Genomic DNA, 230,686 nt, shown 5'->3' with positions numbered 1-230,686 from the left:
AGCTCAAGGAGGTCAAGGCGATCTGCGACCGGATTACGATTATGCGCAGTGGCCGCAGTGAAGGAGTCTTCCAGACCAGCGATGTGAGCGAGCAGGAAATCTCCAGGCTGATGGTGGGCCGCGATGTGGTGCTGAAATATGACAAGACTACCCCTGCCTTCAGTAAGCCGGTGCTTACCGTGGAAGGCTTAAGTGTTCATGATGCCCAGGGCAAGGCGCTGCTGGCGAATATTGATTTCACGGTTCGCGGCGGACAGATTGTCGGTATCGCCGGAGTGGAGGGCAATGGTCAGACCCAGCTGATTGAAGCGCTGACAGGCGGTCTGAAGGGCGTCTCCAGCAGCGGAACCGTTAAGGTAAAAGATACGGACATCCGCAGCTCGGATATTCTGGAGATCCGCAACCTTGGGGTATCTTACATCCCGGAGGACCGGATGCGGCAGGGCGCTGCCGGGGATGCCAGCATCTCCGACAACCTGATCTCCACCCGTTACCGTTCCAGAGACATGAACAAGGGGCTGTTCCTGAATGGCTCCAAGATTGCCGCCCTGGCGTCCTCCCTGGTGGAGGAATTTAAAGTGCGCTGCTCCGGGCCTACCCAGCCCATCGGAATGCTGTCGGGCGGAAACATGCAGAAGGTAGTGGTAGCAAGGGAATGTTCAACCAGCCCGGAGCTGCTGATTGCCGAACAGCCTACGCGGGGTGTCGATATCGGCGCGGCCCAGTTCATTCACCAGAAGCTGCTGGAGCTGCGCTCGGACGACTGTGCCATTCTGCTGGTCTCTGCCGATCTGAATGAAATTCTGGAGATCAGCGACAGCCTGCTGGTGATGTATGAGGGTCAGATTGTAGCTTATTTCGAGGACCCGTCTGCGGTAAGTGAAGAGGAGCTGGGACTGTATATGCTGGGCATCAACAAGCAGGACAGGCCTAAGCACGGGAGGACCGTAAACCATGTTTAAAGTCAAATATTTCGAGGTAATTCGTACTTCGGCAGTTATCGTTATTGCGCTGGCGATTGCTTTTCTGATTATATCCTTGGTCAGTGACCAGCCGGTGAAGACAATCGGGATCTTCCTCTGGGAGCCGATCTCCACTAAAGGGCATATCGGCAACGTTATCGAAATGGCCATTCCGCTGATGTTCACCGGACTTGCCGTATCCCTGCTGTTCCGGGCGAATATGTTCAACCTGGGTGCGGAAGGCATCTTCTATTTCTCCGGCGTAGTGACCTCCGTGCTGGCGATTCACCTGACGCTGAACAACTGGCTGCACCCGCTGGTGGCTATTCTTGCCGGTTCACTTGTCGGCGCGCTCCTGTCAGCGATTCCCGGGATTCTCAAAGCCAAGTGGAACGCCAATGAGCTGGTGACCTCCCTGATGTTCAACAACATTCTGTTTGGAGTGGGACTGTATCTGCTGAACTATCATCTCCGTGATGCGAAGGCGTTCGCCAATGTTTCTTTTAAATTCGAGAAGACGGCCCAGCTGGACAAAATTTTCCAAGGCACCCGGATTCATACCGGTCTTATTATTGTGCTTGTGCTGATCGTAGCCGCCCATCTGTTCCTCTACAAAACCAAATGGGGCTATGAGCTGCGTATGACGGGTGTCAACCGCGAGTTTGCCCGCTATTCGGGCATGAGAACCGCCAAAGTGATTATTCTGGTCCATCTGATTGCCGGGTTCATCGCCGGGATGGGCGGCTCGGTGGAGGTGCTGGGGATGTATAACCGCTTCCAGTGGGCTTCGCTGCCGGGTTATGGTCTGGATGGTGCGCTGGTGGCGATGCTGGCCAAAAACAATCCGTTATCTGTCATCGCCTCCGCCCTGTTCCTGGCCTATATCCGTATCGGAGCGGATCTGATGTCGCGTCTGTCGGATGTGCCGTCCGAGATGATCTCCATTATCCAGGCCGTTATTATTCTGCTGATCTCGGCTGAGCAATTCCTCAAGTTCTGGAAGAACCGGATGCTGCTTAAGGAGGCGAAGGAAGCATGAACAGCCTGCTGAATGTTATTTTGACCACAGATTTCGCCTTCTCGGTGCTGCGGGTGACGACACCTATTCTGTTCGCGGCGCTGGGTGCGCTGATCTCCAACCGTGCGGGTATTATCAACATCGGGATGGAAGGCATTATGCTGGTGTCGGCGCTGGCCGGTGTAATTATAAGTGCCTATACGCAGAGCGCATGGGTCGGGCTGCTTGGTGCAGTGCTGGCGGGGACGATGGTTGCCGGAATTTTGGCTTTTTTCACTCTGAAATTCAAGACGCATATTATTCTTGGCGGGGTAGCGATCAACATGTTCGCCTCGGGCGGGACCGTCTTTCTGCTGTATCTGCTTAGTGGGGACAAGGGTTCTTCAACCTCGCTCGCCAGCAAGGTGCTGCCTAGTGTGGACATTCCGTTGCTGAAGGATATTCCGGTGCTGGGACCGATTCTGTCGGGGCATCACATTCTGACCTATTTCTCAATTCTGTCTGTGATTGTGGTGTATTATCTGCTCAACCGCACGCCCATCGGGCTGCGTATCCGTTCGGTGGGCGAGAATCCGCATGCGGCGCAGTCAGTCGGGGTCAGTGTAGTCAAAATCCAGTATACAGCGCTGCTGCTAAGCGGATTTTTCGCCGGGCTGGGCGGTGCGTACATGTCGATGGGCTATCTGTCGCTGTTCACCCGCGATATGATTGCCGGGCGCGGCTGGATTGCGATTGCCGCAGAATCCATGGGCCGGGGCACAACGGTCGGCACTGCGCTGACCTCTCTGCTGTTCGGGGCCGCAGACGCGCTCTCCAATGCGCTGCAGGTGCTTAATATCCCGGCTGAGCTGATTGCCACCTTGCCTTATGTAGCAACCGTGGTTGGACTGGTCATCTATGCCGTATCCGAGACACGTAAGAAGAACCGCAAGCTGAAGAGTCCGCTGGCTAAGTAGTGGAGTGGCTCACAGATTAATCATAAGGAGCGAACAACGATGCCAACACCAATTATTATAGACTGCGATCCGGGGCATGACGATGCGATTGCGATTCTGCTGGCGCTTGCCCATCCGGAGCAGTTGGACCTTCGGGGAATTACTACTGTAGGCGGAAACCAGATTCTGGACAAAATCACCGACAATGCGCTGAAGGTGCTTAGCTTCGTGAATGCGGATATTCCTGTAGCCAAGGGAGCGGAAGGTCCGCTGTTTGGCAAGCTGGTTACCGGCGCGGAAGCGCACGGGGAATCCGGCATGGACGGCCCGTTGCTGCCAGCCAGCAAATTCCGTCCGGTTCAGCAGGGAGCTGTAGAGTTCATGCTGGACATTATCCGCTCCTCGGAAGAGAAGATCACGCTGGTGCCGATGGCTCCACTCACCAATATCGCGCTGTTGATCACTGCTTATCCTGAAATCAAGGAACGGATTGAGCAGATTTCCCTGATGGGCGGCGGCATAGCGTATGGCAACGTGACCTCGACAGCGGAGTTTAACATTTATGTTGACCCGGAAGCGGCGAGGATTGTCTTTGAATCGGGTATTCCGATTACGATGAGTGGTCTGGACGTTACCAACAGAGCGGCTATTTATGATGAGGAAATCGCTCAGCTGAAGGAGCGGGGGCCAGTTTCGAATATGGTAGGCGAGCTGCTGGATTTCTACTCAATCTATGGCAAAAAGATGGGGTATTCCGGCAGCGCGTTGCATGACCCGTGCGCGGTAGCCTGGCTGCTGCACCCGGAATTGTTCCAGTCCCGCGAGCTGTATGTGACCGTGGAGACGGAAGGCAAGCTGACCCGGGGGATGACCGTTGCCGATCAAAGAACGAATCCGGCTGCTCCCGCCAACGTCAAGGTGCTGGTGGATGTGGACCGGGAAGCCTTCTTGCGCTTGATCTTTGATGCGCTGGCGAAGCTGGACGGCGAGCTGCTGCCCTCCACAGGAGGAAACTGACGGTGGCGGGCTGGGAACGGCTGCAGGAAACGGTGCGGCTGGAGCTGATCCAGCGCATGGAAGAGGGCTGCCGTGCCGGTGAGCTTGCGGACCGGCTGGCTGCAGCCGGGCAGGACGAGACCTTGCTCATGAAGGTCTACCATGAGCTGATGGCGCTAGAGGTGGCGGAGGACTTCCCTTACGACGAGCCTTCGTCGCTCGGGGAAATCCGCCGGCTGCGCCCGGAAGGACCGCGCAGGCTGCGGGCGGAATGGAGCGCCGCGCAGTGGCGTGACAAGTTCCGCGGCGCCTGGCTGGGCCGCAGCGCGGGCTGCGCCCTGGGCAAGCCGCTGGAATACCTCGACTATCTCTATGGCAAGGACGGCCGTCCTGGCTGGGAGAATGTCGAGCTGTGGTTCCGCGGTGCGGACGCCTGGCCGATTACCGGCTACACCCCGCTGCATTCGCGGGCGGAAGCCGAGCATGGCCTGGGCCTGAACGATTGGGCTCCCGGGCAGCTCAGCACCCGGGAGAAGATCCGGTTCATGGAGAGTGACGATGACATCCGTTACACGATCCTCGGCCTGCTGCTGCTGGAGCAGAAAGGGCTGGACTGGGATTCGTGGGATGTAGGGAAGCTGTGGCACGGCCAGCTGACCTACGCCCAGGTGTGCACAGCGGAGACGCAGGCGTATATGAACTTCGCGCAGGAGACTTCGCACCTGCACGGCGACAAGCCTGCGGATTGGCCGCTGCGCCAGGAACGGGTACGGATGCACCTCAATCCGTACCGCGAGTGGATCGGCGCAGCCATCCGTGCCGACGGCCTGGCCTACGGCGCGGCCGGGAACCCGGAGCTCGCCGCTGAGCTGGGCTGGCGTGATGCGTCCTTCTCGCATGTGAAGAACGGCATCTACGGCGAGATGCTGAATGCCGCCATGATCTCGGCGGCCTTCGCCGAGCAGGACAATGCGCGGATTCTGGAGATCGGCCTCAGCGAGATTCCGCGCACCAGCCGCCTTGCGGCCGATGTGCAGCGCGGCATCGAGATCGCGCTGAGCGCCGGGAGCGAACGGGAGCTGGTTCGCCGGATCTGGGACAGCTTCAGCCATTATGATCCCGTGCATACCAACAACAACGCCGCGCTAGTGGCAGCCACGCTTACGTACGCGGGCGATGATTTCGAGAAAGCCATTGCCACCGCAGTCTACGGCGGCATGGACACCGACTGCAACGGGGCCACTGTCGGCTCGATTATGGGGGCGAAGCTGGGCGCCAGCCAGCTGCCAGCCAGCTGGATTGAGCCGCTGAACGATACATTGTACGCAGACCTGCCCGGATTCCATCCGTTGTCGATCTCGGAATGCGCCGAACGCAGCTACCAGGTGTTCCTGAAGCTGCGCGGGGAGCTGGAAGCCAAAGAGTCCGGTTCGCAACAATAGAGCTGTATATGGACTTAAGAGACCTGCGCTTACAGCAGGTCTCTTGTTATATAACGTTCGCTGAAACGGAGGCGGGAACAGCCGCCGTAACGTCTATGACAAGCAAGTAATCCAATATTCGTCGCCGCACGACCACCAACCATCTAGTTACCGCCGCCCCCGTAACTCCTCCACGGTACAGTAATATCGCGCCCCGGCACGCTGTCAGTTCATCGCTAAGGAGAGAAGTCATCTGCCTGCCACCGCTCCACTGCCAGGAGAGTAGTCATCAATATCCCGTCGCTCCATCACTACCCAACAACGAGCTATCCCGACAAAGTAACCAAGTATCTACACCTTGCCCATCCGCCCCGCGTGCCCGTCCCACGCTCCTCCAAGTATGCCCACCCTATGCGCCATCTCCCCCTTACGGACTGAGGAGCCGCTATTCGCGCCAAATTGGCTTGTTTCAGAAGCTTACGGACTGAGGAGCCGTTATTCATGCCTAAAAGTGCCAAAAAGCATCCAAATCCGGCCAATAAGAGCACTGGAGTCCGTTAGGCTGAAAAAACAGCCGTTTTGAGCAAAATAGAGGCTCTGGAGTCCGCAAGTAAAGGTGAGCGTAGGTGTGGAATAGGCTCGGCACGGTAAATTAGTCTGGAGTCCGCAAGCGATCTCATCCCGATCGCCTAATTCCTGTAGGAATAGGCGGATTCCATCCATCGATCTGGTGCACAATAGATTTACCGAATGTTGGCGTGAACCCTGCTGCATCAACGATATTCGGCCAGTACGCACATTAGGTCGATTAAACTTTTAAGAAAAATAATGACACAGGCGATGAAATGCCTTATTATTTAAAGAGATTTTTGATAAAACAGATTTAAAATATTGCTGGTACAATATTTATCGTTATAAGGGCACGCTATATTCGTAGAGGAGGGAGGCATCCGGTATGCTGACGCTGAGCCACGTAAGCAAAACCTTCCGGCAGCAGGGCAGCTTGTATCGAGCTGTAGACGATGTATCACTTCAAGTAGAGCAGGGGGCGATTCATGGCATCATTGGTGAAAGCGGTGCCGGGAAATCGACGCTGCTGCGGCTGATCAATCTGCTGGAGGTCCCGGACCAGGGTGCGGTAGTGCTGGACGGGAATGAGCTGACAGGAATGCCGGATAAACAGCTGCGCTTGGAGCGCCAGAAGATCGGGATGATCTTCCAGCATTTCAACCTGGTGCATAACGCAACCGTTCTGAAGAATGTCGCCATTGCGCTGGAGCTGGCCGGCTGGCCGAAGCGGGAGCGGCTGAACCGCGCCCACGAATGTCTGCAGTTCGTTGGCCTTGCGGATAAGGCCGGACAGTACCCGTCGCGGCTGAGCGGGGGGCAGCGCCAGCGGGTGGCGATTGCCCGGGCGCTGGCGAACAGCCCGAAGCTGCTGCTCTGCGATGAGCCAACCTCCTCGCTGGACCCGGGAACTACAGCAGATATTCTGGGTGTACTGAAGCATATCCAGGCCAGTCTTGGCGTAACGATCGTGATTGTCACCCACCAAATGGATGTGGTTAAGACGATTTGCACTCACGTCTCCGTTATGGAAGACGGGCGGATGATTGATTCATTCTCCCGCGAAGATGGCGATTTCCGGCCCCCGGCAGCCCACACCGGATCATACCGCGAGCGGATTCTAGCTCAAGCAGAGGGAGAGGGAGAGGGAACCTATGTTTGAGCAGGCGTTTCAATACCAGGAGTTGATGTGGCAGTCGATTGGAGAAACCTTTGTGATGGTGGGCATTTCGGTAGGCGCAGCGCTGCTGCTGGGGCTGCCGCTGGGGACGCTGCTTTTTTTTGCCCGCAAAGGGCAGCTCTATGAGAACCGGACACTATCTGTGGTGCTGAATAGTCTGGTCAATATCATCCGTTCTTTCCCATTCCTGCTGTTGGTGGTTGCGCTGATTCCTGTTACCCGGTTGATTGTAGGAACAGCGATCGGCACGATGGCCTCTACGGTACCTCTGTCTATCGTCGCTATCGCTTATTACTCGCGTCTGGTAGAGCAGTCGCTGCTGGAGGTTCCCACTGGAACCCTGGAAGCCGCGATGTCGATGGGGGCCTCCAAGCTGAGTCTGGTGTGCAAATTTCTTTATGTGGAGGCGCGTTCGGGGCTGATTCTCGGGCTTACCACTTCCACCGTCAGTTTCATCTCCTTCTCGACAGTCATGGGGATTGTCGGCGGCGGCGGGGTTGGTGATTTCGCGATCCGCTATGGCTACCAGCGCTTCGAGACTGAGGTAATGGCCTATGCGATTGTGGTCATGATCATACTGGTGCAGCTGGTGCAGTTCACTGGGAGCACGGCCGCACGGCTACTGGATAAACGTTAATGTACCGCCCTGCCAGTTTGCTTTGGTATTGGATTGTAGTAGTAGAACTATGGACTGGCCACACAACTATGTTACTAACTATTTAACTATAACTGGGGGTTACTGTTCCAATGAAAAAGTCTTTGATGCTTGTACTCACACTGATGCTCGTTCTGGTTGCGGGCTGCGGAAACAATAACAACAGCACAGCCACTAACGAAGCTGCCGGAAATACGGATACGGCTAGCACGGCTGAACCTGTGAAGCTCAAAATTGCCACTCTGATTCCACCCATGACCGATATCCTCGATATTGTGAAGCCGCTGCTGCTGGAGGATGGAGTTGATCTCGAAATCATGGTGCTATCTGACAACGTGCAGCCCAATGAGGCGCTGGCTAACAAAGAGGTCGACGCTAACTTTTTCCAGCACATTCCTTATATGGAGCAGTTCAATTCCAGCAAAGGCTCGAAGCTAGTGGAGGTACAGCCGGTGTATGATGCGATTTATGGCGGGTATTCCAAACGCTACAAGGACATCAAGGACCTGCCGGAGGGTGCAAAACTGATTATGGCCAATGACCCTTCGAACATCGGGCGATCCCTGCAAATGTTCGCTGATGCCGGGTTGATTAAGCTGAAAGATGGCGTAGGCATCAATGCCACACAAGCTGATATTATCGAGAATCCAAAAAACTACAAGTTCGAGGAAGTAGATCTGCTGATGTTGGCCCGGATGCTGGATGATGGGGACCTTGTAGCCATGACTCCTGCTTATGCCAGTCCGCTTGGACTGACACCAAAGAAGGATGCCTTGATTACGGAGCGTGAGGATTCCGAATTTACCATCACTTTAGTGGCCCGCGAAGACAACAAGGACTCCGAGGCCATCCAGAAGCTGGCGAAGCGGATCAGCGGCCCGGAAGTGAAGAAATTCCTGGAAGAGAATTATGCCGATATTGCGGTGCCTGCGTTTAAATAACCAGCATGGATGAATACAGAAGAGTGAGCTTGGCGAATTCGCTGGCTTGCTCTTTTTTTAGTTATGAATTGTAAAAAGATTCCTTCGATTCTATACTGGTCACAGCGGGATATGATTGCTTCGTCCCACCTGATAAGTAAGGAGTATTCGCAGAAAAAGGGGAATCCAACATGTCCAAACTGATCCTGATCGTCGACGATGAAGCAGATATAGTCTCACTGCTGCAGGATTATTTCGAGATTAACGGCTACCGTGTGCTGACTGCATTCAGCGGAGAGGAAGCCTTGAAGCAAGCGGGCTGCAGCCCGGATTGTATCATCCTGGATATCAACATGCCTGACCTGGATGGCCTGGAGGTATGCCAGCGCATTCGTAATTTTGTATCCTGTCCTATTATGTTTCTTACAGCGAAGGTCGAGGATAACGATAAAATTAACGGGTTCCGCGCCGGGGGAGACGACTATATGGTGAAGCCCTTCAGCATTGATGAGCTGGGAGCCAGGGTAGAAGCGCATCTACGGCGCGAGCAGCGGCGGCAGGTGCAGACCGCGGCGGTATTCAGTGGGGAATTAGTTCTGGATTATGCGGCCCGCGTTGTGTATTGCCATAATGAACCGGTTTCTTTTGCCAAAAAAGAATTTGCTATTATTGAATTTCTGTCGATGAACGCCGGGCAGGTGTTTGACCGTGAGCGCATCTATGAGCGGCTATGGGGATATGACAGCGAAGGGGAGAGTGCCGTGGTTGCCGAGCATATCCGCCGAATCCGTGCCAAGCTGTCCGCGGTCAGCAGCAGGAATTACATTGTTACAGTATGGGGTGTGGGCTATAAATGGGTCGACTGAGACAAGCCATCCGTAACCTGTCCATCAGGAAGACGTTTATGCTCTATATGCTCTTTTTTCTGGTGCTGGCAGCTCTGCTCAGCAAATTTGCCATGGCGTATGCCAGTCAGGAGCAATTCAATCTGTACGTGGAGTATATGTATCCGAATGCCCAATACGGAGATCAAGTGAACGTTGACAGTGATGAAGTGAATATTCACTTTGTCGATTACTCTGTAGAAGACGACAGAATCATCAATAATTATGATGCCGTGTATACCTGGTCGACTCCGTTTTTCTATGGCGCGTGCATTCTGCTGTCTTCCTTGTTGTTCTACCGAAACAAGCTGAAGCAGCCGATTGCCATCCTGAGCGAGGCTTCCCGCAAAATCGCAGATAATGATCTGGATTTTCGCATTCAGCATACCAGTACGGATGAAATGGGTCAGCTCTGCCGCTCTTTTGAGACGATGCGGGCGGCTCTCGATGAGAACAATCGCAAGATGTGGCGCGGGCTGGAGGAGCGCAAGCAGCTGAATGCCGCGTTCTCCCATGATCTGCGTACACCTCTAACGGTACTGCGGGGGTATGCCGATTTCCTGAACAACTATCTGCCGCAAGGCAAAGTAAGCACAGAGAAGGTGATCTCGACCGTCTCCACGATGTCAGCCCATATTGTGCGGCTGGAGGGCTACGTGCAGATGATGAGTGAAGCTCAGCGGCTGGAAGACACCGGTCTGGCGGTAGCTCAGGTGAACAGCGATGTGCTTACAGCTCGGCTGAAGAGTACAGCCGAGGTATTGGAGAGAGGCCAAGCGTATTCTATAGGTATTACAAGTGAGATTGACCAAGCAGAACTGGTGCTGGATATGAATATTGTAATGCGGGTGTTTGAGAACCTGTTGTCCAATGCCAGTCGTTACGCCGAGCGGATGATCTCTATTAACTGCACCTTCGTGAACGGAATGCTGGTTATTACGGTTCAAGATGATGGCAAGGGCTTCTCTGACGAGCAGCTTATGCAGCTGCCCCGGCCTTCCGGCAAGCAGCACACCACCGGGGGTGAGTTTCACATGGGTCTTGGCCTCCATATTTGTACCCTATTAGGGGAGAAGCACGGTGGCTGTATTGAGCTGGCCAATGCTGAGGATGGTGGAGCAAGCGTAACAGCAAGGTTCCGTTGTCAGGCTGACGCTGGGGCTATTCCGGCAGAAGTTGATAAAAAGTAGAAATTTATCCGTTATCCTTTCCTTGTGAACAAACACAGGGGGGGATTTTTTTGATTCTGGAAGGAAAGCAATTATGTAAATATTACGGCGTAGGGGAGAGTCAGGTGAAGGCCATTGATCAAATCGACTTCGCGGTGAAGAAAGGGGAATTCATCTCTATTGTAGGGCAATCCGGCGCCGGAAAAAGCACACTAATGCACATCATCGGAGGTCTGGATGCGCCCACCAGCGGCGAGGTGATCATTGGCGGCACTTCCATTTATCAGCTTACGGCCAATCAGCGGGCACTGTTCCGCCGCCGGGAGATCGGCTTCGTGTTCCAGGCGTTTAATCTCGTGCCTTCTCTTAATGTGTGGGAGAATATCATCCTGCCTATCGGGCTGGACGGCAAAAAAGCAGATGTGGACTATATTCAGGACATCCTGCATTCGCTGGGCATTTACGACAAAAGGACCAGCCTGCCCACCGCCTTGTCCGGCGGCCAGCAGCAGCGCGTGGCCATCGCCCGGGCGGTGGCAGCCAGACCGTCCATCGTGCTGGCGGATGAACCCACAGGCAATCTGGACAGCCGCTCCAGCGGCGACGTCATGGATCTGCTGCGCCTGTCCGTCCAGAAATATAATCAGACACTTATCGTGGTTACGCATAACGATGAGGTGGCCAGGCTGGCCGACCGGACGGTGCGAGTCGTTGACGGTTCAATCGTGGCGGCGGAGGCCATACGATGAAGAATACAGTCTCTATCCGGGATATTGCGCTGAGTACGCTGCGCTTCCATAAAGGGCGAACCCTGCTGACGATAGGGACGGCAGCGATATCAGTGGCGCTGATCTTGATTGTCCTGACTTACCTTCATTCTGAAGATCAGCGCAGCAAGCGGGCAGCCATCAATGAAATTGGCGCGTACCATGTGCAGTATGAGCAGTTGTCCAAAGAACAGCAACAGGAGATCGCCGGCAACACGTTAATGAAGACAACCTATCTTTCTTACAATAACAAGAATGTCCTATGCACTTCGCTCAGCTCCTTACACATTGATATGGCTATAGGTTATATGGAGGGGGTCAACGACGGGCTGATTGCGCTGAGACAAGGGAGAGCACCGGCAGCGGACAATGAAATTGTTCTGGATGATTGGGTGGTTGAAGCTTTGGGTTATGCACCGAAGCTGGGGCAGATCATCCCACTGGATTTTGAAATTACACAGCAAGGCAAGACAGCGAAGATGAAGGAAACCTTCAAGCTGGTAGGCATTACCGAAGATATTGCGGTCCGCAAGGCGGCCAGGGCCGGGCTGATGTTTATCTCGAAGGAGCGCTCCCTGCAGTACAACCCGGAACCAGAGGTTACCCTGTTCTCGCTGCTGAAATCGGACTTTAATGCTACTGCCGCCGCACAGAAGATCGGTGCTGATGCGGGACTGAAGGAGGAGCAAATCAAGCTGAATGAGCGCTATACCGGTGCCTATGAACAGAATCCGACTTCTATTCTGCAAGGTGGATTTGTCCTGCTGATCATCGTACTGAGCGCAGGAATGGTCATATACAACATTTTCAATATCTACATCTCCCAGCAAATTCGTCTGTTCGGCACGATGAAAGCGATCGGAATGACGCCGCGCCAGCTGCGGCGAATGATTCAGCTGGAGGGATTGCTGATTTCGCTGACAGGCAGTGTGGCCGGTATCCTGCTCGGCATCGGCGGTAGCCTGGCCTTTATCCCTTTTCTTGGAAAGACGGCAGGAGCAGATTCTTCTCTATATGTAGAGATTTCTCTGAATTCAGTAGGGGCGGCCTTTCTGCTCGGCATCCTTCTTGTTGCGTTCTCCATCCAGGTGCCCGCGAGCAGAGTCGGGAGAATCTCGGAGATTGCCGCGATCCGATTTAACCCGGCGGCAGGAGCAGGGGCATCAACCAAGCAGAAGCGAAACAGATTACCTCATTCGCTGGGCAGCTTCACGTTAATCTCCGCACAACTGCTCCGGCACCGTAAGCGCACCTGGGTTACAGTAACCTCCATCACGTTAACAGGGCTGATCTTTGTGATTTCCGGCAGCGTGCTGGACAGCATCAGTATAGGGAATATAGCAGGCAGCATGGTGCCTGGTGATTACAAGCTCAGTGCCGTATCTTCTCTCAGAATGGACGCGCAGACCGACCTGCTGAACGAGACAGTCATAGAGCAGATTCAGTCGATAAAGGGAGTTCAAACGGTTTTCACGGAAATGTACGATGGACTCATCTATAACAAGCAGGACGCGCAGAAACATATTAAGGAACCTGACAAGGTGAAACATCCCTATATAGATACCGAAATGTACGGGTATGATGATGCATTGATGGACAAGACATTGCGTGCGCTGGGACAAAGTGCGCCAACTTTGGAGCAGATGAAGGCGGGCAACTATCTGATTGCCATTGCCGAAGAGGGAACTTACCACGCGGGAGACCGAATCAGAATGGCACCGTTCGGGGAAGGACAGAAGGAGCTTGAATTTACCATCCTCGGCGTATTACCTACTTATATAACGTATAAAGGTGATTCTGCGGAAGGCGGGACGCTGCTTGCGCATCGGAGCATGTTTGAGCGGCTGGGTATGGACCAGAGGATCAAACAGATCAGTGTAATTGCGGACCCTGAGCAGAAAGTGCAGGTCGAGCAGCAATTGCGGACGATTGCCGCAGCAGACCGGAGGCTAGAATTCACCTCCTTTCAAGACATCTATCAGGAATTCAGCGCAGCCAAACGGGTCATGGAGCTGGCGGCTTATGGCTTCATCACTGCGCTGCTGGTCATCAGCATCTTTAATCTGGTCAATTCCAATCTGACCAGCATGCTGTTCAGGAAGCGGGAGATCAGCCTGCTTGAAGCGATCGGTTTGTCGCGGAGGCAGTTAACTCTGCAGCTAAGCAGCGAAGGATGGGTTGTTATTGCTTTCAGTTTAGGACTGATCAGTATCGTGGGCATTCCGGCAGGGTACTTAGGCGTAGCGCTGTACAGGCGTGAAGCTACGTTTGCCCAGTATCAATTTCCACTGGGAGCGTTGCTTACGTTGATTACTGCCTATGCGCTGGTTCAAGTGCTGACAACCCTGTATATGCTGCACAAATTCCACAAGGAGAGCTTAATGGAACGAATCCGATGTAGTGAATAAGGAGGAGGACCCTATGGGTAAAAACATTCGAGGCACGTTAAGCAACTTCTGTATGATTAGCATGCTGCTGCTGTCGGCTTGCGGGTCAAGCAACGGAGATGGTCTGTACGCGGAATATAAGGGAGTGAAATATACGGGTGAAGGCTCGCTGGTATCGAAAGTGGCTGTAGCGATCCAGAATGAAGAAGGAATCCTGTTCATACAGGAGATCAAAGTGATCGATGATCAGCCTACCGTATGGAAGGTGCTGCAGCCCATCTCCGAAGATGAAGACCTGGGCATGCCGATCGTGAAGAATGAGCAGGGAGGCATTAAGAAGATCAGCACGATGGAGAGTGATGAGCTTCATAGCTGGGAATTGTTTATAGATAACGTTAAGGTGGATGGAGATGTCTCCGATATCGAAGTGGTGGATGAGCAAGCCATAACCTTAAACTATGCAGCTAAGTCTTAGATGAAGTAAGAACCATAGATGAAGCATGAACCCCCAACGAAGGTTGATACGAATTAACGGATATCTCCGAAATGGAGGTGTCCGTTTTCATTAGCCAACAGGCGGGTATCAGCAGGTAAGCCGGCTTAACCAGTCTTTGTCAAAAGCAAAGATATGCAAGCCACTGTAACTACTTAAAGGCAAAATCGATTATCGGAATAAAAAAAGATGATCCATATGTAATACAGGAATCACCTTTTTTTGAGGACCGGTTGCTGAACCTTGAGATTTGAATCGTTCTTTATCGCCCACTTCCCTCAGACAGCGTGACATATCCCTGTCGGATATCTTTCAGTACATGGGCATGCTGAAGAAGGTTATGTACCGCAGTGACAAGCACAACCACCACCAGCAGCCCAATAATGGCTTTATATAGTCTGGGATTGATGATGGACCGCACCGATATGGAAATCAGTAGGAAGAAGGCGAACCAAAAATGACCGGCGTACAGGTATAGGTCATAGTTGAAAGTAGCCAGTCCATAACCCACAATTAGGTGAAGGCAGAAGGCGAAACCGATGAACATCATTGGAATCCAGCCTTCCAGTTTTCGAATTCCCCGTATCCATCCCGTTAACGCGCCAGCTAGAAAAAGAAATCCGATCACGGATACATAAATAGGATAGGACTGCGACAAGTCAGTGGCTATAGCGGTGATTCCCGTATCAATAAGAGTCACGTTGGGAGTAAGCAATGGACTAATACCCAACATATATATGGCTTTCCAGTGATGAGCTAAGGAAAAGGGAGCGACATAACCGAACCCACCGTTTTTTAATCCGCTTTGCCAACTAGAAACCCAGGTGACACCACCTGGCAGAACCAACTGAATCAACAAGAGAACGATAGCCAGCAGAATAAAGACTGACAGAACCATAAGCAGAGTTCGCACAGCAGCTTTGGCCCGGCGTCCCATTTGCTGTATAATTAATGCGCCTATATAAGGAATAAGATTTGTTGCCGTTATTCCAAAATTCACTATTCCTAAGATGGCTAGCGGAAATATTGGAGATTGTTTACTGTCGCGGTAATACTGGAGACAAAATACTGAGATAACCAGTCCGAATTGCGCATACGGATAGGAATCCGGGATGAGCGATGTGAAGAGAGAATAAGAGCTGATGCCAAATAAGGATGCAATCAGAGCGGAAGGCGCTCTCCCCGTTCTTTGCCGACGTAAGATATAGTAGAGAAGTGCTGTCCCTCCTGCATTGAGTGCAGATTGAATGATGAGAAACAATACGTTTCCCGGACCGTTGTTGGCCAGAGCTCCGAGGGGGCCAGCAATGATATTTTTGTATGGATGAATGACGGAGACATTGTCGTAACCGTAATACATGGCAGGATCAAAGTTAAAAAGGTTGAGCCCGAATTTCACACCATAAAATGGATTGTGAGCTGCCACAAGGTCGGCTTGACGATCCATAAAGAGTAGATATGGAGTATTAATTGCGATGTAAAGGATGACGAATAGGATAAATAGACCGAGTGCATTCTTATTGTCGGTCCGATCTTGCAATAGATAACGGATCACGTGATAATTCAACCTCATTTCCATAACTTAATTTCAAGATCAATCACCTTGCCAGCAGCCAAATACCAGTTCCGATACAGATAATACCTGCAATCTTAGTTGTTCCAATCCGTTCTTTGAAAAACCATTTGGCAAATAAGAGTGTCCAAAGAAAGGTCAGCGCATTGGCGGGCATGACTACCGTGTAAGGCAACGACTTCAACAGGTAAATGTTCAGGAGTGCACCGAGTCCATAAGAACATGCGCCGAAAAAGAGATAGATCAGCTGTCTGCGAACCGAGTGAAGCTTGAACAACACGCCTCCGAACGATCCCAATAGAGTCATAATAATGAGGACGAAGATATTCCAGTTAGCGATCATATGATATCAGATACACCCCGATTCCCATTAGTGCTACGGCAAAAAGCTTAGCCCAAGTTATAGGCTCATGCAGGATCCAGTGCCCATATCCCAATGCGAAAAAATAACTGAGACCCATCAGTGGATAGGCGACTGAGAGCTTCTCTAATGCAAGGCCGCGAATCATAAAAATTGCTCCCCCGCCGTAACAAAGGAAACCGAGAGCTAAGTAGGATAGGTCATCCCACCCCCATTTCCAAAACAGTTGGCCCGTTGCCGTCAAAAACGCAGCGAGGACCATAAAGATTTTACCCTTATGTGGAAATGGCGTTTTGGCTTTGACCCATTGCCGAGACTGCAATTCCGGATGCTGGCCGTGTACTAAGTATCCGTTGCGGACTAAACGGAACATAGGTAGGTCTGACAACGAATCAGAATACGCGCATGAGTTCTCGAAATCAATGGTTTGGTGCGAATCATTCAAATAGCATTGTATCCGTTCCACTTTTTCTTCCCCTTTACAGTTTAACCCCTGGATAAGTGGAACGTAGCGGTCGCTTTTTCTCATCAGTTCCGTTCCAATGACGTAGTCAACTTCCGGAAGTTTCTTGAAAAACTTCAGATATGCATACGGTGAAGCCGAGACGAGTACGATTCGAGAACCTTTTATTTTCAATTGACGGAGCTCTTCATAAGCATCCTGATAAACTCGTGTTCGAAGTTGGGTATCAAAAAAATGTTCCAGATCAGAGTCGGAAAAACTGTTGACTGCATAGAAGAACGCGGCTTTGGCCTTCTCAGCACTAATTAATCCGAATTTGTAGCACAAGGTTCTCCACAACACTATAGCAATCCGATAAGCGGCCAGTGGTTTTTTACAAAGTCCGTACCATAAAAAAAGCAGCATGGAATCTCCGCGAAGCAACGTGTGATCAATATCCCAAAAAGCAAATTTGGTTTTCATAAAGTATTCTCCCGAACTCGGTCAAGTTTCAAAAGTGACAAGGATAACAACAACACTAATGGCATAAAGCACAACGGTGACTAGGATCGGCTTGTCCTCAAATAGAACGCGATCAGGCGAACCTCCTTTGTTGCAGACATGAATGAGGTATAGATAGCGAAAAATCCCATATATAACGAAGGGAATCGTCCACATCAACTGAACGGTCCGCCCCGACGTAAAGGTGAACAGCGAGTAGCTTATAATAGTAGCTGTAGTGACTATAGTATTTAGCTGGTCAAGTAATGGCACAGAATAGCTCTCCAGCACCTTGCGCTGTGTGCTTTTGCCTTCGTGAAGCAGAATTAGCTCGTGTCTCCTTTTTCCAATGGCCAGAAACAATGATAACAGCAACGTGCAGAGAAGAAACCATGGCGTTAAGGGTACATTGATAACCACTCCCCCCGCTATGGCGCGCAGCACGAATCCAGACGCGATGATCATCAGGTCTACGATGACCACATGCTTCAGATAAAGCGAGTAAGAAATATTTAGCAGAATGTACAATGCAAGGAGAAGCGTGAATAACGGGTTCAATAGCCAGGAGACCGGTAGCGCAAACAAAAGTAGCACAGCTCCAACAGTCAAAGCCAAGGCAGGACTGAGTAACCCAGATGCCATTGGACGGTGGCATTTAGTCGGATGGACGCGATCCGCCTCGCGGTCCATGAAATCGTTGATGATGTAAATGGTGCTCGATACCAAACTAAAAAGAACGAAACCGATAGTGGAGAGAGCGAGTTTACTTATCTCTATTCTGTCGATAGAAAAGAGAAGAGCGGCAAAAACAAGCAGGTTTTTACTCCATTGTTTTGGTCGAAGCTGGGTCCAAATCAGGGCAGCCTTTGAGGGAGTGTGTTGTTTAAATTGATTTGCCGCTAATTTCTTATGAACAGGATCCAATCGTAAATCACCTCCTTTTTTCTGTTTTTAATAAACATTTCCTATATTACCAGTTATATATTAGGAAGAGAAGCACTTAATAGCATGAAAATCGAAGTTGATACGTATTAACGGATATCTCCGAAATGGAGGTATCCGTTTTCATTTGGATGCTGGCGGGTATGAAGCAAGGGAGGCCAACTTAACTAGCTCATGTGTAGCCTGGGGTCCCGCAGTCTCCCCGACTAAGGTCCAGTACCAAAAACCGCCTGCGGTCTGTTTTGGAAAAACGAGCTTTGCCCTAGAATAAGGTTATAAGGTTGAGGTTAACGAAAGGCGGTGAGAAAATGCAAAATAACAAAGGAAACGGATTGGCAATTGTCCTGATTGCTCTGGGGGGGATCATTCTCCTGGGCATGGCGCTTCCCTTGATACACGGAATATTCCGGCTGCTGTTCCCGGTAGTGCTGGTTGTTCTCGGTTACCTCGGAATTAAAAGCGGACGCAAGATCATCGGCTGGGGGCTTATGTTTATCGGTGTGATGACCCTGATTGCCAAGTTGTCCTGGATTATCGGCCCGCTGCTCGGTGTGGCGCTGGTAGTATGGGGAGTGTCCGTACTGAAGGGCAGAAGAAGTACTTACTAAGCCGAAGATTACTTAACTAAGATGCAGGGAGGGAGCAGGAAATCATGAGTGTTTTTCGCAGAATGAGAGATATTACTGTAGCTAATCTGAATGAACGATTGGAGCAGAGCCAAGACCCCGTGAAGCTGATCGATCAATTCCTCTATACGACCCGCGAGGAGATCAGCGCCGCCGAGAAGCTATACCAGCAATATGCGGCTCATACGAAGCAACTGCATATGCAGGTGAATCAAGCTACATCGATGAGGGATAAACGTGAAGAGCAGGCGCTGCTGGCACTTAAGGCCGGCGAGGATCATCTCGCTAAGCTAGCGCTGCAAGAGAAGATTATCCATGAAGAGAAGCTGGAGCAATACAGCGGACTGTTCGAACAGAGCAGACAATCTCTGACAGAGCTTGAAGAACAGCTGAATGAACTGAAGCTGGAATATCAGACCGTATACAGCAAACGCCAATATTATGCTGCACGGATGGAGACGCTGCGCTTGCAGCAACGCATGAATCAAAGAGCCGGCGCTTATGGCAACGGCGGCGATGTACCCAAGATGTTCGGCCGCTTGGAAGAGCGGATGAACGATTGGGAGCTGGAAGCCAAAAGCCTGCATGACCTGCGCCGGATGGGCCAGGAATATGCAGTGCAGGCGGGAGAGACAGTGGCAACTGTGCTCGAACGCGAGATGGCCCGCTTGAAGGAGAAGCTTAACAAAGATGGAAAGGAGTAAAGCTATGACCCGTTTGTATCGTTCGACCCGTGACAGGGTAATGACAGGGTTGGCTGGAGGTTTGTCTGAAACGCTGGGCATCGACTCCACCCTGTTCCGGATTCTGCTGCTGGTCAGCATTCCGTTTACCGGCGGTGCCGCGATCCTGGTATATTTCATCGCAGCGATCGTCATTCCGAAGGAGCATGTGCCTTATGATCCTTTCAGAGGCGGTCCCGGAGCACCGGGAGGCCATCACTATGAAGCTCCTTACTCAGGCAGACCCGAACCCAGAGGTCCACAGGGTCCCGGCGGATACGGCTCTTACGGCCAGAATCCCAATCCCCAACCTGGATATGACAAGAACACTGCGTATACTGCACCGGACTCCGGTCTGGATGCCATGATGAAGGATATAGAGAAGAAAGCATTGCAAAAAGAAGTGGAAGAGCTTAAACAAAAACTGTCTAAATACGAGAAGGGAGAAGTGTAAATTATGGGAGTATTCAAAAGAATTAAAGATATGACTAAAGCGTCGGTAAACGATATGTTGGATAAGGTAGAGGACCCGATTGTAATGCTTAACCAGTACCTGCGTGATATGGAGGCTGAGATTCACGAGGCTGAGGTTACCGTAGCGAAGCAAATGGCCAACGAACGCCGCATGAAGCAACGTGTCGATGAAGCAGCCAAAATGTCCGGACAACGCGGAGCACAAGCTGAGCTGGCACTGAAGAACGGCCAGGAGGAAGTAACCCGCAAGCTGCTGGAAGAGAAAATCTATTTCGACCAGAAGTATGGTGAATATAGCGAGCTGCACGCTCAAGCCGAAGTACAGGCCAAAGAACTGGTACAACAGCTCCATGACATGAAAGATGAATTCTACAAGCTGCGTAACAAGCGCAATGAGCTGGTATCCCGTGCTCAGATGGCTAAAGCCAAGAAGCAGATGTCACAGATCAGCAGTGTGCACTCCATCGAGAGCGGCAGCGCATCGCTTGGTTTCCACCGGATGGAAGAGAAAATCATGCAGCTTGAAGCTGAAGCCGATGTAATGCGTGCTCCTTACAGCCCATCTGCCGCCTACAGCAAGCCGGTAGACGCTGAGAAACAGCTGAAGGTTGAAGAGCAACTAGCCGCGCTGAGAAGCAAGCTGGGCGACAAGCCGGCAGCCCCGGCACTTAGCAAAAAAGAAGAATAGTACCCTGCTTCCAAAAACTTAGCTTCATATGATATGCTGTACAAGGTAAAGCCATACGGTATGGATATTCCATACCGGTATGGCTTTTGTAGCGGCTGAAGTTGAAATAATAAAAGTCAGTTTTGCTTCGCGAAACTAAGCGATTGCTTACGAAGTGAGTTTTGCTTCGCAAAACCAAGCGAATGCTTACGAAGTGAGTTTTGCTTCGCAAAACCAAGCGAATGCTTACGAAGTGAGTTTTGCTTCGCAAAACCAAGTGAATGCTTACGAAGTGAGTTTTGCTTCGCAAAACTTTTAGGAGGTGCGAAATGGATAAACGGAACCGTTTGATTGCCACGATACTGATCGGGATTGGCTGCATAATGATTTTTGGCAAATGGATCGGCTTTTTCTCCATTGTCGCCCTTCTGTTCCTGCTGTTGGGTATCTACCGTATAACCTCAGGCAAGGTGAGACAAGGATATAAGCTGCTGGGCATAGGTGCCGTGCTAATCATGCTGGATCACATGCTGCTGGTGCTGGCCATCTGTCTGATCTCGCTTGGAACCTTCTTCACCAAGTCTAAACGGATGCAGCGCAAGGAAGGGTTTATGCAGAAGCAGAACTTCTCCTCCCGGCTGGAGGGGGACAGCTCGCCTTGGGTAATGAACAGCCTGAGCGCCTGGCATGTGCTGGGTGAAGCGGATCTGGACCTGTCGCTGGCGATGGCGGAGAAGCCGGAAACCGTGATGCTTTTTCAAGGCATATTCGGCGATGTGGATATCCTGTTGTCCGAGGATTATGGCGTCGAGATTGAAGCCTTTGTGCTGTTCGGTTCGATTGAATTCGGCAGCCACCGCGACACCGGGATGATGAACCGTTTGAATTGGAAATCGGCCAACTATGAGAGCTGTGAGCAGAAAGTGAAGTTTAGCATTTCTTATCTGATGTGCGATCTGGATGTGCGATTATCTTAACCAAGTCTGTCTGCAAAAGGGAGGGCCCCCACATGGGGAAAAAGAATACAAATATGGTCACGCGCAGCATGGGTGAGGGGGCTCTGTTCTCTTTTGTCATGCTGCTTGTGATATTATATATCATGTATACATATGGTTATTTGCAGCCGTTTGAGAACTGGAAAATCGGGTTGCGCACAGCAATTACGCTGGTACTGCTGCCCATGGCGTTCGGCATCGGTTTCGGCTTCCAGCAGAGCTTCCGCGTGAAGCGCAAGCTGGAGCGGCTGCGGGAAACGCTGCTCCTCTGGGAGAAGGGCAACCTGACGCTGTCGATGCCGGAGCTTGGCGCGGATGAACTGGGCAGGCTGGGCGAGCAACTGGGGCGGATCAGCAACAAGTGGGAGAACCAGGTGACAACGCTGCAGCGTCTATCGACCAACAACGCCAAGCTCGCCGAGCAGGCACGGGTATCGGCGATTATGGAGGAGCGCCAGCGGCTGGCCCGCGAGCTGCATGATGCCGTCTCGCAGCAGCTGTTCGCGATCTCGATGACGGCTACAGCTGTCGGCCGGACGCTGGAGAAGGATTTCGACAAGGCCCAGCGGCAGATCGCGCTGATTGAGGAGATGTCGGCCGTGGCCCAGTCAGAGATGCGGGCGCTGCTGCTGCATCTGCGTCCCGTATATCTGGAAGGCAAAGGTCTGGAGCAGGGGCTGCAGGAGCTGATCCGTGAGCTGAAGGTGAAGGTGCCGATTGATATTGTGTTCGAGATGGACCCGGATGTGCAGTTGCTGAAGGGAATCGAGAATCATCTGTTCCGGATCGTGCAGGAATCGATCTCCAATACGCTGCGGCATGCGAAGGCGAACAAGATGGAGATCCGGCTGCACCGGCGCGGCGATACTGTCCGTCTGACGCTGCGCGATGACGGGATTGGCTTCGAGATGGATGAGAGCAAGCAAACCTCGTACGGCTTATCGAATATGCAGGAGCGGATTAATGAAACTGGAGGTTCCATCCAGTTCATTACCGCTCCTGGCAAGGGGATGCGGATCGAAATTACCGTTCCGCTAGTGAATGAATAGGAGGAAAGGCTAACCATGGAGACGGACGAACCGATTAAGGTACTGCTGGTGGATGATCATGAGATGGTGCGCATTGGACTGGCTGCGGTGCTGGGCACCGAGGACGGCATCGAAGTGGTAGGCGAGGCCGGAAGCGGAGAAGAAGGCATCCGCCTGGCCCAGGAGTACAACCCGGATGTGGTGCTGATGGATCTTGTGATGGACGGAATGGATGGGATCGAAACAACCAAACAGCTGATGAAGCTGTACCCGGAATGCAGAGTCATTGTATTGACCAGTTATCTGGATGATGAGAAAATGTACCCCGTGATTGAAGCCGGAGCGTTCAGCTATCTGCTCAAAACGTCGCGGGCCAGTGAAGTCGCCGATGCGATCCGCGCTGCGGCCAGAGGGCAGTCTGTTCTGGAGTCCCAGGTGGCCTCCAAGATGATGAACCGCTTCCGCAAGGATGCCAGAGGAGAAACACCTGCCTACAAAGAGTTGACCGAACGCGAAATGGAAGTGCTGAAGCTGCTCGCCAAAGGGAAATCCAATCAGGATATCGCGGATCAGCTGATTATCGGGATCAAAACTGTGAAATTCCATGTCACGAATATTCTCGCCAAGCTGGGTGTGGATGACCGCACCCAGGCGGCCATTTATGCATATAAGAACGGACTGGCCGAATAATACCGGTAGTCAGGTATATAATCTCCCATTCTCGGATATCCTGTCTACTAGATTAGTAGACGGGATAGAGAGGGAGAATGGAAGATGGAGACCGGGAACAGAACAAGAGGCAAGGCCATTCTGATACTGCTGAGCGTAAGCCTGGCAGCCATGCTGATGCTGGCGGGCTTGCGTGGCGGGATCGGCAGCGGCTCTGCCGAGGCTGCGGCCCCGGTCTCCTCTGTACTTGCGGCAGGGGGAACTGCTGACCTGCAGAATTCCCTGACGCTGCTTACGGCTCTGAGCCGCAAGGCGATGTCGCCGTCGTCACCGCTGCGCCTTATCCTGAAGTGGCAGGGTGTCTATGCAGGACCGGCAGGGCAGGCGGGAGCGAACGTTCAGACCCTTGCGGATGAGCTTGGAAGCGGCAAGATTACCCGTGCGGAGAAGGATGGACACTCCACCTACCGCGCAGAAACCCTGGATACCGCAGGAACCCGGAAGTCACTCTTCTGGAGTGAACTGGCGGACGGTACCAGCTACGTGATTGTGACTTATGAGACGGCGGATTTGCAGCAGGCGGACAGCGGGCTGCAAGCGGCAGCCGTATCGGCCGGCACTGTACTGCAGCGCCGCGGTGTAGCTGCTGAGTGGAACGTCGCCCTGCAGGGAATGGCGCAGGAGGGGGCAGATCCCCGTGCGGCGCTGCACCGCACGCAGCTGTCTGTGGCAGGCCTGCTGCCACAGATGGGGATTGCGGAGAGTTACGACGATGAGGCTACTTCAAGCGGCTCCTACACGCTGCCGGGTCAAGATCGGTTCGTCACCAGTGGTGATCATTCCATAGCTATGCAACTGGCGATTCATAGAGACGGCGAAACGGACCGCAACCGGATGACTATAGGATTACCATTAATAACCATTGAATATTGAGAATTTATGCTAATATAAGTTAAAATATAGTGAATAATAAGAAAGATTAATGTAACTTTCCGAAAACCCGAGAGTATTTGTCAGGAATGTGATGGCATCCTTTTTGGGAATGTGCTAAAATGACATCACGTCGTCATCGTATTTTATGATGTATCCGGCGTTGAGAATGATTGTCAACTATATTACATACAGAAAGATGAGGAGCCATGGCTGAAAATCAAACCCTTGATGCACTGCACACACCCGGTGCTGTATTTTTTATCTTTGGGGCAACCGGAGATTTAGCCCGGCGTAAGCTTTTCCCGGCGATTTACAGCTTGTACCGTGAAGGTAAGCTGACACAGGATTTTGCGGTAATTGGCGTGGCGCGGCGCCCGCGTACTCAGGAAGAATTCAGATCCGATGTGAAGGAATCCATCCTGGAATTCTGCCGTTACCAGGCAGGCGATGAAGGCGAATGGAACGAATTTGTACAGCATTTCGAGTACAAATCCCTGGACATCAACAATATCGAAGGATTCCGTGAGCTGAGAGAGCAAACGGAGGTTCTGGAAGAGAAATTCCGTATTCCGGGCAACCGGATGTTCTATCTGGCCCTGGCTCCCGAATTGTTCGGCAGCGTCTCCTTCAACCTGAAGGCCGGCGGTATGCTGGACAGCGAAGGCTGGAACCGTCTCGTGATTGAGAAGCCTTTTGGCTACAATCTGGAATCGGCTGAAGAGCTGAACGAGCAGATCCGCCAGGTGTTCAAGGAAGAGGAAATCTACCGGATCGACCATTACCTGGGCAAGGAAATGGTGCAGAACATTGAAGTGATCCGTTTTGCGAATGCCTTTTTCGAGCCGCTCTGGAACAATAAGCACATTGCCAACATTCAGATTACACTTGGTGAAACCGTCGGTGTTGAAGAACGCGGCGGGTATTACGATCATGCTGGAGCCTTGCGCGATATGGGCCAGAACCATATTCTGCAGCTGCTGACGATGATTGCAATGGAGCCGCCAAGCCGTCTGCTGGCTGAAGATATCCGTGATGAGAAGGTTAAAGTGCTGCGCTCCCTGCGTCCTTACGCATCCTCCGATGAGGTTCGTGACAATGTGGTACGCGGCCAGTATACCCAAGGCATTCATAAAGGCAAGACGCTCCCGGCTTACCGCCAGGAGGACAAGGTGGAGCCTGAATCGAATACCGAAACATATTTTGCCGCACGCGTATTTGTAGACAACTTCCGCTGGGCGGGGGTTCCGTTCTATATTCGAACCGGCAAACGTCTTCCGGTCAAAACCACAGAGGTCGTGGTGGAGTTCAAAGGCATGCCAACCAATGTATATCTGGGCCAGAAGCATAACCTTGAACCGAACCTGCTGGTTATCCGTGTGAATCCGATGGAAGGCATCTATGTGAAGATCAATGCCAAGAAACCCGGCTCAGAATCGGAAATCCAGCCGCTGGCGATGGATTTCTGCCAGAGCTGCATGGTAGGGATCAACTCTCCAGAAGCCTACGAACGTCTGCTGCATGATGCGGCGCGCGGCGATTCCACTTATTTCACCCGCTGGGATGAAGTGTCGTCGGCCTGGTCCTTCGTGGACCGGATTGCCAAGGCGTGGAGAGAAGAGAGCAAGGACCTTGCTTCTTATCCTGCCGGCTCATGGGGTCCGGTAGAAGCGGACCAGCTGCTCGCCAAGGAAGGCTTCCACTGGTGGCCGGTGAACGGACAGGAAGAGGACAATGTAGTGTGGCGGGTAAACGGCTAAGACGCCTATTAACCTGTATAACGGAAATGATCTCCCTGCAGAGTATGCGGGGAGATTTTGTTTTTTTACTTCTGAAGAACTGAGAATAATAGAAAAGTGCTTAAAATAAAATAAAGTCCCTAGCCCCAACCCTATGGATGAAGGTTCAGAAGGCTCACCCGGAGAGAAATTCCTGCAAAAATACAGGTATTTTCTCTCTTCTTCCCCTTGTTGGCTGAATGCCTGCAATAGTGCAGGTTTTTCGGCAGTTGGGTCTGTGAACAAGCGCTCGAAGCGTAAATTCCTGCACTTTTGCAGGTTTTGGGTCCCGAAGGCCGTTTTTGCACGAAAAAAACTGTATGATTGCAGGAATTTTGGTCAGGAGGTCACTGCGCATGACCTGTTGAGTTTGAAGCCGGCAGTCCTACGCTGCTATAAATGACTCGTGGAGTTTAAATCTGGCGCTCATGCGCTGCTTATTGCCGTCCTTCCCTATTGCGGGTGTTGAACGTTACACTGCACCGTACTCTGCAACTTAGGCACATGCCGGGTAAGGACTTCTGAAACCCTGCACTAGGTTCACCACAAAAAAAGCGCTGCGGTGGGCGCATGATACCTAGAAAATTCCCAATTCGTTAAAATAACTTTGGTTCCGCAAAAACTAGATCTATTTGTTTATTGTAATTATCTTCTGCGGATTCAAAAAGAATTTCAGCTTTAAAACACCAGAAAGATCAACGCTTATTTCAATAGGAACATCGCCGCCACGCATACCATCTTTTCTATACAGTTCCTGTCCATCTCCCTTTATAATGATGGTCCCGCTATTATCGGAATCTTTAGTATAATCGTCGACTCCGATAAACCCGGTTAATTTTTTGTGCTTCCAATTTAAATTGTAGTCTACTGAGCTTTTGTTATCGCTGTAAAAAGAGTTGCTTAAAATCGAACCGATTCCGTGCAGGTATTGTTGGTCGGCTATTTTAAATCTTAAATCGGATGGATTTTTCCATTTTTTGAAATGAATATTTTTGTTTCCATCCATTCTGGCATAACTAGCTTCATCCAGATAAGTGAAAGTTCCTTCCTTTTTACCTATCCATGCCGTTTTACTTTTGCCGTCATATGTAAAACTTTCATTTAAACCATTAGCTATGTTCTTCACTGGCGCATACAGTTGACCATTATAAATAATGGATTGTGCTGCTTGCTTGTGAACACCATTAAACATGTACTTTACGTTTTCTAGAACTACACTGAGTTTCGTATTGGTACCTGCAAAAACTGTCGTTCCAGTAAGCATAGTTCCTAGTATTACTCCTATTACTAAACCCTTGGCCTTCTCCTTCATTTGTCCATCCCCCTGTTATAAAAATAAAAAATTGATCTTTACAGCTATTCGATAAATTTCTTGTCAGGACCTTTTTAAATAAAATCCTTCACATTTTGTACAGAATTACAGACCCAGTGTCATAGTGTGAAGGAAATCCGGCATACCACAGAGTATATTTTACTTCCAGCGCTTTTTTGTAGATAATGTTTCCCGGATTTTGGTATACTTTAAAAGATGCACTTGGAGCGGGTATTAGCTAAGCCGAAGATCAGCCTGAACTAAACCATGAAGGAGCACTTATGATGATCCAAGCACCGATTTGATGAACATAGATGTCTCATTGAAGCGAAGCATGAATTTATAGATGAAGGGATATGTATAATGAACAAAGCAATCGATCCGAAGCTGCAAAAGGAAGTGGACCGGCGCAGAACCTTTGCAATCATTTCCCACCCGGATGCGGGTAAAACTACCTTAACCGAAAAGCTGCTGTTATTCGGCGGCGCGATCCGGCTGGCGGGTACCGTCAAAGCCCGTAAAGCAAACAAACATGCCACCAGTGACTGGATGGAAATTGAGAAGCAGCGCGGAATTTCCGTTACCTCCTCTGTGATGCAGTTCGACTATCTGGATCACCGTGTCAATATCCTCGATACTCCCGGTCACCAGGACTTCAGTGAGGACACCTACCGCACCCTGACGGCTGCCGACAGTGCTGTTATGCTGATTGACGTTGCCAAAGGGGTGGAAACACAGACCATCAAGCTGTTCCAGGTCTGTGCGAAACGCGGCATTCCGATCTTCACCTTCATCAACAAGCTGGACCGTGAAGGCCGCAGCCCGTTTGACCTGATGGAAGAGCTGGAGCAGGTGCTCGGCATCCGCTCGGTGCCGATGAACTGGCCAATCGGCGGCGGCCGCGAGCTGTGCGGCGTCTATGACCGGATGAAGAGCCAGGTAGAGCTGTTCCAGGGCGACGATCACTCTGTTATCAAGGTGCAGAAGGTCGACGGCTACCGCGATCCGATTATCCGCGAGATGGCTGGGGAATATTTGCATGACCAGCTGTGCCAGGACCTGGAGCTGCTGGATGTAGCGGGTGATCCGTTTGACTATGAGAAGGTGCTGCGCGGAGAGATCACGCCGGTGTTCTTCGGCAGTGCGATCAATAATTTCGGCGTGCAGACGTTCCTGAACAATTTCCTGGAGCTGGCACCGAAGCCGGAGCCGCGCCGCAGTACAGCGGGTTCTATCGAGCCAACCAATGAGAAATTCTCTGGTTATGTATTCAAAATCCAGGCCAACATGAACCCGGCCCACCGTGACCGGATCGCGTTCTTGCGGATTGTGTCCGGCAAGTTCGAGCGCGGGATGAGCGTCAAGCACGTCCGTGCTGGCAAAGACATCAAGCTGGCCCAGCCGCAGCAATTTCTGGCCCAGGACCGCGATATTGTCGAGGAAGCTTACCCGGGAGATATTATCGGGCTGTTCGATCCGGGCATCTTCCGGATTGGAGATACGCTGAGTCAAATCGGTGACATTCAGTTCGATGAGCTGCCGACGTTCTCGCCAGAGATTTTTGCCAAGGTGAGCATCAAAAACGCGCTGAAATCGAAGCAGTTCCAGAAGGGCGTGGACCAGCTGACCGAAGAAGGGATGATCCAGGTCTTCCGCACGGTCAACTTCGACGATATTCTGTTGGGTGTAGTAGGACAGCTGCAATTCGAGGTGTTCGAATACCGCATGAAGGGCGAATATGGCGTGGATGTGCTGCTGCAGCGGATGACGTACCAGTTCGCACGCTGGATCGTTGACGAAACACCGCCGGATGCAAGCAAATTCCGCATTAACTCCACGCTGGTTACCGACAAAAAAGGCAACTATGTTGTGCTGTTCGAGAATGAATACGCCATGCGGACAGCTATGGAGAAGAATCCTACGGCGAAATTCCTGGAAACCGCTCCTTGAGAACGGTACTCGGGCAGTGACATACAAGTAGGAGCATAAAGAAGCAGCTGACTCGGCTGCAGTAATCAAAACCTCCGTCCCACAAGTGCTGCTGCACTGGGGCGGAGGTTTTTTGGAAATATAAGAATTTATATGCTTCGCGCTATAAATTATCCTTCTATTTCTCGCAGAAACGGATGCCGCCTCTTGCAGAGGACGGCGAAGCCGTTTCTTCTTAACAAAATCGGATTTATAGACTGGCTAGGACTTCACCGAAACGGGGGATATCGTCTTCAGGTGATCGTGCAGCATCGTAATCAGCTTGTCCTGCTTGGCGGAATCAACGTCCTTCCACAGCATTTCGAACACGACACCCAGCCCGGGAAGCGCGGCTTCCGGACCGTCCACCGAGCCTTCAATCATATGCCGCAGATCGGCTTCGGATTGCCCATGAATCTTATGGACTACAGCCTGGCGCAAATCGATGGTAACCGGCATCTTACACCTCCTTCAGTTGTTTGGCAGTGGCATGGCCGTAGGAGCAGATCCAACCTTTCCTGGCACCACTTCGTTATAATGTGCCCTGTGCAGGGGCTGGCAATTCAAATCAGGCGTGAGCTTATGCTATACTGTTTGGAGATAAGAAATGGTTGCGGGAGGTACGGGATTATGGCTAAAAAACAATATGCCGTCATTGGAATGGGGCGTTTCGGGTCCAGTGTGGCCAAGGCGCTCAGCGGCATGGGGTTCGATGTGCTGGCGATTGATACAGATGAGCAGCGGACCCAGGAGATCTCGACTATTGTCACCCATGCGGTGTCGGCAGATTCTACGGATGAAGAGGCGCTGCGCGCGCTGGGCATCCGTAATTTCGACGTGGTGGTGGTGGCGATCGGCGAGGATATTCAAGCCAGCATTCTGACCACGCTGATTCTGAAGGATCTGGGCGTGCCGGCGATTCTAGTCAAAGCCAAAAGCGAGCTGCACGGCAAAGTATTAAGCAAAATCGGCGCCGACAAAGTGATCTATCCTGAACGCGATATGGGCATGCGGGTGGCACATCATCTAGCTTCGCCCAATATCCTCGATTATATTGAGCTGTCGCCGGATTACAGTATTCTGGATATGAAGGTATCCGGTTCAATGCTGGGCAAAAATCTGCAGGAGCTGGACATCCGCGCCAAATATGGCTGTAACGTGATGGCGATCCGCCAAGGGGAAGAGATGAATATCTCTCCACGTGCCGAGGATCGACTGGTAGACGGGGACGTACTGGTTATCGTCGGCCGCAAGGACAACCTTACGAGGTTGGAGCTGGCTTATACGTAGGTCTGGCAGAGCAGAGGGACCTTAACAAGGAAGCTTCACAACAAGAACAGAGGGGTACGTGTACGTTATGGAAATTATGTCACTGCAAAATACGCGGGTAAAGGAATGGGCCGGGCTGCAGGAGAAAAAACACCGCGACAGGTCCGGGAAATATATCGTCGAGGGTGTCCATTTGGTCCAGGAGGCGCTCCAGGCGGAAGCTGATGTCGAGTGCCTGGCCTATGACCTCGACAAGGGTATGCCTGCAGAGCTGAAAGGGCTGCTGCAGGCGGTGCAGGGCATGGAGGTGATTGGCGTGTCAGCGGCCATCATCGCCAAATGCAGCACTACCAACACCCCGCAGCCCGTGTTCGCGATTGTGCGCAAGGAGCTGCGCGGGGTGGAGGCTGTTCTGGCGAAGCCGGACAGCTTCGTGATCGTGCTGGACGGGGTCCAGGACCCCGGCAACGTGGGCACGATCATTCGCAGCGCCGATGCGGCAGGCGCGGACGGGGTCATCCTCGGCCAAGGCTGCGCGGACGTGTACAATCCGAAGACCATCCGCTCCACGATGGGCTCGCTGTTCCATCTCCCGGTAGTGGAGGGAGATCTGGGTGAGATCTTGCCGCAGGCGCGCGAGCGGGGCGCGCTGCTGGTCAGCACTTCGCTGCAGGGCGCAGAGTCCTGCTATGCGCATGATTTCCGCGGCAGCCAGTGGCTGCTGATCGGCAGCGAGGGCCAGGGGATCTCGCCGGCGACCGCGCAGCTGGTCGACAAGAGTATCCTGATCCCGATGGCCGGCCGCGCCGAGTCGCTGAACGCGGCGATGGCGGCGACGATCCTGCTGTTTGAGGGGATGCGGCAGCGGGGGATGTAACTAAACTGTGAGTGTCATGTTGTGAGTTGTAATTCATCTTGTCACCGTTTGTAACGTAGTTTGGCATAGGTTTGTAACGATTTTTGGCACAAGTATTTCAGTCCTGATGGTCAAGAAACCCTTGATTTATCAGGGCTTTTTTAAAAATGTGACTGGGCATTATCAAAGTTGCTCTGAATGACCAAAAATGATTTTGGGTACAAAAGCTCGTGGAACGTTTGTTGGCACAAATCGTAGTGTGGAGGCGGTTATGATTAACACAATTGGGACAAATATTAAACAACTACGAAAAATACATAATCTTAATCAAACGGATTTTGCTAATAAAATCGGTGTTTCTCAAGGCAGCCTTAGTGATCTGGAGTCATTTTATCACGCAATAACTCTACTTAAGCAGGTCAGATCTCTATAAAAATCTTGATAAATCTAAAATTTCGACAAATAGGTCCAATAATCTTGATTGCGATCTTCATCAGCACTGAAGAAAAAGAGTCCTCAAGTTTTATTATTAAGATGGGCTGAATTCTTATAATGTTTCCTTTGGTGAAAAATCGAAAAGACCTGATCACTGGGCTTCATTGATCAGGTCTTTTTTGATGTTTATAACTAATTAGATGTTCATAATTACACTACTGATGAGAATTATTAAATTATAGAAAGAACGCTAAATGCTGTGCCAATTTTCGAAAACGATTCTTAGTTCCCGAAGTCCTTTCCAAATAACCTTAACGCCCGGTTCGCCGTCACTCTTACGACCCAAGAAGCCGCCAAGCTTGGCGAGACAGGCAACCGCTTCATGAATCGTCGGACTCACATCCGGGACAACGGTTGTACGATTGGCAATGCGATGTAATACCTGCCATTCCTCTTGTTTGAAAAAGAGCGCACAAGACGCATCCGGCGTTTCCCGAGCGAGATAGGTAAGGGACAGAATTTCAATGGCAATGATCGAATACATCAGATGAGCTTCTTCAGACGCTCTGCTTCTCTTTCCTGCAGTTCTTCGATCTCACATCCACTATTGAGTACGTTAATGAAATAATGAGGAGATCAACAGGGCGTTAAGTTGTTGCAATGTGTTTACAATTGAGATGAACGGAATCCATGCGTTTTAGCGCGCCATGCAACCAATAGAGCAACAAGCAAGAGTAGCAGGAGTGCCCAAGGGAAGGAACGGGTTCCCCATTGATTCAGAAGGACTCCTCCGAATACCCCGCCTCCGGCAATAGCCAGATTCCACACCGTTGTATTGATTGGCATGACCAAATCCACACCTTGTTCCCCCGCTGCCTGAGCAAGTGCTGTCTGCAGCAAAGTTGCCGCACCACCAAATGTGAGCCCCCATAGCGCAACAGAAATGAAGACAATCGTGCCATGCTCACTCCAAATCCCTAAAACAAGTGAGAGTAAAGCAAATCCGGTAAGACTAATGAGAACTAGCGGTCGCAACCAACGATCAATTAAAACGCCAATGATCCAGATGCCCACGAGTGCCATAACTCCAAAAACAAGTAGAATCAGTCCAACATAGGATTCAAGCCCTTGATCCTTTAGGAAAGGAGCGATAAAGGTGTACAAAATATTATGAGCCAGCATCCAGGTGAATACGACAATCAGAATGGGAATAATTCCAGGTGTGCGTAAAACTTTGACCGCGGAGTTGCGTTTATCAGCCGCCTGACCCGGAAAATCAGGTACTTTCCAGAGTACCCAGAAAATGAGAACGAACGCCAGCAAGGACATCAACCAGAACGCTGAACGCCAGCCCATAAAGGAACCGATCAACGTACCGGCAGGAACTCCAAAGGATAAGGCAATAGGTGTTCCAATCATGGCCACTGCCATACCTCTACCTTTAAGATGATCAGGGACCATACGTAGTGCATAACTAGCAATTAATCCCCATGATACCCCAGCAGAAACCCCGGCAAAGAAACGAACGACAAGTGTTAATCCATAATTTGTTGAAAGAGCTGTAATGGTGTTGAAGATAAGAAAACCGATAATCGAAAGAAGCAAAAGTGGACGACGACGCCATCCCCCAGTAAGTACAGCAACGGGTATGGCAGCAACCAGCGAACCAACGGCGTACAAGGTGACAAGTTGCCCGGCCAAAGCTTCCGACACCTGTAGCCCTTCTTTGATTTGCGGCAATAATCCCGCAGGCAGGGTCTCAGTCATAATGGCAATAAATCCATTCATAGCAAGGGCTAACAATCCCAGCCACGGGAAACGATTAGTAGATAACTTAGACATCTGTGCAGCTCCTTTTCAACTAATATAAGATAGTTAATCGAATTGTGGATCGATCATTCCTTATGGTATTTGAATTCACACAGCTTGTCAATTACTTTTGGATCGATTAGTATATAATTAAGAAAAGTAAGGAGGAATCTCTTATGGCAAGAACTGGACGACCGCGTATTTTCGATCGGGATGAAGCACTACTGCAGGCGATGATGCTCTTTTGGGAGCAGGGATTCGAAGCGACCTCGTTACTGCAGCTTCGAGCGGCTATGGGTAATATTTCAGCAGCCAGCTTCTATGCGGCCTTCGATTCCAAAGAAGCTCTATTTAAAGAAGCAGTTGAACAATATATGGTTACTTTCGGACGAGTCACGGAATGTCTTACGGATCTCACGCTGAATCCACGCGAAGCCATTGAAACTGCATTACGACGTACCGCAAAAATGCAAACGGATTGTGACCATCCGAATGGGTGTTTGATTGTGCTGTCAGCTAGCACATGCTCTTCCAAAAACAATAATATTCGAGAAATTGTAGCTGGAAAAAGAAAGAAAACTCGCAGCAATCTGCATGATTGTATTCAGCGTGCCGTAGAAAATGGTGAAATGCCTTCGTCCATAGATGTCTCAATGTTGACCACTGTCTTTGATACATTTATGCATGGCATATCTACACAAGCTCGGGATGGAGTCCCTTTTGCAACGATCGATCAGGCCATTACGCAAATAATGAACATATGGGAGCTTGCCAAACATTCAGCCTAGTACCTTGACCGCATCAAATTTCAGGATAAAAATGTTTCAATTTCCCTCTGGCCATTGGGGTGGTGAAGTGCCACTCCACGGATTTTTGTGCCTGATTCCGGTCGATTTCCCATGCCGTGATTTCGCGTTGCAATTGTTCAATAGAGCCAATGCGCCGATCCAGATATTGGATCGTCATCGAGCTCAGTTCAATTTCGCCATGTTTAACCAGCTCTCATGCTTGGGAGTGTAGTGGATTTCTAGGCGTTTCGCTAAAGATAAGGCCTGTTCTGACGGAAAGGATTCATACAACGAAGAGATCGTGTGCGTGTTCAAGTTGTCCATCACGAGCCGAACACGTTTCGCGTCTGGATAGTGAGCGTCCAGTAATTTCTGAATTTGAAGTGCCCAATCGACTTTGGTTCGTCTTTCGCTGGCCTGTACGTGACGCCATTCGGTTAACGGTTACGTAAACAAAAACACACTACAGGTTCCCTTTCGCACGTATTCATAATCTTCGCGCTGCACTTTCCCAGGTTTAATCGTCCAGAAGCTGAAATGGCTGTTCGTCCATACAGATCAGCGGAATTTCAGGATCGTAAGGCAAGGCATAGGTCTCCAAAACGTCCTCGATTCGAGCAACAAATTCGGCGCTCGATTTTGGGGGGATGCATCATTGTTTCTTTAAGTGAGGCTTAAGTTTCGTTTTTTTAAAGTAGCTCGAATGGTCTCTCGTCCCACCGATTCCATGATATTTAGTTCGATGACTCGGTGCGTCAACAGACCAACGGTCCAGCGAGCATAGCCTTCAGGTGGCTCAGAACAGGCCAATAATATATTAATAAGCTTGGTAATACGTATTTTAAAAAGCGTAGTACCAAGCGAAAATCAAAATAGTAACACATAAATTACTATTGGATTTTTATGAACGATTTGTGCCATCTAACGTTACAGGGATTTCTGGTTTGTGCCAAGAGTACGTACAAACCGTGCCAAAATTACGTTACAGAATCGCCGAAAACAGCCCTTTTTAGTGACAAGATGAAATACAACTCACACATGTTGTGAGTAACAAGCTATAAATGAGCAAAAACGGATACAAAAAATTCCAAATCAAAGATCATGCTAATTTTAATCGTTTTTGAATCACTTGAAAAGGAATGTTCTTTCGGCCGCAGTCATAGATAAACTGGGCGATATCTTGTTTGACTTGCTTGCGAACGGTGCGTAGCCCATCGCCAAAGGAACAAGGCTGTTCAAGCCCCACGGTACAGAACAAATGTGTCCAGGCGAGTAGTGCCCATAGACGAATAAACGCAGTGGCCGAGCGAACTTGATACGTCTCGAATCCTAAATTACCTTTGGATTGTCTAAAGAAGATTTCAATCGGCCATCTTTTGCTGTAATACGTACAAATCGTCTCTGTCTCTAAAGACACATTCGTGCACAAAAAGGCGCGTAAAGCTTTCGGCTGACCAAAGGCTTGCTCAGGCCAACAGAGAAGTACGACTGCATTCGGGATGTCGTTTAAGGCTCCCTCATATCGGTACGTCCAGTACGAAGAACCATTCACGGTCACGAGGTGAACGTCTTTTTTGGACACATGCGCGGCAAAATGCTGAACCGAGATCCGGATGCCTTGCGGATAGAGAATACGATTGGTTTTTAAAGCGCCAATCAGGTGGTATCCTGCAGTCGCGTAGCTGTCAATGATCCGGGAGCAAGTAAACCAGGAATCGACAAGCGCATATCCCCCATATGGAGGCAAAGGCATCGTCGCAGCCATGTCACACACATGATCGATTTTAGTATAGACGGAGCCATCCGGATGAACTTTTTTTCTGTCGTATAGATCTATAGAATGAATCAATGCCGCTGCACCACATTGTACGATAGTGGCCTGAACCTGATGGCCCCAGACGGTTTTACCTTCGAGATGCGAATGATGATATCCAGTCTGTTCGATGGGAGACTTGGCCTGTGACGAAGGCTTGGTCTTCTTGCAAATCGAATCATCATGAATCACAAATAGAGGCTCCGCCGTTTGTGTGGACTCGCGGAGTACATGACGAATAGATTCTTGCTTCACTTTATGTTGAAGAATCCTTTCGTCCCAGTGCCCGTGAGTCAAAAAGTGCCCGAGAGCAGTGCGGTGACACGGGCTATAATCGGCTAGATCTACGACCTTACCCCGAAATCCTTTGGACGTTGCTGCTGCCATGTAAGATAGGATATGATTCATCACGGGTTTAGAGAAATATAAAGGCAACCGGTGCTGCAATAAATAGTTGCGAAGCATTTGATGATCAGGTACGATGGCGGTATGGGACATTGTGAGTTCTCCTTCGGCTAAAAAGTGTGTTGTGGTGACTACTTTTTAACACAAGGAGAGCACTTTGTCTCTATTCTTTTTGATTTTACAGTTTACTGGAAGCGAATTTGCTCATTTATAGTAACAAGTATAACTGAGACACTTTGATTGATAATTGAGACTTTTTTTCAGATATGTTTGAGACTAATTCAAGAACCAGTAGTAGCAAGAACCCTTGCTACTACTGTTTTTTTTGTTTAATTATTGATGTGAATCGTGATTTTATGTTTGGCCAGTGAAGTTTTTCTATAATATAGTTAAGTTAATTAATTTAAACAGGAGGCGTTGTGTCTTGAAGCTTTGATATAGCATGTGTATTGCAAGGCCGCTTCTTTGAAACTCTGGTTCATAGAAAGAACCTTTTCAACTTCAGCAATGTTGTGTAAGACTGGGCAATAGTTCCATAACCTCCCTTACTTGTATATTCTAGACTCCCTCTTTTACTTAATTCATGTTTACTTGTCAAGTAATTATTCCTCTATGAACCACAATAATCACCATCTACCGCTTCGATAATTTTGTAGCAGACCGTTGCCATTTCGGCAGCGGTCTGCTTTGCGCCGCCTCTAATCCAATTAGCAGCTACACTGTAGATAGCACCGCTCCAGAAGTAAGTAGCGTAGTTAGTAAGTAAGCTTGCTTCTGTTGTTGTATTTAACTGTGCGTTTTGCATTTCGTTAAGAATAGTATCAGCCATGTTAACTTTTAGGATAATGCGTAAGCAGTCCATATGTTGTTCTAAAGTTTGAAATAAGGCAAGCCAATAATCATATGAGTTTCTAATGGGATGATGCAGATTCATCGCAGTAACGATTTTATCTACAATCTCCTTCAGCGTACTCTGTAGAATATCTTCTTTGGATTTGTAATTTCGGTAGTATGCGGTGCGGGACACCCCGGCTCGTTTAACAATACCTGTAATTGATATATCTTCAAAAGCCTGATCCTTCATCAGCAGCACCAGAGCAGCTTCAATACTTGATCTAGTGATTCGATTCGATTCCTCATTAGACAACCTGAGTCCTTCTAAACGTTGAAATTCCGCAACCTCTTCCTCAGACATTACAATTCCCCCTTCTTTGTTTAGCCCGTTCTATCAAGCATTGACCCTGTCTGGCGTGGTGTTACAATTGTAATGGCAGTTCGAATGTATGTTATTTATAGAATATTGTCAATTAAATCTGGGAGGGAAATTCTTATGAAAGCACTTATTCTTGAAAAACCAGGGGAACTGGACAGCCTTACTGTGGTTACGAACAGGGAGATGCCAGAACCAAACGATAATGAGATTAGAGTGAAGGTCTATGCAGCAGGCTTGAACCCTTCGGATTACCAAGTGGCTGAATATGCAGGGCTGGAGTCTGAGAGAAAACGCGTTCTAGGATTAGAAATTGCCGGGACGGTAGATGCCGTTGGCAGCAGCGTGAATAATTTCAACATTGGAGACCGTGTGTACTATCTTCGCAGCATTAATAATCTGGATGGCGGGTTTGCAGAATACTCTGTGACTACAGCCCACACAGCGAGCAAGCTGCCGGATGAAGTCCCTTTCGAGTTGGCGGCGGTGGTTCCGGCAGCGGGATATACGGCCTATCAAGCGATAATGCAGAAACTGAATCCGCAGTCAGGCGGTATCATTTTGATACATGGCGGTGCAGGCGGTGTTGGGGGATATGCCATTCAATTAGCAAAAATATGTGGGTTGAAGGTGATTACCACCTGCTTAGGCAAAGACATCGACTATGTACGCTCTCTTGGGGCGGATGAGGCGATTGATTTTACTAAAAACAAAGTATATGAAGAAATCTCAGAGCTGACTAATGGCCGGGGTGTTGATTATGTTTTAAATACGATAAGTCCTGATAGCGCGACTAAAGATCTTGAGATTCTTGCCTTCGGCGGAGAAATGGTTGTAACGGCTGGATTCCCTGATTTTAGCCGGATTCGTTTTTATGACAAAGGGATGTCTTTACATGAGATAGCGCTTGGTGCTGCTCATACACAAGGTGACTTTAATGCACAGTCCAATCTGGCGAGAATCGGAGATCATTTTGGCAAATTGATTGCAGAAAGTAAGATTGTACCTCCACAAATCACAACGATAACCATGGAGGAAATCCCGGCGTATTTAAAAAAATTAAAAGAAGGCAAGGTTACCGGCAAAGTAGCTGCCAAAGTTATTAACGATTAATCCAGCTCAGGAGGAAATCATAATGGATCTAGCTAATAAGCACATATCGCTTGTTACTGGAGCAGGTACTGGATTAGGGCGTGCGACGGCTGTTGAATTTGCAAAAGAGGGCTCAATGGTCGTCCTCGTAGGTAGACGAAAGGAAAAATTGGAGGAAGTTTCGGCGTTAATATCTCAATCAAACGGCCAATCCTTTTTAATACCAGCAGATGTTACATGCTTAGAAGATGTGAATAAACTGCGCGATCAAGTGTTAACCCGTTTCGGAAGATTGGATTGGCTGATTAATAATGCTGGCGTTGCAGGGAAACAAATAACTATTGACGTTACAATTATATGATATATGTTTAGTCCATTTCCATTCAATTGACGCTCAAAATTAACGATGTTACAATTTCATTTAATTAAGTGAAAAATATCACATTATTAGGAGGATACGAACGTTATGAAATCAGCCATATACAGCATGACAATTAAAGGGTATATGCAGTCCCACTTGACTGATTATTATCTGGGAGAGGGAATGTCTACACCTCCCCAACCCAATATTACATCAGGTTGGGGTTATCCATAATACAAAATGCCCCATTTCTCATCGGAATGGGGCATTTTGTATTACTGTAATATATTTCGGCCTGCAGTTGTTATCAGACGAGAGTATGACCAGGAGGATCGCTACTTTGTGTTTTTCTATGGTTTGTTGTAACAATTCCAAACGTTTTGAACGTGCCTATTGCGCATTCCTCCTGAATTCGCTTGGCGTTACGGATACAGCTTGCTTAAAGATTTTACAGAAATACATGGATGAGTTGAAGCCGCAGGCCATCCCGATATCCAGGATAGACAGGTCGGTATTAACAAGCATATTACAAGCATGTTGTATTCTTATGTTGTTTATATAATGTACCAGGGTAAGCCCAGTAGCTTCTTTGAAGATATGGCACAAATAGTATTTGGAAATGAAGAACTGGTCGGAGATCTCTTCGATTTTACGGATTTTATCATAGTTTTGATTAATATAGGATAGAATCAGGTCAATATTACTGGGCGATGCAGGTGTCTCTACGGTTTTTGGCGGGCTTTTACTGTGATTCAGAATGTCCAAAATCTCTGCCAAGTAGATGAAAATACGGTTGCGGCTGTCCGCTACATCTTCTTTTTCCAATAACAGCAGCAGCTTTTTGATCCGGGGAAACATTTCCTTGTCAATTGAGATGATCGTTCTGTCGAAGTAACCCAGTAAAGATTGGATGGACCGCTCTGTAAAATACAGCCGCAGGAAACGCTCGGTGAAGTAGATGCAGGTTCTAGCACAGCCGTGATTCCGGTAGCTCTGGTGGAACAGGTTAGGCTTAAACAAGGCCGTGTCATGCATCGCAAGGGTCAGCATCGAATCATTTACCAACATATTGTGATGGCCCTCTTCAAGAATATACAGCTCATAGCAGTTGTGGTAATGGACATTGGGCATCCGGTGCCCGGCGTCATGCTTCATGTATTCAATGAAAAATAAAGGATGTGCGACAAACAAATCAGCGCTCATAAGCTTACCCTCCGTCTTATATAGCAATATAGTACAATAAACGGCGATAAAAGCAACATAATAAAAGATTGTTGTTATGGATTAAGGTATAGTTAACCAACAGATTGTAGGAAGCCTATCGGGCCGCCTATTAAGAGGAGGTTATTGTACTTGAGTAAAGTCCATGTAGCAGACAATCGTCTGGAGCTGTTCACAAGAAACAAGCCGGTACATATTTATGTGTCTGAAACGGAAAACAGTGCCGTACATCTGGCGGCCGCGAATCTGATTACGGATATCAGCCGGACCTGCGGCGGTAAGGCCGTACTTTCGAATGAGATTGATGAATGCGCCATCATTATCGCAACTCTGGAGCACAGCGCATCCGTTCCGGCCGTTCTGCAAGATAAAAAGCTTTCGCTGGATCAGCTGAAAAATGAAGCAGGGACCCTCCGCTGGGAAGCTTTTCTCCAGGAAGCTGTGGACGACGTGTTCTACATAGTTGGAACAGACCGCCGGGGGACGATCTTCGGCATTTATGATCTGTGCGAGGCAATGGGCGTGTCCCCTTGGCATTATTGGGCGGATGTTCCGGTTAAAACGGGAGATTCGTTTAGTGTGCCTGAGAATTTTATAAAAGTGGATTGGCCTTCTGTGCAGTACAGAGGTGTTTTTCTGAATGATGAAGAGGAACTGAATGACTGGGCCAGACTCCATACGCCGGATGGTAGCATTGGACCGGTTGCTTACCGCCATATCTTTGAGCTACTGCTCCGCCTGAAGGCGAATTACATCTGGCCGGCGATGCATGTCAATTATTTCAACGGTGATCAGGAGAACGGCGCTCTTGCCGAGCAGATGGGCATTGTGGTTGGAACATCCCACTGTGATATGCTGCTGCGCAGCAACCAGAATGAGTGGAGTCCATGGACAGAGGGCAAGGGGTATACGGATGCCGAATACGATTATTCCATTGAAGGGCGCAACCGGGAAATTCTCCAGGAATACTGGCGGGAAAGTATAGAGCAAAACCGGAATTACGAAGTATGCTTTACGATGGGGATGCGGGGCATTCATGATTCGGGATTCCATACCCGGGTTATTGACGCGGATTCGTCCATGAGTGAAGCAGACAAGAAGGAGGCAAAGGTCAGGCTTCTGGGCCAGGTCATCCGGGATCAGCGGCAGCTTCTTATAGACGTGTTGGGAGAGGAAAAAGGGAAGGCGGCCATGCAGACCTTTGTCCCTTATAAAGAGGTACTGTCGCTGTATGACCAGGGACTGGATCTGCCCGATGATATTACACTAATTTGGGCGAACGACAATTTCGGCCATATGAGGCGGTATCCTTCTGCGGCTGAAAGCAGCCGCAGCGGCGGGAACGGGCTGTACTTCCACAGCTCCTACTGGGCGGCGCCAGGCACGGGAATGAGCTATCTGTTCATTAATTCCATTCCGCTGGCGCAGACGGGAAATGAGCTGAAGAAATCCTACGAGTCAGGCATCCGGAAAGTATGGGTGCTGAATGTCGGCGGCCTGAAGCCGGTGGAGCAGGATATGGAGTATTTTCTCCGGTACGGCTGGGAAGCGGGCAGAGCAGGCGGGATAACCCAAGATCCGTCACGGTTTACGGAGCACTGGATCAATTCGAATTTCTCCGGTGAACATGGGGCCGAGGCTGCACAGCTGTATACGGCATTTGCCCAAGTGACCAATGTGCGAAAAATTGAGCATATGCAGCCCGGCGTCTTTTCACAGACTGCCTATGGTGATGAAGCAGGGCGCAGGCTGATGATCCTTGAGGATCTTTATCGTCGGGGCAATGCCATTCTGCAGAAGCTGCCGCAGGAGGAGCGTGCCGCATTATTCCAGCTGTTCTTGATGAAGATTCACGCTTCCTACTATACCAACCATGAATTTTATTATGCGGACCGGAGCGTGCTGTCGTATGAGCGCGGCAATATGCAGGCTGCCGACAGGTATACGGAGCTCTCGGTGAAGATGCTGGACAATAAACGGCGGATGCTGCATTTCTATGACAAGAAAATGAGTGACGGCAAATGGGAAGGCATCCTTACTCCGGAGAACTTTCCGCCACCGCCGACTGCGCTTTATCCTGTGAGAAAGCCGGCGCTGCAAATTACCGGGAGCGCCCTGCGGGCAGATCTCTGGAACGGGGAGGAGACCATGCGGTTCTCCGTCTATGGACAGCGGCAGAAGTGGATTGAGCTCGGGAACCAGGGTGCGGGGAGCATCCCTTATACCGTAGAGGTTCTGAAGGGAGCGGAATGGATTGTCCTGTCCGAAACGGAAGGGACGCTGCAGACTGAGGAGCGGATTCAAGTATCGGTAAAAGATCCTATGGCGTATGCTGGCGAGCGCGGGCTCATCGTTGTCCGTGATCACAGAAATGGTTCGGTTATCCACGTCAATGTTGAGATTGAACTGGCTGCGGTAGTTCCAGAGAATTTCACAGGATATATCGAAGCGGACGAGTATGTATCCATGCCTGCTGCCGGGTATCATCAACAAGGCTATATCAGTGCAGGTGAAGCACAGTACGGCTGGGTGAAGGTGCCGGGAATGGGTAGGTACGAGGGAGCTGCGCTGATGGCCTGGCATCCGGACGGACAGTCGCTTGACGGGGCGCTTCAGAATAACGCTTATGTAGGATACGACATCTTTGTGCAGGAAGGCGGAGAGTATGTTCTGGAAATACACCGTTTCCTGACGCTGAATTCTACGGGCAGAATCCGCTTTGCTGTCGTCATAGATGACGGAGAACCCATCCTTGTCGAATCGGAAACGAATGACGAATGGAAGGGAAGCTGGCAGCAGAGCATTATGGATAACGGGGAAAAGCTGCTGGTGAAGCTGCCGGTTCCATCAGGCGCACATACCCTGAAGCTGTATATGGTCGATAACTATGTGACGATCTCCAAGCTGGTGCTGTATACAGGCGCCAGAAAAGACTCTAATTTAGGACCGGCTTTCAGTACGCATCACCAGGTACCGCTTGCCGGATACGGAACCGAAAGTCCGGATGTGGATTGGAATGAAGTGGAGCGGCTGTGCAGTGAATTTTATAACACACGAGAGGATGAGGTACTGCCGCCGCCTGTTTTATATGCAACCAGAGAATTCTTCGAGCAACTGTTCGATCTGATATTCATGAAATGCCTAAGTTATCCACAACCCCTACTTGGGAATAAACGCTATGATAGCCTCTGGAAAAGCACGGATGAAAAAAATGTTGTCGAGGCCTTTGGAGCAGGCAGATTTGCTGAAAAAGAAGGCGTAGTAGCCATCGAAGCGGAATATGTCCTGGAGAACTCGGATAATGCGTATCTGACACCTGCAGCAGATGATCATGCGCTTGCCTGGAGTCATCTGCAGGCCGAAACCAACGGAAGAACAGGTTTTGCGATGCATGTTGCTGAGCCGGGAATGCTGTGGGAAGAGCCCGGCACTGCGCCTGGCATGCATTATAGAATAAGTATTTATACTCCCGGGGTTTATCATGTGTGGCTGCTGATCAGGCACCATAACGGCCAGTCCGATTCCTGTTATCTGGCTCTTGACGGCACAGCGAGACCTTTATCCGAGCAGTTCGGCGGAGGGGAACTGCACACCTACAATACCGCTCAAGCGTATTACTGGTGCCATATCTCCGATCTGGAGCTAACCCGAAGGGAGCATGTGCTGTCCATCCTGGCTAGAAAGTCACAGCTCCGGGTGGACCGGATCTATCTGAGTACAGGAGACGAGCTTCCACCGGCTGATGCACAGTGGCAGGATTCGATTAGACAATAAATATTTTAAGCCCTTTCGTTTCCCGACTAGGAAGACGGAAGGGTGTTTTTTGGGTTGATTTATAAATACTTCATAATGTAGGCCTTAACGATGCCTTTCATGGACCAATAAGTTTTCGAATGTACACTGGAGTAGATATTGCACAAGGATTATCTGATGCTCAAAAAAGGAATACTTTTAAGTCGTGTAAACTCTCAAATCCATGGAGGTAAGAGAAAGGTTGGGGAGAACACATGGGACTTTGGACAAAACAACTGCTGCGGGAGTTTATTAAGGAAAACAACTTAGTCAGCGCACAGGACGCACAAAATGCGTTAAAGAATCTGTTTGCCGAGACGATTCAGGAGATGCTGGAAGCCGAAATGGATACCCATTTGGGTTATGGAAAGCATGAAGTGAAGGCGAAACTCACCCCAAACAGTCGTAATGGAAAAAGCCGCAAAACGGTAGTCAGTGAGTACGGCGAGCAGGAAATCGTTATCCCTCGAGACCGTTTGGGCGAAGTTTGAGCCTTTGTCGTCAAGATGTCACCAATCGAATGTAACGGGCATCGAGGAGCAGATTGTGGCGCTGTACGCCAAAGGTGTCAGCACGCGGGATTCCCAAGATCATCTACAGCATATGTACGGTATTGAGGTCTCTTAATAGGCTAATGACCTACTGCGGGAAAAAAAGTGTTACAGCCGTTCCAACACCAGGCTTACTAATAATACGCAGCTGTGAATTGGAACCGTACTTAAGCCCAAGCCTACGGAAGGTGTTCGTAAGTCCAACATGCGCGGCGGGCTCTTCCTCAGCCGTCAACCTGGATTCGATATCGGCGAGACGCTCTGGTAGGATACCCGGACCATTGTCCAGTACAGTCACCTTCAAGCAAGAACTATCCGATCGGAAACGCACCTTGATTCGCAAGTCATCCACATCACCTTCTTCGAGACCATATTGTATACTATTCTCGATAATCGGCTGCAGACTAAGCTTCAACACTTTATATGCTTCAAATCCTTCTGTTGATTCCCAGATGACCTCAAGACGGGTAGGATGGCACATCCGCTGTATATTGATGTAATCACGGCAATATAGAAGTTCTTCCTCCAGTGTGACCAATTCCTCAGTCGTACGAACTGCATATTCTAGCATGTCTGCCAGTCTCTCAATCATCCCGCTTACAGCGTTAGGTGAACGTGTTAACTCTACGCTCTTCCAATAAATTGAATGGAGTGTATTGGACAAGAAATGAGGATTCATCTGTGATTGTAACGCACGTAGTTCGAGGACCTCCTCCCTGTATTTCTTTTCTGATAGTTGTATTTTTAAATATCGCTGCTGCAAAAAAGACTCTAGAATGTTATGGATAATGAGCTCATATAAGTCCCGTACCCGCTTACCGCTTCCGACAATTGGGTGTTTTAAATCAGCTGAGTTAAGCGCCGAAATAATACTGTTAACCTGACGATAATTTTTGCGTGTCATCCATACGGCGAGCAAAGTGCTGATCAGGACGCAGCAAATGGAGAGTAGGATGGTAACCAGTGTCAGCGTCCGAACGGGGCCATACATAGATGTATTTGGAACAGTCGTAATAAGGTACCATCCAAGACGAGGGATTGGTTTAATTGTGATATGCTGTCCCTTCTCAATATACGAATGAGGCCCGTCCTCCTCAAAGGCAACTGTTGTATTTCTTCGAGATACGGCTACTTGCGATAAGTAATCCATTGTTGCTGTATTCATGTATGTGGAGAAGTCCGAATGCATTATCGGATTTCCCTCCGCATCGGTGATGAGGATAGTCTGATCCTGAAATTTACGTAGCGTGTTAAAGGACTTCTTGAAATAGTCTGGGGTGAAATTGATAACAATACGTCCTTTGTTGGCAGCAAAAGGCTTTGAAACAGTGATGACAGAGTAAGAGGTATTCTTGATATCAAATTCCTTTATGTTCCGAACAGCAGTCTTCATCTCACCGTCATTTTTCTGATTTTCCGTCGTTTCAAGCCATGAACGATCAAAGAAAGTTTCCATATCGGTCAAACCTTCGCGGGTAGACAAGAACCGACGCATGGGATTGTCATAGTAAATGTAAATGGAATGGACGTAAGGTTTGGAATTAGCAGGAACATCAATTACATTTTTCAGGTAAAAAAAGGCTTCCCACTCATTGTAAGTTAAAGAAGACTTGGTTAGTAAACGCTTTAGCATCATCGTGATTTTTGGATCCTGGTCGAATGACAAGCTAAGAGAGTCCATCTCGCCAACAATGATTTGTAGAAAATCGCTATACTGATTGAGAGTCTGTTCATTATCGGATTCAATGCCTTCTGCGATATATCGCTCTGTAATAAAAATAGAAAGCGATCCCAGAATGAGTACAGGAATTAGACAAAAGAGCAGGAATTTCGAAAAATTGATTAGAAAAAAACGGCGACTCAGCGATGGTTGAATGAATTTCCTGGCTACACTACGCTCGTCGATATTGACTAGGGGTTTTCCCGAAGTGTTCTTTGAAAGTGCGAATGAAGTTTTTGACATTGGCGTACCCCACCATTTCACTGACTTCGAATGTTTTCCACTGATGCTCATGAAGCAGTTCGACTGCTTTTTCCATTTTGAAGGCGATTACATATTCTGAAAAATTCATACCCGTAGCTTTTTTGAAATAGGTACTGACATAACTCGGATTCATATGAACGGCAATGGCCGCATGCTCCAGCTTGACAGTCCGATAATGCAACGAAACATAATTAACGATCTTGCTTATAATCGGATCATCCATCTGCTTTAATAAAGCACTTGTGCTGTCCTGGTTAGCACAAACCTCGTTAGGGATATGCTCACGCTCGCGATTGAGAGAATCCCTTAGTTCGGAGAAAACGTCCATAATTTCTTGATATTTAGCCGGTTTGATCAAATATTGCCGAACACCATATGACATCGCCTCTCGGGCATACTCAAAATCGCGAAAGGCGCTGAGCAATACAATTTTTGTAGGTGAATTGCGTTTGTGAAGCTCCTTGGAAAGCTCTATTCCTGACATGCGAGGCATACGAATATCGCAAAGAACCACGTCAACGGGATTTGATAATATATATCGGAGTGCTTCTTGGCCGTTATCCGCTTGCTCCACAATTTCAAAAGATACTTGATCCCACGGAAATGAATTGCAAAGTGTTTTACGGGTGTCTGTATTATCATCGACAACTAATAATTTGTACACGTTATCGCCCCCCTTTCTTCTTCATTCTAATCTATTTTGCATTAATTGTTAACGGAGCAGGATAGGATTCAAAAGAAATGGGGATTTTCCAAAAGAAAGAACCCTTTTTATTGAAAGCGCTTAACAAAACATGTTATTTCAAAAGTCTAGACCCCTTAGTCTCCAAATTAGTACGTGTTACAATGACTTTGGCGCCGATAGTAACAACAAATTATTAGGGGGGACGATTTTGTTCAGTAAACGGATACAAGGGGTTTTGGTGCTGCTTTTAGCCATAACTTTTATGTTGGCAGCATGCAGCGGCAACAACGGAAACAACAACAGTTCTACAGGCAATTCAGCTGGAGAAAAAACGACTGACCCGGTAACGATTCGTTTCGCGTGGTGGGGCAGCGATGCTAGGCATCAGGCAACACTTGAAGCTATCAATAAATACAAAGAGTTGAATCTTAATGTAAAGATTGAATCAGAGTATATGGGTTTTGATGGTTATTCGAAGAAGCTGGCTACACAATTCGCCGGTAACTCCGCTCCTGATCTATTCCAGTACGTCAATGCCTTTAATGATCAATTAGGCGATTTCCTACTCGATTTGAAAACGACGGAACTAGATACATCAACATTCCCTGAATCAGCATTACGTGACTTCGCGACATACAAAGATAAGCTTATATTCATCCCAACCGGTCAAAATGCTTTTGGATCCATTTACAATGAAGCATTCTTTGATAAATACGGTATACCGAAGGATACTGTATGGACTTGGGAAAACCTGATTGAAGTTGGCAGAAAAGTACATGAACAGGATAGTAAAGCGTATTTGTTGTCGGCGGATATCGATACTATTGAGAAAGTAATCTTAATCCCGTACATTACACAACAAACAGGTAAAATATGGATTAATGATGATTACACACCTAACTTTACGGAGCAGGAGCTTGAAGGCGCATACAACTATTTGATGCAACTGTATGACAATGGGGTCCTTGAGCCTTTCGGCGACAGCACTGCTTTTGTAGGCAAGATGGATCAGAATCCTAAATGGGTTAAGGGTGAAATTGGCATGCTGTTCGATTACGCTGACAGCTATGATAAATATGTGCAATCGGTTACCGACGGGAAAATTTCAATTGGGCCATTTCCGCAACATCCAGACGCGAAACAAAGCTCCAATCCTCTTTCCGCAGGTCTTGGCTTTGCAATTAACGCTAATACGAAGGCTAAAGGGGAGACAGCGAAGTTTCTGGATTGGCTGGTCAATGACCCGGAAGCGGCAATCATTCTAAATACCCAGCGCGGTATTCCAGCATCAAGTGTCGCGCTGAAGGCGCTTAGTGAGTCAGGAAAGCTTCAACCGGAAATCAAGAAAGCCATAGAATATGCCAGCACCAAAGAATCGCTGCCGCTAACCGTACTTAGTGATAATGCGAATTTACGAGTGGCGCATGAGGATTCAATCCAAAAAGTTATTTATAAAAAGTTGAGTACGAAGGAAGGCGCTATTGAAGCTCTCACCAGTATTAAAGAGAAGCTGGAAGAGCTTAAAGAAGCTGTGCAGTAATCGTTTCCAGCTGCAAAATGTAACCGGGGGCGGTCATGTGCATGCATGTGCCGCCTTCCGAGCTAAATTTAATATCCTACTTTTCACATAAACTTAATAGGAAGGTGAAGATCACTTGGGCAATCGAAATGTCAAACACGCCTTGTGGGGTTTGTTGTTTATTTCGCCATGGGTTATTGGTTTTCTTTGTTTTCAACTTTATCCGCTCGCACTGAGTCTTTACTATTCATTGACTGATTCAAGTCTTGTTAAGATAGGTGAATTTATCGGATTAGATAATTACGTGAAGCTATTCACGAAGGATAAGGATTTTTTCCCGTCAATGAGAGTAACAGTGCTGTATACATTTGTTGCTGTTCCGGCTAAGCTTGCTTTTGCTTTATTGATCGCCGTTATTCTGAATAAAAACAGCCGAATGATGAATATTTACCGTACGGTTTATTATTTGCCGTCCATTCTTGGTGCAAGTGTAGCCATATCGCTCCTCTGGCGGTTTCTGTTTATGAATGAGGGGGTGGTTAACTCCCTGCTTGGTAAGATAGGCATCCCGAGCATCAACTGGTTAGGCTCTCCGAAAGTTGCCTTATATACAATCAGTTTACTTGTTGTTTGGCAGTTTGGTACTTCGATGGTGCTTTTCCTCGCAGGATTGAAAAATATACCAGCGGAATTGTATGACGCGGCTAAAGTGGACGGTTCCGGAAAGCTCCGCACCTTTGCCGCTGTTACACTACCTTTGCTGACGCCAATCATTTTCTTTAATCTGATTATGCAATTGATCGGAGCTCTGCAGGAGTTTACAGCTGCATTTATTGTCACAAACGGGGGGCCAATGAAAGCAACCTATCTAATTGGACTCAAAATTTATGACGAAGCATTTATGCAAATGCGTATGGGCTATGCTTCAGCCGTTTCTTGGGTACTGTTCTTGTTCATTCTTGTTGTGACGCTCTTGATTTTCCGCACATCGAGATACTGGGTTCATTATGAGGATGGGGGACGGAGCTAATGAATGTGACAACTCGCCGATTTGCAAAAAATGGACTACGACACTTCGGACTCGTATTAATCGGTCTGGTTATGATTTATCCACTGCTATGGTTGTTTTTTGCATCATTTAAAAGCAATCCGGATCTTTTTGGATCCCTCGACTTGTGGCCGGATCACTTTGTCTGGAGCTCTTACGCTAAAGGATGGGCAGGTTCTGGCCAGTATACGTATTCAACGTTTTTTGTTAATACCTTTATGCTCGTTCTACCAACGGTTTTGTTCACCGTTTTGTCCAGCCTCCTAGTCGGTTACGGGTTCGCACGTTTTACATTCCCGCTCCGGAACGTAGCCTTTGCGCTTATGATTACGACGCTTATGCTGCCGCAAACCGTCATTCTGATTCCACGATATTTAATTTTCCGGAATTTAGGCTGGGTTGACAGTTATATGCCGTTTATTGTGCCGGCACTGTTCGGATGCTTCCCGTTTTTCATCTTCATGATGGTTCAATTTATCCGCGGGCTGCCGCGTGAACTTGATGAATCCGCCGTGATGGATGGTTGTGGACCTATAACAATTCTGTTCAAGATCTTACTTCCGCTCTGTATTCCGGCCATGGTATCCGCGACGATCTTCCAGTTTATCTGGACATGGAACGATTTCTTCAACCAGCTTGTCTTCATAAACAGTGTGAAAAAATATCCGATCTCACTCGCGTTGCGGATGTCAATAGATGCAACTGGCGGGGCAACGGAGTGGAATCAAGTCATTGCGATGGCGATTCTATCGATATTGCCGTCGATGATTATATTCTTCTTGGCACAAAAATATTTCGTGGAAGGAATTGCAACTACTGGAATTAAGGGATAAGCGAATCTATCTATCAAAAGGGAGGATTCTAATTGAAGCAACCACTGACGGATTCAGGGATGATCGCTGCAGCGATCGACCGGGTTGTCAACCGCACGTTCAGGATGGATTTTGAAAAGTTAGCAGTTTTAGAGGAGGAAACGAAATAATGAGTGAGAACACAGAACAACAACCTGCTAGAACTGGTGCTCCATGGATATCGGATCAAGGTGACGGAACGTACATAAACCCCGTCTTGCACGCAGATTATTCTGATCCGGATGTTATTCGTGTCAACGACGATTTTTATATGACCTCCTCTAGCTTCTGCCATATTCCAGGCTTACCGATACTCCATTCCAAGGATTTGGTGAACTGGCGTCTTATCAATCATGCCATCAAACAAATGCCGCTCCCTGACTATGACCGTGTACAACACGGCAAAGGTGTATGGGCACCAAGCATTCGTTACCACGATGAGAAATTTTGGATCTTTTATGGCGATCCCGACGTAGGCATTTTTATGACGACTGCAGATCATCCAGCGGGGGAGTGGACACCGCTTCATCTTGTACATGAAGGAAAGGGATTGATTGATGCCTGTCCCCTTTGGGATGATGACGGTCAAGCCTACCTGATTCATGCGTTTGCCGAAAGCCGGTCTGGAATCCGACACAAGCTTCGTGTCTGCAGGATGTCTCCGGATGGTACACGACTACTGGACGAAGGTGAAATTGTTTTCAACGATCCGGAAGGTCATCCAACGATGGAAGGTCCAAAGTTCTATAAACGGAACGGATACTACTATATCTTCGCTCCAGCCGGGGGCGTTGCGGAAGGGTGGCAGACCGTGCTGCGGGCGTCTTTCCCGTTCGGTCCTTATGAAGACCGGATTGCACTTCATCAGGGCGATTCTCCGGTAAACGGGCCCCATCAAGGTGGATGGGTTGAACTCATCAATGGAGAATCCTGGTTTATTCATTTTCAAGATAAGAATGCTTACGGTCGCATCGTTCATTTGCAGCCCGTTGTATGGGAAGACAATTGGCCGCTTATGGGCATAAACCAAAACGCAGGCATCGGAGAGCCGGTGGTTTGCTTCCAGAAGCCAGATGTTGGCGCTGTTTATCCCATTGAGATACCAGCAACATCGGACAATTTTACTGAAGGACGGCCTGGCTTGCAATGGCAGTGGCAGGCTAATCCTTCACCGAACTGGCTACTGCCGACGCACGAAGGTACGTTGCGGTTGTGCGCAGATCGACTCCCGCAGCATGTGACAACGTTCTATGATGCGCCACAGTTGTTGCTACAAAAATTTCCGGCACTATCATTTCGAGCGACTGTCCGACTGGATATTGCCGGTATGCTTGGAGGAACTGAGGCGGGGTTAATCGTATTTGGTTACCAGCATGCTCGACTTGCAGCTAAGGTGATCGCTGGTACGGAAGAACGGGAGCTCATCTATACGGTCGGTTACCAGACGGAGGAATCTGTGATATGGCGAACCCCGATGAAGGGTACCATCGTGGATATTTATGTAAACGTCCGAGAAGGTGCTCATTGTGACTTTGCCTACAGGATGGATGGTGAAAGCTTCGAGTCTGTTCCCGCAGAAATATTCGAAGCGAGTGTGGATCGCTGGGTAGGTGCGAAGTTTGGTTTATTTGCTATTGCAGAAGTCACCGAAGGTGGGTATGCAGATTTCAAACAGTTTCAGGTGGAGTCGAATAAGTAATTCGCTATCCAAAGATTTGTAACAGATCCAAACGATCTTAAGCACAAATTGCCCGGATCAAATAGGTTTACAAGAATACCATGCTTAGCTTCTTCCACGGTCACCGTTTTCATTAATGCTTCTAAGCCCGCTTTCGCGGCGGAGTATGCTCCGAATTTTTCATATGCCACGATATCCATACTAAATGGGAAGCTTTTTTGTTAGAAGGATTCACGTTGAGGATAATATATCCAGGATAGTTATTACATTTTTGTTTATTTTGCTGATGCACATTATCAAAGGATTTAATAGGAATAAAAGGATTGAATTCTAAAATAGTAGAAAATCTATGTAGAAAGCCTTAACAGGGCATGATACTAGATGAAATTCGAGAGAAGATTGACAGATGTTTGTAGTTCTATTAAAGTATAATTAGTTACAAAATATTAACTACTGCCGAGTTTCATTTGAAAACGGGGGAACCATTTCCGGGTGAATTATTCTTGTGAGTAAGAGAATATAGGGAACCTTTAACCGAACCCTTAGCTAACTCCGTAGGCATTGAAGGGAGAACAAGGTTCTGAAGAAAGTCATCTTATCTTTATTAGGAGCTGCAGTTCTGTTCACAACCGCTGCACCAAGTATCTCTGCAAGTGAGGTTAACCTTGAAAGTGAAGTGAATCAGGTACTGGGAACCCCGTATTTATGGGGGGGTACTACGTCCATAGGGTTTGATTGTTCCGGATTTATATTGTATGTTCTGAAAAAGTTTAATGTGGAGGATCTTCCACGCACATCCCAATCTCAAGCCAAAGTAGGGACACCAGTAGCTAAAGAGAACCTGCGATCAGGAGATTTGGTGTTTTTTAATACGTTGGGTACGGGTATCTCTCATGCGGGCATCTATCTAGGCGATGATCAATTTGCTCACTCCTCGAGCAGCAAGGGAGTTAGAATAAGCAAGTTGGCGGATACATACTACAAAGATCGTTATGTCACAGCTCGGCGTGTAGTAGATCAAAAGAGTTATCTTAGTATGGTGAATTAGTGTATGTTGAGAAACAGAGGTTGTCCCATCAGCCACGATATGGCTGATGGGACAACCTCTGTTTTTCTGTGGAGAATACCCTCGATTCTGGACAGGATGCGTGTTGTAACAGAAATTACTTGCCGATAATAGAAGGGTACGCCTGTGGTTAATACAGGCGATAATAAGGAGCTTGAAATGAAAAAAAGAGGTTGTTTGAACCTTGGGGGATGTTCTAGCGAATGTCAGAGGGGAAGAGAATTAGCCCCGAAAGACAACTTGGAGCAGGAAAGCAGGAGGGATATGCGGAAATTTGTTATCACAGATATTCATGGGAAGCCAAGGGGCTGAAGCTGCTGCTCTTGGAGGCGGAAGTGGATCTCCCGGTCATTGAAGAAAGAGGGCTGGCACTGGTCAATCTGACGGATATGGAATATTACATGTATAAACAGGCGAACAACAAGGTTGAGCGGCGGAAGATTGGGTGTTTCTAGCTCTTGGTTGGCTGGTAAAAGAACAGGAGGGTTCAGATTAGATGTCCCAAGTGCATGATAATGAAATACTGTCGTATGAAGTGAATTATGAGGCTGAGCAAATCATTATGCATACTAGGTATGACTATCCTCAATTGCTGGAGCATACGGATATTGTTTTCTCGGGAGTGCTGTGCCATTGGTTTGAAGGGGAACTGCCGGGAAGTATTATCCTTGATATCGATGCCTATGGAATCCCTAGTTTCATCAAAGAGAATACAGAGCTGCTGAACAAACAAAAGAACTACGGCTGGCCCAAGATGTATGATACTCTCGAAGAATTGGAGTCAACGCTGACTGCTGAACAATATCAATACTTCGTGATATCTTCTTCCTATGGGCTGAATGGCTGGATAGTTGCCAAAAGCTGTGACATTAAAGTGCAGCAGTTAAGGGGCGATAGCCGTGTGGATTCATGCAACATCAGAGAACAGCTGATGCAAGACCTACAACGTATCGAAGACGAGCACTACCACCTGCGTGAGGGAGAGCGGGAACAGGACTTCCTGACGTTGATGCTGCAATATATCGGGGACCCGGAGCCGGAGCTGCGCGATAATCTGATCTATCCTACCTTCTATGAATGGATTATGGAACAGCAAAAGTTCACGGACGATGAGCTGCGCATCCTGCTCAGAACGCTGACTGATGAGCAGCATCTGTTCTATCAGATCGGGAGCGAGGGGAGTCCGTCTGTGTTTACGCGAACCTTCGCGGTGCTGCCGGTAGCTTTAATTCTGATGCGCCACAGGAAGCAGCCAATTCTGAAGCCTGCTGAATTCCTGGCTGTGAAGGGTGCATTACTGCGTTATTACCGGGAAGAGAAGGACCTGCGCGGTTATGTGGCTGAAGGAGGCTGGGCACACAGTGCGGCTCATGCGGCAGATGCGCTGGATGAGCTGGTGCAATGTCCGGAAAGTGACACATCTGTGCAACTGGAGATTCTTGCGGCTATTCAGGGCATGCTGCACAATGGTCTGTCCACCTTCGCTGAGGAAGAAGAGGAACGGATCGCTACCATCGTGGACACCATGCTGGAGCAGGAACTGCTACCGGAGCAGCAGGTGGTGGAGTGGATCGGCGGTCTGTCCGCATGCGCCAGCCAGCCGAAATGCCGAGAGCAGGTAATCGCCCGTGTGAATAGCAAAAATTTGGTCCGCTGTCTCTACTTCAGAAGAGTACAGGGAACCCGCAGCCCTGTTCTTGAAGCCGCGCTGCTTGCTGCCGAAGCTGCATTGAACAAATTTGCCGTACAGAATACGAAGTGATGAGACTGGAACATCTCAAAATGACTAAGGAGGGAGCTGCAGCAAACGGAGTGACACTTGTGGACAGGAAGCATTGCGGTACAAGCATGACATTAGCGGACAGGGATGATTGTTGCGGACCTCATAGCTCTTATTTGCTGGATATCGGGTGTTTTCGGAGGCTAACGGACCGAGGGGCCCTTATGTGCTGATCTGGGCAGCTAATGGGTCTGATTTGGGCACAATAAGGGCTCTCTGAGTCCGTTAATCCGCTAAAAGGGTTAAATCGGCGGAAATAGCGGCTCCTCGGTCCGCAGCCTGGCTGTGATGGTTACTAAACGAGAATACCAGCTTGTCCCCATCAAAAGTGTTGCCTTGGTATTCCTCGTACTGCCCTTGAGTATAATTGGAGACGGTTCTGCGCCAGAAAGCTTGGGCGGTGGAGTTCTTTGCAGACGGGTTGGTGAATAGCTGCCAGCTGCCTCTGAAGCTGTCGAACACGCTGGCTGCCGCCGCTTCCGCGATACCCTGACCTCTGAACGGGTTCATCACAAAGAAATCATTCACAAAATAATCGACACCTGGAGCACAATGCGGCGGAGTGGCGATCAAGGCAAAGCCGACAGGCAGATCATCTGCCAGAATCAGGTGGGGGTACAGGCAGCCGGGCTTCTCCCACCAGATATTCTGGACGTCATATTGATCCTGCAACGTTACATAATCCTCGCTGTCCTCGAAGATGCTATGGCGGTTAGGCAGATGTCCGGGCACAGGCCCGTAATGTCCAGCCAGGTCATGGAGGTAGAGCGGATACATATTTTTGATCAGATAAGCATCCTTGGGGTCTGTTACTTTCACCCTAACATTCATCATAATTAATCCTCCTGCAACGGTTCGATATGTTCAAACAAAAAGGAACGGTGACTCAGAAAGCAGCTGAGATAAGCCTGAGCGTAAGGTTGTTCTGCTATCAAATCAGCGGTTTCTCTTGGATCGGCGGCATGATGTGCGTAGTTCTCGATCATACACATGATGAAAAAACACTCCAGTCTCTGCACATAATCATCATCCAGCGCGCTGATCTGGCTATACCCCAGCAGATGCATCCGTCGCTGCGCCGGGCTTAAACCCAGCAATACAGCAGCCATATCATATAGGAAATAGCCATATCCACATCGTGCGAAATCAATCGCATATGGGGTATCCTGATCAAACACCAGATTACCCAAATGCAGATCAGCGTGGATCATACCGAAATTCGCTGGCGTGGGAGTCATAAGCCCCAGCTCCTGGAGAACCAATTCGGCGGCGTTCCGATAATTAGTCCAGGCTTTCTCTGTCAAAAAGCAGGGATAGTGCTGCTCCAGCTGTACCATCTGTCTGCGAAAATGGTTGGCATCATACGTGGGACGCACAAATCCGGCCAACGGCAGGAAAACAGCAGCTGCCTGATGAAGCCGGGCGGTCAGCCTGCCGATCTGTTGAACACAATCCACTGACAGCGGCTCCTCCGCAAGTTCGCCATCGATCCAGTGCATAAGCGTGACCCTCGTCTTCCGCAGTCCCTGTTCATCGCCGATCTCCACCACACTTTCGCCATTACGGGCTAATACACCTTCCGTTACCTTCAGCGCATCGTGCTGATTCAAGGCCTGAAGCCAGACTAATTCAGAACAAATTTCCGGTTTGGTCAAGTGTTCACGGTGAATCCGCAGCAGGTAGCTGCCTGTGCTGCTTGTCTCTATTTTATAGGTGATCGTATCTGAACTCTGAATAAAGCGGATGTTAGTCCATTCCAAGTCATAGTGTAATAAGGCAGATAATGCGGCATTTCTTGCATCCTTCAGCACATCTATCATCCCTTCACCTCCTAATGATTACTATAGTGAAGGATTCAGCAGGGTTATATATAATAAATGGTTCAGAACGATAGTCTGCTTACAAAAAAGAAGCCGCACCGGGGATTCCGATGCAGCTCCACCTGATTCTTTAGCCTTCTATTTCCGGCAGAAACGGCTGCCGCCTCTTCAGAGGACGGCGATGCCATTTCTACTTGCGATACACAATTTTTTTGATACTGTGATCGGATAAGCCAAACCGCTCAGAGAGCCGGTCGATGGATTCTCCGGAGGAGAACCGCAGCCGGATGTCCGCATTCCGTTCGTTCAAATAACGGCGGCTTCCGGACTTCTCCCCCCATTTTTTGCGCAAGGGTGCTGCGGTTGGTATGTACACCATCCCGCCATTTACGTATTTCTGGATTTCCTTCAGCAGAGGCTCTGGGAAGACCTGATCTGCATTTACATATTTCATGATAGCTCCGCTCCTTATAAAGAATTTGAGTCTTTGTAAGGGAGCAAAGTCACTACTGCAAACAAGCGATTTACCTGCGGCGGATTTCGGGTATCAGCTCTATGCAAACAACCGCCGTTGTTTGAAGTGTAGACTTTGCATAGAGCGGCTTAAGAAACTTGCCTGAAAATGGTTCATTAACAGGACCTCCTCATGGATAGTGATCAATGTGTCAGGAAAGATAAGAATGTACTTCAGGTCTCTGCAATTATAACATTCATCAGGGGTTCTTCTCGACCATCCTGGCTTCCGTGAATAGCATGCTGAATGTCTATCCGCAGTTTGCGCGGGGCTTCGAGTCGATCCATTCGATTTCGGAGGTGCTGACGTCGACACAGGTGTGCCGCAGACAACGGTACTCTTCTCGGGAACCATCCGCGACAATATCACCTTCGGCCGGGCGATGCTCCGTGATCCGCAGATTATTCTGCTGGATGAAGCGACGTCAGCGCTGGACAATATCTCGGAGTTCATCGTGCAGAAGGCGATTGACCGAGCTGATCCGCGGGCGGACCACCTTCATCGTGGCCCACCGGCTGTCCACGATCAGGAATGCCGACCGCATTGTCGTCATGAAGGACGGGCAGGTGGCCGAGGTGGGCAGCTTCGAGGAGCTGATGAGCCGGCATGGCGTTTTTTATGAATTGAAGCAGTTGCAGGAGTAGCGTAGTAGAGGTTGCAGTGCGAGCTGAGCAAGGAGTAACTAGCTAGCTTAGACCAGCCGCCGGGGAATTTACGGTGGCTGTTTGCTGTTATGCTGACGGTGATATTATCCTGCAGTCAGGCAGCCGCCGCCAATTCCTGCAAAACTGCAGGTTTTTCGCACACCAATTAAGCCAACGTCGAAATTCCTGTAAAACTGCAGTTTTTTCAGCTAATATTCCCCCTATGGAGCAAATTACAGCACAAAACCTGCACATTTGCAGGCATTCGCTCAGAATCGCCTAATATCGGCTAAATACCTGCATATTTACAGGTTTGGCTGAGTAACCACCTAATCTGAATTCGCGGAACGCTGAGCAAGATGGAGAACGTGAAGTCCCCAACTGGACGGGCTATACCAGCGGATTCCTAGGAGTAGATACGTTAGCAACGGTATCGTTGGAATAAAATTGGATGCACTTTCGCAACTGAATCTTTTCTCTCAATATAACTGTATTTTCCTGTTAAAAGGACTATAATGAACTGGCTATCCAAAGGACTGTACCTTATTGCGGATAATCGCCAGTTTATTTTTCTGTATCTGAACATAACCAGGGTGCATAGCGGCACTTTCTGTTGATATATAAATGGGGTGTGTAGCAGGACGGATTCCGGTCAATTTTGCCGGGATTATTCTGTATAGCTCAAGGGTAACTTATAGTACGTGAACTTATGAATGTTATATTTGAAGGTGGGTGAAGGTTCATGATGTCCTCAGTCAAAAGATTCCTGATCGGGCGGCCGCTGAAGTCAGATCAGCTCGGCGACCAGAAACTAAACAAAACAAAGGCGCTGGCAATCCTGTCGTCCGATGCGCTGTCCTCGGTGGCTTACGGGCCGGAGCAGATCCTGCTGGTACTGATTACGCTCAGCGCGGCGGCGTTCTGGTATTCCATCCCGATTGCAGCCGGAGTATTGGTGCTGCTGGTGGCGCTGATCTTGTCTTACCGGCAAATTATATTCGCCTATCCCCAAGGCGGGGGAGCTTATGTGGTCTCCAAGGAGAATCTGGGCATCTACCCCGGACTGATCGCCGGCGGTTCCCTGCTGGTCGACTATATTCTTACGGTTGCGGTAAGTGTGTCTGCGGGCACGGACGCGATTACATCCGCTTTTCCAAGCCTGCATGCTTATAATGTGCCTATAGCCATCATCTTCGTGCTGTTAATTACAACGCTTAACCTTAGAGGGGTTACCGAGTCGGCTTCCTTGCTGGCTTATCCCGTGTATCTGTTTGTGTTGGCCCTGTTTGTGCTGATTGCCGTGGGTATCTACAACATTCTGACAGGCCAGGTATCGGCGGAGCTGCATGCTCCTCTGGGTACACCGGTTGCCGGAATCAGTCTGTTTCTGCTGCTGAAGGCCTTCTCCTCCGGGAGCTCGGCGCTGACCGGGGTGGAGGCCATCTCGAATGCGATCCCCAATTTCAAGGAGCCTTCCCCGAATAATGCAGCCAAAACTCTGCTGGCCATGGGTTCACTGCTCGCCTTGTTATTCTCGGGCATTGTATTCCTGGCATACTATTACGGGATTGTTCCGCGGCCTGAGGTTACGGTGGTGTCCGATATCGCTGAGCAGATTTTTGGCCGTAATTTCATGTATTATTTTATCCAGGGCACTACGGCTTTAATCCTGATTCTCGCCGCAAACACCGGTTATTCCGCCTTCCCGCTGTTGGCTGTCAACCTGGCCAAAGACAAATTCATTCCCCGGATGTTCACCATCCGCGGCGACCGGCTGGGTTATTCTAACGGTATTCTGATTCTGGGCCTGCTGTCGATTGTGTTAATCGTGGTTTTTAAAGGCCGGACCGAGCATCTAATTCCGTTATATGCCGTTGGGGTGTTCATCCCGTTCACGCTCTCCCAGAGCGGTATGATCGTCAGATGGGTCCGTAAGAAACCCGAAGGCTGGGTAATGAAGCTGATTATTAACGCTACGGGAGCGCTGATCAGTCTGATTGTGACGATGATGTTCTTTTTGACCAAATTTACGCAGGTATGGCCTGTGCTGGTATTTATCCCGCTGATTCTGGTCTTGTTCCACCGCATCCACAAGCATTATGAAGATGTCGCGGACCAGTTGCGGATTACGTCCTGTACGAAGGCACTGCCCATTGAAGGTAATATCATTATCGTGCCGGTGGCGGGCATCACGCATGTGGTGGAGAATTCGCTGAATTATGCCAAGTCGCTGTCTGCTTACCAGATTATTGCTGTTCATGTGCCGTTTGAAAGAGAAGATGAGCAGGTTTTTGAGCAAAAATGGACGAAATGGCAGCCGGATATCCGCCTCGTATCGCTGTATTCGCCTTACCGCAGCATCATTCATCCGCTGACCAAGTTCATTGATACGGTGCAGCGCAAGGCGAGCGAGTCGAACTATCAGGTGACGGTCATTGTGCCGCAGTTTATTCCGAAGAAAGGCTGGCATAACATTCTCCATAACCAGTCGAGTCTGCTGCTGCGCGCCCATCTGCTGTACCGCAGGAATGTAATTATCACCACCGTGCCTTATCATTTGAAGAAATAAGGCCATTGAAATGAAGCTGCGGCTGAGATATTAACTGAAAAAAGCTGCTGAGAGGCGGCTTTTTTGAAATATAAGAATTTATAGGTTTCACTCCATAAATTATCCTTCTATTTCTCGCAGAAACGGATGCCGCCTCTTTCAGAGGACGGCATCCGTTTCTACTTGGTGCGGCTACTCGGTGGGAACGCGGCTCTTAAACTAACTAGCGCTGCTGGGTGTATTCTGCTGTCGATTAGTTAAGTAACCAACGCTTGCTTCATTGCTAACTGTATTTTGTACATTTATTTTGGGTGAAAAACCGCTCCTGAGGACTTTAACTGCATTCTGCGCAGTTATTATTGCTCCAAACGCTGCTTTATCGCTGAATGGGGATTTTTAACTGCACCAAATACACTTATTGGCCCATTTCAAGTAAAATCGGATGATTTAAGTGTACGAAATGCAGTTAAGTCTGTCCCCCCCCAGCTATAACACACACTTCTATCACACACCAAGCCCCTTAAGTCGTATCCCCCTTCACCAGCGTAACATCGACCGTGGTATTGTTGATCAGCTCGCCGTCAGCGTTCTCGATCATCTGGATCAGCGTGTTGGTCAGCATGACGCCGATCCGGTCGCTGGGCTGCATGATAGTCGTCAGCTTGGGATTCTGCAGCATGCGGGTGAAGCTGTGGTAGTCATAGCCGATAATCTTCAGTTGGCTGGGCACGTCAATGCCATGCTGCTGCGCATACAAATATAACGCATAAGCCACAAGATCGTTACTGCAGAAGATGCCATCATATTCCTGCAGCCGCTCCGGCGTAAGGTTCTCGTGAATGAATGTCCAGAAGTAGTTGAAGGTCAGCTTGTTGTGGGCCCCTTCGATGATGTCATAAGCCACACCATGTTTCATAGACGTAATCACAAAAGCATCCCGCCGCCGGTTGGACAGAATATCCAGCTCCAGCGGACCGGAGATGTGCAGCAGCCGTTTGCAGCCGAGGCCAATCAGGTGCTCGGTAGCCAGCTCGCCGCCCCGATAGTTATCCGATCCCACACAGGGGATGGTAGACGAGATGAAGCGGTCAAAGGACACAATCGGGAACGGAACCTTGCGGTAGCTCTCGATATCCATCGTATGGCTGCACATAATAATCCCGTCGACCTGATTCTGGCGGAGCATGCTGATATACTTCGCTTCTTTGTCCGGATCATCCAGCGAGTTGCAGACCAGCAATTTATAGTTGCGCTCATTGGCGCTCATTTCGACATATTTGATCAGATCCGAGAAAAAAGGGTGGTTGGAGTCCGGTACAATAATGCCGATGAAATAAGATTGGTTCTTCTGCAGCGCCCGGGCAATCTGATTGGGATGGTAGTCAATCGACTCCATCGCTTTCTCCACTTTTCTGCGCGTCTCCTTACTGATATATCCCCGGTTGTTCATCACCCTGGAGACTGTGGCTACCGAAACGCCTGCCGCCTTGGCCACATCTTTGATCCCTGCCATACCTTCAGCCTCATTTCATAAATGCTGTACTATCTATTCGATATTGATACGAAAATCCCTTGGTAATCCTGCTTTGGAATGTAATAACGTTACCACATATATAGCTAACATTGCGATATTTTATCATGATTATATCACGTTATATATAATAATATTATGTGAAAACGTTTGACATAATATTCTGTTAACTATAAAATAGGCTGTGTTCAAAAGCATACATAGAGAGGAAGAAAAGAATGTTGAAGAGAACGTTTTCAATGACGATGATGGTTATTCTGATGGTTTCTGTGCTGGCTGCTTGCGGAGGCGGTAACAATGCAGAGGGGAATGCCAACACAGGCGGCGCCAAGACAGAGATATCGGTGCTGGTCGGTAAACAGGAAATTTCCAAGCAGTTTGAGGAAATGGTGAAGGAATATAACGGTTCGCAAGATAAAGTGAAAGTATCCCTGATTCCGACAGCCGGACAGAATGGCTACGAACGGATCACTACACTATATGCATCCAACAATGCGCCGAACATCATGCATTTTCTGAGCGAATTCGGAGTTATGAAGGACAAGCTGGCAGACCTGTCCGACCAGGAATGGGTTAAGAACGCCAACAGCGGCACGCTGGATTATGTAACTGAAGACGGCAAGGTATATGGTATGCCGATGTCGATTGAAGCTTTTGGTTTCTTGTACAACAAATCCGTATTGGATAAAGCAGTAGGCGGCAGCTTTGACCCGGCTACGATCAAGACACAGGATGATCTGAAAGCCTTGTTTGACAAAATTAAGGCTTCCGGCGTCAGCGCGTTCCACATTTCACCGGTGGATTGGTCGCTTGGGGCACACTTCACAAATGTATTTATGGCCAATGAAGCACCGGATCATGCAGACCGCGTGAAATACCTGGAAGATCTGAAGAGTGGTTCCGTTGATCTGGCTGCTGACAAGGTATTCAATGGCTGGCTGGACACGTTCGATCTGATGAAGGAATACAACTCCGCCAAGGATTCTCCATTGGCTGCACAATACGATGATGCCCCAATCCTGCTGGCTGATGGTGAAGTAGGCATGTGGTTTATGGGCAACTGGGCTTATACCCAGATCAAAGAGATTGACCCGGATGGCGAATATGGTTTCCTTCCCGTACCGGTCAGCAACAATGCCGAAGACTTCGGCAACAGTAAAATTTCTGTAGGTGTACCTGAGTATTGGACGGTAGATGCCAGCCAATCTACACCTGAAGAACAACAAGCCTCCAAGGACTTCCTGAACTGGATGGTGTCCAGCGAAAAGGGCCAGGATTATTACGTCAATCAATTCGGCTTCCTGCCGGCATACAGCAATTTCACTACTAAACCATCTGATCCGGTATCCCAATCGGTATTGTCCTATACGGATGCTGAACAGACACTGGAATGGATGAACTCCTATTATCCGCCAGAAGCTTTCCCGGCAATGGCAGCTTCCATGCAGAAATATCTGGCCGGTGAAACAGACAGAGCAGGTCTGACGAAGGAAATTCAGGCGTACTGGAACCAAGCGAAATAAGACAAAGATAATGCCATCAAGTTAGCTGGCCGGGGATAAGCATTCACTGCTTGTCCCCGGCTGACTAATCAGGGTAGGGACTGGAGGTTGCCATGTATAACGAAAAAACATTTTCAAGCAAGCTGAAGGTATTTATGATCTTCGGATTTGTGCCTTTGTTTGCTTTTATAACCGTCATCGTGATTCCTTTCCTGATCGGGATCTTCATGACCTTCACGAACTGGAACGGATCATCCTCGTCCTTTGATTTCATGGGACTGTCCAATTACACGGCTGCATTCTCTGATCCTGTCTTCTGGACCTCGATGTGGACCACACTGAAATATGTATTAATTACGCTGGTGCTGACGAACGTCGTCGCTTTCGCACTGGCCCTGCTGGTGACCAGCGGGCTGAAAGGACAGAACTTTTTCCGCGCCGGATTTTTTACACCGAATCTGATCGGCGGAATTATTCTCGGTTTTGTATGGCAGTTTATTTTCTCCAGAGTTATGACGTATGCAGGTACACAGCTGGACTGGGGGTTCCTCTCGGCTTCCTGGCTGGGTGACCCGGACAAAGCATTATGGGCACTGATTGTTGTCGGTGTATGGCAGAATGCCGGTTATATGATGCTGATCTATGTGGCAGGACTTGGCGGTATCTCGGATTCCTTGCTCGAAGCGGCCAGTCTGGATGGAGCCAAGTTCTGGCGCCAGCTGTTCAGTGTCAAAATCCCGCTCATGGTTCCCGCGTTCACGATCAGCCTGTTCCTGACGCTGCAGCGCAGCTTCATGGTGTATGACACCAACCTTTCGCTGACCAAAGGCGGGCCGTTCCGCTCCACCGAGCTGATCGCCATGCATGTATATAATGAAGCGTTTGTGTACCAGAATTTCGGACCCGGACAGGCGAAGGCCTTTATTCTGTTCGCGGTGGTTGCTTTTATCGCAATAATGCAAGTTAGCATGATGAAGAAAGTGGAGGTGGAAGCATGACAACCACAAGCCGTTCCCAGAAAGCACTGTTTCTCGCTCTGAATATAGTGCTGCTGGTTTTGTTTGTGTTTCCGCTGTTTATGATCCTGGTCAATTCCTTCAAGGACCGGGTGGATATTGTGCGTAGCCCGCTGTCGCTTCCTGCGGAGTGGAGCTTTAAGAACTATAGTGAAGCCTACACCACCATGGGTTTCACCTCGGCTTTGCTGAATTCCCTGCTGATTACCATAGTGGCAGTTATTTTAATTCTGATCTTCTCGTCCAGCTTTGCCTTTTTCCTGGTGAGATGGAAGTGGAGAATGAACAACGTCATTCTGATGATGCTGATTGCGTCGATGATTATTCCGTTTCAGGCGATTATGATTCCGTTCGTGTCCCTGTTCGGGAACCTGCACATGCTGAACAGCAAGTGGTCGCTGATCTATTTCTACCTGGGCTTCGGCATCAGTCTGTCGACCTTTATGTACCATGGATTTGTCAAAGGGGTGCCCAAAGAGATGGACGAAGCAGCCCTAATTGACGGAGCCGGCAAGGTCCGGTTGTTTACGCAGATTATTTTTCCAATTCTAAAACCGATTACGACGACGATTGCCATCCTGAACGTGCTGTGGATCTGGAACGACTTCCTGCTTCCATCGCTTGTACTGGTATCGCCGGAGGACCGGACCCTTCCCTTATCGACCTTCTATTTCTTTGGAAAATATACATCGAATTATGGCGTCGCCATGGCAGCCCTTGTCTTCTCCATGATTCCTGTTGTCATATTCTATATCGTGATGCAGCGCCAGATTATCCGGGGTGTGGTAGAAGGCGCAGTGAAATAACACATTCCCTTAATTAAAGGAGAGACAAGCTATGGACCGCGCCTGGTGGAAAGAAAGTGTTGTGTATCAAATTTATCCGCGCAGCTTCAATGACAGCAATGCGGACGGCATCGGGGATATCCCCGGCATTACGCAGAAGCTGGATCATCTGCAGGATCTCGGCATCGATGTGATCTGGCTGTCGCCGGTGTACCAATCGCCGAACGATGATAACGGCTACGATATCAGCAACTATCGGGCGATTATGGACGAATTCGGCACGATGGCCGATTTCGACGAGATGCTGGAAGAGGCCCATAAGCGGGATATCCGAATTATGATGGATCTGGTGGTCAACCATACCTCGGACGAGCATGCCTGGTTCGTGGAATCGCGTGAAGCCAAGGACAGCAGCAAACGTGATTATTATATCTGGCGTCCAGGCAAGGGTGGAGAAGCACCGAACAACTGGGGTTCATTCTTTGGCGGAAGCGCCTGGGAATATGATGATGCTAGCGATGAATATTATCTGCACCTCTTCAGCAAAAAGCAGCCTGACCTCAACTGGGAGCACCCGGAGTTGCGCCGTGACGTGTATGAGATGATGAACTTCTGGCTGAACAAGGGTGTCAACGGCTTCCGCATGGATGTCGTGAACTTCATTTCGAAGGACCAGAATTTCCCTGACGGGGAGATGACCGGAACCGGGTATGGCGACGGCAATCCGTATTTCGTCAACGGGCCGCGGATTCATGAATACATGCATGAGATGAATCAGGAGGTATTGTCCAAGGCGGATACGATCACCGTCGGGGAAATGCCGAATGTAGGCGTTGAGCAGGCCAAGCTGTATACCGGCAGCGAACGCGAGGAACTGAACATGGTCTTCCACTTCGAGCATGTCGATGTGGGCAGCGGCGAATACGGCAAATGGTCGCCGCAGCCGTGGAAGTTGACCGACCTGAAGACGATTGTCACCACTTGGCAGGAAGGCCTGGAAGAGAAGGGCTGGAACAGCCTGTACTGGAGCAACCATGATCAGCCCAGAGCGATTTCGCGCTTCGGGAATGACAGTGAGGCCTTCCGGGTGATCTCCGGCAAAATGCTGGCGACCTGCCTGCATATGCTCAAAGGAACGCCGTATATTTATCAGGGCGAAGAGATCGGAATGACGAATATCGCCTTTGAGTCCATTGAGGAATACCGTGACATCGAATCCTTGAATGCCTATAAAGATTTCACCTCGCGTGGCACGATGAGCGGCGATGAGGTCATGCATGCAATTCATGAACGGGGCAGAGACAATGCCCGGACACCGGTGCAATGGTCGGCGGAAGATCATGCCGGCTTCACCACAGGCGAACCTTGGATTGCAGTGAATCCTAATTACAAGCAGATTAATGCCGAAGCGGTCCTTGCTGACCCGGACTCGGTATACCATTATTACAAGCGGCTGATCAAGCTGCGCAAACAGAATCCTGTGATTGTCTATGGTAAATATCAGCTGCTGCTTGAGCAGGATGAACAGATTTATGCGTTCACCCGTGAACTGGACGGGGAGCGGCTGCTGGTGCTCTGCAATTTCTCGCAGGAAGAGCCAGCCTTTGCCTTGCCGGAGGGGATTGACCTCACCGGAAGTGAAGTGCTGATCTCCAATTATGAAGTGGGCGGGGAAGCCGGGCTTCCCGCGCTGAAGCTGAGACCGTACGAAGCCAGAGTATACAGACTTAACTAGGGGACACGGGTGCAAGCAGCGGTCAGGAGAACAAATTTCAACTTGGAGAGGAATTTACTATGCAGATCAAAAATGAAGCCATGCTGATCACCTACGCCGATAGTATGGGGCGGAATCTGAAGGAACTGAACGAGGTGCTGGAGAAGCACTTGCATGGCGTAGTAGGCGGCGTTCACCTGCTGCCTTTCTACCCTTCTTCGGGCGACCGGGGATTTGCGCCGATGGATTATACGAAGGTTGACCCTGCTTTTGGCGATTGGGCCGAAGTGGAAGAGATGAGCAGCAAGTTCTACATGATGTATGACTTCATGATCAACCACATCTCGCGCCAGTCCCCATACTTTCAGGATTTCCTGGAGCATAAAGACGAGTCCAAATATGCCGATCTGTTCATCCGGTATAAGGATTTCTGGCCGGGCGGCGAGCCGACGGAAGCCGATGTGGATCTGATCTACAAGCGCAAGCCGCGTGCGCCGTATGTGGAGGTTACCTTCAAGGATGGCAGCACCGAGAAGGTATGGTGTACCTTCGACGAGCAGCAGATCGACCTGGACGTGACCACGGAAACGACCCAGCAATTTGTGCGCGACAATCTGACCTTCCTGGCGGATAAGGGGGCTTCGATCATCCGTTTGGACGCTTTTGCCTATGCTAATAAGAAGATCGGCACGAACTGCTTCTTCGTGGAGCCGGATATCTGGGAGATGCTGAAGCTGTCGGAGCAGGTGGTCGAGCCTTACGGCGTCAAGGTGCTGCCGGAGATTCATGAGCATTACAGCATTCAGCAGAAAATCGCCGGACAGGACTATTACGTCTACGACTTCGCGCTGCCAATGCTGGTGCTGCATGCCCTGTTCAGCGGCAGAGTGGAACGACTGGCCCACTGGCTGGAGATCTGTCCACGCAAACAGTTCACTACCCTCGATACCCATGACGGTATCGGCGTAGTGGATGTGAAGGACCTGCTGACTGATGAGGAAGCGGAACTGACCCGCGAGAGCCTCTACAGCCAAGGTGCGAATGTGAAGAAAATCTACAGCACAGAAGCTTATAACAATCTGGATATTTACCAGATCAACTGCACTTATTATTCTGCTCTTGGCAACGATGATCAGGCTTACTTGCTGGCTAGAGCGATCCAATGCTTCGCGCCGGGCATCCCGCAGATTTATTATGTCGGTCTGCTGGCCGGAGAGAACGATATTGAGCTGCTGGAGAGCACCAAGGAAGGCCGTAACATCAACCGCCATTATTATACGATGGATGAAGTGAATGCAGAGGTGGAGCGTCCGGTTGTACAGCGGCTGTTCCAACTGCTGAAGTTCAGAAACAGCTGTCCGGCGTTCGACGGCGAGATCACTGTTGCTCCGCAGGGCGACAATGTGCTGGATATTACTTGGCAGCATGAAGGTCACGAAGCCAAGCTGGAAGCCAATCTGCTGACCAAACAATTCGTTATCCTGGCCAAAGAGCAGGGGACGGACTGGAAGCAGGTATTCTAGAGTTTGAAGTTGGAGCAGGCGCTCCTGCCGCAGGGTTTTGCGGTGGGAGCGTCTTTTTGTTTTGTGCTCTTATTGGGCCGGATATATATAAGGAAAGCAACCAACGAACCAACGAACCAACGAACGAACGAACCAACGAACGAACGAACGAACGAACGAACCAACCAACCAACCAACCAACCAACCAACCAACCAACTACTGTTCACTCGCCCCCTGCGTGATAACCAGCGACCGTCGATCAACGCACCCCTTTCTCTTTCTATCCGCTCCCCCAGCTTCCACCAGGCCTTCAGAGTAAATAGATGCAAATCAGCACTTAATTCCGCCCAAATGTGGGATTATGAAGAATTAAGTGTCGAAAGTGCAACTAAATTCATACGTAGGAGGGGGATTCGGCCAAATCGGCTGGATTAGATGCGTTTTCGCACTTAAATTAGTTGAAAGTCTGAAATCGACCGAAAATAGTTGCAGTTTTGCACTTAATTGGTAGGTTGGGTGCGTTCGATGTTCAGCAATTGGTAGGTTGGGGTGCGCGAATGTTCAGCAATTGGTAGGCTGGGGTACGCTCGATGTTCAGCAATGTCTGCATATGGAGGACTCCACTCCAATTAGGGGGCTGAAGAGTAAATAGATGCAAATCAGTACTTAATTCCGCCTCGCGCCCCTACAGTGGCGCCCACGGCTTAACGCCCGCGCCCCTACAGTGGCGCCACGGCCCACCGCCCAAAGCCCGCGCCCCTCAGCCGCTCGGCTTCGAGCGCCGGAATTCGATCGGCGTCACGCTGAAGCTGCGCTTGAACATGCGGTGCAGGTAGGAGCTGCTGGTGAAGCCTGCGGCGGAGGCGATCTCGGAGACCGAGAGGTCGCTCTCCTTCAGCAGCCGGCAGACCGCGGTCATCCGCACCTCCATGATTAAGTCCACAATCGTGGTCATGGTCTGCTGCTTATACAGCCGGCTGACATAGATCGGCGACATATTCAGCTCGTCGGCGATCTGGTTCAGACTGAGGCTGGGGTCCATGTAACGATCGCTGATCTTCTGATTGATCTGGCGGATCAGGTCGCTCTGCTTGGAGCTGCGTTTATCTGCCTGCCGCTCCTGAATGTCTGCAAATAGCCGGCAATAGGCCGCCTCCAGCTGCTCCAGCGTCTCATAATCCTCAAGCAAGGGCAGTTGCGGCACCCTGCTTTCCGTTGCCGGTGAGCACTTGACAATGTTGTCCAGAATCCGCTTGATCGTGAAGCTGATCCGCGACAGCGTCAGCTCCAGCACGTGGTACGGATACTGCTCCATCCCACGCAGCATCTGGGAGAAGTATTCGAGTGCCTCCTCCGTCCGGCCTCCCGTAAGTGCCTCGACCAGCTTCTTCTCCAGATCGGCCGGATAGGCATAGAGATTCTTCTGCAGCTCCCCGATATACCCGGCATCGATGATGCAGCCATGTCCGTAGAACAGCCTGTGCTTGGAGGCTTCCCGCGCCGCCTTGTACAGCCTGTTCACCTGCTCGGCGTTGTCGCTGGCCGGACTGTAGACCAGCGACAGGCCAATCTTCAGATATTCGCGGCAAGCCTCGCGGATCTGCCGCAGCAGCGCGTCGATCAGTCCGGCATCCAGCTGTTCCGCCGGAGGCAGGCCGCTGAGCAGCATAACCACACTGTCATCGTTCATATCGACCGTCTCTACCCGGCAGGTCTGGCCGCAGATCTCCGAAGCGATATTCATAATCGCGAACTTGTATGGGAGCAGGTAGGAACCCCTCTCCTCACGCAGCGTGGAGTAATCATCGATCCGCAGCAGCACCAGCCGGTACCCTTCACTGAAGCCGAAGGCGGCACCGAAGGACTGCGCTTCCCCCTGCCGCAGGCTCTGTGGCGATTTCATGCCAAGCACAAGGCTGCGCAGCGCATTCTGGCGGATCGTGAACATACTGTTGCGTTTCTCCGCTTCCAGCGCGTTCATTCGGGTGACAATCGAATCGATCGGAAGATACAGCCGTTTGGACAGAATCCTGGAAATCAGCAGACCCGCCAGTAGAATTACGACCGAGATCAGCAGCGTTGTATTGCGGATCTGCGTGGTCTGCTCGGTAATGATGTCGTAAGGTGTGATGCGGACGTATTGCCAGCCGAGCGAGTCCGGCGAAGTATAGGAGACCAGCGATTTCTCCCCCCGGAAGGAGGCGGTGAAATACCCGGCAGACTGTGCTGCCACCCGGCGCTCCAGCCAGCCGTTCTCCTCCGCAGCCAGCGGTTCCAGTGTCAGCCCGCTTCCCGAGAGGAAACGCCCCTGGTCATCCAGAATATAAGTGGTGCCGCTGCCTGCAACAGCATCTTCGCCCTCGGGACTGCCTCCGGCCAGTTCCCGGTTGATCCAGGAGGCTGAAATATTGACAATAACGGCCGAATTAATCGCCCGGTCCCAGTTAATCGCGTCATAACACAGATAGGTGTAGACTGGAATCTCCTCCGTGAACTCCTTCCCCAGTGAATAGGTGCGCGGAATGGGGGTGAAGGTTCTGTAATCCTGGTAATGCTCCAGCATCGAGATAATCTGCTTATCTACCAGCTCCTCACGGGTGAATACGCCATTCTGGCCTTGTGCGGCAGAGATATAGATCGTGTCATTGTTGGGATTGTAGACATAAATGGACTCGATGTAGGGCATTGAATTCAGGTAATTGCCCAGATCGGACATCGCTGCCGTGACCTCATATATCGAAGGTTCATTATAAAACAGCAGATGTGAGATCGTACTTGTCCGGTACAGCTGAAATGAAAGCGTTTGCGCGACTTCAGCCATGTTCACGACTTTTTTGCCCGTCTGCGTCAAGTCTTTAAGGTCTGAACGGAAGGTCTGCGTCTTCTCCACGCCGATGTAATAGGTATAGTAAACAAAGGTAGACACCAGAAAAGTCAACGATATGCACAGCGTAATGGTTCTCAGCAATTTGCCGTACAGCACTCGAGTTCTCCGCATATCGTTATTCTTCATAACGAACCCCCCGGATCGTAGTATGGAACAGCAGCCAACGTTTGGATTATTTTTCCTGTATGACTCTTCCCATTATAAATCCCCCGTTGTGAACAGAACAGTGCAGCTAGGCTAGATTCCTGCATTTTCGCAAGAGTTACGGTGTGAAGCATTCTGAGATTTATGCACAAAACAGCTATTTCCGCACCTATCCGCAGATCTGCTCTTGAAATTTCCGCCCCTACAAGCACCAGAAGGACGCTAAGGCGGGTCCGCCGGGACCTTTCGGAAGCCTGAAGCCGGCCAGCCGCCAGGACATACAAGTTGCAATTGTTCAGCCGCCGATTCGCCGGATACTGCAGAAATACCCTCAAGCTTCACTATGTCAGAAGAACGGACCGCCGTATAGTAAAACTACACCTGAAGCGGGGAGCCAGACCTTCCCATGGATGACAGCGATATTTCTATATAAAGGAGAGTGAGAGGCCTTGAGTCAAACCTCAGCCAAAGCAATCTCTGCGGCCGGACTCAGTGTTCAAGCCGATGGAGGGGCGCGTCTAAGGACAGCCAGAAAGAAAAAGGGTTTTATTTATGAGCTGGTGCACAACCGGATAATGTTTCTGATGCTGCTGCCTACGCTGATTTTTTTTCTGATCAATTCCTATTTTCCGATGATTGGCATCTATTACGCGTTCACCCAGTTTGACTTCAACACCAGCATGTTCAACGCTCCGTTCGTGGGGCTGCAGAATTTCGAGTTCCTCTGGAAGTCCGGTACGCTGGTGAAGCTGACGATGAATACGATTGGGTATAATGTCGCTTTTATCGTGCTTGGCAATGTGCTGGCGATATGCTGTGCAATCCTGCTGAGTGAGTTGAACGGCAAATGGTTCAAAAAAATCAGCCAATCCGTGCTGTTCCTGCCCTACTTCGTGTCCTTCGTTATCCTAAGTGTCATCGTCTACAACATGTTCAATTATGATAGCGGTTTCTTGAACACCATGCTGCTCCAGCTTGGCCTGAATCCGGTGGATGTGTACAGCAAACCGTGGGCTTGGATCTTCCTGATCATTATTTTCTACCTGTGGAAGAATCTCGGCTACAGCATGGTGATCTACCTGGCGGCCATTACGGGCATCAGCGACGAATATTATGAAGCGGCTAAGATTGACGGGGCGAATATTTTTCAGCGGATCTGGTATATCACGGTGCCGATGCTGAAGTCCACGTTCGTGGTGCTGCTGCTGTTCGCGCTCGGAAGTATTATGAAAGGGCAATTCGACCTGTTCTATCAACTGATCGGCAACAACGGGCTGCTCTACAATACTACGGATATTCTCGATACTTATGTCTACCGTTCGCTGAAGGTAACCTTTGATGTGGGAATGGCGACGGCTGCCGGGGTGTACCAATCCCTGTTCGGCTTCATCCTGATTATGACCGTGAACTATATTATCCGCAAAATAAACGACGACTACGCTCTGTTCTAGGAGGAAAACACATGCCTATTCAAAAGGACAACTACACCCGGCTGCTGCACAGTATCGCCTATGTGGTGATTATCGGGCTGTCGGTTGCCTGTCTGCTGCCGTTTCTGCTGATTATCTCCGCGTCGCTGACCAGCAATGAATCGATTATCCGCGACGGCTACCATCTGATTCCCGGCCAGTTCTCACTGGAGGGGTACAAGACGGTGTTTATTTTTCCCCAGGAGGTGCTGCGGGCTTATGCCGTGACTGCGTGTGCAACCGTGATCGGGACAACGATGGGCCTGTTCTTCATGACGATGGCCGGGTATGTGCTGGCCCGCAAGGACTTCAAATACCGCAATGGCTGCGCCTTCTATATCTATTTCACGACCTTGTTCGGCGGCGGGCTGGTGCCGTGGTACATCATGATCACGAAGTATCTGGGGCTGCTGGATTCCTATGCCGTGCTGGTGCTGCCGGGCCTGATGACGCCGTTCCTGATTATTCTGATGAAGAATTTCGTCAAATCGGCGGTTCCTGAGGAACTGTTCGACTCCGGCAAAATCGACGGGGCGGGCGACTTTCGCATCTACTGGCAAATTGTGCTCAAGCTCTCCATGCCGGGCATCGCCACAGTGGGCCTGTTCCTGGCGCTGTATTACTGGAATGACTGGTTCACCTCATCCCTGTTCATCAATGACACGCATAAGTACCAGCTGCAGTTCTACTTGTACAACGTCATTAATTCGGCACAGTTTATTGCCCAGATGGGGGCCGGAACCGGGGTGTCGCTTGCTACAGAGGTGCCGACGGAATCGACTAAGATGGCGATGGCGATTGTCGTCACCGGGCCAATTCTGCTGCTCTACCCGTTCGTGCAGCGTTATTTCGTCAAAGGCCTGACGATTGGAGCCGTTAAGGGTTAGAACCGCTTCGGCTGCGGGCCCTTGCGGGGGCGTGCAGCGGAAACGGCTGACATAAGAAACAGAAACAAAAGGGAGGATTCAGATGAAGAAAAAATCAGGAAAAACATCCATTCTGCTCACGTCGGTGCTCAGCCTTGCGCTGCTGGCCGGCTGCGGAGGCAATAACAGCAATACGGCGGCTGAGGCGACCAAGGCTCCGGAGAAGGGCAACGGCGACGCTGCCACAGAGGCAACATCAGCTCCGGCTGAGACTGCGGCCACTGGCCTGGACACCTCAAAGAAGGTGGAGCTGCAGTTCTACATGCTGGGTGATGCGCCGAAGGATCTGGCTACCATTGAAGCCGAAGTCAATAAGATGGCCAAGGAGGACTTGAACGCGACCATCAAATTCAATTTCACCACCTGGACGGACTGGGATCAGAAATACAAGCTGCTGCTCTCCTCTGGCCAATCCATTGACCTGATCTTCACTGCCGACTGGACCCAATATCAGGCCTATGCCAAAAAAGGCGCCTTCCTGCCCCTGGATGATATTCTGCCAGTCGCTGCACCGGAGCTGCAGCAATTTGTGCCCCAGGACATGTGGGATGATGTGAAGATCGACGGTAAAATCTACACCGTCCCTGCTACCTACAAGGAATATGTAACGAATGGCTTCGTCTGGCGCGAGGATCTGCGCAAGAAATATAACCTCCCTCAGCCAACCGATCTAGCCAGCTATGAAGCTTACATGGAGGGCATTAAAAAGAACGAGCCGGATATGAATCCAGGGTCCTTCAACAGTGATGTAAGAGGTAATCTGCATGATGTGTACACGACACTGAACTCCATCGTGGGGAGTCCGCTTCCATACGGGGTAGGCATCAAATACAACGATCCCTCCAAGGCTTATCTGTATTGGGGTTCCGAGGAGCATAAGGACGAATTGCAGACCATGCGCCGCTGGCAGGAGAAAGGTCTGATCTCGAAGAACGTGCTGAACGTCAAGGACACCATCCAGGCACCGATTATTGCCGGCAAGGCCGCCAGTATCTTCGGAGACAATCCGACCCGCTTCAACGATACGCTGATGAAGGTCAAGGCTGCGCATCCCGATTGGGATCTGGGTTATTATCCATACGGCAAAACAATTGGCTATGCCACACCGGTTCACCCGATCCACAATGGCTTCGCCATTCCGAAGAGCAGCAAGAACCCGGAGCGTGCTCTGGCCTTCTATGAGAAGATGGTTATGGACAAACGCTATAACCAGCTGACCCAATACGGGATCGAAGGCAAGAACTACAAGATTGATGCCGGAGGTTATTATGAGCTGATCGGCGACGCCTCCACCAACGGATTTAGCCGCGAGGGCATGAATGGCTGGGCCTGGCGGAATCCTGAATTTATGCTGTTTGATAAATCGTATGACGGCGTGAAGGCGATTTTTGCCGAGCTGGATCAGATCCAGAAGCCGGACCTCTTTACTGGCTTCGCCGAGGACTACACCTCCTACCAAGCGGAGAAAGCGGCGCTGGAGCAAGTCGAGAAGCAATACCTCTACCCGTTGCAGGCGGGTCTGGTTGAGGATATCGACGCAGGTCTGGCGACCTTCATGCAGAAGGCGAAGCAGGCCGGCCTGGAGACAATCCAGACCGAATACATCAAGCAATGGAATGCTTATGTGCAGGAGAAGGGCTTGAAATAACAACTCACCGCATTTCTTGCGATTTACCGAAATTCAGAATGCTACCGAGTGGATATGAATCCACTAGAGTAGCATTCTTTTTTTACGCTCTTTTTCATTGGTCAAAATCTTACACGCGAAGTGGTATAAATCCTAAGCCGATAAAGTCTTCTTAGTTTTCTATAATGATCTTATTAGTAAAACAAACATACAGGAGGCAAGATTATATGTCCATGGCTATGGAGCGAACGGCGGACGGACAGAAAAAAAAGTGGTGGAATCCAAGAAGCAAGGAAGCGGTTATAGGCTGGCTTTTTCTAGCGCCTGAAGCGCTCGGAATTATCCTACTGGCTATTTTCCCCTTGTTTTTTTCCTTGTTTTTGAGCTTTACCAACTGGAACCTAGTAGGCGGGTTTGCCGAAATGAAGTGGATCGGATTTGATAATTTCACCCGGCTGCTGGATGATTCTAAGTTTTTGAAAGCGCTGCAGAACAATCTTTTCTTCACGGCGGTTACTGTGCCCCTCGGTTTGATTATTGCGATGGTGTTGGCTGTAATTGTGCATACGAAGGTGTATGCCAAAGATTTGTTCAAAATATTATTTTTCATTCCTTATATCTGTTCTACGGTAGCTGTGGCTGCGGTATGGTCAGCTTTATTCCATCCTTCCAATGGTCCCATCAACCGTTTCCTGATGCAGATGGGTCTTGAGAATGTTCCGAAATGGCTGGTGGATTCGCATTATGCCATCATCGCGATTATGGTTATTGCGATCTGGCAGGCGCTTGGGTATCAAATGATTATTTTTCTGGCAGGGTTGACGCAGATCTCAGAGGATTTATACGAAGCCGCCGAAATTGACGGTGCTAATGGATTTAAAAAGTTCTGGCATATCACCATGCCGATGCTGGCCTCTACCACACTATTCTTGACGATCACAACGATCATCAGCTCGTTTAAAGTATTTGATCTGATCAAATTTTTAACGGATGGCGGACCCAACGATGCTTCAACCGTAATTGTTTACCGGATTTATGAAGAAGGTTTTGTGAATTTTAACATGGGATATGCTTCGGCACAGTCATGGATATTATTCCTGCTCGTTATCCTAGTAACTTCTATAACCTGGGTGTTTCAAGCTCGGGAGAAAACCGTGTAGGGGAAGGTGCAGCAGCTATGAATATAAAAAAGTTAGATTTCAGCCGATTGATTTTTACTGTGCTGTGCAGTATTCTTTCGATCGTATTCATTGTACCGCTGATATGGATGGTATCAGCTTCAGCTAAACTGGAGCGCGATGTCATGATCTATCCGATTCAATGGATTCCACGAGATTGGAACTGGGTGAATAATTTCCACAAAGTATGGCTGGACAATGTTCCGTTCACCTTATTTTACTGGAACTCCATAAAGCTGGCGGTTATCGCTACACTTTGCACGCTGGTTTTCTCCTCAATGGCGGCCTTCTCATTAGCCAAGCTTCGGGCTCCAGGAAAAGGGATCATGTTCGGCATGATGATGTCGTTTATGATTATTCCGGAACAGGCGACACTGGTACCCAGGTTCATCATGATTAAATGGCTCGGTCTGTATAACACACATGAAGGTATTATCCTGATGCTTATGTTTTCCATGTACTTTACCTTTTTGATGAGGCAATTTATGATGGGGGTTCACAATGAATTTATTGAATCTGCCAAAATTGACGGTGCCGGTTACTTCAGAATCTATGCTCAAATCATGGTGCCGCTATGTCGGCCCATCCTCGCAACAGCAGGGATTATTAAATTTATCTGGACCTGGAATGATTATCAGAATCCGCTGATCTTCCTGTTCTCAAAGGAGCTGTACCCGCTGCCGCTGGGTATTCAATTCTTCCGTCAGGAGTACTCCAATAATGTATCATTGATGATGATGGCAGCAGTCTCGGCAATTATTCCGCTGATTATTGTGTTTGTTATTCTGCAGAAGCAGGTGATTAACGGTATTACAGTCGGAGGAGTAAAAGGCTGAAGCATCAGATGAAAAAATATTACACGCAAAAGGCGCAATCAGAGTACACGGTAAAACGCTTACAATTGATTATGATAAATATAGAATACAGTTACAAAAGAGAAGGGGATGTAAAAATGAAAAAAATCACTGTAGGACTTATGTTATGCCTCATCTTGGTTTTGACGGCTTGTGGAGGTAATAATAATGCCGGAACAGCGAATACTGCGGGGAATAACTCACCCAAGGCAGAAGGTGAAAAGGACTCGAAAGAGCAGGTCACGCTAAAATTGTATACCAACGCCAAGGGGGAGTCTGGCGAACCTATGATGAAACTGGTAGACGCTTTCAACGCACAAAGTGAAAATGTCAAAGTGGAGCACGTGGCACTCGTCCAAAACAATGATTCACGTGAAATGCTGCAAAAACTTGATGTGCTGTCGGCCTCCGGTGAAAAAGTAGACCTTGTGCTTCTTAATAACGAAGGTTTTGTTCTGGAACGTGCAGGTAATGGAATGTTATCTCCACTGGATGAATTCTTTCAGGCAAACAACATTAATCCTGAGGAAGAATATTACCGTAATCCTCTTTTCGATGGCAAACATTATGGCGCAATGACTGACGCCAGCTTCTGGTTCGTGGCTCTGAATGAGAATCATCTGAAGGAAGCAGGTCTGGAAGTACCTGGCTTCGAATGGACCTGGGATGATTTCAGAGATTATGCCAAAAAACTTGCAAATACCGGAAAGGACCGTAGCGGTGTCTATTTCCACACCTTTGGTGAATATGCCAATCTGATTGCCTACACCGATTTCAAGAACCCGCAAATGAAGGAAGATGGAACGCTGCTGTTCGATGATCCGTCGTTCGAATACTGGTTCAATCTGCGCCGGGCGATGGAAGTGGAGGACAAGTCCGTTAAGCCGCTTGCAGATATTCTGGCAGCCAAGCAGCACTGGGCTACTGATTTCATGAATGGCACCGCAAGCATGCTGCCAATTGCCGGCTATGCGCTGGATGAAGCGTTCCTTAATACGGAAAGTTATCCTCGCGATTTCAAAATTACCTTTGCCCCTCTTCCACGTTCATCGGAGAATGTTGAGCCTGGTTTGACCAGTATCAGCGGCAGCTTCCTGACGATCCACAAGAATTCCAAGAACAAGGATGCAGCCTTCGAATTCATTCGATATGCCACCATGGAAGGCGCTGAACTTTCGGGACGCATACCAGGCTGGAAGAAGGCAGATGGCAAGACGGTTCTGGATAAAATCATCGGAGATAAAACGGATCTTGTGGATAAAGAAGTGTTGTCTAATACTCTGTTCAACGAGAGTGTGCGGACAGCCGGTTCCTCCGAGGTCAGCGTCTCCTTTCAACAACAACTGAAAAAAGTTGCGGAAGGCGGTATCAATAAATTCCTGCTGGACAACTCAACGTTTGAGGAAGCCCAAAAATATATGATGGAAGAAGGGCAAAAAATTATTGATACGAATAAATAACAACTTATAGCATGCTGGGGAGATCGGTTCATCGATTTCCCTGTTTCTTTTCTCGGGACTACGGTAACATCATGGAAACGACAGGCTACTGGAGGAATGACACTTGCGTTGGTTATATCGAATTTCTTTTTACCGCAGGATACAGGCTGCTCTGCTGCTCTTCCTGATTCTCCCTCTGCTTCTGATTTCGGGTTTCTCTTATATGGCGAACAAACAGGCGAATGAGGAAAATATCCGTACCAGTATGAAGGGGATTATTGGCATATTGGCTAATGATTTGTCCAGAATAGCCAACGACGCTACATATACGGTAAATCAATTTTCGTTATCCCAGCCCAATGGTATCTTCACCAGTCTCAGAAAGCTTGAACATTTGCGAAGCTTCAATAATTTCAATCAATACCGGGATTATGCCAATCTGAACGAGAACGTGAGCCTGCTGATCGGTAAATTATCGCTGGTGCATGTTAGCGTTTTTTTCGTCAACCGTGAGTATTATCCTATTGTTGGTTCCATCAAAAGTGAGGAAATTACCCAATTACGGCAGGATAAGGACTTTGAGCACATGGCGGATTCCGAAGCTGCCTCTGGTCTTGTTAAGTGGTTCCGGGCTGAAAAGGATGGCGGGTACGAAGGCATATTTAGTGAGGATTATTATTATTTTATTAAGAAATCGGTCTATGACCCTATTCGCCACCAAGTGTTAGGCACGATGTTTATTGGTGTTCCCGAATCCTACTTTCAGCAGCTGTTTAAGAATTCCGGGGGTGGAATGCTTTCGCTGTATGAGGAGGATGGGCAATTGATTGCCGGGATGGAAGGGAGCCCAAGCACTCTTAATACAGTAGCGCGAAAAGGCTGGATGCGGGGACAGGTAGACGTTCCTGGAACCTTCTGGAAGTTAACCTACGAGATTGAGAAGAACTCGGTGACCGGAGATTTGACCCAACGCTATTCGTATATGCTGATGGCCTTGTTGATCGTATTGTTTGTTTTTCTGTTTATGTCGGTTGTTTTTGCCAGAGGACTTAACCGGCCTATCGGAAAATTAATGCGAATTGTCAAGCAGTATGGGGAAGGGAATACATTAATCCGCTACAATCTCACCGGTCAGGATGAAATTTCTGTGCTCGGCAATACGATTAACCATATGATGGATAACATCAATACATTGATCCGGAGGGTGGAGGCAGAGCAGGAAGAAAAACGGATCATTGAGCTGTATGCATTATTCTCGCAGATCCAGCCCCATTTTCTGCTGAATACGCTGAACTCCATCAAATGCAATCTGGCCCTGGAAGGAAACCAGGCGCAAAGTGAAACCATAGATTCACTAATGAGCCTGCTCCGGGCCCATCTGCGGGTGAACGAACCTCTGCAGCTTGCTGAAGAGTGCAGACTGCTCGACCAATACGTTTCGATTATGCGGATGAGAAACCGCCTGAATATCGAACTGAAGATTGAGCTGCCGGAGCAATTCCGTTCGCTCAGCGTTCCAAGGTTACTGCTGCAGCCATTGGTGGAGAACAGTATTGTTCATGGCATGACACGCCAGGTACACAGCCCCTGCATTCAAGTGACAGTCGCAGAAGCTGTCGGGGGGGTGGAGATTCAGATCGAAGATAATGGTAAAGGCATTGACGAAGTGCAGGCCAAATTGTTGAATGAGAGACTGCTTAATGGGACGGAGCATCGAGGGGAACGTGGAATCGGGTTGTACAACGTTCTGCGGCGTTTGAAGCTTACTTATGGCGATAAAGCATCCTTTATTGTTCGTCCAGGTGTTTCCGCAGGTTGTGTATGTATCTTATTCATCCCGGAAGTGGAAGAAGCCAGAGAGGAAATGTGACATGACCAAAGTGATGCTAATTGATGATGACGTGCCGGTTGTGGAGTATTTACTAAAGTTTATTCCGTGGGAGCAACTGGATATGAGTGTTTGTGCTGCCGCATATTCTGCAGAAGAAGCCAAAGAGTTGTTTTATTCCATGCAGCCTGACATTCTTATTACCGACATCGGCTTACCGGACGGAAACGGCATTAAACTGGCTCGACACTTCCGTGTAACCAGCCCTGGGCTGCGGGTTGTTTTTCTGACCTGCCATGAAGATTTTCAGTTTCTAAAAGAAGCTCTCAGTATTGAGGCAGACGATTATATCGTAAAAGACGAGCTCAGTCCGGACAAAATGGTTGAAAGCATTCGTAAAGCACAGGCACGAATCCATTCTGCGCAAACAGAGCTAGAGAGAATTGCCTATAAAAGTGATGTGGAACGCAATAAAGATATTTTGACACAGCAATTTTTCGATGAACTACTACACTCGGCAGATCCGCGAAATGCGCTAATCCAAGGAAAAAGGCTCGGTATTGAATGGAATCAGCCCTGTTTCTCTGTGGTGCTGTGCCATCTGGACCTCGGCAGGCTGTTCGAAATCTATGATCGAAAACATCTGGAGTTAGTACGTTATGCCGCCTATAACATTGCTTCGGAGCTTGCAGCAGGGACAAACGTTATGCCAATTTTGGCCCGTGATACCCGGCTCTGGATTATTGCTAATACAGCGGATGCGGAAACGGCCAGGAGAGAGCTTGGTGATTATTTAGCAGGACTGCGTACCAAACTGGATGAATTTCTGAAAATAGACTGCTATTTTACGGTCGATGACAGTGCGGGTCCGCTAAGCAACTTAAAGGCAATGATTAATGGAATTAAAGAAGAACTTACTCTGCAATATTACGATACAGGCTGGGTTGTTCATACCGGCAGTTGCCAACAAAGGGAGTACCAAGCGGGAGATACAGCATTTGGAGATGATATCGAAGAATATGCAGAGAAATGGATAACAGCCTTATGCGAATTCAACCGTTCTCTCGTTCATATTTATATAGGCACTATCGAAAAGCTGGTCCAAGAGCAACGACTGAAGCCCATCAGGGCTCAGGATCTGGTGATCCGGCTTTTGCAGCAAGCGGCTTATAAGCTCGGACAACAAATTGAGGAGCCTCTACAGCAGGATATCCGGCAGACGATTCGCATCGGAGAGGCATTCCGCATGGTTCGTTGGTTTACGGACCGTTTGTTGTCACAGACGAGATCGGCGTATGAGGACAAGTATATTTCGAATCCTGATCTACGGATGATCAATGCTTATATTTTCGAGCAAATTCAAAAAACTATCACATCCATTGATATAGCCAGACATCTCCACCTGAATCCGAGTTATTTCTCGCGATATTTCAAAAAAATGGCGGGTCTTAATTTCACGGATCATGTCCATCTGCTCAAGATGGAGGAAGCTAAACGGTTGTTGGCGCAAAATAACGAAACCGCTGAAAATGTGGCTTATATGCTAGGTTATTCGGACCGCGCTTATTTTTCGAAGGTATTTAAAAAATATACCGGCACGAGTCCCAGCGAATTCAAGCTAAAGTTAAAAAATAACGAAACGGAGCGAAGACAATGAACACTAACCGTAACGATTTCCCGTGGGGCCCCTGGACGTCCGATCAGGGTGACGGAACCTTTGTGAATCCGGTACTTTATGCTGACTACTCAGATCCAGATGTCATCCGGGTAGGGGAGGATTTCTACATGACCGCCTCCAGCTTCGGGCATATACCGGGCCTGCCTATTTTGCACTCCAAGGATCTTGTGAATTGGCGTCTGATCAATCATGCCCTTCCGCGTATGCCATTTGCCGGATATGATAGCCCACAGCATGGTAACGGAGTCTGGGCGCCCAGCCTCCGCTATCATGACAATAAGTTCTGGATTTTCTACGGTGATCCTGATATTGGCATCCTGATGTTGACCGCTGAAGATCCTGCCGGTAGATGGTCAGAGCTTCATTTAGTCCATAAAGGCAAAGGATTGATTGATACCTGCCCATTCTGGGACGATGACGGCAAGGCTTATCTCGTGCATGCATATGCGCATAGCCGTAGTGGGATCAAGCACCGCCTGCGTATATGCGGGATGTCGCCGGACGGTAAAAGCCTTTTGGATGAGGGAATCAGTATTATAGATGATCCTATACAGCATAACACCATTGAAGGTCCCAAGATGTATAAACGCAACGGATATTATTACGTGTTCGCGCCTGCTGGGGGTGTAGAAGAAGGGTGGCAAACCGTGCTGCGTTCCAGCAAGCCTTGTGGACCCTATGAATCGAGAATCGTCCTTAAGCAAGGAGAGACGTCGGTTAACGGCCCCCATCAGGGAGGATGGGTAGAACTGGAGTCGGGTGAGTCGTGGTTCATGCATTTCCAGCATAAGGATGCTTACGGAAGAATTGTACATCTTCAGCCGGTAACTTGGGTAGAGGATTGGCCCCATATAGGAGAGAACGTCGGTGAAGACGGAAGCGGAGAACCGGTTGCCGGGTTCCGAAAGCCGGCTACAGGTGCGACGGTCCCTTTGGAAGCCCCGTCCGCTTCTGACACCTTCATTGAGGAACAGCTTGGCTTGCAGTGGCAGTGGCAGGCTAACCCTGAAGCTTCTTGGTATTCGTTAAACGAGCGTCCAGGATACTTGAGGCTGTTTGCTCTGCCAGTCAACATTAAGCCTACGAACACACTTTTCCAGACCCCGCAGCTGCTGCTGCAGAAATTTCCGGCCCCTGCCTTTGCGGCATCAACACGGCTGGAACCGGCTAATCTGCAGAGCGGCAGTCGGGCTGGACTGATGGTCTTTGGATACAGCTATGCGGCCCTTGTATGCATTCGTGAGGAAGAAGAAGCTGGCGGCTGGCGGCTCCAACTTGTTGAAGGAAATGCAGAAACGGAGCAAGTAGTGTGGGAGCAGCGTGCGGGCAGTCAGTCGGTTATTCTGCAGGTTGACGTGGAGCCGGGTGGGCAGTGCTCCTTCCGGTTCAGCTTGGACGGAGAGCAATTCGAGTCCATAGATCGGCCGCGATTTCAGGCTGTGGTCAGCAAGTGGGTAGGCGCGAAAGTCGGCTTGTTCGCCACCTCGACTGAACAACCAGGAGGATATGCAGATTTCGGATGGTTTAAGGTGGCAGGCCTTTCCTGATACGCAATCAAAATGAAGGTTCAGAAACGGAGTGAGAATAGTGACAAATCAGTTTGACGAGAAACTGTGGTACCGTAAGCCTGCGGAAGAGTGGAACGAAGCACTGCCGCTTGGAAATGGCAGGCTGGGTGCCATGGTGTTTGGGAAGAACGGCACAGAGCATATTCAAATCAATGAGGATTCCCTGTGGTATGGGGGGCCGCGGTCCCGGTACAATCCTGATGCTGCGGCTGCTCTGCCACAAATCCGTGAGCTGGTGTTTGCAGGGAAGGTGCGTGAGGCACAACGTCTGGCTGTGCTGGCCATGACGTCCATACCAGAAACACAGCGGCACTATCTCCCCCTCTGTGACCTGATGCTTACCTTTCTAAATGAGGATGGTGGAGACAAGGTTCAGAATTATAAGCGGGAGCTCGACTTGCAGAATGCGGTAGTCCGAGTGTCTTATTCGTTTGGAGGTATTCATTATCGGCGGGAACTGCTGGCAAGCTATCCTGATAACGTGCTGGTTATCCGCTTGACGGCGGACCGGCCCCATTCGATAAGTATGACGGGCTGTCTCACCCGGGCTAAGGGACGTTACGCAGAGCGGGTCAGAACTATTGGCCTGGACCGGCTGGTTCTGAGCGGCAACGCAGGCGGAGAGGGCGGAATGTCTTACAGCGCAGTGATTAAATGTACCATAATAGGCGGGAGCCAGCAGATCATCGGAGAGCATCTCGTAGTGGAGCAGGCTGATGAGGTGGTTATGTATTTGGCAGGGGCAACCTCCTTCCGTCATGCTGATCCTGAACAATATACTCTTGAGACTGTTGAAGCTGCAGCCTTGAAAGGGTTCAAAGCCATTCAAGCTGATCATGAAGACGACTACAGAAGCTTATATGAAAGGGTTGGAATCACGCTTGGAGGTGATGACCCAGAAGCGGGTGTTTACGATACATTGGAACGTCTGCAGCGTATTCGTACTGGTGTGGATGATCCGGGGTTCTGCTCGCTGTATTTCCAGTTTGGACGTTATTTGCTGATTGCCTCCAGCCGTCCTGGATCGCTCCCTGCCAATCTGCAGGGCATCTGGAATGATCAATTTCTGCCCCGTTGGGATAGCAAGTATACTATAAATATTAATTTGCAGATGAATTATTGGCTGGCAGAAACCTGTAATTTATCAGAGCTTCATGAACCGCTGTTTGAGCTGATAGAACGTCTGAAAAAGTCCGGTCAGTATACAGCCAAGGTGATGTACGGCTGCCGGGGCGCAGCGGCCCATCATAATACGGATATTTGGGCGGACTCTGCCCCGCAGGATGCCTGGGTGCCTGCTACATATTGGCCGCTTGGGCTTGCCTGGCTGTCGCTGCATCTGTGGGAGCATTTCGAATTCACGTGTGACCAGGCGTTTCTGACGAGGCATTACGATACGCTGAAGGAAGCTTCCTTGTTTGTGCTCGATTTTCTTACAGAAAGTCCGGAGGGGGAACTGGTTACCTGTCCGTCAGTATCACCTGAGAACACATATTTACTTCCAGACGGGCAGCCAGGAATATTCAGTTACGGGTCGACCATGGATAACCAGATTATTCGCGCGTTGTTCCGGGCTTGTATCCAAGCGGCAGCTATTCTGGGAATTGACGATAACTGGGGCCAGGAGCTCGAGGCAGCGTTAGAGCGTCTGCCTGCAAATAAGCTGGGCAGGTCGGGCGGAATAAGAGAATGGGTGCATGATTACGAAGAATTTGAACCGGGACATCGGCATATTTCGCATTTGTTTGCTCTACATCCCGGTAATGAGATTACAGTTTCCGAAACGCCTGAGCTCGCGGCAGCGGCCAGAGTCACTCTTGAGCAGCGTCTGAAAAATGGAGGGGGACATACCGGCTGGAGCCGGGCTTGGATTATCAACTTTTGGGCCAGACTTCAGGACGGAGAACAAGCCGGCCAGCATCTGCAAGCCTTATTGGGCCAGTCCACATTACCCAATTTGTTCGACAATCATCCACCGTTTCAGATAGACGGAAATTTCGGTGGCACAGCTGGAATTGCTGAAATGCTGCTTCAGAGCAGCAGCGGCGAGCTTCGCCTCTTACCTGCGCTTCCGCCTAAGTGGACCGAAGGACAAATAACCGGACTCAAGGCTCGTGGGGGGTATAGTGTGGACATACGCTGGTCCGATGGATGTCTGCAGGAAGCGCGGATCACTGCAGAGCACAGTGGCATCTGTTGCGTATCGACGTTGGCTGCCGGGATATCTGACAGCTGCGAGCTTGAAGTAGTATCGGGTCATTCCTATCACTTGATTCTGCAATCGGGACAATTAATAGTGAGTTCGTCAGACTGAAGGATGAACGACAGGATGAGCATGAGTGCAAGTTGCAAGACTGGTTTGAGGGCAGCCATGAAATTTACGGCGAAGTTTCACTTGCTCCGCCATGCCTAATGCTCCCTCCTGAACAGAGCAGGAGTGACGCCCGTAATCTTCTTGAATACACGGTAGAAATGCGGCAAGCTCTCGAAGCCGCAGGCCACCGCAATGCTGCTCACGCTGGCATCCTTCAAGCGGAGCAGCTCTTTGGCGTGGATAATCCGCTTGGTCGTAATATAACCGGTCACGTTTATGCCGGTACGCTGCTTGAACACCCGGCTGAAATGCGCCGGGCTGACCGCCGCCTGCTTCGCCAATGCCGCCAGTCCGATGTCCTCGAACAGTCGCGTGTCGATCTCGCGCAGAATGTCCTGCATCCACACCGGAGCGTCCTTGGAGCCAGAGAACGGCAGCTGTGGCCCGGTCTCGCGGATCAGCGCGAACAGCAGCCACTGCAACTGAAGAGACACAGCCTGCTGGTAATCGCTGCGCTTCAGCAGCAGCTCCTCGCGGATCAGGGCAAGCTGTTCCTCCAGCTTGGTCCGGAACAGCGGCTGGCACTGTAGCTTGTAGCTTTTGAGCAGCTTGCCCTGCTCGAAGGGCTGCAGATACGAGAACGTATCACCAGCCACCGCCGGAGACACGAACAACGGGTTGAAGAACAACGCCGTCGACGTCACCGGATTCAAGCTGTCTGGGAAGGCCCGGTGGATCGTATCCTCGGGAATGATGAACAAATCACCAGGATGCATATCATAGAGCGTCTGATCAATGAAGAAATGTCCTGCGCCGCGATACACATAGATCAGCTCACACCAGTCATGCAGATGATGCGGCAGCTCTTCGCCGGATTGTTTGGTAGCCTTGTAGACCAGATCGAATGGAAACGAACGGTCAGTATGAAATTGCTTGTGTACCGGTTCCACCGGCACTCACCTCCAATTTGTCCGCACTATCATATCAAATATCAAAAAAGAGTACAATATTGCTTCAATACGTTATTTTAATCTTTATTATTGCTGTTATGATTATTACATAAGGGTTGAGAAGGAGGCATGCTCAGTGCGCATAGACAGTCATCAGCATTATTGGAAAATAGAGCGCGGCGACTACGGCTGGATTACACCGAAACTGCCGGTGCTGCACCGTGACTTCGGACCGGGACAGCTCGAACCCCATCTGATGCGGCATCAGCTGGACGGAAGCATTGTCGTTCAGGCTGCGCCAACACTGGCGGAGACGGACTACATCCTGTCGCTCAGCGGACAGTCGGAGCAGATCCTTGGTGTTGTAGGCTACCTTGATCCCGCAGATCCCGCCTGCCGCGAGCACTATGCGGCGATGGCCGCACATCCCAAGCTGGTAGGCATCCGGGTCATGATCCAGGAGATGGAGCAAGCCGGGGAGCTGCTGCAGCCGCCTATTATGGAAGCGTTCCACTGGTTGGCCCATGAGCAGATTAATGTCGATCTGCTGGTGGTAGCCGATCAACTGCCGCAGTTGTTGAAGCTGCTGGAGCAGGTGCCCCATCTGCGAGGGGTAATCGACCATATCGCCAAGCCAGATATTGCTGCCGGACGGCTGGAGCCGTGGGGCGAACAGCTCCGCCTACTTGCCGGTTATCCTAATGTATACTGCAAGCTCTCCGGGATGGTAACCGAAGCGGTACATCAGCACTGGAGCACGGAGGATTTCCGGCCATACATCACACAGGTGCTGGACTGCTTCGGCCCCCGGCGTGTCCTGTTCGGCAGTGACTGGCCAGTCTGCCTGCTGTCTGCCAGCTATGATGAGGTAGTCGGCGTGCTGGAGGCATGTCTGCCGGAGGGGTATACAGAAGAAGACCGGGAGCGTCTGTTTGGAAGGAACGCGGCAGAGTTCTACAGACTTAGGGTATAAGCTGAAGAGTTATATTTAAATCAAATAAAGGATGTGCATAACATGAAATACAGACCGCTCGGCCAGACTGGGCTGGACGTTTCCGTGCTAAGCTTCGGGGCATCCTCCCTGGGCTCCGTATTTAGAGAAATTAATGAAGCGGAGGGAATCCGCACCGTTCATGCTGCTGTCGATCAAGGAATTAATTATATCGATGTTTCACCGTATTACGGATTAACCAAGGCAGAGACGGTACTGGGCAAAGCGCTTGCCGACTTGTCGCGCGACCGGTTCCTGCTGTCTACCAAGGCTGGCCGGATTGGACCCGAGCAGTTTGATTATTCTGCCGAGCAGATTACTACCAGTCTGGAGGCCAGCCTGAAGCGGCTGGGAACCGATTATGTCGATATTCTGCTGCTGCATGATATGGAATTTGTTCCGTTTGAACAGGTGGTGCAGGTTGCGATCCCGACTCTGTACAAGCTGAAGGAGCAAGGCAAAGCCCGGTTCGTCGGCGTATCCGGCCTGCCCCTGCAGATCTTCGAGCAGACCCTGGCGCAGGCGCAGCTGGATGTGATTCTCTCCTACTGCCATTATTCGCTGAATGATACCTCCTTGCTGCGGCTGCTGCCGCTCCTGGAGGAGAAACGGGTCGGGGTGATCAACGCATCGCCGATTTCGATGGGACTGCTGAGCACACGTCCGCTGGCTGACTGGCACCCGGCTCCGGTCGAGATCCGCCGGGTATGCAAGCTGGCTGCCGGCCACTGTGCGGCCCAAGGAGAAGATCTGTCCAGACTGGCGATTCAATTCTCGGTGGCGAATGAACAGATTCCGACCACACTGGTCAGCACGGCCAGTGTGGGGAATGTTATCAACAATATCGCCTGGTGCGATGAGCCGATCAATGAGCAACTTCTCAAGGAGGTACTGGAGATTCTCCAGCCGATACACAACCATACCTGGCCGAGCGGACGTCCTGAGTATAATCTGCAGCCGAGTTAGCCAGTTGCCTGAAGTGATCTGATGATAGAGGAGTGTCTACACGTGAAGAGTATTGTATGTGAACAGCCCGGTCAACTGGTGCTGAAGGAACTTGAAGAGCCTGTCGTGAGCGAAGGCTCGGCGCTGGTTGCGATTCGGCGGATTGGTATCTGCGGAACCGACCTGCACGCGTATCAGGGTAAACAGCCTTTTTTCAGCTACCCCCGCATTCTGGGGCATGAGCTGGCAGGTACGATTGAACAGATTGGCGGCAATGATCAGGGCCTGAAGGCAGGCGACCAGGTAAGTATCATCCCTTATATGCACTGCGGGAGCTGTATTGCCTGCCGCAACGACAAAACCAATTGCTGCACTGACATGCAGGTCTTCGGCGTGCATATTGACGGCGGCATGAGAGAGAGGGTCACCGTTCCGATCAGCCATCTAATCCAGACGAACGGGCTGTCGCTGGAGCAGAGCGCGCTCCTTGAGCCGTTCAGTATCGGCAGACATGCGGTGCGCCGCTCTGAGCTGCGGGCCGGAGAGGTAGTGCTGGTCATCGGCGCCGGGCCGATAGGACTTGGGGTGATGGTTTTTGCCAAGCAACAGGGGGCAACAGTGATTGCTATGGATGTGAATGTGGAGCGGCTGGCCTTCTGCAAGCAATGGGCCGAGGCGGACTACACCGTACATGCCCTTCAGGAGCCAGGCGCAGCAATTGCCGCGCTTACGGGCGGCGATTATCCGACGGTTGTGTATGACGCCACAGGCAACCTGCATTCGATGAGCAGCGCTTTTGAGTATGTGGGCCATGGCGGCAAGCTGGTTTACGTAGGGCTTGTGCGCGAGGAGATCACCTTCAATGATCCCGAATTCCACAAACGTGAGATGACGTTAATGGGCAGCCGGAATGCGACCCTGGAGGATTTCGGGCAGGTGATGGAAGCGATGAAGGACGGAAGTCTGGACGTAGGGGCTTATATCACGCACCGGGTGCCTTTTACGGAGATGATCTCCCGGTTTGACCGCTGGTTGCTGCCGGAGGAGAAGGTTATTAAGGCGATTGTTGAGCTGTAAGGCAGAATACTGGGACTAGAGAGAGCTTCCGGGTAATGATGGATGGAGTAAAAATAACAGGGGGTCGAAAGCACGAAATACTTGTGCTTTCGACCCCCTGTTTAGATTATTTCTGTGATCCATTGGCTGCGATATAGTCGCGAACCTGCTGCAGGGTCTGGGCGAAATCTGTGCTATCATTGTTCCAGATAGCGATGTCGGCGTGTGCCATATACGCATCGCTAAGTTCCTCGCCTTGGGCCTTAGCCACCCTGGCGGCTGCTTCGGCCGGGTCACTGCCCCGCTCCAGCAGTCTTTTGCGCAGACTGGCCAGATCCGCGCCAATATAGATGGCGCGGATATAGGGACCGTATTGTTTTTTGAGCGCGAGCACTCCCGGCAGGTCCATGATACTGTTGGCGTCCATCTTCCCGGCTAGCACCTCCTCCACACTGGAGCGCAGAGTTCCATAATAGTGGCTGTTGTACAACGTCCATTCTACCAGTTCGTTCTGCTCCATTTTATGCTGGAATTCTTCTGTGGAGAGGAACCGGTAATGGATGCCGTCTTCTTCACCGTGCCGGGGCGGACGCGTAGTGGCGGTGATAATTCTCGGAAATAAGGGAGAGGTCAGCTGCTGTTGTATCTCTGTTTTTCCGGAAGCGGAAGGGCCATACAATATGAATATTTTTCCCATAGGGGTTACACCTTCTTCGTTGATCTCGATAGTGAATTGAATAGGAGAGTATAATAGATTAGTATTATACAGTCTGTCGCTGCAAATCCGCCATGGCTTATTATAGACTTTTTCGGACTCCGGCGCGTCATTTCATGTTTGTGGAATTCCCGCTCATTGAAGGTTACCTCCTCATACACGGTTACTCCTGCTCTGTTAATGAAAAACTATCTTTTTGGGTTATATAATACAAGCGGCTATTTCACTTCATCTCCCGGATGAGATACACTAAACACAGGTCTATAGACCGTTATATGAACTGGATGGATGGGGACAGAAGGAGGAGTCGTCATATGATCAAAAAGCTGTACACGCTTCTGGGGCTGCTCTCCTTGCTGGTGTTGCTTGCGGGCTGTGCGAGTGGGGGCGCCCATGTCACTGTGCACCGGAATGGCAGCATCGATCTGGCGGTTAATCTCCAGCTGGATTCCCGTGCGGAATCGCTGATCAGCGGCACGCTGGAGGATAAGCTGACCAGCAGCCTTTCGGATGCCGGTATTGAACTGAAGAAGACTAAAGACGGCAATTCTGCACAATATCAATTTATGAAATCCTATGCTTCTTTTGAGGAGATACGTGCTACTTCAGGCAACTGGGATGTGGTGGACACGACGGTGGAGACGGCGGACCGCTGGCTGTTCACCCGTTATGACGTCCAGGCCCAGCCCAAGCTGAAGACCTACGCCGACAATCTGATGGACACAATCGGAACCCCGGGGCTGTCGAAGCCGCTGGTCAGACTGCTGATGGCCAATCTGACGTTTGACTTCAAGCTTACGCTGCCGCTGGACCTGATCGGTGATAACAATGCTGCTGTGGATGAGGGCAGAACGGTGGCCTGGAACATTTCGCTGGCCGACACGGACCCTGTGCAGCTAGTGGTGTATGTGCCGAATATCAAGAATATTGTAATTACCCTCAGCATTCTGGCTGTAGGTATGGTGGCAATTATCTTATGGATCATTCGAGTGAAACGGCGGAATAAACCGACAGAACGCAAGGAATAAGTGGCTATATAAGATGAACTTAAGAATGAAGTAGTGGAGTTGCCAGAAATCCTGAACCATAGGGCTTCCTGGCAACTCCGTATGTAACATTCTTAAGTTCACGTTCTATATATGTTTTATATTTGCAGGGCGTATTGCAGGAATCAGGGAGTTTGGGTTATAATTAGTACCAGGTACTAGTATCAGATACTATAAGATGGGGTGATGCAGCTTGACAGGCGCCAAAATAACAGCAATCGGTTCCTATGTGCCGGCTCGTAGACTAACCAATGCCGACCTTACGCAGATGGTGGATACCAACGACGAATGGATTGTTCAGCGGACCGGTATCCGTGAGCGCAGAATCGCCCGCAAGGATGAATATACCAGTGATCTGTGTACGGCTGCCGTACAGGATCTGATGCATCGTTATGATAAAAAAATGGATGACGTCGATATGGTCCTGGTAGCGACCAGCACGCCTGATTTCACTTTCCCCTCTACGGCTTCGATTGTGCAGCATCGGCTGAATATTCCGCTGAGCGCGGGAGCGTTTGATCTAAGCGCAGCCTGCGCCGGATTTGTCTATGCGCTGCATACCGCCCACAGCTATGTGGCATCGGGAATGCACCGCAAGGTCCTGGTCATCGGGGCTGATACAATCTCCAAAATTACGGATTACAACGACCGCAGCACCTGTGTGCTTTTTGGCGACGGGGCTGGGGCAGTGTTAGTAGAGAGCGACGGACAGGCCGGGGGCTTTAAGGGCTTCCATCTCGGAAGCGACGGTGGCGGGGGGCATCATGTCTACCGTACAGGGTTGTCCCATACGGTAAATGACGTTGAAATGGTCGATTCGCAGCTATTGGTGCAGAACGGGCGCGAGGTATTCCGCTGGGCGGTAAGAACGGTTCCGGACGGCGTGAAGCAGCTGCTCGGCAAGGCTGAAATGAGCCTTCAGCAGATAGACTGGTTCATCCCGCACAGTGCCAATATGCGGATCATTGAGCCGATCTGCGAGCGTATGGGCTACCCGATCGAACAGGTGCTGCACAGCCTGGTCTATTTCGGCAACACCTCAGCTGCGACGATTCCGCTCGCACTAGACCTCGGCATTCGTGAGGGCAAGGTGCAGAACGGCCAGAACCTTCTGCTGTATGGCTTCGGAGCAGGCCTGACCCATGCCGGCCAACTGGTGCAGCTGGATCTGGCAGTACAGACAGGGGAACCGACAACGCTGTAAATGTAGATGCAGATGTGAATTCAGTGCAATTAGTGAACGTGATATAGAATGATGGATTGCGAGTATAGATGTGGAAGTAGATGTGTTAATAGACGTAGAAATAGATGGTATAGCGTGCAGGACAACATGCAGCTGCTTGGGCGAGGTTCGCTTGAGCTGCTGCTTTTTGTGTGAGCGACGATAGGGAGAAACTACCGTTAAATGTCAGCCTAATGGCATTAGCGGTAGCGTCAAGAAGTTTGTGTAATTATCTTTAAAGGGTTGTAGAAATGGGACAATGGATATGATTGGTTTTCAAAGGGTCAGGAGGGATCCCCCTGCGAAAATTACCTTTCATATCCAGTTTCTGCTGCCGTCAGTTTTACTCTTATTTGTCTTGGGCTGGGGGATACTAGTAGGTTTTTTTAAAAAAAATAGGAGCTGTTGGTTAAAGCGACTGTTGCCCGGCACAGGTGAACTGCATTTCATACACTTATTTCAAGCAAAACAGCGGATAAAATGACTTTAACTGTATGGGGTACAGCTATTTCTGCGAAAAATGCCGTCGAGGGCCGAAATGGGGATTTTTAGTTGTACGAAATACACTTATATCCCATTTGTAGGCGAAACCCGCTATTTTAAATGTACGAAATACAGTTAAGTCTCTGCCACGCCTGTCCATCTGCTTACAAGCTCTCCGGCATCGCCCCTACCCCCTGCTCCCGCAAGACTCGCGCACGATCAGCGCGGGTTCGACCGTGAACGAGCCGCCTGCGGACTGGCCGTTGATCAGGTCGAACAGCATGTGGGCGGCGAGCACGCCCAGGCGCTCCTTATTCTGGCGGATCGTGGTCAGCGTAGGGCTGGTGTATTTGCAGGCCTCGATGTCGTCGCAGCCAATGATCGCCACATCGCCTGGAATCTGCAGGCCATGCTCCTTCAGCGCCCGTACCGCGCCAAGCGCCAGCAGATCGGAGGCGGCGAACACCGCGCGCGGCAGATTGCCGGAGAGCAGCCACTGCTTCATTACCGCATAACCGCTCGGCTCGAAGAAATCCTCTCCATGCACGAACCAGTCCCGGTTGACTGTCATGCCGAAGCTTTCAATCGCCTTGATATAACCGGCTTCCCGGCGGTTGGAGATATCCGAATCGGCGCTGCTTCCGATGAAGCCCAGCTCCCGGTAGCCGAGCAGATAGAAATGTTCCACCACCTTGGAGGCAATCTGGAAGTTATCGGACATCAGATAAGCAGACTTACTGCCCGTCAGCTCCAGATCGACTCCAATACAGGGAATGCTGCTCTGGTCCAGCTCACGGATCGCCGGTTCCATCTTCTGGCCCGAGATGATCACACAGCCATCCACCTGGAAATGCTGGCAGCGGGCGAAGTAATCCCCGCTATGAATGAACTTCTCGTTGGAGAAGAAAATAAGATCATACCCCAGCACCCCCATCTGCTTCTTGAAGGCATTCAGCACCTCCACGAAAAAAGGATGCGTAAACTCCACGTTCAGCTCACCGGCAAAAATAACCCCGATCAGGTTGGATTTGCGGGTAGCGAGTGTTTTGGCGGAATTGGAGGGGGAATATCCGGTCTGCTCAATAATCTGCAGCACCCGCTGCTTGGTCTTATCGGAGACGTCGCTGTAGTTGTTCATGATCTTGGACACCGTGGAAACCGACACTCCCGCCATTTCGGCAATCCTCTTGATATTCATATGCATAAGAATAACACCCTTCGCTAAGAGAATTAGATGGATGGACAGGCCCTGACTGTACCCAAAGAAGAAACGGCTATAACCACCCTGTGAAGGACGGCAACCGTTTCTGTGAAGAATAGGAGCATATAGATGGCGGATCTCAGGTTTCCTTGGGAATCAGATCAAATATCTTGCCGTTCTCAAAAGCCTCAATCAGCTTCAGCAGCCAGCGGTAGTATTTAATCGCGTCTTCAATCTTCTCCTGATCGCTCTGCAGGAGCTTGGTCAGTAGAGGATCATCATGATAGTCGCTCTTCATGGCGGCAATTTCAGCAAGCGATTTCGCAAGTGCGTTCATGTTGCCCTCGACCGCTTTTCTCCATTTAATCGAGAAATAATCGCTGAAGTTCTGATGCCAGTCCGGCACGACCTCAAACAGATCCTTCCGTGTGCCTTTACCCCACACCTTGTCAATCATTTTCAGGTCCAGCAGGGTGCGTACCCCCGTACTCATACTGGTTTTGCTCATACCCATAGTTTTGCTAAGCTCGTCCAGTGTTACAGGACCATCATTGAAATACATATAACCGTATAAATGCCCAATGGATAAGGTGATGCCGTAGAGATCCATGTTCTTGCCGATGGAATCAATGACACGTTCCCGGGCTTTGCTGACCTTCTCTGTTTGTTCGGGCGAAAGCCCTGCTAAATCGTTCATGGTGTACCTCCTGAGGAATAGGCTGATCAACTGCAACCCTCTAGATTGTATTGTAATCAAATCGGCTGTAAGAAGTAAAGAATTCGTCAATAAAGGAATACGGAGAAAAACAGAGTATTCTGTACGTTAAGTACATAAAGTTAAAACTGTACACTAAATTTTATCCGAATATGGGCTTTGCGTCTCTTTTCACAAGTCCGTTAGACTAATAGAAGTGATTTACCCGGATAGATGAACGGGAGAAGGAGGGTTACATGCCTACTATAGAAGTGAAACAACTTACGAAAGTCTTCGGACATGATGCGCAGCGGGCGCTTCCATTATTAGAGCAGGGGTGGTCCAAAGAGAAGATCGCCAAGGAGCATAAGCTCACGGTGGGTGTGAACAAAGCCGAGTTCAGCATTGAAGAAGGCGAAATCTTCGTCATTATGGGATTATCCGGCAGCGGCAAGTCAACGCTTGTCCGTCTGCTCAACCGTTTGATCGAGCCCACTGGGGGGCAAGTGCTGTTTAAAGGGAAAGATGTTGTCAAAATGAATCCCGAGCAGCTGCGTCAATTCCGGCGCAAGAACATCGGTATGGTCTTCCAGAAATTCGCGTTGTTCCCGCACCGTTCCGTGCTGGCCAATGCGGAATACGGACTGGAGGTTCAGGGCGTAGAGAAGAAGAAAAGAACTGAACTGGCCATGGAAGCGTTGGAACTGGTCGGCCTGAAGGGCTGGGAGAACCACCGCCCCGATCAGCTGAGCGGAGGGATGCAGCAGCGTGTGGGCCTAGCCCGCGGCTTGGCGAATGATCCCGACATCCTGCTGATGGATGAAGCCTTCAGTGCGCTGGACCCGCTGATCCGCAAGGATATGCAGCAGGAGCTGCTGGAGCTGCAGGCCCGGGTGAAGAAGACCATTGTCTTCATTACTCATGATCTGGATGAAGCGCTGCGGATCGGTGACCGGATTGCCCTGATGAAGGACGGCGTGATTGTGCAGATCGGTACGCCGGAGGAAATCCTGATTCAGCCTGCCAACAAATACGTGGAGCGATTCGTCGAGGATGTGGATCTGTCGAAGGTGCTGACGGCAGCACATGTGATGCGCCAGCCGGAAATGGTCCGCCCGGAGCGTGGTCCGCGTGTAGCCCTGCAGTTAATGCGGGACAGCGGGGTTTCCAGTCTGTACGTAGCGGATAAAGAGATGAGACTTCAAGGTGTTATTACGGCGGAAGATGCGTCGCTGGCACTGAAGGAGAACAAAAGCATCCTTGATGTCCTGCGCCGGGAAATTCCGCGTGTATCGCCTGACACCTTGCTTAATGATTTGTTCGAACTGATGTCTGAGACCCATTTGCCGGTCGCTGTAGTTGATGAAGCTGACCGCTTGAAAGGGATCGTCATCAAAGGAGCCGTTCTTTCCGCCCTAGCGGGCAATGCGGTACCGGAAGGAGGCAGCTTGTAATGGATATTCCCAAGATTCCGCTGGGTAAGGCGGTCGAATGGCTGGAGCATTGGCTAGAGCTTTATTTTGGCCCCGTATTCGATTTGATTCTCACTGTAATCGGCGGTATGGTGCAAGGCATCGAAACCGGACTTACCATCCTGCCGGCTCTCGTAGTGATCGTCCTGATTGCTGCCCTGAGTTACTGGATCGGCAAATGGCGCCTCGCGTTATTCGCGGTAGTCGGCCTGCTGCTAATCGATAATCTCGGCCTGTGGGGGCCGACGATGCAATCGCTGGCGCTGGTGCTGACAGCATCTATTCTGGCCGTGGTGATCGGCGTGCCGATTGGGATTCTGTGCGCACAGAGCAACAACTTCAAGAATATTGTGACGCCGATTCTCGACTTTATGCAGACGATGCCTGCCTTTGTGTATCTGCTGCCTGCAGTGTCCTTTTTCTCACTGGGTGTTGTGCCCGGTGTTATCGCTTCCATTATCTTCGCCATTCCACCTACCATCCGGCTGACCAATCTGGGTATCCGCCAGGTATCGGAGGAGCTGGTGGAGGCTGCGGATGCGTTCGGCTCGACTCCTTGGCAGAAGCTGATCAAGCTGCAGCTGCCGCTTGCCATGCCTACCATGATGGCTGGAATTAACCAGACTATTATGCTATCGCTGTCGATGGTGGTTATCTCGTCGATGATTGGTTCGCAGGGCGTAGGGACCTATGTGTACCGTGCGGTATCACAAGCCAAGACCGGTGCCGGCTTCGAAGCCGGGATTGCGATTGTTATTATTGCGATTCTGCTCGACCGCATGACTCAGAATTTATTGAAACCCAAACATAAATAAGGGAGTGTTGTATTGATGATGAAGAAAAAAAGCTTGGTATTGTTGTTGACTCTAGTGGTTGCCGTGATTGCCGGATGTTCGTCCGAAAGTGGTGGCAACAAGGTGAAGCTGGCCTATGTAGCTTGGGATTCAGAGATTGCCAGTACGTATGTGATCAAGGAAGTTCTAGAATCCAAGCTTGATGCTACAGTGGAAATGCTTCAGGTAGACGCGGGTCCCATGTGGGCCGGTGTTGCCGACGGCAGTGCCGATGCGATGGCTGCGGCCTGGCTTCCAGGCACCCATGCCTCTTATCTGGAGAAATACGGCAATGACGTCGACGATCTGGGGGTCAACCTGGATGGAACCAAAACCGGTCTTGCCGTTCCAGCTTATATGGACCTCACCTCGATTGAGGATCTGAAGAACAGCGGGGTTGCCGCTTCACTGAACAAGCGGATTGTCGGAATTGAGCCGGGAGCGGGTATTATGATGGCAACGGAAAAAGCCATGACAGAATATGATCTGAGCGACTACACGATGCTGGAAAGCTCGTCGGCCGCGATGGCCCAGGAACTTCAGAAGGCCTATGACAACAATGAGCCGATTGTGGTTACCGGCTGGACGCCGCACTGGATGTTCGCCAATATGGACCTGAAATACCTGGAAGATCCTAAGGGAGTATACGGTGGTGCGGAGCAAATTCATACCATTGCCCGTAAAGGCCTGCAGGACGATATGCCTGCGGTATATACCTTCCTGGATCAATTCCAGTGGACGCCGGGTGAGATGGAGCTGGTCATGGTTGATATTCAGGGCGGCATGAGTCCTGAAGAAGCAGCCAAGAAATGGGTGGACGGCAATCCAGATCAGGTTAACGCCTGGATTGCGGGTATAGAGTAACAATACAGATTTTACAGCTGATTAATTATTGTGCTATGATGTACACAACATTAGGCTACAATTTTGTAACCTGTCTACGGAATGATGATCCTCTCTTAAGCAAACCTTAAGTGTGAGTATGCTATGAAACACCCCGTAAGGGGTGTTTTCTTTGAAATAGAAGAACTTATTAATTTCACCTTAATCCTTATCCTTCTATTTCCTGCAGAAACGGATGCCTGAAAGCGATACGTAGTATCGCTGCTTCGGAAGCATACGCTTTCCAGAGGACGGCGAAGGCGTGTTTACTTGGAACCCGAGATGTGAAATAACCAACATGTTGAGTAAGCTTCTGCAGAGAGTTAAGAGAGGGGCACGCTCCATGACAGAGACGATTAACAGCTGGATTGACTGGTTGCTGCAGACGCTGGGCCTCAGCGGCCCTTCTATTCTATTTGCCACACTACCGCTGGCGCTGCTGCAGAGCTTGTTTGGATTTTTTCCATTTGCCATTCTGATTGTATTGCATGTATCGGAATTTGAAATTATTGGCGGAATGGTGATTAGCTGGCTGGCCTGTAATGTGGGGACGGTGCTGACCTATTTTTTCTTCCGGCGTTATTTGTATAATTGGTTCGACCGCAAATGGATGCATAAGCTCAAGCGGTATGATAAGTGGCAGAAATACCTGGACCGTTACGGGATATGGACGCTGGTGCTGCTGCGCACGGTTCCGATTGTGCCCAACAATATCATCAACCTGATGTCAGCGATCTCGCCGATCAAAGCCCCCGCTTTCATCTGGGGAACCGTACTCGGCAATATGTCCTATATCTGGCTGTTTGGTACAATTGGTTCCAGCCTGATTGTTCCCAGAGAGGAATGGAGCGGATTCCTTACCTGGTATGCGGTGTTTATGGCCATTCTGGTTGCGGTATTTATCCGCCGCCATTGGAGCCATCTGCAGGAGGACAAACGCAGTAGAATGCAATGAATTAGAAGAACGTTGCCCGGTGCAGGCTTGCACCGGGCAACGTTCTTCTTTTTTGGCTGCCTGCCGAATACGCTAGAGTATGTGGAGGCAGCTTGACCTCCGGTTAAGGCAGGAGGGGAGATGGCAGATGTGAGAATACGCAGATGGGGCAACCGCGGCCTGCGGCTGCCGGACTGGAGCCGGCTCGGACTGCCCGGGCCGGGCAGCAGCAAGGGCGGGGCATCCAGGATGCCGGGCAGAAGAGCGGCATTTCGGGCAAAGCCCGGCAGGGGGAGCGCGAGGCCGCAGGACTTGCCATTTGAAGCGGCTGGAAGCCGCAGACGGATATGGAAATCCCGCAGCACGGAGAAGAAACCGCTGTTCCGTGCTGTGGGATTGAGGAAAGAGGGGGCAGACGGCAAGGCGGGCAAACCGGGCAAGCCAGGCAAGGCGGGTAAGCCCCGCCACCGCCGCCGGTTCTGGCTGATCCTCTCGCTGCTGCTGGTGATTGGCATCCTGCAGGGGCTGCGTTATGTGGAGCAGCATTTGAAGCCGCCGATTCTGCATTTGGCCCAAATCCGGGTGAAGCAGATCGCCACCGAATCGATTAACAAAGCCATCACCTCCCAGGTCGCGGAGGGGGGAATGCCGAGGAGCTGATTGACTGGAAGACGGACAAGAATGGCAAAATATCCGGATTCATGCTCAATTACGCCGAGCATATGCGCATTACCTCGCAGGCGGCACAGGTGATCCAGTCCACGCTGCAGGAGTTGCATAATCAGACGGAGCATATTCCGCTCGGCCAGGCGCTGGGCAGTCCGCTGATCGCTTCCTTCGGGCCGGATATCCCGATTAAGATCGAACCGCAGGGCGCGGTTAAGGTGGAGCTGAACACCCGCCAGCAGAATGCCGGCATAAATATGATTTTGGTGGAGGTTTTTATTCATATCGTGACTGAGGTAGCGGTCGTGATTCCGTTTGATATGGAACCGCAGGTGGTGGATACGGAGATCCCCGTCTCTTACCTGATGGTCGTTGGCGATGTGCCTATGTACTATTACGACAATCAGGGCAAACCTGTGGGAGAGAACGGCAGCGCAGCTCCAGGCATCGCCATTCCCGCGCCTGCGGCAACCGGCAGCGGAGCGGATCAGAGCCATGCGCAGGGAGCAGTGCCAGCAGATCCCGACGGTGTGGAGGTCGATCCGGGTACCCCGGAAGCTGATCCGGGGGCCAATGCAGTTACAGGCGAGGGCAGCTAATGCGGAGCGGGTGGTTCTTTTAGTCTAAGGAGTAACCCGTAGGTGGCTATGGGGAAAATACCGCTAGTCCTCGCTTCATGTTCCGTTGCTATCGTATATGAGGAAATTCTCTATATCCACCTTGAATCTGCATACTGGTTACTACTTAGGACCCCAGCCATCCCCAAGTAGGTTTGCGCCTTCGGAGTAGTACAACAGAGGTGGCTATGGGGAAAAACTACCGTTAATACCTGGCTCATGCTCGATTGTCGTGTCTTATAGGGAAAAGTTACCACTACATCGTCCATTTAGGGCTTTTCGGAGCGGATAGGACCTCATTAGTGGTAAAATTCCCTATAAGCTCACCAGAACGCCCAACCTTCGTCCAACTAGTGGTAGAATTTCCCTATCATCTCTCACTGGACCTAAGTAGTAACGCATACTGAGACTAATTAGCGGTAATATTCCCTTTACTCAGGTGCCACAGAGAATGTAGAGTGTTGCCCTAGAGCATTCAGAGAAATTAGATGCGAAAGTGCATTTAATTTCAGCTGAAACTGGTGTTATCGGGTAAATAAGTGCGAATCTGCAACTATTTTCGATTAAAATGCTTTTTGAGCGCTCCAAATCCAAAATTAGATGCTATTACGCACTTATTTACTCTAAAATGCGAAAAACTGACGAATTAGATGCGGTTTTGCAACTAAATCGGTGGAGCAGACTAATGTCTATTTGATCCCTTCCATACAGAATTCTAAACTCCGGCATACCATGTGCGCAGCCGCTGCCTTTGCACCGCGGATATATCAATTCTGCACCGGATTTACCCACCATGCACTACGGATGTATTCATCATGCGCCCCGGCTGCAGCCTTCCTATGCTGTGCCCCCCAGTATTCCTGTCGGAGCTGCGGATGAAGCATTACGGCTGGTGGTTCCCCCCGAGAAGCTTCAGAACAGTAATGAACCTTGTCTGCCGATCAACACTGAAGGCAAATGCTCAAATCCTTCGATATTGTCATAGCAAAGAGGCGGTTCCAAGGATGCTATAGACATCCTTGGAACCGCCTCTTGCTCTTCTTGCTGTTCTCTTATAGAAACCTGCTTAGTTAATGAATTGCAATAACTTCAATGTCTTCTCAAGCATAGTTACGGCTTCCGCACGTGTAGCTTGCTTCTGCGGTGCAAATCTGCCGTCCGGTGTACCTTGGATAATTCCTTCAGCGGCAATCTCGGCCACTGATGATCGGGACCAGGCCGCAATACCGGCTGCGTCGCTGAATTTAGCCAGCACAGCGGCATCGGCAGTAAGTGTCTTGCCGGTGTACTTGATGGCCTTAGCCAGGATGCTGGCCATCTCCTGACGGGTAATCGGACTGGAAGGCATGAAGCTGCCGTCCGTGTACCCGGAGATTAGACCGGCTGCTGCTGCGGTACGTACAGCCTCCGCATACCATGCGCCTGAACTGACATCCTTGAAAGTAGTTTCTCCGCTTGCCGGAGCGAGTCCCAGAGACCGTGTAATCAATGCCGCGAATTCGGCACGGCTAATGGACTGCCCAGGCGAGAAGGTGTCTGCGCTGCTTCCGTTGATGATCAGCTTCGAAGCCAGCAGATCAATGGAAGATTTGGCCCAGTGTCCGGCAGTATCGCCGAAGGTCTGAGTGGAACGAACAACAGTGTAATAGCTGTTGCTGTTGCGTTTGATCGTTACCAGGGTTGTTCCGTCGGCCTTGGTTTCAAATACGGAAGGCACGAAGGACAGCTTGCCGGTAGCAGGATCAAATACTACAGCTGTTGCATTCTGCGGATTCAGGGAACCCGGTGCTGTAAGGGTCCGCGTAACATAAACGCTGCCGAAGCTGTTCAGCGGTACGCTTCTCTCCCCGGCTTCAGCAGTGATGCTGAATTCCATCACAGGCGCAGCTAGTGTTACAGAACCTTGTTCTGACGAGATCGCCTGATTCACGCTGCTGATGGCGGCAGCATCCGCTTGCAGGAGGGATACCGTGATTGTAAAGTCACTTGTACCCAACTGCCGGGCAAGAGCTGCTCCGTTGATTACGCGGACTGGCAATGAATAAGAAGCGCCGTTTGCAGTGAAAGTAAGGACAGTCTCAGGCCGGGCTGCCGCTTGCCGGGTAATCACACTGCCCGGAAGCACTATTCTTGCGCCGCCCGCGGATGCTGTGACTGGGATTACCAGCTCGTTGCTGCTGCTCGGCAGAGCGGCCAGCTGTGACGTCAGATCCGCTGCCGAAATGGTGGTAACCTGTGGCGAAGCAGCAGGTGCAGCTGTTGCGGCAGGTGTAGCCGTCGCTACCGGAGCTACCGGAGCTGATGTTGGCAGCGGTAGCGGTGGTGACGTCGGAGCTGGTGTCGGAGCTGCTCCCTGAAGGTCGGTAATGCGGCCTTCCTTGCCGATGGCTACAGTCCCTGCTTTGGTGAGATATTCAGTGAATACTTCATAATCCGGCAGGTACAGTTCATAATAACGTCCGTCAGCCTTGGCTTTGGCAAGTGAGCCATAGAAGTCTCCACCGCCAGCCATGAAGGAATTCGTGGACAGGATATAGTAGGCTGCCGGATCAATAGCGCTATAGCTTCCGTCAGCCTGTCTGATGTCTACGGATAGGATACGTTCACCCTTCTGCTGCAGTACATTTGTTGTGGGATGAATGATTTCCGGCTTCTTCATGGAGTCGTAGGTGTACCTCATGCCGGATACTTGAGCGAATCTTCCCTGATCCGTCTCCAGCCCGCTGACCCCGTTCTCCAGGGAGTCTATAATTTCTTGTCCGGTTACTTTCAGAGCTACGAGACTGTTGGAGAAAGGCATAACGGTCAGCACTTCTCCAAGTGTAATCTCGCCTTTGTCGATGCCGGCCCGGATGCCTCCGCCGTTCTGGATGGCGACAAAACCTTTGATGGAGGACAGTTCGTCTGGTGACAGCAGCTTGGTAACCAGCTCTTGGGACTTGCTGTTAATGCCGTCTGTAATCAGATTTCCAAGGTTGGTCTCCTCTTTGCGGACAACGCGTGTCGATTTGCCGTCAATTAGACGGTTCACGTTCAGCTCAACGTCCGTATTGCCGACCACCGTATTGCGGATCGTTGTTAGCTCAGCGTCATATTTGACCAGCATTTCCTTGGCCTGAGCATCATCGGCGAAAGTAGTGACGTCCAGCAGCTTGCCGTTGTAGGAGGTGATAACTCCCTTACCGTCAAACGCTACGTCCAGCTTCCCGAGATTTGCTCCGTATTCTCCGGTCTGAACAATCAACGTCCGTTCGTCGTCTTCATTCAAGACGACAGGCTGATCCAGCTTCGTATGGGAATGTCCGCCTACAATGACGTCGATGCCCGGTACTTGTTCTGCCAGCTGCCGATCTACGCTGTAGCCCAGATGGGACAGGGCAATAATTTTGTTGATGCCTTGCTCTTGCAGCAGTTTAACCGTGTTAGCTGCGCTTGTCTTGTAGTCCTCGAAGGCAATATTGCCGCCCGGTGAGGACAGACCCACGGTATCCTCTGTCGTCAGACCGAAGATGGCAACCTGTTCTCCGTAGACTTCTTTTACAACAGCCGGATAAATCTGGCCCTTCAGCTCCGAAGCGTTGTCGGCTATTACGCCAATCTCGTTCTTGTAGCTGCTCTTAAGCTCGTTGTCCTTGCTCATGAAATCAATGTTGGAGCTTACAAAAGGGAAGTTAGCTTTATCAACAAAAGACTTCAGTACAGGCAAGCCCTTATCAAACTCATGATTTCCGAAAGTCATGGCATCGTAGCCGATATAGTTCATGAATTCCAGGTCGGCAAGACCCTCGAATTTCGTGAAATACAGGGTGCCTGAGAATACATCGCCTGCGTCGAGCAGGAGGGTATTGCCGGTTCTTTCCTGCTTGATTGCCGTTACCCGCTTCACCACATTCTCTAGGTGACTGTGTGTGTCGTTCGTGTGCAGGATACGGAGCGAGAAGTCCTTATCCGTCTCCGGCAGCGGGCTGCCGTTCAGGTCAATGATCCGTCCTTCCACGGCAGAGGTTGCGGCAGTGATTGGTCCAACTGTGTCAATATAATTCGTCAATACCTCATAATCCGGCAGATACAGCAGATTTACACGGCCTTCATTGTAGGCTTTCTCAAGAGAGATGTAGAAATCTCCGCCCTTGGCTGTAAAAGCGTTGGTCGCCACTTCATAGGAGGCATTCAGGTCGATTGGAACATAGTTGTCTCCATTCTTCACTTCCATGCGCAGCACACGCTCATTCACCGGCTTCGTAGAGTCATAATAGAACTTCAGGCCAGCCACGTGCGGGAAACGCCCATCGGCTGCCGGTGTTCTGGAGACGCCGTTCTCCATCGCATCCTTGATCTCCTGGCCGGTCAGGGTAATGGTGACCAGATCATTGTTGAAAGGAAGTACCGTCAATACTTCGCCTTGTGTGATCGGCCCTTCATTAATAGAGTCACGGATACCTCCGCCATTCTGCAGGGCAATGACAGCCTTGGTTCCGGCTGCTTGGGCCGCGGAGAGCATGCCGTCTGCAATCAGATTGCCCAGGTTGGTTTCCTTGGTGCGCACATCGTTCCGTACGCCGTTCAGGACAACGTCAGACTGACCTACAACTTCGTTGGCCAACTCTTGGATGCCTGGCTTGTAGTACGTGTCCAGAATATGCTTCGCTTCAGGGTCTTCGGCAATATTGTAGACGCCGTCGGTTTTGGCATCAATCGAGATCAATTCGTTGTTCCATGAGGTCAGTACGCCTGCCTGATCGAACTCAACTTCGAGCTTGCCGAGGAACTGGCCTTTCTCACCTGTCTGTACAATCAGCTTCGGTGCAGCAGGGTCGCTGTTGTCCACAACAGCTTCATCCAGCTTCGTATGGCTGTGTCCGCCAACGATGATATCGATGCCGCCGACCGCACGGGCCAGCTTGACATCCTCATCGTAGCCGAGATGGGACAACACAATAATCTTGTTGATGTCTTCCGCTTGCAGCATAGCGACCGTTGCCTCTGCCTTGGCGAAGGCATCGTCGAAGGTGACTTGCCCCGGAGAAGCAATGTTGGCCGTATCTTCTGTAGTCAAGCCAACCAGACCGATCCGCTGCCCGTCGACTTCCGTAATCAGAGCAGGATAGATGGTTGCATCATCGCTTGGCAGGCCAATTTCGTTCTTGAACATTTTGTTTAGAATATCATCATTCGAGAAATTTACGTTGGAGGAGACGAACGGGAACTGGGCCTTGCCGATGAATTTGGAGAGCACCCCGGAATCCTTGTCGAATTCATGGTTGCCGAAAGTCATGGCGTCATAGCCCACCAGATTCATAAAGTCCAGATCCGCCAGCCCCAGATATTTGTTGAAATAAAGGGTGCCTGAGAACACATCGCCAGCATCTACCAGCAGAGGGTTCGTTGAGCTTGCCTTGGCTTCTTTGATTGCTGTCACGCGGCGCAGAACACTGTTCGGCGAGCTGCTGGTGTCCAGATTGGCATGGGTGTCGTTAGTATGCAGGATGGTTAGGGGGAAAGCAGTGCTTTCCGCGAAATCAAGCTGCGCCAATACCGCATCATGGTCGGATACCCGGCCCCTCGCCGGTGAGAAATCGGCATTCAGATGGACCACGTCAACCTCAGCGGCCGCCGTCAGATTCTTGCTGACCAGGATATGATCAAGTACCTGAGAGTTGCCGTCATAAGTGTAGGTATACTGCTCGTTAAGCGGCAGGGTATCAATCAGGTTGTCCAGCTCGTTGCCTTTCAGAATCTCTGCCGTCCGGGTGAACTGGAAATCATTCAGGTCACCGAGCGCAACAATGTTAGCATCCGGATTGGCGGTCACAATTTCTTGGACAAAACCGTTCACAACCGCGGCAATTTCATGCCGCTGTGCTTCACTGGAGAGCACGGGAGGCTGCACATTCCCGAAAGGACCGTTATCTCCGCCTTTGGAATTGAAATGGCTGGCGATTACGATGACCTTCTCCCCGCCAAATTCAAATTGGGCGGCAAGCGGCTTGCGCGAACTTGCGAAAGCAGGGTTCGTCGGATCAACCCGGCCTGGGTTATAAGTCAGCTTGTCTGTCACAGTATCGTAAGCGACAGCTTGCGTGGCGGTACCCTTGTCTCCGTTCACACTGTCTGCCAGCTGAACTCTGGCCGGATTATACAGGAAGCCTACACGAATGTTACCGCCCGGTGCACCGCCGTCCTTATTGTTCTCAGGGGCGATGTCAATATATTGATAGGCAGGGCCTCCGGCAGTCTGAATGGCCTGGATCAGCTCGGCTGCACTGGCTTCCACGGTGCCATTATTGGTTTCACCATTGCTGTCCTGCATCTCCACAACGCCGATGATATCCGGCTTCTTCATATTGGCTGTGATGGAATCAGCAAGCTTCTGAGTCTTGGCTGCTCCAACGCCCGGATAATAGTTCTCAATGTTATAAGAAGCGATTAACAGCTTGTCCTCATTGACTGCAAGTGTCGTCGTTTCCTGCTGGAACGTGCCGGCGTTAATTTCAGGCAGTGTGCCATTGGCAGGAATAACCTTGAAGTTGCCATTGTTGTAGGCGATGACGCCCGTAATATCTCCGGCAAAAGTATCTCCGGTGCTGACTTCCTTACCCGGATTGCCGTAAGCGATCAGGAGGCGCTGCGGGTTCAGATTTCCAGCACCCTTCAGCACTAGTCCACCAGCTGGAGTAATAACGTCTGGCGTACCATTGTCCACTCTTGTTGGAATGTTGTAGACTTGGGAATTTCCGTTGCCGCTGGTCCAGTATGGACTGAGAATGGTTGGTGTCGGCAGCTTGACAAGCATACCTTCCAGGGATTCATAGAAATCTATGGCATCCTCTGCCGGTTGAAACTCCTTCATTCCATCATTGTCGATAATGGAGGCTGGAATGGCCCGTCCATCTTTGCCAAGAACAATCGGTTCCGGCAGTTTCTGGCCTGTGTTTGGAAGTTTGGTAATTGAAGATAATGTGATTTGGGTAGAGGTCAGATTGCTGCTGCTTCCCTCATTGTATTCAGACACTTTGCCAGTAACGGACACGAGTTCTCCGATTGCCGGCTTCAGAGCGTTGTCTGTGCTGAATACGAAAATGCCTTCAGATGTATTTACGTTATCGTCCGGTTCAAGGTCTTGGATGAAGAAACCTTTGTATCTGCCGTCATTGAAATAGTAGCCGTATTGGGTGACGATTCCTTCTACATCAGTTACGGTTTGTTCTGCATATTCGGAAGTGTGTCCTTCTCCCTGGATATCATGAATACGCGGTGTTTCTGAAGCTGTGTAGGCAAAAGTATAGACCTCGCTGGTCTGTCCCTCTGCTACAGCAATTGCTGTGATTGTAACGTCTGCGTCAATGGTCAGTGGAGCCGAGTATAACTGGCTGGCCGGAGTTGGCATTGTCTTATCCAGTGTATAGTAGATAGCAGCGTCTACAGTCGGACTGGAGAGAGTAACCTTGCTGCCGGTAATGATGCGGCCTGCACCAGGGCTGGCCATAACGGACAGAGTCTTCTCCACCAAAGCATTCTCGTTTAGAGGAACGAATTGATAGACTGTATTGTATTGCTTGATCACGCCAGTGATACTCTCGAACGTGGCGCCTTCCACGAGCTTGGGCAACGCGGAATAGATGGTGAAGGATTGGCCGCCTTGGCTTGCTGTCACCGTGCTGCCGTTCTTCTTAGTGATGGTGACATCCTGGAGGGTGACCAGCTCAGCTTCGTGAGCCTCGCCGCTCGCTTCAGTCAGGTCTGCTGCTGTCAGCAGCTTCGGTGCAGGAACACCTGCATTTGGTTCAAGCACACTGTAGCCAAGTCCGGCTTGCGGCTTGATTTCCTGCAGATTGTTATAAATGTCCATAGAACCGCTAACTTCAACGCGGTCCCCAACTGCGGCAAATGCAGGGAAGTTATATAGCAGGATTGCACCGGAGTCATCCTGTATGTAGGTATCCGGTCCATCTATGTGTGTCACTATGCCTTCAGTCAAGACATTGTGTGCCTTGGCTGCGGTACGTGCGGCTGCGATAGTAGTCTTGGAGATAATGGTATAGTCAAAGGTTGAAACCGGGCTGTCTGGCAATCCCGGCTCTGAAGCGTATGCCTTGATTTCCGTATTCTCGCTTAATGTAATCGCTCCGGTGTACGGTTGATAGCTGCTTGTGCCGCCTGATCCGTAAACGGCTGCATAGACAGATGCACCAACGGTTGGTGAGCTAAGCGAAATTTCTGTGCCTGCCGGCCAGGCATTGGAGCTTGGGGAAGCAGTAACTGGACTTGCTTGAACAGGTGCCAGCCCATAGCGGCTGTTCCGCGGACTTGGTGCCTGGACTGCGAAGTCTGCGGCATTGTTGTCCGTATCCAGACCGCGGCTGTCTGCAGGCGCAGTTGGAGCGGCCTGGCGGATGGCGGCTGTTGTAGCGGACAGGGCTGGGGTCGGAAGGTTACCCTCGGATTTATTGCTTGTAGGTCCGTAGCCAACCAAATCAACGGTTTGGTCGGAGCTGTCTAAGAGGTCAACCTTTCCGGCCCCGCCAGCCATAGCCAGGCTGCCCGTGGCATCCGCAAGCGGCAGGTCTGCCCTGCCGCCAGTTCCCGCAGCTTCTTGAATCAGATAATAGCCATTTGCGGGAATGGTCCCTTGCAGATCTGTGGAGTTTTTGGTTGAGTCGAAGTTGCCTGTAGCACTGGCATAACGAACCTTCCAGCCTGTTAAATCCACGGCCTGATTAGTAGGATTATATAATTCAATGAAATCATTTCTAAACTCAGCTCCGCTGTTACCGCCGCCGCCGTAAACCTGTGAAATAACCACCTGGCTGTTATCCGGCGCTGCCTGGGCAGTTTGAGCGGCTGGCAATACATTCCCGGCTACCAACAAGGCAGCTAGTCCTGAGACCAACCATTTTCGCAATCTTAAGGATATAACCATTTGCTAAAATCTACCCCTCTCAAATACATTATTTGCAATCTACTAAAATAGGATAGCACTCTATTGTAAAATGAAAGTGTGCTTTACATTAATCTATATCAAAATTGTAATGAATAAAATTAATATAGGTAAATTTAGGATGAATGCACAAAATATGCGCTCTTTTTAGGCTGTTAAAATAAAAAGAAGCCCGCTTTGGTGTAGTTTTATAAAGTTTTTCAAGCGAATGTAAATTTAGTCCCACCCAGCTCATACACTGTAGGTAGCACAGCAATAATTATGGAGTGTGAGGGCGATGTCACATGAAGAGACGGAACGTCTGGCCGGACAGCCTCATCTGGTGGCGTGGCAGGAGATTCGCGGCAACTGAGCTATAGTGTAAAAGGCGCATGGGTACGCGTTGAACGTTAAAAGCCTGCGATGCGTCATCCGGGTTGCTAAGGACATCGATGTGGGGATTTATTGCAAAAGGGTGCAGGCGTACTAAGCGGTATTGTGCGTTAGCATAAGTAATAGGATTTAGCAGCATTAAGGCAGGTTTGTTCAGAACATTATGTGAGTGTCAGCTGCGCAGAAGGGTGGGCTTGGGCGAGCCTCTTGCGCTAAAGAGGGGTAGGGGTGAGGGAGAAGGGGTGTCGAAGATGGAGACCGAGAGAGAATACCCTGGTAGAGAATACCTGCAAAAGTACATCTTTTTCCGCTCCAGTAGAGTGTTGAAGAGAAATGCCTGCAAATATACATCTATTTAAAGGTGAATGGGCAAATTGTCCCCTTCGGACCGATAATACCTGCACATTTGCAGGTATTGTTCGCTCAAGCCCATTATTTAGCTGAAAAACTGCAGATTTGCAGGTTTTTGCTAGCTGCAAATTAGGTTGCAGGCTGATTAGTGTTCGAAGAGTCGAAGTTAACTCAAATGTCTGGCATTATCGACGTAATGTGCTCGTTTGCTTATAAACTAACCAGTCCCTGCTTATCGGCCACACGCGAGTAGCTTCCTACTGCTATATTACCTGCCTAAGCATTACAATCGGCGTATCTTCAGTCTGGCGGGGCGATCTTGCGAGCAGCAGCCAGGGGATGCTGCCGGACAACCTCTGCGCGTGCAGCTGCGGCGCAAGCTCCTCCGCCCGCAGCAGCTTGCGGTAGGCCAGGCCTACGGCGGCTGCGCAGCCGCCCGCCTGGCCCAGCTCCGGCTCCGCTTCGCGCGCGAGCCAGCGCCGCGCCACCAGCCACTCCGCGCAGTCTGCGGGAGTGGCAAGAGCACGCTGCCGCCCGGTATAGACCCTGCACCATTGCTTCCGTACGGAAGCCGGTGCTTGGAGTAAACCGTGCAGCAGCGGCTGGGGCAGCCTGCACCAGAGCAGGGATAGACCACCCTGCCGGTACAGGTCGATCAGGCTGCTCCAGGCTCCGGTCTGGAGCAGCAGCTGCGCTGCGTAACTAGATCGGCGGCGCACGATCAGCTCGCCGACCAGACCTTTTACACTGGCAGGCAGCGGGCCAGCAGACCAGCTTCATTCCTGACGATCATACATAACGAAATCAACGGTTTGCTCATGAGGTCTCCCTTCTCTGCTTACTGCGGAAGCTCCACTCTGTATGCCATGGCGTGTGGTTCAGCAGCGTTATGGCGGATTGAACAGCCTTGATATCCTCCTGAAGCGGCCCCTCCACCGCTGTCGATTCCAGCTTGGTTCCAGCCTCAGCCAGCTCCTGCAATGCCTGGTGCAGATAACAGAGCGCCAGTCCTGTGCGTGCCGCTTCCGGTTTGGCCTCCTCTTCCAGCGCCTGCCGGAACCAGCGGACAGCTTCGTCATAATGACCGTAATCATACAGCGTTTCGCCAATATAAAAGAGGATTGGCCCCTCCGCACGTCCCTCCTGCAGCAGCGTAATCCACAGTTCACCGGCCGCCTGCAGATCTCCCTGCTCATAGAAGGCCGCCGCCCTCACTCCGCTGTAGGCAGGGAAACGTTGGACCAGCCGTTGACCGATTGAGCTGCACTTCAGCCGCACGGATTGCCTTACCAGCGATGTAATCAGACTTGGAGGCAGCGGGAGAGAGGCGGCGGGTTCTACTACCACTTCCTCGGAATGGAGCAACACCTCTTTGCGCTCATCCAGGTGGAGTGCTACTGCACGCAGATGAGTACAGAGCGCCTCTGGCATAGCAGTGAACAGCGAATTCTGCAGGCTTCCGTACAGCTCCCACTGACAGAGGGCCCAGGCAGTCCAGCAGGCTTCAGGATATCCGCTGGACTGCTCCTGTTCCGTGGCTTGTGTTACTGTCAGTTCAGCCATTAAGGCATCGGCCTGCTGAAGCCTGCCGCTAATGATCATTGCCGACAGAGTGGGCAGGGCGGTACCCGGTTCCGGGGGCAATATCCCGTTGGACAGTTCGGCGAGCGCTCCGTAAGCCTCAATGTCACACAGCGTCTCGGCTATCGCCGCTCTGGCGGCGGGACTGTCTGTACCGGTAAGTTGAATAAGCAGCGCGGCAACGGCATCATCGGCCACCTCCAGCCGCTGAAAGGTGGAACTGATGCCCAATAGCGCGGGACGGTACAAGGGATGATGCGAAAGTGCACGATGGAACAGCCGGGCGGCCTCCTCCTGAAGGCCAAGCTGCTGGGAGATCACGCCCATGCGGTGCAACGGACGGAAGGTGTACATGCCGTGCTCACTCACATATTTCCCGCTGGACTTGGCAGGTTCAGGAAGCACCTCCGCGCGCTGATAGGCTCCAAAAGCGCGCTCCGGCAGTCCCTGCAGCTCCAGAGACTGGCCCTGCAGCATATGCAGATCTGGATAATCCGGGTAACGCTCCAGCTCATGGACTAACAGCGAGTCGAGCTGTTGCAGCTTGTTCCCGGAGAGATACAGCTTGCAGAGGTCCCGGATCATCGTAGGACGGTAGGAGACCCGCAGTGAAGCTTGGCGGATGGACTGGACAAGCAGCTCCTCAGCTTCCTGAAGCTGCCCTTCCTGGCAGCAGGTCACGGCCATGTTGTATAGGTGGAACGGATCATCAGGCTGCTGTTCCAAGGCCAGCTGCAGCAGCTTTTTGTTGCGGGTTGTTTTCTGTTTGCGGGCCATGATTTCCGGCAGATAACCATCGTGGAGCAGCACAATGTCACTGCTTTCGATGGCACCGGCACCATGCCTGCCCATAATGGATTCATCCACAGCCTCATGGATTATGCCGCTGTAACGATATCCCTGTCCATTGCGGAACAACCGGACAGCCCTGTGGCTCAGGTGATCTTCGGGATTAGGCCCTAGCCTGTTATCAATACTTACGGTGAAGGCTTGGGCGGATGCCGTCTGCAGCAGAGCGGTCAGATCGGCCATAGGGGTTAGCAGGACCTCGTCGGCATCCATGACAAGAATCCAATCTGTTGCAGCCTGCGCAAGTCCGTGGTTTCGGGCGGCAGAGAAGTCATCGTTCCATGCCAGCTCATACAGTCTGGCTCCATAACTGCGGGCAATGGAGCGGGTTTCATCGCCGGACCCTGTGTCGGTGACGACGATTTCATCAGCCCCGGCAAGGCTTTCCAGACATCTTGGCAGGAGATCAGCTTCGTTTTTAACAATGAGATGGACTCCCAGCGTAATCTTGTTCACCTGTATTCCTCCCACTATAAATTAATATTTTCTCTTGTTTGCTCACTCGTTCTCAGGTTTTCATTCATTGACAGATTGAGAGTTGGAATAGTCATGTAAGGATGACATTATTTTCTGGAAGAGCCGGTGGCGGGAATAGAGAGTGGGGGAGTTATCCCCAACCCAAAGATACATTCTGTAATCGCACTTTGGATATCCACACCTGTCTCTTGACGGCTTACCCTCCCATGTCACGCGGGGTCTTTGCCCTTACATTCCTTCGTTCTGCCTCTCAAGAGGTGGACGCCGTTTCTTGCTCCTTTACAGGGTCGTTGCCCTTATGGAATTGATTCCTGCGGCTGCTCCGTGCTTCTTTTGTCTTTGGTGATTCCTACTTCAATGAGCAAAAAGAGTCTGGTCTTTTCTTAAGCTGCCATCTGTAGCTGGGCCAGACGTACCGGCCCTAACACGTCGTTAGCGTCGTACGGAATTCGCTTCGTACCGAGTGTATGCAGGACGCGTATAAGTTTTCCGCATAACGCCACAAGGGATTGCTTTTTCTTCAATGGATTCTGACTTCGTGTCGTAAAGTACTGGTGCAGCGCCTTGAACTCCGCGTTCTTCGCTACCATGGGCATGACCGCCCGGAACAGCAGGGCTCTTAGCCTTGCACGTCCACGTTTGGTAATGCTGGACTTGCCTTTTTTCTTTCCTGAACTGTTTTCTTTGAGATTCAGTCCGGCCAGCCGTATGATCTGCTGTCCGTGCTCGTAACTGCTTAGGTCCCCTACTTCTGCAAGGAACCCCGCCAAGGTGACTACGGCCACACCCGGCACAGTGAGCATCTCCTTCGTTCCCGGAATTTGTGCAAGTAGACGTTCCACCTCGACCAGAATCTCTTCGAGTTGTCTGGCGAACATTTCGTACTGCTCCAGAAGCGTTTTAATCTCTATTTTGGCTGCGGGAAGTCCTTCGGTAAGCCCGATGGATCTTCTTGCAGTTTCGACCAGTTGCTCCGCTCGTTTCGTCCCTACGGCGCGCTTCACGTCTTTCTTCCATCGCTTCACAATGGCCTCTGTACCGAGCGCTACGATCTCTTCTGGCGTCGGAAACTCGCTTAACGTAATAAGGGAGGCTTTCCCCTCCCAGTCTTTAAAAACCTTTGTATACTCCGGGAAAAATCGATCCTGCCAGTTCTGCATTCGTCTTTGTACCTGCCCGAGGTTCACCATGATTTTCTCGCGAAGATTCATGAGAATCCGCAGATCTGCATAGAGGTTCGTCGGCAGTTTCGGTTCGCTGTACTTCCCGTTACGCACTAAATCGGCAATGACTTTTGCATCCTTATAGTCGTTTTTCGTCGGTGAGTTGTCTTCCAGTTCTTTGCTTTTGTGTACATGATGCGGATTGACGATGACCAAAGGAATCCCTTGCTGTCCCAAGTATTCGGCCAGATTAAACCAGTAGTGTCCGGTAGGCTCAATGCCAAAGAGGACGTCAGTCTTGGCATGCTCCTGCTGAAGCTCCTTCATCCACTGAACCAGTTGTTCCAGCCCGGTACGGGTATTGGAGAACACACAGTCCTTTCCCAGTTCAATGCCCCGAAAGTCGATGGCACGGGCCACGTGGGTTTCTTTAGCAATGTCTGCGCCTACGACAAGGGTCTTGTCAGAAATTCGTGTAATCCGTTGATTCTGTTTCTTCGATTGTTTATACTTCATGTTGAGTGCCTCCTGCGCTGGAATTTGTTCTTTGGACGGAACGTTTCCCAGTATACAGTTGGCGCTTTTTTCTTTCAAACCTCAATTTAATTCATTACAGGAATGGCTCCTTGTACGCTATTGGATGGGCGTGAATGTGCCGCAGCGATTGGGCGGTCTTTACCATGCTTGTACTTGTGCCTATGTAGACACAGCCTGTTCGTCAAAAGAAAGAGTACATGGACATCCATGTACTCTCCAGTGTCTCTACATTGTATGAAGTCCCTAGGGTTAGGTTCCTTGGGCATCAAAAATAACATTGATCGTAGAAGCTGCTCCCGGTGTTGCCGACTGGTAGGCCAGGCGGGTGTACTTCAGGAACCGCGACGGAACAATGACATCTACTGAACCTGCCGGCAACGGATTCTCTCCGGTGGTATCCACGAAATAGTTGGTTCCATCCGCGCTGATCTCCACTAGGGTATTCACCGGATTGGCCCTTGCCGGCAGAGGTGTATACGCGTCTGCCGTCGTGATGCCAGGAGTCTCCAGCTCAAGGAAGCTGTGCTGGGAGATGGAGGTTACGCTGCTGAGTGTACCGGCGGTGATGGTCGCTCCGAGCACACTGGTGACCCTATCGTTGACGATAGCATCCAGCAGCACAGCTGCGACTGGCGGAATGAATTGGTGGGAATACTAGAAGAGGAGGAGTGTTATGCCTAACCGTTATGTTTTTAACGACCCGGATCAGCGGATCAACAACACCGGCAGCAGAACCGTCTATATGTCCGGTATCAGCGGCAGTATTGGAGGGACCTCCTTGCTGTCGGCAATCTCCGGCGGCTTAACGATTATTAAGGAAGGGACGATCAGGTCGCCTGCAACCCTAGTCCCCGTGAACAACAATCTGGGCAGCAGTGCAGCAAGCACGGCAGCCATTCAGTCGTCGAGTGCAGCCATCAGCGGGGGAACCCCCCTGTTTGCCTATCAGCCTGGTATGGTGGGAGGCGTGAAATAGCTTTTGGGAGTTCTTTTATGAGAAAATAGATCAGACAAGCATCAATCACCCACAATATAGCGATAAAGTGAGGGCCGATAATGGACAGTTGCTTATTCATTCACGGATTCACCGGCGGCGAATATGAAATTTCGCCATTGTCCGCTTTTATGGAGCAGAACGATTACCGTTCCAGGACGTTTACACTGCAAGGCCACGGCGGGAGCAAGCGGGATCTGCAGCAATCGGACAGATTTGGCTGGCAGAAGAGCGCGGAGGATGAGCTTGCTGGGCTTCTGGAGACGGAGGAGCGGGTGCACCTGATTGGTTTTTCCACGGGAGCCTTGATTGCTTCGGAGCTGTCTGTGCGTTATCAATCACGGATTAAGTCACTTACGCTGCTGTCTGCGCCGGTGTTTCCGATCAATCCCGTAGAACTGCTGAAGACGTTCGTTAACCCGCAGATGCTGAGGAATTACCTTAGCAAATTCGGCTCCACCCCGGCCAAAGCGACACGTGAATTTCAGCGGCTGGTGCGTGAGAGCTTTGCGGTGTACCCGCAGATTCAGACCCCTACCTTGATCGTGCAGGGCAGCCGGGACCATCTGGTCAAAACCAAAAGCGCATACTATCTGCAGCAGACCATCCCCACCAGCCACAAGCAGGTGCTGCTTGTGGATCAGAGCGGTCATATGGTTTGCCACTGTGCAGACAAAGAGCGGATCCTGAATCAGGTGCTGCAGTTTATTCGCAATACTGATGAATGACCGCACCCTTAATGTAATGCAATAAGCTTCAGCTCAACCCCTATCCTTCCATATCCAGCAGAAACGGCTGCCGCTCTTAGGGCTGCCTTTTTTGTTATGTACTTGACAGGAGAACGGAAGACATGGTAATTTTTAGTGAGGGAAACCGGTTTCCCCAAAATCATGCAAATATGCAGTTAAACGCGCGGAAAGGACTCTTTGCAGGCTGGTCGATGTGTGAAAGAACAAGTTATGAAGTGTTATGTATACGCTTTATTATGAGAGGGAGATGAGAAATGACACGCAAGCGTTCGCTTATTCCCGTTCTGATGCTGTCCATTGTTCTTTCTGTCGTTATTCAATTCCTAGTCCTGGCACCTGCCCGGGCAGACGCAGCCAGTATAGGCACTGTCAACGAGAACGACACCATTTATCAGATTATGGTAGACCGTTTTAATGATGGAGATCCATCCAATAATGCCACCGGTGCGGCTATCCGTTATGGCGAGAATTCGGAGGAGGATTTCCGCTATATGAAGGGCGGGGACTGGCAAGGCATTATCGATAAGCTGTCCTACATTCATAATATGGGTTATACCGCGATCTGGATCTCTCCGGTTGCCGAACCGCAGGTGACCAGCCGTGACAACAACGGCACCGGCAAGAACACGGCTTACCACGGATACAACGTCAAAAATCCCAACGCTGCCAACCCGTACTTCGGTACGAAGGAGAAGCTGAAGGAGCTGGTGGATTCCGCCCATGCGCTCGGGATCAAGGTGATTATTGATATCGTGCCGAATCATATCGGCGATTATATGCTGGGCACCCAGGCTTTTTATGATATCCCTTCTTTGCAGCCGGCAGCTCCATTTAATAACCCGGCCTGGTACCACCATAACGGTGACATTAACTGGGCGCTTTCCGACGGAAGATATGACCAGTGGGCTCAGGACTATATCGAGAATCATGATCTTGCCGGGCTGGACGACATTGATTTCGATGTGCCTGCAGCGAAGCAGGCGGTGTTCAGCTCGATCAAAGCCTGGTTCGATTATACGGGGGCCGATGGTGCGCGTGTCGACGCCGCCAAGCTGATGAAGCCCTCAGACATCGGCGAGCTGCAGAATCTGCTGGGCGTGAATACGTTTGGCGAGAATTTCGACGGCAATGCCGAATTTGTCTCCCGCTGGTTAGGAACGGGCAAGGAGTGGGGGATGCTGGATTTCCCGTTGTTTTTCCCGATCCTCAACAGCTTTGCTTACGGCCAGTCCTTCGATTCCACGATCAAAAGCACACTGGCACTCGATTCCTACTACAACGGGAATGCCAACCACATGGTTACCTTTATTGATAATCATGACCGCAACCGCTTCTTGACCGAAGCCGGCGGGAGTGTGGAGAAGCTGCAGAATGCCCTGTCCTTTATCTTTACGGTACGCGGCACACCGGTAGTCTTCCAGGGAACCGAGCAGGACAAGGGCAATGGCAACGGCCAGATCATCACCGGCGGCATCGCCGATACCTGGAACCGCTGGTCGATGGTCAAGCGCGATGCGAGCGGAAATGTGCTGACGAACTATTTTAACGAGAACGCCAGCACCTTCAATCATATCGCCAAGCTGAATCTCATCCGCCAGAATAATCCGGCGCTGCGTACGGGAACCCAGCGTGAAATGTGGTCTGCGCAGAATCTGTATGCCTTCTCCCGGCGCATCGACAGTGGAAGCAATCTGGGCCAGGAGGTTATCTCTGTATTCAGCAATAAAGCAAGCGGCTCTCAGACGGTAACCCTTCCGCTGCGCGCCGAGAGCACACTCAGTGTGGGTACAGTGCTGATCAACCAGTTCAATGTGGCGGATACGGTAACCGTGCAATCCGGCGGTGCTACCGGCAAGCAGATCACGGTCTCTGTAGGTGCTAATTCGGCCAAGATTTATGCTAAAACACAGCAGCCGGTAGACACCACAGCACCTACGGTTCCAACCAATGTGACAGCCACAGTGCAGAGTGCGGCAAGTGTCAAGGTGAGCTGGACAGCCTCCACCGATATTGTCGGGGTCACGGGATACGAAATTTACCGCAACGGAGTCAAGGTAGGCACCTCTTCGACTACTTCGTACACAGACACCGGGTTATCGGCCAACACTTCATACAGCTATAGTGTAAAAGCCTATGACGCGGCCGCGAACCTGTCGCTACTAAGCGCAATCGCCAAGGTGACCACTCCCGCAGGCAACAATGTCACAATCTACTACAAGCAGGGTTATGCGACGCCGTATATTCATTACCGGCCTGTTGGCGGTACCTGGACGACGGCTCCAGGCGTAGCCATTCCGGCTTCCGAGGTGGCAGGATATAACCGAATTACGATCAACATCGGCTCGGCTACCCAGCTGGAAGCTTGCTTCAACAACGGCGGCAGCACCTGGGACAGCAACGGCGGCAGCAATTACCTGTTCGGCACCGGTACCTGGACGTACACTCCGACCGGCACAATCCAGTCGGGCGGACCTGTAGCACCGACGCCAACTGTAACGCCAACGCCAACAGCGAGTGCCACGCCGACGCCGACTGTGGCGCCGACACCAACAGCGAGTGCCACGCCGACGCCAACTGTAGCGCCGACGCCGACAGCGAGTGCCACACCGACACCGACTGTGGCGCCAACGCCAACGGCGAGTACCACGCCATCGCCAACCGCGAGTCCTACACCTTCCCCAACGCCGACGGCTGGCGCGGTAACGATCTATTACAAGAACGCCGCTTTTAGCAGCTCCTACATCCACTATAAGCTGGACGGTTCGAGCGTGTGGACGACGGTTCCCGGGGTGCTGCTGCAGGATTCGGCCTTCCCAGGCTACAGAGCCGTTACGGTTCAGCTGGGTAATGCCTCCGGTTTGACGGCAACCTTCAATAACGGCAGCGGCAGCTGGGATAACAATGGCGGCAGCAACTACCACTTTGCCGCAGGCACATGGAGCTTGGTGAACGGCAATACCGCAGTGGGGGAACCCCAGCCGGATGGTGTGACGTTCCGGGTGAGCGTGCCTGCATCGACTCCGGCGGACGGACCGGTGTACCTTACCGGCACGTTTAACAGCTGGAATGCGGCCGATGCCGCTTATCAGCTGACCAAAGGCAGCGACGGCGTCTATTCCAGCACGCTGAGCCTGCCTGCTGGAACAGCAGTGCAATACAAGCTGACACGCGGAAGCTGGGCCACGGTCGAGGTCAGCTCTAGTGGAGCTGACGTTACGAACCGGACGCTGACCCCGTCTGGCGGGGCGCAGTCTGTAACGTTGTCCGTGCAGCGCTGGAAGGACCAGTAGCACTGCCTTTAGATTTGAGATTTCCATTAGGGCATAACTGGTAAGAGAAGCAAGCTTGTTGTGGAGCTTGACGTTCCGAGCCAATGTAGGTGGGGTGATGTACAGGTCAGGCGCGGATTATTGCAGAGTGCTATTGGGTAGCTGGAGCGAGGTTGTTAGAAGTGTGTGTGGAGCGTAAACGCCGAAATTATCTGCATAAGCTAACTAATATCTCCATAAGAAAAAAACGCAAATGGTAATGCGCTATGCATCTAAGGTACGGCGCTGGAGTGAGAGTTCTGACGCTGATCCGAATTGTCGGTGTTTGATCAACCTGGGACTGATAAGTCCCTTATTTTCAAGCTTGAGTAAATAAATGCAAATCAGCACTTAATTCCGCCCATTTGTGCAATTATGAGTAATTAAGTGTCGAAAGTGCAACTAAATTCCTACGTTGGAGCGATATTCGGCCAAATGGGCTGGATTAGATGCACATTTGCACTTAATTAGTTGAAAGTCTGAAATAGGCTGAAATTAGTTGCAGTTCTGCACTTAATAGGTAGGCTGGGTGCACTCGATGCTCAGAAATGCATACCTATTGAGGACTCGGCTTTAATTAGGAGGCTTAAGAATAAGAAGACTAAGAGAGAGGTTGAGAAAAATAAGGGATAAATCCCTTATTTAAAGCCAGATTGGTCTGAGTTCGAGGAAAATAAGGGATAAATCCCTTATTTTAAGCGGATCTGGTTGGTGGCAGGAGTATCGGCATATTTACTGCTTATAATGTACCGCCGGTGACCTGACCCGGCCATTAATGCTTTCCAAGCCAAGGAGCGGTTCCCCGCAGGGACCGCTCCTTGGCAAGTTTTCGCGTAGCCCCGCCGCCGAAACCACGCTCACTGGTGATCGCACCTCGCGCCGCCTGACCGCGTCCGCGCCGCCTGTCGGCACCCCTGCTCGCCATCCGCGCCGCGCGCGGCCTGGCCTCACCGTCGGTGCCGCACACCTCCCTGCATCAGCGCCCCCCGGCGCCTCTGCGCGTGGACTCGCGCGGGATCAGCTCCGGCTCCAGCAGCAGCTGGCGTGAGGGGGTTTCGCGGCTGCGCAGCCGCTCCATCAGCCACTCGCCGGAGGTGATGCCAAGCTGGAAGGTATCAAGATTAAGCGCCGTAAGCGGCGGCGTGGTATAAGGCGATAGCGGATAATCGTCAAATGCTGCGATTCCCAGCTGGGCCGGCACGTCAAGCCCCAGCTCTCTGGCCGCCCGCAGTGCGCCAAAAGCGACATAGTTGGTCATGCAGACCAGCGAGTCGGGGCGCTCCTCCAGCTGCAGCAGCTGCAGGGCCGCACGGTAGCCGACCTGCTCATCGGCTTCGCCATGAATGATCCATTCCGGGCGGACTGGCTGCTCTGCCTGCTGCAGCGCCTGCAGATAGCCGTTTAGACGGCGGGTAAGAATCTGCTCGCCCTGCTCGCCGCCCACAAAAGCGATCCGTGAGTATCCCTCGGCAAGCAGATGCCCCGTCAGCAGGCTGCCGCCCAGCTTGTTGTCGAAGTCGACCCAGCTGCCCGGGGCGTTAATCTCGCCGATGGAGATGTAGGGGAACTTCAGCCGGTCCAGCTCGGCGGACAACTCCGGTGTAATCACCGAATTGTTGGCAATGATGCCGTCAACACGCTGGTTCAGCACCAGCCGGTTCATGAAATGGTCCTCGGGCTGACTGTGCTGCACATTGCAGATCGTCAGCTCATATTTCAGCGGACCGATGACGCTCTCAATCCCGCCGATAATATTGTAGAAGAACTGGTTGAGGAATTCGCTCTCTTTTGACATATCCACCAGCAGTCCGACGGTGAAGCTGCTCTGTCTGGCGAGTCCGGTAGCGATGCTGCTGGGCGTATAATTCATCTGCTTCATAATTTCCCGGACTTTGCGTTTGGTTTCCGGAGAGATTTTGGGAGAATCATTGAGCACCTTCGACACGGTGGATTTAGCCACACTGGCTGCTCTGGCCACATCCGAGATTGTTACTTTCATAGCATGACCTCACGATCTACGGCAGTATTTTAAGAATCTATATGCTTCACGCCATAAATTATCCTTCTATTTCTCGCAGAAACGGATGCCGCCTTTATACAAAGGGCGGCGAAGCCGTTTCTTCTCATCCATAATAACATATATATAGTAAGCCCTCTAAAAGGAGAGTCGATATCCATGCGTCAGCCCTTATTTATGTATCATACCAGCGGAGACCCGTTTGCTTGTCCGGCAGGCGAGGGGCTGCTGAAGCTCCGCCTGTTCGTGCAGGCCGGGGAGCAGCTGTGCTGCACCGTAATCCATACGGACCGTTATCATTCACCAGGCAGTGAGCTGCCGCGCCCCATGGAGCGGATCGGCTGCGCCGGAAGCTATGACATTTATGAAGCCGTGATAGAGCTGCCTGAGCGGCGCAGCCGGTATTTGTTCCATGCGGAAGCGGCAGGCGGCGAGTTTGTCTGGTACGGAGAGCGGGGCGTGTCGGTCAACCGTGAACAGGCCGGCTCTTTCCAGTACGCCTATCTGCATCATTCCTACGCTACGGCGCTGCCTTCCTGGAGCGGAGAGGCGGTGGCCTATCAGATTTATCCCAGCAGCTATAATCAAGGCAATCTGCAAGGCATTTCTGACAAAATCCCTTACCTGCAGCAGCTGGGCATAACGCTTATTTACATGACGCCTGTATTTGCATCTCCCTCTGACCATAAATACAATACCTCCGATTATTACACCATCGATCCTGTGTTTGGAGACACTGAACAATTGAAAGCTTTGGTCAGCCGGGCGCATGAGCATGGAATCAGGGTAGTGCTGGATGCGGTGTTTAATCATTCCGGGGATACTTTTTTTGCGTTCAGAGATGTGCTGGAAAAAGGGGAGCAGTCCCCCTACAGGGACTGGTTCTTCATCCGCTCCTTCCCGGTCACCACGTGCCCTATGCCGAATTATGAAACCTTCGCCAAAGCGGAGGCGCATATGCCGAAGCTGAATATGAATCATCCTGAGGTTGCGGATTACATGCTGGGGGTGGCGAAATATTGGGTCCGTGAGGCGGGGATAGACGGCTGGCGACTGGATGTCGCCAATGAAGTCCACCCCGAGTTCTGGCGGCGTCTGCGCCGCGAGCTGAAGGCGGAATTCCCCGAGCTGCTGTTGATCGGAGAGATTATGCATGATTCCGGGCCGTGGCTGAGGGGTGATCAGTTTGATGGGGGGATGAATTATATATGGCGCGAGGCGCTGCTGGAATTTTTTGCACAGCAATCGATTGGACCTGTTAGGTTTATGGAACAGCTGCTTCACCAGGAGGCGCTATGCAATGACCAGGCGAACTCGGCGATGTTCCAGCTGCTGGGCAGCCATGATACGCTGCGGTTTCTGACGGCATGCAAGTTAGGCGGACGCGGCTGGGACCGGGAGATGACCGCAATAGAGCGGATGCGGCTGGCTGTTTTTGTGCAAATGACTTATATCGGCATTCCAATGATCTATTACGGCGATGAGGTGGGGATGGAAGGGGCGACTGATCCTGACTGCAGAAGACCGATGCTCTGGCAGGAGGAGACACAGAATACTGAAATGCACACCTGGTACTGCCAGCTGATTGCGCTCCGCAGAAGCCACGCTGCCCTGCACTCCGGCTCCTTCCGCCCATGGTTTACAGATGAGGTCCGCAATGCGTTCGGGTATGTGAGGCAGCATGGCAGAGACAAAATAGCGCTTGTGGTCAACAACTCTCCGAACCGCTATTCCCTGGAGCTAAACCAGTTCCGAGCGGACCGGAATGTGCTGACTGATCTGCTGTCCGGACTGACGATCCGTAATACCAGCAGGCTGATTGTGGAGATTGAGCCGTTTGGCTGCCTGATGCTGCATTAACTGACGCCATAGTTAATCCGGATGTGCTCGCAGGTGCATGTCTGATTCACAGGTCCACTTGTGGTGCTCCAGCTGTCATCTTTGCTTCCTCACATCTGCTGATCAAGGTTTCTTGAAATATAAGGATTTATATGTTCCAACCTATAAATCATCCTTCTATTTCTCGCTGAAACGTCCCCGTCCTTATAAAAGGACGGCGAATCCGTTTCTACTTGCTCCGTTTGTTCTTCAGCGCCCGGTACTCCTGCTTCTCCCATTGCTTCAGTGAAGGGTAAGGATCGAAGGCCCATTCGGTCATACCGCGGTCCTTGTAGATTCCATAATGCAGATGGGGAGGGAATTTACCCTGGGTTCCCGGATTTCCGTAGCCTGAGCTGCCTACCCAGCCAATCGTCTGGCCCGGAATGACCACATCGCCCCGGGATACCGATTTGTCATAACCGGTCAGATGGGCGTAATAATGGTAACGGTTGTCGATATCGCGAATACCGATTCTCCAGCCGCCATAACGGTTCCAGCCTTTGGTCTCCACCAGTCCGTAACAGGTGCTGCGCACCGTCAGGCCATGGGGTGCGAACAGATCGGTGCCTTCATGAATTCGCGCGCCGCCCCAGCTCCGTCCTGTGCCCCAGGTGCTGCGGTAGGAATACATGGTTCCCAGCGGCAGCGGAAAAGCATTGCCACTCAGATCCAGCCGCCCGAAATGCTCATACAGCTTGGCGAACTGGGTGATCCGCTGGGAGGCGCGTCCGCTATGGTAATATTCCCATACGCCAATGCTGAAATCATTGGCGTTGATTCCGTATTTCAACAGGTGTCTGGCTAAGCTATACAGCACATCGGCATCGTTCGACGAGTCGGCGATCCCATCACCTGAACCATCCAGTCCCAATCCGCCGAAGAAGCCGATAGTAGCAGGAGAGGTATCCTGCTGGTTGGGATTCAACGGACCGGACCATATGGGAGGCGGCACCGCAATAGCTGTAAGGCGGCTATTCTCTTCTGCAGCTGCGCCTTTTTTGGCAATGGTGCGTTCATACTGGTCGATGGCTGCGAAGCGGAACCAGGGAATGCCGGTAGTTGCACTGATCTGCTGGTAGAGCTGCATCCGCGAAGCAGCGGCAGCCTTAGCGGCATCGGCAGGTGGACTGACCTGCGGCTTAGGTGCTGCCGAACTCTGCGCCGCTTCGGCAGCGGGAACACCGCCGGTGCTGCAGAGCATGGCCGCCAGTGACCCGATAAGCAGGTTTCTTCGGAGCTTGTAGGTAACGAAATGGGTCAGCATGAGAACAGCCTCCTTTGGAAGGGTTGCAGAAATGGATGATGAATCTTCATTCCCTGCAGATATAAGCTATAGATTGAAGCAAAACGACAGTTTTTATCCCTGCTTCCCTTAAGATTCCAGCACAAGCGATGCTCAGACACGGCCTATTTAAGAAAATATAAAGAAAGCATAAAAACAGGCAATTGCAGGCTGTGCATGCTATAATATGAGGCAGCAACTTTACAACTGCAGTCTAAGTTCAGCCGAAAGCGGGGTATACCACTTTGACTAATAAGAGAGCCAAACAGCCCAAGCCAGACTGGATCAAAATCAAATTAACGACCGGTGATAACTACCAGGACATCAAAAGCATGATGCGTTCCAAAACTTTACATACCGTCTGCGAAGAAGCGCGGTGCCCGAATATTTATGAATGCTGGGCAAATCGGACGGCAACCTTTATGATTCTGGGTGATATTTGTACGCGCGCCTGCCGTTTCTGTGCGGTGAATACAGGATTGCCGACAGAGCTGGATCTGCAGGAACCGCAGCGGGTAGCGGAGGCGGCAGAGGGGATGAATCTGCGTCACTGTGTAGTCACGAGCGTAGCCCGTGATGATCTCAAGGACGGAGGGGCAGCGATTTTTGCCGAGACCGTAGGGGAGATCCGCAAGCGGCTTCCGCTCTGCAGTGTCGAAGTGCTTATTCCCGACTTTCTGGGCGACCGGGACAGCCTTGCGATCGTCATGAACAGCAATCCTGACATCCTGAACCACAACATTGAGACGGTTGAGCGGATGTCGGACCGGGTGCGCGCGCGTGCCAAGTACCGTAGATCCCTGGAGCTGCTGCGCAGAGCCAAAGAGATGAAGCCAGAGATTCCTACCAAATCAAGCATCATGCTTGGAGTAGGTGAGCAGTGGGATGAGATTCTGCAGGCTATGGATGATCTGCGGGCAGTGAACTGTGATATATTGACGTTAGGCCAGTATTTGCAGCCGTCTGACAAACATCTTCAGGTGGAGCGGTATTACCCGCCCGAGGAATTCGCGCGTCTTAAGGAAGAGGGCATGAAACGCGGGTTCAGCCATGTGGAATCCGGGCCGCTTGTTCGCAGCTCGTACCATGCGCATGAACAGGTCAAATCGGCTGCAGGGAACCGTGAAGAACGCTCGGTTATCAGTTAAACAGTACATCATTTTGAAAGGCAGGCGACCTGAAGCTTGATCGTTATAGGCGGAAAAGGCTATGAGCTTATGTTGGATCATAAGGACGGTTGGAATCCTGAGGCATTTCGCGGGAGATACAGCGAGGTGCTGGACCGTTATGATTATATTATTGGAGACTGGGGTTACAGCCAGTTGCGCTTGAAGGGCTTCTACCGGGACAACCATCCGAAGGTAAACCGGGATACGGCGATCTCGGGCATGGTTGATTATATCAATGAATACTGCAATTTTGGCTGCGCATATTTTGTGCTGCATAAATTGAAGGAGATTCCTCTGGAAGGAACTTTTAAGGACATTCTGATCAAGGAAATTCCTGAGCCTGTGGAGATGGATGAGCTGTCCGCAGAGTCTGAGTCCGGTGAGGCGCCAGCTCCTGTGAAAGAGAAATTCAGCAGGGAGAACGCCGGCAAGCAGGGCCAGAAACGTTCGTTCAAGGACAACGCCGTCAAGGACAATACGGGTGCGGGCAAGGATAGACCGGTGAGAGAGCACCAGAGCCGCAATCACCGCGGCAAGGATGCACAGGGCAAGAGATCGAAGGATTATCAGGGCAGACCGCCGCAAGGCCAGTCCCAGAAGCCGCAGGGTGCCCAGAACCAGCCGAATCCGAAGAATCAAGAGCCCAAGAATCAGGAATCCAGACAACAGGAGTCCAGGAATCTGGAACCGAAGCAACAGGAGCCGAAACAGCAGGAATCGAAACAACAGGAGCCTAAGCAACAGGAGCCTAAAGAGTAAACGGGACCCAAGCACATACAAAAACCAGCAAACCTCCCTACCGGAGACTTGCTGGTTTTTTGTTTGATTATTTGTTTAGTATCCCATAAGTGCATTTTGCTTTATTTTACGGCAAGCTTCAACAGATTCTGAGCCGCATTATAGCTCCAGGTCAGCTGTGGAAACTTCTTGCTGAAGGCACTCAGCTCAATGTAGCTCCCCTGATTCTGGTATAGCGCATCCTTGGAAGCGAGGCTGAAGCCGGACGTGGCTCCTGCGCCGTTCGTAACGATAACTTTCTTGTTCTTGGCATCCCAAGTCACTTCGCCCTCCACAAGTGCGGTTAGCACCCGGGAAGAGGCATAGGTCAGATTTCCTTTGCGCACCAGTCCCAGATTGCCGGCAAAAGGAATGCCGTTAAGGCTCATGATATGATTGTCGCCTGTGGCTTCAATACTGCTCATGCCGGCGATCTGCATCGCAGTGATTAGCTGGGCGGCCGAGCCTTCCACCTTGATGTCCGGGGCCAACCCGATATGGTTGAAGTCTTCCTTATTCGGCGTCAGATATTTATCCGTGGTCAGCTTCAGCATGTCGCCATTGGAGATGGGCAGCAGGCTCTGAATGCGGGCTTTGCCGAATGAGGTGGTTCCTACAACCGTAGCCAGCTTATTGTCCCGCAGCGCGCCCGTAAGCGCCTCGGCGGCACTGGCTGTATTGGCGTTGGTCAGAATCACAACGGGTACGCCGATCTTGCTGCCCTTGGTGATAGTTACCGGCTTCAATGTGCCGCTGTTGTCCGCCGTATACATCATTATGCCCTTGTCCATGAAATGTTCGGCAATATCCACGGCCGCATCCATGTATCCGCCGGGATTATCGCGCAGGTCAAGCACCATGGACTTCATGCCCGCAGCCCGCATCTTGTTAAGCGCGGCAACAAACTCAGTGCCTGCCGTTTGCGTGAAGCCGCTGATGGTCACGTAGGCGATTTTGGGACCGACCATGGAAGAGGTTACCGAGATGGATGCAATCTCACTCCGGGTTACCTTGAACGATTTGGTGACCTGGCCCCGCTGAACCAGCAGCGTGACCTGGGAGCCTGCAGCCCCGGAGAGCTCATCGCCTGCGGTATCTTGAATCCGCACTCCGTTAATCTTCAGAAGGCTGTCGCCGCGTTTCAGGCCGGCTTTCTCGGCAGGGGAAGCAGCGAATACCTCTTCGATGTACACCTCATTGGCCGTGTACTGAAGCCTCACGCCAATTCCGACATATTCAAGATCGACCTGGTGTCCGAAATCAGCGGCCTCCTGATTGTCGAAATATACGCTGTAGGGGTCTTCAAGCGTGTTCACCATGCCGTCAATGGCTCCCCGGATCAGCGTATCCCGGTCAACCCCTGACAGGTTATAGGTTTCAAGATTGTTCAGCACCTCTTGCACGAGGTCCAGGTCCGTAGCGGCCTGCTCTTCACCGGCAGCAGAGGCTGCCGGTGTCAGGATGATTGATAAGGCCAGACAACCGCTGAGGAAGGCGGTTAATACTTTATTCGATTTCATGTGTACATACATCCTTTGTATAATATTGTAGGAAGTGGGATGATTACTCGAATAGTTTAGAATATATTATTGAAGTCATCGATGGTCCAGGAGCCGTTGTCGCTTTTGGACAGAATAAAAATATTGCCCTGCTCATAGGTTTGGGAGTCACCGGACTCCTTGGCCGTGTTTTCGACATAAATGGCCGCGTTCTTGTCGCTATAATAATAAATATTGGTGACGCCTGTAGTATAAGTAATGTCGTATGTGGCGAAGAAGTCCTCCAGATTTGCTTGCGCGGAAGCATCATATTCCTCCCCGTAGGAGGTCATGGCCGCCATTACGCCTGCCGGGCTCTGGTCATTCAGGGATTTGTAATACTGGTTGATCGTAGCCTTGATGGCGTCCGCGTCAGCCTGAGGTACGGTCACACTCTTCATGGCTTCTTCCCGCGTGAGCAGAATTTTGCTGTTCTGGGATTCTACAGAGGATATTCTCCAGCCGTCCTTCTCACGGATCAGCGTATACAGGTACTCATCCTCCTCATCGGGAGTATACGGACCACTGACCCGGCGCAGCGATTCTACGGCGTATATCGTAGCTTCATTTGGCTTCAGATCGATAATCTCGAAGCTTTCGATCGTGCTTTTGAGATTATATTCCTTAAAGGAGGCGTCCAGGTCGGCAATGGCTTCAACGTAGGTTTGTGAGGAATCCATCAGGGAATAGAATTCTTTGGCTTTCTCCTCATTGAAATATTGGTTGGACAACGTGATCAGCGCCTTGATAGCGGCCTTGTCTTCCGCAGTGGCCTGCTTGGTTGTAATCTGGACACTTTGGCTTGCGGGATTCCATACTGCCGTGCCACCGGTCGCTTCAGCGATGAAACGCAGCGGAACATAGGTGGTGCCAGCTGAGGATACAGGTACGGCGCTCAGCGTTTTGGCGATTCCATTCACGGTTGCCCGACTGTTTCCTACCTTAAGCGAGACGGACAAGTCGGCACTTGTGCCGGTCACTGTGGCCGTTGCTGGGTTCCATAACACTTGAAGTCCAAGCTGCTCAAAGATCACCCGAAATGGAACCAGCACAGCATTATTCTTCAGATAAGGAGAACCTGCCGGGAAGGAAACCTTGCTGCCGTTAATGTACACAGCAATAGGCTTGGCAGCAGCAGAAGCGGGAACAGCCAGCATCAGAGCCAGCAGACCTATGCTTAAGATCGATAAAATTTTTCTCAACAGTGTTCTCTCCTTTAATATGTAACGTTTTGTAAAATAGCCTCATTATACCATTCGCTTGGTGTCCAGTCTATCCAATCATGTCAGCTGTACTGCCTAGTTGGGTAAAAAATATTACAGCGCAGAAAAGACCGGGAAACTACGTTCTCCGGCCTTTATCCTGACTGTGCAGGGTTGGGTTATCTTGCAGTGCAGCTCTTTATGGCAGAAGCTTACTTGCCTTGCGGCCGCCGCTAGACGAGGAAAGCTTCACGCACGCGGTTCCAGAACGGAAACGGACGGTATCTGGCGAAGCTGATCTTCTTGTCCGACACCTGGCAGCGAACGGAGATCAGATCATCGACTGGGATGTTTACATGATCCACGGTGAGCAGCAGCCTTTGTTCCTTGCGAGAGAAAATATCGCAGTGGTGGTGCTTGGGCAGCAGTAGTGGCGAACCCATGGTACGGAATACACGGTTGTTAATCGATGCGATTTCAGAGATCTGCAGGGCTTCAATGGAGGGATGCACCATGGCTCCGCCAAGGCTCTTGTTGTATGCGGTGCTGCCTGATGGTGTGGAGACACAGATTCCGTCGCCCCGGAACATCTCAAAGGTAACATCATTAATGTCAATCTGAATGACGACAGTACCGTCAACCCCTTTAAGGGTGAACTCATTGAGAGCAATATGGGAGGTAGACCCCGACTTCTTGTGGATCTCCAGCTCCAGCAGCGGATATTGCACCATTCGCGCCTTATGCGGCTTGGCATCTCCTATGCCGCACATGTAATCAATCAGGGTCGGCAGCTCTTCAGCCTGCCAATCGGCATAGAAGCCCAGATGGCCCGTATGCACACCAACGAAGGCCAGATTCGGAATCTGGTCAATAAAGGTGTGAAAGGCATGGAGCATGGTCCCATCGCCCCCGATGGAGATGACAATCTCCGGAGATTTGGCATCAAGCTCCAGGTTACGTTCTGCCGCCAGCTTGTGAAATTGCTCCGCAAGTTGGATAGACAGTTCATCACCGCGGTCCAGAACATAATATCTCAAGATGTATGAGCTCCTTTGTATAATTCAGTCATACACCGATCATAATCAATCTGGGCACGGAACACAATATTTACAGCTATAAAAAGAAAAGCGGCCAGGGGAATCCGTTCAGGCAGACTTGCCGCTGCTGCGAAGCTTCTGCAGCCAGGCGATGCCTGGCTGCAGAAGCAGCGACAGCAGCAGTGCAGCGGCCAGCAGGACCCCCAGCAGGGCCAGCCTGGCCGCGAAGCCGGAAGCGGCGGGATTCATCCCTGCCGGAGACAGGCTTAGCCAGGTGGGCAGCGGAGCGCCCATAACAGGGCGCCAGAGCAGCAGCACGGCTGCTGCGGCGAGTACGGCATGCATCAGGCGCGCTGCCATGAACGGCAGATAGCGCAGCCCGGTGCCGTTCAGGATGCTGGCCACCTGGGCATGCACCGACAGGCCGCCCCAGGAGAGGATGAAGGCGGCTGCAGCCACCTTGAACTGCAGCGGGATGGACCGCGCGGCTTCGCCTGCCAAACGCGCCCCCAGTGTAACCTCGAAGAAGCCGCCGGTCAGCGCCGGCCCGAGCGCGGGCGGAAAGCCTGCCGCGGAGAGCAGCCATCCCGCGAAGCCAAACAGCCCGGACATGATTCCGGCACGCGCCAGCAGCTCCATCAGTACATTGAAGAATACAACCAGGCCTCCTACGACAATAATAAGCTGTAATGAAGACTGCAAAGCCCCGTTCAGCAGCTCGCCGAGACTGCGGCCATCCCTGCGGCGGGCTTCTGCCATTGAAGAGAGGGCCGTGCGCAGCCTTCCGGGACTGGAGGGGGGTGCAGTGACCGCTTGTTTTTCGGTTGCGTGCAGTGTTCCGGCAGGCTGTTCTGTACTTGCTGTGGCCGCCGCCTCTTCCTTGCGTCCATGGAAGGACATCAGCAACCCGACAAGCAGGCCGCTGCCGTAGTGGGAGAGCGCAAGAATCCAGCCGAGAGATGCGTCATGGAAGAAGCCGACGGATACTGCCCCGAGCAGAAAGATCGGGTCGGATGAGGTTGTGAAAGCGACCAGCCGCTCCCCTTCAATGCGGTTGACAAGCTTCTGCTCACGCAGTTTGGCCGTTAGTTTTGCGCCAATCGGGTAACCTGAGACATAACCCATGGCGGCAACGAAACCGCCGCTGCCCGGAATGCCGAACAGCGGACGCATCAGCGGGTCCAGCAGGGCACCGAACAGGTGAACCACACCGAGTCCCAGCATAATTTCAGAAATGACGAAGAAAGGGAAGAGGGAGGGGAACAGCACGTCCCACCAGACGGTCAGCCCGCGCAAGGCAGCGGCCAGCGAAGCCGCAGGATGGATCAGCATAAGCCCCATGCATGAGGCCAGAACGAGCGCGAGCAGCAGGCCGCCCATTTTTCTCAGGTTCATAAGCAACGCCTCCTGGTCTATGCTTAGATGTATGCCAAAAAGGGGACAAACAGCACACAAAAAAGCGGACAAACCCTATAAAAAACAGGAGGAAACGCTTTCAGAAGGCGATGCAATTCTCCTGAAATTATGGTAAAATAAAATTAATTAATGCACACCTCTGTTATATCGATAAATAGGGATGGAGTGATGGTGATGAGTGTAGTAGCCGGAGTTCTGGTTTGTGCTTTTGTATATGTAATCCGGGTCGCTCTCGTTCCTCCAGGTGATGAGGACTTTCGGACCTATTGACAATATGTTTAGTACGCCAAACTTTGTTTGGCGTATTTTTTTGAAATAGAGAAAGTATAAGTTCCACCTGAACCTTAATTCTTCTATTTCCCGCAGAAACGGATGTCGCCTCTTGTTAGAGGACGACGAAGCCGTTTCTTCTTGAAATAGAGAAAGTATAAGTTTCACCTGGTACTTTATTCTTCTATTTCCCGCAGAAACGGATGTCGCCTCTTGTTAGAGGACGACGAAGCCGTTTCTTCTTGGTATAATAAAATAACATTCAACTGTACACCACGGAGGAGCTGATAAGTTCAAATGAATTCCAATGAGAGTATATTTGAGAATCTGGGGGGCGCTGAGGGACTTCACCGTCTGGTGGAAGTTTTCTATGCCAAGGTTCAGTTGCACCCGCAGCTGGGTCCGTTGTTTCCTGAAGATATCACCCCGGTTCTTGAGAAGCAGTACCAGTTCCTGACACAGTTCTTTGGCGGGGGGCCGCTGTATTCCGAGCTTCATGGTCATCCAATGATGCGGGCGCGTCACATGCACGTGCCGATTACCCCGCAGCGAGCTGAGGATTGGCTGCTGTGCATGAAGGAAGCTCTAGAGGAGACCGGGGTTGAGGAGCCGCTGCGTTCTTTTGTGCTCAGCCGTCTTGCGGGTCCTGCACATCATTTTGTCAACATGCCCGTGGAATAGCGAGAGGTTGATTGTGAAAGGAATGAAGGCTTGTGCCAGAATTGATTCCCTTGTACTCGATTAAAGTGAAATGCTGTAACTGCGAGCATGAATTTACCACCTCGCGGGTAAGACCCAGCCTCAAAAAAGCCGTGCGCCGCGATGCCGACTTCTGCTCCTATTACAAGGCGGAGAATCCGGATTATTATGTGGTGCGTGTCTGTCCGGAATGCGGCTTCGCTTCGACTGAGAATTCTGCGGAGCAGCTCTCGGAGCAGCAGCGCAAGGCGTTTACTGCTCAGGTGGGCAGGCGCTGGAAGCCGCACAGCTTCGGCCTGGAGCGCAACTGGGAGACGGCGCTTGAGACGTACAAGCTGGCGCTCATCTGCGCCCAGAGTATTAATGACAAGGACCGTATCATCGCCAGTCTGCTGCACCATATTGCCTGGCTGTACCGGTACCGGGGCGAGACGGAGCAGGAACAGCGCTTTCTTAGCTATTCCTTGGATGCTTACATCCGAGTGTATGAGCGGGATGGGATCAACGGCAATGATGCGCGGCTGATGTATCTGATCGGCGAGCTGCACCGCAGGACCGGTCAACTCGCCGATGCCGTGAAGTGGTTCTCCCGCCTCATCAACGACCAGAAGATCGTCGACGCGGCGATGATCCGCGCAGCCCGGGAGCAATGGGCTGTCCTTCGTGAACAGATGCGCGGGGAAGAAGGTCTGGATTCGAATGGAATGAACTCTGCTACCTGAAGAATAACAGGCACGGGGAACAAGCACAGAAGCAATACTTGCAAGCTTCTGTGCTTGGGTGAATGATGATCCATACCGCGGCTGGTTTTCGAGAGACAATCAGCGGACAGCACGGTCAAATAACAGATAGTCGGCATCGTTGTCGATTACCGTAGGACTTGCACTGCAGCAGGGAAAGACCAGCAGTTTTTTCTTACCGTCCCGCACGCTCTGCAGCTCTTTCGGCCGCATGGGAAGCAGTACGTTCTCCCGGTCGCAGAATGGGCAGGAGAGCACATACATATCTCCCAGAATGATGTCATAAGGCCAGGTATGGCTGAACGGGATCATTGCGGTTCCTTGTCGCTGGCCGGGGAGCTGTCGTTTGCGTTAACATCCGGTGCCGTATCCGGCTTGCGGGACAATTCAGCTATTTTTTGCAGCAAAATATGTTGAGGCATATGCATTAAATGTTCCAGGGGAACGCCCAATTGCTTGGATAAGGCTACGGCCGTTTCTGCGGAGATTTGCAAAGGTTTCATCTGGAAATCCTCCTAAAAGTTTAGTCAGCATCAGCTGCATGGAGCAGGTATTCACTTTATCATGGCTAAGGGCCAATTTCAAAGCAATGCACCAAAATTAATTGAAGGAATGGTGACAACATATGAAGCAACCATTATCACTGACATGGGAACTGGAAACCATCTATGCAGGTGGCTCATCTTCTGCGGAGCTGGAGAGCTTCCTGCAGCAGCTGGATCAGGACATCGAAAAGCTGCGCGGGCAGGTGAAGGACAGCGTACCTCCTGCAGATGCGGAAGCAACCAAGGCGCTGGACCCTGTAATCGAGCTGCTGCAGAGCTGCGCAGGACGATTGGGAGAAGCTTCACAGTTCATAGATTGTCTTGGAGCCCAGAACCAGCAGGATAAGGGAGCGGTGCGACTCTCCTCCAGAGTGACGGGTATGCGTGCTGCCTACGAAGGGATCACCTCCCAATTCGACAATCTGCTCCGCCAGACGCCGGATGACGTATGGGAAGCCTGGGTGAACCGGCCGGAGATTGCTCCGATTGCTTTTGTCTTGAATGAGAGCCGTGACCTGGCCCGTGAGAAGATGAGTCCGGAGCTGGAGATGCTTGCGCTGGAGCTGGCGGTGGATGGATACCACGGCTGGAGCGACCATTACGAAACCATTGTCAGCTCGATCAGAATCCCGTTCGAGGAGGACGGTGAAGAGAAGCTGCTGTCAGTCGGACAAGCGGCAAACAAGCTCGATGACGCTGATCCTGAGGTGCGGGCGCTGATGTTCCGCAAGTGGGAAGAGGCCTGGAGCGGTGCTGAGGAATATGCTGCTGATACACTGAACCATCTTGCGGGCTTCCGCCTGAACCTCTACAAGAACAGAGGCTGGGACGATGTGCTGAAGGAGCCGCTCAGCATTAACCGCATGTCCCAGGACACGCTGACCACCATGTGGGATGTAATTATCCGCAACAAGCCGGTGCTGGTGTCCTACCTGGAACGCAAGGCGAAGCTATTGGGGAAGGATTCCCTTTCCTGGGTCGATGTAGATGCGCCAATCGGCAAGCTGTCCGGCAAAATTCCTTATGATAAGGCTGCCGAGGATATTGTCGAGCAATTCCGCAAGTTCAGTCCCAAAATGGCGGAGTTTGCCGAACATGCCTTCGACAAGGATTGGATTGAAGTGGAAGATCGTCCCGGCAAACGGCCAGGGGGATTCTGTGTTTCTTTCCCGGAGAGCAAGGAATCACGCATATTCATGACTTACAGCGGCACGGCATCCAACGTTTCGACATTGGCCCATGAATTGGGGCATGCCTATCACTCCTACCTGCTAAAAGACCTGCCGGCATTCAGCCAGAACTATGCCATGAATGTTGCTGAAACGGCCTCCACCTTTGCTGAAATCATCGTATCCGATGCCCAGGTTAAGGCGGCAACGGATGTTGAAGAGAAGCTGGCACTGCTGGAAGTCAAGATCCAGAACAGCATAGCTTTCTTTATGAATATTCACTCCCGTTTCCTGTTTGAGACCCGCTTCTATGAGAAGCGCAAAACAGGATTGGTCAACGCCGAAGAGCTGTCAGCGCTTATGGTGGAAGCGCAAAAGGAAGCCTTTTGCGGCATATTGTCTGAATATCACCCCCACTTCTGGGCGGCCAAGCTGCACTTCTATATCTCGGACGTGCCATTCTACAACTTCCCGTATACAGTAGGGTATATGTTCAGTACCGGATTGTACCGCTTGGCCCTGCAGGAAGGTCAGTCCTTCGCTGACAAATACGACAGTCTGCTGCGTGATACCGGCGTTATGACATTGGAGAATCTCGTACAGAAGCATCTGGGTGTCGATCTGAGCCAGCCGGACTTCTGGCAGGGGGCGACCGATCTGATGGTAGCCGATATTCAGGAATTTCTGGAGATGACAGAGCAGCTGGTGTAACAATTGTTCGAATAAAGACACATTATGTCCTGTTAATGTACAAGTGATTTGTGCAAAATATGGTATTAATACGCAAAGACCCCTGGATCAGGGGTCCTTTTTTATGGGTATAATGTCGAAATTGCTCATTTTAAAGTGGCATATATACAATGAAATGCTGAATCCTATGCATTACTAGGAATAAACACCCATTTATGTTGAATAATGTTGATGACATGTAAACGTTACCCTATAATGAGCCATAAGCCTTATATAAGTGGGACTAGGCGACATCTATATTAGTTATTTTGTCGAAGTATGAATAAATGCTTACGAAGCCAGTTTTGTATGCAGTATCTCGAATGGAGCTTAGGCTCACAAAACTAAGCGTATGCTTACGAAGCCAGTTTTGTACGCAGTATCTCGAATGGAGCTTAGGCTCACAAAACTTTTAGGAGGATACATATGCTAAGAACGGAACAGCTATCGCTGGCAAGACAGATGGATTTGGTGTTTAAAGAGCTGCAGGAGGAATTGTCAGGATTGTCTTCCGGCACGGTGTTTGTGCAGATCAGAAACAACGTGGTTGGCAAGTTTGGAGTCCGCCACAATCCGCTGTCCGGCCGCAGCGGGACGTTTGCCGCAGAGCCGCAGGGGTTAACGGCCGCGCAGCAGTCTGCGTTCAGGCTGATGGCCCTGGAGAGCCTGAAATATAAACGGCGGTGGACCCACGGAGAGATCAGCTATGAATTTGCAGTCCGCCAGGAGATGATTGTTGTGGATGCCACACTGGAGTCGAATTACAACATGGCCAATCTGATGATCCGATATCCGCGCAGCGCTGAAGGTTCAGACTCATCCTACGGCTGAGATTATAAATACAGTTAGAGTTCTGCATAAGTAAAAAGCCCCCCTCCGCTTCGGCGAGAAGCGGGGGAGGGCGTAAAGCTGCTAGCACTGGCAATTGGAATGCCAGACCTGATCAAAATACTAAAATGATGCTGCTAGTTCGAACGACCGGATAATTGTTGCTCTGCCAGCTGTACGAGACGTTTGGTAATATAACCTCCCAAAGATCCGGTTTCGCGGGAAGTGTAGTTTCCGTAATACCCGTCTGCTGGAATCGTTACTCCAAGCTCTTGTGCTGCTTCATATTTCAACTGCTGCAGCGCTGCAGTCGCTTGTGGAACGACCAGGTTATTGGAACGGCTGCCACGACCTTGGCTTTGACCTGCTTGACCCATGTTTGTCACCTCCTTCGCCCGTTGTGAAGATAGTATGAGCGCTCGGGGGTGAATTCATGCACGGATTCGAAAGTTTAGCAGGATGGTAATTTTTAGTTGAATGGATGTGTGTCACAATGCAAGAAGCGGCCTTTCCTGCCCAGGCAAAGAAAGACCGCTTCGTATATACTCAAGCATGTTCTTAATCAGGATAGATCATCTGCAGGGTAGTGGACAGCTCAAGGGTCTGACCCGGCTCTATAGTCAGCAGACCGGTAAGGGAAACATCATCTGAGACATTGGGCGCATCGGGCAGCCAGGTATAAGGCTCAATGCACAGGAATTGTTCGGCTGGTCCTTTGGTATACAGTACCCAGTGGCGGAAGTAGCTATCATCCGCGCTGTAGCGCAGTCCATATCCGTCATCCCTCAGCAACAGCGCTTCAACAGCCTGCCCATGTACAGCGCGCAGAGCAGTGTCAAGGTCGGTTCCTTCCAGGCTCATCCCCTCGTTTAGTGCTTGAAGCTTATCCAGTGGCAGAAGCCTGCCGCTTGGCAGCAACTCTTCGTTCAATTCATAGATGCTGGCTACAGGTAATTGGAGATTCCAGCGCGAAGGTTCTCCGTCGAGCATAAACCAGGTATGATACCCCATCCCGAAGGGGATACGTTTGTCTCCCAGGTTCGTAACCTTCAGTAGCTGCTTAAGTCTTCCATCCTGCAGCCTGAAGGTCATCTCAAACTTCAGCGGAGCCGGGAACTGCTCCATCCAGTGCGGATCATCTTCCGTGCGGAATTCTGTAGTTACCGCGCAACCATCTTCATCTTCTTCAATGTCGCTGACACACCATGATTGGGTGCGGTGCAGTCCATGAATGTGATTGTCACCTGCTGTGTTGCGGTCGAATTGATAGCTGGTGCCGTCAAATTGGAACTCTCCCTTGCGGATTCTACCGGGCGGAACCAGCAGCGGAATGCCGAAATGATAAGGTTTCTGCTTATAAAAAGCTATATCCTTCTCATCGGGCTGCCGCAGAATGTGCCGGTCTTGCCTCAGATCCTTAAGTGAAATCACGTTGTTCCCGAGTCGCGGCAAAAGCGTGACTTCCAGCTCGCGGCTGTGCAGAATATAGGTGTCATAGCCGCCCCACTGCCCTTTGGTCACCTGTTTCATGAGCTTTGCTCCTTTATCAATAAGCTTTAACTTTATTCGGATGAAGACATGGATACCCTTATCATACCAGTTTATCTCACGCTCGTTAAGCCATTTGACAACTTCTGAAGATGGTTCTATGATAGATGAAATATGGAATGACAACAATGTGATGACAGGGACAAGTAGACAGGAACTGAACCTCCAGAAAGCCGGTGGCTGATGTGAACCGGCGGGACACTCCTGCTTGAATGGACCCTTGAGCGCCGCGCTTGAACGGGCAGAAATGTCCTGGTAGACCGGCCGGTTCTTCCCCGTTACAGGAAGACTAAGGCTGCCTGATCCGTAACTTGCGGGCATGCAGCGAATAAGGGTGGTACCACGGTCTCACGTCCCTTGCGGATGTGGGTTATTTGGCGTTCCCGGACATAAATTATTCAGTACAATGGAGGTCTTCAGCATGGTCAAAAAAATATTGTCGGGCATCCAGCCCAGCGGCTCGCTTACACTGGGCAATTATATCGGTGCAATTAAGAATTATGTGAAGCTTCAGGATCACGTAGAGAACGAATGTTACTACATGGTCGTTGACCTGCATGCGGTAACGGTAGCACAAGAGCCGGCCGCGCTGCGCGAGCAGTCAGAGTCAGTGGCGGCGCTGTATATTGCCGCCGGAGTGGACCCTACCCGCTCCAATGTGTTCATGCAGTCGCATGTGCCGCAGCATGCAGAGCTGGGCTGGTTGATGACGACGCTCACCTCGATGGGCGAGCTGGAGCGGATGACCCAGTTCAAGGATAAATCCAGCGGCAAGGATTCGGTCGGCGCAGGGCTGTTCGTCTATCCTTCGCTGATGGCGGCAGATATTCTCGTCTATAATGCCGATCTTGTGCCGGTTGGAGAAGACCAGAAGCAGCATTTGGAACTGACGCGTGATCTGGCAGGGCGCTTCAATCACCGGTATGGTGATTTCTTCACCATTCCAGATCCGCTGATTCCGGAATTTGGGGCACGGATTATGTCCCTGGAGGACGGAACCAAAAAAATGAGCAAAAGCAGTCCGAATCCGGGCAGCTACATTGCGCTGCTGGACCCGCCGGATGTAATCCGCAAGAAAATCAGCCGCGCAACCACTGATTCCGGCAGTGAGGTGCGTTTCGATACAGTCAACAAACCTGAGATCAGCAATCTGATGGTAATCTACGCGGAATGCGCTGGTATGACTCTGCAGCAGGTGGCCGACCGTTACGAAGGCCAGATGTACGGCGGGTTCAAGAAGGAGCTTGCCGCAGCCGTGGTGGCGACGCTTGAGCCGCTGCAGCACAAGTATCATGAGATCCGCAGCTCGGGCATGATCACCGATATTCTGGCTGAAGGTGCGGCCAAAGCCCGGGTTGTAGCAGCGGAGACACTCAATGGAGTCAAGGAGCGGATGGGCTTCCTGCCTTACCGTTAAGAGGAACGCTCGCCGGGTGTTTCCTGGCTGCGTCTGCGTCTCGCCTTGACGACAAAGCCCCAGCCTATATTCATTACACAGATCAGCCCTACCAGAAGCGCCAGCCAGATATTATAGCTGATGAGAATGGAAGCGGCGGTAAGCATGAGAATCGAAGAGGCGGCAAACCATAGTGAAAGTCCTTTGCCCATAATGGCACACTCCCTTTGTCATAATGAATTAAAACAATCAGTCAGAGGTCCCGGAGCGGTATAACAGCTCCGGGATTTTTGCTAAATATGAATATAAGAATTTATAGGTTTCACGCCATAAATTATCCTTATATTTCTCGCAGAAACGGATGCCTGAAAGCGATACGTAGTATCGCTGCTTCGGAAGCATACGCTTTGCAGAGGACGGCTAAGCCGTTTCTTCTTGCTTCTCCAAAGATGGAAACGCTTTAGATAGATTGTGCCCTATGGCGTTAAGGGAGTCAAGACTGCAGCAAAGAGCCCGGTGTCTTCCGCATCTTATCGCAGAGAGCCGGGCTTCAGTGTATTTATCAGGTTTGGACCGGCTTACAGCTTCATTGAGTCGGGATCCATGGCAAACCGTTCGTCCAGCTTCTCACTGCTCAACCACCCTACATAGGTGTTCAGAGGCTGGTATTGATCGTCCATGACCAGAACAGCGACGAACGGAAATTGCTTGCGGTGTAAATAACGCACGTCTCCCCAGCGTACAATATAACCGGAGGACAGCTCCTCCACTTCTGCCACAGCGTAAGAGGTAAAGTACAGGAAAGCCTGGATGTCGGGATGAGCTTTGGAATGCTCCACAGCCGGATGCTCTGAGGACACGGCATGCTTGACCCATTCCAGTCGTGTATTGCTCAGATGGCCGACATTATAGCTGCCATCCGATTTGGCCTTGACCACATTCCAGCGTCTTGGAGAAATGGTCGGAATGGCGTAGTAACGGTCGCCTGCAGCATGATGCACATCCTTAAGTCTGATATTGCGGGTGACGCGCATATGCTCCAGCGTGCGCCAAATGTAATAAAGCGCGGTGCAGGCATACAGCGTGATAAACAAAGGCGCTGGCGGAACGATACCGGTGATCCACAGTACGATGGCTGCCGTGTGGCTGCCGAATATAAACGGATCGAAGATGTGGATAATGTTCCAGGCGATCCACTTCTCAGTGAACGGCCGGGCAGCTTGTGTGCCATAGGTGTTGAACAGGTCAGAGAATACATGCACAGCTACCCCGATGAAGCTCCAGAGCGCGATATGGCTGAGCCCCTGCTGATCGGTGAACCCGAAGATCGGTCCGATTACCAGAGTAATCAACGCTGGCCACAGGATCAGGAAAGGCAGGGAATGTGTAATTCCACGGTGATTGCGGATATAGAGCGCATTATCCTTCAGACGCAGCGCTGTATCCGCATCGGGGGCCTGAGAACCCAGCACAGTGGCCAGCATTATGGCACCGGCCAGCGTCGGATTGGAGGCGACAACTGGATCAACAAAGGCAAGCCCTGCTAATCCAAGGCCCATAACGAAATGTGTAGCAGTGTCCATAGGTCAGTTCTCCTTTGTGCGGAAGTACCCTATTAATAACTACCCAATTTAAGGCTAAGTTATTTAAGGTGAAGAAATAATTATTTCACGAAATTGTCGAATTAATGAACATCTGGACCATTCATTGTCAAAGTCTTTCCCGGTTTGATATGATAAAGTTAACAGCGATATCCAATCGCTCGGCGGAAACGTTAGAAGGAGGAACACAAAGCGTGGACAATCATATGACTTATCAAGCTTCGGCCGATTCCGCAGCTCTGTCTGCCAAGTCGCCCCCTGAAGGAGCAAGCTGGCGTGATTTCATTACAGTGACGAAACCCGGCATTATCCGCTCCAACCTGATTGCTGCATTTGCCGGCTATTGGCTGGCCTCGGGCTGGGATGTTCAATATGGCCGATTAATTCTTACGCTGCTTGGCACCATGCTGGTCATGGCCTCAGCCTGTGTGTTTAATAATTATTTTGACCGTGATCTGGATATGAAGATGGAACGGACCCGTGAACGCGGACTGCCGACTGGCCGGTTGAAGCCACAGACTGTACTGCTCTATGGCATCGGTCTGGGAATTGCCGGGCTGGCTGTGCTGTTTGCGTTCTCGGGCGTGCTGGCCGGGTTGTTCGGAATTGTCGGCATGTTTGTTTATGTAGTAGTATACACCCTTTGGCTTAAGCGAACATCTACGTGGAGCACATCGGTCGGAGCGATCTCCGGCGCAATGCCTCCTGTAATCGGCTATGTTGCCGTTACCGGCCGGGTGGATCTTGGGGCATGGCTGATGTTCGCGATGCTGTTCCTGTGGCAGCCTCCCCATTTCTGGGCGCTTGGCATCCGCCGCAAGGAGGAATACCGCGCTGCCGGGTTCCCGCTGCTGCCGGTAGTCAAAGGAACGCTGCGCACGAAATACCAGATGATACCTTATGTGCTGCTGCTGCTCCCGATTCCTTTTTTGATGTATGCCTACGACTATGCCGGAATTTTCTATCTGATTATTTCCACAGGTCTCTCCCTGGGCTGGTTTATCCTCAATCTGATGGGCTTCCGTGCCAAAGATGATGATGCCTGGGCCAAAAAAAGCTTTTTCTTCTCCATTAATTACCTCACGGTCAGTCTGATTGTGCTTGTGCTGAATACTGTTCATGGCTAATTAAAGGGGGCATGGGATGCAGACCTTGAAGCGGTACAAATGGACCTGGCTGCTGCTCTTGCTGGCGCTGGGAATGGCGGTCTATCTGGTGTGGACCTCCCTGGACTTTGGGCAGAAGAAACTGCCGGTGATTGGCGAGGTGCAGGACTTTACGCTGGAGAATGTGGACGGTACACCTGTTACCCTGGCGGATACGCAGGGGAAGGCAAGGCTGTTTTATTTCTTCTTCACTGACTGCCCTGATGTATGTCCGGTAACCACCTTTATGTTGTCTCAGACTCAGAAATTGCTGCTGGAAGATGGAAGCTTCGGCAAGGATGTGGAGTTTGTCTCCATCTCCTTTGACCCTGAGCGGGATACCCGCGAGGCGATCCGCACGTTCGCTGACCGCTTCAAGGTGAATTACGACGGCTGGTATTTCCTGCGCGGGGACCAGGAAGCGGTGCGCGAGCTGGCCGCCCAGTCCTTCAAGGTGCTGATCGCCGGCAACAACAAGGAAAATTTCGCCCATGCCAACCTGATTGGTCTGGTGGACCGCAATAACAGGCTGCGTGCGCTCTATGAAGCCGGCGACACCGAGAACATAACACCGGAGTTCCTGGCTGAATCTGTTAAGGCGCTGGCGCTGGAGTAGAGCGCAAGCATGAATAGGGGGTGTCCCGCAGGCCGTGTAACGGCTGCGGGGCACCCCCTTTGGCTGATGCGGCTATGTGGGCGGGATGAGAGGCAAAAATGCCTTTGAATTCGGCGGATGTGGCTGTGTCGGGTGGGATGAGAGGCAAAAATGCCTTTGAATTCGGCTGATGCGGCTATGTAGGCGGAATAAGAGGCAAAAATGCCTTTGAATTCGACGGATGCGACCGTGTGGGCGGAATGAGAGGCAAAAATGCCTTTGAATGTGGCGGATGCGACTATGTGGGCGGGATGAGAGGCAAAAATGCTTTTGAATTCGGCGGATGCGGCTATGTGGGCGGAATAAGAGGCAAAAATGCCTTTGAATTCGGCGGATGCGGCTGTATGGGCGGGATGAGAGGCAAAAATGCCTTTCGTTCGCAGATACTTGCTCTGGTGCAGGAAAGAAAAAGGGTGTCCCGTAGGTGTGAAACGGCTGCGGTGCACCCCTTTTTTGTTGTTAATGAAGCAGGAACGACATAGGCTCCGGGTAGATGATATATTCCTCCAGACCAGCTTTCTCCAATTGGGTGATGTTATATTCATCGGGAGTTCCCTCTACCCCGGCGTAACCTCGCCGCGTGTAAATGTGGACGGCATCCGGGAAGGCGTCGCGCAGCACACCACGGATTCTTTTGCCGGAGCTGTCGTTGTCCATATAAAGAAATACTTCGCTGTCGCCCGCCTTCTTGCGCAGTGACTCCAGCTTCAGCGAATTCAGTGTGCCAAAGGTGCATAGAATTTCAATTTCAGGCAGCAGCACCCGGCGCAGCCGACTGCGGTCATTCTTGCCTTCGACAATAATAACAATGGACATAAGCTGATGACACCCCCGGTAGTTCATTGGTATTCTGCAGGCTTTTGTATATTTTACCTAAGGTTCGTCATTTTTAACAGGCTGCAGGCCAATTTGTATTCATTCCCCGGGAAATGTCATAATCTGATTGCCGCAAGAATGCGGAATAAGCTGAAAGAGGGTAACTACGTAGGCATCGGAATGATAAGATATCGAATCCCAACCCATTTAATTGTAGCTGATTTTTTCAGGTTATTGATCTTATGGAGATATTGGTTAGTTTAAGTGCAGCTGCTTTCGGAGTTGGAGCGTACCCGACCTGACCTAATCAAGTTTGATCGCAGAATCGAAGTTAGTTGTATGCCGTGTTGGCGATTCGGGAGACAGAGGTTCGCCATATCTGAATCGAAACCTGTATAAGTGCAGGCTTTTTAGTCTTTTAGCGGATTAATAAGGTAATGCCTGCAAAAGTGCAGGTATTTACTTCTCGATCAGCCGAAAGGACACTATTTACTCTAAAAGGATGCGCTTTTGCAGGAATTTGGTCTGCGGACTAGCTAACCGCGCTGAAAAGATGTACTTTTGCAGGAATTTGTTCATCCATTCGCCGGGTGGACCACTGTGCCAACGATAGTTGATTTAAGTGAAGGAAGCGAAGGCCCAACCCTCACTACTACGCCAGCATGGGATTTCTGGTGAGGTTATGGGGAACTTCTACTGCTAATCGCGTCCTATCCGAAAGGTCATCAATGGACGATTTAGTGGTAAATTCCCCATATTCTATGGAAACCTGACATGGGCACGGATTTAACGGTAGTTTCTCCCCATAGCCACCAACGTGTTACTATTTAGAGCTTTAAGATTATAGGAAGACAGTCGCAGGATCTGAAATCGCTGGACCTAATTTGATACCAAACAACAGCGACAATATCACGCTGTCCGGCGCTCCCATTCCGCCGGCTGCGCTGCGAGCTTATGCGTCTTGCCGGGAGGCAGCAGAAGCAGCGCGGTCATCAGCAGCAGGAAAGCTATGAAATACGGAGAGATCACCGTCCGCAGCTGTCCGGCAGCCACCGGCCCGGCGAACGCGCCGAGCGACATCGCTATCGACTGCATCGAGAAGGTTCGGCCCATACGTCCCGGTCCGGCCAGGCTGATGAACAGCGAAGCCATCGCCGGAAAGAGGATGCCCTTGGCTGCTCCCAGCAAGAACAGGATCAGCCCGACCGGAATCTGCCTGAAGGCAGCCAGGCAGAAGAAGCTTAGCGCCATGCCCAGCAAGGCGCAGGCAATGCGTAAGTTGGGTGAGACGCGGTTCAGGAACAGCATGCCAAGCGTCAGCAGCGCGCCCAGACTGAGCAGCGAGAGCAGAATGCCGGTCGAGAGAACGGCGTTGCTGCCTGTCTGCGACATGGGAAGCTCAAAGAACAGTACCCCCTGCGAGCAGGCGACAAAAAAAGGCAGCAAATAATAACGTTTGGTGCCATGCGTGTTCCCCGTTCTGTCGCCGCCTTCGCCTGCCGGCTGCTCATGCGGCAGCAGCGCAGGCGCTGCCTTCAGGCCTGTAGGCAGGCGCGCAGGCGCGGGGACGCTGAAGAAGGCCATGATGCCAGTAGCAATCAGCAGCCAGCCGAGGGTGCTGAAGGTGCCGGCATATCCGGCTTTGGCCACAATAAATGCGCCTGCGGCGGGCGAAACGACCGACGCCAGTGTATGGATGATCCCATGGCCGGACATGTATTTGCCTTGCTGGGCAGGATCGGCGGAGAGCGAAGCCAGCAGCGTCATGCACGCCGGTGACAGGAAAGCCAGCGCAAAGCCGCTGGCTGCGCGCAGCACCAGTAGATGCCACGGCAGCTGCGCGTGCGCCTGCAGGAGCAGGATCGCTCCGGCGGTTACCAGGCTGAAGACGATATAACGGCGGCTGCCGTTGCGGTCAACCAGCACGCCTGCCAGCAGATTGCCCGGCAGATGGGTCAGTGAATACATCCCCATCATCCAGCCGATGAAGGCGGGGGCCGCGCCTAAAGAGACGGCAAAGGGAGTCAGAATCGGGTATTGGGCATGCAGATCGAAGAAGGCCAGGAAGAGAAACAGATACAGCCACAGCGCAGTTTTCACATTGAACACCTCCGCAGGCCAGCCCAAGCAGAGCGCTTGCCGGCTGGCTGAATGGTTGCCGTACCCGTAAAGAAACAGCGGGACAGCAACTACTTGTACTTTACGTGGGACGGGGAGGGCTTATACCGCATTTTTTTAGCCGCAGCTGCTCTAAGCCTGTCTCCATAGCGTCCGCCCTGGGAACCATGAATTATAGATAACATTCATGTATAATAATTGAGAGTAATGACAGGAATATGAATAAGAAACAAAGTGGGAACGAAATCAGACGATAGGGGTGTTATGGTTGTGTTGGATATGGAAGTATGGTCACAGTTCATAAGAGAGAATTGGCTCGTTATTGTTATTGCACTTGTCCTGTTGTTTGCCGTTGTCAATCTGGTCAAGACGGTGCTGAAATGGGCCATCGTGATTATTATTGTGGTGGGTCTGTTTATTTACAGTGGGGTTACCCTCGATCAGATCGGAGATACAGTGAGCAAGGTGACGGACGGGACGGTCAGCACCCTGAAGAAAGAAGCGCAGGAGGTAATGCTGAACGAAGCCAAGGAGGCTAAATATACCTCCGGCGGCGACGGCACATTCACGATCACTTCCCCTAATCTGGAGGTTAAGGGTGCGGCCAATGAAGACAAGGTGGAGGTTACGTTCCGCGGTGTAAGTCTGGGAAAATGGAGCATTACCGAGACCACCCAAACGTTCATCGACCAGGCGCGCAAACAGCAGAATGCCGGTAGTTGACCTATGAGGTTGAAGGAAAGAGAGGGGATGGACTTTGCTGAAGGAATGGCTTGAAAGTGTAACGGAGGCCAACGCCATATCCATTGCCCTTCTGCTGATTGTGCTGTTCTCCTTGCTGCAGGGCTGGGGCAGAGGTTTCGCCCGCTCCAGCGGCAGGTTATTCGGGCTGCTGGGCAGCGGCTTATCCGCCGCCGCCGCGTTGGTTCTGGCAGTGCCTGCAGCAGCCTATCTGTCACCTTGGGTGCAGGCTTGGGCCGCCGCGAAGGAGCTGCCCGCGACAGAGCTTAGCCAGTGGCAGCAGATCTATTATACAGCCGTCTCCGTCATCGCTGGCTCTCCGCTGGTGAGGTTCCTGCTGCTGTTGCTGCTGGCCTACAGCCTGATCCGGCTGCTGATCGGGCTGCTGTTCCTGCTGCTGCCATTCCGCTTGCCCCACCGCCAGGGAAGAGCGGCCGATCGGGAGGTTTCAGCACTGAGCAGGCTCGGCGGGGCTGCAGTGGGCGGTCTGATCGGCTTGACCCGAGCCTTGCTCGTGGTGCTGGCACTGTTTGTCGGGGTGGCGCTTAACCCCGACAGCAGCTTCAGCAACTATGTGGAGTCCTCACCGGTATACACGCAGAGTGCGGCTGCGGTAATCCAGCCTTTTGCCGGAGAAGCGGTCCGCAGCAAGCTGCCGGTGTTAACCCAAGCGGTGGCAGCAGAGATGAATGATATTCTCCGCCGTAAATACGAAGTGATTGATCATCAGATTGCTGCCGATATCGCGCAGGCTGCCGAGGAGATTGCCGGACAAGCTGAAGGCGAAGAAGAGAAAGCGAAGCTGCTCTACGATTGGGTGGGCACGCGAATCGCTTATGATTATGACAAGGCCGAGAATTATGAGCAGAACCGGATCTGGAAGGAGCAGACCCCGCAGGACACCTTCGATACCCGGATCGGAGTCTGTATTGATTATGCCCGGCTGTATGCCCTGATGGCCCGCTCACAGGACCTGAAGGTGCGTGTGGTAACGGGAAGAGGGTATGACGGGCGGGGCGGATATGGTCCGCATGCCTGGAATGAAGTATACCTCAGCGATCAGCAGAGCTGGATTCCGCTTGACCCAACCTGGGCAGGCAGCGGGGACTGGTTCAACCCCAAGGATTTCAAGGATACACATATCGCGGAAAGCGTACTTTGATCTCGGTGCCTGCGGGGGCGGAGGTCTCTCATTATATGGTACAATACCAGCATGTCATCACGAGCTGTCGAATGCTGCTGAACGTTACGTTAACCTGTAATCTCAAAGGAGAGAAGTGGCTGTGAAAGTGTTTGGTAAGCCGAATCCGCTGCCGGAAGAAAAACTTACCCCCCGTTCCCTTGGTTTGCGTCTGAATATTTTTTTCTTCGGTACCTTTATGATCTTCTGCATCATTATTATCCGCCTTGCCTCGCTACAGTTCGCCGAAGGCGCAAGTCTGGCAGATGAGGAGACCAAACGTGATGTCAAAACGGTGCCGCTGGCAGCAGCACGTGGAGTGATCTATGCCGCGAACGGCGAGAAGCTGGCCTATTCCTCCTCGGTACAGTCGCTCTATATGATGCTGACGAAGGAATACACTGCCAAGGTAAAAGACAAAGAGCAGAACAAAGATATGCTGACTGACGAGGCCCGTCAGAAGTCCGATGCACTGGCCGCCAGACTGGCCGCTGAATTCGCCAAATATAGCGATCCTGCCGCCAAGCAGCTGTCCAAGGAGGGTGTGCTGGATGCGCTCGATCTTGAATTCAAGCGAAACCAGGGTTATGTGCCCCGCCGGATCAAAGCAGACCTGTCGCAAAAAGAGATCGCCTACTTCATGGAGCACAAGGATGAGTATCCTGGACTAAGCATTGTGGAGGAAAACCTCAGGCATTATAACAACGATACGATTGCAGTACAGACAGTGGGTTATGTGAAACCGTTCAAATCAACGGAAACAGGCTACAGTATCTATACGAATATCCGCAATGCGATGAAACAAAGTGATGCAGACCCCGGATTGGTTTATAAGCCGGATGAGTCCGTCGGGGCCGACGGTCTGGAGCTGCAATATCAGCGTGAGCTGCGCGGCAAAAATGGTTACCAGGAAATCTCCGTTGATCCCCAGAATATGGCCAAGAAGGTGGAGAAGCTGGTTCCACCCGTCAAAGGTTATAATATTTGGTCGACGATTAACAAAAATATACAGCTGAAGACCGAGCAGGCGGTCACAGACCAAATTAAATGGCTGCACAGCAACGCCGTGCAGGGCAAAACCCATCCTGATGCGCAGACCGGCTATGCCGTAGCCATGGAAGTGGATACAGGCAACGTAGTTGCCATGGCGAACATGCCTGACTATGATACCAACATATGGACAGGGGAAAAGCTCTTGCCTGAGGATTGGGAGAAAATCGAAACCAATTATCAGAATGGTACGGTTACGCCTAAATCCTCCGGCCGTTCGGGCAATGATTTCGAATCTGTTGTTTTCCTGGGCTCAACCATCAAGCCATTAAGTGTGCTAATTGGGTTAAATGAAGGTCTGTTCTCTACTACAGAAACTTACAACGACAAAGGGATTGCCTATTTCGGCAAGGACGACAAATCCTCGGTCCGCAATTCCTCGGGCCATGTCTATAATAATATTCGTCCCGCCAAGGCCATTGAATTCTCATCCAATGCCTTTATGATCGACATGGTCGGAGAGCGGTTGTATAACAAATACAAGGGCGAAGCACTGAATGTATGGGATAGTTATCTGAAGCAATTCGGCCTTGGGGTCAGTACCGAAAGTGGTTTGCCCAAGGAGTATCCAGGTGAATTCAACTATCGCCGCGAGGATTATACAGGAACAGACCAGGCTGCCCTGGTCTATGCTTCATTCGGCCAGCAAGGCAAATTCACACCGCTGCAGCTCGCCCAGTATACGGCTACACTTGCCAACGAAGGCGAACGGATCAAGCCGCAGCTGGTGAGCCGCATTACCGATGCCGACGGCAAGCTGGTCAAGAGCTTTGAGCGCGAGGTGCTGAACAAGGTGGAATTCGACCCTGCTTATTGGAGCGTTATCAAACAGGGGATGAACAGCAAGGTGGAGGCCTTTGATGATTTCCCTTATGATTTTGCCCGCAAGACCGGCACCTCAGAGCAATGGTCCAGCAAGGCCAGAGCGAATCGCGACAACGGGGTATTTATCGCTTATGCCCCGCGCGATAAGCCCAAGCTCGCTGTAGCGGTAGTCATTCCTGACGGCGGCTTCGGCTCCCAGAGTGCGGCGCCGGTCGCCCGCAAAATCTTCGACGCCTATGATTGGGAATATGGTCTGGACGGAATTCCTAAGAAAAGCCTCGCTGCAAGCTCTGGTGAAACTGAATAGAAATCAGCTTATTTTAGAGTAAAAAGGAGAGAAGCAAACTGTGAGTTATTTCCGTAAACAGGCCCCGCCAACCGACGAGCCCCCCAGCACAAACTCCTTAGGCCTGCGGATTAACGTGTTTTTCTTCAGCACGTTTGTGATATTCTGTGTCATTATTATACGTCTTGCCATCCTGCAGTTTGTCGAAGGTCCCACCTTAACCGAGGTGGAAACCAGCCGGGATATCAAAAATGTGCCGCTGGCTTCCATGCGCGGGGTAATCTACGCTGCGGGCGGAGAAGAGCTGGCTTATTCTACACCGCTTCAATCGCTCTATATTACGCTTAATAAAGAGTATACGGAGAAGAAAAAAAATAAAGCGACAGGCAAGTTGGAGATTACGCCCGAGGCCAAAGCCAAATCAGATGCGCTGGCTGCCAATCTGGCCGCCAATTTCGCCAAATACGGTGACAAGAAAGCCAAGGTATTGACCGAGGAAGATGTGCTCAAGGCGCTCGATCTGGATTTCCGCAAATCCTTAGGGTATTATGCCCGCCGGATCAAGGCTGGATTGTCCGAAGAGGAAGTGGCCTATTTCATGGAGCATAAGGCAGAGTACCCCGGACTGGAAGTAGTGGAGGAGAGTACCCGTCATTACGACAAGGATACGGTAGCTGTGCAGACGGTAGGTTATATTAAACCTTTTACCTCATCCGACAGCCTTGCCATTTACAAAAATATCCTGAGCAACATGAAAGTGAACCCGGAGGCCGGCCTGACCTACAAGGATGATGAGATCGTCGGTTATGACGGCCTGGAGCTGCAGTACCAGCGTGAGCTGCGCGGACAGAACGGTTATCAGGAAATATCCGTCAATCCACAGAACATGGCGGAGAAGATCGAGAAGGTAGTTCCTCCGGTCAAAGGCAATAATATCTGGACCACGATCAACAAAAGTGTTCAGATGAAGACCGAAGAAGCCATTATGGATCAGATCAAGTGGCTGCACGCCAATTCTGTTCAGGGCAAAACCCACCCAAATGCCCAAACCGGCTACGCTGTAGCCATGGAGGTAGATACAGGAAATGTAGTAGCTATGGCCAGTATGCCGGACTATGATACCAATGTGTGGACCGCCGACAAGCTGGACCCGAAGGTCTGGAACGAAATCATGGGCAATTACCAGAATGGTACGATTACGCCTTACTCCTCGGGGCGGTCCGGACATAACTTCGATTCTACCGTACTGCTGGGCTCTACAATTAAGCCGCTCAGCGTGCTTATAGGCTTGAATGAAGGCTTCTTCAGCACGGACAGCTGGTATACAGATGTCGGATATGCCACTTTTGGTAAAAAAGGCTATGAAGCCAAAGTAAGAAATGCATCCGGGCACGTCTACGGCGGCATGGACCCGGCAAAAGCGATTGAGAAATCCTCCAATGCCTTTATGGTCGATAGGGTTGGGAAAAAGCTGTACGAGAAATACCAGGATGAAGGCGTGAATGTGTGGGATAAATATATGAAGGAATTTGGACTCGGTGTGTCTACGGGCAGCGGACTTCCGAAGGAATTTCTGGGACAAATTAACTACACAAACACCGAAGCCGCAGGCAGTGCTCAAGCCGCACTGGTCTATGCCTCCTTCGGGCAGCAGGGACGTTATACTGTGCTGCAGCTTGCCCAGTATGTTTCAACCCTCGCCAATGAAGGTATACGGATTAAGCCACAGCTGGTAAGCAAGATTACCGACACCGAAGGAAAAGTGGTCAAGGAGTTCAAACGTGAGGTGCTGGATGAAGCGACTGAGTTTGATTCATCCTTCTGGGCAGAGATCAAACGGGGTATGGTCAGTAAGGTGAGTGCCTTCGATGATTTTCCGTACCCATTTGCCCGCAAGACCGGTACCTCCGAGCAGACGGACAGCAAAGGCAAGAACCGCGACAACGGGGTCTTTATCGCCTATGCTCCACGCGAGAACCCCAAGCTGGCCGTAGCTGTAGTAATTCCTGACGGTGGATTCGGCTCCAACAGTGCTGCTCCGGTGGCACGTAAAATATTTGATGCCTATGACTGGGAATACGGCCTGGACGGCGTGCCCAAAAAGAGCCTTGAGAAAACAACTGACGCCACTGACGCTGCCACAGAGTAACACAACTAAACAGCCTTCCTTAGGAAGGCAAACAAGAAATGGAGGGGTGGCAATGATTGCCAAATACCGCCTGCTTGCACTGGATATGGATGGAACCCTGCTGAATGACGAACAGATCATTACCCCTGAAACGGTAAAATGGATTCAAAAGGCTGTGGACGCCGGCGTGCATGTATGCCTGTCCACGGGCAGAGCCTTCCAAAGCGCCCTGCCGTATGCCGAACAGCTGGGACTGCAGACCCCAATGGTAACGGTCAATGGCAGCGAGGTGTGGCGTGCGCCGCATGAAGTGTACCGCCGCTCGCTGATGGACCCTCAGCTGGTATCGCAGATGTACAGCATCGCCAAGAAATATGACATCTGGTTCTGGGCGTATTCCCTCGATCAAGTACACAAGCAGGACAATTGGGACGGTGATGTGAGCGGCCGGGAATGGCTCAAATTCGGTTATCACACAGAGGATGATGAGCTGCGCCACAAGCTGCTGCTGCTGCTGCAGGACATGGGCGGACTGGAGATTACGAATTCCTCTCCCCATAACCTGGAGATCAATCCGCTCGGCGTCAATAAAGCCACCGGTGTGGAGCAGGTATGCCAGCTGCTGGGAATCAACATGTCCGAGGTGGTTGCTGTCGGTGACAGCTTGAACGATCTGGCTGTGATTCAGGCTGCCGGACTCGGAGTAGCTATGGGCAATGCCCAGAAGACCGTGAAGCAGGAAGCCGATGCCGTGGTAGCCTCAAACAATGAGGACGGCATTGCAGAAGTGATTCAGAAGTATGTGTTGTCTGAAGTGGCCACCTCAGGCGGGGGCCGCCGCGGGAAGTGATCCAAAGAAGCGTATGCTATCAAAACTAAGTGTATGCTTCCGAAGCAGTTTTGCGAAGTGAAATCAAAGAAGCGTATGCTATCAAAACTAGTAGGAGGCTATAGAATTGGCGATCCTGGGCTGGACTCTGATTATCTTATTGTTTATCGTCGGTATGGCGGGAGCGGTATACCCCATTCTGCCGGGGGCGCTTGCGATTTACCTTGCCTTTTTCGTCTATGGATGGTTCTTTTCCTTCGCTTCCTTCAATGTCTGGTTCTGGATCATTCAGACCGTAATTGTGGTTGCGCTGTTCATAGCCGATTATGTCGTGGGGGCTTGGGGCGTCAAGAAGTTCGGCGGCTCACGCGCCTCGGTGATCGGCAGCACGATAGGGATCATTATCGGGCCCTTTGTGATTCCGGCCTTTGGCCTGATTATCGGCCCTTTTCTGGGGGCTTTTATCGGTGAATTGATTGCAGGCTCCAACGCCTCCAAAGCCGCCAAGGTAGGAGCCGGTTCCATGCTGGGCCTGCTCAGCAGCACGGTAGTCAAGATTGTGCTGCAGCTTATCATGGTCATCCTCTTTTTCATCTGGATTGTCTAATGATATAAATTTTATTGTGAAGAAGGGGAAACAGCTTGTCCAAGAAAGAATCTTTTGTGAAAGGCACGCTGATTCTGGCCGCCGCCGCACTGATTGCCCGTGTGCTGGGGCTGGCCCAGCGGGTGCCGCTCGACCATATTTTTGATAGTATCGGCCGTGCGTCATTTGGGGTATCGAACAATATTTATCTGATGCTGCTTACGGTAGCGACTGCGGGGATTCCGAGTACGCTCAGCAAAATGGTCTCCGAGCGTTATGCCCTGAACCGCCCCGAAGAAGCCAGACAGGTCTATCATGCCGCGCTGCTGTTCTCTGTTGCCGCCGGATTAATCATGACGATCCTGCTGTACATAGGTGCGCCATTCTATGCCACCCATATCGTTAATTTGCCGGAATCTGCGATGGCGATCAGAGCGATTGCCCCTGCCCTGCTGCTGTTTCCCGCCATCGCGATGATGCGCGGCTATTTCCAGGGCCGCAATAATATGATGGCCGGCGGGGTGTCGCAGATTGTTGAGCAGATCGCCCGCGTGCTGACTGCCATTCTGCTGGCTTATCTGCTGCTGCATCAGGGATATAACAATACGACCATTGCGGCCGGAGCCTCCTTCGGGAGTGTGCTGGGCAGTATTGCCGCTTTTGGCGTGATGATCTATTTCGCGGTCAAGCTAAGCCGCAAGGACAAGGAACAGGGGTTAAATTATGATGTGGCCCAGAAGCTGCCGATCTGGGGAATCTACAAGGATATTTTTACCATGTCGATTCCGATTGTGCTCGCCTCACTGACTATTCCTGTCGTCAATGTTATTGATACCTCGCTCGCCGTTCCGCTGTTGATGGATCAGATCGGCCGTGCAAATGCAACAGATGTGCTGGGCATACTAACGAACCGGGCCCAGAGTGTCGCGGGTATTCCGCCGGTGCTGGCGATCGCGCTGGGCACCTCGCTGATTCCTGTCATCTCGGCTGCATTCGCCCGCCGGGATGTAGCGCATATGCAGAAGCAGATTACGCTTGCCCTGCGGATCTCGATCCTTACCGGCATGCCGATTGTGATCGCGCTGGCTGCTGCCGCTTATTCGGTGAATGGACTGCTCTTCGCAGGGCTTGAGGGCAGCGGAATTATTGCCATGCTGACCCTGGGCACGATTTTTCAGATCACGATGATGACAACCAACTCCATCCTGCTTGGGATGGGCAAAGCGCGTATTTCGATGTATTACGTGCTTGCCGGCATTATTGTGAAGCTGATCGCCAGTGTGCTGCTCAGCAAGCTGTTCGGGATATACGGCATCATCGCTGCAACGGCGATATGCTTCATCATCATTACCCTGCTGAATCTGCGGATGCTGAAGTCCATCGTGCCCTTTCAGATTATGGGCAAACGCTGGGGCGGTTTCGCCATTGCAACGCTGGTATCCGGGGGGATAGGCTACGGGCTTAACGCAGCCGGGATTATGCTTACCGATCTGATGCCTGCACGTCTCGCTTTTCTGATTACCTGCCTGGTGGTAGGACTGGCTGTGGTCGTGATTTATCTGGTGCTGCTTGTGGTGCTGGGCGTAATCACCAGAGCTGAAATCTCCGGTTATCCGCGTGCGCTGCAGAAACTGCTTAAGCCTCTGATGAAGCTGCAGCCCGCCCGTGTGCGCATGCGTGAGTAGCAGACAGTCATGCTGCAAGATGCTCCAATTTTTAAGCTTTTGATTGACTTCTGAGCAACATTTTGCTTCACTTAAGAAACAAGATAAACGGCAATAAAACTTAAACGAGAAGGGACGGATGAAGAATGGACGCGATTAAATCTCCTGCAGAATTTCAGGTTTCGATTCAATCTCCGCGGCTTACCATAGCTGTGTTCAAGGCGGATTGGTGTGTCGACTGCAAATTTATTGATCCCTTTATGCCTGAGGTTGAGCAGAATTATAAAGACCGTCTAACTCTCGTTGAGGTGGATGTGGAGGCCGTAGGCGATGTCAGCCAGGAACAGAACATTCTTGGCATTCCCAGCTTCGTAGCCTATAGCGATGGCAGGGAGCTTGTCCGGTTTGTCAGCAAGCTGCGTAAATCGCGCGAAGAGATTGAGAACTTTCTGAATACAGCGATTGAAGTATACCAGAGCATTCACAAGTAAGACCGCATACCGCTTTTGCTTTTTCCTGAGCTGAAGCGGTGTTTTTTTGTAAAAATATAAGAGGACGGCGAAGCCGTTTATTCTTGACAGCCAGTAAGCTAATTCTTATCAATCCCGAGGATGAGGGTGATCCTATTTGAGAATTCAGCAGTTGAAATGGCTTAGCTACATAACCTGTCTGATCATGTTCATTGCGCTGTTCGGCGGTGCAGTAGTGACCAAAACCGGCTCCGGCCTGGAGTGCGGCAATGAATGGCCGCTCTGTCACGACAAGCTCATCCCTGCCTACACCATCGGTTCGATGATCGAATATACCCACCGCCTGTTCAGCGGCTTGGCCGGGCTGCTATCGCTCACTTCGATGTACGGCTTCTGGCGTTATGCCCGCGATCGTCGTGATTTGCTGATGTGTGCCCGTCTGACACTGCTGTTCGTTGTCGTTCAGGGCGGGATGGGAGCGCTTGCAGTAGTCAAGTCGCAGTCAGCCCCTGTTATGGCGCTGCATATGGGCTTCTCGCTGATTGCCTTCGCCAGCTCCTTGATGCTGGCACTGGGCACTAGGAGATGGTTGCAATCCAGGGAACAGAATGAAGAGCCGGGCCAGGGGCAAGTGCGACTCCCGGTTAGCCGTTTCTTCCGCAACCTTACCTGGCTAACGGCGGTCTATTCTTACGTCGTCGTGTATATCGGGGCTTTTGTAAGCCATACGGAGTCAAGCGGAGGGTGTTCAGGCTGGCCGCTGTGCAATGGAGAATGGGTACCCGAGCTTAGCGGCGGTGTGGGTATTGTGTTCATGCACAGGATAGCTGCGCTGCTGCTGTTCCTGCTGATAGCGCTACTTGCCCATCTGGCTTACTGGAGACTGAAGGCCCACCCGGAGCTGCGCGCGCTCGGAGTGGCAGCTCTGCTGCTGTGTCTGCTGCAGGTGCTCAGCGGTGCGGCTGTGGTGTACACGTTAGCTAATGACAAGTTGTATATCTTCGCAGCGTTGACCCATATTGTGCTGATTGCCGGCTTGTTCGGAGTTTTATGTTATATGAGCGTCCGCGTCTGGCAGCTCAGCTAGGCTGGTGGGCCGCCAACACTCACTACCGGGATATCAGGCAGTTTGTAGAGACTCGCGGCACTGTTAACGAACGGTTCATCCGTTCAGCTGATGGATAACCGCAACCTGGATGAGGGACAATAATGAGAAAAAATAAAAATCGCCTGAAGCAGACCCAACCGGAGGAGTGAAACGATATGCTGCGGATATTGCTCGGGGAGCCGCCCCGTGTGAACAGCGGAGTGCTGGCCGAGGCCATGAACCATATGGCCGAAGTCGCAGCACGGCTGCGGAAGGAAATGAACAGTCATGAGGATCATGACCATGAATGCCGCAAGCAGGAAATCTGGACCCGCGGGCTGATCTCTTCGCTGGATGAGCTGGAGCAGAGCTGGTTCGCGGCCCGCTTTTACCGGAAGTCGGTGATTGCCGGATATATGGATGATATGTCTTCGATGGAGCAGGGCGAATATGCGCGATACGTTTATTTCTACAAGAACGGCTTCATCCGCGTCTTCTCCCTGCTGGACAAGCTCGGTACGGTGCTGAACAGTCTTTATAACCTCAATACATCCAAAGTCAAAACGCATTATTCCTATTTCACCGTATTGCGCCAGTTTCAGACGCTGCATGAGCATTCCGTGCTTGCTGAGCAGCTGAACAGCATCAAGAATACTTACAGTGAACCCCTTGAGAACCTGCGCAAGCGCCGCAACGCGGAGATTCATTATATGAATGCCGAGATGCAGGATGACCTGTGGCAGCGGCACCAGGGATTGCATGACAAGATCCGGCTTGAGGATATTGACAGCCATCTGCGGGATCTGGAGCAAGTGCTGGAGATGGTATGCAGAACGCTCAGCAAGGTATACAGCAGCAGCAACCAGCAGTGGGCGATCAGTATAGCCAAAGGCGAAAGCCCGAAATAAGCTGCATCTGCGCAAAATTTTCCTTTGACAATAATCCGTGAACTCACTATACTTATGCTTGCTATAACGTGTTAAACTACGACAATAACTTTATAACTTAATCTTATCGAGAGCGGCGGAGGGACAGGCCCGATGAAGCCCGGCAACCGATTTGATGACAGCGTGCCAGAAGGCCGACCGTTCTCAAATGTCATGGTGCTAATTCCTACAATACCGCACGGCTGCGGTACTTGGCAGATGAGAAGGCATTTTCTATACACACATAGAGCCTCTTGTGATCTGCTTTACGGATCATGGGAGGTTTTTTGGTATAAGGGAGGGGAAACTGAGTTGATCGAGCTTAAGAACTTAACCAAGGTATATGGCAAGGGCAACCAAGCGGCTACGGCGTTGTCCGGACTAAATCTCTCAATTGAGCGGGGGGAGATCTTCGGGGTGATCGGTCATTCCGGCGCAGGCAAAAGCACGCTGATCCGCTGCATCAATCTGCTGGAACGCCCAAGTGAAGGTGAGGTATGGGTGGACGGGGTTGAGCTAACGGGGCTGAATCAGAAGCAGCTGCAGGAGCAGCGGCGCAAGATCGGGATGATCTTTCAGCACTTTAACCTGCTGTCGTCGGCTACCGTGTATGATAATATTGCTTTTCCGCTGCGGTTGATCGGCACTTCAGCTGCAGATGTCGACCTGAAAGTGAAGGACCTGCTGACCCTGGTGGGTCTGGAGCAGCATGGCAGCAAATACCCGGCCCAGCTCTCCGGCGGACAAAAGCAGCGGGTCGGCGTCGCGCGGGCGCTGGCCAGTGACCCGGATGTGCTGCTCTGTGATGAAGCTACTTCGGCACTTGATCCGCAGACAACCGATTCCATTCTGCGGCTGCTGCTGGACATCAACAAACAGTTTCGGCTGACGATTGTACTGATTACGCATGAAATGCATGTGATTCAGAGCATCTGCGACCGTGTGGCGGTCATTCATGGCGGAGGTATTGTCGAGCAGGGAGATGTAGCCAAAGTATTCCTGAAGCCCCAGCATGAGATTACCCGTGAGTTCATCCGCAGCGGGGCCCAGCAGGACGGACCGCTCAGAGCAGCGCTGAATGCCGTTTCTACAGGATATTCGCGAGCGATCAAGATTACTTTTCTTGGCCCCAAAACCTATGAGTCCGCGCTGTCCCAGGCGGTGCGTGAAACGGGTGTCAGCTTCGCCATTCTTCATGGCACGATCTCAACCATCAAGGACATGCCCTACGGACAGTTGATTGTACGGTTTGAAGGCACAGAGGATGCGGTCAAGGCAACCATGTCCAGGCTGACAGCCGAAGGGCTTGATGTGGAGGTGATTTCCTGATGGATGGACTCAATTTTGGCGATGTGAACTGGGATGAAATGATTACAGCTACAGGCTCTACGCTAGAAATGATGTTATTTTCCGGATTGTTCACAATTATTCTTGGTTTACCACTCGGGATTGTGCTATATTTATGGGGTAGATCAAATAATTCATTTATCAGAGTGGTTTACTCGGCATTATCCTTTATAGTCAACATCCTGCGTTCCGTTCCATTTATCATTCTGATGGTGGCGCTGATTCCGTTCAGCAAGGTAATCGTGGGTACTTCCATCGGGGTGCTGGGCACGATTCCGGCGCTTGTGATCGGAGCGGCTCCGTTCTTCGCCAGATTGGTAGAGACGGCCCTGCGTGAGGTGGACCGCGGCGTGATCGAGGCTGCCCAGGGGATGGGCGCATCTACGAGACAAATCGTAATGCGTGTGCTCCTGCCGGAAGCCCGTCCGGGCCTATTGGCCGGCGTAACCATTACGCTGGTTACACTGGTATCCTACACAGCGATGTCCGGGATGGTTGGCGGCGGCGGTCTTGGCGATCTGGCGATCCGTTACGGCTATTACCGGTACGAGAAAGAAGTTATGATTATCTCAGTGGCGCTGATGATTATTCTGGTGCAGCTGCTGCAGATGCTGGGTGACCGGCTGGTAAGACATTTCACACGGAAATAAGGTACAGCGAAATAGAGCCTTATTCATACACAAACCGATTAGAGGGGGATTTACGAATGAAAAAAGTACTGTTGACTGTGTTTAGCCTGACCTTGATCCTGGTGCTGGCAGCTTGCGGCAATAATAACGCCGCCAATACGGCAGCGACCAATGCACCTGCGGCCAATACAACAGCCGAGCCTGCTGCCGAGCCAACCACTGAACCTGCGGCTGATCCTGTAAAGCTGGTTGTCGGTGCTTCCGCGCTGCCGCATGCCGAGATTCTGAAAGCTATCGCACCGCTGCTTGAAGCAGAGGGCATTACGCTGGAAATCAAAGAGTTCTCTGATTACATTCAGCCCAATGTGCAATTAGATGAGAAGGCACTCGACGCCAACTTCTTCCAGCACCAGCCTTACCTGGATGAGCAGAACAAGAACAACAAGACTGACCTGATTGCGGTTGCTTCCGTTCATGTTGAACCTTTTGGCGCTTACTCCAAAAAAATCAAAACCATTGACGAACTGGCTGACGGCGCAAAGGTTGCGATCCCGAACGATGCCACCAATGGCGGTCGCGCGTTGATCCTGCTGGCCAAAAATGGTCTGATCACGCTGAAGGATGATACCAACATTCTCTCCACTACAGCAGACATTACCGAGAACAAGAAGAACCTGAAAATTGTAGAGCTGGAAGCAGCGATGTTGCCCCGCCAGCTGGATGAAGTAGACATTGCCCTGATCAACACCAACTATGCGCTGGAAGCGAAGCTGAATCCTACTACCGATGCCTTATTCATTGAAGGAACAGATTCCCCTTATGCCAACATTCTGGTTGCCCGTCAGGACAACAAGGATTCCGATGCGATCAAGAAGCTGGTTGCAGCGCTGAATTCACCGGAAGCCAAAACCTTCATCGAAGAGCAATACAAAGGTGCAATTATTCCAGCATTTTAAACGACTAGGCCTAGTTTGACCGGCCAGTTCAACCGAAGAACCCGCACAGCCTACGAGGCTTGCGGGTTCTTTTTCCAAATATAAGAATTTATAGGTTTCACGCCATAAATTATCCTTCTATTTCTCGCAGAAACGGATGCCGCCTCTTACAAAGGGAGGTGAAGCCGTTTCTACTTGACTGCTGTTAAAGGTTGACGAGTTGTCTGAGACGACTGAATCTTTTATAATAATAAGAAACGTTAGGACTCCGTATAATAAGAACACTTCAGATTCAGTTCCATGATATAGAACGTGAACTTAAGAATGTTATATTCGAGTGGTCCGGGTAGCCCTATGCACCAGGCATTCTGACAACTCCACCGTTTCATTCTTAAGTTCATCTTATAGAGTCTCATATCTCCAGTCCACAGAATTAGTTGCGAAACTGGTTACTACTTAGGCCCCCCTTGTGTTACTCGTCCGAGCCTGTCCTACCACACCGCGACAAGGAGGCTAAGCATAACAAAGGAAGGCTGTCGCCGGTAACCAGCGATTAATTTTCAGACTATTAACGGACTCAGGAGCCCCTATTTGCTGTAAAAAGGCTGTTTTGCAGCTCTAACGGACTCAGGAGCCCCTATTCAAGCCGAAACTGACTAGTTAAGGCCTGTTTTTCCGATATAGAGGCTATGCGGTCCGTTACATTCCAAACCAGCGTAGGAATGAGGAAATAGGAGCTATACGGTCCGTTAGGACGTAGGTTACCTGAAGTTCGGGTGGGGAGGGTTTGGATTACGGTAGTGCGATCCCCTAATCTTCACAAGTAAACCTTCTATATCCTCGCAGGGTCCTAAGTAGTAACCGAAACTGCATCTAATTACTCTGAAGGTTCCAGTGCAACACTCTGAATCCTGGCTGAATCCTAAGCACTAACGAAGAAACGGATTAAAAAAGATCCCGGCCCCCACTAGGAGGACCGGGATCTTTATCAAACGGGATTTAGAATACTTGGATAACTTCTTCCACGCCATCTACTTCTTCAATCAGGGCGCGTTCGATCCCGGCTTTCAACGTAATCGTGGAGCTTGGGCAGCTACCGCAGGCACCCATGAGTTTCAGTTTAACAATGCCGTCTTCCACATCAATCAGTTCCACGTCGCCGCCATCGCGCTGCAGGAACGGGCGAAGCTTATCCAGCACTTCCAGCACTTCATCATACATGGCAGAGCTTTGTACAGTGTCACTCATTTCTCATTCACTCCTTTCATACTGTCTATTATAGTACAAATCATTAAAAAATAAAACGTTTAGCATAGAAAAGCGAGGGCATCATGAGACCAATTATTGAATTTTGTGCCAGCAATACCGGACATGGCACGCAGCAGTTGATTCACAAGCTGGAGCTGAATCCCGATTATGACGTTGTAGAATATGGCTGCCTCAGCAACTGCGGCCAGTGTTATCTGGCCCCGTTCGCCATGGTGGAGGGCGAGATTGTAGAAGGCGAGACTCCGGCTGAGCTGGAGGAGGCTATTGAGCTGAAGATCAAGGAGCTGGAAGCCTGGGACAAGCTGGAGATTGATTGACCGCTGAAGGGCCAGCTAGCCGAAATGCCGCTTGGACATCCAGAGCACACCACTCTTCAGCAGACGGGGAACCCGTCCCATGACGGAGCGCTGGCCCATCAGTCCGAAGCCGGAGTTTTTGCCCAGTGAACCCAGGGTTCCTTTGAGGCGGATGGCATGCAGCTTGGGGGTTTCGTTTCTCCACAAGGCCTGCAGGATTTGTCCTACCTGTTCGCCCTGGGCTCCGGCGGCTTGCGCACTTGGCGCAAACGGCAGGCTGGCGCAATCCCCCAGCACGTACACCTCAGGGTAATCCGGGATATGATAATATTGGCCGAGGATAATCCGGCCTCCGCGGTCCTTCGCCAGGTCCAGATTCTGCACCACCTGTACCGGTTTGATTCCCGCTGTCCAGACCGTAACGTCAGAGGGAATGGCTTCCGTGCCGTTGAAGAGGGCATCCTTCTCCACATGGGATACGGATACCCGTCCAAGCGTCTGCACCTGATGCTCACTGAACCATTCCTCGACATATTTAGACAGCTTGGCCGGAAAAGAAGACAGCACCCGCTCCCCGCGGTCCAGAATCGAAATATTCAGATCCGGGCGGCTCTCCCGCAGCTCGGCGGCCAGCTCGACCCCGCTGAGGCCTCCGCCGACAATGTTTACGTTTCCATAAGGCTTCACGTCATTAAGGCGGCGGTACGTTTCCCGTGTGCCGGAGAAGGTCTGGATGCTGCAGGTGTACTGGTCGGCACCGGGAACATTATGATAATTGTCTGTGCAGCCCAGCGCAATCGCCAGAATATCATAAGAAACCGGCTCCCCGGAATCCATGAATACAATCCGGCTCTCCAGATCAATGGAACCCACCTCACCGTAACGAACGGTGAGACGGGAATGTACCGGAAACTGAATCCGCAGGTGATAATCGGTTGCCGTACCTGCGGCCAGCGCATAATATTCTGTCTTGATACCCTGATACGGCATCCGGTCAATCAGAACGATTTCCACATCATGGGGCAGATGGTTGTTGAGCAATTCTTGAATAAGGGCCAGGCCGCCATAGCCGCCGCCCAGGACGAGTAGTGTCCTCATGCTGACCAATCTTCCTTTCGGATATGGGATGGGCAGAACTTGAGTTGAAGCGCTGCGTCGTTTATTCGTACACCTTGATTTCGTTATAGAAGGTATCGCGCTCCACCGGAATACGTCCGGCACCTTTGACCAGCCAGATCAGCTCGTCACGGGTCAGACCTTCAGGAGTTAAGGCTCCTGCGGCGTGGCTAATCCGTTCCTTCAGGATGGTCCCGTGCACATCGGAGGCTCCGAAGCTGAGGGCGACCTGAGTTAGCTGGGCGCCGATATTAATGAAGTAGGCCTTGATATGATCGAAGTTATCCAGCATCAGCCGGCTGACCGCAATCGTCTTCAGATCCTCGTAAGCCGAGTTGCGTCGCATGATTCCGGCATTCTTGTTCTTGGGCTGCATCGAGAGCGGGATGAACACCATGAAGCCGCCCGTTTCATCCTGCAGGTCACGGATCTGCAGCATGTGCTTGATGCGGTCCTCGCGCGACTCAATGGAGCCGTAGAGCATGGTAGTGTGCGTTCTCATGCCCAGCTTGTGGGCTGTGCGGTGAACCTCAAGGTATTCTTCAACGTTGGCTTTGTCGACGCGCATTTTTTTGCGGTACTGGTCAGACAGAATCTCTGCCCCGCCGCCGGTAAGGGTCTTTAGACCCGCTGCACGCAGCTGCTCCAGCACCTCCTGAATGCTCAGCCCGCTGATCCGGGTGAAGAAGTCGATCTCGGCTGCGGTATAAGCCTTCAGCGTAACCTCCGGGAACCGCTCATTCAGTGCCTTGAGCGAATCAACGTAATATTGAAAGGGCACGTTATCATTATGGCCGCCGACAATATGGAACTCGCGTACTCCGGGATGAATATGCTGTTCCACATACTCCACCATTTCCTGTCCTGACAGGGTGTAGGCGCCGTCCTCGCCTTCATCCTTGCGGAAGTTGCAGAACGCGCAGCGCGATTCGCATACGTTGGTGAAGTACAGGCTCATATTCTCAATAAAATACACCTTGTTGCCGTTCTTGCGCAGATTGACCTCATTGGCCAGCTGGCCGATCGTAAGCAGGTCTTCGCTCTCATATAAATAAACCCCATCTTCGAGGTTTAAGCGCTCGCCTCCGCGAACCTTTGCAATGATTTCCGCCATGCGGGTATCCGTGTGGGTTGTGCTCAGAGTAGACATAGAATTCCTCCTGTATATATATCGTGACAAAATTCCGAATTTTTCGTGTATAACTCTACCTATTATAAACCTCTCACAGGCGGGGGAGCAACCGCACGTCATGACCTTCTCTGGTGGAAAAGATACCCTAGTCCTTTGCAGCTGTGACTTGAGGAGGATGGCAATGTGGAGTATACTGAGTTAAATAAAGAAAATAACTTTTAGCCGGAAGGCTGTCTTATTATACAGGCTGGTTCCGAAGTGAGTTTTGCGAAGTGAAATCAGGGAGCTTATGCTATCAAAACTTAAGTGTATGCTTCCGAAGTGAGTTTTGCGAAGAGAAATCAGGGAGCTTATGCTATCAAAACTTAAGTGTATGCTTCCGAAGTGAGTTTTGCGAAGAGAAATCAGGGAGCTTATGCTATCAAAACTTTAGGAGGACCAAAAATGATCAATATCAGCGAAACCGCAGCAGGCCAGCTCAAAACCATGCTGGCCGAGCAGGAAACCCCCAACATGTTCCTTCGTCTGGGCGTAACGGCAGGAGGCTGCAGTGGCTTCTCTTATGCCATGGGCTTCGACGACGATGAGACCGACAAGGATGTCTACATGGATATCGAGGGCATGAAGATCGTTGTGGCCAAAGACGATCTGCGTTACCTTGAAGGCCTTGAGATCGATTTCGAAGAGTCCGGTATGACCGGAGGCTTTACCATCAATAATCCGAACGCTACCGCGACCTGTGGCTGTGGCTCGAGCTTCCGCACCGCTTTGGATGCGGGCAAACCTAGCGCGGAGCCTTGCTAAACGCAACGTAAAGATCAGACCTCTTGAATTGTGTTAAACACAGTTCAAGGGGTTTTTTTGATGAAATGTCACCAACGTATGCATCAACTATAGAGAATTGACCTACTGATTTGCTCCACACCAACTTTTATCGAGAGTATAGTGGTTAAATCAAAGTTGATGCAAATCAGCACTTAATTCCGCCCAAATTTGGGATTATGAAGAAATAAGTGCCGAAACTGCAACTAAATTCATACGCAAGAGAGGTTTTCGCTCAAATGGTCTGGATTAGTTGCACTTCTGCACTTAAATTAGTTGAAAGTCGGAAATAGGCGGAAATTAGTTGCAGTTTCGCACCTCAACGTCTGCGGAAATACTTCTCCTTCAGCTCTTCGGTCAACAATTCCAGCCGTCCACCCTGAATGATATAAACTTTGTCACAGAGTGTTTCCAGATCCTCATAATTATGGCTGGTGAGCAGCAGTGTTTTGTGTTCTTGCTTCAGCCTGAGGATGGCATCCTTGATGTCATTGTAGGTCTGGTAATCAAGCGCGTTGAACGGCTCGTCCAGCACGAGAATATCCTGCCCTTCCATGATGGCCTGGGCCAGGCCAAGCTTCTGTTTCATACCAAGCGAATAATTCGCTACCTTCGTCTTCAGCTCCGGGTCCAGCCCCACCAGCTGCATGGCGGCCTTGATCTCGGCATTTCCGATGCTGCGCTTGATGTCTGCCAGGAACTTCAGATTCTGGAATCCGCTGTAGATGGCGATATAGCCTGGAGCATTGATCAACACCCCCACATCCTCTGGGAAATCAATATCCCTCCCAAGCTGCTTGTCCCGCACTAGAACGGTTCCTTCATCCGGTGCGGTAAATCCGCAGATGATTTTGAACAGCACCGATTTGCCGCTGCCGTTGGCGCCGACGATCCCAATGGTGGTCCCTGTGGCCACCTCCAGATTAATATCCGTTAGGACACGGACTCCTTGATAAGTTTTGGATACTCCTGTTACCTTGACAGCATTCATTCCAGTCACCTCTTGTATGAGTAATTTAGCGGGCACGTTTCCCGGGACGATACCATTGCCACTGCCTGCCTTTGGACCAATGCTTGCCGATCAGCCAGCAGATAGCAGCAGCAACCATGGCGAGCGAGATCAGGCTAACCTGCAGTGCATACGGGTACGTCAGATTGTAGATGAAAATAATATAATTATTAATGAAGATAAACGGAATCCGGGTCAGCTCCGGTATCTTCGATTTCATGCCATAGACCATTAGGAAGTAGAGCGTAATGGTGAGAATGGCAACTTTTCTTTTCTCCAGGAAATGATGCAGGGTCAGAAAGACGATAGCCAGCATGCCGAGGCCAAACATCATATAAAGCACCGAAACCAGCGTAGCCTGCCAAGGATACTGGAAGGTTTCACTGAACACCAGCAGCTTCGTCAGCATAGGATCATCCTTATCCGACAAGGGGAAATCGGCGCCTGCAGGCAGACCAAGACCGGCTAGCATAATAACGGCAAACTGCAGCAGCACAACCATGGACATGTTCGCCGCCAGCGCGGCCGCTTTGACCGCGAAATAGCGGGGATAACTGCCTGCACGGATTAGCACAGCCTCCAGATCCTCCTCCAGATGATGATAGAGCAGATAGAACACCATGGGGACCATGAAAAAGGTCAAGTAGTAATGTTCGGAGATCATGTGCAGCACAAAGTTATCATAGGACATCAGCGAGTGCTTACGCTCGGACAGACTGAACAGGACACAGACCAAGGCGAGGAACAGCAGCCTTCCCGTCAGGAAACGCCTCAGCTCCCGGAGGAATAAGGCACGCATAGAGTATCCCTCCTAGGACGGATAGACCGTAGTTTTTTTGAAAATATAAGCATGTATAGGTTTCACGTCATAAATTATCCTTCTATCTCTCGCAGGAATGGATGTCACCTCTTTCAGAGGGCGTCGAAGCCGTTTCTACTTGTTCTGCTATAGTAGACGAACATCAACCCCGTCAACAGCAGAGCAAGCGCCGGACCCGCCAGCAAGGCAGAATAACCCAGCTTGGAAGCATCATGATGCGCAGGATTAAAGCTGAGATAGATCCGATATTGCCGCAAAGGAAACAACTGAAGCAGGAAATTCTCCAGCATGATATAGAGAAAGGGTCCGGTCAGAATGATGAATATATTCGTGATGTAGAGGGAGATTACGAAGCCCATAGTAGCAACCACCGCAGACAATACTCCTTGCCATAAGCTTAACAGCAATCCGTAAATCAGCGGGTGCTTCACGAACAAAGAACCCATGAAGTGGTGAAGCTCCAGGCTGGGTGCACCCTGACCGGTTGTAGGATCAACAACAGCGTAGAACGGCACAATATCAGGTTTAATATACAGGGCAGTGATAACTCCGGCAGCCATCGACACGAACATAATCAGGCCGGAGCTTCCGGCAACGACGATCCACTTGGCGGTCAGATAACGCTTCCGGCTGACTCTTGGCAGGGTGTACATCAGAAAGTGATCCTTCCGCTCAAAATACATCAGCCAGCATACGGGAATTACAGAGATTAGAGGAAACAGGAATACAATGATAGCGATCCCCACCTCCCAGGACTCCAGATCGGCTTCGAGCGAATAGCTGCGGTACAGCGTGCTGGTCATGATACAGACGGATAAGGTCAAAAGCACAAGTGTGGCCAGTACAGGCCGCTTCAATTTGTTCCATTCAAGCAACAGCAGATTTCGCATAGATTGTTTGTCCTCCTGAGCATAGGCTTGTGTCCACACTATAGCCTGCCCGCTTGGCTGCTGCAATAGAATGGGAACAAACAAGGGTTCTACAGGAATGAACAGTATTCGTTCCCGTAAAACCCTTGTTTGTGCCATCGTTATTTATGGAATTTGTACGCCGATTGAGATATAGGGAATGCCGTGCAGCTCGGTATTGCGGGTCATTACTTTGCCCTGCTGCCGGACTACAATTTGCTTCATATTGTACAGTCCATATCCCCGTGGACCGGTTGTTTGATTCTTGGTCGTGTGCCCTTTGGCAAACATTTGGGTGAATTCGCTGTTTGATCTATGCCGCGAAGGATTCATCACACTGATTTCGACCCATCCCTCAGCTCCCGAAGAGCGTTGTATGTTGAGTATAATCTCATCTCCCGGACCGGAAGCCTCCAGGGCATTATCCACCAGCACGCCGATCACTTCCACCAGCTGGTGCTCCTCGGTCCTCATGGGCTTGATTAAGGTGTGAATCCGGGGAATGAAGGTAATTCCTCTCTGCTCTGCCCTTCTAAGCTTGGTATAGAGAAACCCGCCAAGGACCTTGCTGTCGATCTGCAGGATGCCGGCTACCCCGCTCTGCATCGTAACATCCTGGGTGTAAGCTGCAATCTGTGACTGTGCCTCGGGCAGAGTGGCTGCAGTCTCTACGATACTGTGAATGGCCAGCAGCTTGTTATGGAATTCATGCTGCCTCGCCTGCACTTCAGATACCAGTCCGTCAATGACGGGCAGGTACTGCTCGATGGCGGATAACCTTTTGTGCTGCCGGGACCGTGTGTTCTGTTCGTATATAATCCAGAGGTTAATCGTGATTACCAGCGTGAAGACAATCAGGATCACCAGCAGATTCTCAATTACGAAAGAGGTGTCGAAGTTCGCATAGATAATAATCCCCAGCACGGCGAGTGAGGATTGGATCAGCAGAAGGGTCGTTAAGATCCCACTGAATTCATCGAAAAAACTACTGGCACCTTTCCCGATCAACACATAATAGAGCAGTCCGGCGAACAGCAGTGTCAGCAAACGGTGCATATACGGATACAGGTCGGCCGTGCTGTCCAGCAGTAGCCCCGTGAGCGCTATGCCATAGGTGCGCAGCACAATCCAGAGCAGGAAGCTTAGCAGCGTGACCACGACTACTTTCATATTGGATAGGGAACGAATCCACAGGCTGTTCAGAATAAGCAGGCAGAGCAGCAGGACCAGCAGCATAACCGGATTGTCCACAGGCAGCAGATCATAGTTGTTCAGGACGAAGCTGATATAATCATCACCACTGCCGAGGTCGGCGCGAAGCCCTATACAGAGCAGATGGAATACGATAAACCACTGCAGAATGTTTCTCTCCAGCCGCAGCGGCTGTCCGGCCAGCCCATAACAGAGCAGCAGCATAATCAGCGAGTCCACCAGAACCTGAGTATAGATCATAGGGTCGCTCTGTTCAGCAGATTGTCTCTATACTTATTACCGATCGGGAGGGGTGAGGCAGCACCGGATAATTCGACAAGTCCTGCGGTCTTGTCGATATGTGTGATATAAGAGCAGTTAATGAGATAACTCTTGTGACACTGGACAAAAGAGCTTCCCTCCAGCAGCACAGCCATCTTTTTCAATGACCAGCCGGAGATCCGTTCTGCAGTAATCTGGTTGTCAGCTGTCATCAAGTGAAGCTCCAGCGTTTTGCCGAATGACTCCACATACATAATCCGCCGCAGTTCATATTCATGAATATGGCTCTTCTGCTCAATCTGCAGAGTCTGCTTCTGCTCACGGGGCATAAGGTGCTGATGATAACGGAGGGTGTCACGCAGCACCTGAACCACTTCTTCTTTCGTAAAAGGCTTAATCAGGAAGCTGTAGCACTTAAGCTCGCGGTATGCCGTAAGCTCCTCGTCCGCCATTGCGGTGGCAAAGATCATCGGCGTGTAGCTGTATTGCTCCATGGCCCGCAGCTGGCTGGCCAGCGTAGTCCCTTTATAATCTGCCAGCTGAATGTCCAGGATAAACAGATCCATGCACTCACGTCCGGCGATGCTTAAGGCTTCAGCGGAATGACTTGTGGTAAAGGTGCGGATGGAGCTGTCGGCCTCCTGTACACAGGAGAGCAGCAGCCTGGTGACATGGGGATCATCCTCCACAATGAGTAGGTTCAACGGAAACGGGCTTCCTTTCTAAGCGAATCTAGGGTTCTTTGTCTTAAGCGGCCAGTATAAATTTGTAGTTAATCATAAACACAACCAGCGCAGCGGCTCCAAGCGAAAAAGCGACACAGCCCGCACCCAGGACAGGGCGGCGGTCTCTGATGAATCTGAAGCCAAGCGCACAGACCAGTACGGCAATTCCGGCAAGCACAACAGACATTCCCACCATAGCCACCCAATACAGGATCTCGAACAACTGTGCCATATGGAGCCCTCCTCTAGGCTAATAAACTTAGAATGCAGTATTCTTAAAAGATAAGAATGTATATGTTCCACGCTATAAATGATCCTTCTATTTCTCGCAGAAACGGATACCTGAAAGCGATACGTAGTATCGCTACTTCGGAAGCATACGCTTTACAGAGGGCGGCGAAGCCGTTTCTGCTTGATTGCATCTATAATACAATGGATTTGAATTACATTCCAGCAGAGGCGGGCTGCGCGGGCGATAGCGTAAGCCCTTTTTTGCTGTGAACACGTTTTACACGGACAATCATACAAGAGGGCGAGACCTTTGCTGAGTAATCTATACGGTAGGCTGGGATTAACGAAGGGAGAGGGAGGACGATGGCGGGAAGACAACTGGCCAGCAAGTGGCTGAAGACTCAGGCGCTGCTGACTGATGCGCGGGTTGCCGGTTATATTCCGAGAACGAGGGAATACAGTGCTGCCGGTCTGCTGGGGATGCTCGGAAGATACGGCAATGTGGTGATAAAACCTGTTGTTGGCGGTGGAGGATACGGTGTAATCAAGGTATTCCGCGATTCGAGGGGATATGGCTTCACGAATATGGACCGCACCCGGGTCTGCCGGGATTTCGGCTCCATGCAGCGTGCGCTGGAACGTGTGAAGGTCAGAAGACGATATTTGATGCAGCAGGGCATCTCACTGGCCCGGATCGAAGGGCGACCGATTGATTATCGGGTGAAGGTAGTCAAGAATGGCGAGCATTGGGAATTCCGTTCGATGGTGGGACGGTTGGCCCGCCCGGGGCTATTTGTGACCAATCTATGCAAAGGTGGCACGATGCTGACCTGTGGTCAGGGACTTCGCAGATCGCTGCCCCGAATCAGAACTGCAGCCAAACGGGCGGAGATGCGCCGCTTGACACGGATATGTATTGAGCTGATGGAGCGCCATTTTCCGGGAATCGGCGAGCTGGGGTTTGATTACGCTGTAGATGTGAATGGCAAGATATGGATTCTGGAAGTGAATACAAGACCCCAATAACTAGACACTATTTTAAGAATTGACGATAGAGGAGCTTTAAGATAAAATTGCTTTTAGTCTTGTCCATATAGTGGTAAATAATCACTGGTAAATATGGCGAATATGGAAATTTTATGGCTGTGAATAAGGTGGAAACCTCCTGTGTATAACTATTATCCCCATAGTCCACTGTGCTGTTACAGTCTTTCTAACCCTTACGCACATTTTATACACAGGATCTCCACATGTAGTTGTGGATAAAGCGAACGCTTGTTCGATGAATGATAGTTTGATATAGTAGATTCAGATCCAAATAAAGGAAAGGTAGGTGAACGTTATGGTTGAATTGTCTGATGAGATGCTGCTTGACTCTTACCATAGAGCAATAGAGCTGCAACTGGAGCATGATTTCATCGCTCTATTACTCGTTGAAATTCGCAAACGGAACTTACACTCTCCAGTACATGCGGTTCTTCATTAGCGCTCGAAGTCTAGCATAGCAGCGGCGACATATCACATAACCGCAGATATCAAACAATAGGGTATCCTGACAGGCGACGAAAGTGCATCAGCCTGATTAAGGATACCCTTCTTATTTAGAATATTAGAAAGTATAAGTTTCACCTGAACCTTTATCCTTCTATTTCCTGCAGAAACGAATGCCGCCTCTTGCAGAGGACGGCGAAGTCGTTTCTACTTGGACTATAGCTTCATATTGCTGCTGTGTCCCGGAGAGAGCTTGGCATCCGGGTCCAGATATACCTTGGCGTTATTGACCGCGGTTGGCGCCTCGCCGAAACCTACGGCAATCAGTTTCAGCTTGCCGGGGTAAGTAGTAATGTCACCGGCAGCGAAGATACCTGGAATGTTGGTCTCCATCCGGGAATCCACCACAATGGAATTGCTGTCGATGTTAATGCCCCATTCCGCAATCGGGCCGAGGGAAGAGACGAACCCGAAATTGATAATTACACTGTCCACTTCGATCTCCTGGGTTTCCTTGGTTTTGATATGGGATAAGGTGACCTTGGTGATGAATTCCTCGCCGTGCAGCTCGGTAATTTCGGTTGGAGTGATGACGTTCACCTTGGAAGCCATCAGCGTCTCCACGCTGTGCTCATGGGCGCGGAACTTATCGCGACGGTGGATCAGGGTGACCTGCTCGGCAATCGGCTCCAGCATCAGTGCCCAGTCCACTGCGGAATCACCGCCGCCGCTGATGAGAACTTTTTTATCTTTATAAGCATTAAGATCATTTACGAAATACTGCAGATTGGCTTTCTCGAAGCGCTTGGCTTCGGGCAGCTCCAGACGGCGGGGTTCAAACGCCCCTACGCCTGCTGTTATGATTACCGCCTTGGCATGATATTCTGCCTTATCGGTAGTTACAAGAAAATGGCGTTCATCCTGCTTCTGTACAGAAACAACCTTTTCTTCAAGCCGGATATCGGATTGGAACAGCTCCATTTGGCGGGAGAGGTTCTCAACCAGCTCCTGTGCGGTTATTTTAGGGAATCCCGCAACGTCATAAATATATTTTTCGGGATAAAGAGCGGCAAGTTGTCCGCCCAGTTGGGGCATACTTTCAATAAGGGTTACCGATGCCTGACGCATGCCGCCGTAGAATGCAGCGAACATGCCGGCCGGACCACCGCCTATGATTAACAGGTCGCTCATAGGAACGCCGGGTTGCTCTAATGTCACGCGATATTGCACCTCCAGGTTGATAGTTTCAATTTGCCATACTTGTGGTTCTTCATTCATTATAAACATAGTGGGACCGCCCTGCAAAGCCTTTGACGGATCGTTAATATGTGACATTTGTTAGTTTTTTTGTGTTTGATTAATACGATACTAAGGTTTACAATGGATATGGTTATTTTGAAATTCCTTTAAGTTTGTTGGAATTTCTCCTAAAGTTAAGTGTAAAAATTCACAAAAGAATCACTGGAAAGTTTACAAAAAATAACACATAGACAGATTTACCTGTTGGAAGGAGCCGGAACATGAGCAGTATTCCCAAAATCGTAATCCTGGGCGCAGGGTACGGAGGTATTTTAACCGCCCAACGCTTACAGAAGGCACTGAATTATAATGAAGCGGATGTCACGCTGGTGAACCGCCATGAGTATCACTATTTCACAACCCATTTGCATATGCCAGCTGCAGGAACGGACAGCATTGAGCATACACGTGTGTCCATTTCCAAGCTGATTGATGAATTCAAAATTGATCTGGTGAAATCCTCGGTGCAGGAGATCCGCACCCAGCAGAAGAAGGTCATTCTGGAGGACGGCACCTTATCCTACGATTATCTGGTGATCGCTCTGGGCGGTGAGCCGGAAACCTTCGGAATTCCCGGACTGGATAAATACGCGCTGACCATTCGCAGCATCAACTCTGTGCGCCTGATCCGCGAGCATATCGAATATCAATTTGCCAAATACAAGAACGAGAACAATGCCCAGGAGCATATTAATTTCGTGGTTGGCGGCGCAGGCTTCAGCGGCATTGAATTTGTTGCCGAGCTGGCAGACCGTGTCCCAGGACTATGCAAGGAATATGATGTGGACCCTAGTATGGTGAATATTTATAACGTGGAGGCTGCTCCAACGGCGCTGCCGGGCTTCGCCCCAGAGCTGGTAGAGCACGCAATGACCGTGCTTACGAAGAAGGGTGTGACCTTCAAGATCGGTGTAGCCATTAAGGAATGTCTGCCAAACGGTGTCATTCTGGCTACCGGTGAAGAGATCAAGGCTTCGACGATTGTATGGACAGGCGGGATTCGCGGGAACCGTCTGATTGAAGCTGCCGGCTTCGAAGCCATGCGCGGACGCGTGAAGGTAGATGAATATCTGCGTGCGCCGGGACATGAGAATATCTTCATTATCGGCGACGGTTCGCTGATGATTAACCCGGAGGGACGCCCTTATCCGCCTACCGCGCAAATTGCCATGCAGCAGGGCGAGTGCTGTGCACACAACCTGGTGGCTTCGATCCGCGGCCAGCAGCCGAAGAAGTTCGCTTTCAGCAACAAGGGGACAGTAGCTTCGCTTGGCAAGGGTCAGGGCATTGCCGTAGTGGGCGAGAAGACATACAAGGGCTGGAAAGCCGCCCAACTGAAGAAGGTAGTCGATATGCGCTACCTGTTCATCATCGGCGGTATTCCGCTGGTACTCAAAAAAGGAAGATTCCTCTAGGATGCGCCATTGCAGCGTACAGGTGCGCGGTCTGCTGACCCGGGAAGAGCTGGACCGCTATAACGCCCTGATTGAGGTAGGTTCTTATCTGGAGGATCAGAGCATGTACGATCTGGCCTATACCGTCCAGAAGGAGATTGATCTGCTGATTCTTCCTGCTATTGAACGGCTGAAGGATAAAGGCCGCGCCCGGGACCGGGCAACGGCGGAATACCTGGAGAGCCTACGGGAGCAAGCCGATGAGGATGAGGATGAGGATGAGTAGTTAACTACATTATAATATGATCAGCGAAGGGTGTGTTCCTGTGTGGGACACGCCCTTTATTTGTTCGTGAGCCAGCGCGGTGAGCGGCATGCGAGCAAAAATAGGGGATAAATCCCGTAAATTTGGTGCGGCGAGCGATATGTGAGTGAAAATAAGGGATAAATCCCGTAAATTCGGCGTGGAGAGCCATATGGGAGCAGAAATAAGGGATTTATCCCATAAATTCAGCGCGGGGAGGCATATGCGAGCAGAAATAGGGGATAAATCCCGTAAATTTGGTGCGGCCCTACGATGGAGAGCAGTCCACCATGCGATTCGCGCCACAAGAAGCATGCGGCGCTACGTACTGCACCACGTTCTCACAGAAACGGCAGCCATCCCCTAAGGGAGGCTGCCGTTTCTGCTTATAGAACACGATCTGTGAATGCTGCTACAGCTTAAGCAATTCTTCGAAAGAGTCCGGTGTCAGCAAATTGCCGACGTAGAAGGGACCGAATTCACCATAACGCGCGCTGACCTCATCGAAACGCATCTCATAGATCAGCTTCTTGAACTGCAGCGGATCTTCCGCGAACAGCGTCACGCCCCACTCCCAATCGTCGAAGCCTACAGAGCCGGAGATGATCTGCTTCACTTTGCCGGCATACCCTCGGCCAATGAGGCCGTGGGTGCGCATCAGCTCGCGGCGCTTATCCATATCGAGCATATACCAGTTGTCGGCGAGCTCGCGTTTTTTGTTCATCGGATAGAAGCAGATATGTTTAGCCTGCGACAGGATCGGCTTCAGACGCGAGATCACATGCGGGTTCTGCATAGGGTCCCCGCCGTCGCCTCCGGCGGCAAGATAGTTGCTCAGCTCCACTACGCTGACATAGGAATAAGCCTTCGTGGTGTATTGGGCGAAAGCTGTCTTGTTGAAATCCGTTTCCAGCCGGTTCAGATCCACCAGGCTCTCACGCAGGAACATCATTACGAAATCGGCCTTCTGTCCTACGATGGCATATACCGCCGAGCTTCCTTGCTTCGCTTCTTCCACAATGCCCCATTCCTGCATAAAAGCATGCAGCTCCTCCAGAGCCACTGCCCGTTCCTCATCATCCGCTGCGGTCCATGCTGTCCAGTTCAGCGAGCGGAAGTCATGCAGCGCATACCAGCCCTCTAGCGTTAAAGCGGCTTCATTCATGTACCCAACTCCTTAAATTCCATTTCATTTATTTGCATTGTATCGCATGCAGGCAAGGAAGAGCAAACCGCAAGCCGCCTATTGGGGCATATCCGTTGCTGCTAAACCATAAAGTTCATTGCTTCGCTACATTTTTTCTTGTAAAATTAGTATAGATCACGGTTTGATGTGCGCTTCTTTATAGAGAGGGGTGAAAGCGGTTATATGATGGGGTTTATACCTGTATTTATTCTGACCGTTTTATTCTTTGTCATGATGTTTGGTATCGGATTTATTCTCAACATGCTGATGAAGACCACCTGGCTCCCTGCCTATCTGTTCGTGCTGGTGATGATGCCTGTGGTTGTGTATTCGATCTGGGACAGGAACGCCATGTCACTATGGGAGCATCTGGCAGGCTTTCAAACTGTGGACTACGTCACCGGCGCAGCCGGTCTGGCCGGTGCGGTGCTGAGCGGCTGGACGATTCAGAAGCTGCGGCTCGGAGGCTACAAGATGTTCTGACAGCTACAAAGGATAAGCAGGCGGCTCCCGGAAGCGAGGGCCGTTTTTTTGATTGTAGGTAAGGTCTTGCGAATTCCGAAGGAACAGCCCGCCTTTGGGCTTAAGGTCTTGCGAATTCCGAAGGAACAGCCCGCCTTTACGCTTAAGGTCTTGCGCATTCCGAAGGAACAGCCCGCCTTTGCGCTTAAGGTCTTGCGCATTCCGAAGGAACAGCCCGCCTTTGCGCTTAAGGTCTTGCGCATTCCGAAGGAACAGCCCGCCTTTGCGCTTAAGGTCTTGCGAATTCCGAAGGAACAGCCCGCTTGTGCCCTTAAGATCTTGCGCATTCCGAAGGAACAGCCCGCTTTTGACCTTAGCCACAGGCATGCATCCCGTCAGGGATAGCAGGCCAAGCCCATGCGGCGTCCAAGCGGTCCCGCAGGGATAAGCGATCCACCCTCCCAGCCTCCTAAACACTGTACCGCCAGACTCATTCGCCAAACTTGCGGGTGTCCAGAGGGTGCAACCCTTTGGGGCCCTCCCTTGGAAGGGAGGGTTTGGGAGGGATCGATGTCGGAATTGGTCTTTTTTTTACATTTCCGAGAGCTGAATTTGTGATAGAATAGTAATCTATATGAATTCGTATAGAGATTAGGGGTGGTATCCGCAGATGCGTATGAGTCATTTACATCATTTCACCGAACATCATCGGTACTGTGTTTCCCGCGAATTCGGTCTTAGTGTGATAGATGGACGTATGCTGGGCTCGGTGTATCAGCCAATGGTTGGGGCCTTTGCCATCAGCTTGTACCGGCTGCTTTTTGAGCATGTTCCGGCCGAGGCCATCGGCTACTCCGGCGTGGAACAGCAGCGCAGATTATTTATGACGCTTGGTGTCGAACCGAACGAGAAAGGCCGCAAATATTTAATAGACCAGTCCTCCCGGCTGGAGGCGGTGGGGCTGCTGCAGACCTGCCGGATCTACATGCCGGAGACGGATGATTATATGTACGAATACGAGCTGATGCCTCCGCTGTCGCCGGCTGATTTTTTTGCGACCCAGCATTTGACGCTGCTTCTGAGAGATAAGATCGGCAAGTTTGCCGTATTGTCGCTTCGTGAGCAGTTCTGGAACCGTGAGCCAGAGGAATGGAGCCGCAGATCGATTGGCAAAGAGAATATTTCGGTGCCCTTCTATGATATATTCCAGCTGAATACGCATGTGATAGATTATGAGCTGGAGCAGGCGCTGGCTGAAGTGGCTACCGTCCGCCAGCCCGGCATGCGCGAGTCCGGCGAGCCGGCCATCGGCTATAGTGATATTATTCTGCGCTTTCCGCGCGAATCGGTGAACCGGGTACATGTGGAGAAGCTGCGTTTTGATCACACTCAGATGGGTGTAATCAATTATGTTGCCCACAAATATGATCTGGGTCCCCAGGACATATGCCGGCTGCTGGATGAGGATGAGGTATTCTCACCGGAGGGCGAGGTGAACCTGGATACGCTGCAGTATAAGGCGAGCCAGCATTTCCGCCAGGATCTGAAGCGCCAGGAGAAACGTGAAATCGCCGCTGCCAAGGTAGTCTCCATCCGCTCTGGCTCGGCCGAAGAAGGAGACGAATCGTCCGCTCCGGTGGAGCAGTCGGTCGAGATGGAATATTACGTTGAGGTGCCGCCGCAATTTCTGTCCAAATGCGACATTCATCAATATAATATGATGCTGCGCAACGAGCCTTATACACGGCTGCTGCAGACGTTCTTCCCGGGTGCGGTGCCGGGGCAGCTGATGGATATGTTCGAACGGATTGATCTGAATTACAAGCTCTCCGGCGAAGTCATCAATGTGCTGATTCACTATCTGATGACCATGGTGGCTTCCGGTGGGGATCAACGCATGAACCGAAATTTCGTGGAGGCGATTGCCTCCAATATGCTGGTGAAGCAGGTCAACACGTATGAGAAGGCAGTCCGGTATATCCGCGACCAGTCCAAGGTCAAGGGCAAAGGCGCTGCGGAAGGTTCGTCCACTGCAGCGGCCGGAGGCCGCACACGTTCCTATACTTCCAAGAACGGCGGCCGCTCGGGCAAGCAGGAAATTCCGATTGTGCTGGACGACGGCAGCGCCGGAACCGTATCGGAAGAGGAATTCGCGGCGATGATGAAGAAAGCTGCAGAGATCAAGGCCGGCAAGAAAAAAGGCGTCTCCAAAACGCCATAAAGAAAAAGAGGTGCTACCATGGAATCTATGGGCGATGTGCTGCGTTCCATGAATAATCCGGCCCTGCGCCAGCGCTCCCGCGATCTTGAGCAGGGACTGCTGAACCATCCGCTGGTGAAGCAGCTTCGGGCAGAGCATCCGGAGCTTGAAGAGTCGCGCTTGCGGCTGCATCTGCCCCGGCTGTACCAATATGTCGAGGAGAGCCGCCACTGTGCGAATTGCCCGGGACTTGAGAAGTGTCCTAACGATTTCCAGGGCCACTACAGCAAGCTTACGGTAGAGAGCGTCAATGGCTCGCCGGATCTGTACGAACGGAAGACCCCCTGCCGCCTGAAGGTGGCGCAGGATAACCAGGACAATATCCGCAAGCGGATCCGCAGCTTCTATGTCGATGAACGGGTCTTGAACGGCGGTTATGACGAGATAGATATTATGGGCAAGGACCCGCGGCGGGTCTCTGCTGTGAATAAGGTGTTTGATTATATTTCGGATGTGAAGGACGAAGGGTTGACCTCGCGCGGGATCTATCTGCACGGAACCTTTGGAACCGGCAAAACCTTCCTGATGTGCTATCTGCTGCATGAGCTGGCGGTGGCCGGCTACAGTGGGGTGATCGTGTATATGCCCGATTTCATCGAGGATCTGAAGTCGATTATGATGGATGGGCAGAAGCTGAAGGAAACCGTGGATACATTGAAGAATTGCGATCTGCTGATTTTTGACGATATCGGTGCGGAGAATCTGAATCCCTGGGCCCGTGACCACGTGCTGGGCGCGATCCTGAACTACCGGATGAACCGCAAGCCTACCTTCTATACCTCGAATTATCCGCTGGATGGGCTGGAGAAACATCTTAGCTTCACCAGCAAGGACGGCGAGGAGATTTACAAGGGCCAGCGGCTGATGGACCGGATTGCCCCGTTTGTGGACGCAGTGCCACTACATGGGGAGAATCAGCGTGGAACGGGCAGATAAGCCGCATTAATCCATAATAGTTTATAGTGTGAAGACGCCTCCATAGGGGAGCTGTTCGACGTAATGCGATCCGCTTAAATGAAATCTTGAAGGCTTCCGTAGTCATTTATCAATCCGCAACCAATACGTTTGAAGCTGAAGTGACCTAAGGTGTACTTTCCCGGTGGAGCATTCAGGGGGAACAGTTAGTACCCATTTTGTAAAAATAGCCAGTTGAACATTCAGCGCCAGACGCGGACAGACGATGGTGAATAAGGCAACAAGAATCCGGCGTTCCCTAGGGAGCGCCGGATTCCTGCTGAGGATGTGCAGGGCAGCCTGCAGGTGGAACGCCTGCGGCTGCTCTACTCTGAAAAGATAAACTTGACGATCACCATGCCGAAGAATACCACACTCATAAATGCAGCCATACCGAAGAAACCTGTCATCAGATCGCCGAGATCATTACGGGGCTCCTCATTCACGTGCTCCCGCGGGTCCGTAACCTTGGTGTTGACATCCATCCCTGTAGCCTCCTTGAAATAACCTGCTGCTGCCGGAGTAAGGTTGACGTGTGTGAGTGAAGTTTGTCATTGACAATTAATGCGCTTTCCTAAATTATATCTGAGTTTAAATCCGCTTGTAAAGCTAAGAATACGCCCGAAAATTATCTATGAAGCAATATAATTGTATATGACATTTCACATATGCAAGGTAGTTATGTTATACTTAGAGCGTGTCGGTAAATGATAATCTGGTTATCATATTACATGAAGCAAATTAGCTTACAATAATTTCGAAGCATCTTCGCCATACTAAGCGCAGGCTTAGGAACACACTTTGCTTCGCAAAATTTAAGGAGGAATAATATCATGGCTATCGTTAACGTGTCTGACCAATCCTTCGTCAATGAAGTGGAAGGCCAGGGTACTGTTGTTGTAGATTTCTGGGCCCCATGGTGCGGCCCTTGCAAAATGCTTGCTCCAATTCTGGAGGAATTGTCCGGTGAGCTTGGAGACAGCGTGAAGATTGCGAAGTTGAACGTGGATGAGAATCCGGAGACGGCTTCCCGTTTCGGCGTAATGAGCATTCCAACCTTGATCTTCTTCAAGGACGGTCAACCCGTTGATAAAGTAGTGGGACTGAACTCTAAGGAATCCCTTAAGAATATCGTTGCCAAACACCAATAATTGATGTGATTGCTGCAGCATAGGGCCCTGAACGGGTCCTGTTATTAGACGCCTTCGGTTTATTCCGGAGGCGTTTTGCAATGCTGTGGCAAGCAGGTGGGGGAGAAATCATGGACTACATGGATAATATCCGCAATAAGCTGGCGCTGCTGCCGGACCTGCCCGGATGCTACCTGATGAAGAATGAAGAGGGCACCATTATTTATGTCGGCAAGGCTAAGGTGCTGAAGAACCGGGTACGTTCTTATTTTACGGGCAGCCATAACGGCAAAACCCAGCGGCTAGTTGCCAACATCGTGGATTTTGAGTATATCGTTACCTCGAGCAATATGGAGGCACTCATTCTGGAGTGCAATCTGATCAAGAAGCACATGCCGCGTTATAATGTGCTGCTGAAAGACGACAAGACCTTTCCTTATCTTAAAATAACCAATGAAGCTCATCCGCGCCTGGAGGTTACGCGCCGGGTGCTTAAAGATAAAGCCAAATATTTCGGGCCGTATCCGAACGCCTATGCCGCCCACCAGACCAAGAAGCTGCTTGACCGGATGTATCCGCTGCGCAAATGCGGTGTGATGCCGAAGGAAATCTGCCTCTATTACCACATGGGCCAGTGTCTTGCGCCGTGCGAGAAGGAAGTTCCGAAATCCGCTTACGAAGAGATTACCCAGAGCATTGCCGGCTTCCTCGGCGGCGGGCATGAGGCGATCAAGAAGGATCTGCAGAAAAAGATGCAGGAAGCCGCAGAGGAATTATATTTCGAGCGGGCCAAGGAGCTGCGCGACCAGATTATTCATATCGATGCCCTGATGGAGAAGCAGAACATCAACACCCCGGATACCCGGGACCGCGATGTGTTTGGGTATGCCGTGGACAAGGGCTGGATGTGTGTGCAGATTCTGTATATGCGCCAAGGTAAAATGATCCAGCGGCACTCCTCGGCCTTCCCGTTCTATGGGGAAGCCTACAGCGATTTCATCTCTTATGTTACGCAATATTACAGTGATAATCCGGCGCTGCCGCAGGAGATCCTGCTGCCGGACAGCCTGCGCGAGGACAGTGTGCTGTATCAGTCCGCTAAGCCGGTGATCGCGGTGCGTGCCCCGGCGGAGGAGGACATCCTCGGTTCCGAGGGCGCGCCCGAATCGCCGGAGGATGCCGCAGAGCGCGAGGCCGCTTCTCTGGAGGCGGCAGCCGCGGGTGTTGTCGATGCCGCCGGGGGCGCAGCTGCGCTGCAGGAATGGCTCGGCGTCAAGGTGCTGGTGCCACGGCGCGGCCTGAAGAAGCAGATGGTCGGCATGGCCTGCCAGAACGGCAAGGTGGCGCTTGACGAGAAGTTCCGCTTAATCGAGCGGGACGAGGAACGCACCTCCGGGGCGGCCATCAGCCTGGGGCTGAGCCTGGGACTGGACAATCTGAACCGGATTGAGGCGTTCGATAACTCGAACATCCAGGGAACCAACCCGGTCTCCGCGATGGTTGTGTTTATCGACGGCAAGCCGGCCCGCAAGGAGTACCGCAAATACAAGGTCCGTACTGTACAAGGACCGGATGATTACGAAACGATGCGCGAGGTCATCCGCCGTCGTTATGAGCGGGTGCTGAAAGAGGATCTGCCGATGCCCGACCTTATTGTGGTCGATGGCGGCAAAGGGCAGATCTCGTCGGCGATTGATATTCTGCAGAATGAGCTGGGCCTGTTCATCCCGGTGTGCGGGATCGTGAAGGATGACAAGCACAAGACGGCGCAGCTGCTAATCGGCGATCCGCCGGAGCCTGTGGCGCTTGGCAGGGACAGCCAGGAGTTCTACCTGCTGCAGCGGATTCAGGACGAGGTTCACCGCTTCGCCATCACCTTCCACCGCGAGCAGCGGGGCAAATCGATGGTGATCTCGAAGCTCGATTCGATCCCTGGGATCGGAGATAAGCGGCGGAAGCTGCTGCTGAAGCATTTTGGTTCGCTCAAAAAAATCAAGGAAGCCTCGATCGAGGATTTCCGTCCGCTCTCCATCGGCGAGAAGCTAGCCGGCCAGATCCTGGCCGCGCTGCGTGACGAGGACCCGCTAGCCCCAGGCGCAGCTGAGCTGGAGTCTGAGCCAGCCAGTGAATAACAAACAACAAGCAGCGATTCTCCGGTTACTGGAGGATCGCTGCTTGTTGTTTGAGGAGGCAGTTGCCGCTTGCTTCAGCAACTGCCGGGCAAGCTAAAGCCAAGCAACTGCTGCCGTCCGCGCAGCGGCATTCGCCGAAATGAAAGGCAAAAATGCCTCTGAATCTGCTCGCGCAGCGGCATCGGCCGAAATGAAAGGCAAAAATGCCGCTGAATCCACCCGCACAGCGGCATTCGCGGCAATCAAAGGCAAAAATGCCTTTGAATCCGCTCGCGCATCGGCATCCGCCGAAATGAAAGGCAAAAATGCCTCTGAATCCGCCTGCGCAGCGGCATCGGCCGAAATGAAAGGCAAAAATGCCTCTGAATCCGCTTGCACAATGTGTCCCCAAGAAAAGGGGTGCCCTCAGCCACATGGCTTGAGGGCACCCCTTTTTTTGACCGCTAAGCTTAACCGTTGCTCAGTATAAAGACTTGCGTGCTGCGGGGAAAGGCTCCGCCGGAGGTCTCCTGCGGTTGAACCAGTACACGATATACGCCACCAGGAATGGCAGAATGATTGACACCGCTCCAGCAGTGATATTAACCGGCTCGCGCATGAAGATCAGCGAGCTGCCGATCAGGATGCTGTCAAACACGACATGGCTGAACATGGCAGCGATGAAGCCGTAGCGCAGAAAAATATAGCTGAACAGCAGCCCCACCACGGTCAGCTCGATCGGGCGGGAACTTACCGGATAGATCGGATACAGCGTATGGCCGAAAGCCCAGATCAGGGTGGTGATCAGGCAGGCGGCAAAGGTGTTGCGGACGATTTTTTGGAGCATTCGGATGCCGAACAGGCGATAGATAGCTTCCTCGGACAGTCCCGCCAACCAGGCAACTGCCGGCAGCAGCCAGGCATATTTCATATTGAAGGGCGACTGCGCCGGATCTGTCGTATACCAATTGTTCAAGGTAAAAGACAGCACAAGGAACATAAGGCTCTGCACGCCGAGCAAGACGAACGCCCATACGTAACCGACCTTGATGCTGTCCAGCACGTATTGGCCATAGCCCGGCTCATGGGCCCGGGGCCAGGGGTTGAGACCTTCCTCCTTGCGCCACAGGCCATCCCCTGCCACCAGCGAGAAATAGAGCATCAGAGACATCAGGAGGCTGAACAGGGTGTAGATCACAAACAGAATGAGGGCATTGAGCCGCGCATCCGGGCTATCCGAGAACGTCTCAGGCAGCGAGTTGTAGGTGCTGCCCATCATGATGGCGAAATGGACCACACTGAGAAACGCACCCCGGGCAAAGGAAGTATGGCTCCTTCTCAGGATACTATAGATCAGCGCGAGCAGGGCAAGTGCGATGGTAGGCAGATAATAGCCGTACAGATTCAGCCTTGTGCCGAGGGTAACCTGGTCCTCCACATAGGAGGTATGCCAGCCCGGCGCGGTGAATCCGGCCTTGAACTGGTTAACTTTGCCCTGAGGGGAGAAGCTGAACTTATACATCAGCCGCGACTCGCCGATGGTCACGGAGCTGTTGCTGTACACCAGCGTGAAGTCTCCTGTCCCAGGCTCTATTTGCAGCTTGGAGGGATTCACCCCCCATTCCTGCAGCCAGGGGCGGGCCAGACTCTCCTGCTGCTGCAGGGATAGAGGAGCGGCATCTTCAGAGGCTGCAGCCGGGCTGCTGCCCGCTGAAGTGCTCCTGCCAGTGCCGCCTGAGGCCGAAGTCTCCGCCTGAGTGGAGAAGCCGACAGGTTCTCCTGTATACATATTGAGATCCACAGACAGATTGCTGACCGCAGAGCTGGCAGGGTACAGGGTGACGTGAAAGACATCAAACGGATACCGCTGGTCCAACTGCTGCTTGGCATATTCGCCCAGCAGCTTCTCCCGTGACATATAGCCGTAGAAATCGGAATCGGACTGGTAGACAACGCCCCAGTGGTCCTCTGCGTCTGCCTGAAGCCCAAGCTTCTGTGCCGCAAACCTTGCGGCCTGTGCTTTGGCTTCGCTTTTGCTGATAACGGTGGTGTCAGTGTCCGGTGAGCTGGACATCAGCTGTGGATAGATCTGGAACAGCGCGAAGAGCAGGACACCGATGATCCCCGCACTAAGCAGTCTTTTGGACAAAGCTCGCTGCTGTAGGGGCTGGCCGACGGGATTCATGAAACGCCTCCTTGGAATGAGAATGACCATGACTCTTCTAATTATAAGGCCGGAAACCGGATAGTTACAAAAAGCCATATTAACCTTTTACGTGAAACAAGCTGTTAATATGCTTCTTTTACAGAGAATCTGTTCTGAGGGCGGCATCATTATCTGCATTTACAGCCAGCTGGGTATACATATATTGTGCCCCAACCAGCACACTGAGAGTTGCAACCGGCAGGCCGATCAGCGCCACTAGCCCAAGTCTGGAATAATCGGGAAGGACGCTGCTGACCAGTGGCTCGTGCAGGATAACATTCTTCACAAATGCCTGCTGAAATGGGATCAGAACATAGAGCGGAAGCATCAGTAGCGCCAATACCTTGGATTTCATGAAATAGTAGCTGATCTGCAGCAGCCCGAGGGCAAGGGTCAGCACCAAGGTATAGGTTAGAAAAGAAAACAGCAGCCATTGCAGTGATTCCGCCAGCGGGAAGTGGGTCTTCTCGCTAAATAATGGACCTGTCAGGAGGCCAGCCAGCGCTGATAGGCCTAGTACAACATTTACACGTGAAGCTGCAACCCATACGGAAGCTATAGACGACAGCAGCAGCCGCAGGCGGCTCTGCGGGAAGCTGAGCCACCAGATCAGCTGCTTGCGTTCAAATGAACTGCGCATCATCATCCACATGGTAGCGCCCAAGGTTGGAACAACAAACAGCATGGGAATTAAAGGCAGCGGATCTGTGGAAGATGTAGACAGCCAACAGAATAACACGGCTAACCCCAGCGGAATGCAGACCTTCGCTGCCTGAACGCTCTTCAGCCCGCCCCATTGCCGCAGGCGGCTGGAATCCAGCTGGTACAGCGCAGCGAAGCCGGACGGGTGACCTGAAGTCTTGTGGGCACGGGTTATGCGGCCGCTTGCCTGTACGCGCCGCTCTCGTGCATACCTTGGCCGCTCCAGCGCGGTCATTCCATGACCGGCGATCCGCTTCAGCAGCAGCCAGGCGGCTGGCCAGCCGAACAGTAGGACAGCCAGCGTATAGAACAATACATAAGGAGCAGAGCTATATTTATAGTCATACCATCCCAGTATAGGCGCATTTACGAACGGAAGCACCATGAAAGGAAGCAGCCAGAGCAAGAGGTAAGGGATAACGCCCAAGACGGGCAAGCTGCTCTTAAACAGGCTTGAGGCTAACCCGAACACGATACTGACCGGCAGGATGCAGATGGCGAAGGCAGCATGTGCCAGCATCGTAATCAGCCATTCGTTGGTGGATAGTGGCGCATAGTAGCCGGACTGAACCAATACGAAATAGACAGCCGACTCTGCGAGCAGGATCAATAAGGCGAAATTTCCGCTGAATCTGAGCATACTGAGAGCCTTGGCCGTGACCAGCAGCCGACGGGGGTGAGGAAAGGTCAGCAGCCATGCCTTATGGCCTGCGTAAGGCTCTCTCAGCATATGCAACATTGAAAAGTTGCTGGATAGTATCCAGATTAACAGGGAGCCAGAGATAAAAGGGGCGCGAGGCGCTGTATTCTTGCTCAGCAGATAAGACGCAGCTATCACCACCATGCAGAGGATCAGGATAAATCGGAACCACTGCTGTTTCCTCCCATGCCCAGACAGACCGTACCGGCTGTACTCCAGCCCGGTTAATAGCTTCAGCGCAGTCATGCGAAGACCTCCCGGTAGCGGGATTCCACGGATTTGCCGCTCGTGCGCAGTGCATCCACGTCTTCAATCGCCTGAATCCGTCCGCCGCCGATCAGAATCAGCCGGTCAAACAGCAGCTCCATCTCGCGGATATCATGGGTGGCAATCAGGAAGGTGCGTGTGCCGTCGGCGAGCTCACCAACGACTGTGGAGGCAATCACTTCCCGTGAGATCAGATCCACTCCTGTAAAAGGCTCATCGAGAATAATCAGCGGAGCTTGTCTGGACAAGCAGGTCAGCAGCTGCAGCCTTGCTTCTTCTCCCCGCGAGAGGGTGGAGATCATTGTACCCTGCCGCACTTTGAGCTGCTCCAGCAGCTGTGCAGCCCGGCTGTCATCCCAATCCGGGTAGATACCCCCGGCATAATACAGCCATTGCTCTACGGTCAGCCACCCCGGCAGCTGGCCGCGGTCAGGCAGCAGGGACAACAGGCCAAGCTGATCTACCCCCGCAGGCTTGCCGAAGATATGTGCGGTCCCGGAATCAGGCTGGGTTAATCCGGCCAGAATCCGCAGCAGCGAGGATTTGCCGGCCCCGTTCGGGCCGAGCAGGCCGGTGATGCTTCCTTGGGGGATCTGGAAGCTTATGGCGTCCAGAATCTTTTTTGTCTTAACATGAAGGGATAATGCTTCACATTGAACAGCGGGAATATCCTGCGGCAGCAACAGATCGCGTGAGTTCATCATCATCCTTGTTCCTCCTCGGCAAGCTGCAGCATCTGCTCGGCGGTCAGACCAAGCGAACGGGCAACCTCTTGTAATTGGCTTACGGCATCTCGAATAATCTCCTTGCGGGCTTCCATAATAATATCCTCCTCTTGAGTAACGAAGGTTCCTTGGCCGCGGTACGTGACAATCAGGCCCATCCGTTCCAGCTCCTGATACGTTCTTGCCGCCGTGGTGGGGTTAACTCCCCGGGCGGAGGCCAGCTCCCTTACCGAAGGCAGGCGCACCCCCGGAGGAATGATTCCGCTGACAACCCGCACCCGGATCGCGGCGACAAACTGCTCATAAATCGGCAGCGACGGGTTAATCTGAAACTGCTGCGGCAGCAGATCAAAGGTTTGATCCATGTGAATCTCCCTTCTACACATATTTATTAAGGCCAGAAGTTAGTGTGTGGAGGTAAACCATACACTTTATGTATGGAGTGTACCACCTCTCACCATACAATATCAAGTCAAATATTTTTGTGATGTACGGAAATAACGGTTATAATTTGTATGCCTAATCTATCATTCGATGGATAGAATGTTTAGCAGATTGTTTGTAGGAAAGTGAAGGTGAGAAGTTTGGTTTCACAGATTCGCAGGTTGTTTACATTCAGGCTTCTGAAGCTCTCCCCCCCAAAATATTGGTGTTAGGATTCGCCGCCATTATCATGATTGGGACGCTGCTGTTGATGCTGCCGGTCTCCAATACAAGCGGGTATGCCCTGAACTTCATGGATGCCCTGTTTACCTCGACCTCGGCAACCTGTGTGACCGGGCTTGTAGTAATGGATACAGGGACTTCCTTCACCATTTTTGGACAGACTGTCATTATGGTGCTTATTCAAATCGGGGGTCTGGGTTTCATGACCATGGCCACCTTGTTTGCTTTGGTATTGAAACGCAAAATTTCATTAAGGGACAGGCTGATCCTTCAGGAAGCGATGAACCAAGGCTCGATGGAAGGCATTGTGAAGCTGATCCGCAGGGTGCTGATCTATTCGCTGGTAATCGAGGGAGTGCCGCGCTGCTGCTGGCGGTGCGCTGGGCATTTGACATGCCGCTGGGACGGGCGATATATTTCGGAGTGTTCCACGCGATCTCGATGTTCAACAATGCCGGCTTTGATATTTTTGGCGATTACCGTAGCTTGACGGGCTACGTCTATGATCCGCTGGTGAATCTGGTGGTCATGTTTCTGATCGTTTCCGGCGGGATCGGTTTTATTGTGATGGCTGACCTGATGGATTACCGCCACAAACGCAGGCTCTCGCTGCATAGCAAGGTGGTATTGTCGGCGACAGGGGGGCTGATTGTGATAGGCGCTTTGGTATTTCTGATGTTTGAGTTCACCAATCCGCTGACGCTGGGCCGTCTGAATTTCGGCGGCAAGCTGCTGGCCGCGTTCTTCCAATCAGTGACGCCGCGTACGGCAGGGGCGAATACACTGGATATTGCCGGGCTGCGACAGGCCTCGCAATTCTTCACCATTATTCTGATGTTTATCGGCGCCTCTCCAGGCTCGACCGGCGGCGGGATTAAGACGACCACCTTCACCCTAATGGCCGGAGCGGTGATTTCAATGCTGCGTGGTCGTGAGGACATTGTACTGTTCCGCTACCGCCTGGCCCAGGAGCGCGTGTTCAAGGCATTGACAATTACGCTGCTGGCCCTGCTGCTGATCGTTTCGGTTTCCATGATTCTGTCCACTACAGAGGATTTTAATTTCCTGATGATTCTGTTCGAGACGACGTCTGCTTTTGCCACGGTGGGCTTAAGTATGGGAATGACCCCGGAGCTCTCGTCTGTCGGCAAAATCCTGATCTGTCTGACGATGTTCGCCGGCAGGCTGGGATTGCTGACATTGGTATATGCACTGGGTCCGAAACAGGGTAAGGTCTTATATAAGTATCCCGAAGGTAAAATGATTATTGGATAAGGAGTTAACCGGATAATGAAACCACAGCAATTTGTAGTAATTGGTCTTGGCCGTTTCGGTTCGAGTCTTGCCCTGGAGCTGATTGAGCTGGGTTATGAAGTGCTCGGCATCGATCATCAGGAGGAACGCGTAGAGGAGATGGAAGGCCAGCTGACTCATGCCGTAATGGCGGATGCGACGGATGAGGGCATTATGCGTTCGCTTGGTGTACGCAACTTCGACTGCGGAATCGTGGCGATTGGCGATAATATGGAACGCAGCATTCTGGCTGCGATTCTGCTGAAGGAGCTGGGCGTGAAGCAGGTGGTGGCCAAGGCGATTTCTATTCTGCACGGACGGGCGTTGTCGCGGCTGGGGGTGGACCGGGTGATTTTTCCGGAAAAAGATATGGGCATCCGTGTGGCGCATCAGCTGGTCACGCCCAATCTGCTCGATTATATCGAAATTTCCAAGGACTATAAGATTGTGGAGCTGATTGTGCCTGAATGCATGGACGGCAAGAGCCTCTCCGAGCTGAACACACGGGCCAAATACGGCTGCAGCATTATTGCGCTCAACCGCGAGGGCGGCGGGGATAACAGCATTATCGTGGCACCTACCGCGCATGACCATTTGAATAAAGGTGATATTATGGTCTTGATCGGCTCCAATGAGAGTATCGAGCGGTTTGAGGACGAGGCTGTGAATGTGGAGTAAAGTGAAGTGAAGTGCCTGTAATCCTTAAATACCCGGACTTGTATCCGGGTATTTTGCTGCGGGAACATCTTTAATTTTTTTCTAATTTGTTGAATAATTTTCTTAAGCATATATATAATGTTTCTTGAAATGTTAAAATAACAGTATAGTTTGAAAAACCTTTATGTAAGCGTTATCATATATATTTTGCCGTATCTGTAGAAATAATAGGGGGAGCAAAAAATGAAAAAAACACCGGTGATGCTGCAGCTGGCATTCATCCTGTTCTGCATCATGGCCGTTCCGACAGCCATCCTCACGTGGTATAGCGGGGCACAGATATTACGGAACTCAGAGGCAGCCATCGGGGAATCCGCGCTCACCGGGCTGAATGCCAACCGTAGGCTGAACGAGAGCGCACTCGGCAACCTGGCACAGGATACGGCACGTTTGGCTGCCACAAATATTTTTGACCGCATCCGCAGCTTTGAGACGTACGATGAAATTAACTCCAATTACAATAATGTAAGCCTGGCGCTGTCAGTGACGAAAGAGCTGCTGAACTTGAACCGCCGGGTAGACGGTGTTTACTCTTCGTACTTTTATTTGAATGATTCGGATTATGTGTTTTCTACTGACAATAGCATCACGACGCTGGAGCGTTATGAGTCGATCGAATGGATCACAGAAGCGCTTGAGGGACGGAGAGGCATCAGCGGTGTGTGGGTTCCCCGTAAGCTGGAGACGGGCGTCAATGTTGTATCGTATGTGTATCCCCTCAATCGTCTGTCATCCACCACCCGCGGGATTATCGTAGTCAACATGAGAGAGAGCCAGATCGGCAAATATCTGCATGCTACAGAGGTTGGCGACAGCAACTACCTGCTGCTGGACTCGGGTGGCAAAGTAATTTCCTTCAATGATCAGTCACTGCTGCTCTCCGACGGCCTAAAGCTTCCCTTCCTTCAGGAGATACTGAACCAGGAATCAAGTGAAGGCTATACGTTCCGCGAACTGGATAGCAACCGGATGGTATACGCATGGAGCCGCTCGGCATTGTCCGGATGGTGGAATGTAAGCTGGAGCTCCATGGATGAGCTGATGATGAAATCACGGGATATGCAGGGGAATATCATTCTGCTTACCGGTGCTATCATACTACTCGGGACGCTACTTGCCATCTTTCTGGCAACCTGGCTGTCAAGGCCCCTCAGGCAGCTGGTGCGGACGATACGCTCCAAAAGTGATTTGGGCGTGGTGAATAAAAATGAGCTTGCCTTCCTGGACATGGCATTCAAACGCATGCAGGAGGAGGAGGAAAGTCTATTCCAGCTGCTGCAGGAGCGTGAACAGGATACCCGCAGTCTCGCCGTTCACCGTCTTTTGCGCGGTGAGATTCCGCCCCGGATCACGGAGGCTTTTCCGGAAGCGTGTTACAGAGTCGTCGTTGTCTCCATCGACCAGTACAGACGATATGTGGGCAATACCAATGTGGAGACACGCAGTTATCACCGGTATCTGCTCAATGCGAAGTACGAAAGCTGTTTTCCCGAGGGGATATTGGCCCGCAGTGTCTATCATAACGACGGCTGTATAGTTATTGTGCTGAACTTTACTCCGGAGGAGCGCGGGGAGAAGGGCGTCCTGATTCATCAGGCGCTGGAGAAGATCCGGGACGAGTCGCTCGAATTACTGGAACATTCGGTTACGATCGGAGTAAGTGATTTGGCTGATGCACCCGAAATGGTTGCCCTGCGGCTATTTGAAGCGATGGAAGTCATTAAGCGCCGGATGATTAATGGTGCCGGAAGCATTATGTACTGGCACGATGAAGAGGAGATCAGCCGTAAATATCTCGATTCCGAAAGCAGCGAGCGGCGGATTCTCAACTTTCTGGATGCCGGCAATCTGGGCGGGATATTCAAAGAGCTTCAGATCATCCGCAGCGAGATCTCTTCCGAAGACAATATTTCCTACGATAATATTATGTTCATCTATTATCAGCTGATGGGGGCTACTATCAAGCACCTCCGCGAGAATCATATCGGCACGGGACGGATGATTATGGGCAGAGGCAACGTATACTCCATTCTCGCCGCATTGGATACACTGGACGAACTGGAGGAATATCTGCATGATTTTTTCTGTGAAATCGTACAGAGCCTTGACCGCAGCACCAGTGAAACCAATCACGGGGAACGGATCATTCATTACTTGAAGGAACATTACCGTGAAGAGATTGTGTTCGAGGATATGGCCAAGGAAATTGGCATCAGCTACTCCTATATGCGTAAGATCGTGTATGAGCAAACCGGGAATAGCATGATAGATTTTGTGAATCAGCTGCGTATAGAGAAGGCCAAGGAGCTGCTGCTGGATACCGAGCTGACGATCAAGCAGATTGCAGCAGAGGTTGGCTATTATAATGTTCAGAGCTTCAACCGTTTTTTCCGCAAATACGAAGGCATGCCGCCGAGCAGCTACAAATCGGCTAAGAGCAAAAGCTCCTAGAAGAAACTTTTGGGAATATCCGCACCGCTTTCAATCTGGTCCATCCAGATTGAAAGCGGTTTATTTTTGCGAATGCCTATCAAATTTGATCATGATTAGGATGCGGATGCCGGTGGAATCGCATCCCAATCAAAATTGATGGTGATCATCAATACTCATGATTTTCAAGATCAGGCAAAGGGGATAGCATAGAACTCAGGGCCGGTGAACATAGGCTGGCAAGGAGAACATTTGAGGCAGGAGGTGAAAATTTGAAAGTTGGAAGCGCTTCAAAAACAAATTATGCCCCTCTATTAGAGAAGAAACAGGGCATCGGGTATTATTTACGGCGTGATTGGCAGCTTTATCTGCTCGTACTGTTTCCGCTGGCTTTTGTAATCGTATTCAAATATTTGCCGATGACAGGACTTGTAATCGCTTTTAAGGACTACAAGATTGCAAGAGGCTTCTGGGGCAGTGAGTGGGTCGGGTTCGAAGTCTTCCGGGATCTCTTCTCCAAGCCTGATTTCGCCAGGGCCGTCCGCAATACGCTGCTGCTCAACGTTCTTGACCTCTGCTTCAGCTTCACGATGCCGATTGTGCTGGCCCTGCTGCTGAATGAGGTCAAAAGTGTAAAGTTCAAACGCGTAAATCAAACATTGCTGTATTTGCCTCACTTCCTGTCCTGGGTCATTATCGGGGCCATCGCTTACCAGCTTCTTAGCGAGGGAGGCGGCGTTGTCAACAATTTAATTGAACTCATGGGCGGTAACCGTATCCGGTTCCTGCAGGAAGACAACAACTGGCTGATCAGCTATCTGGCCATCGGTGTGTGGCAGAGTATGGGCTGGGGCACCATTATCTACCTGGCGGCCATGAGCGGGATTAACCCTGAGATGTATGAAGCGGCTACCGTCGATGGAGCAGGACGCTGGAGAAAAGTATGGAGTATTACCGTTCCTTCCATCCGTGCGACCATTGTGACCTTGCTGATCATGGCCCTGGGGAAAGTGATGGACGGCTCATTCGAGCGTATATACTCTCTGCAGAATAAGGCCACCACAGAGTTCACAACAACCATACCGGTTCTGGTATACCGCTGGGGGATCGAGAGCGGCAATTTCAGCCGGGCGACAGCCATTGGATTATTCCAGTCCGTCATCGGTATTATTCTTGTAATCATGGCTGACCGCGTAGCTAAGAAGCTCGGCGAGGATGGAATATTGTAGAAAGGAGAGGAACCATGAAAGCAACAACCGGCAACCCTGCCGCACCCCATAAAGGACGTATAGATATCTGGGAATTGCTGATCCGCCTCGTCATAATCATAGCTTCGCTAGTGTGCCTGTTGCCGTTTATTCATGTCGTATCGAAATCCCTGAGCTCTGACTCCTTTGTCATTGCCAATAAGGTCTTTCTGTGGCCGCAGGGCTTCACCATCGAAGCGTACAAGAAAATCTTCGCGGATGCCAGTATACTCCGTTCATTGTACATCTCGGTTATCGTGACCGTACTGTTCACTATTCTGGGGATGATTCTGACCATCTGCGCCGCGTACCCGCTGTCGAGAGCCCAATTTAAGGGCCGCAGGGTAATCACCTTCATCTTCCTGTTCACGATGTACTTTAGTGGAGGTATCATCCCGGACTATATGAACATTAACAATCTGGGACTGATGGATACGATATGGTCACTGGTTCTACCGTTGTCGTTCAGCGCCTTCAATCTGCTGATTATGAAGACCTCACTAACGAGCGGTATTCCCGTAAGTCTGGAAGAATCTGCGCGGATCGACGGTGCCGGGCATTTTCGAATCCTGTTCAGCATTGTTCTGCCGTTGTCCAAGCCGATTATGGCGACACTTTCTCTCTTCTACGCGGTTGGACGCTGGAATGCTTACCAGGATGCATTGTTCTATATTAAGCATGAGACCTCACTGCGGCCGCTGCAGCTCAAGCTGTATTATCTGGTCATTCAGGCGAGTGAAAGCTTCCAATTGGAAGCAACCCAGGTACAGCTCAGTAATCCGGAAGTACTTAAGGCATCAGTTGTTGTATTTGCTACCCTGCCTATTGTCTGCGTGTATCCTTTTGTCCAGAAATACTTCGTTCAAGGTGTTATGCTCGGCGCGGTCAAGGAGTAATCTTGCGCTCTAGTATATAGCAAATCTATTGAATTCGAAAATTAAAAGTGGGGGAATTGCGATGAACAAAAAAAGATTGGTTTCGTTAATGATGGCATCTGTCATGACGGCCGGTATGCTGGCCGGATGCTCCGGGGGAAATAACAACGCTAAGAATGCCAACACTGAGCCTACCACTGCCCCGGCAGAAACAGCAGCAGCCACGAACCAGACCGAAGGGAGTTTTCCTGATTACTCCAAGGGCTTCGAGAAGAAAGTCTCTCTGGATATTCCGGTCTACGAACGGGCGTATGAGGGCTGGAATGTGTCCGACAACTATTATACCCGCTGGGTACAAGCGGAATTTGGCGACAAATACAATATCGAAGTAAACTACGTGCCGATTACCCGCTCCAAAGAAGTAACGGATTACGAGCAGCTGCTGGCGTCGCATAAAGCTCCTGATATCATCTTCCATTACGATATGCCGCAAGCGCTTACCTATTACGGCGAGGATGTTATGCAGCCGCTGGACTGGGCTGAAATCGAGAATTATGCTCCTGCCTATTGGAAAAGCATGGGCGAAACCATCAAGCAGTATGGAGTTGTCGATGAGAAGAATACCTTCTTCTTCGCCGCCCGTCCTGAAGCCGACAACTTTGTCAACATTATCCGCAAGGACTGGGTTGAAAAGGTTGGCATGAAGGTTGAAGATTTGACTTCGCTTGAGAAGTACAATGAGATGCTGGTGAAATGGAAAGAAGCCGGTCTAGGTGTGACCAGCGGAAACTTACAGCAGAACTTCTTCAACTTTAACTATGCCTTCCGTGAATGGCCGGTCGACGCGAAATACCGTGCGCTGTATTCCGACCTTAGTGTGGCTGATCTGACCACCGCTGATACAGAGGCTTACTTGCGTAACCTGAACTATCAATATAATAATGGCCTCATTGATAAAGAATTCTATCTGCGTAACGACGAACCTAAGGTTAAAGCGGAATTCGTTGCCGGCAAAACGGGTAACTTTAACTTCTATCTGGCCAACAATACGGACGTCTTTGCTGCTACCCTGCAGAACAACCCGGATGCTGAATTTGCCGTAGTGCCTCCTTATGCAGGTGTTCCGGAAGGCAATAAGGCTCAAGGACGCGCATACTGGCCATTCGGCTTCATCATGGGGATTAACTATGAATCTACGCCTGAAGAACGCGCTGCAGTCTGGATGTATCTTGAATGGCTCAGCCAGCCGGAGAACCTGTTCAAATTCCAGAACGGTATCGAAGGGGAGAACTATACGCTTGACGCAGACGGCATCGCTCTGAAGAATCCGGATTATAAAGGCGAATCTGTCCTGGCACAGAACAATAACAAGGACTACTGGGGCCTCGTGACCGAAATTGCGCAGTATCCGGATGCGGCCAAAACCCGCACGGCTAATCTCCGCAACTGGGCGCCGGCCGGCTACGAGACTCTTGCTGATGATTTAGTGAAGTATTATGATGAAGTTGCGGAATTCCGCACGCCGGATGCTCTGTTCAACGTTGTGCTTGAAAAGGTAAACGAGTATAAAGCGGACCTGAATACGCTGTTCCAGGAACTGTACGTGAAGGTCGTATTGGCTCCGGAAGCTGAATTCGACGCCACCTATGAAGCAGCCAAGAAGACTTACCTGGATGCAGGCTACCAGGAAATCCTTGATGAGAAGCAAGCAGCCATTGATGCAGGCAAGTTCCGTTAATACGATTTCGTAAGAACAAGCTGAGCATAATAGAATAACCGCCCGGGCACGCAAACACCTGGCAGGCTAATCCGTAGCGATATGGGTGCTTGCCGGGTGTTTGCCTGTTATTCGTGTCTGGACAGGTAGATCTCCTCCGTCACCTGCACCAGGCTGCGTGCAGCGGTGCTGAGGGCGCCGTCGTCGCGGTAGATCAGGCAGGTTGTCCGCTGCGTCTGCTCCAGTTCCTTGATATACAGCGACACGAGGCCGCCCCCATTCAGCAGCTCGGGCCGCAGATAGGACTTCGGCAGCAGCGCGGCGGCTTTGATCGTCGGCAGCAGCCGGACGATCGCCTCGAAGGAGTCGATCTCCAGCCGCACATCCGGCTCGATTCCGCTGCGCTGGAAGAGGTCGTCGGTCAGGCGGCGGTACCAGGTGCCTTTGGAGAACAGCAGCATGGGCAGCCGCGAGAGGTCATCCATGGTCAGCTTGGCAGACAAGGCCAGCGGATGCTGCCCGGAGACTACCAGCCGCAGCTGGTCCTCGAACAAGGGGATGCAGCGCAGCCCCGGCTCCTGGACCATGGAGGCGATAATGCCGACATCAGATTTGCCTTCGCTGACCGAAGAGACAATCTCATGGGTTTTGCCGGTAATCAGCTTCAGCTCCGCCGCCGGAAACTTCTCCATATAGGCATTCACCAACGGAGGCAGCGTCGTCTGCAGCGTAGTAAGGCTGGCGCCGAGCGTCACAAGCAGCGGCTCGCCTTCCTTGAATTTGGACAGCGCCTCCAGGAAACGGGAACGCTGCTGCCGCTGCTCCAGAGCATAGGTATAGGTGAGGCGTCCAACTTCGGTCAGCTCAAGTCTTTTGCCATGACGGGTGAACAGGGCCACTCCCAGCCGCTCCTCCAGCTTCGATATTTTGCGCGAAAGGGCAGGCTGCGAGAGGTTAAGTTGGCGGGAGGCACGGTTCAGGCTGGAGTGCTCGACCACTGCTGCAAAAATATCCAAATCATCATACATCAAGCATCGCTCCTTCTGATTTCATGCTGCCGGAAAGTGATGAAGTTCATAGCTTTTACTAATTCTGTGTCTTACGATTTACAGTAATCCAAGGAAAAGCTGAGCATAGAGCCGCTAAGTTTGTTGCTAAATGAGAATTATTATCATATAAAAAATATTCTTATGCAATTATTGTATAACGTTTAATAATTAGATTGCAATTCCCTTATAAGAGAAAAAAGAGTAACATGAAAAGTGACACAAGATATTCACAAATTGTGAATAATAGAGCAAAGTCCGGGGAAACGATAGATAGCGGTGATAAGGGCGAACTAAATGCGATAATCTTCCAGCCACTTACCTGTTTCAACTGTAGTCCCGGCGGTTTATGCTCATTAATGAAAACGCTGTTTTTTAATGCGAAAGGGGACTGCACAGTATGAAAGGGTTTTATTCCAGAAAGATTCATTCCTTGCTAGGCGTTATCCCGCTTGGGGGCTTTTTCCTAGAGCATATGCTGACGAATTTCGCAGCAGTTGAGGGTGGCGCTTCCGGTTTCACCGACAGTGTGCTGTGGCTGAACAGCCTGCCGCTCGTCTTCTTCCTGGAATTGTTCGGCATATGGCTTCCTTTGCTGTATCACGGAGTCTATGGGCTGTACATTGCCTACCAATCCAAACCGAACCTGAACCGCTTCAACCTGGAGCGGAACTGGCGCTACACCCTGCAGCGTGTGACAGGGATCATCACCTTTATTTTTGTAGTCTGGCATCTGTACACTACCCGCTTCCAGGTAGCACTTGGCAAGGTGGAGCATGACGAGCTTGGCGGTGTTATGCACGACATGGCAACACAGCCGTTAATGCTGGCGTTCTTTGTAGTGGGTGTGGTGGCAGCATGTTTCCACTTCTCCAACGGACTCTGGTCTTTCCTGATCAGCTGGGGGATCACCGTCGGACCACGCGCACAGCGTGTATCCTCTTATATGTGTATGGGCCTGTTCGTACTGATTACCTTCATGTTCCTGCTGTCTCTGTTCACCTTCCGGAACGATGAATTCCAAGCTACAGCGGCTGTGATACGGTCCTTATCCTTAACCTGATAACTAATCAAACTTATAGGAGTGAACGACCAATGGCAACAGCAGATATCATTATCGTGGGCGGCGGGCTCGCTGGTCTGATGGCTACGATCAAAGCGGCAGAGTCCGGTGCACATGTTCATTTATTCTCACTGGTACCCGTCAAGCGCTCCCATTCCGTCTGTGCGCAGGGCGGCATCAATGGTGCGGTGAATACCAAGGGCGAGGGAGACTCGCCCTGGGAACACTTCGACGACACCGTCTACGGCGGTGACTTCCTGGCCAATCAGCCTCCGGTAAAAGCGATGTGTGAAGCCGCTCCCGGCATCATCCACCTGATGGACCGCATGGGAGTGATGTTCAACCGCACGCCGGAGGGACTGCTCGATTTCCGCCGGTTCGGCGGCACGAAGCGGCACCGTACCGCTTTTGCGGGCGCGACTACAGGGCAGCAGCTGCTCTACGCGCTTGATGAGCAGGTGCGCCGCTGGGAAGTGGAAGGGCTCGTTACGAAAAGCGAGAATTGGGAGTTCCTCTCCGCCATTATCGACGACGAAGGCGTCTGCCGCGGCATCAGCGCCCAGAACCTGAAGACGATGGAGATTGAGACCTTCCCGGCGGATGCGGTCATTCTGGCCAGCGGCGGTCCGGGGATTATTTTTGGCAAAACGACCAACTCGGTCATTAACACCGGCACCGCGGCCAGCGCCGTCTACCAACAGGGTGTGCATTATGCCAACGGCGAATTCATCCAGATCCATCCGACGGCCATTCCGGGCGATGACAAGCTGCGGCTGATGTCGGAATCGGCGCGCGGTGAAGGCGGGCGGATCTGGACGTATAAGGACGGCAAGCCGTGGTATTTCCTTGAGGAGAAATATCCTTCTTATGGAAACCTGGTGCCGCGTGATATAGCTACTCGTGAGATTTTTGATGTATGTGTCGATCAGGGTCTGGGAATCAACGGCGAGAACATGGTCTACCTCGACCTGTCGCATAAGGACCCCAAGGAGCTGGACGTGAAGCTCGGGGGGATCATTGAGATCTATGAGAAATTCATGGGCGACGACCCACGCAAGATTCCAATGAAAATCTTCCCGGCAGTCCACTACTCGATGGGCGGCATGTGGGTCGACTATAACCAGATGACCAACATTCCCGGCCTGTTTGCGGCAGGCGAATGTGAATATCAATACCATGGGGCGAACCGGCTGGGTGCGAACTCGCTGGTATCGGCGATCTATGGCGGCATGGTATCGGGTCCCAAGGCTGTGGAATATATCAAAGGCCTGAAGAAATCGGTGCAGGATATCTCCTCTTCCGTATTCGACGGCTTCCACAAGAAGCAGGTCGACAAATTCGAATCCCTGCTGGGAATGTCAGGTACGGAGAACGCTTATGTGATCCATAAAGAGCTGGGTGAATGGATGACAGCCAACATGACGGTAGTGCGGAACAACGCGAAGCTGGAAGCCACCATCGCCAAAATCAAAGAGCTGAAGGTGCGCTACGGCAACATCAACATGAGCGACACCTCGCGCTGGAACAACCAGGGCGTGGCCTTCACCCGCCAGCTGTGGAATATGCTGGAGCTGTCGGAGGCCATGACACTTGGCGCGCTGCTGCGCAATGAGAGCCGGGGCGCACACTATAAGCCGGAATTCCCGAATCGTAACGATGAGGAGTTCCTGAAGACGACGAAGGCCACCTGGAGTGCCGAAGGGCCGCAAATCTCCTATGAAGCGGTAGACGTGTCGCTGATTCCACCGCGTATCCGCGACTATTCCAAGGATTAAGCCAAGCATACGGATGAATAGATGAACGTGTTGCAACCAAGTAGAGGAGGGAACGATTATGGCGGAAACAGCTACAGCTCCCAAAAACGTGAAATTAATCATCACCCGCCAGGACGATGCCAACAGCCCGTCCTATGCCGAGGAATTTGAGCTTCCTTACCGTCCTGGCATGAACGTGATCAGCGCCCTGATGGAAATTCAGCGTAATCCGGTGAATGCCAAGGGTGAAGGCACGGTGCCGGTCTGCTGGGATTCGAACTGTCTGGAAGAGGTGTGTGGTGCCTGCTCCATGGTAATCAACGGCAAGCCACGACAGGCCTGTGCCGCGCTGATTGATAATCTGGAGCAGCCGGTGCGTGTAGAGCCGATGAAGACCTTCCCGGTGGTAAGGGATTTGGTTATTGACCGCAGCCGGATGTTCAATGCGCTGAAGAAGGTCAAGGCCTGGATTCCGATCGACGGAACCTACGATCTGGGACCCGGACCGCGTATGCCGGAGAAGAAACGCCAATGGGCTTATGAATTGTCCAAATGCATGACCTGCGGCGTCTGTCTGGAGGCCTGCCCGAATGTCAATGAGAAGACCAATTTTATTGGTCCGGCGGCGATCTCCCAGGTGCGGCTGTTCAATGCCCACCCTACTGGCGAGATGAATGCAGATGACCGGCTGGATGCGATCATGGAGGACGGCGGAATCGACGGTTGCGGCAACTCTCAGAACTGCGTCAGCGCCTGCCCCAAAGGCATTCCGCTGACCACCTCTATTGCCGAGATCAACAAGCAGACGACCAAGCATATGTTCAAACGCTGGCTGGGTGTGTAAGACCGCCCAGGTAATTCCGTACAATAACCGTTGCTACTTAGGCCTCCGTATGATAAGAGCATCAAAGACTCAGTACCTTGATAGCCTCATAAGTCGAGATCCACTGATTTAGTTGCGAAAATGAATCTAATTTCGGGTTTTGAGCGTAAAAGAACTGATTTACTCGAAAATGTTGCAGATTCGCACTTATTTGCTCCCTGACAAGGGTTTCGGTGGAATTTAGTTGCAGTTTCGCACCTATTTACTCCGGAAGGTCCAGGGCAACACGCTAATTCTCGCGGGGACCCTAAGTAGTAACTAATACCCAAGCTATCCCGGGCAGATCCTTGCCGTCGGGGATAGCTTTTTATTTGCCGGCATATAGATAAACCAAGCTGACCCGAAGCAGCCGGAGCTGGGTCATTTCCGGATAAATGGGGTAACTAATTAGACTGTGGCCAATACAGAGATCGCACCAGAATATGTTATAATATCCAGAGTCAGAGAAGAATAGAGCGGAAACATCCAGGGAGGTATAACGGTGATTGTTAGAGAGCAGGATGATGTTGTAATCATGATGAAGCAGCATGACCATGGTCTTCTGGCCGGGGATCTGGCCAGATATTTCAAAGAAGAGCATGTGCCGGAGGAGGGGCGCCGGGAAGAGGTGCTGCACGCGATTGGCCAGCATGACAGAGGCTGGATTGATCTGGATGAGACTCCCTTCTGGAATGATGCGGAGAATGCGCCCTATAGCTTCATGGATTTCCCCGTCGTGCCGAAGCTGAATTTCTATAAGAAGGGCCTGGATGAGATTGAACAGGACACCCTCTACGGGGCTCTGCTGTGCAGTCTGCATTTCGAACGTTTAATAGAGGTGTCGAGTGAACAGGGACCCGAGCTGAGCCTGTACCAGGAGCGTGAGGCGGAGCGCCGGGCGCGGATTCATCGGGAGCTGGAAGAGACGCGGCCGCTCGGGGAGGATGAGCTGTATTACGATGCCCGGCTGCTGCAATTCTGTGATGACCTCTCGCTGTATATGGGTCTGAATGAGCCGGGAAGCCCGAAGTCGGAGGAGCATCCGTGGTGGGTGGATGGATTCTCAGGCAGCGAGGATTTCAGCTTCACCTCAGGCCGTGTGATCAGCACGGAATGGAAGGATGCTTCGACGCTGGTGCTGGACCCGTTTCCTTTTTCCCAAGATGTAGAAGTGGCCTATAAGCTGCGCAAGGTGCCGAAATCGGAGATTAAGCTCAAAGGGATAGCTCTTGCCTACAGTGAAACTCCAGAGGAAGAATACCGGATCACGGTCGCTGGCCAGCCGGAGTAAGCTAAACTGGAAACAGGAGTGGTATATAGATGGCCAAATGGATCTGGGCAGGCAATGTAGTTATTCTGCTGCTGCTGGTGCTCTGGTTCTATCGATGGAAGCTGAAGTGGCTGACTAAAGGGACGGTATTGGCCCCGATCCTGCTGTATGCCTTGGTATCGCTTGAGGATCTGCTGGGATGGATCGATTTGAACGCCATTGTCCCGGGCAGCGGGGACCTGCGTGGTCTGATATTGATCTTCTCTCTGGCTTCAGTGCTGTTCTATATCCTCTTTATCTTCCATCAGATCAAGGAGTCCAACAATCAGGAGATTGAGCTGCGGCAGACCTTGAGCCGGATCAGTGTGGCCGCCTTGTCCTGCATTCTCTTTTTTACGGTGGTCTATACTTCAATATACAAGTTGTTTGGTCAGTCTTCATTCCAGGGAACTAGGCTTGGGGAGGATCTGCTGAGCCAGCTGATTACCTTCCTGTATTTCAGCGTGGCTACCTTTACAACGGTTGGTTACGGTGACATTGCGCCGATAGACAACACCTCGCGGCTGGTGGTGGTCATGCAGATCTGCTTCAGCTTCATTACTGTGGCTTATGCCTTGTCGATGCTGGGCTTGTTCCGCAAGATTCTTGGCCCCCATTCCGAACAAGAAGTGGAAGAAGAAATCGCAGCTGCAAAAGAAGCGGAATAGCGCGATTTCCAGTTACTGCTTAGGATTCAGCCAGGATTTAGAGTGTTGCCCTGGAACCTTCGGAGTAATTAGATGCAAAACTGGTTACTACTTAGGACCCGGGTTTTTCCCATATAGATTTGAGCGTTCTAAGCCCAAACACATAGGTGGCTATGGGGAAAATCTACCGTTAACTCCCAGCTAGTGTTTGGTTTTCATGACATATAGGGAAAAGTTACCACTAAATTGGCTTTCGAGGGCATTATGAAGCGGATAGCACGTAATTAGCGGTAGAAACTCCCTATAACTCCATCGAATCCCCATTCTGAGACCAACTAGCGGTAGATTTTCCCTATAATTTTTCGTTAGGCCTAAGTAGTAACCAAAACTGCAACTAATTTCCGCCGAAACACCCATTATCAGGATAATAAGTGCAAATCTGCAACTAAATTCGAGTAAAGCAAGCTTATTACGCTCAAAATCATAAATTAGGTGCGTTTTCGCACTTATTTCCTCCAACACAGAAAAAAACGACTAAATAGATGCAGTTTCGCAACTAATTCTTTGGACTGGAGATATGAGACTCTATAAGATGAACTTAAGAATGAAACGGTGTAGTTGTCAGAATGCCTGGTGCATAGGGCTACCCGGACCACTCGAATATAACATTCTTAAGTTCACATTCTCTGTCATGGAACTGAATCTGAAGTGTTCTTATCATACGGAGTCCTAAGTAGTAACGGTTTCCAATGATAATAGTCTAATTCAACTGCAAGAAAGGAGAACTTCCCTATGAGAAACCATTTGTCCGGGGGCTCTCCCGATCGTGATTCTATAAACCAATCTGCCAAACCGAAGATTACCCGGCGCCAATTTCTGGCCAGAGGTGCAGCAGGCCTGCTGGGAGCCGGCCTGCTGACTGGCGGGTATGCCTGGCAGGGAGAGCCGAATTGGCTGGAAGTGACGAGCGTCGAACTGGCGTTTCCTCAGCTGCCTTCCGCTTTTGCCGGAACAACCATCGTCCATTTCAGTGACACGCATCTGGGCTTCAACAAGGATGCCCGGGACATCGCCTCTCTCGCTGAACAGATCCGTAAGGTTTCGCCTGACCTCATCTGCTTCACCGGGGATATCGTGGACAGCGAGCCGGAGGATCTGGAAGAGTCGGTGGCAGAGCTGGCGGAGCTTCATGCTCCCTTGGGTAAATATGCGATTCTGGGGAATCATGATTATAAGAATACAGAGAAGGTCACGGGGTTACTGCAGGCTGCCGGTTTCAAGGTGCTGAGGAATCATTCGTATCTGATCAAGCAGGGCGGTTCAGTGATGGCTGTGGCGGGCCTGGATGACCAGCTCCACGGGAAACCCGATCCCGAGGCGGCACTGAAGAATATTCCGCCGGGAACCTTCACTCTGCTGCTGATGCACGAGCCGGATTATGCCGATACTGCGCAAGCCTACCCGTTCCATCTCCAGCTGTCCGGCCACAGCCATGGCGGACAGATCCGCCTGCCGCTGCTGGGAGCGCCCTTCACCCCCTACGGATCGCTTAAATACATAGCAGGCTTGTATTACACAGAAGAGAAGGGAATGCCGGTGTATGTGAACCGGGGCTTCGGCGAGACGTACATGCCCTTCCGGCTGCTCTGCAGACCGGAACTTACGGTGCTTACCCTACGCAGGGCTTAGCATGACAGAGATTGCTTGAAGGGAGGAGAAGCGCAGTGCTTACTTACGAGCAAGCGGAGTTTAAGCAGCAGCAGGGTGCGGCAGTGGAAGTGAAGGCCTTGGCAACAGACGATACCTGCAGCCTGCGGCGGTTGCTCTCCCACCCGGAAGTGAATCCACATATTCTGTTCCGCAGTGGTCCGGCTTCGCAGCAGGCCAGTGTGGATAAGCTGGTGCAGCGGATGATGTATACTTATGATCCTTGTGCCCTGCACGCCGGAATTTATCTGTTGGGTCTGCCGCAGCTGCTGGGAACGGTCTCTCTGCAGAACTGGAACCGCCGGGAAGGGACCGCTACGCTGGGTTATATGCTGGACCCCGCCTGCTGGGGCTGCGGATTGGCTACAGAAGCGGTAGGCCTGCTGCTTGACTACGGGGTGCGTGAGGCAGGAGTTACCCGGGTTGAGGGGCGCTGCAGGGGAGACAACACCCGCTCGGAGCGGGTGATGATCAAGAACGGAATGCTGCTGGAGCGGCAGATGCCTGTAGTGGGTTCACCAGGCGATGTAATGAAAGTATACGCACTTGTTACACAAATGAAATAATGCCGTTATGAAACTCTAACAGTGTCCGGTTATACTAAACACATGACCCCCTTTTAATAATATACTGCTTTGGGACCCGCGGATGCGGGTCCATTTTTTTGTGTTTTATTGCATGTGCACGATAGAATAGAAGCATATAGAACGTGAACTTAAGAATGTTACAAACGGGGTTGCCAGGAAACTCTATGCATCAGGCTTTCTGGCAACCCCACTACTCCATTCTTAAGTTAATCTTATATAGCTTACACCTACACTTAGGAGGAATCACTGTGAACGAAACCTTGAAATTATTAAAAAACCACCGGTCCTACCGGCAATATACAGAGCAGCCGGTTGAGCCGGAGAAATTAAAGGCCATTATTGAAGCTGCACAGGCGGCCCCATCCTGGGTTCATGGGCAGCAGGTATCGATCATCGCTGTCCGCAGTCCACAGCGCAGGCAGCAGCTGGCGGCACTTAGCGGCAACCAGCAGCATGTGGCCGACGCGCCGGTGTTTCTGGTATTCTGCATGGATTTCTATCGGGCCAAGCTGGCTTGTGAACTGGAGGGCCAATCCTTTGAGGCGGCAGCCGATGTAGATCTGCTGCTTGTGGGCGCTGCGGATGTAGGTATTGCCTTGGCGAACGCGGTGGCTGCCGCAGAGTCGCTGGGTCTGGGTATTATTCCGATTGGTGGCGTCCGCCGCAACACAGGGGCTGTGATTGAGCTGCTGCAGCTGCCGCAGTACGTCTTTCCGGTTGTAGGGCTGTGCGTCGGCTATCCCGCGGGTGAGGTTCCTCAGAAGCCCCGCCTTCCGCTGGAGGCGGTCTATCACGAGGAACAGTATGATATGCAGATGAGCGGCCAGCTGGCAGCGTATGACCAGACCTTCCGCGAATTTCAGGAGGCTCAGGGTTTGACAGCCCGGACTTGGACCAGTGTGATTGCCCATTTCTATGCGGCTAATCCGCAGTATGGCGATGCCGGCCGCACACTGAAGCAGCAGGGCTTCACCTGCGGAAATCTATAAGCAAGGATTAGAGTGAACTTGGCAGGGGCTATAGCGGGACGGATACCTTCTGCTTCTGCTTGTAATAAACCCAATGCGTGAAGCCAATCTCCTTCAGCCGCGCCGCTACGGCGTCGCGGTCTTCCGCTACACGGGAGGGCTTGTGCGCATCGGAGCCGAAGGACACATCAACGCCATAATGCAGAGCGCGCTCCAGTATGGCATCCGCAGGATACCAGCCGCCGCACAGCTTGGTGCCCCCGACGTATTGATCTCGATGGCAACGCCACACTCTGCAATCACCTGCAGGCATTCATCAATCGGGCCGGGAGCTGCGATGTCGGCAAAAGCGGGATAGTTGCCCTTCATGGCATCTATATGCCCCAGAATCTGGAACATGCCGCTGCGGGCGGACTCGGCGATCAGGTGGTAGTATTCGCTTTTGACAGCCAATTGCTCACGCGGACCGAGGCCCTTCCAGCGCCCTTTATTGAAGATGCTGACTCCGCCAATACTATGCACGGAGCCAATAATATAATCGAACGGGTAAGCGGCCAGCGTGCTGCGATACAGCTCGCGGTGTTCGGGGAAATAATCGGACTCAATGCCAAGCAGGACATCGATGACGCCTTCGTATTCCTTTTGCAGTAAAAGTACTTCATCGACATAACGGCTGAATTCCGATTTGGCCATCGCAATATGTGGAAAAGCCTGCTCGGTAGGACTGCCGAAATAAGGCGTGTGGTCAGAAATGCCTATAACGTCCAACCCGGCGGCGATTCCGGCTTCAATATAATCACGGATAGTTCCGTTGGCATGGCCGCAGCGGAAATGATGGGTATGCAGATCAAATTTCAAAGATGAACATCTCCTTTGGCCTGGTTAATTATTCTGAGCCGATAAATTGGGTCTCGGGCATACCCTTGAGATCGCTCAGGAACTGCCTCATGGCAGAATTGACGTATTTGCCTGATTTCGTAATGACACCGACGGGATGGGTGACCTCAAGCTCGATAATCGGCACAATCTTCAGGGTACCTGCCCGGACTTCAGCTGTGACGGACTGCTTCGAGATCACGGCTGCGCCCAGATCAAGCTCCACCATCCGTTTCACTTCCTCGCTGCTGGTCAGTTCCATAATGACTTGCGGCTGGATGCCGTGCTTCGCCAATACATCATCAACAAATTTGCGTCCAACCGTATCAGGCGAGAGCAGGATCAACGGTGTTCTGCCGAGCGCTTCAATGCCCGCCGTTTTGACTTGAGCCAGCGGATGACGCGGGGAGACCACCAGCTCGAAGGTATCATAATATAAGGTGGAGGTGGTCATTCCCGGATTTCGCCCGATCAGGTAACCGATGCCGACATCGACCAGACCGTTCTCAACTTGCTGGTAAATCTGCGACGACGACATGGAGGAGATAGAGGTTTTGATATGAGGGAACTGGTCCTGGAAATAAGACAGGATGCGCGGTAGGATCTGGATGGCTATGGAGGTGGTGGTGCCCAGAATAATGTGACCCTGGGGGTTGTCCTCCAGATCGGCGAGCCGCTGCTTCAGCTCCTCGACAATCGTGACAATCTGTTCGGCATGATCCAGAAAAACCTTGCCCCGGTCCGTCAGCGTAACCGGCTGGTTACGGTCTACCAGCTGTGTTCTGAATTCCTCCTCAAGACTCTTGATCTGCGCGGAAACGGCAGGTTGGGTCAAATTAAGCAATTCGCCCGCTTTGCGGAAGCTCATCGTTTTGGAGATGGTGATCAAAGTCTCCAATTGACTGATGTTCATGGATTACCTCCCTTGACTGCTGTATTATGTTCTATTTGTAGTGATATCTTACGCTCCATGTTGGCATTTGATTAAATTATAGGAGATTACTCCCGGCAGAGCAATGATGCCGCCAAAACTATATTGACTTTGGATTCGACAAACCCATTAATTTTTGGTGAATTGTGCCGATATATAAAGTATAATAAACCAATATGCCTGGGACTTTTGGTATAGACTTAAAGCCCGGTAAAGGGGGGACGACACTTTCATGAAAGCAGAAGTAATTAACCCGTTTCTAGAGTCTGCACGCATTGTTATTGAACAGGTGATTCAGGTCTCGCCGTCCACCGGTATTCTGGGCATCAAGGAGATTGAGCTGATCGATAATCATATATGGATTCAGGTGGGAATGACAGGACAGCTGTCCGGGAATATTATCTTTGGTCTCGCTGAAACTGTAGCCTTGAAGATGGTATCGGTAATGATGGGCGGCTATGCAATTACAGAAATGGACGAGATGGGCCAGAGTGCTATCTCCGAGCTGGGCAACATGATCAGCGGGAATGCGAGTACAATCCTGTCCAATCAGGGAGTGTCGGTTGATATTACCCCGCCGCAATTTATGAAGCTGGAGAGCATGTCCTTTCTGCCCCGCAGGGCGCTGAGTATTCCGCTGCTGATGGAGGGTATTGGAGAACTGGACATTCAGGTAATGATCTCTTAAACCAGAAGCGCGGGGAGTTGAAACCATTCCATGGATTTACAAGATAAGGTGATCGTGATTACCGGGGCATCAAGCGGTATCGGTGCACTTACCGCGCAGATGGTCAGCAGACGGGGAGCGGTTCCCGTTCTTGTGGCCCGCTCTGAAGACAAGTTGAAACAGACGGCGGCCGGGATTCCGGGCGTTTTTGGATTGTACACCTGTGATGTAGGCGATGAAGTTGCGGTAAAGACTGTTTTTGCCAAAATCCTGGCGGAATACGGGAAGATTGATATATTGCTCAATAATGCCGGTTATGGCAAATTTGCCGCTTTCTCTGAGATGGAAGCCCATGAATTTGCCGATATGATGGATGTGAACTATATGGGCATTGTCCGCTGCACTCAAGCGGTGCTTCCGTCCATGCTGGAGCGGAGAAGCGGGCAGATCATTAATCTGGCCTCGATGGCCGGTAAGATCGGCACAGCCAAATCGGTTGCCTACACAGCGACCAAACATGCGGTGCTCGGCTTCACCAATGCGCTGCGCCAGGAGCTGCGCGGGAGCGGAGTGATCATCTCGGCGGTTAACCCCGGACCGATTGCGACCGATTTCTTTAAGACCGCCGACCCTTCAGGCAACTATGAGAAGAGTATGGCCAGGTTCATCATGACCCCGGAGTATGTGTGCTCCAAGATCATCAAGGTAATGGAGAAAGGCAAGGAAGAACTGGATCTTCCAAGGCTGGCCGGACTGGGCATCAGGCTGTATGGCCTGTTTCCGCGCTTCGCAGATAAGCTTACATACAAGGCATTGAACAAGAAATAAGGCAATGTGCAGAATTAAGCGGCCTTCCATTTGGTGGAGAGGCCTTTTTGGCATATAATAAAGATATTATCTCAAGCGAAAAGGATGAAATAAAAATATGACTAAAGCTTCTTTTGCGGCCATCGGCATACAGGATGACCTGGTTGCCAGATTGTCGGAATTCGGCATCAACGAGCCTTCCCCGGTACAGGAGCAGACGATTCCGCTTCTGCTGGAGGGCAGGGATGTGCTTGCCGCCTCACAGACAGGAACAGGCAAGACGCTGGCATATCTGCTGCCGCTGCTGCAAGGCATCAATCCGCAGCAGAAGGCAGTGCAGAAGCTGGTACTGGCGCCTACCCAGGAGCTGGCGATGCAGATTCTGCGCGAAGCGGAGCGCTACGGCGCTGGCCGCGGTATCCGCATGATGGCGCTGATCGGTGGAGCGGCGATGAAACGCCAGATCGACAAGCTGCGTGACCATCCCCAGCTGGTAGTAGGCACACCGGGTCGAATCAGAGAGCTGATTGGGCTGAAGAAGCTCAAGATGCATGAGGTCAATAGCATCGTAATTGACGAGGCAGACCAGATGTTCCAGCTGAGCGGAGCCGGCGAGGTCACGAAGATCGTTGCCAGTGCGCTGCGCACGCGCCAGCTGGTGATGCTCTCTGCTACGATCGGACCTGAGACGAAAGCACTAGCTTTTAAGGAAATGAAGAACATGGCTGAGATCGGCATTGATCCCGGAGTGATGACCGCGCAGAGCCTGGAGCATCATTACGTGGTGGCGGAGGAACGCAACAAGATTGATATGCTGCGTCGAGTAATCCGCCATTATAACCCGGAACGGGCGCTCGTATTCGTTAATGCCAACGAAGATATCCGTGAGGTGGAGAGCAAGCTGAACCATCTGGGACTTAGCGCGGCGGCGCTGTTCGGAGATGCGGATAAGGTAACACGCGCCAACGTGCTGACCCGCTTCCGGCATGGGAAGGTTAAGGTTCTGGTTGCGAGTGACGTGGCCGCGAGAGGGCTCGATATTGAGAATCTGACGCTGGTGATCAGCTTCGATCCGGCGTTTGATTCCGAGCATTATGTGCACCGGGCAGGCCGCACAGGCCGTATGGGCCGCAAGGGTTTGTCGGTGACGCTGGTCACGGAGCAGCAGACCTTCATCATGCGCAAATTCGCCAAGGAGCTGGATATCGCGCTCGATGAGAAGGAGATGTACGCGGGCAAGGTGCTGAGTGCAGAGGAAGCACGTAGCACGCAGAGCAGCGGACGCCCTGCGGGAGCGCCAGGCGGATCGCGCGGCAGTAGCCGCGGTGAGGGCGTTGGCCGTGGCGAAGGCAGTAGCCGCGGTGAGGGCGTTGGCCGTGGCGAAGGCAGTAGCCGCGGTGAGGGCGTTGGCCGCGGCGAAGGCAGTAGCCGCGGTGAAGGCGTTGGCCGCGGTGAAGGCGTCGGCCGTGGCGAAGGCGGCAGCCGTGGCGAGGGCGGCAGCCGTGGCGAGGGCGGTGCAGCCGCGCCGCGCAGCGGCAAGCCGCCGGTGCGGACGGCGGGAGTGCAGCCGTCCGGCGGGCAGGCCGCCGCGAAGAGTGGCGGCGCTTCCGCAGGCAAGCCGCGCGTCAGCAGCGCGGAGCGTGAACGCCAGCGCAAGAACAAGGGTGCGCCGAAGTGGCTGAAGAACAAAACTCCGAGAGGTGAGGGTCAATGAGCGATGCTCCCGTATTGCAGGTAACGGAATTAAGCGGAGGTTACAGTCTCAATAAGCCGGTCCTGCATGATATTAATCTGCAGGTGCAGCCAGGTGAGATGATTGGGCTGATTGGCCTGAACGGGGCAGGCAAAAGCACAATCATGAAACATATCCTCGGTCTGATGTCGGCCCATAAAGGTGAGATCACTGTTCGGGGTAAAACCCGGACAGCAGATCCCGAGGGCTACAACGGCGCATTGTCTTTTGTGCCAGAATCCCCGCTTTTATATGAGGAGATGACGGTGCGCGAGCATGTTGAATTTACGGCCAGAGCCTACGGGGTGGACCAGAACGATTATGAGTCGCGCAGCCTGCAGCTGGCCAGGTTGTTCCGCATGGAGGACAAGATGGATACGCTATCCTCGCATCTGTCCAAAGGGATGAAGCAGAAGGTGATGATTATGTGCGCTTTTGTAGCCCGTCCCGCACTGTATGTCATTGATGAGCCTTTTCTCGGGCTGGACCCGCTCGGGATCCGCTCGCTGCTGGACTTTATGCTCGACCTGAAGAAGTCCGGCGCGTCGATCCTGCTCAGCTCTCATATTCTTTCTACCATTGAGAACTATTGCGACCGCTTCATCGTGCTGCACCAGGGCCGGATCATTACGTCAGGTACGCTGGCAGAGATTGCAGCGTCCAGCGGGCACCAGGGCCTGACCTTGGAGCAGTTGTTCTACGAGCTGGTTCAGGGAGGCGAATAAGATGGACTTGAAGGAGCTGCGCCGGAAGCGGCGCGGCCGGTTCATGGGAAGCCTGCTGCCGTATGTCGGATACATTATCCAGAGCGGTGTGGCTATGGTATTCCTGTTCGGCCTCATCGTATTCACCGCCTGGTATACCTCGCTGCTTCAGAATGTCCCGGACGGGCTGCCCATCCGCTGGATTATGCTGGTTGTGCTGCTGCCAGCCGCTGTACACAGCAGCTTCCGGACGTATCTGGAGCGGCCGGATACTATTTTCCTGCTGCCGCAGGGGTACCGGATGAATGAATATTTTGCCCCTTCGTGGGTGAGCGGGAACTTCTGGAAGATTCTGCGGCTCGTCTTCGTACTGATTACTTTGTGGCCGCTGTACATACGCAGTGATGAGCAGCCCAAGCAACTGCTGGTTACACTTCTGGTGCTGGTAGGCATCAAAATCATTTCGAGCTATGGGCTATGGCGCGAAGTGACGATGCTGTCGCGTCCGTCTGCAAGTGCCTTCACGCTACTGCGCTGGGCGGTGGGCGGACTAGCGGTTGCGGCCTGGTTCTGGCAGCCGTCACTGCGGGGATTGATCTTCATCGTGCTCTTGTACGCTGCATACGTAGCGGCCTTGTCTGTGCCGGGACGCCATGCGGTGCCCTGGGAACGGCTGATTACAATGGAGAAGAACCAGGGGGCACGCGCGCAGATGGTCTTGGGCTGGTTCGTCGATGTGCCCGGCCGGGCGCAGCGGGTATACCCGCGCCGTTACCTCGCCAAATGGGGCAGCGGCTTGAAGTGGGGGCCGGCTTCGGCCTATCGCTACTTGCTGACCAAAAGCTTCGCACGCGGCGATATTATGGCCATCGTGCTGCGTATAGCGCTGCTGGCTGTGCTGCTGGTCTGGTGGAACCGTACCAGCTATATCGGCAGCGCCATTTATTTGTTCTTCCTGTTCGTTATGGGTGTGCAGCTGACCGCGCTCCGCAAGCTGCACAGCGAATCGTTCTGGCTGACCGTATACCCGCTTCCGCAGGGCAGCAAGTCCAGCAGCACGACACAATTTGTGTTTCGCGCGCAGCTGCTGCTGGCGCTGTTCACCGGGCTGCCGTTCCTGGCTTCACTGGGCAGCTGGACTGTTCCGGCTCTGGGGACGCTGCTGGCCGGGGCCGTAATAGCTTATCTGTTCAAGACGTTTGCGGAGCGGAAGGAAAAGCAGCCTAATGAGGATGATCTCTAATTCAGAGTTGTCCCGTTAACCTGCCAGCAATTATTTGCAATTCGAAGCTACAAGCCAAAAACCAGCAGGTCCCTCCGGGCTTGCTGGTTTTTGGCTTGGGCTGTTTAGCAGCCGCAGAGGCAACTCTCTTCTTTCCTCCTCAATCGTCTGATAAAGTTGCGAAAGTGGTACAACTTAGGATTTCGCCTCCCATGTTTGGTGCGAGTTCTAAACAGTAACATTTAGGTGGCTATAGGGAAAAACTACCGTTAGATTCCAGCCCATGTTTAGTTGCCTTGGCATATAGGTAGAAGTTACCGCTAATTCGTCTGTTGGTGACAGTTCAAAGTTGAAATGTCCTGATTAGTGGCAGCAATTCCCCATAGCATCCTCGAATGACCGTTCCGAGACAAATTAGTGGTAATAACTACCTACACCGAATCTGCGAAAGTAACATGAGCAGAATAAACACACAGTAGTAGATATTCCAGTCACAGGTTAGCGATTTGGCAGAATTCAGCTTAGAACATCGAAGACTCGGCTACCGTGGTGGTTCCTAAGTTCGAAGCCGTTGAATTAGTTGCGAGAATGCATCTAATTGGCGGATTTTTGGCGTTTTGGAACAAATAGATGCGAAAAGGCATCTATTTTGCGATTTTGAGCGTCATAGGCCTGATTTACTCAAAAATAGTTGCACAATCACACTTATTCGCCCGCCGACTTACGATTTGGCTGAAATTAGTTGTACTTTCGCATCTATTTGCCCGGATCGATCCAGGGCACCTTCTAAACACTCGCCGGGACTTAAGTAGCATCCAGTTTTGCAACTAACTACGCTGAACGCTCCGAACAAAACTTTAAAATCCACGCTATATCTGAAGTAACATTTGGTTGTGCTGCAAGCAATCCGGCTTGGCGGCAAGTACGCTCCTGCGCGCAGGCGGTTCCCCGCAGGCAAGCACGCGCCTGCGCGCACCCGTTACTCGGCAGGCAAGCTCACCCGTATGCTCAGGCGCGAGCCAGCACCTCGCGGCGGTATTCGCTGGGGGACTGGCCGGACCAGCGCTTGAACTGGCGGCTGAAATGGGCGATGTCGCGGTAGCCGAGGATGGAGGAGATCTGCTGCACGGGCAGCCGGTCATCCAGCAGGAGCACCTTGGCCTTCTGCAGCATCAGCTCGGAGAGAAAAGCGCGCGGCGGCAGGCCGAAGACATGCCGGAAGACACGGTTGCAGTGGGAGGTGCTCATGCCCAGCTCGGCGGCTACATCGTCGATGCCGTAATGCTGCTCAGCGACGATGCCCTGCTTGAAATGCTGATTCACCAGCCCCTGCAGCCGGCCCCTGATCAGATGAGCCAGCTCAACCTTCTCATGGCCGGTGCCCGTGAGGCTCGTAGCCTGAATGGAGATTGCTTCCCACAGCAGGCCGAACATCTCGAAGATCGCCGACTGCAGCCGCATCTGTCGGGCGATTGTCATCTCCTCCGCCGTGCCGGCCATCCCGATCAGCTTGGCCAGCACAGGCTGGACCTGGGTGGTGACCGCGCCTTCGGCCGGGAACAGCACCTGCTCCAGCCGGCTGAGCAGCGAGAGAAAATCGGCATCGTCAATATCGAAATGGATGCAGAAGTAGGTGAACGGTTCTCTGCTGATGCTGCGGCTGGAATGGGCATCCCCAGGACGCAGCAGCACCAGATCCCCGGCCTGCTGCATATAGGCGGAGCCGCTGACTGTCAGCAGCTGCCGCCCCTCCAGCACATAGTTGATCTCATATTGCGGGTGCTCATGGACGGGATAATCCCAATCGCCGCTGACCCGGCGCAGATGGATGCCATACAGATTCAGTGTAGTCTGCATATCGGGAATCAGAATCTCGCTGAGGCTCTGTCCCAACGCAGGCGGAATGTAAGCGTTAACCATAATTCGCAACCTCCCTGCCCCATTTGCTATCAGTATAGCGTACTCTGCGCGATTTGGGTAAATATTCGCTGGATTTGGCAATGGCGGCAGCCGGATTTGGCGTGCTAGGATATGAGAAGATGAAAGGGGTTGCAAAATCTGTGAATAATATTTTCTATAACGCACAGCATTCACCAATCGGTGCATTTGCAAGCTTCACCCTCGGCTTCCGCGGCAAAAACGGCGGGCTAGGTCTGGAGCTGGGCAAGCCGGCGGATCACAATGTGTTTATTGGCCTGCAATCCAGAGATGGCGGATGTTACGAGGCCCTGCCGTTCTTCGAGCAAGTTGAGGATGCCAGCGCAAGATATGATGTGGAGAAGCTGGACAAAAGGGAAGCAGAGTTCCAGGAGGTGTTCCCCACCGCTCCGGGAGGCAATGACCGCGATAAGCCGAGCGGCTGGTTCCGGCCCTCCGATACGGTGCTGGCGCCTTTCCGGGACGAGCAGATCTCCCGGGAGCTGAAGGCTGGCACCGATACCTGGCAGGCCGGCGACCTGACGCTGCGCATCTATTCACCGGTGCGGAGCGTGCCGGACCCCGCGGCCGGTGACCGTGAAGCGCTGAAGGCGGCGCTGGTACCTGCGGTGTTCGTACAGCTGACGCTGGATAATACGCAGGGCACCCTTGCGCGCAAAGGCTTCTTCGGCTACGAAGGAAGCGATCCCTATGCCTCCATGCGGCGGCTGAGCGATACCGCTGAGGGCCGGTTCGCAGGAATAGGCCAGGGACGGCTGACTGCGATTGCCTGCAAGGACGAAGGCGTGGTAGAGGCGCTCGGGTTCACAATGGAGAAGATTCTGGAAGAGGGCCTGGCCCATAATCTGGCTTTTGGCCTGGGGGGAACAGGGGCGCTGCTGATGGAGGTAGCCCCCGGCGAATGCCGGACCTTCTCCTTCGCCGTCTGCTTCTACCGGGGAGGCATTGTAACTTCGGGCATCGATGCCTCCTATTATTACACCTCGCTGTTTGCCAATATTGAAGAAGCGGCCGACTATTCACTGCAGCATTTCGGCGAACTGAGCGAATCCTGCTGTGAAGCGGACGAATGGGTGGGTTCCGCCGGATTGTCTTCAGACCAGAGCTTTATGCTCGCCCACGCCATTCACAGCTATTACGGCAGCACCCAGCTGCTGCTGGCGGAGGAAGGGCTGCTCTGGATCGTCAACGAAGGTGAATACCGGATGATGAACACGCTTGATCTGACCGCCGACCAGCTCTTCTATGAGATGCTGCTGCACCCCTGGACGGTCCGCAATGAGCTGGAGCTGTTCGTCTCCCGCTATAGCTACCGGGACCAGGTCAGATTCCCCGGCGAACTGCAGGAATATCCGGGCGGGTTGGCTTTTACCCATGATGTGGGGGTCGCCAATGTCTTCTCGCGTCCGCAGTATTCGGCCTATGAGATGGCTGGGTTGGATGAATGCTTCTCCTATATGAGCCATGAGGAGCTGGTGAATTGGCTGTGCTGCGCTCTGGTCTATATCGAGCAGACTGGTGACCGCGCCTTCATCGACCAAATGCTTCCGGTGATCCGCGACTGCTTCAGCAGTATGCTGAACCGTGATCATCCTGAAGCGGACAAGCGCAATGGGCTGATGGGCCTCGACAGCACCCGCACCGAAGGTGGTGCGGAAATTACGACCTATGACAGCCTCGATGTCTCGCTCGGCCAGTCGCGTAATAACATCTATCTGGCCGGCAAATGCTGGGCTGCCTATGTGGCGCTGGAGCGGCTGTTCGCCAAGGAAGGGCTGGCAGAGCTGTCGGCGGAAGCCGGAGGGCAGGCGGATCAATGTGCCGCGGCGGTTACGGCGGCGCTGAATGACAAGGGCTATATCCCGGCCATTATCGGAGAGGATAACGACTCGCAGATTATCCCGGCGATTGAAGGGCTGGTGTTCCCTTACTTCACAGGCTGTGCGGAGGCATTGGACCGGAAGGGGCGGTTCGCGGGTTATCTGGAGGCGCTGCGTACCCATCTGGATACGGTGCTGGTGCCCGGCACTTGTCTGTTCGAAGACGGGGCATGGAAGCTGTCCTCTACCAGTAGCAACTCCTGGCTCAGCAAAATCTATCTCTCCCAGTTCATCGCCCGCGAGATTCTGGAGCTGCCATGGGGTGACAAGGGCGCGGCTGCCGATGCGGCGCATGTGAACTGGCTGCTGCACCCGGAGCTGTCCTACTGGTGCTGGAGCGACCAGATTCTGAATGGCCTGATCGGCGGAAGCAAATATTATCCGCGCGGAGTGACGGCGATTCTCTGGCTGCTGGAAGGTAAAGGGGAACACCGGCTTGTTCGAATATAAGAATTGATAGGTTGCACGCTATAATAACAAATCAGCTTCAGCAAAGGAGTGCTTCATAATGAGCGCAATATTACAGCCAAAAGGAAATGGTTATGAAGCGTGGCTGGGTTACCCCCGCCCCGCATCGGCTTCGTCCGAACATTCCCCCGTCACCCCGTACCACAGCATCATTGCGGCAGAGCAGGATGAAGTGACCGGCACCGCAGTGGCGGAACTGGTCCGGGGCCTAAGCTCGCTGCTCGGCAGCGCGCCACTGGTTGCTGCAGACGCATTGTCAGCGGCCAATCGCCCTTGCATCGCCATCGGAACGTGGGGTGGGGGCAATCCTCTGGTGGAGCAGGTATTCGGCGGCGATCCGCCCCGGCTTGCTTCACCGGAAGGGTATGCCATCCGCAGCAGTGAAGCGCATAGCTGCATCGCCATCGGGGCCGATGCACCCGCCGGACTGCTGTACGGAGCGTTTCACCTGCTGCGTCTGCTGGGCACCGGCGCGCCGCTGGAAGCGCTGGACATCAGCTCGAAGCCGGCTAACCGCCTGCGGATGATCAATCAATGGGACAACATGGACGGAACGATTGAGCGCGGCTACGCGGGAGCTTCGATTTTTTATGAGCAGAATAGAATCAAGGATGACCTGCAGCGGGTGGAGGACTACGCCAGGATGCTGGCATCGGTGGGCCTCAATGCGATTTCGATCAACAACGTCAATGTGTTCGCGGTGGAGACACGCCTGATCACCGCTGAAATGCTGCCGGATGTAGCCAGAGTAGCGGATATCTTCCGGAAGTATGCGATCCGCAGTTTCCTGAGCATCAACTTCGCCGCCCCGATGGAGATCGGCGGACTGGACACGGCTGACCCGCTTGATCCCGCTGTACGCGAGTGGTGGCGGGAACGCGCTGCCGAAATTTATGCCGCTATTCCGGATTTCGGCGGATTTCTGGTGAAGGCGGATTCGGAGCACCGCCCTGGACCGTTCACCTATGGCCGCGACCATGCCGACGGCTCCAATATGCTGGCGGAGGCGCTGTCCCCATACGGCGGCCTGGTCATCTGGCGCTGCTTCGTCTACAACTGTAAGCAGGACTGGCGGGACCGCAAGACAGACCGCGCGCGGGCAGCCTATGACCATTTCACACCGCTGGATGGCCGCTTCCATGACAATGTCATCCTGCAGATCAAGAACGGGCCGATGGACTTCCAGGTCCGCGAGCCGGTCTCCCCGCTGATCGGAGCCATTCCGGCTACCCATCAGGTGGTCGAGTTTCAGATTGCCCAGGAGTATACCGGCCAGCAGCGGCATCTGTGTTATCTGGTGCCGCAGTGGAAGCAAGTGCTGGATTTCGATACGCTCAGCAGGGGCGAAGGATCTACCGTCAAAGCGATAGCCGACGGCTCGCTGTACGGCAGAGCGTGGGGCGGCATCGCCGCCGTCTCCAATATCGGAGACGACCCCAACTGGACGGGACATCTGCTGGCACAGGCCAATCTCTACGGCTACGGCCGCCTGGCCTGGAACCCGGAGCTGTCGGCCGAAGACATTGCACAGGAATGGGCCCAACTGACCTTTGGCCCCATGGAGCCGGTTGTAGAGACGGTCTGCCGGATGCTGCTGGATTCCTGGAGCATCTATGAATCCTACACCGCGCCGCTGGGGGTGGGCTGGATGGTCAATCCCTCCCATCACTATGGCCCGAATGTGGACGGCTATGAATATTCGATGTGGGGCACCTATCATTTCGCGGATTGTGGAGGCATCGGCGTAGACCGCACCACCGCAACAGGCACAGGCTACGCCGCCCAGTACAACGGATCGAACGCAGAGCGCTATGAAGTGCTGGAATCCTGCCCGGACGAACTGCTGCTATTCTTCCATCATGTGCCATACACCCATAAGCTGCATTCCGGTACAAGTGTGATTCAGCATATTTACAATGCCCATTTCGAAGGGGTGGAGCAGGCGCGCGGACTGCTCGCGCAGTGGCAAGAGCTTGAAGGCCGCCTGAATGAGCAGTTGTACAGCCAGGTAGCCGGGCGACTGAAGGAGCAGGCAGAGCATGCCTGTGAATGGCGCGATATCATCAATACCTATTTCTGGCGCAAAAGCGGGATTCCCGATGAACTGGGACGCGTAATCTACTAGCCTACCCTCCTTACACCTGCCTGCACGGCAGGTGCAAATGAACAGCGGACAAGACAACCGGAGCAGCTCCGGGGGATCTTGTCCGCTGTTTTTTCGGTTTATTTTGAAGGAATTCGATGATTCGTCTGCTTTAGCCACCGGCGGTTGCTCTCTATACTTAAGTATAGAAGCAACAACAAGAAATCGAAGAGGTGATCGTATGAAACGTTTCTTAAGCCGGTGGGACGCCCCCGTAGCCGGATATTTGTTTATTGCACCCTGGCTGATCGGCTTTCTGTGGCTGACCGCGTATCCCATGCTTTTGTCACTGTATTATTCCTTTACGGATTACACCTTGATGGAGTCAATCGACTGGGTGGGATTCAAGAATTATATCAAAATGTTCACCAATGACGCCAAGTTCGTGCAATCAGTGAAGGTAACCTTTCTGTACGTGCTGGCCTCGGTGCCGCTCAAGCTGGTGGCTGCCCTGTTCGTGGCTGTTATTCTGAACAAAGCCGTCAAAGGGATCTCGGCCTACCGTACAGCGATTTATTTCCCTTCCCTGATCGGAGGCAGCATTGCCGTCTCCTTGCTGTGGAGCAACATGTTCGGCGTAGATGGCTTCTTCAACAAACTGCTGGACCTGGTCGGTATTCAGGGCATCGGCTGGATCACCAACCCGGGGACGGCACTCGGATCGCTGATTCTGCTGAATACGTGGCAGTTCGGATCAGCAATGGTTATTTTTTTGGCCGGACTCAAGCAGATTCCCAAGGATCTATATGAAGCTTCTTCAGTGGACGGAGCCAGCCGCTGGACCCAGTTCCGGTCAATCACACTGCCGATGCTCTCGCCAACGCTGTATTTCAACCTCATTATGGGCGTTATCAGTGCCTTCCAGATGTTTACCTCTGCCTTCGTAATCACACGTGGAGGACCGATGAATTCGACTTATGTCTATGCACTCTACCTATACGAGCAAGCGTTCAACCGCTATCAGCTGGGGTATGCTTCAGCACTTGCCTGGGTCATGCTGATCATGATTGTTGTGGTTACCGCACTTATCTCAGGCAGCTCGAAATATTGGGTATTCTATGAAACGGATATGGGAGGGAAGAAATGATGCGCATCAAGTGGAAGCAGGTCAGCCGTCATGCGGCGATGATTGTGTTCAGTCTGGTGATGATTTATCCGGTCATCTGGTGGATCGGGGCTTCGCTCAAAAGTAATGCCGAGCTGAGCTCGCCGAATATTTTCCCCGCTGTGCCGCAATGGAGCAATTTCACTAAGGGCTGGAACTCCGTGCCAGGCTACTCATTTACCCATTTCTATCTGAATACGTTCACACTGGAGATTGCGGTGCTGGTGGCGACGCTTATCTCCTGTACACTGGTAGCGTTTGGCTTCGGACGGCTTGATTTTCCGCTGAAGAAGTTCTGGTTCTCGCTGCTGATGGTCACGCTGATGCTGCCCGGACAAGTGCTGATCATTCCGCAATACGCGATGTTCCACCAGATGGGCTGGGTCAATACGTATCTGCCGTTTATCATTCCGCATCTGCTTGCCGGAGGCGCGGGAGGCACCTTCTTCGTCTTTCTGCTGATTCAGTTCGTGCGCGGCATTCCGAAGGAACTGGATGAGTCGGCCAAAATCGACGGTTGCAGCTGGTTCGGCATCTTCTGGCGGATTGTGCTGCCGCTGACCAAACCTGCCGTAGTGACGGTGATGATCTTCTGCTTCCTCTGGAACTGGGATGACTTCCTCGGCCACCTCCTCTACATCAACTCAGTGGATAAATACACCGTCGGGCTGGCGCTGCGGATGATCAATGATTCCCAGGCCGGGCAGGAATGGGGCCAACTGCTGGCGATGTCACTGGTGTCAATAATGCCTGCCACGGTGATATTTATGCTGCTGCAGAAGTATTTTGTCGAGGGGATTGCCACAACTGGAATAAAGGGATAAAATACGACAAAAAGCGACGGTTTCCTGAAACGTCGCTTTTCATATTGTGCATGACAGCTATAGTACGGGAGGCTGCAGATCATAGATGAAAAGTCCGTTCAAAACCTACAAGATTGACAATCTGTTCTTCCGCACCTTTGCCGGATTTATGATTATTGTGCTTGGCTGCACGGTATGGGCCAGCTACGGGATTACCTCCCGGGAGATGGTGCGCACGAATACCCGTTACCAGCAGCAATTTCTCGACAAAATCAACAAGGAATTGGCCAGCCGGCTGGTGACCATCGAACAGGTGTCGCTGTCGACCTCGCGCAATAATGATCTGGTAGAATTCCTGGGGAACAAAAGCGAAGGCTTCGACCGCTATCAGGAATCGCAGAAAATCACCCAATCGCTGGCTAATCTGACTTATTCCATCCCGATTATCCAGAGCATTGATCTCTATATGCAGGAGCCGCTGAGCGGCGATTCCCGCAGTTATATCCAGTTCCGCAGGCTCGGTGAAGAGGACAAACAGGCTTGGTATCCGGCTATAAGCCAGACGGATTTCGCCTGGTCGCGCGAGCATCAGCTGCCAGGTCTTCAGGGGGAGGTGCCTGTGCTCAGCTTCGCGCGCAAGCTGATATATGACAATAAATACCTGGGGATTCTGGTGATCCATATTAAATCTGATATGCTCAAGAACACGCTTGCCGGAGACACCGTTGCGGTCAACCGCATGATGCTCGACGGGGGGGGCAAACCGCTGCTGAGCATTGGCGAAGCGCCTAGACCGGAGCAGTTGTCAGAGTGGATAACAGGCAAAAATGGATCAGCGGGCTTCTCCAGAATCCACCAGGGCTTCGGGGGCAAGGATTCGCTGTTTGTGTACTCTGTGCTGCCTGACTACAACTGGACGTTGGTGGAGGTTACGCCGTGGAGCCAGATTATCGCTGGCAGTGTCAGGCTGGCTCAGGTCATAGGCATGATCGGAGTGGCTGCCGTGCTGCTGATGCTGCTGCTGGCGCATCGGCTGAGTAGACAGTTTACTTTCCCGATCAAGCTGCTGGTGGGAGCGATGAGCACCTATTCGGTCAACGGGCGGAGCAGTGAGCTGCCTGACGACTATACGAATGAATTCGGAGCGATGTTCGCTGGCTACCGCAAGCAGAACGAGCGGATCGAGGAGTTGTACCAATCACTGCAGGAGCGATACGAGCAGCTGCGAAAGGCAGAGATTGAAGCACTGCAGGCCAATATCAACCCTCATTTTCTATACAATACGCTGGATCAGCTGAACTGGATGGCGATTTCCGCCGGACAGCATGAGATGAGCCGGATTCTGGAGCTAATGGGGCGGATGTTCCGCATCGGGCTCTCCAACGGGGAATCGCTGATTACCGTAGAAGAGGAGCTGACTCATATCCAGTGTTACCTGGAGATCCAGCAATTGCGATATGAGAACAACATCCATTATGTGATCGATGCGCCTGCCGAGGTGCAGCAGCTGTATCTGCCGAAGATGCTGCTGCAGCCTTTTGTGGAGAATGCGGTGGTGCATGGCTTCAGCGGCCGGAGTGGCGGGCATATCGGTATCTCCATCGGGTGTGTGAACTGTCAACTGCTGCTGGTAATTGAGGATGACGGAGTGGGCTTGGGCCAACTGGTGCCTGCTGTAAGCGGACGGCGGACCGGGGGTTATGGCATCCGCAATGTACGGGAGCGGATCGCCGTTAACTTCGGTCCCGGCTATGGTGTCGCCATTCAAGAACGGCTGGAGGGGGGAACCCGTGCTGAGATTACGCTCCCGCTGCTGCCCGAGCGCCCCGGCCAAGAGACGGCGGAGCCCTTCAAGACGGCAAAAGATCGGACAATTTTATAATAAATCGTGCATCTCTCTTCTATAAGGGTTAGCCCGGAATTGCTACGATAAGGGTGTGCACAAATAGGTTAAGCAAAAGGGGGATAAAGTACAAATGAATAATTGCAAACGCTTACTGACCATGCTGCTGGCTGTGTCGCTGCTGCTGGCGATTACAGGCTGCGCAAGCAAGGCTGCCAACGAGGAGGAGGGTGCCTCAGCCGAAGGTGGTCCGGTTAAACTGCGGATCATGTGGTGGGGCTCCCAGGAACGGCATGAGGCTACGCTGAAAGTTCTTGACATGTATACGCAGAAGAATCCGAACGTAACTTTTGAGCCGGAGTATTCGGGGATGGATGGCTATCTCGATAAATTATCGACTCAGGCTGCGGCACGTAATGCCCCGGATGTGATTCAGCTGGACCCTTCCTGGATCAAGGATTGGGTATCCCGCAAGCAGCTCGCTGACCTGACCTCAACGGTTAATGTGGGGGACATTGATTCGAAGCTGATGCCGATTGGCCAGATCGAAGGCAAGAATTATGCTATTCCACTCGGGTTCGTCGCGGAGGGGATGATTTATGATAAGACCTCGCTGGAGAAGCTTGGAGTTTCGCCGCCGAATAATGGCTGGACCTGGGATGATTTCTTCGCCATGGCTGACTCGCTGAAAGGCAAGCTGCCGGCAGGGCAATATTTCATAAAGAACTACGCGGGTGATCCGTTTGCCTACAGTGCCTATCAATATGCAAGAGGCAAAGGGCAACTGGTTACCGATGACGGCAAGTTCAATGTGGATCAGACTACCTTCCTGGACTGGGCCAATAAGTTCGAGCAGATGCGCAAGGAGGGGTTGGTGCCTCCGGCCGATGTGAACACTTCGGACAAGGAATTTGACCCAACCGGTGATCTGCTGGTGACGAACAAGATTATTTTCCGCTTAGCTTATTCCAATCAGTTCGGCGCTTGGAACAGCATGAAGCCCGATTCGCTGGCGATGGTTACCTTGCCGAAGATGGAGGAAGCGGGGGGGTGGCTGAAGCCTTCGATGTTCTTCGGGGTAGCTGAGTCTTCCAAGCATCAGAAGGAGGCAGCCAAGTTCATTGAATGGTTCGTTAACGATCCCGAGCCGGGAGCCGTACTTGGCACCAAACGTGGTGCGCCGGTGAACAACAAGGTTCAGGCAGCAATTGAAGCCGATCTAAGTGCTGATGACCGGACAGGCATGGAGCTGCTGCATGCAACCCAGAAGGATGGTCAGACCTTCAGTCCTGGCGCTCCTGGCTGGACCAATTTCATAGACAAGGATTTCGCGCTTGTTCGCGATGAGCTGAGCTTCGGGGCGGTTACACCGGAGGAGGCTTACAAGAGTTTGGAGAAAGCTTCGCAAGAGTATGTGAAATAAGCGGTTTGGAGGGCGAAGCGGGTTCTTCGGATGGCAATACTGGCTGGTGGAGGGATGATATGTGGAGAATTGCAATCATTGATGATGACCGTCAGCTGCTGCAGGGGATGAAGCGTGCCATTCCCTGGAAGGAGATTGACGCGGAGTGGTGCGGGGAAGCCATGAACGGAGAGGAAGGTTTGCACATGATCGAGCGTGTCCGGCCGGATGTGATCATTACTGATATCTACATGCCGATTATGAATGGTCTGGATATGATCGAGCGGCTGCGGGGTGAAGGTTATGGTTGCAAAATCATTATCCTGAGTGGATATTCCGACTTTGAATATGCCCGCCAGGCGCTCCGCCTGAACGTCAGCGACTATATCTCAAAGCCAGTCAGTATCCCTACAATGAAGGCGATTCTGGATCGGACACTCGGGCAGCTTGCGGAGGAGGAAGGCGAGAAGCTGAAGCAGAACGAGCTGCAGCAGAAGCTGGAGCTGTACGAGCCTCTGGTGGAGAAGGAATGGGTCAAGTCTGCCGTTGCGGGCACTTCCGCCGGAATCTGCCGCAGCGAGGATCTGCCTGTGCCTTACCGCTTCTGGGTCGGCACCCGGCATGTGATGCTTGGCGTAGAGTTGGTACGCGAGAGCCGTGCCTGCGAGCTGGGATTGTCCGATTGGCATCTGTTCCGCTTCGCCACCAGCAATATTGTGTGCGAGGTGGCCTTGCGGTCGTTTCCTCATTTTGAATTTACAGAGCTGCACGGCGGTCGTTCGGCGCTGGTTATTCACCCTCCCGCAGAGATGGGTGAAGAGGTGCTGCAGCAGAAGCTGGAGCAGTTGGGCATTCAATTGATCGACTGTGTGCGCCGGTATCTGAAGCTGGTCATCCGGGTAGGCATCGGGCGGCTGAAGGAGCAGTGGCAGCAGATTCCTGATTCTACAGAGGAGGCTTTCCGGGCGATTGACCTGAAGGAACGCCATGTAGCGGGAGGGTACTATCTCTACACTGCTGCAGAAAGTGCGGACGGCGCCGCCTACCCGGGAGCGATGCGTCCAGTGAAGTTCTATCAGGAGCTGGCTTCGGCGATCAAAACCTCGCAGCAGACCCAGGCCCAGCAAGTAATCCGTGAATTCACCGGCCAGTTGGAACAGGCAGAGTCCTTATCACCGGAATATCTGCAGATGCTGGCCGGCGAGCTATGGGGCATCGTTGCCTACAATCTCTATGAGGTAGGAATGGTACTGGAGGATATATTCCCCAACGCTCATATAGCGAAGGAAACGGCTGGACTTACTGAGCCTGCCCAACTGGCGGAATGGCTCACGGAGAAGATCACAATAATCTGCAGCAGCCGCCAGTGGCGCGGCAACAGCAAACACCGCCAGGCGGTTGATTTCATTACGCAATATATTCATGAGCATTATATGGAGGAGATTACGTTGGGTGATTTGACGGATAAGGTATTTATCTCGCGCAATCACCTGGCAATCATCTTCAAGAACATGACCGGGGAGACCTTCAACACCTATCTGACACGGGTGAGAATCGAGAAATCGAAGGAGCTGCTACTGGAGAGCAATCTGCTGGTTTATGAGGTCGCCGAGAAGGTAGGCTACAAGAATGTGCCTTATTTCAGCACCCTGTTCAAGAAGCATACAGGGATGAATCCGACGGAACTGGTGAAATGAGAAGCTAAAGGAATTAAGGAGTATGGAGGAGAGAGATTGATATGGAGGAAATACTTGCTATAGCAGTGAAGTGCGGTGTTCTGCCGGAGACGATGCTCGCAGCGGTGATGCCTGAGCCTGGCCATATCGTGCTGGAGGAGCAGCCGCTGCCGGTGCTGGCGGCAGACGAGGTGCTGGTGAAGGTTATGGCGGTTGGTGTATGCGGCTCGGATCTGCATTATTATGAGCATGGCCGAATCGGTCGGTTTGTGGTGGAGAAGCCGATCATTCTCGGTCATGAATGTGCTGGGATTATCGCAGCAGTTGGAGACTCAGTTACCCGCGTGCAGCTTGGGGACCGGGTAGCGGTGGAGCCGGGCGTAACCTGCGGCCGCTGCACGTTCTGCAAGCAAGGGCGCTACAATCTCTGCCCGGATGTGCAGTTTCTGGCCACACCGCCTATGGATGGGGCATTCGTGCAGTACATGAAGATCCGCGAGGATATGGTGTTTGCAATTCCTGACCAACTGTCATTCGAGGAGGCAGCGCTCAACGAGCCGTTCTCAGTGGGCATTCATGCTGCGAAACGCTGTGGTCTGCAGGCTGGATCGACTGTAGCAATTATGGGCATGGGCCCCGTCGGGCTAATGGCTGTAGCTGCTGCCAAGGCTTATGGTGCGTCGATGATCATCGTCACCGATCTGGAGGACCTGCGGCTGGAGGCGGCCAAACGGATGGGAGCTACCCATACGATCAATATCCGCGAAGAGGAGCCGTTAGCGCGTATTAAGGAACTCACCGGCGGCATAGGTGCCGATGTGGCCTGGGAGACAGCGGGCAATCCGAAGGCGCTGCAGGCGGCGATGTATTGCTTGCGGCGGGGCGGTAAGTTGGCGATTGTAGGACTGCCAGCGCAGGATGAGATTGCGCTCAATGTGCCCTTTATCGCCGACAATGAGCTGGATATCTTCGGCATCTTCCGCTATGCCAATACGTATCCAAGCGGTATTGAATTCATGGCCTCCGGCGAGATTGATACGCTGTCGCTGATTACTGACCGTTATCCTTTGGCACAAACGCAGGAAGCGCTGGAGCGGGCGATTTATAACAAAAGCGGCAGTCTTAAGGTTATTGTCTATCCCAATGCTTAGAAACAGGATGTGAGCAGAAGCCGCTGAAGCAGTATAGAAAAGGGAGTCACCACAGCCAACGATTGGCTGTGGTGACTCCCTTTTCTACTTATGACATATCAATTGCTGCTGCACAAGCCTTCGCTAACCAGCTGTTCTATCCAGGCAGGGGATGATGTGAGCACGGGGAATTGGGAGAGAGCCCCTGGGGCTCCCTCCCGGGAAGGTCATTCCCGGTTAGACAAAGAGTGAACGGCTGATGATGACGAGCAGGATAAACAGTACCAGAATTGCACCAGTGCTTGTGAATGGGCTACCGTATCCGTATCCGCCTCTAACTTCTTCGCTCATGTTCATTCCCCTTTCGGTTGTGGGTGTGTTGTACTGTGTTGTTCTTGAGTACACGGTATTGTATGTGAGTTGGGGAATTCCTGTATAGGCCAATGCCACAGCAGCTGCCAAAAAAAATCAGCTCCCGGAGACGGGAGCTGAACTATTCATAAAGGATTGGGAAAAAAGGCTGGTAGATCAGGCATTCTCCAAATCGCGCACCCCTGCGTACACCAGGTCGAACAGGTCTTCCAGCTGCTCTTCTTCAATACAGGAGAAGGCAATGCGCAGATCGGTATCGCCCAATGCGATGGTGCCCAGGCCATAGTGATGAATCAGATGCAGCCGCAGCGCTTCGGCATTCACGGTGTGCAGCTTCAGGCACATGAAGTAACCGGAGTTGAACGGGTAATAGGTCCAGGCCGCATCGCCGTATTTGCCGCTGTCCAGCAGCGCTTTGACCTTATTGGCCCGGCCTTTCATGATCTGGAACTTCTCTTCCTTCTGTGCCGCGAAATCAGGCGATTTCAGTGCGTCCAGCACAAAGGTCTGGGAAGGATGCGGTCCGCTGGAGATCGTGGCACGGATGATACCCATAGTCTTCTGCTCCAATGCGGCCAGCAGCTCTTTGCTCTCGGAAGCATAGGTGATGAAGCCGACCCGGAAGCCCCAGACGAACTCCTCTTTCGTGGCACCGTCAATCTTGATCGCCAGCACACGCGGGTGCAGGTTCGCCAGGCGGCCAAACAGCGATTCCTTCAGGGATTGCTCGAAAAAGAGTCCGAAATACGCATCGTCGCTGACAACCACGACATTGA

191 protein-coding genes, 6 pseudogenes and 2 riboswitches (2 of these 199 running past the window's edge) are annotated in these 230,686 nt (G+C 51.5%); of the genes and pseudogenes, 131 read left to right on the top strand and 66 right to left on the bottom strand.

The features are described 5' to 3' along the window. The 13 genes from B9T62_RS26835 to B9T62_RS26775 form a co-directional block, all read left to right on the top strand. On the top strand, positions 1-962 hold the 3' portion of the coding sequence (locus B9T62_RS26835) for an ABC transporter ATP-binding protein (protein ID WP_087918084.1). Its footprint begins 601 nt before the window's first position; only the last 962 of its 1,563 coding nucleotides appear in the window; the start codon falls outside the window, past its left edge; its stop codon occupies positions 960-962. Beyond that, on the top strand, positions 955-2,001 hold the full coding sequence (locus tag B9T62_RS26830; protein WP_087918083.1) for an ABC transporter permease: 1,047 nt from the start codon (positions 955-957) through the stop codon (positions 1,999-2,001). The genes B9T62_RS26835 and B9T62_RS26830 overlap by 8 nt, the downstream gene beginning before the upstream one ends. Further along, on the top strand, positions 1,998-2,936 hold the full coding sequence (locus B9T62_RS26825) for an ABC transporter permease (protein ID WP_087918082.1): 939 nt from the start codon (positions 1,998-2,000) through the stop codon (positions 2,934-2,936). Before B9T62_RS26830 ends, B9T62_RS26825 begins: the two co-directional genes overlap by 4 nt. 39 nt (positions 2,937-2,975) lie before the next feature. Continuing rightward, complete coding sequence (locus tag B9T62_RS26820; RefSeq protein ID WP_087918081.1) at positions 2,976-3,932, top strand: nucleoside hydrolase; 957 nt, start codon at positions 2,976-2,978, stop codon at positions 3,930-3,932. A gap of 2 nt (positions 3,933-3,934) precedes the next feature. Beyond that, positions 3,935-5,353 carry an ADP-ribosylglycohydrolase family protein gene (locus tag B9T62_RS26815; protein WP_087918080.1) on the top strand — a complete coding sequence of 473 codons (1,419 nt, stop codon included), beginning with the start codon at positions 3,935-3,937 and terminating at the stop codon, positions 5,351-5,353. A 934-nt stretch (positions 5,354-6,287) separates the two neighbouring features. Continuing rightward, on the top strand, positions 6,288-7,061 hold the full coding sequence (locus B9T62_RS26810) for a methionine ABC transporter ATP-binding protein (protein ID WP_087918079.1): 774 nt from the start codon (positions 6,288-6,290) through the stop codon (positions 7,059-7,061). Beyond that, positions 7,054-7,716 (top strand): methionine ABC transporter permease, encoded by a 663-nt coding sequence (locus tag B9T62_RS26805; protein ID WP_087918078.1) that lies wholly within the window; start codon positions 7,054-7,056, stop codon positions 7,714-7,716. Before B9T62_RS26810 ends, B9T62_RS26805 begins: the two co-directional genes overlap by 8 nt. A gap of 110 nt (positions 7,717-7,826) precedes the next feature. After that, a complete protein-coding gene (locus B9T62_RS26800) occupies positions 7,827-8,675 on the top strand; it encodes a MetQ/NlpA family ABC transporter substrate-binding protein (RefSeq protein WP_087918077.1) in 849 nt (282 codons plus the stop codon). A 170-nt stretch (positions 8,676-8,845) separates the two neighbouring features. Next, positions 8,846-9,520: a response regulator transcription factor gene (locus B9T62_RS26795; protein ID WP_087918076.1), complete on the top strand. Its 675-nt coding sequence runs from the start codon at positions 8,846-8,848 to the stop codon at positions 9,518-9,520. Next, the gene (locus tag B9T62_RS26790; protein ID WP_087918075.1) at positions 9,508-10,728 is read left to right on the top strand and encodes a HAMP domain-containing sensor histidine kinase; all 1,221 of its coding nucleotides are present in this window, start codon (positions 9,508-9,510) and stop codon (positions 10,726-10,728) included. The genes B9T62_RS26795 and B9T62_RS26790 overlap by 13 nt, the downstream gene beginning before the upstream one ends. A gap of 50 nt (positions 10,729-10,778) precedes the next feature. Further along, positions 10,779-11,456 carry an ABC transporter ATP-binding protein gene (locus tag B9T62_RS26785; RefSeq protein WP_425436607.1) on the top strand — a complete coding sequence of 226 codons (678 nt, stop codon included), beginning with the start codon at positions 10,779-10,781 and terminating at the stop codon, positions 11,454-11,456. Continuing rightward, entirely contained in the window at positions 11,453-13,882 is a 2,430-nt protein-coding gene (locus tag B9T62_RS26780; protein WP_087918073.1) for an ABC transporter permease, read from the top strand. Before B9T62_RS26785 ends, B9T62_RS26780 begins: the two co-directional genes overlap by 4 nt. A 13-nt stretch (positions 13,883-13,895) precedes the next feature. Beyond that, a complete protein-coding gene (locus tag B9T62_RS26775; RefSeq protein ID WP_087918072.1) occupies positions 13,896-14,336 on the top strand; it encodes a hypothetical protein in 441 nt (146 codons plus the stop codon). A 280-nt stretch (positions 14,337-14,616) separates the two neighbouring features. Here B9T62_RS26775 and B9T62_RS26770 read toward each other — a convergent pair whose 3' ends face one another. The 4 genes from B9T62_RS26770 to B9T62_RS26755 are packed head-to-tail and all read right to left on the bottom strand — an operon-like array spanning position 14,617 to position 18,155. After that, the gene (locus tag B9T62_RS26770) at positions 14,617-15,909 is read right to left on the bottom strand and encodes a hypothetical protein (RefSeq protein WP_169834439.1); all 1,293 of its coding nucleotides are present in this window, start codon (positions 15,907-15,909) and stop codon (positions 14,617-14,619) included. Positions 15,910-15,952: 43 nt separating this feature from the next. Continuing rightward, on the bottom strand, positions 15,953-16,270 hold the full coding sequence (locus tag B9T62_RS26765; RefSeq protein WP_087918070.1) for a DMT family transporter: 318 nt from the start codon (positions 16,268-16,270) through the stop codon (positions 15,953-15,955). After that, positions 16,260-17,213 (bottom strand): HAD-IB family hydrolase, encoded by a 954-nt coding sequence (locus B9T62_RS26760; protein WP_087918069.1) that lies wholly within the window; start codon positions 17,211-17,213, stop codon positions 16,260-16,262. The genes B9T62_RS26765 and B9T62_RS26760 overlap by 11 nt, the downstream gene beginning before the upstream one ends. 21 nt (positions 17,214-17,234) lie before the next feature. Then, complete coding sequence (locus B9T62_RS26755) at positions 17,235-18,155, bottom strand: decaprenyl-phosphate phosphoribosyltransferase (protein WP_087918068.1); 921 nt, start codon at positions 18,153-18,155, stop codon at positions 17,235-17,237. Positions 18,156-18,481: 326 nt separating this feature from the next. On the opposite strand from B9T62_RS26755, the gene B9T62_RS26750 reads away from it, so the two are divergent. The 9 genes and pseudogenes from B9T62_RS26750 to zwf all read left to right on the top strand — a co-directional run bounded on the left by B9T62_RS26750 (position 18,482) and on the right by zwf (position 26,044). Beyond that, positions 18,482-18,781 (top strand): hypothetical protein, encoded by a 300-nt coding sequence (locus B9T62_RS26750; RefSeq protein WP_087918067.1) that lies wholly within the window; start codon positions 18,482-18,484, stop codon positions 18,779-18,781. A 44-nt stretch (positions 18,782-18,825) separates the two neighbouring features. Next, positions 18,826-19,503, top strand: a complete 678-nt coding sequence (locus tag B9T62_RS26745) for a PspA/IM30 family protein (RefSeq protein WP_087918066.1) — start codon at positions 18,826-18,828, stop codon at positions 19,501-19,503. Further along, the gene (locus B9T62_RS26740) at positions 19,490-19,975 is read left to right on the top strand and encodes a PspC domain-containing protein (protein ID WP_245864074.1); all 486 of its coding nucleotides are present in this window, start codon (positions 19,490-19,492) and stop codon (positions 19,973-19,975) included. Before B9T62_RS26745 ends, B9T62_RS26740 begins: the two co-directional genes overlap by 14 nt. A 3-nt stretch (positions 19,976-19,978) precedes the next feature. Next, entirely contained in the window at positions 19,979-20,683 is a 705-nt protein-coding gene (locus B9T62_RS26735) for a PspA/IM30 family protein (protein ID WP_087918064.1), read from the top strand. 308 nt (positions 20,684-20,991) lie between these two features. After that, a complete protein-coding gene (gene liaF / locus B9T62_RS26730; protein ID WP_087918063.1) occupies positions 20,992-21,639 on the top strand; it encodes a cell wall-active antibiotics response protein LiaF in 648 nt (215 codons plus the stop codon). Between the two features lie 32 nt (positions 21,640-21,671). Continuing rightward, positions 21,672-22,744, top strand: a pseudogene (locus tag B9T62_RS26725) (sensor histidine kinase). Further along, positions 22,722-23,375 carry a response regulator gene (locus B9T62_RS26720; RefSeq protein WP_087918061.1) on the top strand — a complete coding sequence of 218 codons (654 nt, stop codon included), beginning with the start codon at positions 22,722-22,724 and terminating at the stop codon, positions 23,373-23,375. The pseudogene B9T62_RS26725 and the gene B9T62_RS26720 overlap by 23 nt, the downstream one beginning before the upstream one ends. 84 nt (positions 23,376-23,459) lie before the next feature. Beyond that, a complete protein-coding gene (locus tag B9T62_RS26715; RefSeq protein ID WP_087918060.1) occupies positions 23,460-24,287 on the top strand; it encodes a hypothetical protein in 828 nt (275 codons plus the stop codon). A gap of 206 nt (positions 24,288-24,493) precedes the next feature. Beyond that, complete coding sequence (gene zwf, locus B9T62_RS26710) at positions 24,494-26,044, top strand: glucose-6-phosphate dehydrogenase (RefSeq protein WP_087918059.1); 1,551 nt, start codon at positions 24,494-24,496, stop codon at positions 26,042-26,044. A 646-nt stretch (positions 26,045-26,690) separates the two neighbouring features. On the opposite strand, the gene B9T62_RS26705 is transcribed toward zwf, so the two are convergent. Next, positions 26,691-27,374: an NPCBM/NEW2 domain-containing protein gene (locus B9T62_RS26705; RefSeq protein ID WP_087918058.1), complete on the bottom strand. Its 684-nt coding sequence runs from the start codon at positions 27,372-27,374 to the stop codon at positions 26,691-26,693. 363 nt (positions 27,375-27,737) lie between these two features. Between B9T62_RS26705 and B9T62_RS26700 the strand changes: the two genes are divergently transcribed. Continuing rightward, the gene (locus B9T62_RS26700) at positions 27,738-29,324 is read left to right on the top strand and encodes a peptide chain release factor 3 (protein ID WP_087918057.1); all 1,587 of its coding nucleotides are present in this window, start codon (positions 27,738-27,740) and stop codon (positions 29,322-29,324) included. 240 nt (positions 29,325-29,564) lie between these two features. On the opposite strand, the gene B9T62_RS26695 is transcribed toward B9T62_RS26700, so the two are convergent. Then, on the bottom strand, positions 29,565-29,801 hold the full coding sequence (locus B9T62_RS26695) for a small acid-soluble spore protein SspI (protein WP_087918056.1): 237 nt from the start codon (positions 29,799-29,801) through the stop codon (positions 29,565-29,567). Between the two features lie 171 nt (positions 29,802-29,972). On the opposite strand from B9T62_RS26695, the gene B9T62_RS26690 reads away from it, so the two are divergent. The 3 genes from B9T62_RS26690 to B9T62_RS41340 all read left to right on the top strand — a co-directional run bounded on the left by B9T62_RS26690 (position 29,973) and on the right by B9T62_RS41340 (position 31,900). Beyond that, the gene (locus tag B9T62_RS26690; protein ID WP_087918055.1) at positions 29,973-30,632 is read left to right on the top strand and encodes a potassium channel family protein; all 660 of its coding nucleotides are present in this window, start codon (positions 29,973-29,975) and stop codon (positions 30,630-30,632) included. Positions 30,633-30,699: 67 nt separating this feature from the next. Next, positions 30,700-31,488, top strand: coding sequence for a TrmH family RNA methyltransferase (locus B9T62_RS26685; protein WP_087918054.1), 789 nt, complete (start codon positions 30,700-30,702; stop codon positions 31,486-31,488). A 187-nt stretch (positions 31,489-31,675) separates the two neighbouring features. Then, positions 31,676-31,900 carry a helix-turn-helix transcriptional regulator gene (locus B9T62_RS41340; protein ID WP_087918053.1) on the top strand — a complete coding sequence of 75 codons (225 nt, stop codon included), beginning with the start codon at positions 31,676-31,678 and terminating at the stop codon, positions 31,898-31,900. A 252-nt stretch (positions 31,901-32,152) separates the two neighbouring features. Here the strand turns inward: B9T62_RS41340 and B9T62_RS26675 are convergent, their stop codons facing one another. Further along, on the bottom strand, positions 32,153-32,446 hold the full coding sequence (locus B9T62_RS26675) for an IS4 family transposase (protein WP_087918052.1): 294 nt from the start codon (positions 32,444-32,446) through the stop codon (positions 32,153-32,155). A gap of 122 nt (positions 32,447-32,568) precedes the next feature. Further along, positions 32,569-33,744: an MFS transporter gene (locus B9T62_RS26670; RefSeq protein WP_087918051.1), complete on the bottom strand. Its 1,176-nt coding sequence runs from the start codon at positions 33,742-33,744 to the stop codon at positions 32,569-32,571. 143 nt (positions 33,745-33,887) lie between these two features. Here B9T62_RS26670 and B9T62_RS26665 point away from each other — a divergent pair, with 143 nt between their 5' ends. Beyond that, positions 33,888-34,499: a TetR/AcrR family transcriptional regulator gene (locus B9T62_RS26665; protein WP_087918050.1), complete on the top strand. Its 612-nt coding sequence runs from the start codon at positions 33,888-33,890 to the stop codon at positions 34,497-34,499. Between the two features lie 183 nt (positions 34,500-34,682). Here B9T62_RS26665 and B9T62_RS41885 read toward each other — a convergent pair. From B9T62_RS41885 to B9T62_RS26645, 3 genes and pseudogenes are all read right to left on the bottom strand, one after another. Continuing rightward, positions 34,683-34,919, bottom strand: a pseudogene (locus B9T62_RS41885) (transposase); the annotation flags it as partial. A 679-nt stretch (positions 34,920-35,598) separates the two neighbouring features. Beyond that, a complete protein-coding gene (locus B9T62_RS26650; protein ID WP_087913645.1) occupies positions 35,599-36,810 on the bottom strand; it encodes an IS701 family transposase in 1,212 nt (403 codons plus the stop codon). A 517-nt stretch (positions 36,811-37,327) separates the two neighbouring features. Continuing rightward, a complete protein-coding gene (locus B9T62_RS26645; protein ID WP_087918049.1) occupies positions 37,328-37,912 on the bottom strand; it encodes a TetR/AcrR family transcriptional regulator in 585 nt (194 codons plus the stop codon). 135 nt (positions 37,913-38,047) lie between these two features. On the opposite strand from B9T62_RS26645, the gene B9T62_RS26640 reads away from it, so the two are divergent. Beyond that, complete coding sequence (locus B9T62_RS26640) at positions 38,048-39,040, top strand: zinc-binding dehydrogenase (protein ID WP_087918048.1); 993 nt, start codon at positions 38,048-38,050, stop codon at positions 39,038-39,040. A gap of 22 nt (positions 39,041-39,062) precedes the next feature. Then, the gene (locus B9T62_RS26635) at positions 39,063-39,380 is read left to right on the top strand and encodes an SDR family NAD(P)-dependent oxidoreductase (RefSeq protein ID WP_087918047.1); all 318 of its coding nucleotides are present in this window, start codon (positions 39,063-39,065) and stop codon (positions 39,378-39,380) included. A 390-nt stretch (positions 39,381-39,770) separates the two neighbouring features. Here B9T62_RS26635 and B9T62_RS26630 read toward each other — a convergent pair whose 3' ends face one another. Next, positions 39,771-40,583 carry a helix-turn-helix transcriptional regulator gene (locus B9T62_RS26630; protein ID WP_087918046.1) on the bottom strand — a complete coding sequence of 271 codons (813 nt, stop codon included), beginning with the start codon at positions 40,581-40,583 and terminating at the stop codon, positions 39,771-39,773. A gap of 150 nt (positions 40,584-40,733) precedes the next feature. Here B9T62_RS26630 and B9T62_RS26625 point away from each other — a divergent pair, with 150 nt between their 5' ends. Both B9T62_RS26625 and B9T62_RS26620 read left to right on the top strand, forming a co-directional pair. Then, a complete protein-coding gene (locus B9T62_RS26625) occupies positions 40,734-44,375 on the top strand; it encodes a glycosyl hydrolase 115 family protein (RefSeq protein ID WP_087918045.1) in 3,642 nt (1,213 codons plus the stop codon). A gap of 233 nt (positions 44,376-44,608) precedes the next feature. Beyond that, positions 44,609-45,017 (top strand): annotated as a pseudogene (locus B9T62_RS26620) (transposase); the annotation flags it as partial. Between the two features lie 15 nt (positions 45,018-45,032). On the opposite strand, the gene B9T62_RS26615 reads toward B9T62_RS26620, so the two are convergent. Continuing rightward, positions 45,033-46,907 (bottom strand): cache domain-containing sensor histidine kinase, encoded by a 1,875-nt coding sequence (locus B9T62_RS26615; protein ID WP_087918043.1) that lies wholly within the window; start codon positions 46,905-46,907, stop codon positions 45,033-45,035. Continuing rightward, complete coding sequence (locus tag B9T62_RS26610; protein ID WP_087918042.1) at positions 46,837-47,592, bottom strand: response regulator transcription factor; 756 nt, start codon at positions 47,590-47,592, stop codon at positions 46,837-46,839. Before B9T62_RS26610 ends, B9T62_RS26615 begins: the two co-directional genes overlap by 71 nt. A 229-nt stretch (positions 47,593-47,821) precedes the next feature. Between B9T62_RS26610 and B9T62_RS26605 the strand changes: the two genes are divergently transcribed. The 4 genes from B9T62_RS26605 to B9T62_RS26590 all read left to right on the top strand — a co-directional run bounded on the left by B9T62_RS26605 (position 47,822) and on the right by B9T62_RS26590 (position 52,730). Then, the gene (locus B9T62_RS26605; protein WP_157794023.1) at positions 47,822-49,153 is read left to right on the top strand and encodes an ABC transporter substrate-binding protein; all 1,332 of its coding nucleotides are present in this window, start codon (positions 47,822-47,824) and stop codon (positions 49,151-49,153) included. Positions 49,154-49,268: 115 nt separating this feature from the next. Then, a complete protein-coding gene (locus B9T62_RS26600; protein ID WP_087918040.1) occupies positions 49,269-50,162 on the top strand; it encodes a carbohydrate ABC transporter permease in 894 nt (297 codons plus the stop codon). Beyond that, positions 50,162-51,013 carry a carbohydrate ABC transporter permease gene (locus B9T62_RS26595; RefSeq protein ID WP_087918039.1) on the top strand — a complete coding sequence of 284 codons (852 nt, stop codon included), beginning with the start codon at positions 50,162-50,164 and terminating at the stop codon, positions 51,011-51,013. The genes B9T62_RS26600 and B9T62_RS26595 overlap by 1 nt, the downstream gene beginning before the upstream one ends. Positions 51,014-51,161: 148 nt before the next feature. After that, positions 51,162-52,730, top strand: a complete 1,569-nt coding sequence (locus B9T62_RS26590) for a glycoside hydrolase family 43 protein (protein ID WP_087918038.1) — start codon at positions 51,162-51,164, stop codon at positions 52,728-52,730. On the opposite strand, the gene B9T62_RS26585 is transcribed toward B9T62_RS26590, so the two are convergent. Then, entirely contained in the window at positions 52,709-52,909 is a 201-nt protein-coding gene (locus B9T62_RS26585) for an SDR family NAD(P)-dependent oxidoreductase (RefSeq protein WP_087918037.1), read from the bottom strand. The two genes, B9T62_RS26590 and B9T62_RS26585, sit on opposite strands and share 22 nt — an antisense overlap. Before the next feature lie 244 nt (positions 52,910-53,153). Then, positions 53,154-53,285, top strand: a riboswitch (cyclic di-AMP (ydaO/yuaA leader). A gap of 4 nt (positions 53,286-53,289) precedes the next feature. On the opposite strand from B9T62_RS26585, the gene B9T62_RS26580 reads away from it, so the two are divergent. From B9T62_RS26580 to B9T62_RS26565, 3 genes are all read left to right on the top strand, one after another. Next, positions 53,290-53,757, top strand: coding sequence for a C40 family peptidase (locus B9T62_RS26580; RefSeq protein ID WP_087918036.1), 468 nt, complete (start codon positions 53,290-53,292; stop codon positions 53,755-53,757). Between the two features lie 221 nt (positions 53,758-53,978). After that, the gene (locus B9T62_RS26575; RefSeq protein ID WP_087918035.1) at positions 53,979-54,230 is read left to right on the top strand and encodes a hypothetical protein; all 252 of its coding nucleotides are present in this window, start codon (positions 53,979-53,981) and stop codon (positions 54,228-54,230) included. 476 nt (positions 54,231-54,706) lie between these two features. Further along, positions 54,707-55,537, top strand: a complete 831-nt coding sequence (locus tag B9T62_RS26565; protein ID WP_087920439.1) for a DUF2785 domain-containing protein — start codon at positions 54,707-54,709, stop codon at positions 55,535-55,537. Positions 55,538-55,780: 243 nt separating this feature from the next. Here the strand turns inward: B9T62_RS26565 and B9T62_RS26560 are convergent, their stop codons facing one another. The 3 genes from B9T62_RS26560 to B9T62_RS26550 form a co-directional block, all read right to left on the bottom strand. Further along, positions 55,781-56,389 (bottom strand): GNAT family N-acetyltransferase, encoded by a 609-nt coding sequence (locus B9T62_RS26560; RefSeq protein ID WP_245864072.1) that lies wholly within the window; start codon positions 56,387-56,389, stop codon positions 55,781-55,783. A 2-nt stretch (positions 56,390-56,391) separates the two neighbouring features. Beyond that, positions 56,392-57,375: a phosphotransferase enzyme family protein gene (locus tag B9T62_RS26555; RefSeq protein WP_087918034.1), complete on the bottom strand. Its 984-nt coding sequence runs from the start codon at positions 57,373-57,375 to the stop codon at positions 56,392-56,394. 190 nt (positions 57,376-57,565) lie between these two features. Beyond that, a complete protein-coding gene (locus B9T62_RS26550; protein ID WP_087918033.1) occupies positions 57,566-57,829 on the bottom strand; it encodes a CD3324 family protein in 264 nt (87 codons plus the stop codon). Positions 57,830-58,128: 299 nt separating this feature from the next. Here B9T62_RS26550 and B9T62_RS26545 point away from each other — a divergent pair, with 299 nt between their 5' ends. Both B9T62_RS26545 and B9T62_RS26540 read left to right on the top strand, forming a co-directional pair. Next, positions 58,129-58,533 carry a P-loop NTPase family protein gene (locus B9T62_RS26545; protein WP_211296357.1) on the top strand — a complete coding sequence of 135 codons (405 nt, stop codon included), beginning with the start codon at positions 58,129-58,131 and terminating at the stop codon, positions 58,531-58,533. A gap of 742 nt (positions 58,534-59,275) precedes the next feature. Next, positions 59,276-61,102 carry an APC family permease gene (locus B9T62_RS26540; protein WP_087918032.1) on the top strand — a complete coding sequence of 609 codons (1,827 nt, stop codon included), beginning with the start codon at positions 59,276-59,278 and terminating at the stop codon, positions 61,100-61,102. 499 nt (positions 61,103-61,601) lie between these two features. Here B9T62_RS26540 and B9T62_RS26535 read toward each other — a convergent pair whose 3' ends face one another. Next, positions 61,602-62,594, bottom strand: coding sequence for a LacI family DNA-binding transcriptional regulator (locus tag B9T62_RS26535; RefSeq protein WP_087918031.1), 993 nt, complete (start codon positions 62,592-62,594; stop codon positions 61,602-61,604). Between the two features lie 236 nt (positions 62,595-62,830). On the opposite strand from B9T62_RS26535, the gene B9T62_RS26530 reads away from it, so the two are divergent. From B9T62_RS26530 to gtfA, 5 genes are all read left to right on the top strand, one after another. Continuing rightward, on the top strand, positions 62,831-64,135 hold the full coding sequence (locus B9T62_RS26530) for an ABC transporter substrate-binding protein (RefSeq protein ID WP_087918030.1): 1,305 nt from the start codon (positions 62,831-62,833) through the stop codon (positions 64,133-64,135). Between the two features lie 92 nt (positions 64,136-64,227). Then, a complete protein-coding gene (locus tag B9T62_RS26525) occupies positions 64,228-65,112 on the top strand; it encodes a carbohydrate ABC transporter permease (protein ID WP_087918029.1) in 885 nt (294 codons plus the stop codon). After that, positions 65,109-65,936, top strand: a complete 828-nt coding sequence (locus B9T62_RS26520) for a carbohydrate ABC transporter permease (RefSeq protein ID WP_087918028.1) — start codon at positions 65,109-65,111, stop codon at positions 65,934-65,936. Before B9T62_RS26525 ends, B9T62_RS26520 begins: the two co-directional genes overlap by 4 nt. A 31-nt stretch (positions 65,937-65,967) precedes the next feature. Beyond that, on the top strand, positions 65,968-67,650 hold the full coding sequence (locus B9T62_RS26515) for a glycoside hydrolase family 13 protein (RefSeq protein WP_087918027.1): 1,683 nt from the start codon (positions 65,968-65,970) through the stop codon (positions 67,648-67,650). Positions 67,651-67,709: 59 nt separating this feature from the next. Beyond that, positions 67,710-69,152 (top strand): sucrose phosphorylase, encoded by a 1,443-nt coding sequence (gene gtfA / locus B9T62_RS26510; protein ID WP_087918026.1) that lies wholly within the window; start codon positions 67,710-67,712, stop codon positions 69,150-69,152. A 740-nt stretch (positions 69,153-69,892) separates the two neighbouring features. Here the strand turns inward: gtfA and B9T62_RS26500 are convergent. After that, positions 69,893-72,145, bottom strand: coding sequence for an AraC family transcriptional regulator (locus B9T62_RS26500; protein ID WP_087918024.1), 2,253 nt, complete (start codon positions 72,143-72,145; stop codon positions 69,893-69,895). A gap of 593 nt (positions 72,146-72,738) precedes the next feature. Between B9T62_RS26500 and B9T62_RS26495 the strand changes: the two genes are divergently transcribed. The 10 genes from B9T62_RS26495 (at position 72,739) to B9T62_RS26450 (ending at position 87,044) form a co-directional block, all read left to right on the top strand. Then, positions 72,739-73,614, top strand: a complete 876-nt coding sequence (locus tag B9T62_RS26495) for an ABC transporter permease (RefSeq protein ID WP_157794202.1) — start codon at positions 72,739-72,741, stop codon at positions 73,612-73,614. 11 nt (positions 73,615-73,625) lie between these two features. Next, positions 73,626-74,519: a carbohydrate ABC transporter permease gene (locus tag B9T62_RS26490; protein ID WP_087918023.1), complete on the top strand. Its 894-nt coding sequence runs from the start codon at positions 73,626-73,628 to the stop codon at positions 74,517-74,519. Positions 74,520-74,601: 82 nt separating this feature from the next. After that, positions 74,602-76,206 carry an extracellular solute-binding protein gene (locus B9T62_RS26485; protein ID WP_087918022.1) on the top strand — a complete coding sequence of 535 codons (1,605 nt, stop codon included), beginning with the start codon at positions 74,602-74,604 and terminating at the stop codon, positions 76,204-76,206. A gap of 212 nt (positions 76,207-76,418) precedes the next feature. Beyond that, on the top strand, positions 76,419-77,345 hold the full coding sequence (locus tag B9T62_RS26480; protein WP_087920436.1) for a carbohydrate ABC transporter permease: 927 nt from the start codon (positions 76,419-76,421) through the stop codon (positions 77,343-77,345). 17 nt (positions 77,346-77,362) lie between these two features. Further along, positions 77,363-78,199 (top strand): carbohydrate ABC transporter permease, encoded by an 837-nt coding sequence (locus B9T62_RS26475; protein ID WP_087918021.1) that lies wholly within the window; start codon positions 77,363-77,365, stop codon positions 78,197-78,199. An 8-nt stretch (positions 78,200-78,207) separates the two neighbouring features. After that, the gene (locus tag B9T62_RS26470; protein ID WP_087918020.1) at positions 78,208-79,677 is read left to right on the top strand and encodes an ABC transporter substrate-binding protein; all 1,470 of its coding nucleotides are present in this window, start codon (positions 78,208-78,210) and stop codon (positions 79,675-79,677) included. Positions 79,678-79,780: 103 nt separating this feature from the next. Next, complete coding sequence (locus B9T62_RS26465; RefSeq protein WP_087918019.1) at positions 79,781-81,526, top strand: sensor histidine kinase; 1,746 nt, start codon at positions 79,781-79,783, stop codon at positions 81,524-81,526. Position 81,527: 1 nt separating this feature from the next. Continuing rightward, on the top strand, positions 81,528-83,141 hold the full coding sequence (locus B9T62_RS26460) for a response regulator transcription factor (RefSeq protein ID WP_169834438.1): 1,614 nt from the start codon (positions 81,528-81,530) through the stop codon (positions 83,139-83,141). Then, complete coding sequence (locus tag B9T62_RS26455) at positions 83,138-84,709, top strand: glycoside hydrolase family 43 protein (protein ID WP_087918017.1); 1,572 nt, start codon at positions 83,138-83,140, stop codon at positions 84,707-84,709. Before B9T62_RS26460 ends, B9T62_RS26455 begins: the two co-directional genes overlap by 4 nt. Positions 84,710-84,749: 40 nt before the next feature. Further along, positions 84,750-87,044 (top strand): glycoside hydrolase family 95 protein, encoded by a 2,295-nt coding sequence (locus tag B9T62_RS26450; RefSeq protein WP_087918016.1) that lies wholly within the window; start codon positions 84,750-84,752, stop codon positions 87,042-87,044. Positions 87,045-87,139: 95 nt separating this feature from the next. On the opposite strand, the gene B9T62_RS26445 is transcribed toward B9T62_RS26450, so the two are convergent. Further along, positions 87,140-87,994, bottom strand: a complete 855-nt coding sequence (locus B9T62_RS26445; protein WP_169834437.1) for an AraC family transcriptional regulator — start codon at positions 87,992-87,994, stop codon at positions 87,140-87,142. A 136-nt stretch (positions 87,995-88,130) separates the two neighbouring features. On the opposite strand from B9T62_RS26445, the gene B9T62_RS26440 reads away from it, so the two are divergent. The 3 genes from B9T62_RS26440 to B9T62_RS26430 are packed head-to-tail and all read left to right on the top strand — an operon-like array spanning position 88,131 to position 91,007. Continuing rightward, the gene (locus B9T62_RS26440; protein WP_087918014.1) at positions 88,131-88,967 is read left to right on the top strand and encodes an amidohydrolase family protein; all 837 of its coding nucleotides are present in this window, start codon (positions 88,131-88,133) and stop codon (positions 88,965-88,967) included. A 42-nt stretch (positions 88,968-89,009) separates the two neighbouring features. Continuing rightward, a complete protein-coding gene (locus B9T62_RS26435) occupies positions 89,010-89,951 on the top strand; it encodes an aldo/keto reductase (RefSeq protein ID WP_087918013.1) in 942 nt (313 codons plus the stop codon). 42 nt (positions 89,952-89,993) lie between these two features. After that, positions 89,994-91,007, top strand: a complete 1,014-nt coding sequence (locus B9T62_RS26430) for a zinc-binding alcohol dehydrogenase family protein (RefSeq protein ID WP_087918012.1) — start codon at positions 89,994-89,996, stop codon at positions 91,005-91,007. Between the two features lie 106 nt (positions 91,008-91,113). Here the strand turns inward: B9T62_RS26430 and B9T62_RS26425 are convergent, their stop codons facing one another. Next, complete coding sequence (locus tag B9T62_RS26425) at positions 91,114-91,683, bottom strand: guanylate kinase (RefSeq protein WP_087918011.1); 570 nt, start codon at positions 91,681-91,683, stop codon at positions 91,114-91,116. A 332-nt stretch (positions 91,684-92,015) separates the two neighbouring features. On the opposite strand from B9T62_RS26425, the gene B9T62_RS26420 reads away from it, so the two are divergent. Next, positions 92,016-92,729: a hypothetical protein gene (locus B9T62_RS26420; RefSeq protein ID WP_087918010.1), complete on the top strand. Its 714-nt coding sequence runs from the start codon at positions 92,016-92,018 to the stop codon at positions 92,727-92,729. A 211-nt stretch (positions 92,730-92,940) separates the two neighbouring features. Further along, positions 92,941-93,951 carry a ketoacyl-ACP synthase III gene (locus tag B9T62_RS26415; protein ID WP_087918009.1) on the top strand — a complete coding sequence of 337 codons (1,011 nt, stop codon included), beginning with the start codon at positions 92,941-92,943 and terminating at the stop codon, positions 93,949-93,951. Positions 93,952-94,639: 688 nt separating this feature from the next. On the opposite strand, the gene B9T62_RS26410 is transcribed toward B9T62_RS26415, so the two are convergent. Together B9T62_RS26410 and B9T62_RS26405 are read right to left on the bottom strand one after the other, a co-directional pair. Then, positions 94,640-95,650 carry a LacI family DNA-binding transcriptional regulator gene (locus B9T62_RS26410; RefSeq protein ID WP_087920435.1) on the bottom strand — a complete coding sequence of 337 codons (1,011 nt, stop codon included), beginning with the start codon at positions 95,648-95,650 and terminating at the stop codon, positions 94,640-94,642. 142 nt (positions 95,651-95,792) lie between these two features. Further along, complete coding sequence (locus B9T62_RS26405) at positions 95,793-96,350, bottom strand: GbsR/MarR family transcriptional regulator (RefSeq protein ID WP_087918008.1); 558 nt, start codon at positions 96,348-96,350, stop codon at positions 95,793-95,795. A gap of 254 nt (positions 96,351-96,604) precedes the next feature. Between B9T62_RS26405 and B9T62_RS26400 the strand changes: the two genes are divergently transcribed. The 5 genes and pseudogenes from B9T62_RS26400 (at position 96,605) to yunB (ending at position 101,733) form a co-directional block, all read left to right on the top strand. After that, positions 96,605-97,801 (top strand): quaternary amine ABC transporter ATP-binding protein, encoded by a 1,197-nt coding sequence (locus B9T62_RS26400; RefSeq protein ID WP_087918007.1) that lies wholly within the window; start codon positions 96,605-96,607, stop codon positions 97,799-97,801. Further along, complete coding sequence (locus B9T62_RS26395) at positions 97,801-98,634, top strand: ABC transporter permease (protein ID WP_087918006.1); 834 nt, start codon at positions 97,801-97,803, stop codon at positions 98,632-98,634. The genes B9T62_RS26400 and B9T62_RS26395 overlap by 1 nt, the downstream gene beginning before the upstream one ends. Before the next feature lie 15 nt (positions 98,635-98,649). Further along, entirely contained in the window at positions 98,650-99,516 is an 867-nt protein-coding gene (locus tag B9T62_RS26390) for a glycine betaine ABC transporter substrate-binding protein (RefSeq protein ID WP_087918005.1), read from the top strand. 361 nt (positions 99,517-99,877) lie between these two features. After that, positions 99,878-100,489, top strand: coding sequence for a TVP38/TMEM64 family protein (locus tag B9T62_RS26385; RefSeq protein ID WP_087918004.1), 612 nt, complete (start codon positions 99,878-99,880; stop codon positions 100,487-100,489). A 462-nt stretch (positions 100,490-100,951) separates the two neighbouring features. Beyond that, positions 100,952-101,733, top strand: a pseudogene (gene yunB, locus B9T62_RS26380) (sporulation protein YunB). 1,084 nt (positions 101,734-102,817) lie between these two features. Here yunB and B9T62_RS26375 read toward each other — a convergent pair. The 5 genes from B9T62_RS26375 to B9T62_RS26355 all read right to left on the bottom strand — a co-directional run bounded on the left by B9T62_RS26375 (position 102,818) and on the right by B9T62_RS26355 (position 116,640). After that, entirely contained in the window at positions 102,818-110,671 is a 7,854-nt protein-coding gene (locus B9T62_RS26375; protein ID WP_087918003.1) for a 5'-nucleotidase C-terminal domain-containing protein, read from the bottom strand. 1,004 nt (positions 110,672-111,675) lie between these two features. Beyond that, positions 111,676-112,131 (bottom strand): hypothetical protein, encoded by a 456-nt coding sequence (locus B9T62_RS26370; protein WP_087918002.1) that lies wholly within the window; start codon positions 112,129-112,131, stop codon positions 111,676-111,678. Positions 112,132-112,228: 97 nt separating this feature from the next. Further along, positions 112,229-114,298 (bottom strand): glycosyltransferase, encoded by a 2,070-nt coding sequence (locus B9T62_RS26365; RefSeq protein ID WP_157794021.1) that lies wholly within the window; start codon positions 114,296-114,298, stop codon positions 112,229-112,231. Positions 114,299-114,702: 404 nt separating this feature from the next. Further along, entirely contained in the window at positions 114,703-115,998 is a 1,296-nt protein-coding gene (locus tag B9T62_RS26360) for an IS110 family RNA-guided transposase (RefSeq protein ID WP_087917418.1), read from the bottom strand. A 270-nt stretch (positions 115,999-116,268) separates the two neighbouring features. Next, on the bottom strand, positions 116,269-116,640 hold the full coding sequence (locus tag B9T62_RS26355; RefSeq protein ID WP_211296356.1) for a DUF6385 domain-containing protein: 372 nt from the start codon (positions 116,638-116,640) through the stop codon (positions 116,269-116,271). A 52-nt stretch (positions 116,641-116,692) separates the two neighbouring features. Here B9T62_RS26355 and B9T62_RS26350 point away from each other — a divergent pair, with 52 nt between their 5' ends. From B9T62_RS26350 to B9T62_RS26340, 3 genes are all read left to right on the top strand, one after another. Further along, positions 116,693-116,995 carry a hypothetical protein gene (locus B9T62_RS26350; protein WP_087918000.1) on the top strand — a complete coding sequence of 101 codons (303 nt, stop codon included), beginning with the start codon at positions 116,693-116,695 and terminating at the stop codon, positions 116,993-116,995. Positions 116,996-117,075: 80 nt separating this feature from the next. Continuing rightward, positions 117,076-117,741 (top strand): alpha/beta hydrolase, encoded by a 666-nt coding sequence (locus B9T62_RS26345; RefSeq protein ID WP_087917999.1) that lies wholly within the window; start codon positions 117,076-117,078, stop codon positions 117,739-117,741. 275 nt (positions 117,742-118,016) lie between these two features. Next, the gene (locus B9T62_RS26340) at positions 118,017-121,052 is read left to right on the top strand and encodes an alpha-amylase family glycosyl hydrolase (RefSeq protein ID WP_087917998.1); all 3,036 of its coding nucleotides are present in this window, start codon (positions 118,017-118,019) and stop codon (positions 121,050-121,052) included. 994 nt (positions 121,053-122,046) lie between these two features. Here the strand turns inward: B9T62_RS26340 and B9T62_RS26335 are convergent. Then, positions 122,047-123,069: a LacI family DNA-binding transcriptional regulator gene (locus tag B9T62_RS26335; RefSeq protein WP_087917997.1), complete on the bottom strand. Its 1,023-nt coding sequence runs from the start codon at positions 123,067-123,069 to the stop codon at positions 122,047-122,049. A gap of 177 nt (positions 123,070-123,246) precedes the next feature. On the opposite strand from B9T62_RS26335, the gene B9T62_RS26330 reads away from it, so the two are divergent. Continuing rightward, the gene (locus B9T62_RS26330) at positions 123,247-124,947 is read left to right on the top strand and encodes an alpha amylase N-terminal ig-like domain-containing protein (protein WP_087917996.1); all 1,701 of its coding nucleotides are present in this window, start codon (positions 123,247-123,249) and stop codon (positions 124,945-124,947) included. A 208-nt stretch (positions 124,948-125,155) separates the two neighbouring features. Here B9T62_RS26330 and B9T62_RS26325 read toward each other — a convergent pair whose 3' ends face one another. Continuing rightward, the gene (locus tag B9T62_RS26325; protein ID WP_425436605.1) at positions 125,156-126,232 is read right to left on the bottom strand and encodes a M23 family metallopeptidase; all 1,077 of its coding nucleotides are present in this window, start codon (positions 126,230-126,232) and stop codon (positions 125,156-125,158) included. Between the two features lie 263 nt (positions 126,233-126,495). Between B9T62_RS26325 and lipA the strand changes: the two genes are divergently transcribed. Together lipA and B9T62_RS26315 are read left to right on the top strand one after the other, a co-directional pair. Then, positions 126,496-127,398: a lipoyl synthase gene (gene lipA / locus B9T62_RS26320; protein WP_087917995.1), complete on the top strand. Its 903-nt coding sequence runs from the start codon at positions 126,496-126,498 to the stop codon at positions 127,396-127,398. Positions 127,399-127,434: 36 nt separating this feature from the next. Further along, the gene (locus B9T62_RS26315) at positions 127,435-128,178 is read left to right on the top strand and encodes a YutD family protein (protein ID WP_087917994.1); all 744 of its coding nucleotides are present in this window, start codon (positions 127,435-127,437) and stop codon (positions 128,176-128,178) included. A 101-nt stretch (positions 128,179-128,279) separates the two neighbouring features. Here the strand turns inward: B9T62_RS26315 and B9T62_RS26310 are convergent, their stop codons facing one another. From B9T62_RS26310 to ylbJ, 4 genes are all read right to left on the bottom strand, one after another. Beyond that, positions 128,280-129,716 carry a S41 family peptidase gene (locus B9T62_RS26310; RefSeq protein WP_157794019.1) on the bottom strand — a complete coding sequence of 479 codons (1,437 nt, stop codon included), beginning with the start codon at positions 129,714-129,716 and terminating at the stop codon, positions 128,280-128,282. 56 nt (positions 129,717-129,772) lie between these two features. Continuing rightward, a complete protein-coding gene (locus tag B9T62_RS26305; protein ID WP_087917992.1) occupies positions 129,773-130,936 on the bottom strand; it encodes a stalk domain-containing protein in 1,164 nt (387 codons plus the stop codon). A 233-nt stretch (positions 130,937-131,169) separates the two neighbouring features. Beyond that, on the bottom strand, positions 131,170-131,973 hold the full coding sequence (locus B9T62_RS26300) for an NAD kinase (RefSeq protein WP_087917991.1): 804 nt from the start codon (positions 131,971-131,973) through the stop codon (positions 131,170-131,172). A gap of 108 nt (positions 131,974-132,081) precedes the next feature. Beyond that, positions 132,082-133,368, bottom strand: coding sequence for a sporulation integral membrane protein YlbJ (gene ylbJ, locus B9T62_RS26295; RefSeq protein WP_087917990.1), 1,287 nt, complete (start codon positions 133,366-133,368; stop codon positions 132,082-132,084). 588 nt (positions 133,369-133,956) lie between these two features. Between ylbJ and B9T62_RS26290 the strand changes: the two genes are divergently transcribed. Both B9T62_RS26290 and B9T62_RS26285 read left to right on the top strand, forming a co-directional pair. Next, entirely contained in the window at positions 133,957-134,340 is a 384-nt protein-coding gene (locus B9T62_RS26290) for a globin domain-containing protein (protein ID WP_087917989.1), read from the top strand. A 32-nt stretch (positions 134,341-134,372) separates the two neighbouring features. Continuing rightward, a complete protein-coding gene (locus tag B9T62_RS26285) occupies positions 134,373-135,080 on the top strand; it encodes a DUF2225 domain-containing protein (protein WP_087917988.1) in 708 nt (235 codons plus the stop codon). Between the two features lie 99 nt (positions 135,081-135,179). Here the strand turns inward: B9T62_RS26285 and B9T62_RS26280 are convergent, their stop codons facing one another. Continuing rightward, complete coding sequence (locus B9T62_RS26280; RefSeq protein WP_087917987.1) at positions 135,180-135,410, bottom strand: hypothetical protein; 231 nt, start codon at positions 135,408-135,410, stop codon at positions 135,180-135,182. Further along, positions 135,407-135,601 (bottom strand): YycC family protein, encoded by a 195-nt coding sequence (locus B9T62_RS26275; protein WP_087917986.1) that lies wholly within the window; start codon positions 135,599-135,601, stop codon positions 135,407-135,409. The genes B9T62_RS26280 and B9T62_RS26275 overlap by 4 nt, the downstream gene beginning before the upstream one ends. A gap of 122 nt (positions 135,602-135,723) precedes the next feature. Here B9T62_RS26275 and B9T62_RS26270 point away from each other — a divergent pair, with 122 nt between their 5' ends. Beyond that, complete coding sequence (locus B9T62_RS26270) at positions 135,724-137,523, top strand: M3 family oligoendopeptidase (protein ID WP_087917985.1); 1,800 nt, start codon at positions 135,724-135,726, stop codon at positions 137,521-137,523. Between the two features lie 444 nt (positions 137,524-137,967). Next, positions 137,968-138,372 (top strand): O-methyltransferase, encoded by a 405-nt coding sequence (locus B9T62_RS26265; RefSeq protein ID WP_087917984.1) that lies wholly within the window; start codon positions 137,968-137,970, stop codon positions 138,370-138,372. A 134-nt stretch (positions 138,373-138,506) separates the two neighbouring features. Here B9T62_RS26265 and B9T62_RS26260 read toward each other — a convergent pair whose 3' ends face one another. Both B9T62_RS26260 and B9T62_RS26255 read right to left on the bottom strand, forming a co-directional pair. Next, positions 138,507-138,746 carry an alpha/beta-type small acid-soluble spore protein gene (locus tag B9T62_RS26260; RefSeq protein ID WP_087917983.1) on the bottom strand — a complete coding sequence of 80 codons (240 nt, stop codon included), beginning with the start codon at positions 138,744-138,746 and terminating at the stop codon, positions 138,507-138,509. Between the two features lie 181 nt (positions 138,747-138,927). Further along, a complete protein-coding gene (locus tag B9T62_RS26255) occupies positions 138,928-139,899 on the bottom strand; it encodes an aldose 1-epimerase (RefSeq protein ID WP_087917982.1) in 972 nt (323 codons plus the stop codon). A 439-nt stretch (positions 139,900-140,338) separates the two neighbouring features. On the opposite strand from B9T62_RS26255, the gene trpS reads away from it, so the two are divergent. Continuing rightward, positions 140,339-141,334: a tryptophan--tRNA ligase gene (gene trpS, locus B9T62_RS26250; protein ID WP_087917981.1), complete on the top strand. Its 996-nt coding sequence runs from the start codon at positions 140,339-140,341 to the stop codon at positions 141,332-141,334. Here the strand turns inward: trpS and B9T62_RS26245 are convergent. Further along, positions 141,331-141,525 carry a hypothetical protein gene (locus B9T62_RS26245; RefSeq protein WP_087917980.1) on the bottom strand — a complete coding sequence of 65 codons (195 nt, stop codon included), beginning with the start codon at positions 141,523-141,525 and terminating at the stop codon, positions 141,331-141,333. The two genes, trpS and B9T62_RS26245, sit on opposite strands and share 4 nt — an antisense overlap. Positions 141,526-141,891: 366 nt before the next feature. After that, positions 141,892-142,896, bottom strand: a complete 1,005-nt coding sequence (locus tag B9T62_RS26240; RefSeq protein WP_087917979.1) for a metal-dependent hydrolase — start codon at positions 142,894-142,896, stop codon at positions 141,892-141,894. A 212-nt stretch (positions 142,897-143,108) separates the two neighbouring features. Between B9T62_RS26240 and cyoE the strand changes: the two genes are divergently transcribed. The 3 genes from cyoE (at position 143,109) to B9T62_RS26225 (ending at position 145,196) form a co-directional block, all read left to right on the top strand. Next, complete coding sequence (gene cyoE, locus B9T62_RS26235; RefSeq protein WP_087917978.1) at positions 143,109-144,041, top strand: heme o synthase; 933 nt, start codon at positions 143,109-143,111, stop codon at positions 144,039-144,041. Positions 144,042-144,057: 16 nt separating this feature from the next. Beyond that, positions 144,058-144,675 carry an SCO family protein gene (locus B9T62_RS26230; protein ID WP_087917977.1) on the top strand — a complete coding sequence of 206 codons (618 nt, stop codon included), beginning with the start codon at positions 144,058-144,060 and terminating at the stop codon, positions 144,673-144,675. 230 nt (positions 144,676-144,905) lie between these two features. Beyond that, positions 144,906-145,196, top strand: a complete 291-nt coding sequence (locus tag B9T62_RS26225; RefSeq protein ID WP_087917976.1) for a hypothetical protein — start codon at positions 144,906-144,908, stop codon at positions 145,194-145,196. On the opposite strand, the gene B9T62_RS26220 is transcribed toward B9T62_RS26225, so the two are convergent. Then, positions 145,174-145,530: a DNA primase gene (locus B9T62_RS26220; protein WP_087917975.1), complete on the bottom strand. Its 357-nt coding sequence runs from the start codon at positions 145,528-145,530 to the stop codon at positions 145,174-145,176. The genes B9T62_RS26225 and B9T62_RS26220 overlap by 23 nt on opposite strands. Before the next feature lie 909 nt (positions 145,531-146,439). Next, complete coding sequence (locus B9T62_RS26215) at positions 146,440-147,630, bottom strand: MFS transporter (protein ID WP_087917974.1); 1,191 nt, start codon at positions 147,628-147,630, stop codon at positions 146,440-146,442. A gap of 291 nt (positions 147,631-147,921) precedes the next feature. Here B9T62_RS26215 and B9T62_RS26210 point away from each other — a divergent pair, with 291 nt between their 5' ends. The 13 genes from B9T62_RS26210 (at position 147,922) to B9T62_RS26150 (ending at position 162,352) form a co-directional block, all read left to right on the top strand. Further along, positions 147,922-148,371 carry a hypothetical protein gene (locus B9T62_RS26210; protein ID WP_087920433.1) on the top strand — a complete coding sequence of 150 codons (450 nt, stop codon included), beginning with the start codon at positions 147,922-147,924 and terminating at the stop codon, positions 148,369-148,371. A 34-nt stretch (positions 148,372-148,405) separates the two neighbouring features. Continuing rightward, positions 148,406-149,551, top strand: a complete 1,146-nt coding sequence (locus B9T62_RS26205; RefSeq protein ID WP_087917973.1) for a transglutaminase domain-containing protein — start codon at positions 148,406-148,408, stop codon at positions 149,549-149,551. A 121-nt stretch (positions 149,552-149,672) separates the two neighbouring features. After that, on the top strand, positions 149,673-151,751 hold the full coding sequence (locus tag B9T62_RS26200) for a peptidoglycan D,D-transpeptidase FtsI family protein (protein ID WP_245864070.1): 2,079 nt from the start codon (positions 149,673-149,675) through the stop codon (positions 151,749-151,751). Between the two features lie 40 nt (positions 151,752-151,791). Beyond that, positions 151,792-153,879 carry a peptidoglycan D,D-transpeptidase FtsI family protein gene (locus tag B9T62_RS26195; protein WP_087917972.1) on the top strand — a complete coding sequence of 696 codons (2,088 nt, stop codon included), beginning with the start codon at positions 151,792-151,794 and terminating at the stop codon, positions 153,877-153,879. 52 nt (positions 153,880-153,931) lie between these two features. Next, a complete protein-coding gene (locus B9T62_RS26190; protein ID WP_087917971.1) occupies positions 153,932-154,708 on the top strand; it encodes a Cof-type HAD-IIB family hydrolase in 777 nt (258 codons plus the stop codon). A 154-nt stretch (positions 154,709-154,862) separates the two neighbouring features. Continuing rightward, on the top strand, positions 154,863-155,294 hold the full coding sequence (locus B9T62_RS26185) for a DUF456 domain-containing protein (protein ID WP_425436705.1): 432 nt from the start codon (positions 154,863-154,865) through the stop codon (positions 155,292-155,294). Positions 155,295-155,329: 35 nt separating this feature from the next. After that, positions 155,330-156,958, top strand: a complete 1,629-nt coding sequence (locus B9T62_RS26180) for a putative polysaccharide biosynthesis protein (RefSeq protein WP_087917969.1) — start codon at positions 155,330-155,332, stop codon at positions 156,956-156,958. 125 nt (positions 156,959-157,083) lie between these two features. Beyond that, positions 157,084-157,428: a thioredoxin family protein gene (locus tag B9T62_RS26175; RefSeq protein ID WP_087917968.1), complete on the top strand. Its 345-nt coding sequence runs from the start codon at positions 157,084-157,086 to the stop codon at positions 157,426-157,428. A gap of 136 nt (positions 157,429-157,564) precedes the next feature. Further along, the gene (locus tag B9T62_RS26170; protein WP_087917967.1) at positions 157,565-158,494 is read left to right on the top strand and encodes a COX15/CtaA family protein; all 930 of its coding nucleotides are present in this window, start codon (positions 157,565-157,567) and stop codon (positions 158,492-158,494) included. A 176-nt stretch (positions 158,495-158,670) separates the two neighbouring features. Further along, positions 158,671-159,402, top strand: a complete 732-nt coding sequence (locus tag B9T62_RS26165) for a Cthe_2314 family HEPN domain-containing protein (protein WP_087917966.1) — start codon at positions 158,671-158,673, stop codon at positions 159,400-159,402. A 100-nt stretch (positions 159,403-159,502) separates the two neighbouring features. Beyond that, positions 159,503-159,646, top strand: a riboswitch (SAM riboswitch). Positions 159,647-159,732: 86 nt separating this feature from the next. Then, a complete protein-coding gene (locus tag B9T62_RS26160) occupies positions 159,733-160,749 on the top strand; it encodes a methionine ABC transporter ATP-binding protein (RefSeq protein WP_087917965.1) in 1,017 nt (338 codons plus the stop codon). Beyond that, complete coding sequence (locus tag B9T62_RS26155; protein WP_087917964.1) at positions 160,749-161,417, top strand: methionine ABC transporter permease; 669 nt, start codon at positions 160,749-160,751, stop codon at positions 161,415-161,417. Before B9T62_RS26160 ends, B9T62_RS26155 begins: the two co-directional genes overlap by 1 nt. A 56-nt stretch (positions 161,418-161,473) precedes the next feature. Further along, on the top strand, positions 161,474-162,352 hold the full coding sequence (locus B9T62_RS26150; RefSeq protein ID WP_087917963.1) for a MetQ/NlpA family ABC transporter substrate-binding protein: 879 nt from the start codon (positions 161,474-161,476) through the stop codon (positions 162,350-162,352). Between the two features lie 978 nt (positions 162,353-163,330). Here B9T62_RS26150 and B9T62_RS26145 read toward each other — a convergent pair. Beyond that, entirely contained in the window at positions 163,331-163,579 is a 249-nt protein-coding gene (locus tag B9T62_RS26145; protein WP_087917962.1) for a NifU family protein, read from the bottom strand. Positions 163,580-163,662: 83 nt separating this feature from the next. Between B9T62_RS26145 and B9T62_RS26140 the strand changes: the two genes are divergently transcribed. Further along, positions 163,663-163,917: a YuzB family protein gene (locus B9T62_RS26140; RefSeq protein WP_087917961.1), complete on the top strand. Its 255-nt coding sequence runs from the start codon at positions 163,663-163,665 to the stop codon at positions 163,915-163,917. Between the two features lie 15 nt (positions 163,918-163,932). Here the strand turns inward: B9T62_RS26140 and B9T62_RS26135 are convergent, their stop codons facing one another. Then, positions 163,933-164,994, bottom strand: a complete 1,062-nt coding sequence (locus B9T62_RS26135; RefSeq protein ID WP_087917960.1) for an NAD(P)/FAD-dependent oxidoreductase — start codon at positions 164,992-164,994, stop codon at positions 163,933-163,935. Positions 164,995-165,055: 61 nt separating this feature from the next. Continuing rightward, a complete protein-coding gene (gene mqnE / locus B9T62_RS26130) occupies positions 165,056-166,162 on the bottom strand; it encodes an aminofutalosine synthase MqnE (RefSeq protein ID WP_087917959.1) in 1,107 nt (368 codons plus the stop codon). Between the two features lie 426 nt (positions 166,163-166,588). On the opposite strand from mqnE, the gene B9T62_RS26125 reads away from it, so the two are divergent. Beyond that, the gene (locus B9T62_RS26125) at positions 166,589-166,948 is read left to right on the top strand and encodes a HesB/IscA family protein (protein WP_087917958.1); all 360 of its coding nucleotides are present in this window, start codon (positions 166,589-166,591) and stop codon (positions 166,946-166,948) included. Between the two features lie 337 nt (positions 166,949-167,285). On the opposite strand, the gene B9T62_RS26120 is transcribed toward B9T62_RS26125, so the two are convergent. From B9T62_RS26120 to B9T62_RS26095, 6 genes are all read right to left on the bottom strand, one after another. Then, on the bottom strand, positions 167,286-167,957 hold the full coding sequence (locus B9T62_RS26120; RefSeq protein WP_087917957.1) for an ABC transporter ATP-binding protein: 672 nt from the start codon (positions 167,955-167,957) through the stop codon (positions 167,286-167,288). A gap of 25 nt (positions 167,958-167,982) precedes the next feature. After that, positions 167,983-168,774: a hypothetical protein gene (locus B9T62_RS26115; RefSeq protein WP_087917956.1), complete on the bottom strand. Its 792-nt coding sequence runs from the start codon at positions 168,772-168,774 to the stop codon at positions 167,983-167,985. A gap of 113 nt (positions 168,775-168,887) precedes the next feature. Next, positions 168,888-169,685: an ABC transporter permease gene (locus tag B9T62_RS26110; protein ID WP_087917955.1), complete on the bottom strand. Its 798-nt coding sequence runs from the start codon at positions 169,683-169,685 to the stop codon at positions 168,888-168,890. Positions 169,686-169,829: 144 nt separating this feature from the next. After that, positions 169,830-171,155: a sensor histidine kinase gene (locus B9T62_RS26105; protein ID WP_087917954.1), complete on the bottom strand. Its 1,326-nt coding sequence runs from the start codon at positions 171,153-171,155 to the stop codon at positions 169,830-169,832. Next, positions 171,152-171,880 (bottom strand): LytR/AlgR family response regulator transcription factor, encoded by a 729-nt coding sequence (locus B9T62_RS26100; RefSeq protein WP_087917953.1) that lies wholly within the window; start codon positions 171,878-171,880, stop codon positions 171,152-171,154. The genes B9T62_RS26105 and B9T62_RS26100 overlap by 4 nt, the downstream gene beginning before the upstream one ends. A gap of 43 nt (positions 171,881-171,923) precedes the next feature. Then, positions 171,924-172,133, bottom strand: coding sequence for a hypothetical protein (locus B9T62_RS26095; RefSeq protein ID WP_087917952.1), 210 nt, complete (start codon positions 172,131-172,133; stop codon positions 171,924-171,926). 362 nt (positions 172,134-172,495) lie between these two features. Here B9T62_RS26095 and B9T62_RS26090 point away from each other — a divergent pair, with 362 nt between their 5' ends. Together B9T62_RS26090 and sda are read left to right on the top strand one after the other, a co-directional pair. Further along, complete coding sequence (locus tag B9T62_RS26090) at positions 172,496-173,158, top strand: YheC/YheD family protein (RefSeq protein ID WP_087917951.1); 663 nt, start codon at positions 172,496-172,498, stop codon at positions 173,156-173,158. A gap of 316 nt (positions 173,159-173,474) precedes the next feature. Further along, positions 173,475-173,618, top strand: a complete 144-nt coding sequence (sda, locus tag B9T62_RS26085) for a sporulation histidine kinase inhibitor Sda (RefSeq protein WP_036685584.1) — start codon at positions 173,475-173,477, stop codon at positions 173,616-173,618. 221 nt (positions 173,619-173,839) lie between these two features. On the opposite strand, the gene B9T62_RS26080 is transcribed toward sda, so the two are convergent. Further along, positions 173,840-174,814, bottom strand: a complete 975-nt coding sequence (locus B9T62_RS26080; protein ID WP_087920431.1) for an NAD(P)/FAD-dependent oxidoreductase — start codon at positions 174,812-174,814, stop codon at positions 173,840-173,842. 329 nt (positions 174,815-175,143) lie between these two features. Here B9T62_RS26080 and B9T62_RS26075 point away from each other — a divergent pair, with 329 nt between their 5' ends. Together B9T62_RS26075 and B9T62_RS26070 are read left to right on the top strand one after the other, a co-directional pair. After that, on the top strand, positions 175,144-176,337 hold the full coding sequence (locus B9T62_RS26075) for an NAD(P)/FAD-dependent oxidoreductase (RefSeq protein ID WP_087917950.1): 1,194 nt from the start codon (positions 175,144-175,146) through the stop codon (positions 176,335-176,337). Between the two features lies 1 nt (position 176,338). Next, a complete protein-coding gene (locus tag B9T62_RS26070) occupies positions 176,339-176,602 on the top strand; it encodes a hypothetical protein (RefSeq protein WP_087917949.1) in 264 nt (87 codons plus the stop codon). Positions 176,603-177,032: 430 nt separating this feature from the next. Here the strand turns inward: B9T62_RS26070 and hemQ are convergent, their stop codons facing one another. After that, positions 177,033-177,785, bottom strand: coding sequence for a hydrogen peroxide-dependent heme synthase (hemQ, locus tag B9T62_RS26065; protein ID WP_087917948.1), 753 nt, complete (start codon positions 177,783-177,785; stop codon positions 177,033-177,035). 207 nt (positions 177,786-177,992) lie between these two features. Between hemQ and B9T62_RS26060 the strand changes: the two genes are divergently transcribed. From B9T62_RS26060 to dnaI, 4 genes are all read left to right on the top strand, one after another. Next, a complete protein-coding gene (locus B9T62_RS26060; RefSeq protein ID WP_087920430.1) occupies positions 177,993-178,289 on the top strand; it encodes a YuiB family protein in 297 nt (98 codons plus the stop codon). A 48-nt stretch (positions 178,290-178,337) separates the two neighbouring features. Next, complete coding sequence (locus B9T62_RS39490) at positions 178,338-178,673, top strand: hypothetical protein (RefSeq protein ID WP_157794017.1); 336 nt, start codon at positions 178,338-178,340, stop codon at positions 178,671-178,673. 265 nt (positions 178,674-178,938) lie between these two features. Then, positions 178,939-180,489, top strand: coding sequence for a replication initiation and membrane attachment family protein (locus B9T62_RS26050; RefSeq protein ID WP_087917946.1), 1,551 nt, complete (start codon positions 178,939-178,941; stop codon positions 180,487-180,489). A gap of 18 nt (positions 180,490-180,507) precedes the next feature. Then, positions 180,508-181,464: a primosomal protein DnaI gene (dnaI, locus tag B9T62_RS26045; RefSeq protein WP_087917945.1), complete on the top strand. Its 957-nt coding sequence runs from the start codon at positions 180,508-180,510 to the stop codon at positions 181,462-181,464. Positions 181,465-181,808: 344 nt separating this feature from the next. On the opposite strand, the gene B9T62_RS26040 is transcribed toward dnaI, so the two are convergent. Beyond that, complete coding sequence (locus B9T62_RS26040) at positions 181,809-181,967, bottom strand: YqzM family protein (RefSeq protein WP_087917944.1); 159 nt, start codon at positions 181,965-181,967, stop codon at positions 181,809-181,811. A gap of 348 nt (positions 181,968-182,315) precedes the next feature. Here B9T62_RS26040 and trxA point away from each other — a divergent pair, with 348 nt between their 5' ends. Together trxA and uvrC are read left to right on the top strand one after the other, a co-directional pair. Continuing rightward, on the top strand, positions 182,316-182,633 hold the full coding sequence (gene trxA / locus B9T62_RS26035; RefSeq protein ID WP_087917943.1) for a thioredoxin: 318 nt from the start codon (positions 182,316-182,318) through the stop codon (positions 182,631-182,633). Between the two features lie 80 nt (positions 182,634-182,713). Beyond that, the gene (uvrC, locus tag B9T62_RS26030; protein ID WP_169834436.1) at positions 182,714-184,744 is read left to right on the top strand and encodes an excinuclease ABC subunit UvrC; all 2,031 of its coding nucleotides are present in this window, start codon (positions 182,714-182,716) and stop codon (positions 184,742-184,744) included. A 93-nt stretch (positions 184,745-184,837) separates the two neighbouring features. Here the strand turns inward: uvrC and B9T62_RS26025 are convergent, their stop codons facing one another. The 5 genes from B9T62_RS26025 to B9T62_RS26005 form a co-directional block, all read right to left on the bottom strand. Then, positions 184,838-185,122, bottom strand: coding sequence for a hypothetical protein (locus tag B9T62_RS26025; protein ID WP_087917942.1), 285 nt, complete (start codon positions 185,120-185,122; stop codon positions 184,838-184,840). Positions 185,123-185,204: 82 nt separating this feature from the next. After that, entirely contained in the window at positions 185,205-186,908 is a 1,704-nt protein-coding gene (locus B9T62_RS26020) for a CPBP family intramembrane glutamic endopeptidase (protein WP_157794016.1), read from the bottom strand. Positions 186,909-187,026: 118 nt separating this feature from the next. After that, positions 187,027-188,577, bottom strand: a complete 1,551-nt coding sequence (locus B9T62_RS26015) for a hypothetical protein (protein WP_087917940.1) — start codon at positions 188,575-188,577, stop codon at positions 187,027-187,029. Further along, positions 188,574-189,305: an ABC transporter ATP-binding protein gene (locus B9T62_RS26010; RefSeq protein WP_245864068.1), complete on the bottom strand. Its 732-nt coding sequence runs from the start codon at positions 189,303-189,305 to the stop codon at positions 188,574-188,576. Before B9T62_RS26010 ends, B9T62_RS26015 begins: the two co-directional genes overlap by 4 nt. Beyond that, positions 189,302-189,688, bottom strand: coding sequence for a GntR family transcriptional regulator (locus B9T62_RS26005; protein ID WP_087917939.1), 387 nt, complete (start codon positions 189,686-189,688; stop codon positions 189,302-189,304). Before B9T62_RS26005 ends, B9T62_RS26010 begins: the two co-directional genes overlap by 4 nt. 248 nt (positions 189,689-189,936) lie before the next feature. Between B9T62_RS26005 and B9T62_RS26000 the strand changes: the two are divergent. The 6 genes and pseudogenes from B9T62_RS26000 (at position 189,937) to B9T62_RS25975 (ending at position 198,289) form a co-directional block, all read left to right on the top strand. After that, positions 189,937-191,264, top strand: a pseudogene (locus B9T62_RS26000) (TrkH family potassium uptake protein). Between the two features lie 15 nt (positions 191,265-191,279). Continuing rightward, positions 191,280-191,960 carry a potassium channel family protein gene (locus tag B9T62_RS25995; RefSeq protein WP_087917938.1) on the top strand — a complete coding sequence of 227 codons (681 nt, stop codon included), beginning with the start codon at positions 191,280-191,282 and terminating at the stop codon, positions 191,958-191,960. 222 nt (positions 191,961-192,182) lie between these two features. Continuing rightward, positions 192,183-194,450: a helix-turn-helix domain-containing protein gene (locus tag B9T62_RS25990; protein ID WP_087917937.1), complete on the top strand. Its 2,268-nt coding sequence runs from the start codon at positions 192,183-192,185 to the stop codon at positions 194,448-194,450. 251 nt (positions 194,451-194,701) lie between these two features. Beyond that, positions 194,702-195,658: an ABC transporter permease gene (locus B9T62_RS25985; RefSeq protein WP_157794015.1), complete on the top strand. Its 957-nt coding sequence runs from the start codon at positions 194,702-194,704 to the stop codon at positions 195,656-195,658. Between the two features lie 14 nt (positions 195,659-195,672). After that, the gene (locus tag B9T62_RS25980; protein ID WP_087917935.1) at positions 195,673-196,572 is read left to right on the top strand and encodes a carbohydrate ABC transporter permease; all 900 of its coding nucleotides are present in this window, start codon (positions 195,673-195,675) and stop codon (positions 196,570-196,572) included. A 61-nt stretch (positions 196,573-196,633) separates the two neighbouring features. Then, positions 196,634-198,289: a type 2 periplasmic-binding domain-containing protein gene (locus B9T62_RS25975; RefSeq protein ID WP_087917934.1), complete on the top strand. Its 1,656-nt coding sequence runs from the start codon at positions 196,634-196,636 to the stop codon at positions 198,287-198,289. Between the two features lie 107 nt (positions 198,290-198,396). Here the strand turns inward: B9T62_RS25975 and B9T62_RS25970 are convergent, their stop codons facing one another. Continuing rightward, a complete protein-coding gene (locus B9T62_RS25970; protein ID WP_087917933.1) occupies positions 198,397-199,296 on the bottom strand; it encodes a LysR family transcriptional regulator in 900 nt (299 codons plus the stop codon). A gap of 418 nt (positions 199,297-199,714) precedes the next feature. Between B9T62_RS25970 and B9T62_RS25965 the strand changes: the two genes are divergently transcribed. From B9T62_RS25965 to B9T62_RS25925, 8 genes are all read left to right on the top strand, one after another. Then, entirely contained in the window at positions 199,715-200,377 is a 663-nt protein-coding gene (locus B9T62_RS25965) for a succinate dehydrogenase cytochrome b558 subunit (protein ID WP_087917932.1), read from the top strand. Positions 200,378-200,409: 32 nt separating this feature from the next. Then, complete coding sequence (sdhA, locus tag B9T62_RS25960; RefSeq protein WP_087917931.1) at positions 200,410-202,152, top strand: succinate dehydrogenase flavoprotein subunit; 1,743 nt, start codon at positions 200,410-200,412, stop codon at positions 202,150-202,152. A 58-nt stretch (positions 202,153-202,210) separates the two neighbouring features. Beyond that, on the top strand, positions 202,211-202,975 hold the full coding sequence (gene sdhB, locus B9T62_RS25955; protein WP_087917930.1) for a succinate dehydrogenase iron-sulfur subunit: 765 nt from the start codon (positions 202,211-202,213) through the stop codon (positions 202,973-202,975). Positions 202,976-203,495: 520 nt separating this feature from the next. Then, the gene (locus B9T62_RS25945; protein ID WP_157794014.1) at positions 203,496-204,284 is read left to right on the top strand and encodes a DUF3891 family protein; all 789 of its coding nucleotides are present in this window, start codon (positions 203,496-203,498) and stop codon (positions 204,282-204,284) included. A gap of 29 nt (positions 204,285-204,313) precedes the next feature. After that, positions 204,314-204,970, top strand: coding sequence for a potassium channel family protein (locus tag B9T62_RS25940; protein WP_087917927.1), 657 nt, complete (start codon positions 204,314-204,316; stop codon positions 204,968-204,970). Positions 204,971-205,741: 771 nt separating this feature from the next. Next, positions 205,742-206,638: a metallophosphoesterase gene (locus tag B9T62_RS25935; RefSeq protein WP_087917926.1), complete on the top strand. Its 897-nt coding sequence runs from the start codon at positions 205,742-205,744 to the stop codon at positions 206,636-206,638. A 35-nt stretch (positions 206,639-206,673) separates the two neighbouring features. After that, positions 206,674-207,222, top strand: coding sequence for a GNAT family N-acetyltransferase (locus B9T62_RS25930; protein ID WP_157794013.1), 549 nt, complete (start codon positions 206,674-206,676; stop codon positions 207,220-207,222). Between the two features lie 269 nt (positions 207,223-207,491). Next, a complete protein-coding gene (locus B9T62_RS25925; RefSeq protein WP_087917924.1) occupies positions 207,492-208,232 on the top strand; it encodes an NADPH-dependent oxidoreductase in 741 nt (246 codons plus the stop codon). A 28-nt stretch (positions 208,233-208,260) separates the two neighbouring features. Here B9T62_RS25925 and B9T62_RS25920 read toward each other — a convergent pair. Next, positions 208,261-209,069: pseudogene (locus B9T62_RS25920) on the bottom strand (histidinol-phosphatase). Between the two features lie 28 nt (positions 209,070-209,097). Next, complete coding sequence (locus tag B9T62_RS25915) at positions 209,098-210,000, bottom strand: LysR family transcriptional regulator (RefSeq protein WP_087917923.1); 903 nt, start codon at positions 209,998-210,000, stop codon at positions 209,098-209,100. Between the two features lie 250 nt (positions 210,001-210,250). On the opposite strand from B9T62_RS25915, the gene B9T62_RS25910 reads away from it, so the two are divergent. The 5 genes from B9T62_RS25910 to B9T62_RS25890 all read left to right on the top strand — a co-directional run bounded on the left by B9T62_RS25910 (position 210,251) and on the right by B9T62_RS25890 (position 215,171). Further along, positions 210,251-210,706, top strand: a complete 456-nt coding sequence (locus B9T62_RS25910; RefSeq protein WP_087917922.1) for a chemotaxis protein CheX — start codon at positions 210,251-210,253, stop codon at positions 210,704-210,706. Positions 210,707-210,736: 30 nt separating this feature from the next. Continuing rightward, positions 210,737-211,513 (top strand): SDR family NAD(P)-dependent oxidoreductase, encoded by a 777-nt coding sequence (locus B9T62_RS25905; protein ID WP_087917921.1) that lies wholly within the window; start codon positions 210,737-210,739, stop codon positions 211,511-211,513. 97 nt (positions 211,514-211,610) lie between these two features. Further along, complete coding sequence (locus B9T62_RS25900) at positions 211,611-213,206, top strand: DEAD/DEAH box helicase (protein ID WP_087917920.1); 1,596 nt, start codon at positions 211,611-211,613, stop codon at positions 213,204-213,206. Continuing rightward, positions 213,203-213,949 carry an ABC transporter ATP-binding protein gene (locus tag B9T62_RS25895; RefSeq protein WP_087917919.1) on the top strand — a complete coding sequence of 249 codons (747 nt, stop codon included), beginning with the start codon at positions 213,203-213,205 and terminating at the stop codon, positions 213,947-213,949. The genes B9T62_RS25900 and B9T62_RS25895 overlap by 4 nt, the downstream gene beginning before the upstream one ends. Before the next feature lies 1 nt (position 213,950). Beyond that, entirely contained in the window at positions 213,951-215,171 is a 1,221-nt protein-coding gene (locus B9T62_RS25890; RefSeq protein WP_087917918.1) for an ABC transporter permease, read from the top strand. Positions 215,172-216,158: 987 nt separating this feature from the next. Here B9T62_RS25890 and B9T62_RS25885 read toward each other — a convergent pair. Continuing rightward, entirely contained in the window at positions 216,159-217,070 is a 912-nt protein-coding gene (locus B9T62_RS25885; protein WP_087917917.1) for an AraC family transcriptional regulator, read from the bottom strand. 119 nt (positions 217,071-217,189) lie between these two features. On the opposite strand from B9T62_RS25885, the gene B9T62_RS25880 reads away from it, so the two are divergent. The 8 genes from B9T62_RS25880 (at position 217,190) to B9T62_RS25845 (ending at position 229,559) form a co-directional block, all read left to right on the top strand. Next, positions 217,190-219,418 carry a glycoside hydrolase family 52 protein gene (locus B9T62_RS25880; protein ID WP_087920427.1) on the top strand — a complete coding sequence of 743 codons (2,229 nt, stop codon included), beginning with the start codon at positions 217,190-217,192 and terminating at the stop codon, positions 219,416-219,418. Positions 219,419-219,476: 58 nt separating this feature from the next. Beyond that, complete coding sequence (locus B9T62_RS25875) at positions 219,477-221,561, top strand: alpha-glucuronidase family glycosyl hydrolase (RefSeq protein ID WP_087917916.1); 2,085 nt, start codon at positions 219,477-219,479, stop codon at positions 221,559-221,561. A 199-nt stretch (positions 221,562-221,760) separates the two neighbouring features. Beyond that, complete coding sequence (locus B9T62_RS25870; protein ID WP_087917915.1) at positions 221,761-222,666, top strand: carbohydrate ABC transporter permease; 906 nt, start codon at positions 221,761-221,763, stop codon at positions 222,664-222,666. Beyond that, on the top strand, positions 222,663-223,508 hold the full coding sequence (locus B9T62_RS25865; RefSeq protein ID WP_087917914.1) for a carbohydrate ABC transporter permease: 846 nt from the start codon (positions 222,663-222,665) through the stop codon (positions 223,506-223,508). The genes B9T62_RS25870 and B9T62_RS25865 overlap by 4 nt, the downstream gene beginning before the upstream one ends. An 85-nt stretch (positions 223,509-223,593) precedes the next feature. Next, entirely contained in the window at positions 223,594-225,369 is a 1,776-nt protein-coding gene (locus B9T62_RS25860; protein ID WP_087917913.1) for a cache domain-containing sensor histidine kinase, read from the top strand. Between the two features lie 94 nt (positions 225,370-225,463). Then, the gene (locus B9T62_RS25855) at positions 225,464-226,753 is read left to right on the top strand and encodes an ABC transporter substrate-binding protein (RefSeq protein WP_087917912.1); all 1,290 of its coding nucleotides are present in this window, start codon (positions 225,464-225,466) and stop codon (positions 226,751-226,753) included. A gap of 59 nt (positions 226,754-226,812) precedes the next feature. Next, entirely contained in the window at positions 226,813-228,429 is a 1,617-nt protein-coding gene (locus tag B9T62_RS25850; RefSeq protein ID WP_087917911.1) for a response regulator transcription factor, read from the top strand. Positions 228,430-228,470: 41 nt separating this feature from the next. Further along, positions 228,471-229,559, top strand: a complete 1,089-nt coding sequence (locus B9T62_RS25845) for an NAD(P)-dependent alcohol dehydrogenase (protein ID WP_087917910.1) — start codon at positions 228,471-228,473, stop codon at positions 229,557-229,559. A 216-nt stretch (positions 229,560-229,775) separates the two neighbouring features. On the opposite strand, the gene B9T62_RS40290 is transcribed toward B9T62_RS25845, so the two are convergent. Together B9T62_RS40290 and B9T62_RS25840 are read right to left on the bottom strand one after the other, a co-directional pair. Next, positions 229,776-229,889, bottom strand: a complete 114-nt coding sequence (locus tag B9T62_RS40290; RefSeq protein WP_211296355.1) for a YjcZ family sporulation protein — start codon at positions 229,887-229,889, stop codon at positions 229,776-229,778. Between the two features lie 177 nt (positions 229,890-230,066). Next, positions 230,067-230,686: the end of an aminotransferase class I/II-fold pyridoxal phosphate-dependent enzyme gene (locus B9T62_RS25840; protein WP_087917909.1), read on the bottom strand. Its footprint extends 682 nt past the window's final position; only the last 620 of its 1,302 coding nucleotides appear in the window; the start codon falls outside the window, past its right edge; the stop codon is at positions 230,067-230,069.

The organism is Paenibacillus donghaensis (genome assembly GCF_002192415.1).
Classification (GTDB): Bacteria; Bacillota; Bacilli; order Paenibacillales; family Paenibacillaceae; genus Paenibacillus_AQ; species Paenibacillus_AQ donghaensis.
The sequence above is the reverse complement of the archived record's forward strand: the minus strand, read 5'-3'. Positions and strand labels throughout refer to the sequence as shown.

Excerpts from the sequence above, each read along its gene's own strand:
- B9T62_RS26110 (WP_087917955.1), bottom strand. The coding sequence starts at position 169,685 with ATGCGAAATCTGCTGTTGCTTGAATGGAACAAATTGAAGCGGCCTGTA.
- B9T62_RS26135 (WP_087917960.1), bottom strand. The coding sequence starts at position 164,994 with ATGAGGACACTACTCGTCCTGGGCGGCGGCTATGGCGGCCTGGCCCTT.
- B9T62_RS26535 (WP_087918031.1), bottom strand. The coding sequence starts at position 62,594 with ATGGCAGGGATCAAAGATGTGGCCAAGGCGGCAGGCGTTTCGGTAGCC.
- B9T62_RS26670 (WP_087918051.1), bottom strand. The coding sequence starts at position 33,744 with ATGTCTAAGTTATCTACTAATCGTTTCCCGTGGCTGGGATTGTTAGCC.
- B9T62_RS26690 (WP_087918055.1), top strand. The coding sequence starts at position 29,973 with ATGGCTAAAAAACAATATGCCGTCATTGGAATGGGGCGTTTCGGGTCC.
- B9T62_RS26715 (WP_087918060.1), top strand. The coding sequence starts at position 23,460 with ATGGAGACCGGGAACAGAACAAGAGGCAAGGCCATTCTGATACTGCTG.
- B9T62_RS26290 (WP_087917989.1), top strand. The coding sequence starts at position 133,957 with ATGAATTCCAATGAGAGTATATTTGAGAATCTGGGGGGCGCTGAGGGA.
- B9T62_RS26165 (WP_087917966.1), top strand. The coding sequence starts at position 158,671 with ATGCTGCGGATATTGCTCGGGGAGCCGCCCCGTGTGAACAGCGGAGTG.
- B9T62_RS26050 (WP_087917946.1), top strand. The coding sequence starts at position 178,939 with ATGCGTATGAGTCATTTACATCATTTCACCGAACATCATCGGTACTGT.
- B9T62_RS25990 (WP_087917937.1), top strand. The coding sequence starts at position 192,183 with ATGAAAAAAACACCGGTGATGCTGCAGCTGGCATTCATCCTGTTCTGC.
- B9T62_RS26750 (WP_087918067.1), top strand. The coding sequence starts at position 18,482 with ATGCAAAATAACAAAGGAAACGGATTGGCAATTGTCCTGATTGCTCTG.
- B9T62_RS26270 (WP_087917985.1), top strand. The coding sequence starts at position 135,724 with ATGAAGCAACCATTATCACTGACATGGGAACTGGAAACCATCTATGCA.
- B9T62_RS26105 (WP_087917954.1), bottom strand. The coding sequence starts at position 171,155 with ATGATCTATACTCAGGTTCTGGTGGACTCGCTGATTATGCTGCTGCTC.
- B9T62_RS26310 (WP_157794019.1), bottom strand. The coding sequence starts at position 129,716 with ATGAAATCGAATAAAGTATTAACCGCCTTCCTCAGCGGTTGTCTGGCC.
- B9T62_RS26115 (WP_087917956.1), bottom strand. The coding sequence starts at position 168,774 with ATGCGTGCCTTATTCCTCCGGGAGCTGAGGCGTTTCCTGACGGGAAGG.
- B9T62_RS26230 (WP_087917977.1), top strand. The coding sequence starts at position 144,058 with ATGCAGACCTTGAAGCGGTACAAATGGACCTGGCTGCTGCTCTTGCTG.
- B9T62_RS25910 (WP_087917922.1), top strand. The coding sequence starts at position 210,251 with ATGAAAGCAGAAGTAATTAACCCGTTTCTAGAGTCTGCACGCATTGTT.
- B9T62_RS25995 (WP_087917938.1), top strand. The coding sequence starts at position 191,280 with ATGAAACCACAGCAATTTGTAGTAATTGGTCTTGGCCGTTTCGGTTCG.
- B9T62_RS40290 (WP_211296355.1), bottom strand. The coding sequence starts at position 229,889 with ATGAGCGAAGAAGTTAGAGGCGGATACGGATACGGTAGCCCATTCACA.
- B9T62_RS25975 (WP_087917934.1), top strand. The coding sequence starts at position 196,634 with ATGAACAAAAAAAGATTGGTTTCGTTAATGATGGCATCTGTCATGACG.
- B9T62_RS26090 (WP_087917951.1), top strand. The coding sequence starts at position 172,496 with ATGGCGGGAAGACAACTGGCCAGCAAGTGGCTGAAGACTCAGGCGCTG.
- B9T62_RS26760 (WP_087918069.1), bottom strand. The coding sequence starts at position 17,213 with ATGAAAACCAAATTTGCTTTTTGGGATATTGATCACACGTTGCTTCGC.
- mqnE (WP_087917959.1), bottom strand. The coding sequence starts at position 166,162 with ATGTCTACTCTGAGCACAACCCACACGGATACCCGCATGGCGGAAATC.
- B9T62_RS26515 (WP_087918027.1), top strand. The coding sequence starts at position 65,968 with ATGGACCGCGCCTGGTGGAAAGAAAGTGTTGTGTATCAAATTTATCCG.
- trxA (WP_087917943.1), top strand. The coding sequence starts at position 182,316 with ATGGCTATCGTTAACGTGTCTGACCAATCCTTCGTCAATGAAGTGGAA.
- B9T62_RS26175 (WP_087917968.1), top strand. The coding sequence starts at position 157,084 with ATGGACGCGATTAAATCTCCTGCAGAATTTCAGGTTTCGATTCAATCT.
- B9T62_RS26645 (WP_087918049.1), bottom strand. The coding sequence starts at position 37,912 with ATGTCTGAGGAAGAGGTTGCGGAATTTCAACGTTTAGAAGGACTCAGG.
- uvrC (WP_169834436.1), top strand. The coding sequence starts at position 182,714 with ATGCTGTGGCAAGCAGGTGGGGGAGAAATCATGGACTACATGGATAAT.
- zwf (WP_087918059.1), top strand. The coding sequence starts at position 24,494 with ATGGCTGAAAATCAAACCCTTGATGCACTGCACACACCCGGTGCTGTA.
- B9T62_RS26275 (WP_087917986.1), bottom strand. The coding sequence starts at position 135,601 with ATGAAACCTTTGCAAATCTCCGCAGAAACGGCCGTAGCCTTATCCAAG.
- B9T62_RS26460 (WP_169834438.1), top strand. The coding sequence starts at position 81,528 with ATGACCAAAGTGATGCTAATTGATGATGACGTGCCGGTTGTGGAGTAT.
- B9T62_RS26650 (WP_087913645.1), bottom strand. The coding sequence starts at position 36,810 with ATGTCCCATACCGCCATCGTACCTGATCATCAAATGCTTCGCAACTAT.
- B9T62_RS26630 (WP_087918046.1), bottom strand. The coding sequence starts at position 40,583 with ATGAGCGCTGATTTGTTTGTCGCACATCCTTTATTTTTCATTGAATAC.
- sda (WP_036685584.1), top strand. The coding sequence starts at position 173,475 with ATGGTTGAATTGTCTGATGAGATGCTGCTTGACTCTTACCATAGAGCA.
- B9T62_RS26705 (WP_087918058.1), bottom strand. The coding sequence starts at position 27,374 with ATGAAGGAGAAGGCCAAGGGTTTAGTAATAGGAGTAATACTAGGAACT.
- B9T62_RS26685 (WP_087918054.1), top strand. The coding sequence starts at position 30,700 with ATGGAAATTATGTCACTGCAAAATACGCGGGTAAAGGAATGGGCCGGG.
- B9T62_RS26810 (WP_087918079.1), top strand. The coding sequence starts at position 6,288 with ATGCTGACGCTGAGCCACGTAAGCAAAACCTTCCGGCAGCAGGGCAGC.
- B9T62_RS26675 (WP_087918052.1), bottom strand. The coding sequence starts at position 32,446 with ATGTATTCGATCATTGCCATTGAAATTCTGTCCCTTACCTATCTCGCT.
- B9T62_RS26005 (WP_087917939.1), bottom strand. The coding sequence starts at position 189,688 with ATGGATCAAACCTTTGATCTGCTGCCGCAGCAGTTTCAGATTAACCCG.
- B9T62_RS26330 (WP_087917996.1), top strand. The coding sequence starts at position 123,247 with ATGCGTCAGCCCTTATTTATGTATCATACCAGCGGAGACCCGTTTGCT.
- B9T62_RS26060 (WP_087920430.1), top strand. The coding sequence starts at position 177,993 with ATGGGGTTTATACCTGTATTTATTCTGACCGTTTTATTCTTTGTCATG.
- B9T62_RS26590 (WP_087918038.1), top strand. The coding sequence starts at position 51,162 with ATGAGTGAGAACACAGAACAACAACCTGCTAGAACTGGTGCTCCATGG.
- B9T62_RS25890 (WP_087917918.1), top strand. The coding sequence starts at position 213,951 with ATGGACTTGAAGGAGCTGCGCCGGAAGCGGCGCGGCCGGTTCATGGGA.
- B9T62_RS26155 (WP_087917964.1), top strand. The coding sequence starts at position 160,749 with ATGGATGGACTCAATTTTGGCGATGTGAACTGGGATGAAATGATTACA.
- B9T62_RS25865 (WP_087917914.1), top strand. The coding sequence starts at position 222,663 with ATGATGCGCATCAAGTGGAAGCAGGTCAGCCGTCATGCGGCGATGATT.
- trpS (WP_087917981.1), top strand. The coding sequence starts at position 140,339 with ATGGTCAAAAAAATATTGTCGGGCATCCAGCCCAGCGGCTCGCTTACA.
- B9T62_RS26530 (WP_087918030.1), top strand. The coding sequence starts at position 62,831 with ATGTTGAAGAGAACGTTTTCAATGACGATGATGGTTATTCTGATGGTT.
- B9T62_RS26485 (WP_087918022.1), top strand. The coding sequence starts at position 74,602 with ATGAAGAAAAAATCAGGAAAAACATCCATTCTGCTCACGTCGGTGCTC.
- liaF (WP_087918063.1), top strand. The coding sequence starts at position 20,992 with ATGGATAAACGGAACCGTTTGATTGCCACGATACTGATCGGGATTGGC.
- B9T62_RS26240 (WP_087917979.1), bottom strand. The coding sequence starts at position 142,896 with ATGGACACTGCTACACATTTCGTTATGGGCCTTGGATTAGCAGGGCTT.
- B9T62_RS25895 (WP_087917919.1), top strand. The coding sequence starts at position 213,203 with ATGAGCGATGCTCCCGTATTGCAGGTAACGGAATTAAGCGGAGGTTAC.
- B9T62_RS25900 (WP_087917920.1), top strand. The coding sequence starts at position 211,611 with ATGACTAAAGCTTCTTTTGCGGCCATCGGCATACAGGATGACCTGGTT.
- B9T62_RS26340 (WP_087917998.1), top strand. The coding sequence starts at position 118,017 with ATGACACGCAAGCGTTCGCTTATTCCCGTTCTGATGCTGTCCATTGTT.
- B9T62_RS26345 (WP_087917999.1), top strand. The coding sequence starts at position 117,076 with ATGGACAGTTGCTTATTCATTCACGGATTCACCGGCGGCGAATATGAA.
- B9T62_RS26780 (WP_087918073.1), top strand. The coding sequence starts at position 11,453 with ATGAAGAATACAGTCTCTATCCGGGATATTGCGCTGAGTACGCTGCGC.
- B9T62_RS25970 (WP_087917933.1), bottom strand. The coding sequence starts at position 199,296 with ATGTATGATGATTTGGATATTTTTGCAGCAGTGGTCGAGCACTCCAGC.
- B9T62_RS26420 (WP_087918010.1), top strand. The coding sequence starts at position 92,016 with ATGATCAAAAAGCTGTACACGCTTCTGGGGCTGCTCTCCTTGCTGGTG.
- B9T62_RS26640 (WP_087918048.1), top strand. The coding sequence starts at position 38,048 with ATGAAAGCACTTATTCTTGAAAAACCAGGGGAACTGGACAGCCTTACT.
- B9T62_RS26095 (WP_087917952.1), bottom strand. The coding sequence starts at position 172,133 with ATGGCACAGTTGTTCGAGATCCTGTATTGGGTGGCTATGGTGGGAATG.
- B9T62_RS26790 (WP_087918075.1), top strand. The coding sequence starts at position 9,508 with ATGGGTCGACTGAGACAAGCCATCCGTAACCTGTCCATCAGGAAGACG.
- B9T62_RS25980 (WP_087917935.1), top strand. The coding sequence starts at position 195,673 with ATGAAAGCAACAACCGGCAACCCTGCCGCACCCCATAAAGGACGTATA.
- B9T62_RS25935 (WP_087917926.1), top strand. The coding sequence starts at position 205,742 with ATGAGAAACCATTTGTCCGGGGGCTCTCCCGATCGTGATTCTATAAAC.
- B9T62_RS26825 (WP_087918082.1), top strand. The coding sequence starts at position 1,998 with ATGAACAGCCTGCTGAATGTTATTTTGACCACAGATTTCGCCTTCTCG.
- B9T62_RS25860 (WP_087917913.1), top strand. The coding sequence starts at position 223,594 with ATGAAAAGTCCGTTCAAAACCTACAAGATTGACAATCTGTTCTTCCGC.
- B9T62_RS26830 (WP_087918083.1), top strand. The coding sequence starts at position 955 with ATGTTTAAAGTCAAATATTTCGAGGTAATTCGTACTTCGGCAGTTATC.
- B9T62_RS26635 (WP_087918047.1), top strand. The coding sequence starts at position 39,063 with ATGGATCTAGCTAATAAGCACATATCGCTTGTTACTGGAGCAGGTACT.
- sdhA (WP_087917931.1), top strand. The coding sequence starts at position 200,410 with ATGGCAACAGCAGATATCATTATCGTGGGCGGCGGGCTCGCTGGTCTG.
- B9T62_RS26480 (WP_087920436.1), top strand. The coding sequence starts at position 76,419 with ATGGCTATGGAGCGAACGGCGGACGGACAGAAAAAAAAGTGGTGGAAT.
- B9T62_RS26395 (WP_087918006.1), top strand. The coding sequence starts at position 97,801 with ATGGATATTCCCAAGATTCCGCTGGGTAAGGCGGTCGAATGGCTGGAG.
- B9T62_RS25845 (WP_087917910.1), top strand. The coding sequence starts at position 228,471 with ATGGAGGAAATACTTGCTATAGCAGTGAAGTGCGGTGTTCTGCCGGAG.
- B9T62_RS25870 (WP_087917915.1), top strand. The coding sequence starts at position 221,761 with ATGAAACGTTTCTTAAGCCGGTGGGACGCCCCCGTAGCCGGATATTTG.
- B9T62_RS26425 (WP_087918011.1), bottom strand. The coding sequence starts at position 91,683 with ATGGGAAAAATATTCATATTGTATGGCCCTTCCGCTTCCGGAAAAACA.
- B9T62_RS26410 (WP_087920435.1), bottom strand. The coding sequence starts at position 95,650 with ATGAATATCAAGAGGATTGCCGAAATGGCGGGAGTGTCGGTTTCCACG.
- B9T62_RS26490 (WP_087918023.1), top strand. The coding sequence starts at position 73,626 with ATGCCTATTCAAAAGGACAACTACACCCGGCTGCTGCACAGTATCGCC.
- B9T62_RS26585 (WP_087918037.1), bottom strand. The coding sequence starts at position 52,909 with ATGGATATCGTGGCATATGAAAAATTCGGAGCATACTCCGCCGCGAAA.
- ylbJ (WP_087917990.1), bottom strand. The coding sequence starts at position 133,368 with ATGAACCTGAGAAAAATGGGCGGCCTGCTGCTCGCGCTCGTTCTGGCC.
- B9T62_RS26140 (WP_087917961.1), top strand. The coding sequence starts at position 163,663 with ATGAGACCAATTATTGAATTTTGTGCCAGCAATACCGGACATGGCACG.
- B9T62_RS25850 (WP_087917911.1), top strand. The coding sequence starts at position 226,813 with ATGTGGAGAATTGCAATCATTGATGATGACCGTCAGCTGCTGCAGGGG.
- B9T62_RS26615 (WP_087918043.1), bottom strand. The coding sequence starts at position 46,907 with ATGTCAAAAACTTCATTCGCACTTTCAAAGAACACTTCGGGAAAACCC.
- B9T62_RS26400 (WP_087918007.1), top strand. The coding sequence starts at position 96,605 with ATGCCTACTATAGAAGTGAAACAACTTACGAAAGTCTTCGGACATGAT.
- B9T62_RS26560 (WP_245864072.1), bottom strand. The coding sequence starts at position 56,389 with ATGATGAATGTTAGGGTGAAAGTAACAGACCCCAAGGATGCTTATCTG.
- B9T62_RS26665 (WP_087918050.1), top strand. The coding sequence starts at position 33,888 with ATGGCAAGAACTGGACGACCGCGTATTTTCGATCGGGATGAAGCACTA.
- B9T62_RS26525 (WP_087918029.1), top strand. The coding sequence starts at position 64,228 with ATGTATAACGAAAAAACATTTTCAAGCAAGCTGAAGGTATTTATGATC.
- B9T62_RS26470 (WP_087918020.1), top strand. The coding sequence starts at position 78,208 with ATGAAAAAATATTACACGCAAAAGGCGCAATCAGAGTACACGGTAAAA.
- B9T62_RS26280 (WP_087917987.1), bottom strand. The coding sequence starts at position 135,410 with ATGATCCCGTTCAGCCATACCTGGCCTTATGACATCATTCTGGGAGAT.
- B9T62_RS26125 (WP_087917958.1), top strand. The coding sequence starts at position 166,589 with ATGATCAATATCAGCGAAACCGCAGCAGGCCAGCTCAAAACCATGCTG.
- B9T62_RS25875 (WP_087917916.1), top strand. The coding sequence starts at position 219,477 with ATGAGCGCAATATTACAGCCAAAAGGAAATGGTTATGAAGCGTGGCTG.
- B9T62_RS25880 (WP_087920427.1), top strand. The coding sequence starts at position 217,190 with ATGAAAGGGGTTGCAAAATCTGTGAATAATATTTTCTATAACGCACAG.
- B9T62_RS25905 (WP_087917921.1), top strand. The coding sequence starts at position 210,737 with ATGGATTTACAAGATAAGGTGATCGTGATTACCGGGGCATCAAGCGGT.
- B9T62_RS26555 (WP_087918034.1), bottom strand. The coding sequence starts at position 57,375 with ATGATAGATGTGCTGAAGGATGCAAGAAATGCCGCATTATCTGCCTTA.
- B9T62_RS26070 (WP_087917949.1), top strand. The coding sequence starts at position 176,339 with ATGCGCCATTGCAGCGTACAGGTGCGCGGTCTGCTGACCCGGGAAGAG.
- B9T62_RS26545 (WP_211296357.1), top strand. The coding sequence starts at position 58,129 with ATGCTGAATGTCTATCCGCAGTTTGCGCGGGGCTTCGAGTCGATCCAT.
- B9T62_RS25885 (WP_087917917.1), bottom strand. The coding sequence starts at position 217,070 with ATGGTTAACGCTTACATTCCGCCTGCGTTGGGACAGAGCCTCAGCGAG.
- B9T62_RS26335 (WP_087917997.1), bottom strand. The coding sequence starts at position 123,069 with ATGAAAGTAACAATCTCGGATGTGGCCAGAGCAGCCAGTGTGGCTAAA.
- B9T62_RS26185 (WP_425436705.1), top strand. The coding sequence starts at position 154,863 with ATGGCGGGAGCGGTATACCCCATTCTGCCGGGGGCGCTTGCGATTTAC.
- B9T62_RS26700 (WP_087918057.1), top strand. The coding sequence starts at position 27,738 with ATGAACAAAGCAATCGATCCGAAGCTGCAAAAGGAAGTGGACCGGCGC.
- B9T62_RS41340 (WP_087918053.1), top strand. The coding sequence starts at position 31,676 with ATGATTTTGGGTACAAAAGCTCGTGGAACGTTTGTTGGCACAAATCGT.
- B9T62_RS26120 (WP_087917957.1), bottom strand. The coding sequence starts at position 167,957 with ATGAATGCTGTCAAGGTAACAGGAGTATCCAAAACTTATCAAGGAGTC.
- B9T62_RS26520 (WP_087918028.1), top strand. The coding sequence starts at position 65,109 with ATGACAACCACAAGCCGTTCCCAGAAAGCACTGTTTCTCGCTCTGAAT.
- B9T62_RS26805 (WP_087918078.1), top strand. The coding sequence starts at position 7,054 with ATGTTTGAGCAGGCGTTTCAATACCAGGAGTTGATGTGGCAGTCGATT.
- B9T62_RS26720 (WP_087918061.1), top strand. The coding sequence starts at position 22,722 with ATGGAGACGGACGAACCGATTAAGGTACTGCTGGTGGATGATCATGAG.
- B9T62_RS26740 (WP_245864074.1), top strand. The coding sequence starts at position 19,490 with ATGGAAAGGAGTAAAGCTATGACCCGTTTGTATCGTTCGACCCGTGAC.
- B9T62_RS26080 (WP_087920431.1), bottom strand. The coding sequence starts at position 174,814 with ATGAGCGACCTGTTAATCATAGGCGGTGGTCCGGCCGGCATGTTCGCT.
- sdhB (WP_087917930.1), top strand. The coding sequence starts at position 202,211 with ATGGCGGAAACAGCTACAGCTCCCAAAAACGTGAAATTAATCATCACC.
- B9T62_RS26020 (WP_157794016.1), bottom strand. The coding sequence starts at position 186,908 with ATGAATCCCGTCGGCCAGCCCCTACAGCAGCGAGCTTTGTCCAAAAGA.
- B9T62_RS26495 (WP_157794202.1), top strand. The coding sequence starts at position 72,739 with ATGTTTCTGATGCTGCTGCCTACGCTGATTTTTTTTCTGATCAATTCC.
- B9T62_RS26255 (WP_087917982.1), bottom strand. The coding sequence starts at position 139,899 with ATGAAACAGGTGACCAAAGGGCAGTGGGGCGGCTATGACACCTATATT.
- B9T62_RS26325 (WP_425436605.1), bottom strand. The coding sequence starts at position 126,232 with ATGCTGACCCATTTCGTTACCTACAAGCTCCGAAGAAACCTGCTTATC.
- B9T62_RS26500 (WP_087918024.1), bottom strand. The coding sequence starts at position 72,145 with ATGAAGAATAACGATATGCGGAGAACTCGAGTGCTGTACGGCAAATTG.
- B9T62_RS26550 (WP_087918033.1), bottom strand. The coding sequence starts at position 57,829 with ATGAAATATGTAAATGCAGATCAGGTCTTCCCAGAGCCTCTGCTGAAG.
- B9T62_RS26360 (WP_087917418.1), bottom strand. The coding sequence starts at position 115,998 with ATGAAGTATAAACAATCGAAGAAACAGAATCAACGGATTACACGAATT.
- B9T62_RS26800 (WP_087918077.1), top strand. The coding sequence starts at position 7,827 with ATGAAAAAGTCTTTGATGCTTGTACTCACACTGATGCTCGTTCTGGTT.
- B9T62_RS26735 (WP_087918064.1), top strand. The coding sequence starts at position 19,979 with ATGGGAGTATTCAAAAGAATTAAAGATATGACTAAAGCGTCGGTAAAC.
- hemQ (WP_087917948.1), bottom strand. The coding sequence starts at position 177,785 with ATGAATGAAGCCGCTTTAACGCTAGAGGGCTGGTATGCGCTGCATGAC.
- B9T62_RS26265 (WP_087917984.1), top strand. The coding sequence starts at position 137,968 with ATGCTAAGAACGGAACAGCTATCGCTGGCAAGACAGATGGATTTGGTG.
- B9T62_RS26475 (WP_087918021.1), top strand. The coding sequence starts at position 77,363 with ATGAATATAAAAAAGTTAGATTTCAGCCGATTGATTTTTACTGTGCTG.
- B9T62_RS26745 (WP_087918066.1), top strand. The coding sequence starts at position 18,826 with ATGAGTGTTTTTCGCAGAATGAGAGATATTACTGTAGCTAATCTGAAT.
- B9T62_RS26695 (WP_087918056.1), bottom strand. The coding sequence starts at position 29,801 with ATGCCGGTTACCATCGATTTGCGCCAGGCTGTAGTCCATAAGATTCAT.
- B9T62_RS26575 (WP_087918035.1), top strand. The coding sequence starts at position 53,979 with ATGTCAGAGGGGAAGAGAATTAGCCCCGAAAGACAACTTGGAGCAGGA.
- B9T62_RS26390 (WP_087918005.1), top strand. The coding sequence starts at position 98,650 with ATGATGAAGAAAAAAAGCTTGGTATTGTTGTTGACTCTAGTGGTTGCC.
- B9T62_RS26435 (WP_087918013.1), top strand. The coding sequence starts at position 89,010 with ATGAAATACAGACCGCTCGGCCAGACTGGGCTGGACGTTTCCGTGCTA.
- B9T62_RS25855 (WP_087917912.1), top strand. The coding sequence starts at position 225,464 with ATGAATAATTGCAAACGCTTACTGACCATGCTGCTGGCTGTGTCGCTG.
- B9T62_RS26595 (WP_087918039.1), top strand. The coding sequence starts at position 50,162 with ATGAATGTGACAACTCGCCGATTTGCAAAAAATGGACTACGACACTTC.
- B9T62_RS25915 (WP_087917923.1), bottom strand. The coding sequence starts at position 210,000 with ATGAACATCAGTCAATTGGAGACTTTGATCACCATCTCCAAAACGATG.
- B9T62_RS26405 (WP_087918008.1), bottom strand. The coding sequence starts at position 96,350 with ATGAACGATTTAGCAGGGCTTTCGCCCGAACAAACAGAGAAGGTCAGC.
- B9T62_RS26350 (WP_087918000.1), top strand. The coding sequence starts at position 116,693 with ATGCCTAACCGTTATGTTTTTAACGACCCGGATCAGCGGATCAACAAC.
- B9T62_RS26565 (WP_087920439.1), top strand. The coding sequence starts at position 54,707 with ATGCAAGACCTACAACGTATCGAAGACGAGCACTACCACCTGCGTGAG.
- dnaI (WP_087917945.1), top strand. The coding sequence starts at position 180,508 with ATGGAATCTATGGGCGATGTGCTGCGTTCCATGAATAATCCGGCCCTG.
- B9T62_RS26010 (WP_245864068.1), bottom strand. The coding sequence starts at position 189,305 with ATGATGATGAACTCACGCGATCTGTTGCTGCCGCAGGATATTCCCGCT.
- B9T62_RS26150 (WP_087917963.1), top strand. The coding sequence starts at position 161,474 with ATGAAAAAAGTACTGTTGACTGTGTTTAGCCTGACCTTGATCCTGGTG.
- gtfA (WP_087918026.1), top strand. The coding sequence starts at position 67,710 with ATGCAGATCAAAAATGAAGCCATGCTGATCACCTACGCCGATAGTATG.
- B9T62_RS26040 (WP_087917944.1), bottom strand. The coding sequence starts at position 181,967 with ATGGATGTCAACACCAAGGTTACGGACCCGCGGGAGCACGTGAATGAG.
- B9T62_RS26260 (WP_087917983.1), bottom strand. The coding sequence starts at position 138,746 with ATGGGTCAAGCAGGTCAAAGCCAAGGTCGTGGCAGCCGTTCCAATAAC.
- B9T62_RS26765 (WP_087918070.1), bottom strand. The coding sequence starts at position 16,270 with ATGATCGCTAACTGGAATATCTTCGTCCTCATTATTATGACTCTATTG.
- B9T62_RS26190 (WP_087917971.1), top strand. The coding sequence starts at position 153,932 with ATGATTGCCAAATACCGCCTGCTTGCACTGGATATGGATGGAACCCTG.
- B9T62_RS26795 (WP_087918076.1), top strand. The coding sequence starts at position 8,846 with ATGTCCAAACTGATCCTGATCGTCGACGATGAAGCAGATATAGTCTCA.
- B9T62_RS26245 (WP_087917980.1), bottom strand. The coding sequence starts at position 141,525 with ATGGGCAAAGGACTTTCACTATGGTTTGCCGCCTCTTCGATTCTCATG.
- B9T62_RS26075 (WP_087917950.1), top strand. The coding sequence starts at position 175,144 with ATGAGCAGTATTCCCAAAATCGTAATCCTGGGCGCAGGGTACGGAGGT.
- B9T62_RS26015 (WP_087917940.1), bottom strand. The coding sequence starts at position 188,577 with ATGACTGCGCTGAAGCTATTAACCGGGCTGGAGTACAGCCGGTACGGT.
- B9T62_RS25940 (WP_087917927.1), top strand. The coding sequence starts at position 204,314 with ATGGCCAAATGGATCTGGGCAGGCAATGTAGTTATTCTGCTGCTGCTG.
- B9T62_RS25965 (WP_087917932.1), top strand. The coding sequence starts at position 199,715 with ATGAAAGGGTTTTATTCCAGAAAGATTCATTCCTTGCTAGGCGTTATC.
- B9T62_RS26375 (WP_087918003.1), bottom strand. The coding sequence starts at position 110,671 with ATGGTTATATCCTTAAGATTGCGAAAATGGTTGGTCTCAGGACTAGCT.
- B9T62_RS26455 (WP_087918017.1), top strand. The coding sequence starts at position 83,138 with ATGAACACTAACCGTAACGATTTCCCGTGGGGCCCCTGGACGTCCGAT.
- B9T62_RS26220 (WP_087917975.1), bottom strand. The coding sequence starts at position 145,530 with ATGTCCATTGTTATTATTGTCGAAGGCAAGAATGACCGCAGTCGGCTG.
- B9T62_RS26820 (WP_087918081.1), top strand. The coding sequence starts at position 2,976 with ATGCCAACACCAATTATTATAGACTGCGATCCGGGGCATGACGATGCG.
- B9T62_RS26775 (WP_087918072.1), top strand. The coding sequence starts at position 13,896 with ATGGGTAAAAACATTCGAGGCACGTTAAGCAACTTCTGTATGATTAGC.
- B9T62_RS26385 (WP_087918004.1), top strand. The coding sequence starts at position 99,878 with ATGACAGAGACGATTAACAGCTGGATTGACTGGTTGCTGCAGACGCTG.
- B9T62_RS26145 (WP_087917962.1), bottom strand. The coding sequence starts at position 163,579 with ATGAGTGACACTGTACAAAGCTCTGCCATGTATGATGAAGTGCTGGAA.
- B9T62_RS26540 (WP_087918032.1), top strand. The coding sequence starts at position 59,276 with ATGATGTCCTCAGTCAAAAGATTCCTGATCGGGCGGCCGCTGAAGTCA.